The following is a 214,607-nucleotide window of genomic DNA, read 5'->3' on the forward strand; positions in this document are numbered from 1 at the left end:
GTATTAGGCACGCCGCCAGCGTTCATCCTGAGCCAGGATCAAACTCTCCAATAAAGTTAGTTTGTCTAGCATCTAAAATAAAAATTGACGTTTCACGTTGTTTGTTTCGTTCAGTTTTCAAAGAACTACTTAGTCGCTCATTTGCGACTTCCTTATGTTAACATCTTCATTTTTCAATGTCAACTAAGTTTTTTAATTTCTTTTTTGTCGTTTTCTGCGTTTCCGCATCAGCGACGGTTATTAATATATCATGCAGTATATACAGGGTCAATACTTTTTATAAAAAAATTTCACATCCCGTTAAAAACTTAAAAACCGCTGTAAAAATCATTATAGCATCCATTCATTCTTGGCTTTCCTCCTATTCATTTCATATCTTATCTCTTTATCAATTTACACGAGAGTGAAAATTCTAAATTTTATGTTATATTATTAGTATAGGAGCGTGGTGAGAATGAGCATTAAGTATTCAAACAAAATCAATAAAATCCGGACCTTTGCATTAAGTTTAGTATTTATCGGCCTCTTCATTGCATACTTAGGTGTCTTTTTCCGCGAAAACATTATTATTATGACAACGTTTATGATGGTTGGCTTTTTAGCTGTTATCGCTAGCACTGTCGTTTACTTTTGGATTGGTATGTTATCTACTAAGACTATCCAAATTATTTGTCCAAGCTGTGATAAGCCAACCAAAATGCTCGGCCGTGTCGATGCATGTATGCACTGCAATCAACCTTTAACACTAGATCGAGATCTAGAAGGAAAAGAATTTGATGAAAAGTATAATAAGAAGAGTTATAAATCATAAGTATCAAGGGAAATACGAATTTGCAACAATACAAACGTTTCAACTCATTAAAAAGTTGATTTCTTAAAAAATCAACTTTTTAATTGTTTTATTAAATTTATTACACCTATTTTTTCGAAATAACAGTAAACATCCCTGTCATATTAGGCGAATAATCTTTAAAATCATATTTTTCGTAGAATGATGTTTTACCTTGCGACGCAAACAAACCAATGAATGCTTTATCTGGAGTATTCCCATTTAAGTATTCTACTAAAGTATTCATTATTTTCTTTCCAATACCATTCTTTTGATAATCTGGATGAACCACTATATCTTGAATATAGAAATAGATAGCCCCATCACCAACAATTCTCCCCATGCCGATGATTTGATTATTATCCTTGACTGTTATACAGTAAATCGAATTTTGAAGTGATATTTCCGCCACCTCAAAGTTCATATAGTTAGTCCATCCCACAGAATCACATAAATATTTATATTCTTCCAATGTTGGAATGTTATTTTTAATCTCATATTTCTTCAAAATGTCCCCTCCAAGAATTCATTTCCACCAATACAAAGTAAATTCGACAAACTTTTATCTAACCCTTCTTACTAACTTAGCACTGTAAATCCCGATTAACCTCACGCTAATCCTTATATAATAAAGAAAGAGGCTGACGTATAGCCGTCAGCCTCTTTCTTTATTATATATTACGCCTTATGACACTCTGGACAAACGCCATAAATTTCTAAGCGATGACTATTGATAACGAAGCCTGTCGTTTTCGCAGCTTCCTCTTCCAGCTTTTCCAAGCCTCCATAAGGAAAATCAACAATCTTACCACATTTTTCGCAAATCACATGATAATGTTGACTTGTAACATAATCAAATCTACTTGAAGCGTCTCCATAAGTTAATTCCTTTACAAGTCCAACCTCTTTAAACACACGTAAGTTATTATAGACAGTTGCAACACTCATATTTGGAAACTTACCTTCTAATGCTTTATAAATATCATCCGCTGTTGGGTGCGTCATTGATTCCACAAGGTACTCTAAAATAGCATGACGCTGTGGAGTAATGCGTACACCCGTATTTTTCAGCATTTCTAGCGCTTCTTTTAATTCTTCTTTGACCACCGTCATGCACCCCGATTCTATACGGATTATTATTTTATAATTCTTATAAAGAGTGTACTCCTTTTCTTATAAATCGTCAATATTTCTACTATAAGTATGTAGTTTATTTTTATATTCAGGACTTGTTTTTATGTATCTTTCCCTTTTTTCTTCATATATTCCATAGAAAAAAGTGCGACATAATCGCACTTGGAATACTATCATCTGAGGAGGTATGCCCTACACTTCCACTTTATGTAAGGCAGTAAAATATGTATAGACACTTGCCTTGTTTCTGCATATTTTATCTCTAATGTAGATTTATTTTATATAAGAAAGAACATCCTCAATATGTCCTTTCACTTTCACTTTACGCCACTCTTTTACAAGTTCACCGTCTTTATTAATAAGGAATGTAGAACGCTCGATTCCCATATACTCTTTCCCAAAGTTCTTTTTTAACTTCCAAACATCGTATAACTCTGCTACTTTATGATCTTCATCTACTAAAAGTGTAAATGGCAATTCATGTTTCTCAATGAATTTCAAATGTCTATTCGCTGAATCAGGACTTACTCCAAGAATAACCGTATCCTTCTCTTGAAATACTCCATACGCATCACGAAAATCACATGCTTCAGTTGTACATCCTGGCGTCATATCTTTCGGATAAAAATAGAGAACTACATTTTTACCGCGGAAATCAGCTAGGCGAACTTCTTCTCCGTTACTTCCCTCTAATGTGAATTCTGGTGCCATTTCTCCTACTGTAATCATAGTTATCACTCCTACTCTTTTCCTTTACTATAACAAATGCTTCCTTATTTTTCATTGTCTATTACAGACCTCATCACAAAAGCAAAAGGGAGTGTATATCCAATTAGCGCTTCTGCGATTGCAATCCATCGCCCAATTCCAATCGGAGATATGTCACCATATCCAACAGACAATAGAGTAACTGCGCTAAAATATAAACAAACTTCGACGAGTTGAAAAGAATGAGCGTTCAAACTTTCTCCGTCCTCTTTCAAAACTGCGAAACCCATTTCCTCTAATACAACGTAACTTAATCCAAATGCGATTAGTACTGTTGTATAGATTAAAAATAATGTGGCCAAATTATAGAGCGAAAAAAAACGCGTTGAATCCGAATAGGAACTCCATAATAATTGGACACTTTTCAAAATAGCGATTGCTGCAATTAATAGAATAAATCCCCATAACATGTCCTCCACCTCATTTTATATGTATGAGGTGGAGAACTGATTTATCCCTTAGAAACGAACAAGCTTCTATAATTAATTACCCGCGCCACGATACCTTTTTACCCCTTGATTCCAGAGGGTGATTGCAATCGTAAAACAGATAACACCAACAATTGGCGTCGCAAATGCATAACTATTCCATTCTGTTTTTCTTAAAAAGTATGCCGCTGGATATACTCCAACAAACGCAAACGGTAAAACAAACGTTAAAATGAAACGAATTACACGATTATAAATATTAACAGGATAGCGCCCGTAATTACCTATGTTATACATAAGAGGCATAATTGAACTTTTCGCATCCGACCAAAAACCAAGGCTCGCCAGCGTAACAAATATCCCTCCATATACAAGTGCTCCTCCTCCTACCATCAATATAAATAAGAAGAAATCATACCAGTAAAAAGATAATTGTAACTCCACAGCTGCATATCCCATTACAACAATCCCTGTAATAGCTCCAATTAAAGATTCAAGTTCCATTCTTTCTAATATAATTTGAAATAGGCTATGGATCGGCCGCGTTAATACACGATCCATCTCCCCTTTAATAATGTATCGATCATTAAAATCCCATATATTAAAGAAAGCTGAAAAGATGGCAAATGGTACTAAAAAGAAACCATAAATAAAGATTACTTCTTCTCGACTCCATCCCTTCAATGCTTGTGTATGCCCAAATACAACGAGAATAAATATTAAATTAACTGCTTGAAGCGATAAATCAGAAAGTAAACCAACGATAAAATCGCCTCGATACTCCAATTTTGTTTTTATATATTGACTTGCATATTGTAAAAATAAGTTTATATATAGCATCTCATCATCCCCCTTGTACAATTAGACGTTTTCTCGCCGTTCTCCACATGAGTACAATTGGAATAATAAGTACAATCGCCCAAATCACTTGAAATACTAAAGCCTCATACAACTTACTCCCCTGTATACCTTCAGAAAAAATCATACTTGGAATATAACTAATAGCCTGAAACGGTAAAAACATCATTGCTTTTTGGGCCCATAGCGGATAAAAACTAATTGGTAATAATAGACCTGAAAATAAATCAATAACAACGCGTTTTGCATACATAATCCCACTATTATTAAATAGGAAAAACGTAAGCATTCCCGTCATTAAATTAATTTGTGTATTAATAATAAAACTAAATATTAAAGATAAGAAGAAATATAACCAAGTTTGAAAATTTGTTGTAATTTGCAACGAAAATAATAACGTAACGATAACCATGCCTGGAATGGAAAAGAAGGCAAAACGGAATATTCCCTCGCCAAGACCTTGCATAACTTTCATTCCCAAATAGTTATACGGACGAATTAATTCTACAGCCACACGTCCTTCTTGAATCTCCATCGCAATTTCCCTATCTATATTATTAAAATAGAAGGCACGTGCCATCCACGCGATTGCGATATACGTGGTCATTTGCGAAATAGATAAACTTTCAATATTCTCTTTTCCGCTATAAATTGCTTGCCATAAAAAATAGTAAGCACCTATATTAATCGTATAAATTAAAATCCCGCTATAGTAATTTGTACGATACGCAAGCATCATTAAAAAGCGAATTCGAATCATTTCAATATACTTACCCATGCGTAATACCCTCTTCATAAATGTTACGAATAATTTCCTCTGTAGACACTTCGTTAATTTTTAAATCTTTAATTTGAAAGGCTTGTACTACTTTAGAAATAAGCATTGAAATAATAACTTCTTCATTCGGAATTTTTGCAACCCATGCATTTTCCTCTTTTGCTTTCGACCAAACGACATGATTATCTGGCATAACCATTGATAAAGCCTGATAGGAAACTGGTGCAACAAACTGAAAGTGAATTTCCTTCTCCGCTCCCCACTGCGTACGAAGATTATTTAAAGAACCGTCATACATAATATTTCCTTCATCCAGCATGATAACGCGCTCACATAAAGCTTCAATATCAGTAATATCGTGTGTTGTTAATAAAATTGTTGTTTTATAACGTTCATTCATTTCTTTTAAAAATTCACGTATTTTCAATTTCACAAGTACATCTAACCCAATTGTTGGCTCATCTAAAAATAATAACGGTGGATTATGAATTAAGGCTGCCGCTAATTCACAACGCATCCTTTGACCAAGAGATAATTTTCGAACTGGTTTATCTAATAAGGGCCCTATATCTAACGTTTCAATTACGTGCTCCATATGCTCCTTATACTGAGCGTCTGATACACCATACACTTTCTTTAATAAACGAAACGATTCTTGTACTGCAATATCCCACCAAAGTTGCGAACGCTGTCCAAAAACAACACCAATTGTTCTTACAAATTCTTCTCTTTGTTTATGTGGGTTCATTCCATTTACTGTGATTTGCCCTGATGTCGGAGTTAAAATCCCCGTAAGCATTTTAATTGTTGTTGATTTACCAGCACCGTTCTCACCGATATAACCAACCATTTCACCTTGCTTTACAGTAAAAGATACATCATTTACTGCTGGTACTATTTTATAATTACGATTTAATAAATCGCGAAATGCACCCTTTAAGCCCGGACGACTTGAATAGGCTGTAAACTCTTTACGTAACCCTTGTACCTCAATTACCGATTTCATAATCGGACCCCCCTCCTAAATGTCACAACGAATAGTTTACCCAACTGCCTTCGCTATCACAAACAATACGTCTTTTCGAAAAACATGTTAGAATAATACATAGATTTTTGTAAGGAGATGAATTGTAGTGAATTTCACAAAGTCAGAAGCATTACATAAAGAAGCTTTAGAGCATATCGTTGGCGGTGTTAACAGTCCTTCTCGTTCTTTTAAAGCAGTTGGCGGCGGCGCTCCTGTTGCTATGGAACGTGGGAAAGGCGCTTATTTCTGGGATGTAGACGGAAATAAATATATCGATTATTTAGCAGCATACGGTCCTATTATTACTGGACATGCTCATCCGCATATAACAAAAGCAATTACAACAGCTGCTGAAAATGGGGTACTTTATGGAACACCAACAGCGCTAGAGGTAAAATTCGCAAAAATGTTAAAAGAAGCAATGCCTGCATTAGATAAAGTCCGTTTCGTAAACTCTGGTACAGAAGCAGTGATGACAACGATTCGTGTTGCTCGTGCTTATACAGGTCGCACAAAAATCATGAAATTTGCTGGTTGTTACCACGGTCATTCTGATTTAGTACTTGTGGCAGCTGGATCTGGCCCTTCTACTTTAGGAACTCCTGACTCAGCTGGCGTACCACAAAGTATCGCACAAGAAGTTATTACCGTTCCATTTAACAATGTAGAAACTTTAAAAGAAGCTTTAGATAAATGGGGTCATGAAGTAGCAGCTATCCTTGTAGAACCGATCGTTGGAAACTTCGGTATTGTAGAGCCTAAACCTGGATTCCTTGAAAAAGTGAATGAACTTGTTCACGAAGCTGGCGCACTAGTAATTTATGATGAAGTTATTACTGCTTTTCGCTTTATGTACGGCGGTGCTCAAGACTTACTTGGTGTTACACCTGACTTAACAGCGCTTGGTAAAGTTATTGGCGGTGGCTTACCAATCGGTGCTTACGGTGGTAAGAAAGAAATTATGGAACAAGTTGCTCCGCTTGGACCTGCATACCAAGCTGGTACAATGGCAGGAAACCCTGCTTCTATGGCATCAGGTATCGCTTGTCTAGAAGTACTTCAACAAGAAGGGCTTTATGAGAAATTAGATGAACTTGGTGCAATGCTTGAAAAAGGAATTTTAGATCAAGCAGCGAAACATAATATCGACATTACATTAAATCGTCTAAAAGGGGCTTTAACTGTATACTTCACAACTAATACAATTGAAGATTACGATGCCGCACAAGATACAGACGGTGAAATGTTCGGTAAATTCTTCAAGCTTATGCTTCAAGAAGGAGTTAACTTAGCACCTTCTAAATACGAGGCATGGTTCTTAACTACAGAACATACAAAAGAAGATATTGAATATACAATCGAAGCTGTCGGCAGAGCATTTGCTGCCCTAGCAGACAATAAATAATCCCGTCATTAAAAGGAAAAAAGAAAGCTCACCTTTCTTTTTTCCTTTTTTCTATTTCATAAATTACGTATTAATAGTATAATTATTCATAATTATCTGTTTTATATTCTTTTACAGCATTACTATCTCTGTGTACAAGGTGATTTGCACCTTAAATAGTAAGATTATTCTAACTTTTACAAGAGGGGGGATTGACGGATGCTCAATAAAAAAAATACATGGACACCGTCTTTATTTCGAGATTATAGAAATGCAGAACATGATGCGTGTGGAATCGTTTCCGTTATGGAGAAACGAAAAATTGCTACAAAAGAAAACATTGACCTTTGCATACAATCACTCGTCAAAATGAATCATAGAGCTGGTTTCATTAATGGCGAGGGCGATGGCATCGGCATTCACATTGATATACCAAAAACACTTTGGAATGAAAAACTAAAAAGTAGCGGATATAATCCAACGATTGTGGATCATCCCCACTTTATCGTTGGACATTTTTTTCTAAATAAAAAAGAAAACATTACTGCCTTAAAAGATTATATTCGTACGCAATTAAACAACAAAAACTTTACTATTATTTTCGAAAGTGACGATGCAACAAACTCAGATGCGCTCGGTCCACTTGGTAAACAAGAAGAACCTTTATTTTGGCAAGTTGCCCTTATCGCAGAAAACGAAATTATAAATATTGAGCAAACATTATTTTCTGTCACAATAAAAATAGAGGAAAACGAAGCAATTCATGTTGCTTCATTAAGTCATGATCATGTTGTATATAAAGTTCTAGGTGCTGGTGATACGCTTGTTGCCTACTATAATGATTTACAACATCCGCTTATCGCTTCAACTATGACATTAGGACATAACCGCTACTCTACTAATACATTATCTAATTTTTTTCGTGTACAACCATTTAGCATTCTCGGACATAATGGTGAAATTAACACAATTGCGAAATTACGCGATCAAGCTGAAATGATTGATGTACCACTTACTGCAGGAGGCAGTGACTCTCAAGATTTAAACCGCACCTTAGAAACCCTACTTGTTCAATACGGCTACAGCTTATTTGAAGCAATGGAAATTCTATTCCCACCAATTATTAATGAAATTAAACTTTATGAAACACCTTTACAAGATTTATATACGTATATACGTGAAGCATGGGGACATTTTGCACAAGGACCAGCTGGCATCATTTCCCGTTTTAAAGATGAAGCTGTTTTCAGCGTTGATTCCCTTGGATTACGCCCAGTATGGAAAGTAGAGACAGAGAGCTCTTATATTTTCTCTTCTGAACCTGGAGTTGTATCACCAACTAAATATGTAGCAGAACCAAAACCACTCGCTCCTGGAGAAAAAGTCGGATTAAAATGGAATGAACAAGATGAACTTGTTCTTTATGAATATGACAAATATCAAATCCAAGTATATAACCGTTTTAAAAAGCGAATTGATACTACCAATTACCATTTAAATTTATCTATCCCTGAAACGAAAAAAATCCAAGGGCTATGTGATTCTGTTCAAGTTGAAACGAAAGAATACGTCGCTTTCGGATGGGACCGAGAACATATTCAACTTCTTGAACAGATGGCAACAAAAGGCGTTGAGCCAATACGCTCACTTGGGCATGACTCACCACTTGCCGCACTCGATACTGATAGACGAAATATCGCTGACTTTATTAAAGAAAGTGTAGCTGTTGTTACAAACCCTGCAATTGACCGTGACCGTGAAATTGAACACTTCTCTACACGTACTGTACTTGGAGAGCGTCCAAGTTTATTAAGCGGCGCAAAACGGCCATTTGTAGTTGAAATGCTTTCACCAATTATTTTAGAAGGCAGCGTGGCACAACCTATTGCAGAGGAATTACACACAATTACGTACGAACAACTCATAGAGCTATTTAAGACTCATAACTCTATCGCCACAATCTCTGCTACATTCAGCTCGTCAGAAACTCTGCAATGCGCATTAAGCCGCATTAGTTCTGAAGCGATAGCTGCTGTTAACAATGGCGCTTCCCTACTAGTATTAGATGACGCAAAAGCCCATCTAAATGAACGATTGTGGATTGATCCACATTTAGTTACCGCTAAAGTACATCAAGCATTAAGTGAAAATAAATTACGCCGCAATTGTTCTCTCGTTATACGTTCTGGTGCTCTTCGCTCCTTACATGACATTGTCACGCTATATGGATTAGGAGCAGATGGTATTAATCCATATTTATTATTCGCGACTGTAAATGATGGAACAAAAACACCAATTACGAATCTATATACTGCACTTAATAAAGGATTAGAAAAAGTCATTTCAACAATTGGAATTCATGAGTTACGTGGTTACGGACGTCTCTATTCATCTATTGGATTACATGAAGAAATCGCAAATATATTACAGATTACAAATTTCTTCGGTTCAAATGATTTAGCCTTTTCACTTGAATCACTTGTTGAAGATGCAAAAATACGAGCAGAGGATTATAACAATCCTAAAATTAGAATGCGAAAATCATTTCATATATTCCCGCGAATTTGGAAAGCAATCGGCGATGTTGCAAAAGGAAATTCTTATGATGATTACCGTGACAAGTTAAGTGAACTAGAAGAGAGTAATCCAATCGCAATCAGACACCTTGTTCAAACGAAACAAACAAAACATGTCGTTCCAACTGAAGAAGTATCTATCGGCATCAAAAATCATAATTTACCATTTATTATTAGTTCTATGTCATTTGGTTCTCAAAACGAAATTGCCTTTCGCGCATATGCAGAAGCAGCCGATCAGCTAAATATGATTAGCTTGAACGGTGAAGGCGGCGAAATTAAAGATATGATTGGAAAATATCCACATACACGTGGACAACAAGTAGCATCTGGGCGATTTGGAGTAAATGCCGAACTACTAAACTCATCAAACTTAATTGAAATCAAAATCGGTCAAGGCGCAAAGCCTGGGGAAGGTGGGCATTTACCTGGTTCAAAAGTGACAGCCAAAATCGCTGAAGCACGTAATGCGACAATCGGCTCAGATTTAATTTCGCCTTCTAATAACCATGATATTTATTCAATTGAAGATTTAGCTCAAATGATTACAGAAATTAAAACAGCTAATCAACTTGCCAAAGTAGCCGTGAAAGTCCCTGTTGTTCCTAATATCGGAACAATTGCTGTCGGTATCGCCAAAGCTGGCGCTGATTTTATTAACATTAGCGGATTCGATGGCGGAACAGGCGCTGCACGTATTCACGCATTGCAGCATGTAGGTCTCCCTGTAGAAATTGGTGTTAAAGCCGCTCACAACGCTTTATTAGAAGCAAGCATGAGACATAAAGTAGAGATTTGGGCAGATGGTGGTATTCGAAGTGTAAATGATGCCTTGAAAATCATGCTCCTCGGAGCAAACCGTATTGGATTCGGCACACTATCAATGATTGCAATCGGCTGTACTACTTGCCGTGGGTGCCATCTAGATACTTGCCATGTTGGAATTGCGACACAAATCGAGTCTGAAGCACAAGCAAAAGAACACGGGTTACGCCGCTTCGTCCCACGCGAATTAGAAAGCGCAGTTGCTGGCCTGCTAAATTTATTCACCTCTTTCGGTGTAGAACTAAAACGATTAACAGGGCAGCTTGGTTATACAAATTTACAAGCAATTGTTGGGCGTTCTGATTTATTAGAGCAAGTTCGAGGCGAAAATTTATTAAACTTACGTAATTTACTACAAATAATAGAACATCCATCTGTTACAACAACAGAAGGCGTATCGGAAAAACAATTTAAGACAGTTCATTCCGCTGACTCAAAAGAATTGGTAGGCGTTGGTGTAGAGCAACGCGTTATGGGTGGTCTAGAATCATGTTATCGCGTTCGCAGTAAACTATATGAAGCTACTCAACTTGAACCACTTACATTAAAGTATACGAATGGTTCTATTCCCGGAAATGGGTTAGGTGCTTACAATAGTGAAAATTTATTTATACACGTAAATGGCGGCGCACAAGATGGCATTGGTAAAACTTCCTTTGGTGGTGGGATTTATATAACGAAATCAAAAGGAAAAGACGGAGTATATTATAACGGTTCTGTCGGAAAAGGATTTGGATATGGTGCACAAAAAGGGGCACTATACGTACAAGGGAACGCTGATGCTCGCGCTGGCATTCGCCTTTCTGGGGCAGACATGATAATTGGAGGTAGAATAACAAAACCACTCCGTGAAAAAGAGCAAGGAAATATAGGTGCATACTCCAATATTAAAGGTTTTGCTTTTGAATATATGACAAACGGGCGAGCGCTTGTTTTAGGTGACCCTGGTCCATGGATTTGCGCTGGCATGACTGGCGGTGTTGTTTATTTGCGTCGTGATTCAAACTTAGGCTTAACAGAACAGGCCTTAAAAAGAAGAATCGCAAAAGGCGCAAATGTTACATTACAACCAATTAGTAAAAATGGTTTGAAAGATGTAACTGAATTATTGCTAGACTATATTCGTGTACTAAACGAGCACGAGCAATATGAGGAAGTTGCTTTGTTAACACCATTATTAGATGATATACAGAACAAGTTTTTTGAGATTATCCCGAAAAAAGAACAGGCAGATCCATCTATCTCAACAGAGTAAAATGAGTAATTTTCATTATTAAGAAAAAATTGACGAAGTACGCTTCTCATAGTAATCTATAGTAACAATTTGAGACCTGCTGAAATTCAGCAGGTTTTTTTACTAAAAACTGATGTTTAAAAGGAATTAGGAAAAATTATAAAGTGAAACTTTAATTAGCCTACACCAATCGGACGTTTACCGGCATCCAGCTTCTGAATTTTGAGGCGTGAATCTTACTACTCACAATTAGCGGGATAAAATGAACACTAATTTCTTTTAACGTCACTAAAATATCACTTGCTAACATATTGTAATGAATGTATAGTATCATGTTGTACATTCATTATGACAAGAGAAAGGATCTTATTAAGGGTATGAAACTTGGTGCTCGCATTTTAAAAACGGGTATTGCCATCACGTTAGCTTTATTTGCTTGTATTTTACTTCAATTACCGAGTCCGGTATTTGCGGGAATTTCAGCTATCTTTGCTGTTCAACCGTCTGTATACCGTTCTTATTTAACAGCACTTGAACAAATTCAAGCAAATGTAATTGGTGCGATATTTGCTATCGCATTTGCTACTGCTTTTGGACATAATCCTTTTATTATTGGATTAACATGTATATTAGTAATTGCTCTTACATTACAATTACGATTAGAAAACACAATATCAATTGCTTTAGTAACAGTTATCGCCATTATGGAGTATCAAGGCGAAGATTTCTTTAGTTTTGCCTTACTTCGATTTGCGACGATTATGATTGGTATTATTGCGGCTTCACTTGTAAATTTAGTATTTATGCCGCCAAAATATGAAACAAAACTTTATCATCGTATCGTTGATAATACAGAAGAAATTGTAAAATGGATTCGAATGAATAGCAGGCAGGCTTCTGATTTTACAACGCTAAAAACTGATATTGATCGTATGAAAGAAAAAATGATCAAACTAAACCATTACTATTTGCTGTATAAAGAAGAAAGAAGCTACACGAAAAAAGTAAAGTTCGCAAAAATTCGTAAGCTCGTTTTATTCAGACAAATGTTAGCGACAACAAGCCGTGCTTTAAGTACGTTAAAATCATTACACCGTACTGAAAATGAACTGCGCTATATGCCGGAAGAATTTCAGGAATCTATCCAAAACGAACTTGACTCATTAACGCATTATCATGAACAAGTTTTATTAAAATTTATTGGTAAAGCAAAAAAACAACAATCAGTCGAAATGCTTGATGAAGTTGAAACAGGTAAACAAGAATTAATTGATATCTTTATGGAATATCAAAATAAAGACGATGAAGAAGCATATAAAACATGGTTACATCTCTTCCCTCTTATTTCTTCCATCATTAACTATAGTGAAGAAGTAGAGCATTTAGATTTGCTTGTAGATAGCTTCTACACATACCATAAACCAGAAAAAGAACTCCAAATCGATGATAAAAAAGAAGACGAATAAAAAAACAGCTCCTTTTATGCTAAAGGAGCTGTTTCTGTTATATGTTGAAGTTGATATAAATTGTAATAAAATCCTCTTTTTTGCATTAACTCTTCATGAGAACCAGTCTCTTTAATCTCACCGTCTTCAATGTAAATAATCGTATCAACATGCGTAATCGTCGCTAATCGATGTGCAATTATAATCGTTGTCCGGTCAGCAGCTAACGTCTGAAGCGCCTCTTGAATATACCTTTCATTTTCTAAATCTAATGCTGAAGTTGCTTCATCTAATATAAGTACCGAAGGATTCTTTAGAAACACTCGTGCAATTGCCACGCGTTGTCTTTGCCCGCCCGATAGCTTCACACCACGTTCTCCAACGACAGTATTATAACCATCTGGTAAGTCTATAATAAAATCATGAATTTGCGCAGCTTTAGCAGCTGCAATCACCTCTTTCTCTGTAGCCTTCGGATTTCCATATAAAATATTAGCTCCAATTGTATCGCTAAACAATAAATTATCTTGCAGTACAATTCCAATATGACTACGCAAATTTCTCATATTATACTTTCTTACATCTATGCCATCTACATAAACCGTGCCTTCAGAAACATCATAGAAACGCGGGATCAAACTAGCAAGAGATGACTTTCCTCCCCCACTTGCTCCTACAAGCGCTACTTTCTCTCCAGGCTGCATAGTTAATGACAAGTTGTGTAATATCTCTTTTTCATCTACATTATAACGAAAAGAAACATTGTCAAATACAATTTCTCCATTTAATTTTTTCGTTTGTACCGCATTTGGCACATTAACAATATCGTATTTTTCATCTAACAGTTCAAACACACGGTCCATCGATGCAAAAGATTGTGTTAATGTTGTAGATGAATTAACAAGGCGGCGAAGCGGACTATATAAACTATCCATATATCCAACAAAAGCTACCATCGTTCCTAGCGTTAACTGTCCTTGAATTACTTCATATGCTGCAAAACCAATCACAAGTAACGGACCTAAATCGGTTAACGTATTTACCGCCGAAAATGTTCTTGCCGTCCAACTTGTATGGGTTAATGCTTTCGTTAAAAATTCATTATTTCTTTTTTCAAACTGCTTCCCCTCATACTCTTCTAACGCAAAGCTACGTGTCACTTGCATTCCTTGAATACGTTCATGCAAATACCCTTGCATCGTCGCTAACGCTTGTGAACGCTCTTTCGTCAATTTCCGAAGACGTCCGAAAAAATATTTCACTGCAATTACATAAATAGGTAAAATCAATAACGCAACAAATGTTAATTTTATATTCATAGAAAACATAACAATGATAGCAATAGCAATTGTTGCAGTATCTAACCAGACGTTCATCAAACCAGTAATTACAAAATCTTTCGTTTGTTCTACATCATGGATGACACGCGAAATAATCTCCCCTGTTTTTGTATTGGAGTAATAACGTAAACTTAACTTTTGTAAGTGACCGAAAATATGCTTCCGCAAATCATACAGTATTGTATTTGCGATACGTTGGGCGAAATATTGACGATAATATTCAATCGGTGGTCTTAATACCGCAAAAATAAAGAAAGCAATTCCAATCGCTGTTATTAATTGAGATGTTTTATCTTGAAGTGAGCCAGCGCCTTGAATTACATCATCGATAATATACTTTAATAACCACGGCATAATAAGTGGGATACCGAACTTAACTAGTCCAATAATAATTGTAATAACAATAAGCCACCGATATGGTTTAACAAATTGTAAATATCTTTTTATACCTTGCACATAATCCCCCCTCTAATAGGACAAACCTGCCGGGAAGCCCCCTGCAGGTTTGTTTTAATTTCTGTACATTAAATATCGTTCATACCACATATCTACGAAATCTGGTGCAAATGGACCTTTTCTTTGATGAATCCACTGTGTTAAATGTGCTACATTTCGTTTTAAAATTGTATCAATAACAGGTGGATACTGCATAATTTCACTATGTTTTTCATACTCATCTTCATCTAGAAGCGTATATGTCATATCTGGATATACTTTAATATCTAAATCATAATCAATATACTTTAATGCTTCAGGATCATACGCAAAAGGTGAGCTTAAATTACAATAATAATATACGCCATCTTCCCTAAGCATCCCAATCACATTAAACCAATAGTTGGCATGAAAATAGCAAATTGCTGGTTCACGAGTAACCCATGTTCGGCCATCCGATTCTGTAACTACTGTACGATCATTCGCTCCGATTACAAGACTCTGTGTCCCTTTTAAAATTGTTGTTTCTTCCCACATTCTATGAATGGAGCCATTATGTTTATAACTATGTATTTGTACTTTTTCTCCTTCTTTGGGAAATCCCATATATGCTCCCTTCTTTCAACTGCAAATGCCCTTTGAACGGCATTCACTTTTTTTCTATTATAACTTTTTTGTCGAAATTTTAAAACTAAAGGGATAAGACTCTATTTTTCAAACTGAATATGTAGGAGGTTTATCGTTGAATACTATGCCCCACCGCTTCTTAGGAGATAAAAGGATTGTACTGTATTATTTATAAGCGAGGACATGTAATAGAAAAAGCCCTTCTCTATTTCCATACAAAGAAGGACTTTTCACCTAAAGATAACAATATATCTTATCCTAAATTTGAAATCATTTTTTCAGTTGCAAAAGATTGAATTACACTATTCGTTTGCTCTTCAAATTTCTCATGTAACATCTTCAACGCTACTTCTGTTCTATATATTTCCTGGCGGATAAAATGCAGTTCTTTTTTATCGCACGTATCTTTTTCATTCATTTCAATTTGTTGATACTTCTCTAGATGTGCTTGTAACTTTAACAATTCATCCATCGTTTCTAATTGCTCCCCTACCAACTTATCAAAATCGTTCATTACTTACCCCCTTTTGGACTTATTCATCAGTTATTATTCCTAATTACATAATTCTAATTGTTAACTTCCTTCTCCTTTGACTACATTTGTTGACTTATTAGAAGTTATGTCGTTCGCTTTCTTTTCATTACAACGATCCACGCAAAAAGAAAACACTTCTCCCGAATTAGAGAAGTGTTTTTCTTTCATTACTGATTTGAGCTAGAAGATTGTGATTGTTTTGCAGCTGACTTAGCATTTTGTTTTTTCACAGCATGCACGTCTGTTTCAGTTGCAAATTCTGTACCATAACTAGCGTTTGCACTTTGTGCACCAGAAGCTTGTGCTTTCTTTGCTTCTGATTGTGCGTTTGCTTGTTTTACTGCTTGTACATTTGTTTCAGTTGCAAATTCTGTACCATAACTAGCATTTGTACTTTGAATGCTAGCACCAGAAGTTGCCTTGTTATAACCTTGTTGTTTTTTACTCATCTTTCTCACCTCCACAATCAATAATGTAACCAATTCACTTAGAAGCTATCCGTAATTTTCTTTTGAATAATTTCCGCATATATCTTTTGTTACTTATTCAAACTATAAGAAATGGAGGTGGAAATATGTATATAGGACGCGATATGACTGAACTAACGATGATTTCAAAAAATGAATGGAAAGAAGATGAATTAGCTTATTTTCATCACTCACTACAACAGGTTCTGCCTTATTTAAATGTAGAAGGGCAGAGTATTTACAAAGAAATTGTAGTAGAAATTGAATCAAGAGGCGGCTTACAAGAAGGTGAAGCTAGTTGGACTCATGGGACAAAAATTTCTTACGATTAAAAAAGTGTTCCCTAGATTGGGAACACTTTTTTATTTATTGCATTGTAATTTTCTCCACACAATTTTCATAAATAGTACGGTGTGATTTTGAGAAAGGTAATTGCTCAAATACCTCTTTCGATACAAATTTTAATGTATCTGTATCAACAATATTACCGGTTACTTTTCCGTAAAATACAAATATATCCCAAGTACGATGTGTAAACGTATGTTGTACATTCATTGCGTATTCATCAATAGAAACCTCGAGCTCAAATTTTTCTTTCATATAATCTATAAGCTGTTCCTTCTGATTTCGAATACCTTCTCCAAGTTCAGCATTAGGAAACTCCCACATGTTAGCTAACAAACCTGTACTTGGACGTTTATTAATAACGTAACGACCGTCTTCAGTTTGAAGTACGCCTGCAACAATAGGTACCATTTTAGGAGCTTTCGCTTTACTTTTTACTGGTAATTCTTTTTGAACACCTTCAGCATATCCTCTGCAATGCTCACGCACAGGACAAAGTAAGCACGATGGATTTTTAGGAATACAAATCAATGCACCTAATTCCATCAATCCTTGATTAAAATAAGATGGGTTTTCTACTGAAATAATTTCACGCACAATCTCTTCAAAAACTTTTCGAGTCTTTGGTTTTGCAATATCATCCCATACTGATAAAATACGAGATAATACACGCATAACATTTCCATCAACTGCCGGCTCTGGTATACCATATGCGATACTTAAAATAGCACCTTTTGTATATGGTCCTACTCCTTTTAACTTTTCAATTTTCTTTACATCACTTGGTACAACCCCGCCGTATACTTCTTTTACCTCTTTTACTGCCGCATGTAAATTACGTGCTCTAGAATAATATCCTAAACCTTCCCATGCTTTTAATACTTCTTCATCATCTGCGTTCGCTAACGCTTCAAGTGTAGGAAACTTCCCCATAAAATTTGCGTAATATGGTTTTACAGCTTCTACTCTTGTTTGCTGCAACATAATTTCAGAAACCCAAACACGGTATGGATCTTTATTCTTTCTCCACGGTAAGTCACGCTGTTCTTCTTCAAACCAACCAATTAAATCATTTTGAAACTGCTCTATATTAAAATTGTTTAGTATTTCAAGTGTCAAACTTGATCCCCCTCATTTTTTTGCATATAAGTACTATTATAAAGATTTTAGGAAAAAATTTAAGTAAGATGACATAGGAAATAGAAGGCAAAGGACTTGAGGTATCGAATAAAAAGAGTTACATTAATAAAAAACGGAGGTGGATTTCTATGGACACAGCCACTCACCTTGTTATGGGTATCACTTTAGGTAGCTTAGCAACATTAGATCCAGCCATAGCACAAAGTGATATTGGCCCCCAAGCTGTTATGCTTGCTACAATTGCTGGTTCCAACATTCCTGACATTGACACAGTTCTAAAATTGCGTAATAACGCTAAATATATAAGAAATCATCGTGGGATTACTCATTCTATTCCCGCGGTAATTCTTTGGTCATTCCTTATAAGTGGCATCTCTTTCGCCTTCTTTTCAGAAGCTCCATATCTTCATCTACTACTTTGGTCATTTATTGCCGTCTTTCTTCACGTCTTTGTAGATATTTTCAACGCCTATGGTACACAAGCATTACGACCTTTCACAAAAAAATGGGTCGCACTTGGCATAATTAATACATTCGATACCGTAATTTTCTTTATCCATATACTTGCAATTGCTTGCATGCTCGTCGGTTCTCATAAGGGATATACAGCTTTAGCGGCATATATATTAATGATTGTTTACTATATCGGACGGATTATGATGCACAGAAATATAAGAAGCGTTGTACACAAACGTTTCAAAAATGTCGAAAAGATTATCATTTCTCCTTCTTACCGATTTTATCATTACCATTTAGCAGTCGTTACGGCTGATTATTACTACGTTGCGAGATGGCACCGTGGTAACATCATGATATATGACAAGTTCGATCGGGTACCGTTCCCAGACAACAATATTATGCGAGCAGCTAAACAAGATGAAAACATCTCAGCCTTCCTATCTTTCTCTCCTGTATATCGCTGGGATATTTTTGATCATGACCATTATTATGAAGTACGATTCATTGATTTACGATATCGAAGTAAAGATTATTATCCATTTGTTGCAATCGTTCAGCTCGACCACAATTTAAATATTATTAGTTCCTATACAGGATGGATCTTTAGTGAAGAAAAGCTTCGAAAAAAACTGGAATTACTTCCACATTAAAAAAAGCGACTTAAGTCGCTTTTTTTAATGTTTCAAATGATCTTCTTGATTAATTAAATGACTATACTTCGGATTATTTGTCCGCATTTCATGAAGGCGTACACCATGATTATTAATCCATGATCGTACCACTTGTTCCGTCATTTCATCGCCTTGATAACGACCTGATTTTGCATAAGTTGTTTGAAAATCTTCCCATAGTAACTCAACCCAAGCACGAGCTTGTGCGTAAGAAAGCTTGTCATTCTTGTCTAATAATTCTTTCGTTAATGTTTCATAAATGTCATTCATATTATAATCTCCTTTTACCTATTTATCCCTTCATTTCTAAAGGATAGTTTCTTCAATTTTGCACATTCTATAATTGATACTTCTTAAAAAGGTATCAACCGATAATGAGGAGGGCGTTCGCAATGGGTAAACAAGCCGAATTTTGGTCTGAGTCAAAAAACAACAGCAAAATCGACGGTCAACCGAAAGCGAAATCACGCTTCGCTTCGAAACGACCTAACGGCACAATTAACACGCACCCACAAGAACGTATGCGTGCTGCAAATCAGCAGGAAGAGTAGTACAAATTAAATTAACTTCCTACACGAGGTGATAAAGATGAGCTACCGTGATCGCTTAGATAGTCGTTCTGAATTATTTAACCATACGTGGACTCGTCCAAAACATGCGAAAGCGCAAGTTAACGGACAGACGCAACAAACCCAGTCTCTCATTATATTGGCAAATGAATGTAAAAAACGCCAATTTTAGAATCTCCTATCTCCTTTAACGCCTACCAAAGATGAAAACCAGAGAGATATGTGCTCTCTGGTTTTTATTTTTCTTGCAATAAGGAAATTGGTATGCCAATCTCTTCATTATCATTTTGCTTATATCCCCAAGCAAATACCCCATTGAAATACGTAATTTTAAATAATACACCAGGTTCTTCTACTAATTCATATGTTTCACCAATATGGAACTTGTTTATATCCGTCATATAAGCACGAGCCATTGCCATTTTTCTCATTAATACATCAAATTCATTGACAATCCCAAGCTGCTCAGCTTTTACTGCTTGCTCCTTCAAAGCGCCAATTTCTTCCCTTAGCTCATGCGGTGTCATTTCACTGTAGCGTTTTGGCATATTCATCTTATTCTCCTCATTCCTCTTCGCGTTTCATTTGCAAAAATATCTCGATTTCATCAATAGAGAATCCTTTTCGATATAACGCTTGTTTCATCTTGTTTTCAAATGTCCATCCATCATGCTTCTTATATTTCTCATAATATTTATTCCCATGATAGTGTAACGCTTCTTGTTGCTTTTCGTCATCTTTTTCGTCTTTCAATTCTTCCAAACAAATTTGAATTACTTCTCTAGAATATCCTTTTCGAACAAGCATCTCATCTAACTTTAGTTTCATTTGTAAAAAAGAATGTTTTTGATAAGATTTTTTCTTCTTCTCTATGAGAAACAAGGCATTCTCAATTTGCTTTTCCTTCGGATATTCTTGTAAACTATGTGTAATAATTAAATCCTGAACACCTTTATTTAATAACTCTCTTTTAATAACAGTTGGACCTTTTCGATTCACATTACTTTGCGTTCGCGTATATAAAACAGCATACTCTTTATCATTAATATATCGGTCATGTAATAATTTCGAAACGACTTCAGAGATGATGGCCTGTCCCACTTCTTTTTTTCGTAAAAAATCTTCTATTTCTTGTTTTGTTCTCATTTGATAGGATAAATAGGAGATTGCTTGTAAATATGCTTTTTGTACTTCTTCATTGTACAAAATATTCCCTAACTCGATTTCATCAATTTCTAAGCCCTTTTGTAATCCATGTTTTATTAAGATTACTTGATCCACACTAAATCCGTACTCTTCGCCTTGACCTTTATCAATATAAATATTAAATCGTTCTTTCGATCGTTTTTGTACTTCTATTTTTGTAATGACAGCCATACTCTCACCTCTCTATTATTTTAACATAGTCGAGGAACATTTTTTCTTTTCAAGAATATATATAATGAGGAGGAAATACTTGTGAAAATCGCAATTTCTGGTGGTACAGGCTTTATCGGTAAATCCCTTTCTACTTTTTTTATTCAAAAAGGATATACTGTTTACATTCTCACACGAAAAAAAACTACTGAAACTTCCGACCCTAACCTTCAGTATGTTCAATGGACACCAGATTTACAAACCTTCCCCCTCTCTTCTATTGATGTAGTTATTAATCTAGCCGGAGAGTCTATTAATAGTAGATGGACAAAGCAACAAAAGAAAGCCATTTTAAACAGTAGAATTCAAACAACAAAAGGACTCATTAAACAATTGCAGGGACTCCATACAAAGCCACACACATTTATTAACGCAAGTGCTATTGGATACTACGGAACATCTGAAATAGAGTCTTTTACAGAACAGCATGAGACTCCTGGAAATGACTTTTTAGCAAATACAGTATATTCATGGGAACAAGAAGCATCTAAAGCACGTTCTCTCGGAATACGAACAATCTACGCAAGATTTGGAGTCGTATTAGGTGCAAATGGAGGAGCTCTTCCAAAAATGCTACTTCCCTATCAATTCTATATCGGCGGCACCATTGGTTCTGGGAAACAATGGTTATCATGGATTCATATAGACGATGTCGTTCGTATGATGGATTTCATCATACACAAAAAAGAAATTGATGGTCCTCTTAATATGACAGCACCAACACCCATAAGAATGAAGGAATTTGGAGAAAACATTGCAACTATAATGAACAAGCCTCATTGGTTGCCTGTACCTTCATTTATCATTCAAACTTTATTAGGTGAAATGAGCATACTTGTACTAGAAGGGCAACGTGTATTACCCATTAAGGCAATTGAACATGGATACCAATACACATTTCCGGCAATAGACCATGCATTACAAAATATACTTTCGCATACAATGTAGTACTTCTAAAACACAATTTTACATGGGCTCTTTCAAAACTTTCATTTTCTAGGATCCGAAGCATTACCATACAAATAACCTTTCAGTTACTTTCCCTTAACTTCCATTAGCATTATAAAGTAACAGAAATGAGGTACCTATGAAAATATTGCTCAAACAAGCCATTGTATACCCTATTACATCTCAAAAGTTTCAAGGCGATGTACTCGTTACAGGAGAGCGAATTACCGAGGTCAAACCTTTTATTCAACCTACTCAAGATATGACCGTTATAGATGCACGAGCACTCCATCTCTTACCTGGCTTTATTGATGTCCATACTCACCTTGGTCTCTATGATGAAGGCACTGGTTGGGCTGGAAATGATGCCAATGAAACATCTGAAGTTTCAACACCACATATTCGTTCTTTAGATGGAATCCACCCTTTGGATATCGCCTTTCAAGACGCTGTACAAAACGGAATTACAACCGTCCACGTTATGCCTGGCAGTCAAAATATTATCGGGGGGACTACTTGTGTAATAAAAACAGCTGGAACTTGTATTGATCATATGATTATTCAAGAACCTGCTGGTTTAAAGATTGCCTTTGGAGAAAATCCTAAAAAAGTCCATAGTAATGGAACAAAAGAATCCATTACACGTATGGGGATTATGGGGTTACTTCGGGAATCATTCTATGAAGCACAACACTACGGGCACGAAGCTGATTTTCGAATGCTTCCTATTTTAAAAGCATTACGTCGTGAAATACCCGTACGTATCCACGCTCACCGAGCAGATGATATTAGTTCTGCGCTACGCTTTGCAACGGAATTCAACCTCGATCTACGTATTGAACATTGTACAGAAGGACACTTTCTTGTTGAAGAGCTTTCGAAACATAATTTGAAGGTTTCAGTTGGTCCCACTCTGACACGTCGTTCTAAAATCGAACTAAAAAACAAGACATGGGATACTTACCATATATTATCTAAAAATGGTGTGGAAGTTTCTATAACAACAGATCATCCTTATACACCCATTCAATATTTAAATATTTGTGCCGCTGTCGCAGTAAGAGAAGGATTAGACGAGAAAACAGCACTAGAAGGAATTACCATATTCCCAGCGCGAAATTTGCGTTTAGAGGATAGAATTGGAAGCATCGAGGTTGGAAAAGACGCCGATCTCGTGTTATGGACTCATCATCCTTTCCATTATTTAGCCAAGCCTGTACTAACTATGATTGATGGAAAAATAATTTACAAAAAAAATAAAAAAAACTAGTTTATTTTTTTGACTAGATAAAGTATTATACGATTATAAACTGAATGAAACCATAATCAATTTGTGTCGTGATTATCATTTTCAAATTGATGAATGGGGAAGGCAAATGGTGCGCCACCAGCGTTAGAAACTGGTTCTAGTGGGTTCGATTCCCACCCCGAAATTTTTTAAAGATTGATATAAAAATTTCGAGGGTGGGGTGTTTTTTCGTCATGCTACCCTCGTGTGAGGAGGAGTTAGTATGTTGAAAAAACGCGACTTACACGACAGCCACGTTCTATACGAGTTAATGGTGGATCCAGCTGTCTTCCCTTTTGTGCGTCAAAAGGCTTATTCTTATGAAGAATATTTATTCTTAACAAAACAAACGATTGAAGCTGAAGAGCGTGGTGAATTAATTTCACGCACAATTTTAGATGAATGGGGTAACCCTATCGGAACAATTACTTTATTTGATGTGCAAGAAAAAGCTGGATTTCTCGGGACATGGCTTGGCAAACCATATCATGGAAAAGGCTATAATAAATTGGCGAAAGATTCATTTTTTAGTGAACTTTTCTATGAATTAGATATTGAAACAATTTTCATGCGTATTCGTAAAATAAATATTCGTTCTATTAAAGCTGCAGAAAAACTGCAATATGTGAATCTAGCAAACGAAACAAGAAAAGCCGTATATGATGAAATTAACGCAAACGAAGAAGTATATAACTTATATGAAATTCCAAAAGATCAATACACACTTGCTACAATGCGAGATACAACCTTCCAAGATGCTCATCAATTAAAAGAAGCATAATCTAAATTTTCTGAAATGATAATCAATCATTAACATTTTCCATATGCGTATATCCCCTCATGTCTTTGGAAACGATAAATAGTAACTTTAAGACACGAGGTGATTTGTAATGGATAAAAAGAAACGTGATAAAGCAAAAAACACATTATCTAGTACACAAGAAGTTCTCTATCAACGCGAATTTCAAAAAGCAGATCGTGCAGCAGGATATCGCTCGAAAAGCATTTAAAGTGAAAATGAATAATTAGAAGTTTCCCCCCTAATTATTCATTTTCATTACATAATTTTCTCGATTGATAGAAGTAAGCAAAAAAGCCCCTTATACATAATGGGCTTTTTTTGCTGTGGACAACTTTATCCACAAAACCAACAGAATTGTTAGTAATTTTCAAAAACATTTAATATTTTTCTATATTAAAGCATATATCAGCTGTTTTAATTGTGGATATTTTTCTAAAAATTGTGGACAATGTGGATATAGTTGTTAATATTCCGACTTTACTGTTTAATGAAAGCGCAATCCTTTTGTGGATAACTGGCTGAATTTTCTTTGAAAATAATAAAGAACCCTCTTTACATATACAAAGAGGGTTTCATATTAAGTAAAAGATTGTGCAAGAGCAGGTGATTTAATAGGTATATGACGCGGTTCTGCATGATTTTCTGCCAAAATTGCATCTACAATATGACCAGCTGGCTCTGGAAGATAGATGCTTTTCATTGCTTCTTTCATTTGAAGAAGCTTCACATCATCTTGTAATAATGCCTCTGTTTTTGCAAAAACCTCACTATCATCGCGAATGACAACTGCTGCTCCCTTTCTTTCAAAGTACATCGCATTTTCATTTTCTTGTCCTGGAACAGGCTTATATAAAATGACAGGTACTTGCAACGCTGCTGCTTCACTTAATGTTATTCCGCCTGGCTTCGTAATCATACAAGAAGTAACACGGAATAATTCATCAATATTTTCAACATACCCAAACACTTTTAATGCATCGGAATTTTGCTTCTGTAAACTTAATAAATCCTGTTTTAAAGCTTCATTTTTCCCACAAACGACAACTACTTGTAAATTAGGCACTGACATAAATGATTGGCATAGTTCTTTTACATTTCCTAATACCCCATGAGCACCTGCTACAATTAGTAAAATCTTTTTATTCTTACATAACTGATATTTAGTATATATGATTTCTGGATTTACCTTTAACTCAAAACTACTCCGAATTGGAATTCCTGTTTCAACAATTTGTTCCGCAGGTACACCGATATCAACCATCAATTCTTTCACATGATCCGTTGCAACAAAATAACGATCTACTTCTCGATGAATCCATATTTTGTGCACGCAAAAATCCGTTAATACGTTATAGACAGGAATTGAAATACCTGTTTGTTTCTTCAATTCTGGTACAGCGATAATTGGAAATGTATTAATTACAATATCTGGTTTCTCCACCTGTAATAGTGTTTTCAAACGTTTTCTTCCAAAGTTCGCATACCAAGATGCTATTTTCTTATCATAAATTTTTTCTACCCCGTAATAAAACAAACGATATAATTCTTTTCCTATTGTATAACTTTTTAAATATAGATATTTTGTAATGTCAGTTATAAATGGATGTGATTCTCCAAACAAGTCGCATACAATAACATCTTCAATTCCTTTTTGGCGAAATGTTTGTTCTAATGTTTTTGCTACTTGCACATGACCATTACCGTAATGTGCAGTTAATATTAAAACCTTGGGGTTTTTTATCAAACAAATCCACTCCTAGCTTTTTGTTTCTCCATATTGCATATACGACAATAGGAAAAACATTTTCCTTAAAAATTACATAAACAGATTCTAATAATTCCCTTTCAGCTATGTACCTGTCGTGGATATGCAAAGCATATAAGATTGACCCCTTAATCCTATCTGTGCTCATATCTTTACATTATACTTTCCTATAAGAGCTTTCGCAATAACTTACAAATGTTCTCTATTCCATGATACTCACTCTTTTACTTCTTAATTCTTTTTACTATTTTGATTTCCCTTTACAATTATGTAAATTTCTCCATTTATTCCGTACAAAATTATGGATATTCTACTTTCAGTATACTCTTTTATCAATATATACTCTAGATTTTATTGTAAAGAAAGCAAAAAGCCTAATCCAATATTTGGATTAGACCGCTTGTAAAATATATTTAGCATGTTCTACATTTTTCTCAGTAGGTGGTTCTACATTTGCGAGTGGATACTTGTGTCCAAGCGCCTCCCATTTATATACACCAAGCTTATGATATGGTAACACTTCAACTTTTTGAACATTAGACAGACTTTGAATAAAGCTAGATAGTTTTTGTAGATCCTCTTCATTATCCGTAACACCAGGAACTAATACGTGTCGTACCCAAATCGGTTTATTCTTATCCGATAAATAACGAGCAAATTGTAAAATATGTTCATTTGGTTTCCCTGTTAATTTACGATGCTTTTTGGAATCGATATGTTTCAGATCCAATAAAACTAAATCTGTATAATCCATTAAAATATCTAGCTTATTTTGGAATTCTGGTTCCTCAGAATAACAACCACCAGAAGAGTCGATTGTTGTATGGATACCAGCCGCTTTACACTTTTTAAACAACTCAATTAAAAAGTCTAGCTGTAATAATGGCTCTCCACCGCTAACTGTTATACCGCCTCCGGAAGCTTCAATAAATGGAAGGTAACATGTCACATCCTGCATCACTTCTTCAACTGTTATTTCTTTACCTTTACCGATTTCCCACGTATCAGCATTATGACAATATTGACAACGTAATAAACACCCTTGTGTAAATATGACATAACGAATCCCCGGGCCATCAACAGTACCACAAGACTCTACAGAATGTATTCTTCCTTTTACCATGTTACTTCCTCCTTTATTGAAACAGCCTCCCTTCGCTATATATTAAGAGCGAAGGGAAACCTTTTTTCATTTACATGCTTTCATGCATTGTACGGTTAATTACATCAATTTGTTGTTCACGAGTTAATTTAATAAAGTTTACAGCATAACCAGATACACGAATTGTTAATTGTGGATACTTCTCAGGATGTTCCATTGCATCCATTAATGTTTCACGGTTAAATACGTTAATATTTAAGTGGTGCCCTTCTTTTACTGCATAGCCATCAAGCATTGATACTAAGTTACGTACTTGTACATCATCTTCTTTACCAAGTGCTTTCGGAATAATAGAGAATGTATTAGAAATACCATCTTGTGCATCTTCATATGGTAATTTAGCCACAGATAATAATGAAGCTAATGCACCTTTTGTATCGCGTCCATGCATTGGGTTCGCACCTGGTGCAAATGGTTCTCCAGTACGGCGGCCATCTGGAGTATTACCAGTTTTCTTACCGTAAACAACGTTAGATGTGATTGTTAAGATTGACATTGTATGAACAGAGTTTCTGTATGTTTTATGTTTACGAAGTTTATTCATAAATGTTTTTACAAGATTTACAGCAATCTCATCTACACGATCATCATTGTTACCGTATTTAGGGAAATCTCCTTCAATCTCGAAGTCAACTGCAATACCATTTTCATCACGAATTGGTTTTACTTTTGCGTACTTAATTGCACTTAATGAATCTGCTACTACAGATAGACCAGCGATACCTGTTGCCATTGTACGAAGAACGTTTGTATCATGAAGTGCCATTTCAATACGTTCATAGCTATATTTATCATGCATGTAATGAATAACATTTAATGTGTTTAAATATAGACCCGCTAACCATTCCATTGTCATATCAAACTTATGCATAACTTCTTCATAATTTAATACTTCAGAAGTAATTGGTGCGTACTCAGGACCAACTTGTGCTTTTGACTTTTCATCTTTACCACCGTTAATCGCATATAATAATGCTTTCGCTAAGTTTGCACGAGCTCCGAAGAACTGCATTTGTTTACCGATTCTCATTGCAGATACGCAACATGCAATACCGTAATCATCGCCGTATTCAGGACGCATAATGTCATCATTTTCATATTGAATTGCTGATGTTTTAATAGACATTTTCGCACAGTAGTTTTTAAAGTTCTCTGGTAATTGTTTAGACCAAAGAACAGTTAAGTTTGGTTCTGGAGCTGGTCCTAAATTATCTAATGTATGCAAGAAACGGAATGAGTTCTTTGTTACTAATGGACGACCATCTAATGCCATACCACCGATAGATTCAGTTACCCAAGTTGGGTCACCAGAGAATAATTCATTATAATCAGGTGTTCTTGCGAATTTCACAAGACGTAATTTCATAATGAAGTGATCTACAATTTCTTGTACTTCTTCTTCTGTTAAAGTACCATTTGCTAAATCTCTTTCAATGTAAATATCTAAGAATGTAGAAGTACGTCCAAGACTCATTGCAGCTCCGTTTTGCTCTTTAATCGCTGCAAGGTATGCGAAGTATAACCATTGGAATGCTTCTTGTGCATTTGTTGCTGGCTTAGAAATATCGAAGCCATGAGAAGCAGCCATTTCTTTTAACTCTTGAAGTGCACGCATTTGCTCAGATAACTCTTCGCGTAAACGCATTGTATCTTCGCTCATTACACCACCAGTTAAATTCAAATCAGCTTTTTTCGCTTCAATTAAATGATCAATACCATATAACGCTACTCGGCGATAGTCACCGATAATACGTCCACGTCCGTATGCATCTGGAAGACCAGTAATAACACCTGATTTACGTGCATTTCTCATTTCTGGTGTGTATGCATCAAATACACCTTGGTTATGAGTTTTTCTCCACTCTCTAAAAATACGACTAAGTTCTTTATCCATTTCGTATCCATAAGATTCACAAGCTTGTTCTGCCATACGAATACCACCATATGGTTGTAAAGAACGTTTAAATGGTTTATCAGTTTGGAAACCGACTACTTTTTCAATGTCTTTATTTAAGTATCCTGGGTCATGTGATGTAATAGAAGAAACAATTTTTGTATCCATATCAAGAACGCCACCGTTTTCACGTTCTTTCGTTGTTAAATCCATTACTTGATCCCAAAGTTGTTTCGTTGCTTCAGTTGCTTCTGCTAAGAAAGATTCGTCCCCTTCGAAAACGTTTACATTATTTAAAATGAAATCGCGAACATCAATCTCTGCTTTCCATTTTTCACCTTTAAAGTTTTCCCATGCGTTTTTAACATTTTCTAATACTTGAGTCATCCTAATCTCCTCCATTTTTGATTAGTACAGGACTAAGATTTTTTATATAACAGCTTACACACTTAGAATACTACTTTTTTACGAAAGTGAACGAAATAGTTGTGACATGTTTGTGAAATATTGAGCAAACTACTATATATATAGTGTTAACTTCATTTAAAAGTCTTTAAAATTAACCCTTTCCTTAATTGTATTTTTTTGGTATCCTTATATACGAGTCCTATTTTGTAATATAAGAACAATACCCATTGTAGAGCTGTAATACTCTTATCTCCTAATCTGTTATAGTTTTTATAACAGAACAAAAAAGTGTACACATGTTGTACACTTTTTTTGTTACTTCTATAAAACATCTCTTTTTCTATTGCCATCATAGAATCCGCCACGATTGTCTGTTAATGCAATTATTTGATCTAGTCCTTCTATATGATCACCTATAATTCGAAGTACAGCTGGTGGATGACCTATTTTAGCAAAATGTTCACTGGGACGAATACGGTTCATCTTATCGACCTCAACACGACTTACACATGCAACTTCAAATCCTGAAAGAATAGCTTTCACTTGGGCTACACACGGCGCCAGTAAAGATCTATACCCAATTTCTTTCAAACACTTACGGCTAAACGCATTCGGTACAGCGATAAGAGAGCCTACGCCTAGATCTTTTCTATCACAAGCTAAATTTAATGCATATTTAAATGCAGTTACAAGATGAAGCGGTACTCTTAAATCTAAATAATGATTTAGATCATTTAATGCAACATCTGTTCCATCTGCAATAGCTTTCGCAAAAGGATATAGCTCACTCGCTGGAATAACAAAATCGCCATCTATAAATAACACAATTTCTCCTTTTGCAAAATACGTTCCAAGTGAGCGCCCCACATCATTTCCGAGTGCTTCTTTATATACAATTGTCGTTGCCCCTTTGTCTTTTGCAATTTTTTTCGTTTTATCTGACGAACCATTTACGACAACGATAATTTCGAAGGGTTCAATTTTGCGAAGCTCTTCTATAACGTTTCCAATTGTTTTCTCTTCATCTTGTACGGGAATAACAACCGATAGTTGCTTTCCTTTATAGAAATCAGATGTAACACCCCACCCTTGATAAAACTCTTCAAAACTTAAAGTATGATAGACACTATCCCTTTTCCTATTTCCATCATAATATCCTCCGCGCTCATCACTGCTTAATATCCGTTCTGCTACTGCTTCTATATGATCACCTATCATTCTTTTTTCAGATTGGGAAAGATTTGTCCCATATGCAGCATGCTGGAATGGACGAAATTTATTCGGCGTAATAACGTCAATAGCACAATGACGACTAATTCTCCATTTACTTTGAACTAGGCGTAAATGAGCCACAATAGGATTAACAAAACATTCATATCCGATGCTTTGAACGACTTCTTTCGTCAGCGCATGAGGTACATCTAATAAAGAATTCATTTTTAATTCTTCACGCTCTAACATTGCATTTAATATTTGGCGCCATACTGTAATAGAAGTGGTTTTTTGCCTTTTTAAAAATAATGCATCCAAATTATTTAAAACTACATCTGCCTGATCGTATAAAATCGGATTAAGGAATAATTTTAATTTTGAAGTTGGAATAGCAAAATCACCATCTATAAATAGTAATACATCACCTATCGCATGTTTTGCGCCGACTGCACGTCCAACATCGTTCCCTAGTAGCTCTGTATGCTTGATTACTTTACACCCTAAACGATCTGCAACATCTTCTGTTCCATCATTACAACCGTTTGCTACTACAATGATTTCTACTGGATTTAATGGTCTTACCGATTGAATAACGTCTGAAATCGTATCGACCTCATTACATGCAGGAATAATAACAGATAATGACTTAGCCATTGTTTTGTTCACGAAACCACTTAATTGTTTCCTTCAATCCGTTTTCCCACGTTACTTTCGCCTGAAATTGAACAAGCTCTTTTAATTTTGTTACATCTGGTCTTCTATTTGGAATTTCTTCAAAACCATGAGGATATACTTCTTCAAAAGGCACTTGGACAATCTTCGAAGAAGAATTCGTTAATTTTTTAATTACTTCTGCTACTTCTTTTATGCTCTTTTCATTCTCAGAACCTATATTAATAATCTCACCATTTACCTTCTCATCCATTGCCCGAATCGTTGCCTCTACCGCATCACTTACATACGTAAAACAACGTGTCTGCTTTCCATCTCCATATACGAGAATGTCTTCTCCTTGCAGTGCCGCGCGGATAAATCGCGGGATTACTCCTGCATATGGACCATCTTTCGCTCTTGGACCATAAATATTAAAGTATCGAACAATCGTTACTGGTAAACCTTCTAATGCGTACCCTAAACATAATGTCTCTTCCAACGTTTTACAAACTGCATAACTCCAACGAATTTTAGAAGTTGCCCCGTACAATCGATCTCCCTCTTCAGAGAAAGGCGGCTTGGCCTTACCATATACTTCTGAAGTAGAAGCAAAAACTACTTTCTTCTTTCCTTTTAACGCTGCTTGTAAAACATTTCTTGTCCCATCAAAATTCGTTTCTATGAGCTCTATACTTTTTTCCATTGTTGTTTTCACACCTAAAATTGCTGCTAAATGAAACACGACATCATGCTGATCTACTAATTCATAAATAGAATTTTTATCTAAAACACTTATTGGAATAACACGGATTTCTTTCATTAACTCTTTATGGTACTTATTTTTACCTTTATAAAAGTTATCCACAACAGTGACCTCATAACCTCTTCTCATCAACTCTTCAGCTAAATGCGACCCGATAAATCCGGCCCCACCTGTAATTAAACATTTCTTACTCATTTACTCACCTTCTTTACAATCCCGCGTGTATCTATTACTCGATCCATTCCTTTAAAAAGCTTCCAATCAATATTAGAATGATCCGTTAAAATTAAAATACAATCCACTTTTTTAACTTTTTCTTCATCTAAAGAAACAGATTGGTACACCTTATCTCCAATTTCTGCGGAAGAAATATAAGGATCATGATATTCTATCTCGTATCCTTGATTTCTTAATAATTGAATAATCGGTAACGCTGGTGATTCTCTCAAATCATTTACATCTTTTTTATACGCAATCCCTACAATTAACACCGTTGCAGGTAATTGCACCACACTTTTTACTTTCCGGACCATTTTCTCTGGCATTTCTTCATTAATTATATGTGCAGCCTCAATTAATTGACTAATTGCCCCATTCTTTTTTATTCTCCATTGAAAATATAAAGGGTCTACGGGAATACAGTGTCCCCCTATCCCTGGCCCTGGCCAATACGGAGTAAACCCAAATGGTTTTGTAGATGCCGCTTCAATGGCCTCATAAAAATCAATGCCTAAACTTTCACATAGTGTGTTTAGTTCATTTACTAAAGAAATGTTAACTAAGCGCTGAATATTTTCAAATAGCTTGCACATCTCTGCTACTTTCGGAGAGCTAACAGGTACAACTTCGTCAAAAATGGTACTATATAAATCCTGTACCTTTTGTTTACACTTTTCTGTTTGTCCACTAATAACTTTTGGAATAGCTTGAACTGAATATTGACTATTTGCTGGATCAATTCTCTCAGGGGAATATCCGATATAGAAATCTTCCCCTACCTTTTTACCATTTTGAGAAATAATAGGTAGGATGACTTCTTCAAGTGTGCCTGGATATGTGGAGCTTTCAAAAATGAAGGTTTGTCCTTTTTGAAGGTTTTGTTGTATATAATGCGAAGCTGAAATGAGGGCACTTAAGTCTGGTTCTCTTTGTTCATTAATTGGAGTCGGGACAGTGACAATAACATAATCACTATTTTGAAAATCAGCAATGCCTTGATCCGGTGTATTTACTGTTAATTTTTTTTTCGTCAATAAACTTTGTAACTCTTTAGAAGAAACATCCGGAATATAACTTTCTCCTTTTATAATTGAGTCTATTTTCCTAATATCTTTATCTAATCCAAGTACTGTATGCCCTCTTTCTGCAAAATGTACCGCTAAAGGAAGGCCAACATACCCTAGCCCAATAATAGCTACTTTACTACTATTCATTTGTATTCTCTTCTTCCCTTCTCAATTGTTGAATTACATCTCTATCTCTATCTCCATCTGTAAAACCACCACGTTCGTCCGTACATTGTAATAAATACGCAACCGCTTCAAGTTGATCACCGAAAATACGATCAAACGCTGAAATACGCCCATTTACAAATTCGTGTTGCTCTGGACGTACGCGATTTGTTTTTATAACATCTACTAACTCTACTGTTGTAATAGAGAATCCTTCTAAAATAGCTTTCACTTGTGCTAATGGCGGAATGATAAGGGAATCATATCCTATTTTCTCTATTACCTTCTTATGAATGGCATGTGGTACAGCAGTTAGTGAGTTATTCCATAAATCTGGTCGTTTCGCTATCAAATTCACAAAGTATTTTCCCATACTAATTGGATCTGCTGGATGAAACATATCTAATAAGCATTGTAAATCATTTAACACCACGTCATTTCCATCTTCAACAGCATGTAAAAATAGAGTGAGTTTTTTTGCTGGAATAACAAGATCACTATCAACGAATAAACAAATATCTGCCGTAGCATGCATGGCACCTATTGCTCGTGCTACATTATGTCCAAGCGCCTTCGTAAATTCAACAACAATAACATTCTCTAGCTTTGCCTGTTTAACAGTCTCAACATCTGCTCCATTCGCGACAACTATAATTTCATCTACACCTGCTTCTTTCACTTCTTTTATAACAGACCTTATGGTTATTTTCTCTTCTGATACTGGGATAATGGCACTATATTTCGCTTTATTCTTTTGTAATAAAACTGGTTTATACTTTCCTACAAACTCTCTATCTCTATTGTTCTCTGAAAAACCACCGCGTTTACCATATGTTTCGATTACGTATTGTAAAGCTCGCAAATGATCACCCATAATACGACTAGTCGCTTTCGGATAAGGAGAGCCAGGTGATGTACCAGTATGCACAGGTCGAACTTTATTTGTGTAGATGACATCAACTGAAGCCATATCAGAAATATCTACTCCTCTAGACATCGCCATCGCTTGAAATAATGCTGGATCTGCTAAATTCCACCACCCCAGTTTTTCAATCACTTTACGACTTATCGCATGTGGTATTGCAATTAAAGATCCTACAACAAACTCTTTCTTGTTCAAATAACGATTTAACATATATTTTCCAACCGTCGTATAATGCGGTCTCATCTTCAAGTAAACGGACCATGTTAAATTATTTAAAACAATCTCATGCCCTTGTCGTATTCCTTTAATAAAATTGTATAATTCTTCACTTTTCATGACGATATCACCATCTAAAAACAAAACAATCTCACCTTTTGCTTCTCTAGCACCAATTGCCCGTCCCACATCATTACCAAGAGAATCTCTATAATAAATCACACGGCAATTATGCTGTAATGCTATTTCCTTCGTCCCATCTGTAGATCCATTATCTACTATGATAACTTCATATGGTTCGAGCTTTCTTACCTCTACTAAAACTTTTGATAAAGTACTTGCTTCATTATGCACTGGAATAACAACTGACACTCTCATACTTGTATCACTCTTACCCTTCCAAGCGAACATAAGCAATAATAGGAATACGCACAACTACATCTTCTGGTGGTCCATAAGAAGGAGAAGTACGAACAATTACTGCCCCATCCGTCACAGATAAAAGAACGCCTGCAATGATTTCTACAGCTGTCACAACTTGCACTAGTTCGCCAACATGGTTACGTAATTCATCAGTAAATAACATATATAACTCTCCTTTCTTAAGCTTCTTTAATTGATATAATACTTGTAAATGGTAATAAAACTTCAGTTCCTATTCCTTCTTGCAATGTTAAAAAGTCATCACCAACTGCTACAATAACACCTGTTAATTGTCCAACTGTCACCGTAATCTCTACGCTTTTACCTAAATACTGCTTTGCAATTTCTTTAAAAGGTGATGTATTGCATTCTTTTAAAATGTTACAAATAATAGATTGAAATCTACTTGATTCAATAACTTCTTCCGTAGCTTGCTTAGAGTTTCTTTGAATAAATCTCGCGAAGTTTTGTGAAAATAAAAGTCTTTCCACAGCAGGCAATAACTTATTATCTAAAAAATAATCTAATTGTCTATTAAACAATCTTGATAATTTATGCCAATATTTTCTGAACAGACACATACACTTCTCCTCCTATTATTTTTAGATTATAAAATTTTACATCCATACATCTTAATGTATACAAAATGGATATTTTTGTGATAGGTAAGACATACATTTTCTAAAAGAAATATTTGTTTCAGAGCATAAAAAAAACTATCCAAAAGGATAGTTTCTTACACTTCAATATTCCGCAATATCGAATAAATGTCATTATTCACTTTACCAAATGATTTAATATTATTTTGAATGTTAGATAATAAAACAACATATACACTGCCATTTTTACTAAATCCGTTTAAGCAATTCCAACCTGGCATTACACCATGATTCGAATAGCTTCCTGGGTCTACGTACCATCCAAACCCGTAATCCTTTTTTCCACCCGTAAACATTTGATCGTAACTCTCTTTTGAAATTAATTTTCCAGAGTATAACGCCTCATTAAATAAATATAAATCATGTGCACTCGTGTATATATCACCACAACCATAAAGTTGTGACATGCTTGGAATATTAGGTGTTGTCATATTATTATTTACTATTTTATAACCCGTTGATGGGAATCTTGTTTGTTCTAACGCTGTGCCAAAGCCAGAATGTTTCATACCCGCAGTAGCAAAAATATGTTGTTTAATATATTCTTCGAGTGACTGCCCACTTACCTTCTCTGCAATATAAGCAAGTATAGAGTAGTTCGAATCAGAATACTTCCACTTCTCTCCCGGACCACCAATACGCTTTTGATTTCCTATCCGCTTTATCAGTTCTTCATGAGAAATATCTTCTTTTCCCTGCTCATATTCGGGAATCCCTGATGTATGTGTTAATAGATGTTTTAGCTGAATATTATTACCTTGTGGAAAATCTGGAATATACTTCGCAACAGTATCTTCTACTTGTAATTTATTTTGATCTTTCAATTGCATAATAGCAGTTGCTACAAACGCCTTTGAAATAGAACCAATATAAAAAGTCGTCTCTGAATTATTCGGTACTTGCTGCTCTTTATTTGCCATACCGTACCCTTTATTCAGAAGAACTTTTCCGTTCTTCACAATAACAGCTGTCCCGCTAAATCCTGCGTTTTGTAAATACTGGTCCAATTGAGCGTTTTCATTAATTTCTTGAGGTGGTCCTTCAGCAGGTTTCTCCGCTGCTTGCGCTTGCTTCATTTGTTCTTCCTGCTCTTTTTGTTTTTGCTTCTGTACTTCTTGTTTCTTTTTTTCTTCTTTCTTTTTTAACTCTTCTTGTTTCTTCATTTCTGCTGCCGCTTTTAAAGTTTCTTCTTTCTTATTATGCGCAACAATTTTTGTATACATGAAATATACAAGTGATAATAGTAAGACGAGAATGATTGTTCTTTTTATGTATACAATCGGCCGATGTGCTTTCCCATTCGCATTATTTTTTTCCTGATCCATAATTGCTTTTTTCCCCTTACTCACCAATAATTTAATTCCTCTACTAAAGATTCGTTTTAGTAGATTATGGATAACCCATTCTATATCATCCCTACTTTATCACGCACTGCACATATTACCAACCTATATGTACAAAAAAGAAAAAGAAAATTTACAAAAGTAAGATTCCCGTTAAATTATTAACAAAAAAAAGAGGATATCCTCTAAAAAATTGATGTTATCAATCTTTTGGGACATCCTCTTATCTCATTATTTATACGTGTTTTTTCATATCATCGGCAACAGATTCAACATTTGTACCTACGATAACTTGTACACTAGTATTACTTAATTTCATAACACCTTTTGCACCAGCACGTTTTAATGCTGCTTCATTTACTTGACCAGCATCTTTTACTTGTAAGCGTAGACGTGTTGCACAGTTATCAATAACTGTTAAGTTTTCTTTTCCGCCTAAAGCTGCTACGTAAGTTTCACCAATTGAACCTGCAACTGGTGCATCACCATCTTCAACTAACTCATCGTCATCTTCACGACCAGGAGTTTTTAAATCGAACTTCTTAATTAAGAAGTAGAATACTATGAAATAAATTGCTGCGTAAATTAAACCGATACCTGCTAGTAAGACTGGTTTTGTTGCAATACCGAAGTTTAAAGCATAATCGATTGCACCGGCACTAAATGAGAAACCATCATGAATGCCAAGTGATGTTGTAATGAATAAAGAAAGACCTGTTAGTACAGCATGAATACCATATAATACTGGTGATAAGAACATGAATGAGAATTCAATAGGCTCTGTAATACCAGTTAAGAATGAAGTTAATGCTAGACCAGCTAACATACCAGTAACTGCTTTACGCTTTTCTGGTTTAGCAGCTGCAATCATTGCGAAACATGCTGCTGGTAAACCGAACATCATAACTGGGAAGAAACCAGTCATAAACATACCTGCTGTTTTGTCACCTGCAAGGAAACGAGCAATATCACCATTAACAACATTACCTGCTGCATTTGTAAAGTCCCCAAATACAAACCAGAAGTATGTGTTCATTACGTGGTGTAAACCAATTGGGATTAATAAACGGTTTAATAAACCAAATAATCCTGAACCAATTGCACCTAAATTAACAATTCCATGAGCTAATGCATCAATACCATTTTGAATTGTTGGCCAAATTTGTGCAAATAGAATTCCTAATATCAGCATCACAACTGATGTAACAATTGGAACGAAACGTTTTCCAGCAAAGAAACCTAACCATTCTGGAAGTTTAATCTTATGGAATTTATTATAAAGAAGTCCTGCTATAACACCAACAATAATACCACCTAAAACTTTCATATCTACTTTAGTCGATAATTCAGCAGCCTTAGATACTTGTGTCATTGTATCCGCAAGCTTAGATGGATCTACATTTGCGCTATTACCTATTAAATCTTGGACTTTACCTAATTTACCTTGTAATTCAGCAGTTGAATACCCTTTGCTAAGTGCATCAATACTATTTTTCATAACAAGATAACCAATTGCACCTGCAAGACCTGCTGCACCACTACCATCCACTGAAAGACCGATTGCAATACCAATTGCAAAAATAAGTGCTAAGTTATCAAAAACTGCTGCGCCGGCCTGTGCCATAACAGGAATATCAAATACATCTGGTTGCCCTAAACGAAGCAATAATCCTGCTGCTGGTAGTACTGCGATCGGAAGCATTAAAGCTTTACCAATACGTTGTAAAAACTGCAACATTTTAATTCCCCCTAATTTAATTTATGAAATCGTTATCATTATAAGTACGCTTTAGAAAACGCTTTCTATTACATAACCATAATAACATATAGTTGTATAGATGTGTAGTTTTTATTTCCGAACTTTTTATGGATAAATCTCCCATTTCCAAACTGTTATATAAAAGGAAAATTCTCCTTTTTAAAATACAGAATACTCGAAACGAAAGACCTATTATAGCACATTGAACTTTCGTTTTATCATTCCACTTTTTCATGTTATTATTTATTTCCGAGCATATCGGGAAAAGTAAACTTAGTTAATTCAAAATAGGAGCGTTGGTACTATGCAGTGCATTGAAACAAACAACTTACAACAGTTGTTAGAACAAGTAAAACCATATACAAAAAAAGGAAAACTTGCTACTTATATCCCCGAACTAGGAAATGCAAATCCAGACGATTTAGGGATTGCCATTTTCCATAAAGAAACAGAATATATCCATGCAGGCAACTCACAAACACTATTTACTCTTCAAAGTATTTCCAAAGTAATTACACTTGCCCTTGCCCTTTTAGACCGTGGTGAAGAATATGTCTTTTCTAAAGTTGGAATGGAACCAACGGGTGACCCATTTAATTCTATTATTAAGTTAGAAACGACAAGTCCGTCCAAACCCCTTAATCCAATGATAAATGCAGGAGCATTAGCTATTACAAGCATGTTAGCAGGAAAAGATAACGAGGAAAAAATGGAACGTATTCTTCATTTTGTACGTGAAATAACAGATAATCCTACTATTAATTATTCCTCTAAAGTTGCCGATTCAGAACTAGAGACAGCTTACCTAAACCGTTCACTTTGTTATTATATGAAACAAAACGGAATTATCGATTGTGATATTGAAGAACTTATGGATTTATATACTCGTCAATGCGCAGTTGAAGTAAACTGCATCGATTTAGCACGTATCGGCTTAATTTTTGCAATGGATGGATATGATCCATATAAAAAGAAACAAATCATCCCTAAACATATTACAAAAATTTGCAAAACATTTATGGTCACATGTGGTATGTATAACGAATCTGGTGAATTTGCAATTCGTGTTGGTATTCCTGCAAAAAGTGGTGTAGCCGGTGGTATTTTTGGCTGCGTAAAAGGAGACATGGGAATCGGTATTTTCGGACCAGCTTTAGATGCAAACGGAAATAGTATTGCTGGTTTTAAAATTCTTGAACTTCTTTCTGCTCAAGAAGGTTGGAGTATTTTTTAATCGCGAGTTATCCTGCTATACTAGCAGGATTTTTTATTTCGCCAAAACCTCCCTTTTGTCAGTTATCAATACTCTTACAAAAACAGTGCTGAAAGTTTCTCTATATCATGCATATTTGTTCCCCCCTCCTGAATAATATAGTACAACCTAGCGCTATATGTGGAGGTGTGAAAGATGAAACTAATATTTCAAATGGGAAAACAACCTGTTCTTGAAAAAACAATCCTTCTTTTTATATTGAGTATTGTAGAAAGCTTGAAGTTAAAAGTTGTTTCACTCGACGAAGCTCACCGATACATATTCAATTTAGAAGTACTTGAATTATTAATGGATCGGAACATCGATGATCAAGTACTTGAACTTATTCATTTCGGGATGGGACTTGAAGACATTTATCATGTGCTTCCTGAAGAACTTGAGCATACGATTGAGGAATTAAAGTGGCTTTGCATTCAAGTATTAAGTGAGTACAGTATGCATGAAGAATCCGAACAATTAATTGAAGATATACGGTAAAAAAGCACCTATGTAGGTGCTTTTAATGTTTTTTTAAACTATTTTTATACGCCTCAATATTTACTGGTAGCTCTTCCTCTTCCAAAGTATGTTCATTTACATCTTTATGAATGAACGCACCTTTAGGTGGTTGATGATCATGCCCTTTTTTCTTATGATCAAATGCTTTCCCGCGTCCCATACAAATCCCCCTTTCTTAAAAGAAATCCGTATTAGTATGGAGAAAAGTACGTCGATATATGCAATCTCTTGCTGTATTTCCAAGGAAATACTCGAACCTTGTTTTCTACTCTCCTTACAACAACTGATCAATCCCAATAAGAATTAATAACACTCCTGCGATAACTGTCGCCCATTTCCCTAGGTATTCTGCTAAAAATCGTTTCCCTACATACGCAAAACTACTAATACAAATAAAACTAAACACCCCTGAAATAGTTGCTGTAAGCCAAAGGTTCAGGTTTGTTACTCCAGCATCAAATCCACCTGCAATATTATTAATAGACAACGCAATCCCTAATACAATTGCTTCTGAAAAACTAATTGTTTTAGAACCATCAAAATCTGCTTTTTCTGGATCACGTAAAATTCCCATAAGTACATTACCATCTTTAGAGCCTACGGTATTTCTTTGCCCCAAGAAAGGCTGGCACAAAATAAACACCCCGATTATCCCTAAAACGATTGCTCCAATCAGGTTTGCTGTAAACTCTGAAATAAATAACGCAATCCAGTTCCCAAAAAATCCAGCTAATAAAGTAAATAAAAACCCAAAAAATGCGATGATAAAATTGTTGAACCACGAAATTCTAATTTTACGAATGCCATATGCAATCCCAACACCTGCATTATCTAAATTAGAAGCAATCCCGATTAAAAAAATTGAAAATAGACCTGCCGTACTCATAAATAGGCACCCCTTTTCCTCACTTTTCCATGCATCTTATGAAAATGTTGAGCAACTGTGCCTGTCTGTTTCATATACATGTAATAAATGCTCAACATTTTTTCAACAATAAAAAGGAGTGCCTTCGCTATGCCTAAAGAAAATCCAAATGAGCGGCTTAGTAGATTAATAAAAAAACTTTTAAAAGAACGTGCCTTATCTATGCGCCAACTCGGAATGCTTACAAATATTGATCCCGCAACAATCTCAAGAATTATGAATGGTAAACAACCGCCAAAACAAAAACACCTACAAAAATTCGCAGAATGTCTGCAAGTTCCACCCCAATTGTTATTTGATGAAATGTATCCTGATTCTCCTCACATTAATAAAGAAAAGACGGATATGTACACATCTCTTGATACCATTCAGCAAACTCTGCAATCCTCTAACTTATTCGATTTCGATTACACTACAACTCGCGTAAAACAAGAACTCGAAAATTACGAACGCTATGCCCAGACAACAGAAGGCGAAAAACGTATTCATGACAGTTTTGCAAGCAAATTAGAGCAAATTGATAGTGCTGGTCCTTTTATTGAACAATTAACAGATATGTATCAACAATTTTGTAATGAAACCATTTCAAAAGAAGAACGTGCAGTTCTTGGGAGCGCATTACTTTATTTCATATTATCGACAGATATTATTCCCGACTATCTCTTTCCAATTGGCTATTTAGATGATGCGATTGCCGTTGAATTAGCGAGAGAGAAATTAATTGAAATGAAACGAAAGACATAGAAAAATAAAGAACTATTTCAGTTGTTTATATTCAACACTGAAATAGTTCAATAAAAAATCGTACAAGTATACATACTCGTACGATTTTACTGTACAAATCTATTTTTCCGTGTGGCACCATTCATATATAAATGCTGTTATCACTTTTGTAAATTCAATTAACTGTTCAACTTCAACTTTCTCATTTACAGAATGTGCTTCTTCTAATGTACCTGGTCCATATATAATCGCTGGAATATGAAATTCACTAAACCAACCACCATCCGTTACCGTTGCAGACATATCTAAAATTGCATTTTTAGAAAGAATTGATTCATGTACTGAGCTAAGCGTTTTTACAGCTGTATGTTCACTATCTATTTCTAAAGAAGGGAAAATTTCGCCACGATCCACAATCATTGATTCTCCGCCCCACTTAAATTGTGGCGGATTTTCACTTAACCATGGATCGGCAGCTGCTACTTTACCGATATACTCTTCAATTTCTTTTATTATTTGTTCATGTGTTTCATTCGGATAAAAGTGCACTGTTATCCATAACCGGCACTCATCCGCAATAAAAGCTGCATGTCTTCCACCCTCAATAACAGCTGGATTAATTGTTGTTGTTCCAGATGGATAGCCTTCATATGTTTTCATAACTGCCCAGTGGCGCTCTAATTCTTGTAAGCTTTGCACAATTTTCATCATTTTTTCAATCGCACTCGCTCCAAATAAACATCCTCCAGCATGAATCATTTGCCTACGCGTTGCATCATGAAACGTTTGAGGGCTTTTCACAGTAATCCAGCCAGTAATTACGCCGCCCTGTCCTTGCATATGTAAATTACTCGTATCCACTACGACTGCAAAATCAGCATCATAACCTCTTTTGCAGCATTGAAGTGTACCAGCTTCTCCAACTTCTTCTCCAATTACGGATTGAAAGATTAAATCTCCAGGTAATTCAATACCAGCTTCTTGTAATAGCTGAATAGCAAATAGCGCTCCAGCTAGTCCCCCTTTCATATCAGCTGCACCACGTCCAACTAACCAACCATCTTTTATAAATGGCTCAAACGGATTTGTTTCCCACGCCTCATCTGCCGATACTTCAGCTACATCCATATGTCCATTAATAATAAGACTTTTATATGAGTCACTTTTTGCCCCTTTTTTCACACCAACAACGTTCGGATCATTAGGATATACATCCCATTTATCAACACTAAAATTTTGTTCTCTTAGAAACTCTGCAACAAATTGTTGTGCCTCATTTGTATTTCTCGCCGGCGGTGCTGGTGTTTCAAAACGAATTAAATTCTTTGTAAGCTCTAGTAACTCATCTTTTCGTAAATCAATCTGCTCTAATAGCTGTGAAACTTTTTCATTCATCGCTAATTCCCCTTTACATACGTAGTATGTTTCCAACTTTATTTTCACAAAAAAAGAGACTGTTTACAAATCTTACAGTCTCCAAATTAATTCATATTAGAAGCTCTCTACTTCCGTCGTATTTGTCTTTTCAATATGTTCTACTTTACGTGCCTTATTTCTTGTCGCACGGTAAAACAGTAAACAAACAATCATAAATGGAATTCCGCAATACAATGCCATTCTTTGCTCTGGAATAAAGGCCATACCAATAATTACTGTTACATTTAATACTAGTGCAAGCAGTGGTACGAATGGATACAGAGGTGTTTTAAATTTCAATTCTTTCACATCCCCGCCCTGCTTTATGTATGACCTCCTAGCTAATAAGTTAGATAGAGCAATAGATGCCCAAACTAATATCGCCCCGAACCCGGCAATAGAAAGTAGCCATAAATAAACTGTATCTTCCGCATAAATACCTGATAGTAATGAAAGGCAACCTACAATTGTACTTACAATCAATGCATAAATAGGAACACCGTTTTTAGATAACTTACCAAAAATCGGACTAATCATTCCTTGATTAGACATAGACCATAGCATACGAGAAGTTGCATATAACCCTGAATTCGCAACGGATAGCACTGCTGTAATGATAACAAAATTTATAATATCTGCTGCATAAGGAATACCAATTTTATCAAATACAACTACAAATGGACTTTCAATTACTCCCGCTTGTTGCCAAGGGAATAGTCCAGCAAGAATAAAAATAGATAGTACAAAGAAAACAAGTATACGCCAAACTGTATTGTTAATTGCCTTCGGGATTGTTTTCTCTGGATTGTCACTCTCACCTGCTGCAATACCAACTAATTCTGTTCCTTGGAAAGAAAAATTAACTGCAATCATCGTAATTAAAATGGCTGATAATCCATTGGGGAACAATCCACCATAATCAGTAAAACTAGAGAACATCGGCGCTGGTTCATTTCCTTTCATATCTAGAAAACCAAACATTGCTGCCCCGCCTAAAATAATAAATGCAATAATCGTAATTACTTTAATACTTGCAAACCAAAATTCAACTTCCGCAAAACTTCTTGAAGATAACGCATTAATAGCAAAGAGGAGTACCGCAAACACTACGCACCAAATCCATGAAGGTACATCAGGAAACCATCGTTTCATTAAAATACTAACTGCAATTAGTTCAATCCCTATCGTAGCTGACCAGTTTAACCATGACATCCATCCAACTACATAACCTGCTGCAGGAGAAATATGCTTTGTCGCATACGTTTGATAAGATCCTGCGTCAGGCATTGCAACAGCTAACTCTCCAAGACAGAGCATCGTTAAATACATAACAAATCCTCCAACAAGATATGCTACAATCGCTCCTCCAGGCCCAGCTTCATGAATTGTATACCCAGATCCTAAAAAAAGACCGGTACCAATAACGCCTCCAAGTGCAATCATAAATATGTGCCTGCTTTTCAATTCTCTTTTTAATCCTTGATTTTGATTCATCATATAAATCCCCCCTTTTCACTTTGTAAACCCATTTAATGTAAGCGTTTTTAAAATTATTCACCGTAAAAATAATGATTTAAAAGAGCAAAAATACACGTCACTTACATTAATCACTGCCTGTTACTAAAAGGTCATCCCTTACTGTTATTAATAACTTTTGATCAGTAATAGCTTGTCCTTCTACTACTTCTAATGATTCAATATAACCACTGATCCCTATCTTAATTTCTACTTTCTGTTTATCTATTGTTTCAATTAATGCTAATTTCTCCCACTCATATACGTAAGAACTTTCCGTAACAAATAACTTCTCTACTTTCCCGTAACAAGGACTATACACGCATTCTATAACCGTCTTCACTTTATACACTCCTCCTTCTTATTAGTTGGTACTGAAACGTTGCATATCCCTCCTTTAGATATATCAATTATTATTTATGCAAAATGCGTACCAATCTCCAATTCCTATTTAAAATGAAGGTTTCTCAAAAAAAAAACTTCATAACCGCAAAATTTTTCTATCATTTCAGAGATTTTAAAAGGAAAATAGCAAAAAATTTTTGCGATTTTATAAGAATTTTAATAAAATTATAAAAAGTCAGTCTTCATAGGGTGGAATGAGGAGAAGATAATCTATGCGTACAGAAGAAATTAATTTAAAACAGATCATTGAAATGAATATGCTATATGAAACTTTACTCAATGAACTCGACATCGGAATTCATATTATTAATGAGGAAAGTAAGACGATTATCTATAACCGCAAAATGATGGAAATTGAATCAATGGAGCGCTCAGATGTGCTATATAAAAGTCCTTTAGAAGTATTCGCATTTGAGGAAAATAAAAATAGTACTCTTATAGAGGCATTAAAATTTGGAAAAACAAAGAAAAATATAAAACAAACGTATTTTAACAATAAAGGACAAGAAATTACAACGATTAACGATACTTTCCCTATAATAGAAAATGGAAAAATTAAAGGCGCTATTGAAATATCAAAAGAAATTAGTAACTTAAAGCAAACGATAAAAATAGGTCCTTCTCGAAAACAAAGTACTAAATTTACCTTTGATCACATAATTGGTGATTCTGAAGCCATTCAATCAATCATTACAGAAGGAAAAAGAGTAATTCGTACATCTTCCTCCATACTTCTAGTAGGAGAAACAGGCACTGGTAAAGAACTATTTGCACAAAGCATCCATAATGAAAGTCAGCGTTCAACAAAACCCTTTATTTCACAAAACTGTGCCGCTATACCTGATACCTTAATGGAAAGCCTACTATTTGGCACAAATCGAGGTGCCTTTACAGGAGCAATAGATAAATCAGGCTTATTCGAAGAAGCAAACGGAGGAACTTTGTTATTAGATGAAATCAATTCATTAAGCCCAATACTTCAAGCTAAGTTGCTGCGGGCTATACAAGAAAAAACAATACGAAGAATCGGAGGTACACACGAAAAAGAAATTGATGTTCGCATTATAGCAACTATCAATGAAGATCCCTTTGAAGCCATCGCACATAATCGATTAAGAGAAGACTTATATTACCGATTAAGCGTCGTTACTTTATGTCTTCCACCTTTACGTGAAAGAAAAGAAGATATTCCAGCTCTTGTTCAGCACTTTATTGAAAAATATAATACTCAATTCGGGCTCAACGTAACCGATGTAGATGTAAATGTAAGAGAATTTTTCTATGCCTATGATTGGCCTGGAAACGTACGGGAGTTGGAACATATAATTGAAGGTTCCATGAACTTGATAGAAGATGAAACCATCATTACAGCGTTTCATCTTCCTACTCGCTTTCGCGAACGAATAAAAACAGAATTCAATATGCAACATGCACTAACTACTCACAATACTGATGCACCTAAAACTTTAAAACACACAATAGAAAAAATGGAAAAGAACTACATTAACCAAATTCTTAAAGAGAATCATGGCAACATCTCACAAGCTGCAAAATTTTTAGGATTAAGTAGGCAAAACTTACAATATCGCATTAAAAAACTGCATTTACACATATGAAATAAACATGTCTCCAAGTGTAAAAATGACTTGGTAAAATATGTTATAATAAACATATAACATGCTAGAAAGGGGCTATATATGAGTAATGATAAAAAATTAAAGTTATTACAATACTTATACTTTTTCCCTGCCATGCTCTGTATGATGTTATTCATTAATGCCGATGTAAGCAGCTCTCCTTATGCAAAGCTATTAGGAACAATTTTTGGCTCCTTTGCAGCTATTATGCTTGCTGCTTTTTGGAATTTGAAGATACGTATAAAAAACGAAAAATCTTCTTAATACTAAAAAAATCGAGCTACTTAGCCCGATTTTTTTATTTGCCATTAAAACTCAACATTCTCTAAATACAACCCACTTGCCTCAGCAAGACAATTAATTTGATTGCGCTGCTTTTCCTCTAAAATGTTTGGAATTGCTTCAGCATCTAATTGTCCTAATCCAACTTCAATTAATGCCCCGACAATTTTTCTTACCATATTATGAAGGAAGCCGTTACCACTTACTCTAATTTGTACAAACCCTGCCTCTTCCATCACATCAAGTGTATATACTTCTCGAACCATAGATTTTTTCTTTGATTTCGCATTTGAAAAAGCAGTAAAGTCATGTGAACCAACTAAATGTTTTGCAGCTGCTTTCATGCTTTTCACATTTAATTTTTTATTCACATGCATGCTGTATTTACGCATAAATGGATTTGTATGCTCTTCATTCCAAATTTTATACAGATATGTTTTTGCTTTAGAATTGTAACGAGCATGGAAACGATCATGTACTTCTTCCACATTCGTAATGCTAATATCGTTAGGTAAATATTGATTTAAATATTTTTTCACTTTATGTTCCACTAACTTCTCATCACTTTGAAAGTTAGCAACTTGATTCAAAGCATGTACACCAGCGTCTGTTCTACTACAACCGATAATTTCAATTTCTTTTCCGACCATTTCAGATATGACACTTTCGATTTTTCCTTGAATTGTATTATCGTTATTACCGAGACGTTGCCATCCTTTAAAACGTGCGCCGTCGTACTGAATCGTTAATTTATAATTATGCATCGTATTCTCCTTGTCTTATTGACCTAAAAATATAATCCCTCATACAGCTTTTCCATATGAGGGAACTATAACATATTGTTACTTCATTCTAAAAGGAATAAAGTAATCTATTTACTAATTACGATTCGTTCGAATCCAGGAATCTCCTAAGTATGTTCTAATTTTTAACCAACCAAATGATGTTGTAGATTCTTCAACTACAAATACCGTTTGTGGTGCAAAAGTGCCGATTGCTCTACCGAAAGGTTGATCAAATGCTGTAAACACATTTGGGACATGGTAATAAGACCCTTGTGGCGCAATCCATTTTTCTCCAACCTCAGCCTTAATTTTCTTCCAACCATTTTCTCCTTGTTGAAGTACTCTTACAGATTGGGCTGAGAATTTCACACCATGATGCATGTACTTAGGTTCATTGTATGCATAAAAATCACGATTAATATGTTCCACGTGTGGATAACGAACAATCCACTTTGGCCCTAAATACGTATTAATTAAAGACCAACCGTTTTCTTTTGTCTGCAAAATATTAACCGTTTGTGGAGCGAACCAAGCATCTGGATTTTTAGCTTCAGGGCTACTGTATGCTGCAAAATTCTGCTTCATTATTTGTGGCATTCCATTTACACTTGTCCACTTCTGCCCCAAATATGTATCAATCAAAATTTCACCTCTTAGTGTACCATCACGTGCAATAACAGTTTGAGGACTAAATACGTACTTCGCACTGTCCATATTAATCCAATCAAAAGCTTCAAAAGTTCGATTAATTTCTACTTTAGCGCCCTCTGGTGCGATAAATCCACCACTTATCTTCCACCATCCACTAGGATGTTGATTTGTAACATAAACCCTTTCTCCTGGCTGCAGTTCTTTTTTCACAGGCGAATTAAAACTACGACTTTCATATACTTTTAATGTTTTTGTTGTTTCATATGATTCCGCATGTGCAGAAGTTGCAAATAAAGAAACCATCCCAAAAACAAATAATGCCAACCATTTTTTCATAAATCTTCTCCCTTTTAGCTTATTTTCTATAGCAAATTTGCTATGTTACATCCATATTGTAATTTATTAATACAGAGTGGTCTATACAATCTGAACACTGTATATTTTTACAAATTTTTTTGAGTGCAGCAAATAATTTCATATAATCCATACAGAAAGTATGGATATTGATTACGTAACGTGATTTATCTACTAACATAACAAAAAATGTTGATGTAGTTAACCACATCAACATTTTTAATCCTTCTTATTTCAAATTTAATCTAACTACATTCTCAACATGCGCAGTATGCGGGAACATATCAACTGGTTGCACATACTCCACTTCATAGCTCTTCATTAATGCTTGTACATCACGTGCTAATGAAGAAGGATTACAAGACACGTACACAACTTGTTTCGGCTTCACTTTTAAAATTGTTTCCAGTAATTTATCATCGCAACCTGTACGTGGTGGGTCGACAACAATTACATCTGGACGCCATCCTTCTTTTACCCATTTCGGTAACCATTGTTCAGCTTTACCTGCTTCATATTTCGTATTTGTAAATCCGTGACGCTTTGCATTTTTTCTTGCATCTGCAATTGCTTCTGGAATTACATCCATACCACGTACTTCCGCTGCATCATTTGCAAGCCAAAGACCGATTGTACCAACACCACAGTACGCATCCACAATCTTCTCGTTTCCTGTTAACGCAGCTGCTTTTTTCGCTTCATTATACAAAACAACTGTTTGCTCTGGATTCAACTGGAAGAATGCACGTGCTGATAATTCAAATGATAAATCGCCAAGTGTTTCTTGAATGACTTCTTTTCCAGCTAATTTAAATGTTTTGTCGCCAAAAATAACAGATGTTTTACGCCAGTTTACATTTTGCATAATTGATTTAACCGCTGGCATCTGTTTTTGTACTTCTGCAATAAATTGTTCTTTATTTGGTAATTCTTCTTTTGTTGTAATAAGTGTAACTTGTACTTCCCCTGTTTGAACTGCAGTACGTGTTACAATTGTGCGTACTAAACCTTTTTGTTTTTTCTCATTGTAAATAGAAACATTTAATTTTTCTAAAATACGTCTTACAACTTTTGTCGCTTCATTCGTTGCTTTATGTTGAATCATACAGTGAGCGATATCAATTAACTGATGTGAGTTTTGTTTATACAGCCCTGTAATAACCTTTTCGTCTTTACGCCCCACTTGTAATTGACTCTTATTACGATAATGCCATGGATTTTCCATGCCAAGCGTTGGGCGAATTTTCTCTTCCATACTATTTTTCATGTACTTCTCAAATGCTTGTACAACGATATCACGCTTTTGATTCAATTGTTCTTTATAATCTAAATGTTGCAGCTGACAACCGCCACACTCCTCATATACTGGACACGGTGCTTTCACACGATGCGGTGAAGCTTTACGAACTTTTTTCACTTTCGCTTCAGCGAAGCCACGCTGAATTTTCGTTGTTTCTGCAACAACTTCTTCTCCTGGTAATGCCCCTGGAATAAAAACAACTTGTCTCTTAAAATAACCAACGCCTTCTCCGTTAATCCCAAGACGTTTAATTGTCACAGGAAACGTTTGACCAACTTCCAACTTACTCTCATGTTGCTTTTGTATCATTATTACACCTCTACTCTATACTTTTCCATAAATATAACGCTGCATAACTGCAGTATGGTTCACACTCTTGTTTCACTTTTTCTAAAAATGCATCATCAGGTTTATCATCTAATTGAAATATACCTTGCACTGCACGCTGAATCCCAATGTCCGCTTTCGGGAACATATTTTTCCGTCCAAGCCCAAACATTAAAAAGTTTTGCACTGTCCATGCACCAATTCCCCTAATTGGCAACAATTGTGCTGAAATGTCTTCTTCCGTCCCATTTTCTATACTCGCTAAATTTAATGTACCACTGACAATACTTCGACCTAATCCTACTATATATTCAGCCTTTCGCTGACTAAACTTCTGCTCTCTCAATTCTTCTATTGAAATATTTGCTACTATTTCCGGAGTGGGGAAAAAGAATACACCGTTCTTCTCTGTTCCATACCGTTTCACAAATTGTTCTGTTAACACAGTAGCAAATTTCAAATTTATTTGTTGGTGAATGATACAGCGAAGCAGACAAGCAAAATAATCAAATTCTAAAATAATTGGAGTATAAGCATATGTTTCAAATAGTGGACGTAATGATGTGTTTAAAAAATGATTTTGTATATCTTGAAACGGTTCATTCCAATGAAAAATGGCCCTCATTCGTTTCATGACTTTCTCTGGATCTCCTGTCTGACTAGAAATCCAAAACTGTGGATTTTGAACAGTACCAATCCCTTGTAAGCGAACAACAACCTGTTCCTCGTCTATACAAAGCGGGATATAAATAACTTTCTCATCTAATTGAATGACGTTAAGAGGATCAAAAGATAAACGTTTTAATACTTCTTCAAAATGATACGGATACTCTAACGTAACATGTTCGCTCCACATACGTTTCCCCATCCTTTTTACACATCATTATAGCATGAGAAAACCGTAAGCATACATGCTTACGGTTGATTGCCTTTTACTAAGTCATCTAGACTTTTAAAATGATACCCTTTCTCGCGCAAATCATCAATGATTTTCGCAAGTGCTTCTGCATTATCTTTTGATATTGCATGAAGTAATAAAATAGATCCTGGATGAATCATCGTCATAACATTATTATGCGCATATTGCCATCCTCTTTGCTGATCCACTTTCCAATCCAAAAATGCAAGTGACCAAAATACATTATAATAGCCCATTTCTTTCGTAAGAGCTAACGTTCTTTCACTAAATACACCGCGCGGAGGACGTACATATTTCACTTCTTTTTGCCCAGTTACTTTTTTAATTTCTTCCGTTACACTCGTTAATTCTTCACGAAGTTTCTCATCATTTACCGCTGTAAAATCAGGATGACTCCAAGAATGGTTTCCAATAATGTGTCCTTCATCCTTCATTCTTAACAATAAATCTTTTTGCGTTTTAATGTAATGCCCCGTTACAAAGAAAGTTGCTGGTACTTTTTTCTCTTTTAATACATCTAATATTTTCCCTGTGTATCCATTCTCATATCCATTATCAAATGTTAAATAAATATCTTTTTTCTTCGTATCTCCTAAATAAAACCCGCCATTTTTTTGTAGTAAATCTGTATATAACTTTCCTGCATCTGGTACTGTTTCATTTTTAGGACGCGGGATTCCCCAGTTATGTGGAGTATTTGTATAAGCCAGTGCTGAAACTGGAACAAGTGCCATCATAATTGAAAAAATGAGACCGATATATAACCATTTATATTTCATAAATAGTCTCCTTTCCATATATAATCGTACTTGTAGTTTCTGTTGCTACGCATTCTTTCATGCTGAACATGTTTTTCTATATATACCAAAAAAATGCATCTCGAATCATTCGAGATGCATTTTTTATTTACTTAAATACTGGCTCTTTAAAGCTAGCTAATTTTTCAAGTGATGTTTTATCAACATCTGCATGTAAGCTATTACCATGCGAGTCCATCGTTACAACTGCTTTAAACCCGTCGATACGTAAATGCCACATTGCTTCTGGAATACCAAATTGTAAGAAATCAACATCTTTCACTTCTTTAATACATTCAGCATAATATTGCGCTGCACCACCGATTGCGTTTAAATATACACCGCCGTGTTCTTCTAAAGCCGCTAATGTTTTCGCACCCATACCGCCTTTTCCAATGACAGCGCGAATACCGAATTTCTTCATAATATCGCCTTGGTACGGTTCTTCACGAATACTTGTCGTTGGACCTGCCGCTTTAATTTGCCAATTGTCATTTTCATCTTTCACAACAACTGGACCACAGTGGTAAATAATTTGTCCATTTAAATCTACTGGACAATCATTATCCATTAAATGCTTATGGATTGCGTCACGACCTGTATACATCATGCCATTAATTGTTACAACATCACCAACGCGAAGTTCACGAATTTGCTCTTCTGTAATTGGTGCTTGTAATACAATCTCACGTTGCTCTGTTTTTTCTTGTACTTCATGCTGAAGTGTATCTTCACCTTCTTGATATAGCCAATCCATAATGTCTCCTGTTTCAGGATGGATTTTCACACCAAGGCGACGATATGCCCAGCAATTATACGCAACAGATACATAGAAACTAGCTGGCAAACGATTATAGACGCCAATTTTACAACCAAGTAAAGTTGTTTCTCCGCCAAATCCCATCGTACCAATGCCAAGCTTATTCGCATTTTCTAATACGTACTCTTCAAGATGTTGTAACTCTGGTACTGGATTGACATCATCTAATGTACGGAATAATTGATTTTTTGCCAATTCATAACCTGATGTGCGGTCTCCCCCGATACCAACACCAATTACACCAGCGCTACATCCTTGCCCTTGTGCTTGATATACTGCATGAAGAAGGCATTTACGAATCCCTTCTAAATCACGGCCAGCTCGTCCAAGTCCTTCTAGTTCACACGGTAAGCTATATTGAATATTTTTATTCTCACAGCCACCACCTTTTAGGATTAAACGTGCATCAATATAATCTTTTTCCCATTGTTCAAACTTAATCACCGGTGTACCTGGTCCTAAATTATTTCCACTATTATCTCCAAAAAGAGAATCAACAGAATTGGGACGAAGTTTACCATCTTTTGTCGCCCGCTCAAGCGCATTATAGATAGCTTCCTTCAACTTTAATTGATTCACACCAACTGGTGTATAAATTTTAAACGTTGGCATCCCTGTATCTTGGCAAATCGGCGAGATGTTATCATCAGCCATTTTAATATTATTTGTAATTGTGCCAAGTGCCATCGCAGAACGAGTCCCTGCATTTTCTCGCTCTTTCGCTTGTTGAATCGCACGACGAACATCTTTCGGTAAGTTCGTTGACGTTTCAACAATTAGTTGATACATGCTTTCTTGAAGCTTTTCCATTGTTACTTCCCCCTCAATTGTGAACGCTACCAAAACGTTATGAGCTGAAAATTCAATTGTTATGCTCTTTAGCTATTTATTTGTTTCACGCTATTAGAGCATAAATGAAATTTTTCACAACTTGATTATACCTCTTTTTCTATCGTCCTTCTATTACCCGAACAGAAAAAGGCTACCAAATTGGAATTGGTAGCCTTTTTAATATATTATTCGTCTTTTTTAAATTGCTCACATTTTAATTCTAATTCATCTAACATTGCAAGAAGACGATCTACATCTTCTAATTCTACTTCTTCAGGTTCAATTGTATCAATTACTTCAATGAACATATTTAAACGTTCTTTTAAATATACTAATTGTGTATCTTTATCTTGAATTGCTTTTCCCATGAAGGCACTCTCCTTTTAATTCGAGTTGCTTTTATTATACCGCAAAAACGATTGCTATGGGCATGAAATTTCATCAATTTTGTCACAGTCATCCACTATAATGTAAGCCCTCTCTCTTTCCATGCTAAAAAGTTTCACTTTATAAAAAGCACATATTCTTCTATTATAGAGAATGGACAAATTGTTATTTCAATAGTCAAAGGAGTATTTCATATGACGATATCACAAAAAATGAAGCCGATTACTCCTTCTTACGATCCATGGGAAGCGTATATGGACCTTGAAGAGTACGGCAAACTACTATTAACAAATGTTGAATTTACAACGACGACGTTATGCAACATGCGCTGTGAGCATTGCGCTGTTGGTTACACGTTACAGCCGAAAGACCCAAATCCGCTTCCGATGGATCTTTTATTAAAACGATTAGATGAGATTCCTCATTTACGTTCTTTAAGTATTACTGGCGGCGAACCTATGCTTTCAAAAAAATCCGTCGACAACTATGTAACACCACTCTTAAAATATGCCCATGAACGAGGCGTTCGCACTCAAATCAACTCTAACTTAACTATAGATTTAGCACGTTACGAACAGATTATTCCTTATTTAGACGTATTGCATATATCTCATAACTGGGGAACAATTGATGACTTCGTTGAAGGCGGATTTGCAATGATGGAGCGTAAGCCTACTTACGAACAACGTGCAAAATTATTTGAAAGAATGATTACAAATAGTAAGGCTCTATCAGATGCAGGTGTACTTGTATCGGCCGAAACAATGCTAAACAAAAGAACTCTACCACATATTGAACATATTCACCGCCAAATCGTCGAAGAGATGGGCTGTAAACGTCATGAAGTTCATCCAATGTATCCAAGTGACTTCGCGAGTAATCTAGAGATTTTAACAAAAGCTGAAATTCGTGATGCGATTGAGCATTTACTAGAAATTCGTGATGAAAATGTATGGATGTTATTTGGAACGTTACCTTTCTATGCTTGTAGCGATGACGAAAAAGACATAGCTACATTTAAAAAATTGCAAGAGAGCAAAAATGTAACTGTTCGTAATGATCCAGATGGCCGTTCTCGTTTAAATGTAAATATTTTCGATGGAAATATTATTGTGACGGACTTTGGTGATGTTCCACTTCTAGGAAACATACAAACAAACACATTACAAGAAGCGTATGAAAAATGGAGCACTTCAAAAACAGCAAAATCATTAAGCTGCCACTGTCCTGCAGTAAAATGTCTTGGACCAAATGTTCTTGTAAAAAACAGCTACTATCCGACAGAAGATTTCTTATCAAAAACAGCAAACATTACATTATAAAAAAAACGTCAGCTTATAAGCTGACGTTTTTTATGTTATTGCGAGTGAGAAGAAGAAATAAATTTAAAAAACAAATGATCATGAATTGGAATTGCCGCTCCAATTCCTTGAGAAGTAATATTTTTCACAACAAGTCTTTTTTGATTTCCCTTTAATACAAGATACACTTCTCCAAATGTTACTTTTCCCTTTTCATTTACTGCTGGTGTATAAGCGTATAAATATCCAAGTTGACTCGGACTAATATTATACACACGCTCATGTCCAGTACCATAACCAATAGTTGTCTTAAACGAAAGAGGTAATTGTACTTTTTCAAGTGCTTTGAGAAGCATCATTTTTTTCACATCTGCAGCATCTTTCATATCTGCTGTTAAATCGCCTTCAACCGTCTTTTGTGTTTCTTGCTTATAGCGAAGTGGATATAAACGGTCTCCTCCGCGATTATCATACACATTTCGATTCACTTGTTTATATTCCCAATTAATCGATGTGTCTACTGATTCATAATGTAAGGCCCATTGACCTAAATAAATTTTTGCCCGATACCCTACTGCAAGTGGCGCATTTGAAATTGTCGTTTCATTAAACATCCGAATTAAGTCTGGATTTTCAATTTTAATATTAGCCGTTTTCAATAGCTCTTGAGCAAATTTACTTGGTTGTAAACGTGGCAAATCTTGCGCATCATTTGGAAATGTATTGTCTTTTGAAATATTTAAAACAGATGAAGGCATTTTTGTTCCTACTGTTGTCTTTGCAAAACTCATGTTAGGAAATAATAAAATAAACGAGACCATAGTTGAAAGACATATGCTGTATACTCGTTTCACCTGTCTGGCTCCTTCCTATGTAGGTATATATACTACTTCGTTTATTGTTTTCTCTGAGCGCAATTGTTATGCCTATTTTTCATAATAAATAAAAACCAATTCCCATAATGACATACGCCGCTAGTAAAGTGCCTCCTTCAAACCAGTTTGTATCTCCATCATTGGAAATCGCAATCGTTAAGAAAACGGCTGTAATCATAGACACAAGTTCTGGTATGGTAAATACTAAAGGCATCCTTTGCGCGAAGAACATAGATAGTAATACTAATACAGGAGCAACAAACATGGCGATTTGTAATGTAGAGCCTATTGCAATTTCAACTGCAATATTTACTTTATTTTTATAAGCCATAATAATTGCAGACGCATGTTCCGCTGCATTCCCAACAATTGCAACGATAATAACCCCTATAAATAACTCTGACCAGCCAAATGACTTTGCAACAGTTTCAAAAGTATGCACGAGTGCCTCTGACACATAAGCTACCGCTAGTGTTGCTATCGCTAAAATAAGTAGCGCCTTCCCTTTCGACCACTCTGGCTCTTCTTCATGCGCTACTTCGTCACTTTTATGTTGATATACACCACGGTGCGTAACTAACTTAAATAGTAATGCAGCAAGGTACATGATAATCATAATAATAGAAACACCTATACTTAATTGATACGTCTTGCCAGCGTCCATCTTCATTGAAAAGATCTCTGGAATAACAAAGGCCACAACAACAGCAAATATTAATAAAGCTGAATTATGCCTTGCATCATATACATTAAAACTTTGTCTTTTGTATTTAAGACCTCCAACAAAGAAGGATAACCCTCCTACTAATAATAAATTTCCAAGTACAGATCCCGTTAAAGAAGCTAACACCACTTCAATTAACCCTGCTTGAAGTGCAAAAATTGAAATGATAAGTTCAACAGCATTACCGAAAGTAGCATTTAATAATCCGCCTATTCTAGGACCAGAAACAATTGCTAGACTCTCTGTTGCTCTACCCATAAAACCAGCTAATGCGATAATCGTAACACAATACACAGCGAACATAATTGTTTCTGGCCAATGAAGTGTTTTTCCAAGTACAGATAGTGGTACACCTATAAGCGCTACTATAAGAAATATTTTATTAAACATGTTTTTCATCCTTCCATCGTATGTATTTCTCCTCAATATTATTATTATTCTTCTCCTAACTTGTCCGATTTCATCACAATTACGTTTAAAAAATCGGATTGAAGAAAACAGTATGAAAGATATTTAAATTATCTTGTTTAAACAGACAGAATTATAAATTGTGAAAAGGGGTTAAAATTATGCACTTAAAAGAAAAAATCGCAACTATTATTCAAGGTCAACGTACTGGTGTATTATCTACAGTACGAAATGAGAAACCTCATAGCGCCTTTATGATGTTTTTCCATGAAGATTTTGTACTGTATGTTGCAACAGATCGACAATCAAAAAAGATAACAGATATTGAACAAAATCCTAATGTCCATGTACTACTCGGACGAGAAGGGAAAAAATTAGATGAAGATTATATTGAAGTTGAAGGATTGGCTTCAATTGAGGAAGACTCGACATTAAAAAACAAGTTTTGGAATAATAGCTTAAAACGTTGGTTACTCGGCCCTGAAGACCCTAATTACGTATTGATAAAAATCAACCCCGACACAATTTATTACATCGATGGTGCCGGTACGACGGAGCCTGAGTTTTTACGACTATAAAATAAAACAAGCCCCCCTTAGGTGGGCTTGTTTTGTCGAAAAGTTCTTTTGAAAAAAACAATAAAATAGGTGGAACTTTCTAAAGATTCTGTTATATAATAGCATTAACTTAAATAAACTGTATTAAAACAGATTGAGAGGAGAAATAAAATTGATGAAGAGAGAAGAACGCAAAAACATGATTGAGTTTATTGAAAAGAAAAAAGGGATTGAGCGTGACGAATTACTGTTTATGACAGACGATGAAGTAGAACATATTTATAATGTAACGTACTTTTTATATGAGGAAATTGCAGAGTAGTATAATAATCCCCACCTTATTAAAAATATAAGGTGGGGATTATTTCGCTATTTAGCCCACTATTTACAGGCAGTAAAACTCCCACCTTAAAATTCAGGTGGAGCAAGGAGTTAAGTTGAAGTCGTGCTTCCTATAAGCTCAATTGCTTCAACTTTATACATGAGAATCATTTTCATGTATAATACTGTAAGATTGGAGGAATTTTACTATGAGTTCGTGGCTCTTATTTGCACTATTATCAGCAATTGCTGCTGCCCTTGTATCGATTTTTGGAAAGTTTGGTTTAGACGGCATCGATGCAAACGTTGCAACAACAATTCGATCTATTATTATGGCATTATTTATGATAGGCGTTATTATCATACAAGGTAAATTTCAAAATATCGGCGACGTACTGCTAAATAAAAAAGCACTGCTATTTATCACATTAAGTGGGATTGCAGGTGCTTCTTCATGGCTATTTTATTTTCTTGCCCTCAAAACAGGAAAGGTTTCACAAGTAGCTCCTGTCGATAAATTAAGCGTCGTATTTTCTATCATTCTCGCTATGATTATCCTCGGTGAAAAGTTAAACTTTATGACCGGCGTTGGTGTAGTCTTTATTACAGCTGGTGTATTATTTATTGCTTTCAGCTAAAAAAACCGCTATTAGCGGTTTTTCTTTTTCTTTATGTACAACCATACAAAACATGTAACAACTGCTGAAATTAATAAAATCCATATTCCATAATGATGTAAACTATACTCAACGAAGCGCCACTTCTCGCCTAACTTCCAGCCAAGCCCAATAAAAACACTTATCCAAATGAGCGCACCACCGTAAGCGTACAAACAAAAACGCCAAAGTGTCAAATTTGATACCCCAGCAAAATATGCTGTTAAATGACGTACGCCCGGTATAAAATAACCAATCATTAAAAGAAATGGCCCATATTTTTCAAATAAAATATGTGTTTTTTCAATGTGATGTTCTTTAATTCTAATTTTCGGCCCATATTTCTTTAAAACAGGGAGCCCAAGTTTTAAACCTAATATGTAGCTTAACGTGATCCCTAACATCGCACCAGCCAGCCCACTTAAAAAAGCAGCAGTTCCTGACATAACTCCTTTTGAAACATTATAACCAACAAAGGTCAATAAAAACTCGTCTGGTATCGGTAATCCGACAATCCCACCAGCCAAAGCTATAACAATTCCAAAATAGCCATAATGCGCGATTAACTCGCCAATATGTTGTTCCATTCGGAAGACACATCCTATGCACGGTCGTTATTCCACATTGTACCCTTTCTATCTTTAAGGCAAACATGGTATACATATTCACTATACATTGTTTTTATAATGAACTCTACTTCTATTCTTTCCTTTAACAGAGATAAAGAAAAACTTTACTCAGTGGGAGTTTTGTTCATCCTCTACTAATTATTAACCTATGCCAATCTTGCTTTTACAGACATCCCGACTCCACATAACTCACTTACATTCACCAATTTTGAGATTAGATTCTTATTGCCCGCAAATAACCCGATAAAAAATAAAAATTCATATGCGTGTTTTTTTGTTACAATAAAGGAAAGTTACTTTTCGCAACGGTTTAACTCTCAAGAAAAATGATATATCTAGCAAAAACATAGTTTGGTCTATATAATGCAACTTCTACCTATTAAAAGAACATACACCCTTTTACATACAACATCATTTTTCTAAATTATACAGGGGGGAACGAACATGACCATTGAAAATCAATTTATTCAAAAAGTTTACTATAAAACATTTTTAACAGAAGAAACTTCTACTCCTGCATCGGAAGTACTCGGTGAAGCATATATAAATGAATCTAAAAATGAATTCTCCAACATTTCTAATATTCGATTTGCTCAAGGTGAATTTTATTATCAAAATAAAGATTTTGAAGCAGCTATATTTAAATGGGAAAAAGTAAATAATGCTCTTGCACTTTGGGCGACAAAAAATATTGCAGATGCTTATTTTGAACTAGGATTCTTACCAAAGGCAGAAGAAATTTATCAATCTATTCAAACGGAAGATACGACTCTTACGATGGAGGTTTCCTTACAACTTCTTTCTCTTTATATCGAACAAGATCGTTTAGGACTCGCTTTTAAGACGATTAGTGAAGCTGTTGCATTCCAACCGGATTACCCAAATATTACTGCAATTGCACGTTCTTTCTATGAAAAACAAGAAGATTGGAACAACGCTATCGAACTAGCTGTTCAAGAAGGTATCCGAACACAATCTTTACACTGGTTTGATACGTTAATAACTTACATAAACAAAGGATTTACAAAAAATATTAAGCCTGAATATTTCTATGAGTCTTTAAAAGCTCTATATGCTGTTGATCAAGCTCAATTTAAAGAACTTGTTATTGCTCTTTGGAATAGCTATCAACATGAATCCTTATACCTTCCTTGGATTCAAAGTATTAATCATTTATTCTTGCATATTGAAACAGACAATAATGACGATTGGAATGAAATCTCTACTCGCTACCAAGAAACATACTTTTCATTAATTACCGGAAATCATTTTATGCATGAATTAAACGGACTTGTACCAAATTTATTAACAAATTGGTTCAGTTTAACGAAAGCAAAAGATTCTCTAGTTGTCTCTGCAACAGTGTTAGCATGGAATGAAGTCTCACCTACAACTTTAGAATCATTACTCGTAAAAAGTGCTGGATCCTTACTTTCTAATACATCAGCTGAAGCAGATGTAAATATGGAAACAGTTTCTCATTTATTCGAAACAATCGCTGTATGGGCTGAGAAAAATGATGTAGATTTAAGTCATCAATTTACGCTACTCGTCCATGAACTATGTGATTTAAATGTCACACCAATACTAATAGCTGGAACTAGTGACCATGATAAAACATCATTTGTTAATTCAATATTGGGAGAGAACATCTTAACTGAAACTTTAACAACTCCTATTCTATTTAAAGACGCTAGTCAAACTGAAATAACAGAATTTACCGAGTTAGATATAAGAAATATCCCTAACCTTGATGAATTCCATCAAATAACGGCTACATCTGCTCAGTCAGAACTTGAGAAAAAATGTATAGAAATTAAGCTACCAAGTAGGTTTTTAAGAAAAAATAAGTTTACATTTCTTATTACACCATCTATTCAAGGACAATTGGATAAAAACAATGCATACTTTGAATACTTACAAGCAGCAGATAGCCTTGTATACGTATTAAATTCTTCTTCACCATTGCATAGTCAAGAAATTGATACGTTAATTTATTTACGTGAACAAGTACCAAACTTACAAATTCACTTCGTATCACACACAAATAATACGACTACTGATGAAAAACTAATTAGTAAACTTAAAGTACATTTTCCAGATGCACAATTCTTCCCATACTCTCCTTCGCAAGAGAGTAGCCAGCAACTTGGAGATGTAACAGAATCTATTCTTTCTAATCTTGCAAAACGCGATATAGAAAAAGAACGTATAGAAAAGCTAATATGGTTTACGCAAAAGACAATTGCTTATCTCATAAATGAACGTGTGGAATTAGAAAATACATTAGTAAAATCCGTACGCTGGAATAAACACATCTCAGTGAAACTTACTGGATTTATTAATAACCTTACTGCTCTTGAAAAAGATAAAATTCGTTCTATTACCGAATCCTATCTTTTAACGAAAGAAGAAATTACACGAGATATACATTCTCAAATTCCTGAATTATTACAGAGCTGCTCTGATCTTGTTCAAGAAGATAGTGATTTCAAATTAGTTCATGAAGAATTAAATGCTGCAATGAATGAACGAGTTCAAAAGCATGTACAACAGGTACTTCTTCCTAAATTTACTGGGTCTATTCAAGAATGGATTGAAACAGCACATAATGAATTTATTCAAGCTCAAGCTTATTTAGATGAAATGAGTGAAACGTTTAATAAATTATATAAAGAAGAACGTATGAAACTTCCTTGCGATTTCAAATTATTAGATGATTGGAATCGAGATGTTGTACGAATGACAAATCGAATTACAGTAACGAACATCAATATTTTATTACGCTTTACACCGACACAGTTTTTCTTAAAAAGTGCCGGAAAATTATTTGGTAATATGCAAAAAAACCAATCTATGCTCGCCAACAAATATAAACAATATATTGAAACAGAAGACTATACAGAAATTGCTCACACAATTTCAAAACAATTCTTCCTTCAATTTGAAGTATTTGAAGGTGCATTAGAACGTGATATCATGATGTTCTTCAAAGATCCACTTAATATATTGAAACAAAATGTAGATGCAGCTCAACTTGAGATAAAGGAAGACGAGCAAACATTAGCAACGCTAAGAAGCAATCCAGAAACATATCATGATCCTTTGGCGTTATTTAAACTACAATTGCTACAACATAAATTCGTTTTAAGTACTACAAAGAAACATGAAGATATTTTTGTATCAAACGAATCTCCTACTGTTTAACAAAAAAAACCAAGCAAACTAAAATTTGCTTGGTTTTTTACTTTATTATTTTCATATGTTCAAACGGATAATAAATGCCTGCTAACTTTCCTAACACATCTTCTCTATCAATAAAACCTAAACCATTTCTACTATCTTTACTTATTAAGCGATTATCTCCCATAACAAAAATCTTATTTTCGGGAACTATAATTGGTCCAAAGTCCTCTGTTAAATTCATAAGTTTTTTTTCTGCTTGTTTTTTATTACTATCCAAATACTCTTCATCTTTCACTTCAGAATTTACATATAATTGATCATTTCTCATCTCAATTATATCTCCAGGTAATCCAATCACTCTTTTGACATAAAAATTATCTGTTTTCACAACAATAATATCTTCTCTCCCATAGCTTTCAAATTGTTTTGCTAACTTATTAACAATCACCTTATCTCCATCTTGCAACGTTGGCCTCATAGATGCTCCTTTTACAGTCGTAGGGAAAAACACAAAAATTTTCGCCAAAAACACCAATAAACATGCGATTGCAATAGTTCCAAAGAATTCACGCCAACGTTTTTTCTTTTGCATCATTTCACCATCTCATCATCTTTTTACTTTTATTATAAATAATACAACCGATATTTTTCCACAAAATTCTGAATTATAAAATTATAATATTAGAATTTTCAAAATGGTAATACTGATCAAATTAAACAAGCAAAAAAGATACTCTCAAAATAGTCTATTCACTATTTTGAGAGTATCTTTTTATAATCCCACATATACAATACACATTTGAGCAGCTACATATGTAAACCAAATCCAAAGTGGCTCATACTTCAATTTACGCCCTCCGATATCTGTCACGCCAATAATAAAATCAGAAATCACAAATAGTAAACCACCAAACGCTGGTATCCACCATATCCCTGTATTTTCATAATATAAGGCGAATGCAAAGCAAGCCATTCCTCCAACCCACAATCCGTAAATTAGAGCTCCTATCGTAAACAATTTATCCTGTTTATCATTTCGGATAAAGAAGAACCATCCTACAATTAGAAAGAGCCCATATACGAGTAAACCAATCCAAAAACCATTCCACGAAATTCCTGTTTGCAAAAATGCTTTTACATAAAAACAATGAGCAAGAGCGAAAGTAACCATCCCTCCAATTAACCTGTGACCAATTGGAATCAGCCCAGCCATAAACAAATCTCCCACAGTCGATAAAGTCATACCAAGTGCAACCCACGTACTATACTCTACAGATGGATCTTGTAACCATATCCAAATTGCACTACCTGTTAAAGAAAAACTAAGAATAAGACGGATTACTAAAGGTAACGGCATATTATCTTTCGTTCTTTTTGTCTGCCGCATTGCATAAATTGCACCAATTAAAAAAAGAAGTATTTGCCCAATTAACACCACGTAAAGTAGATTCATAACATGTTCTCCTCAATAAATGCTTTTTGTATCTTTTTTCGTTACACTTAGTCTATTATCCTTTTTCTATGAAAAAAAGAAGAACAGTACTGTTCTTCCATTGTAATCGCTTTTCTGCTCTCTATGCTACTTGTTTTTCTTGCTCCATTTTTTGCTTAGCTGGCGTTCGATTTACCACAATAATTCCCGCGGCTACACATGCTAAACCGAGTAGCACAAATGAATGAATTGCTTCACCTAAAATCATGCTCGATAATAACACACCAAATACGGGTATAAAGAACATATACATAGATACTTTTCCAACCTTGTTGTACTTCATAATTGTATTCCAAATGCAAAAACCAGCTGCAGATAAGAAAGATAAATAAATCAGCATAAGTAGTGCATGTAGACTAAATGTAAATGGCATGACTCCAACTTGTAAAGCCCCTATACATAATAATCCTATAGAACCAAACATCATTTGGTATGCTGTCATATAGCCAACATCTAATGTTTTACTACCTTCTTTTGCTAATATGTTTCCATATGAATACAGCATTGCTGCACTAAGAAGTAATAAGCTTCCGATTCCAAAATGAAATGATAAGCTACCATCACTCGGCACATTTACTAAAATGACGCCACAAAAACCAATCGATACCCCAATTATTTTTCTTATATTGAGAGCATCATCTTTATATAAAAAATGGGCGAGTAAAATTTGAAAGAATGATGATGTCCCTGAAATGATAGCTCCTTCAATTCCTGAACTATAACTCATTCCAATGTAAAAACAGATATATTGAAGAAACGTTTGGAATAAACCAATTTGTATTAACTGTTTCCCCGTTCCTTTTTTGAAGCTCATATCTTTTCCTAACACTTTAAAGAATAATAAGAGCATGACTCCAGATAACAAGAAACGATAACCGGCAAATAATATTTGTTCTCCAACTTCTTGTGGTTGAATTCCAAGTTCAGCATAACTTAACTTAATAAAAGGAAATGCGCTTCCCCATAAAAAAGTTGCTACTATTGCAGCAATAAATACGCCAATCGGATGGGTAAAAAATTTCTCTGTCTTCACTTGTTGTCTTCCTTTCCGACCTTTTTATGAACAATATTCATATATACCAAAGGAATTGCGAAAACACAAGTTTTCCGTTTATACTTGAAACAAAACCGTACCATCTCATAAAAACATATGATATACTATAGAATAATTACAACATAATAACTATTAAAAACAGATTCAACAGAAATGCTGCTATCCATTATGGATGGCAGCTTTCGTCGTTTTATAGGGGTTTCGATTTTGATTATTTTTCTCAATAAGAATTCGGAAGGAGCGAGTAGTAATGAACTCAGAAGTAAAAACGTTACACGCAAAAGAAACAATTTCTCATCCCTCTTTATGGGACACATTAAAAAAACATTATGAACTTGTATTTGCAGTGGCATCTGGTATTTTTATTTTAGCTGGCTGGCTATTCACAAAAAACGATGCAATGAATGTAGGTATTACTTGCTATATCCTTGCTTATATAGTTGGTGGATATGCAAAAGCTAAAGAAGGCATTGAAGATACGATTGAAGAAAAAGAGCTAAATGTTGAAATGCTAATGCTCTTTGCAGCTATCGGTGCTGCAATTATTGGCTACTGGGCAGAAGGGGCTATTTTAATCTTCATCTTTGCGCTCAGCGGTGCTATGGAATCTTATACATTAAGTAAGAGCCAAAAAGAAATTTCCGCTCTTCTTGACTTACAACCCGAAGAAGCATTACGCATTTCCAACGGAACAGAGGAACGTATTCCTGTTGGAGAGTTACAAATTAACGACATTATTTTAATTAAACCAGGTGAACGTGTTCCTGCTGACGGTACGATTCATAACGGTGAAACAAATATCGATGAAGCAGCAATCACGGGAGAACCTATTCCAAATGAGAAAAGATATGGCGATGAAGTATTTGCAGGTACTGTAAATTTACGTGGTGCTATCGAAGTTAAAATTACGAAGCCGAGCGATCAAACATTATTCCAAAAGATTATCCGTCTCGTACAAAGTGCACAAAGTGAAAAATCACCATCACAACTATTCATCGAAAAGTTTGAAGGAACATACGTAAAAGGTGTACTACTCGTTGTTGCGCTTATGATGTTCGTTCCTCATTTCTTACTTGACTGGAGCTGGAATGAAACGTTTTATCGCGCTATGATCTTACTTGTAGTCGCATCTCCTTGTGCACTCGTTGCTGCCATTACACCAGCAACGTTATCAGCCATTTCTAACGGAGCAAGAAATGGAATTCTCTTTAAAGGTGGCATACATTTAGAACGCCTCGCTTCAGTAAAAGCAATCGCCTTTGATAAAACAGGAACATTAACGGAAGGTAAACCTACCGTAACAGATGTATATGTTCGAGAAAATATGACAGAAAAAGAAGTACTTTCTATTACAGCATCAATTGAAAGTCACTCTACACATCCTTTGGCTGAATCTATTGTTAAATATGCACAACATGCGTACGACATTACATTAAAAAAACCAGAAAAGGTTGAAGATGTAACTGGTTTTGGGCTAAAAGGAATATTCGAAAACAACGCTTATAAAATAGGTAAAGCTGATTTTATCGGTGAAGAAACAAAAACATTTCATAATGGTATTTCTGCCTCACTTGAAAAGGAAGGTAAAACTGTCGTTTATATTAGTGATGAGGGAGGCATTCTTGGACTTATCGCTTTAAAAGATACGCTTCGCCAAGAAACAATAGCTGCTATTCGTGATTTACAAAGCATTGGTGTCGAAGCAATTATGATTACTGGAGATAATGAAGAAACGGCAAAAGCAATTGCCTCTGAAAGTAATATAAAGGAATATTACGCATCATGCTTACCAGAAACAAAAGTTGAAACGATTAAAAAGTTAAAAGAAAAATACGGTACAGTAGCAATGGTCGGAGACGGTATAAATGATGCACCTGCACTAGCTACTGCTAGCATTGGTGTCGCAATGGGAGAAGGAACAGATGTAGCTTTAGAAACTGCGGATGTTGTACTGATGAAGAACGAACTATCTCGTCTTTCTCAAGCGATCCGTCTATCAAAACGAATGAATCGTATTGTGAAGCAAAACGTAATCTTTTCGCTAGCCGTTATTGCCATGCTAATTTGTTCAAACTTCTTGCAATTTTTAGCTCTTCCATTCGGTGTTATTGGCCATGAAGGAAGTACGATTCTTGTCATTTTGAATGGCTTACGATTATTAAAAGGAAGCAAATAAAACGGGTCCCTCATAGAGGACCCGTTTTTTTTAATGATAGCTATTATGACCGTTCGCACTGCTACTCGTTTTATGCTTTGGATGCGAACTGCTCTTTTGTTTATTATTACTTTTATTATTATGGTTCTTTTTATTATTACTCATGAAATATCCCCCCTGTTCCTTCTTATTATGGAACAAGAGCTCATTATTCATTACGGGAATTATTGTCACCGGTTCTATAATGGTGGAGTAAACCATTAATTTCACCGCCAAGTAAAATTACCCATCCAGTTAAGTAAAACCATAACATTAAAATAATGATACCACCGAGACCACCATATGTATTGGCGTAATTCGCAAACTTATCTACATAATAAGCAAATGAGTACGATACCACAATCCATCCTACAGTAGCAAATAACGCCCCTGAAATAACTTCTCTTCTTTTTAACTTTCGATCTGGTGCAAATGTATATAAGAAACTAAATAAAGCAAATAGCACGAAGAAACTCGCTACTAATCGTGTAATGCTCCATACGAAAGAAAAACTATCTGATAAACCGAGTGCTTTAAACACTGCTGCTCCAATAACTTGTCCGAATACCGGAACAATTAACGCAAAGACAATCATAAAAATAATAGCTAATGTAAACACAATTGATAACGCTCTTGTTGTAATAAAAGAACGTGTTTCCTTCACGTCATAAGCGCGGTTAAAAGCATTCATAACCGCATTAACACCATTTGAGGCAAACCATAACATGGATAATAAACCAAATGATAATAAACCACCATTTTGCTGGTTTACAACTTTATCTACATTTACCTCAATTAAGTTCATTGCATCATCTGGTACATAAACCTCTAATAAACTAAGCACATCCTCTGTTTGAATGGGAATAAATCCAAGAAGCGTAATTAAGAAAACGAGCCCAGGAAAAATTGCAAGCAAGAAGAAATAAGCGAGCTGTGCTGCCAAGCCCGCTACATCATCGCGCATCGTCCGGTCATATAAATCTTTACCAAACGAATAAGTACGATTTCTTCTCACCTTTTCTAAAATTTTTCTCATATATGTTTAAACGCTTTTCTTCTCTTCTTTATCTTGCTTTAACTCAATGTACGCTTCAGTTTTTTTTTCCACTGCATTTGAGTCTTTCATAAATAATTCACGCGCTTCTTTCATACCACCATCTTCAGCAACTATTGGCTCTTCTTCTACTTTCAACTCATCTACCTTTGGAGATACAGCTTGAATTTCAATCGTTTCTGGCTTTTCTTCTGGCTCAACTTTTTTCTTACTAAAAATTTCTTTCGTTTCTTTTAACGTCTCTACAACAGATGGCGTTAATTTTTTAATTTCTGCTACTTTCGCTTTTACCACATTGAAATCTGCAAGTTCGCGTCCTTTATCTGTAACAGTTTGCACTTTTTCTTTGATCTTTGCATTTTCACCAATTTCAATCATCTTTGTTTTTGCTTTTTCTGCTGTATTTTTTACTTTTTCACGGTTTTCTTTCTTTAACATGGATACAGCTACACCTGCCGCTACACCAATCGCAATGTTTCGAGCAATATTATTTTTCTTTGCCATATTCCTTCACCCTTTCATTTCTTATGTTAGAAAGTATTTCTTTCTAAGCTTCCTCATATTCCTTGTTCATTTCGAATGAAAGCTAATAGCTTTGCACACCCTTCTGTTACAAGGTCATATACTTCTTGGAAATTCCCTGTATAGTAAGGGTCAGGAACGTCTGTCCAGCCACCGTCTGGAACAAAGTCGGACAGCCTACCAATATAGCCTCCAGTTTTACCTAAACTTTTTAAATCTGCTATATTCTTGTTGTCCATGGCAATAATATAATCAAACTTTGTTAAGTCTTCTTTTTCTACTTGCCTTGCTTTAATTCCTTCAAAAGTGACTGCATTTTCTTTTAAAATTTTTTGTGTTCCTTTATGTGGCGGATGACCAACATGCCAATCTCCAGTTCCTGCAGAATCAATGACAATTTTCTCTTCAAGTCCCTCTTTTACGACAAGATTTCGAAAAATCGCTTCTGCCATCGGAGAACGGCAAATGTTCCCAAGACAAACAAACAATACTTGAACCATGTTTTTGTTTCTTCCCTTCTTGGTGCATTTCTTCATATATACTTATAGTATAAACAACCAATTATGAAATATAAAGGAAATCCCTACTAATTTAATAGGATTGAAAAGATCCATTAACGAAAATGATAAAAAATGTTAAGATAGCCTTATGTTATTTTAAAGGGGGACACTTCGGTGGATTTATCCGTAAAGTCAGAAGAAAACGTTGAATACATGGTCGAAGCTATTAAAGAAAAATTACGTATGGTTAATGCTGGAGCGATGAGAGCTGCTAGTTTTAACGAAGAAATGTACGAAGATTTACGTGACATTTATGATCATGTTATGAAACGTGAAACATTCAGCATTAGTGAAATGCAAGCTATTACAGAAGAATTAGGTACATTAATTAAAAAGTAAAAAAGCCTCTCTTATTATGAGGCTCTTTTTTATTTCCAACAAATTCATGACAACTCTTCTCTTTCCCTCAACCAACTGTAAAATATTGTACAATAGAAGTAGAACCTCACCTTAGATTTTTTCTCCATACATACTACTCACAAATAATAGCAACACTACCATTGCTAACTGTTTTTACTGGAGGTGCTTACTTATGAGCAATTGGTACAGTAAGACGAAAGATCAAACATTGATTGACCTAGAAACAAACGAACAAAACGGTTTAACAGATGAGATTGTAAGTGAACGTTTAAAGCAATACGGTTCTAATGAATTAGCTACAAAACAAAAACGCACTTTATGGCAGCGTATTTTCGCCCAAATTAATGACGTCCTCGTATATGTCCTTATTATTGCTGCCCTTATTTCTGCCTTTGTAGGTGAATGGGCGGATGCCAGTATTATCGCGCTTGTTGTAGTTTTAAATGCTGTTATCGGTGTTGTCCAAGAATCGAAAGCAGAACAAGCTTTAGAGGCATTGAAAAAGATGGCAACACCTAAAGCTATCGTCAAGAGAAATGGTGAACTAAAAGAAATTCCATCTGAGCACGTCGTTCCAGGGGATATCGTTATGCTCGACGCCGGACGATATATCCCATGCGATTTACGCCTTATTGAAACCGCAAATTTAAAAGTTGAAGAATCTGCTCTAACTGGTGAATCTGTCCCTGTTGATAAAGATGCAATCTACCACCCTTCCATGCAACGTGATGAGCAAGTACCACTCGGCGATCAAAAAAACATGGCCTTTATGTCTACTCTTGTTACATATGGACGAGGCGTCGGTGTTGCTGTTGAAACTGGAATGAACTCACAAATTGGTAAGATTGCTACCTTGTTACATGAAGCTGACGATGATATGACACCACTTCAAAAAAGCTTAGCACAAGTCGGAAAGTATTTAGGCTTTGTTGCTGTAGCTATTTGTATCGTGATGTTTCTCATAGGCTTTTTACAAGGACGAGATACACTAGAAATGTTTATGACTGCAATTAGTTTAGCCGTTGCAGCTATTCCAGAAGGTTTGCCAGCTATCGTTTCCATCGTTCTTGCAATTGGTGTGCAACGTATGATTAAACAAAACGTTATCATTCGGAAACTACCAGCTGTTGAAGCCCTCGGTTCTGTCACAATTATTTGTTCAGATAAAACAGGTACGTTAACGCAAAATAAAATGACCGTTACTCACTTTTATAGTGATAACACATACGATCGCTTAGAAAGTTTAAATGTAAATAATGATGCGCAACGTCTATTGTTAGAAAATATGGTGCTATGTAATGATGCGTCTTACAATAACGAATCACAAACGGGAGACCCGACTGAAATTGCTCTTCTCGTTGCCGGAACCACCTTTAATATGCAAAAAGATCATTTAGAAAAAATACATGAACGTGTAAATGAGCTGCCTTTCGATTCAGATCGTAAAATGATGTCAACCGTGCATACATATGATGAAAGCTACTATAGCATGACGAAAGGTGCTATCGATAAACTCTTACCTCGATGTACCCACATATTTAAAAACGGTAAAATCGAGGTTCTAACAGATGCTGATAAAGATCAAATATTAGAAGCCGCTGGGTCAATGTCTCAAGAAGCTTTAAGAGTACTTTCATTCGCATTTAAACAATACGATTCAAACGATGTGGATATAAATCATCTTGAAAAAAATCTTATCTTTATTGGTCTTGTCGGTATGATTGATCCACCACGAACTGAAGTGAAAGATTCAATTAAAGAATGTAAAAAAGCCGGTATTCGCACAGTTATGATTACTGGTGACCATAAAGATACCGCCTTTGCAATTGCCAAAGAACTTGGCATTGCTGAAGAAATATCGGAAATTATGATTGGAACTGAATTAGATAACATTTCTGATACAGAACTAGCTAGCAAAATTAATCATTTAAATGTATTCGCTAGAGTCTCTCCAGAGCATAAAGTGAAAATTGTAAAGGCATTACGCGCGAAAGGAAATATCGTTTCTATGACTGGTGATGGTGTCAATGATGCACCATCTTTAAAGCAAGCTGATGTTGGCGTTGCGATGGGCATTACAGGAACAGACGTTGCAAAAGGGGCAGCAGACGTCGTGTTAACAGATGATAATTTCTCATCTATTGTGAAAGCCGTTGAAGAAGGTAGAAATATTTATCGTAACATAAAAAAATCAATTCTCTTCCTACTCTCTTGTAACTTCGGAGAAATTATCGCTTTATTTTTAGCGATTTTACTCGGCTGGGCAACACCACTACGACCTATTCATATTTTGTGGGTGAATTTAATTACAGATACACTGCCTGCATTATCACTTGGGGTTGATCCTGAAGATCCAGATGTGATGAAGGAAAAACCACGACATGCGAAAGAAAGCTTATTTAGTGGCAGCGTTCCTTTCCTGATTTTCAATGGAGTTATCATTGGACTTTTAACTCTAATAGCTTTTATCGCCGGAGCAAAATTCTATACTGGAGATACAAATTTATTTCCTCTTTTCCCAGAGCGAATTGATGACGATGCTCTATTACACGCTCAAACGATGGCATTTGTCGTTCTTAGTTTTTCTCAGCTCGTTCATTCATTTAACTTGCGTTCAATAACGAAATCAATTTTTTCAATTGGGATCTTTACAAATAAATATTTAGTTTTCTCCCTTCTTATCGGTGTTCTTATGCAAGTTTGTATCATCTCCATCCCGCCCCTTGCAAATATATTCGGTGTACATGCATTAACGATGCGAGATTGGGGATTTGTTCTCTTATTAAGTATCATTCCACTTATTCTGAATGAGATTATTAAATTAGTGAAGAGAAACTAAAAGGCAATGAGGAATAGTCCTCATTGCCTTTTCATTTATCCTACTATTTTCCGTGCAGTAAAACTCCCACCTCAAAATTCAGTTTGAGCAAAGAAGTTAGGTGATGGATTAACTGCCCATAAATGTCCAATTGGTGAAGGCTAATAATCGGTGGGGATGAACAAAACCCCACTGATTAAAGTTTCACTTTATCCTTGTAATTCTTTTTTGATATTCTCTGTTAATGTAGCCATACGCTTGCGGCTTTCTTCACGCTCACGTTTATTTTGTTCTTCAATTTGTTGTGTTTCTTGCATACCTCTTGAAATAATGTTCCAAGTTTCCTCAAGTGTTTCCATCTTAATACTAGAAGAACCTGATAATCTCGCTACTTCTACACTTTGCGTTGCGATATTTTGTGCATTTTTCTTAAGTAATTCATTTGTACGGCGATCCAGTTCAGCCATAGAATCTGCAACAAGCTTTTGGCGCTTGGCATTTACCGCTTGAATGATACCATTTTTAAAGATAGGAATCGTTGTAATAAATGCTGTATTGATTTTACCAATTAATTTATTATTACCACGTTGAATCATACGAATTTGTGGTGCTGTAAGTAACGCAACCATACGTGCTTTTTCTAAATCGTCAATACGCTGTTCTAAAATTTCAACAGAGTTTTTAAGCGACTCTAATTCAATACCTGCTAATTGATCATTATTACGTACACGCTCTTCATACATCGGAACTAACTCTGTATTTAAACGCTCTAATAACATTTCTCCTGCTACTACGTACTTCTCTAAGTCTAAATAATATTTTAAGTTTTGCTCATACAAGCCATCTAACGTACCAATTGATTTTTTCATCTCATCTTGGTACTTCGTAATTTCCACATAAACTTTATCAATTTCGCGGCCCATCGTTTGATATTTACTAAAGATTTGTTCTATCATTTTATCCGCTTTTTTGAACATACGTGAGAAGAAACCACTTTTTTCTTCCGCAAAGTCTTTACTATCAAATCGGTCCATAATTTTACCAAGCTGTTTTAATAATTCACCAGAATCTTCTATCTTTGATAATGACATTGTATGTAAAATTTGATCAGCAAAACGTGAAATTTCCATAGAAGGTTCTTTTCCAAGTTCAATTAATTCTAATTGATCTTTAATATCTACCGCATTATAAATACGTTGTACATCCGCATCTTGTCTAAGTTGTAAGCGAACATCTTGTGCTGTTTGTTCATTTAATTCTGTTTTCGGATCTAGTACGACTGGGTTATTCATATGGTATTCTCCCTTTCCTTATAAAAATGGACGAAATAGTCCTTTTATTGTTTGTGATAAATTTTTATAGGCTGATGAACCATGAAACTCAAGATCGAAATTAACCTCTTCAAGCCAATGTGAATCAAATGCCCCCGCTTCAATATACGGTTCAATATCGTTTCTTCCCGTTGGATTGAAATGGAATACATCTACTCCAATTTGATTCAAAAATAGTAATAAAACAGCGTCAGAACGAGTTAATTCTCCGCTCTTCTCATTATTAAATATAACAATTTTCGGTACATCTTGTGAATAATCAAATTTCTCAAGCTGTTCTAAAATATTCGGTGGTATTTGAGAAAGTTGTGCGAAAACATATAGCGCTACATCTTGTTTCGTCTCTTTCGCAATTGGTTTGCACATTTCACTTTCGCACGTATGGATAATCGCCTCTGCAATCCCATGCTGTAAACCTTCCGGTAAACGCTTATGCGGCCACCAATGGCTATTCATAATTAGATCAGGATGCAATTTTCCAGCTCGGTCCAATGCATCTCGATAATGATATTGGAAGTTTGCTTTTTGCTCTTTCGTAAACGGGAATGTATTAATTAATAAACTGTTATCAAATGATGTAACAGCCTTTAATCGTTGAAAATATTCTTTATCATTCTTTGAAACGCCTGATATTTTCGCAAATAAAGAAGGAATATAAATATGTTTATTTTCAACAAAGAATGTTGGGCGTACAAATGCCTTTTCTTTCGTAATTAAAAAGAGTTCATCATATGTCGTTTTTAACGTACGAGCTACAGGCGTATAGGAACGGAATTGCCACGGCTTGTACAGCAGTGAATTATCGTGGTGAAGTACTTGTTCAATTTCTTTCGAAGCTTGATACGCTACTGTTGCAACACGCTCACGGCGACGATCAGGGAATGGTTCAAGCGAAATGCGACTTGAATGAGATACAACAAAAGTTCTTCCCTCTTCATCAATATTTTCAAATCCATCTTTTCCTTCTGGGTGATAATAAAGCACATCACAACCGAGCATAATAAGAAAGTATAAGAAATATATACGGCTTTCCTGTGCATCACCGTACCAAATGATACGCGGCATTTGTTTCTTATAATTAATCGTAGAGAACCACTTCGCTACGTAATTTTCGCTTAGTTTAATTATGTCGATTAAGAAACGACGGAAGCCTTCTGTCTTTAACGACTGATTATGTTGCTTCTCATATAATTTCAATAGTGAAATAAACGTCGTATGTATGTAATGCTGTAAATCAGGATTGTCTACTTTCGGTAAAAGTTGTTTCCCAGATAAGTGTGCAACTAGCCTATTTACTGTCAGACCATTTGGTGCTTCTTGATGTAATCCGAACACTTCTTGAATATGACGAAGCTTTTCCGAATCAATCACTTTGTTTAAATTTTGTTCGTGTAAAACTTCGATTCCTTTCGCTTCACTATAATCAAACAGTTCATTAAAATATTCATCTACATCATTAGGAACGCCAAGGATTCGACATGCTATATAACTAAATTTCATCTCATTCTCTGTCAGCTCATATTGTGGGCGTTTTTCTAAAAGCGTTTCAAATTGCTTTAAATCTGATTCATCTTTTAATGCATATGGTTGAAGTGTAAAACGTGAAAACACAACAGTTCACCTCCAAAAACATTTACGTTTTTTCTAAGTCCTTCTTCTATTATAAACTATTTTTGGTTATAAAAAATGGGCGCTCGCAAAACGAGCAAACCCATTTCAATTATTTATTGTCTTCTTTAGTAGCTGCAACTTCTTCTCTAGCTTGTCCAGAATTCTTCATGTAGTGAAGTATAAATGTTGCTCCAAATGCTACAACTAAAATAATAAAGAATAGTGTATGACTAATCTCAATCTCGATTAAAGACAGTAACATTTTTGCTGCAATAATTAAGATTAAAATGTATGCTGTCGTTTCAAGCTCTGGAATACGCTCTAACAATTTTAAGAATACACCAGCAATACCACGCATCATTAAAATACCTAGCATTCCGCCTAATAGTAAAATCCAAACTTCATTAGATACACCAAATGCAGCAAGTACGCTATCTACAGAGAATGCGATATCCATTAATTCAACCATCGCAACTGTTCCCCAGAAGACACCAAACATTCTAAAGAGAATACTATTTTGATTCATACCGTGAGCTTCGTCTTCTTCACTTGCACCTTTACGCTTATCAATAAAGTATTTTACTGATAACCAAGCAAGGTAAAGTGCACCAAGAAGTTTTACCCACCATAATTTAATTAAGAACATTCCGATTCCAATCGCAATAAAGCGGAACACATAAGCTCCAATAAGTCCATAGAATAATGCTTTTTTACGTTTTTCTTCCGGAAGATGTTTTACCATTACCGCTAACACAAGTGCGTTATCAGCAGATAATAATCCTTCAAGTACAACAAGTGTACCAATTAATCCCCAAGATACTGGATCCTGCAACACTTTAATCCACATGTCCAAGTCGAAAAACTGAGCATACGTATCAAGGATTCCTTGCAAAATACTCATCTTACCTTTATCCCCTATTCTTTGCTAGATTTATAGAAAGGTCAAAAAAAGGAAACGAATATCGTTTCCTTTCTATGCATCCAAGCCATACGCTCTTACAAGCGCACCTAAACCACCTTGGAATCCACTTCCTACTGCATTAAACTTCCACTGTCCATTATGACGGTATAATTCACAAAAGACAACTGCTGTTTCGATGGAGAAATCTTCCCCTAAATCAAAACGAAGAACTTCTTCACTCGTTTCTTCATTCGCTAAACGAACAAACGCATTTCCTACTTGCCCAAAGTTTTGACTACGGCCTTCTGCATCATAAATCGTAACTGTAATAGCAATTCTGTGCACATCTGCTGGAACTTTCTTCAAATCCACAACAAGTTGCTCATCGTCACCTTCACCTTCACCTGTACGGTTATCTCCTGTATGTAAAACAGATCCACAAGGAGACTGTAAATTATTATAGAAGATAAAATCAGTTTCCTTCGTACATTTTCCGTTTGCATCTAATAAAAAGGCAGATGCATCTAAATCGAAATCGGCTCCGCCGTCATAAGATTTAATATCCCATCCAAGACCAATTACTGCTTTTGTTAAACCAGGGCTTGTCTTACCTAAATCGATTTTCTGGCCTTTTTGTAATTGAATAACCATCTATATTCACCTCTATATTTTTATCTTTAAAAATATATCCATCAGTAAACATACATTTCACCGATGGATATATAAATCAAATCTATTACTCTACATCTAAACCAAAGTTATTACATAGAGACGCTAATCCACCTTGGAATCCACTTCCGATTGCATTGAATTTCCAATCACCTGCATGACGATATAATTCACCTACTACTACGGCTGTTTCAATAGAGAAATCTTCTCCTAAATCGTAACGAATTAATTCTGCATTCTTTTCTTCATCAAGAATACGTACGAAAGAATTAGAAACTTGTCCGAAGTTTTGGCTACGGCCTTCTCCATCATAAATTGTAATTGTGAAACAAATACGTTCGATGTGAGCAGGAACATTTTTCAAATCTACTTTAATCGCTTCGTCATCGCCTTCACCTTCACCAGTGCGGTTATCTCCTAAATGCTCTACAGCACCATTCGCACCTTTTGGATTATTATAGAAAACGAAATCTTCAGCTCCTGAAACTTTACCATTCGCGCCTACTAAGAAAATACTAACATCTAAGTCGAAATCGTTTTGTCCGTCATAACGATTCGTGTCCCAACCAAGTCCTACAAGAACTTTCGAAAGACCTGGATTCGTTTTTGTTAAGTCTACCTTTTGTCCCTTTTTCAATGAAATTGATGCCATATACAATTCCTCCTCGGTTATTTTATTGATAACGTGATACAATCTCACTTAAGTTTTTATCTTGCGTGCCTTCTCCAACTGCTGAAAACTTCCATTCACTTCCGTGACGATACATTTCACCTGCAATTAGAGTTGTTTTGCCAGCATAATTATCCGATAAATTATAGCGTGCTAATTCTTCACCAGTTTGCGGGTTTTGAATACGAATATATGCATTACGAATCATCCCGAAATCTTGACGACGATTTACACAGTCATAAATATTTACAACGAATACTAAACGATTAATACGGCTTGGAACTTTATGTAATTCTACGAAAATTGTTTCGTCATCACCAGCGCCTTCACCTGTTAAATTATCTCCTGAATGAATAATACTACCACAAGTAGAAAGTTTATTTCCGAAGTAAACTAAATCATTTTTGTTTAAAAAACGATCTCCTTCTAACATAACAACAGATGCATCACAATCTACATTTGGTTTACTTCCAAATAATGAAGACAGAAATCCACCTGATTGCCCAATTGGATCCCAGCCTAAGCCAACCTGTAGTTTTGCTACTTTTGGTTGTCCTTTCGTTAAATCGATCTTTTGACCTTTTTCTAAAATAATAGGCATGAAGTTTCTCCCTTTCTACAAAGCATTTTCCGAATCGGAAAATATTGTATTCTTCTCTTATATTGTAGCATTATTTACCTAGCGATAAAAAGGATAAATTCTCAGTTATATGAAAACATTCATATAATTTACTTATGATGATGTAAGAAGTGGTAAATAGCACCAATCATTCCTGCACAATTACCGTTTTGCGCAAGTTCAATCTCACAATTATTATAAATCTCTTGATTTAAGTATTTACTGACCTCTTCTTTTACTTCTTTTAAAAACTCATTTCCTCTATCGGTAATTCCTCCACCAATAATAATCGTTTCTGGATTAAAAATATAAGCAAGATTACTAATTCCGATTGCCAAATGTTTAAAGAAAATCCCAACTGCTTGAGCAACTTCCCGATCTCCTTTATCATACAACTCGAAAATTCTTTTCCCATTCCACTTGCCTTTGCCTTTATATTTGCTTACAAGTCGAATTAATCCTGAAATCGAAGCAACCTCTTCAAACGTTTTTTCTTCTATTAACATATTCCCCCATTCACCAGCACTAAATGAATGTCCTCGGTACAATTTTCCATCTATAAAAATTGCTCCCCCAATCCCTGTTCCAAGGGTGAGCATAATAAAGTTATCTTTCTCTCTTCCACTACCATTCCACTTTTCTCCAAACGCTGCACAATTCACATCATTGTCAATCGATACTGGAACTTTTAATATCTCTTGCAATCTATCAATAATAGGAATAGTACTATATCCCGGAATATGATCCGCACCTCCCGTCACAATTCCTTTATTAATATCAACAATTCCCGCAGTGCTAATACCGATTCCGGCAATAGTATGTTCATTCATTATTTTTTTGGATACATATATAAGTTTTTGAATAATTTGTTCTCCGCCTAAATGAATTTCTGTTGCAACTGTTTGACGCTTTAATACTCTCCCTATTTCTGAAACAATACCATACTTAATTTGCGTACCGCCAATATCAAACGCTATATACTCTTTCATCTGCTGCCACTTCCTCTACCGTTATGAATGTAAATTCTCCCCCTCTACTATTTGTAGGAAATCTACATTAACTCTTTTCTGCTTTGACAAATACACCACCTTTTTCTATATATAGTTTTTTTTGCATAAAACTCTTTTTCCTAAGAAATATTACAAAGGGATGTATTTTTGATGGAACATTAATCTCTTAGGAGGAAAACCATGACGAAAATCTTCATTTTAGCATCAACACTCTCTTTATCTTTTTTTAGCGGTTTAAATATCGGTAATGCTGCAACTGAAAACTTCCAACCATTAACAAACGCTATTGTACAAAATAGCGATCATTTTGCAGAAGGAAACTCAAAGGATAATAATATACCTCCAGGAAATAACGGTTCTCAGGACGATGCTGGTTCTGGTGACAATGGTTCTGGCGGTAACGGTTCTGGTGGCAATGGTTCCGGCGGTAACGGTTCTGGTGACAATGGTTCTGGCGGTAACGGTTCTGGTGGCAGTGGCTCTGGTGGCAATGGTTCCGGTGACAACGGTTCTGGCGGTAACGGTTCTGGTGGTAGTGGCTCTGACGGCAGCGGTTCCGGTGGCAATGGTTCTGGTGGCAACGGCTCTGGCGGCAGTGGCTCTGGTGACAACGGTTCTGGCGGTAATGGTTCCGGCGGTAACGGTTCTGGTGGCAATGGTTCTGGCGGTAACGGTTCTGGTGGTAGTGGCTCTGACGGCAGCGGTTCTGGTGGCAATGGTTCTGGTGGCAACGGTTCTGGCGGCAGTGGCTCTGGTGACAACGGTTCTGGCGGTAATGGTTCTGGCGGCAATGGCTCTGGTGGCAATGGTTCCGGTGACAACGGTTCTGGCGGCAATGGCTCTAGTGGCAATGGTTCTGGTGGCAATGGTTCTGGCGGTAACGGTTCTGGCGGCAATGGCTCTGGTGGCAATGGTTCTGGCGGTAACGGTTCTGGTGGTAACGGTTCTGGCGGCAATGGCTCTCAAGGCGGCAATCGTGTTAAAGGTGATAGCAGTTCTCAAGGGGGTAATGGCTCTCAAGGTGGCAATCGTGTTAAAGGCGATAGCAATTCTCAGGAGGGCAACGGTTCTCAAGGGGGTAATGTAAAAGATAATACGAAAAAACAAGGTGATAAATTACCTAATACTGCAACGCATTACCCTATATCTATTTTAATGGGGCTTTCAACATTCCTAATTGGTATGTTACTGTTTATTCGTCGTAAAAACGTAAAATAAGAACAACATCCTTCCATCTAAAAAGTACATGAAATACTGTATAAAACTAAAAAGGACTTTGGATTACATTTTATTATGCAGCCCAAAGTCCTTTTATCACCTATCAGAAAAAGTATTAATACGCTTTTCCCCAATACACCATTTGTTTAGCTTCTTTACCACAACAAATACATTCTTCAGCTAAATACTCTTGCTCAAAGGGCATACAACGTGAAGATACGCCAACTTCTTCTTTTAGTTTTTCTTCACAAGCTAATTCCCCGCACCACATTGCCTTAATAAAGCCTTGCTTTTCATCAGCTATTTTTTTCATCTCTTCGAAATTTGTCGCAACATACGTATTCTCATCGCGAAATGCTTTTGCTTTATTAAATAAAGCAATATGAATTTCTTCAAGTAATGCTGGAATACGTTCTTCTAATTGATCCATTGGTACAAACTCTTTTTCCTTCGTATCTCTTCTTACAAGTACAACTTGATTCTTTTCAATATCTTTAGGGCCAACTTCTAATCGAATTGGAATCCCCTTCATTTCATACTCATTAAATTTCCAGCCTGGTGTTTTATTACTAGCATCTATTTTTACTCGTGCAACCTTTTGAATATGTGCTTGTAACTCTGTTGCTTTTGCTAAAACTCCTTCTTTATGCTGAGCAATTGGTACAATAACAACTTGCACTGGAGCGACTTTTGGTGGCATTACAAGTCCATTATTATCACTATGAACCATTATTAGCCCGCCTATCATTCTTGTTGATACACCCCAAGATGTTTGGTGCACATATTGCCACTTACCGTTACGATCTAAAAACTTAATATCAAATGCTTCTGAGAAATTCGTCCCAAAGTTATGAGAGGTTCCTGTTTGAAGTGCTTTTCCATCATGCATTAAACTTTCAATTGTATAAGTTGCCTTTGCTCCAGCAAACTTCTCTTTTTCTGTTTTTTGTCCTTTAATAACTGGTATTGCTAAATAATCCTCACAGAAAGAAGCATATAAGTTTAAAATATTTAATGTTTCAGCCTGCGATTCTTCTGCCGTTTCATGGATTGTATGACCCTCTTGCCATAAAAATTCAGTCGTACGAAGGAACGGCCTAGTTGTCTTCTCCCAACGAACTACTGAACACCACTGATTATATAACTTTGGCAAATCATTATAGGATTGCACAATTTTTGAAAAGTGCTCACAGAATAAAGTTTCAGATGTAGGACGTACACAAAGTCTTTCCGCTAACTTTTCATCTCCGCCATGCGTAACCCATGCTACTTCAGGAGCAAATCCTTCAACATGATCCTTCTCTTTTTGCAATAAACTCTCTGGGATAAACATTGGCATATATACATTTTCATGGCCAGTTTCTTTTAACTTCTCATCCATCACCTTCTGCATATTCTCCCATAAGGCATAACCATACGGACGTAAAATCATGCATCCTTTTACACTTGAATAATCAACAAGTTCGGCTTTTTTTACAATATCGGTATACCACTGCGCAAAGTCCTCTTCCATCTTCGTAATGGCTTGCACTTGTTCTTTTGCCATAGTCAGTCTTCCTCCTTCTAGAAAATACAAAAAAGCCCGCGTCCCTAAATAGGGACCGAGCTTTGTCGGCGTTACCACCCTGATTCATGCACAAAAATTGCGCATGCTCTCTTTTTGATAACGGGAAATTCCCGCTGCATATGCAGAACTCAAAGGCAGGTTCCATATTGCCTTTTTAAGAATCTTTCAGCCTGACGGATTCTCTCTCTGCTAAAAAGGTTGAACATGTACTAGTCCTTTTTCATCGTTATAACGAAATAAATTTGTTGATTATCATAATACAAATTCTTTTTTAAAACAATAGCTAATTTTCTTATTTTTATATATTCTTTTCATTTTTTGCAGTTTTATACGTAGCTTTTCCGCGTAATTTTCACAAGTTGATGTGCAATCATACCGATAAGTGTACCAAGTAGGACGAAGAAACCAATAAATCCATATCCCATTCCTTCCCACCCACCAATAACAATCATTGTAACGGGAAAGGACGCTAAGCAAAGAAGTATTAAACTAAGTGCAAATATAATATCGAACTGTTTGTCTGGAAACCGTTTCTTTAGTAAATATGAAATAGCAAATACAAGGATAATCGTGATTCCGCCAATGATGTAAAAGATACCAAATCCATCTAACCAATCCATAGTGTTTCCTCCTTCCATAGATTCCCTTATACTTAATTATATGTTTAATTTTTCTGAAAATAAATAATAAATTTTCACATAAAAATATATTTTTATTACTAGGTATTAATAGTAATATATAAGAATAGGTTTTATATAATCAGGAGGGAACTTTATGGATAAAGCATTAACAAACCATGTCATTATTTTATCATTCGACTGTTTATCAGCTTTAGATTTTCCTATACTACAAAAACTACCTTATTTCCAATCTCTAATAAAAAAGGGCACGGTTGTCGAAAAAGTAGAACCAATTTATCCTTCTGTAACATATCCAAGCCACTCAACAATCGTAACCGGTAATTACCCTAACAAGCACGGTGTTGTTAGCAATACGTTACTTCAACCAGGGCGTGAATCACCTGATTGGCATTGGTACCGAAAATCAATAAAAGGAACAACATTGTATGATGAAGCGCGCAAAGCAAATTTAACGACAGCTGCCCTTCTATGGCCTGTTACTGGAAGAGCGAACATCGATTACAATTTACCAGAAATTTTTCCAAATAGACCTTGGCAAAATCAAGTGTTAGTTTCCTTATTTAGCGGTAGCCCACTATACCAATTAGATTTAAATCGTCGTTTCGGCCATATAAGAAATGGTTTATCACAACCAGAGCTGGATGATTTCGTCCTCGCCTCTGCTGTGCATACAATCCAGACCAAAAAGCCTAATATCATGTTCGTACATTTCACCGATCTAGACACACAAAGACACTATCACGGCTTTGAATCTAACGAAACAATAGCTGCTATCCAGAGACACGACGAACGTCTAGGGAAAATTATTCAAGCACTAAAAGAAAGTGACTTATACGAAGAAAGTACAATTATTGCCCTTGGTGATCATAGCGCTTTAAGTGAAAACAAATCCATACAATTAAATGTGCTATTCCATCAAAGAGGACTTATATCTCTTAATAAAAAAAGAAAATTAGTAGACTGGAAAGCCTATTGCCAAAGTTGCGACGGCTCTGCCTATGTATATGTAAAGGACAAAAATGATACGGATACAATTCGGGAGGTACAACTACTCCTTGAAGAACTACTTCAAAATAAACAAAACGGAATTGAATTTATACTTCATGATGAAGCTGCGAAAGACTGCGGTGCAGACGGTAATTGTTTATTCATGTTAGAAGCACGAGAAGGGTATTATTTCACTGAAAACTATACAGGAGATTTTATAAAAGAAATTACCGAAAAAGATGTTACGCCCAGTAAAAAATATACATTTGGTACGCATGGATACTCTCCAACAAAACCTAACTATGAAACAATTTTTATAGCTGCTGGGAAAGGGATAAAAAGCGGCATTACCATACCGTATATGAGACTTATTGATGAGGGCCCAACTATCGCTAGACTACTCGGTTTACACTTAGGTGAAACAGACGGAGCAATTGTAGAGGATTTACTCCAATTGTAAAGAACAGTGTATATATGTAAAAGTTATGTAAAATTCATCACTGTTTCTCTTTTTATAATTTTTATTTTTGTACACTGTTAGTAAAACAAATTTAAGGGGGAACATTATATGAAAAAAATGTCCAGACAAGAAAAAAGCTGGATATTATACGATTGGGCGAACTCTGTATACTCGCTCGTCATTACAACTGCATTATTTCCAATTTACTTTAAAGCAGCTGCAAAAGAAGCTGGACTATCTGGGGCAACTTCAACAGCATATTGGGGATATGCAAACTCATTCGCAACACTTTTAATTTCTATACTTGCTCCTATTCTTGGCACAGTTGCTGATTATAAAGGATTTAAAAAACGTTTTTTCACATTCTTCTTTGGACTCGGTATCGTATTTACAAGTATGTTAGCAGTCGTTCCAACCTCTCAGTGGTACTTATTGCTAGGGTGCTATATGCTCGCCTTAATCGGCTTTGCTGGAGCAAACATTTTCTATGATGCATTTTTAGTAGACGTCACTTCTGAAGATAGAATGGACCGAATTTCTACAAGAGGATTTGCATTAGGTTATATCGGGAGTACAATTCCTTTTATCGGTTGTATCGCTCTTATTATTCTTTCCCAAAAAGGAACTATTCCCTTATCGGTCGGCATTGCTAGTCAAATTTCCTTTGCAATAACAGCTCTTTGGTGGGGATTATTTACAATTCCAATGCTAAAAAACGTAGAGCAAACACACTATATTGAGCGTCATCCAAGACCTATTAGAATGAGCTTCAAACGTCTTGCTGATACTTTTAAAAATATTAAAGAATATAAAACTGTATTTATGTTTCTAATCGCTTACTTTTTCTATATTGACGGAGTCGACACAATTATTACTATGTCTACCGCTTACGGAACCGATCTCGGTATTAGTGCAACGAATCTATTAATCATATTATTTGTAACACAAATTGTCGCTTGTCCATTTGCTTTACTATACGGAAAATTATCTGAAACATTTACTGGTAAAAAAATGTTATATGTCGGTATCATTATTTATATCATTATTTGCACATATGCTTATTTTTTAAAAACGACACTTGATTTTTGGATTTTAGCAATGTTAGTTGCTACATCTCAAGGTGGTATTCAAGCACTAAGTCGTTCATACTTTGCAAAACTAGTACCTAAAGAATCTGCTAATGAATTCTTCGGATTTTATAATATATTTGGCAAGTTTGCCGCAATTATGGGTCCGGTATTAGTCGGTGTTACAACCCAATTAACAGGAAAAACAAACGCTGGTGTTCTTAGTATTATTGTTCTGTTTATTATCGGAGGATTTTTACTAACTAGAGTTCCAGAAAATAATACATCCGTTACACCACCTAGTCCAAAGACTAAAACGCTATAAGAAAAGATCCTCTTCTCATAAGAAGAGGATCTTTTTTATTTTTAAAGGTCCGACTTATAATGAACGACTCTACTGCTTGTACAAAAATAATTTATCAACAGTTGTTCCTAATACTTCAGCTAAACGAAATGCTAACGCTAAACTTGGATCATATTTATTATTCTCAATTGCATTTATCGTTTGTCTAGAAACTTTACATTTATCAGCTAATGCGCCTTGTGAAATATTATTTTCAGTGCGTAATTCATAGATTTGATTTTTCACACCATTGCTCCTAACCTGTAAAATCGTTTTTACAACATCAGTATATAATTGGCTCATATAGTTGTCAAAAGTTCCTCAAAGAAAAAGGGAGCAATATTGCTCCCTTACAATAGTTATTTCGAAGCTAACGAATTTGTTAGTGCCTCTTTATTAGCAACATCTTCTTTTTTTATTTGCATACGTAGAACTGGCCCTATCGCTAATAAAATAAGTGCCATTGCTATACAAAACACAGTAACTAGTGAAGTTAGTTCCTTTAATCCTCCAGCTAGTGAAGTTCCAATTAGCATTGCCCCCATAAACAGTGGTAAAATCGTCCCATTTACTCTTCCAACCATATTTTCTGGTACAAGTTGAATCATAAGCGTACCGACAACAATATTAACACAAGCTAAACAAATACCTGTTCCAAACCTCATGAAACTAGTAATCCAAAATGATGTAGATAGCCCTTCTACTAAAAATGACATTGCTAATATGCCCATACCGAATACAAACATTTTTTTCGGATTCACTTTTGAAGCGAAAATTGCAGCAACAATACCACCAATTAACATACCTATTCCATCAGCTGCAGCTAAATATTGAACTGCTTCCTTTTCCATTCCAAGGCGTTCTATTACAAGAAACACCTCTAATGGAGTTGTTAATCCAACAGCTAAGCCTATAATGGTGAAAGTAATCGTAATCATACGTAAATTTTTCGTATGAAGAACATACTTCCAACCTTCTTTTATATCATTTTTTAATGAATCTCTCGCCACTTGCTCTTTTTCAACCCATTTTGGTAAAAATGAAAGGGCGATAGCAGATAACAAAAATAAAATGATTAAGCTATATAGTGACGTAAATAAACCAAGTTGTGTATACACAAGCGATCCTACCACTGGTCCAAAAATCAGAAATAATGACTGTAATGTTTGGTTAAATGCAATCGCATTTGCTATCTCTTCTTCTTTTACATAGCGCTTAAATATACGCGAAGATGAGGGCTGAGAAAACTGACCTACAATCGCGGAAATGAGTGTCGCAAAAAATATAGCCTGCCAATAATCCAGCTTTAACAACAGGACAATTCCTATAATAGACAGTACACTCAACACATCTCCAGCGACCATTGTTCTTTTCGGATTCCAGCGATCAGCTAGCGCACCACCGATAAACGAGAAAATAAAAATAGGTGCATACTCCATGACAGATAATAGAGACACTGAAACTGGATCATTATTTGTCCGCTCCATTATGAAATATAAAAGAGCCATATTTCTGATCCAAATTGCAAATTGTTGTAAAATATCAGATGCCATAACGAGCATAAATGCTCGGTTTTTAAATAAAGCGTTCATTTTCATTCCCCTTTCACAAACCGACCGTTCAGTCTAATTTATTTTGTAAGAAAAGCAACTGACCTATTATTCAGCTGCCATTCCTTTTAACAATACATCTATTGCCTTTTTATAAATACGCTTCAACTCTTTATAATCTAGCTCGTAGTAAAGTACTCCAAGCCCTGATAATAATCCATTCACAATATACATAAGATCACGAGTATTATCTTCACGGAACTCTCCAGACTGTATACCTGCTTCAATTAATTTCTCAAACATAACATATGATTCTCTAGTTAAAGCTAATAGTTCCTCCAAAATCTCTTTACTTACAACTTGACTCATAGAGAATTCCTCTATGGCATTTGAAATTGGTTGCTGTATGTCCTCTACATGATATTCCGCGAGACCATATAGTTTTTCAGTACTAGTGCTATACAACTTCTCTTTTTCATTCCATTTTTCAAGCCAATCATACGTATGCTGTTTCACTACAAATAAAAATAATTCTTCTTTACTTTTAAAGTGATAATAAATACTTCCTTTACTTCGCTCTGTAATTTCACAAATCTCTTCCATAGATGTAGCTGCGTAGCCCTTCTGTGAAAATAGACTTTCTGCTTTGTATGCAATTTCTTTCTTTATCTCTTCTGCGCTTCTTCTCATATTCACACCTCTTTAAACCGACCGTTCAGTCTAATAATAACAAATCAAAAACCTCTATCGCAAGAGGCTATATTCCTTATTTAAGAAAACGTACTTTCAAACCAAGTTCGAATCATATGTATTGTTCCAAATTTAAATGCTAATTTAACAAGAAATACGCCTCCCGCAGCTAATAAAAATAACACTACTTTCCCCTTATTTTTCACTTTCGGTTCCCTTTTCATTTCCATTCCCCTTAGTATGTTAAAAATATTAATCAAACGTTTGTTTAACTGTGTTTATGTATATGTAAGCCGACTAATCAAACGTTTGTTTAAAAAGAAATACGCCTATATAAGGCGCATTTTCATCAATCCCCACCGCCACCGCAGCTTCCTCCGCTATCTCCCCCAAAAGAGCCTCCACAATCATGTGAACCGCCATCATGCGAGCTATCATTATCCGATCCAGCAAAGAAAAATAATGGTGATGAGCTGTTAGATGAATTATGTATGTTATTTTGTTTCGCCAAGTTCACCTTCTTTTTGTTCGATCGAACTGCTGTTACGATTATTCCAACTACAACAAATAATAGTATGACAATAATAAATCCCATATAAAAGCCTCCCCTATTCCTCGAATAATTGAATGATTCTCTCTAGATTTTCAAGTGAAATGAAGCGTGATTCACGAAGAATTTCTTTTCCATTATGAAATAATAAAATTGTTGGCCCTGTAAATACTCCATATCGCCCCGCAATCTCTTGCATGTCTTGTAGTAATATCTCTATTTTCTCTACGTAATCATAATTCTCTAATACGCAATTTACTTTTCTTAGCATAACATCACAAACACCACAATTTTCCGTTTTAATAAACAGAAGTACCAATTGTTGTTCTTCGATATAGGTCGCTAATTCTTCTATCGTTTTAAATGTAGTCATCTTATCCCTCTTAGCGTAATTTACGAAATAATTTGCCTTGATACATACGAAAAGCTGAACTATCTTTAATCTTTCTCTTTTCCATTACCTGCTGAAAACGAAGAGTTTTTGCTGTTAACTCTTCTCGTAATTTCTTTCTCTCTTCTTCATCATAACAGCAAGCAATTAGATCCTCTATTTTTAATATATCTTTTTGTAGTTCCATTTCTGGTGGAATCATTCCCGCATTTTTTAAAATTTTATAACTCATTCTAAGTTCTGGAGGTACCATTGAAAGATCTTCTAATTGTAGTGGTTTTCCTTTTCCCGGAAGATAATCAAGATCACCATTCCGTATTGCTTGTCGAATTTTTTCTTCAGCAATGTTCAAAAACACATCCACACCATTCCCTCCTTTACATATTTTTACTATTATTTTACATGATATTTCCTTATCTTTCTACGTCTTTAATAATTGGCTCCATACAATTTTTTCTCAAATTTATTTATAATGAGCTTTTTCTTCCCATACCAATCTTTCGTTTTCATATATAGTTTGTATTCAAGCCTTTTTGTATTGAGAAAGTCTTTTTCAACTTAATAAAGCGTTTACACTAAATCTTACATTTGTTACGATTTAATCACCCCCAGCTCCCTTGTATAGACTTCGTGATGTCTGATCATTTTATCTAGACGTTTCATACGTCTAGATTCATTTTGGTTTATTGGCGTATGCCTTTAAATATATCTTTTATTTTGAAAGGAGAAATGGCTATGAGGTCTCAAAAATTCACACTGCTATTACTATCTCTACTACTTTTCTTACCTCTTTTTCTCACAAATTTTATTACTCCAAATCTCGCATTAGCAGATTCACCAAAGCAAAGTCAAAAAATTGTTGGGTACTTTCCTTCGTGGGGCGTTTACGGACGTAATTATCAAGTTGCTGACATTGATGCATCAAAGCTTACTCACCTTAACTATGCTTTCGCGGATATTTGTTGGAATGGAAAACATGGAAACCCTTCTACTCATCCTGATAATCCAAATAAACAAACGTGGAACTGTAAAGAATCTGGTGTACCATTGCAAAATAAAGAGGTTCCTAATGGTACTCTCGTACTCGGTGAACCATGGGCTGATGTTACCAAATCGTATCCTGGCTCAGGGACAACTTGGGAAGATTGCGATAAATATGCCCGTTGCGGAAATTTCGGGGAACTAAAACGATTAAAAGCTAAATATCCTCACTTAAAAACAATTATTTCCGTTGGTGGCTGGACTTGGTCTAACCGCTTTTCTGATATGGCCGCTGATGAAAAAACAAGAAAAGTATTTGCTGAATCTACAGTAGCTTTTCTTCGCGCATATGGGTTTGATGGCGTAGATTTAGACTGGGAATATCCGGGCGTTGAAACGATTCCTGGTGGTAGTTATCGTCCTGAAGATAAACAAAATTTCACTCTCCTTCTTCAAGATGTCCGAAATGCTTTGAATAAAGCAGGTGCTGAAGATGGCAAACAATATTTACTAACAATCGCTTCAGGCGCAAGCCAACGCTACGCTGATCATACAGAGCTAAAGAAAATTTCTCAAATACTCGATTGGATTAATATTATGACATATGATTTCCACGGCGGATGGGAAGCTACTTCTAATCATAATGCAGCTCTATATAAGGATCCAAATGACCCAGCAGCAAATACGAATTTTTACGTAGATGGTGCTATAAATGTTTATACAAATGAAGGTGTTCCAGTCGATAAACTAGTATTAGGCGTACCCTTTTACGGACGTGGCTGGAAAAGTTGTGGCAAAGAAAATAACGGACAATATCAACCTTGCAAACCAGGTAGCGATGGGAAACTTGCTTCTAAAGGTACTTGGGATGATTATTCTACCGGTGACACAGGTGTGTATGATTACGGTGATTTAGCAGCCAATTACGTTAATACAAATGGTTTTGTACGCTACTGGAATGACACAGCTAAAGTACCTTACTTATATAATGCGACTACAGGCACATTTATTAGCTACGATGACAATGAATCTATGAAATATAAAACAGACTATATAAAGACGAAGGGTTTAAGTGGAGCAATGTTTTGGGAACTAAGCGGGGATTGCCGTACAAGTCCAAAATATAGTTGTAGTGGTCCAAAATTACTTGATACGCTAGTAAAAGAATTACTTGGTGGACCTATTAGTCAAAAAGATACTGAGCCACCAACGAATGTTAAAAATATTGTAGTTACGAATAAAAATTCAAACTCAGTTCAATTAAACTGGACTGCATCTACTGATAACGTAGGGGTTACGGAATATGAAATTACTGCTGGAGAAGAGAAATGGAGTACAACAACAAATAGCATTACAATTAAAAACTTAAAACCTAATACGGAATACACATTTTCAATAATTGCCAAAGATGCTGCTGGAAATAAATCACAACCTACCGCTCTTACTGTCAAAACGGATGAAGCTAATACGACACCTCCTGATGGAAATGGTACTGCTACATTTTCAGTCACTTCGAATTGGGGCAGCGGTTATAACTTCTCGATTATAATCAAAAATAATGGAACGACTCCTATTAAAAATTGGAAATTAGAATTTGATTATAGCGGTAATTTAACACAAGTTTGGGATTCTAAAATTAGTAGTAAAACAAATAATCATTATGTAATTACGAATGCAGGATGGAATGGTGAAATTCCTCCTGGTGGATCTATTACAATTGGCGGTGCAGGAACAGGTAATCCTGCCGAACTTTTAAATACCGTCATTAGCGAAAACTAGACGTAATATCCATTAATTAATTCACTAAAGTTTGAATTTAGGTTTGAGCAATACCTCCTAAATTCAAACTTTTAATTTTACGAAAAATCAAAAATATCATAATAACCTATTATAATTATATTTAATTTCTAATATGAAGTTTATATGAAGTTCATTTGAATTTTACATGAATTTCCTTTAATTTCTATTGTCTTCCTATAATATCCATATTATCCTTTACATAAAGGAATTATTTTCATTCCATTTTGAACTATCTATATATATAAAGAAAGATAGTCACCTGTTAGGGAAAGGCTTTCGTATTATAAATATAACAAAAGAAAAAGCACGCTTATAAGCGCACCATAAGAGTGCTTCTTCATACAATTCTCATGTAAGAGTTCTCGAAAATCATGTTAATCACAAAGAAAAGGCATTAGCTCCTAAAAGCTAATGCCTTTTCTTTATTCATATTGTTCAGTATTCCAATCTTCTATATTCCATACTTTTGTTATCCACGATTCATAGAAAGAAGGTTCATGTGAGACAATTAAAACCGTTCCTTTGTATTGTTGTAACGCTTCCTGTAAAGCCATCTTAGTTTCTACATCCAAATGATTAGTCGGTTCGTCTAAAATTAAAACATTGCTTTTCGTTACGATAAGTTCACATAAACGCACTTTCGTTTGCTCTCCACCGCTTAATAAACGAATAGGTTTTAATACGTGTTCTTCTTTCAATCCACACTTCGCTAATGCTTGGCGCGCTTCTTTCTTTGTCATATCTGGTCGTTCTGCCCAAACTTTCTCTAACGGTGTTATTTCTGAAGCAAACTCTTCCTGTGCAAAATAAGCAGGATTTACTCGTTCCCCAACAAAAATTGAACCGCTTAGCGGCTTTATTTGACCTAATAACGTCTTTAACATTGTCGTTTTTCCAATACCGTTATGACCAACAACAGCTATCTTTTCTCCTTTTTTCACTTGTAAATTCAAGTCTGGAAATAACGGCTCACTATAACCCACTCTTAGTTTCTCAGCCTGTAATATACGACTTACTGGTTCATTATAAACAGTAAAAGCAAAACGGGACCGAGGTATATTATTAACCTTTTCAACCCTTTGCATTTTCTCCAATACTTTCTCTCGACTTTTTGCCTGTTTTGCTTTTCGAATCTTATTTTTTTGAATAAATGTTTCTAACTGAGCAATTTCTTTTTGTTGTTTCACATACGCCGATTGTAATTGTTTCCTTTGTACTTGGTAACTTTGTAAAAACTTTTCATAATCCCCTACATATCGCTTAACTTTTCGTTCTTCTAGATGGTAAATGACATTCGTAATATTGTTCAAAAATACTTCATCATGCGAAATGATAATATAAGCTTTTTCGTACAGCTTCAAGTACGATTGCAACCATTCTATATGTGCTGTATCTAAATAGTTCGTTGGTTCATCTAGCAATAAAACATCAGCTTTTTCTAGAAGAAGCTTTCCTAGTAATAACTTTGTCCGCTGTCCTCCACTTAACTTTGAAACATCCTTTTCCAATCCTATTTCAAACAGCCCTAAACCAATTGCCACTTCTTCAATTTCTGTATGAATTTGATAGAAATTAGATTTTTCCAATATAGTTTGTAACTCTCCATACCTTACTAACAATTTTTCTACTTCTACTGCTTCAGCCATCTCTTCTGCAATTTTTAACATTTCGTATTCAATCGCATACAAGTTAGAAAATGCACTTTGCAAGTATCCTTCAATTGTTATTCCTTCTTGTAAATCTATATGTTGCTGCAAAAATCCAACCTTCACATGTGGAAACCATTCAATGTTCCCATCATCATGTATAAGTTCTCCTGTTAAAATTCTTAGCAGTGTTGATTTTCCAATCCCATTTTTCCCTACTAACCCAACATGCTCCCCCTTTAATAATCGAAAGCACGCATTATATAAGATGGTTTTCTCACCATACGAATGACTTAAATTTTCTACTATTAATATACTCATTTTTTTCTCTCCTTTACTTATCGTCCATAAGCTAAATAGAGAGACCAACAGTATGAAGCCTTATTTAATTATGCATATAAAAATGGGTAAGGTGAATACACCTTACCCATTACATATTATCGTAAAAAAGGATTAAGGTTCTTTACCTGCTGTCTTCAATTTAGCTTAATCTTAAAAAATGGGCAGACTTCTCCCATATCAAGCTAAAACCATTTGAAGAACAGTTGATAAAGTCATTTTATCCTTTCACTCCTTTAACATTTGTTATATTAAGAGTATAAACTACTCTGTTATATTCTATTCTCTATTTTCCCTTTTGTTCCTTCTCCATCTTTTCATATTCTAAAAAAAGCCTCTTAACAGTAATTATACTAAAAACTGTTAAAAGGCTTTTTCTATTTTTTCATATAAGGAGCTAACACACTTAAAATCTCTTCTTTATCCTTTTTTAATTCGAGTGATGTTAACATATCCATCGTTCTCGGCCTAGGTAATTTCACTTGTACCTCGCCAACTATTGACGCTGGTCTTTGAGATAAAATAAATACGCGATCTGAAAGCAAGATTGCCTCATCTAAGTCATGTGTCACCATAACGATTGTTTGCTTTTCTTGATGCCAAGAGTTTAAAAGCCAGCTATGTACTTCCATTTTTGTAAATGCATCTAATTTACCAAAAGGCTCATCCAGCAGCATAATTGGCTTTTCACATAAATATGTGCGCAGAAAACTAATTCTTTGACGCATACCACCAGATAATTCATCTGGATAATGGTCTGCATATTCATCTAGTTGGAACTGCTTTAATGCTTCCATTCCTTCTGTCAGCCTTTGTTTTTTCGGCTTTCCTTCAATTTCTAACGGAAGAACGATATTTTGCAAAGCTGATCGCCACGGTAGTAATAAATCTTGTTGTGGCATATAACTAACAACATCTTGCTCTTGTACTTGCTTATCGTTATACGTTACGTTCCCGCTTGTTGGTTTTTCAACATTTGCAATCATGTTTAATAATGTGCTTTTCCCGCAACCACTTGGTCCTACAAAGGAAACAAACTCTCCCTCTTGTATAGAGGCACTAATATTCTCTAATACATTCTTTCCGTCAAAAGATTTCACTATATTTTTTATTTGTAATCCGCTCATTTTTCACTTGGAAGGAATTCATTTGTAAAAGCATCTTTTACATCGATTTTCTTTTTAATAACTTTGTTGTCATATAAGAAATTCATGTAATTCGTCCAAATTTCTTCCTTCTGTACTCCCCATGCTTTAGCATCATCTTGATACTTCGTACTTAACCATTTTTGGCTTTCTTGAACTAAATCTTTATTTACATCTGGAACAGCTTTAATTAAAATATCAGCAGCCTCTTTCGGTTCCTTAATTGCAAAATTATAACCTTCTGTCGTTGCACTCATAAACTTTTTCACAAAGTCTTTATCTTGCTTCGTATGTTTTTCACTCGTAATAATAACAGGACTATAGAAATCAAGCGCTGGATCTAAGTCCTTCACCATAATCGTATTTAACTCTTTTCCTTGGCGCTTCGCTTCAATACCATCCCAACCGTAATAAATCCATTCGAAATCTGCATCACGACCGATTGATTTAAAGAAATCTGTTTGTCCTAAGATGATTTTTTCAACTTTATTAAAATCAGCTTGATGTTTATCCATAATCGTCTTTAATGTCGCTTCTTCCGCTGGTCCTCCCCAGCCGCCGTAACGTTTACCTTCAAAATCTTTCGGTGACGTCATATTATCTTTCTTAAGCGATGCAAACGCTGAAGTGTTATGCTGAATAATCGCTCCTACAGATACAACAGGAATTCCTTCCACACGAGCTAACGTTACATTTTCTTGTGCGCTTATTGCGAAGTCTGCTTTTCCTGATGCTATCATTTGCTCTGCTGTTACATTGTCACCTGGTTGAATAATTTCTACATCTAATCCTTGCTTTTTGTAATAATCTTTCGTTTGCGCTACATACAAGCCAGTATGATTCGTATTTGGAAACCAATCTAATACTACTTTTACTTTTTGATCTTTACTTGCACTTTCTTCTTTCTTCGCCGGATTACATCCAGCCACACCTACCGCTACTAAGGCAGCTAACATAACTTTCAAACCTTTTTTCATTTTCTGCCGTCCTTTCTATATATCCATGGTGCTGTTATTCTTGCCATAAACTCTACGATAAAATACAGGCATAATGTCACCATAACGATGATTGCTGCAACACCAAATACTCGGGCAGTCAAAAAGGATTTTGTAGCCCTCGTAAGCATAACGCCTAATCCTTCACTTGCACCGAGCCATTCTCCGATAATTGCCCCCATTACGCTATATGTAACTGCAATTTTTAAACCTGAGAAAAAGTATGGAAGCACTGCTGGAAATTTTACTTTCTGGTAAACTTGCCATTTTGTCGCCTTCATTGTTTGTAACAGTTTCAACATGTTTTTATCTACTGTTTGAAAACCTTCTAAAATACTAAGCGCAATTGGGAAGAAACAAACGAGTATTACGACCATTACTTTCGGCAACATCCCATATCCAAACCAAATAATAAATAGCGGTGCAAGTACAACAATTGGAATTGTTTGCGAAATAACGAGCAATGGATTTATTAAAATACGAAATAACGGTATAACGTCCATAATAATTGCGATGCTCGTCCCCAATAAAATTGCAAAGAATAGTCCAATTATAACTTCCTGCAGTGTTTGCATCGTATTTGGTAATAGTAAATCTTTCATCCCAATTAATTCTTGAACAATGGCAGAAGGCTTTGGTAAAATCCACGGTTCGATTTTAAATAATGAAACAGATCCTTCCCATATCGCAATGAGAAGGATAAGCCAAATAGTTGTAATAAGTTTAGATTGCTTCTGGTTTTGCATATTCATCACGGTACTTCCAAACCTTTTCATCTATCGTTACACCAGTGCTTGGACGATAATGGATTTTAATAGAAGTAATCACTTCTTCTGCTCCAGCATCGACGCAAGCTTGTTGCGCACGTTTAACGACATCAAGAAGTACATCTAATTCTCCTTCCAAAGTTGTTTCCATTGCCCCTACTTCATAACGAACTCCCGATTGTTGCACAACTTCAATTGCTTTATCGACAACAGAATATACATCTTTCGTTTTTGCTTGTGGTACTACTGAAAATGACATTGTAACTTGTTGTGACATAATAAAATCCCCCTTATAAAAATAAATTTCAAAAATAAGAAAAGGCTTTCCTACTGCGTAGGAAAGCCTTGTATGCAAGTTATTACAGAATAACATATGCTACATCACTTTAAGTAACTCCCTACGCTGGCATTATCCAGATCAGGTTGAGGGTCGATGTTTACTTACATCCTCTCAGCCAATTGGCTCCCCGGTCCTTAATTCGTTTTCATTGTAGCATGATTTATTTTATTGAACAAACAAAAGCATGCATAATCATTTCATTATTTTTGGAAAATAACCAACTTTTTCACCATGAGCTAATAACTGCTGAATAAATTCTTTATTAATTGCTGGTACTATCAATTCTTTTTTCTTAATCCATTTATTCGTTCTACGCGTACCCATTACAATTTCAGATTGCTGCGCTCCATCTCCTGCAACTTGAGAAGCAATTAACTCTGCTATTACTTCATTTCCCTTCGCTAATGCAAGTCCGGTATTTACATATTCTGAAAGTGGAACCATTTCAAGATTGTATCCACACTCTCCAATTAGCTGTATAAATTGTTCAAACTCAATTTGATGTGGATGACAAATATGTAACGTCTCTCCTATAATTTGCGCATCTTGCAAATACGATACAATTGATTTACTAGCAAAATCAATTGGTGTGAAATCAACTTTCCACTTCACATTTGGTGCTTTCCCAATTAATAGCATTGTTTTAATAAGACGATAAAATGCGTTTCCTTCAATATTTTGTTGGAACGAACCTGTTTCTGAATGACATGCTAAATTACCTGCACGATAAATATTTCCACGCAAACCATTTTTCATTGCTTCACGAACAATGTTTTCCGCTTGTAGTTTACTATTTGAATATACATTCTCTAAGTCTACACTGTAATTAAAATCACCAGTTTTCATGTATGTATCCCATTGATCTACCGCTAATTCTAACGGGATACCAATTGTAGAAATAAAATGGAATGTAGCACCTTTCTCCGCTAATGTTAGCATACGGCTAGTTCCTTGGACATTTATATTTTCAAATTGTTTTACATCTCCAAAATGTCTTACATCTGCACCGCAATGAATTATCGTATCCATCTTAGAACTGATGAACATAAATTCTTCTTCGCTCATCCCAAGATACTCTTCTCCAAGATCACCAGCTACGGCCTGTATACGCTGTAACCATTCTTCACATATATCATTAAAGTAGCCTGTTAATGTATCTATAATTCTTTGCTGCACATCTTTAGTTGGTCTTACTAAACAATAAATAGTAGCAGATGTATCTCTCAACAATTCATATAATATGTGTGATCCTAAATAACCAGTAGCTCCTGTTAAAAAGACATTTGAAATCTGGTTTTCTTCCAAAACGTTTGCATACGTGATAGTATCTGGTTCGTGAATCACTTTATATTCACGAAATACTTCTTCTTTCTCTACTTTTACTTCTCGCTCAATTCGAGCTAATCCATATATCGTTCTTTCTTTAAAGAAATCTTGAATTGTTAAATGTGAGAAATCTTCTTTTAACAATGTTAAGACTCGTAATACTTTTAATGAATGTCCACCAATTGTAAAGAAATCATCATGCACTCCAACTTTTGAAATTCCTAATACTTCCGCCCAGGCGTTCGCTATTTGTTTTTCTGCTTTATTAGAAGGTGCAACATATTCTTGTAGCCGAACCGGTTCATACTTTTCTTCTAACTGAGCTAACTTCTTAACATCAATCTTTTTATTAGGTGTAAGTGGTAATTCATTAATATAAATTAGTTTAGATGGCACCATATAATCTGGTAATTGCTCTTGTAACTGATAAACTAATTCTGGTATTTCTTTTTTATTTAAAGTTGTATAGAACGCGATTAAATATTGGCTACCTTCCTTACTCTTCTTAGCAAAAACAGCATTTTCTTTTATATTATGATTTTGAGAAATTTTACTTTGGATTTCGCCTAGTTCAATACGATGTCCTCTAATTTTTACTTGATCATCTTTCCGATGTAAAAACTCTATATTTCCATCCTCTAGCAACTTAACGATATCACCTGTTTTATATATATTAACTATAGGATTAAAAGGGTTCGGAATAAAAGCTTCAATTGTTTTATTAGGCTTATTAAAATACCCTTTTGCTAATCCCACTGAATCTATATATAATTCACCAGGTACACCAATTGGACAAAGATTCATATTCTCATCCAAAATCATAACTTGATAATTAGCACATGGTTTACCAATGGGAATACTCGCAACATCCTCATTTAACTGACTAGGTATTTTATAGGTTGTCGTCACTACAGTACATTCTGTCGGTCCGTATACATTATGAATTTCAACATTTGTACCTATTCTTTCTCTCCACAATTTAATAACCTCTACAGGCAACATTTCACCGCCAATCGCAATTCTTTTTAGGGAAGCTAGCTTATATATATCTTCTTCTGCTAAATAAGTTGCTACTTGTCGAACAAAAATTGTTGCTAATGCCAAGATTGAAGTTGCTTTCACTTTATAGATTGCATTTGCAAATGCTTCTACAGACAATCGCTCTTCCTCTAATAGTACATATAAGTTTCCTCCACAGAATAAAGAAGCAAATGACTCCCATACAGAAGCATCGAAACTAAAGGAAGGAAATTGGGCAAATACATCCTCTTCTGTCAATTCATATTGCTTTTTCATCCAAGTATACAGATTAACAACGCCTCTATGAGCTAACATCGTTCCCTTTGGATTCCCTGTTGAACCAGATGTATAAATCATATAAGCTACATCATCACAATGAATAGACAACTTTACATCTGTATCTTCATAAGTTTCACTATCATACATTGAAACTGTTTGAACCCCATCACATGTTATAGGCGTCTCTTTCATCAATATAACTTTCGCTTGGCTATCTTGAATAATGTACTGTATTCTACTTTCCGGATAATCTGGATCAATCGGAACATACGCTGCACCAGCTTTTAATATAGCTACCATACTTACTACTGTGTCTATGCTACGTTTCATAAATATTCCAACATAGTCTCCTAATTGGACGCCGTTTTTAATTAACATATGAGCTATTTGATTACTTTTTTTATTTAGCTCCTCATAAGTTAAAGTACCTTCCCTTGAAGATAAAGCTATACGATTTGGAAATTGAGTAACAGTATTATAGAACATATCGACGATAATTTTCTCAGGATATACTGCTGTCGTATCATTCACTTGACTATAAAGTGCCATCTCGGCCTCTGTAATAACATTAAAATTATTTATATGATTATTATTATTTTGTGATTTATTAATTAAAACACCTTGTATTTGTTGTGCATAACGAGTAATTGTTGTCTCTTTCCAATTAACACTATTAAATATTATTTCTACACTTTGCATATTTTTACTAAATACAAATTGTAATGTATTCGTGTCTTTTAGCTCATAATATGTTTCACCAATAATAATAGGTGACATTTCATATAACGTATTACCGTTTTGAAACTCTTCTATTTCTTCCTCATTCATTTCTTTAATTTGCTCCAGTTGCTCTTCAATTTGTAAATTTAAACTTTCATAGGAGAGAAAATTAGAAACTTCAATAGTAATCGGAAATAAACTTCCTCTTACATGATAAAGCACGACAATATGTTTTTCTTTAGAAATATGATATAACCACGTTGCAGTCGCTCCTATTAAATCTACAATGTGAGTCAAATTTGAAAACAGTTCCGTTTTCCTTTTTATCCTAAGTTCTGTTCCTTGCACATCTTTAGGTATTTTAATACTTCCTTCTACTTTTCCTAAAAATTCTTTTACCATCTCACTATAAGAAATTGCTAATTTCATATTTATGTAAATTCCTCTCTTAAATATAAAAAAGGTGTGAAAATTCACACCTTTTTCATCCCTTATTAAAGGGCAGATTCGTTCAATTCATAATCAGTAGCGGAGATACCCCCTTGATTAGAATTGAACTTTCTCCTTATTCGCTTTTAAACTCACCAATAAGCTCTTGTAATTCCTGAGAGAGCCAACTTAAAGAAGTCGCTAATTCTGCAATATCTTGTACTGATATTTCTTGCTCTTTCATGCTTTCTTCAACATTACTACTGCTGTTGGCATAAGTATTTGCAATATGTGATAATTCATTTACGACTTGAACGATATTCTGGCTATTTTGTAAAATATCACTCGAATTACCCGAAACAGCTTTTACTTGATCTGTAACAGATTGCGCTGATTTGGAGATTTTTTCGAAGAAATCTCCACTACTTTGAACAAGTGAAATTCCAGTTTCTACTTCTTTTGAACCTTTTTGCATGGAAACTACAGCATCTTCTGTCTCAGCTTGTGTTTCACCAATTAATTTCGCTATATCTTTTGCAGACGCTTCAGTTTGTTCTGCTAATTTTCGTACTTCATCAGCAACAACTGCAAACCCTCTTCCAGCTGCTCCAGCACGTGAAGCCTCAATAGAAGCATTTAAAGCTAATAAATTTGTTTGATTTGAAATACCTGTAATTACAGTTACGATATCACTAATTTCTTTTGACCTTGTTTCTAACGAATAAATGATGGAAGATAAATCTTGTACTGCATTTTGAATTAAACTCATTTGATTAATAATTTGTCCAATCACTTCATTACCTTCAATTGAATGTTGCTCCATACCTTCAGAAGCAACCGCAACTTGTTTCGCAGCCCCAGTTATCTCTTCTACCTTATCTTCCATTCCATGTACAATCCCTAAACATTGTTGTACTGAAGTTTTTTGAGACTGTGCCCCTACTCTTAAACCTTCAATAGAACTTGCAATCTCTTGAACTGCCATGCTGTTTTCCTCTGTACTCGCCGACAATTCTTGTGAAGAAGAAGAAACTTGCTCAGCAGTTTGCCTTACTTTATCTATAATCCCTTTAAACTTTTCAATCGTGTTATTGAAATAAACATTAATAATTCCAATATCATCTGGTCTTTCTTTTAATTTAATACTCAAGTCACCTTCACCAATTTTACGTAACCCTTCTCGTAAATCTTTTAATGGAGCTAGCGAGTGACGCACGATAAAGAATTGAGTAATAGTCGCAATTGCTAATGAAATAATGATAAAGAGTAAACCCTGTATCATAAACTTCTCTTTTGTAATAGGAACAATGGAAGCATCTAAGTCAGCGGCAACAATTGCAATAATATTGTTTTCTCCATCTGTAATTGGTTCTAATATTGTCACCCACGAACCTATTTCATCTTCATATACTTCTGTCATTTGAGCCTTTTTCGTATCAATCACTTTATCGTATGCCTTCATCCAATGAGCGGGTTGTTCATAATAATCTCCCGGCTTTATAGGAAACGCATTTGTTAACTCTGTAGTCAAACCAACGAGTTGTAATTCTCGCTTTTCATTCGGCTTTGCTCCTGTAACATACGTTTGTCCAACGCTTTTCAATTCTTTTGATACTTCATCTAATTTCTCTGTTAACTTTTCTTTTTTCACTTTTTCGGCTGTAGGATCTTTCGCCATGTCTCTAACTAATTCTACATCCAGTTTTTTCAATACTATTTCTCCTGTTTCAATAGACTGCCTTTCAAATAAAGACATCATACTATTTTGAAACATATTGAAACTTAATGCACCCATACTTCCAACAAGTGTCAAAATAACTAATACGGTTAATAAGACGTTCTTTTGAAGGAACGATAACTTATGCCAATATTTTTTCATTAATATCCACCTTCCTTAATCAACACAAACAAAAAAAACAAAATATATGGATATTTTGTTTGAAAATGTTTCTCAATATGTTCGAGAATAAAAAAAAGCCAATGTAAAAGCATTGGCCAAGACCAACCCTATCCGTCCGGTAACTGGCTAGCGTAGCCTTTCGACCTTAGCTCCTGTAGTTTTGCGTCCTCATGTTTCCATCAGTTTGCCTTTCTCGCTGAACGAGTTGAACGATATGGGAGTTCTATGAGAATTAATTTATTCTCTTTCAAAGATTACAACATATAAATCAAAATGTCTACTTATTTAGAGATATAAATACAAATTTTTAATGCATTGCTTTTTCGAAATAATTTCAAAAAGTACGTGAATGTTACTTTTTTTGTGTTATATAATAAAAAATGTATAAATAACAAGGATTTCTTCGGGTATTTATTTAATTTTCATTCAAATTAAACTATTCGAATATATCTTAACTAATGAATTTCGGAGGTAGTTTATCATGTTTTGGCTACAATTTCTTACCTTGTTACTCTGTATTTTTATTGGTGCACGCCTAGGCGGAGTTGGTTTAGGAGTAATGGGTGGAGTTGGTATGGCAATACTCGTTTTTGTCTTCCACCTACAACCAACCGCGCCTCCTATCGATGTAATGCTTATGATTTTGGCAGTAATTACAGCTGCTGGTGCTTTGCAAGCTGCTGGAGGAATGGACTATCTTGTTCATCTTGCTGAAAAGGCATTACGAAAAAATCCAAAGCGTATTACTTTTTTTGCTCCAATTGTTACTTATTTATTCACACTATGTGCAGGTACTGGTCACGTTGCCTATTCTGTACTTCCTGTTATTGCAGAAGTCTCTCGTGAATCAGGGATTAGACCGGAACGCCCAATGTCGATTGCCGTAATCGCTTCTCAACAAGCAATTACAGCTAGTCCAATTTCAGCTGCCACAGTTGCTCTTTTAGCAATGTTAGCTGACTATAAAATCACTTTATTAGATATTTTAAAAGTGAGTATTCCTTCCACTTTCATTGCTTGTATGTTAGCAGCATTCGTTGCTAGTAAGATGGGAAAAGAATTAAATGAAGACCCTGAATACTTAAAACGATTAAAAGAAGGAATGATTCCTAAGCTTGAAGAGAAAAAAGAATTTGTAGGTGTAAAGGGCGCAAAATTATCAGTTATCCTTTTCCTTGTAGGAACCTTCCTTGTTGTACTTCTTGGTTCATTTGAAGCACTTCGTCCAGGATGGATAGTTGATGGGAAGTTAGCCCGTCTTTCCATGCCGAATACAATTGAGATGGTTATGTTAACTATCGCGGCTCTTATTATTATTTTCTGTAAACCAAATGTAGAAAGCATTGTGTCTGGTAACGTCTTTAAAGCGGGGGCAACAGCAGTTGTTGCTATTTTCGGTATCGCTTGGATGGGAGATACTTTCTTTAATGGAAACTTAAATATGATTCAAGGATCCATTCAGCATTTAGTAACAAGTGCACCTTGGCTATTTGCCATCGCACTATTCATTCTATCTATTTTACTATATAGCCAAGCAGCCACAGTACGTGCTTTAATGCCTCTTGGATTATCACTCGGTATTCCACCAGCGCTACTGATTGCGATGTTCCCTGCAGTAAACGGATATTTCTTCATTCCAAACTACGGCACAATCGTTGCTGCCATTAACTTTGACCGTACCGGTACAACAGGTATTGGTAAATACGTATTAAATCATAGCTTTATGATTCCTGGCCTAATTGCAACATTTACTTCTATCGGAATTGGAATGCTCTTAATTTCAATTATGTTTTAAAGAAAAAGCACAAACCTTTATTTAAAAAGGTTTGTGCTTTTTTAATCAAATGTTTGTTTAAATTTTGGGGCAGTCTATTTCTCCATGTAGCACTTAAAATACTACACGTCCTTCCCTACAAACTTCTCTTTACTTCTTCAGCTAATTTTCTCGTACTTTCATACGCAGATTCAGCTAAACTAATTGCTGAAATAACTGAAACACCGTCCGCACCCGCTTCTATAACTGCCGCTGTATTTTCAATTGTAATCCCACCAATACCAACGATTGGCACTGTAATTCCTTGTTCTCTAAAATAGGCTAATCCTTTCGTTCCTTGAACCGCTTTCGTATCTTTTTTCGTACTCGTTGGGAAAATAGGTCCAACGCCTAAATAATCTGCTCCATTTTCGATTGCAAAGCGTGCTTCTTCAATTGTATGAGCAGATACGCCGATAATTTTATCTCCCATTTTTTCACGAACAGATGTAATTCCTTCATCATCTTGTCCTACATGAACACCATCTGCATCTAATTCAATGGCTAATTCTACATCATCATTTACAATGAAAGGAACACTATATTCCTTACAAAGCGTCTGCAATTCTTTTGCAAAGCGCACTCTATCTTCTCCGATTAAAGAACCTTCCCCCTTCTCGCGAAACTGAAAAATTGTCACTCCACCATCTAACGCTTCTTTCAATACAGCTAAAGGATCCCTCGTGCAGTTATTACTTCCCATAATAAAATACACTTGCAATAGCTTAGACATTTTATCTATTTCAATGCGTGCCATTTCTTTCACTCCCTCTTACTCTAACTCCTCAATCTTTCCATACTTCTCAATATCACTAGAAGTAGTATTCGCTAACTGATTTAAAAATTCAATTTGGAAACTACCAGGTCCCTTTTCCACGGTCTTAGCAGCTGCCAGTTCCGAAGCTACACCATAAAACGTTAATGCTGCTACTGCTGCTTTTACATAATCTTTTTCCACTGCTACAAATGCTCCTATTACAGAAGTTAGTAAACAACCTGTTCCCGTAACTTTCGTTAAAATAGGGTGACCATTTCGAATAACAATAGTTCTCTCTCCATCTGTAACAACATCTTCTTTTCCAGTAATGACCGCAACTGTATTTAGTTCATCTGCTGCCTGCCTTGCAATACTTACAACATTGCCATTTCCAGTACCAGCGTCTACCCCTTTAATTTCCCATTTCTCATTAATAACATTTGCTATTTCAGCTGCATTTCCGCGGATAATTGCTAACTCAATTTCAGCCGGAATATGTCTCGCAACTTCTGTTCGATACGAAGTTGCTCCTGCACCAACTGGATCAAATAGTACTGGCACATTGTTCGCATTTGCTGATTTACCCGCGAGTAACATCGCTTCTACTTCTTCAGGACGAAGTGTCCCCATATTTAATACTAACGCTCCAGCAATGCTAGCCATTTCTGCTACTTCTTCTTTCGCATACGCCATTACAGGCGATGCCCCAAGTGCCAACAAACCGTTAGCAGTAAAATTTGTTACAACAACATTTGTAATATTATGAACAAGCGGATTAGATTCTCTCACCAAATCCACTACTTTACTAATTTCTTTCATATTCATCCTTTTCATCTCCTAACTATAATGATGGGAGATACACAAAAAGACACTTTGCGCGTACGCAAAGTGCCTGAATATGTGCTTTTACACTCTCCCTACGCTGGCATTATCCAACAGGTTCAAATGGTCAATGACGGACTAGTAGCCATACTCTCAGTTTGTATCCACAAACTCCCATGTGTTTCTTATTCATCTACTTCAAAGTCTACTCTTATTCTAGTAAAATAACAAGTTCTTTACTTTTCTATTTGATATAGAGGCAACTGATAAAGTGAAACTTTAATCAGTTGGGATTTTGTTAACTCCATTAAAAACAGCTGAAATATGGAGCGAAACTGAATCTCAAGAAGATGTATGCTATATTTAACTTATGGAAATTTGAAAGGATGTTTTTAATATGTCAAAAAGCGTTGTAATCGCTGAAAAACCTTCCGTTGCACGAGATATTGCTCGTGTACTGAAGTGTGATAAAAAAGGAAACGGCTATCTTGAAGGTAGTAAATATATTGTAACTTGGGCTTTAGGTCATCTCGTTACATTAGCAGATCCAGAAAGTTATGATGTGAAATATAAAAAGTGGAATTTAGAAGATTTACCGATGCTACCTGAGCGTTTGAAATTAACGGTTATTAAACAAACTGGTAAACAATTTAATGCTGTAAAAAGTCAGCTACTTAGAAAAGATGTAAATGAAATTATTGTAGCAACAGACGCTGGACGTGAAGGGGAATTAGTCGCACGCTGGATTATCGATAAAGTTAAGCTAAATAAACCAATCAAACGTTTATGGATTTCTTCTGTAACCGATAAAGCAATTAAAGATGGTTTTGCAAATTTAAAACCAGGTAAAGCCTATGACAATTTATACGCTTCAGCAGTTGCGCGTTCAGAAGCTGACTGGTATATCGGTCTTAATGCAACTCGTGCTTTAACGACTCGCTTTAATGCCCAGTTAAATTGCGGCCGTGTACAAACCCCTACTGTTGCTATGATTGCTAGTCGTGAAGATGAAATAAAGAACTTCAAAGCTCAAACTTACTACGGCATCGAAGCTCAAACAATGGAGAAGCTCAAACTTACTTGGCAAGATGCAAATGGCAATAGCCGTAGTTTTAATAAAGAAAAAATCGATGGTATTGTAAAAAGTTTAGATAAACAAAATGCTACTGTTGTGGAAATTGATAAGAAACAGAAAAAGTCATTCTCTCCTGGTCTTTACGATTTAACTGAATTGCAACGTGATGCAAATAAAAAGTTCGGTTACTCTGCTAAAGAAACATTAAATATTATGCAAAAATTGTATGAACAGCATAAAGTACTAACGTACCCTCGTACAGATTCACGCTACATTTCATCTGATATCGTTGGAACACTTCCAGAACGTCTAAAAGCATGTGGTGTTGGAGAATACCGTCCCTTCGCACATAAAGTATTACAAAAGCCTATCAAACCTAACAAATCATTTGTTGATGATAGTAAAGTAAGCGATCATCATGCGATTATTCCAACAGAAGGATACGTTAACTTCTCAGCATTCACAGATAAAGAACGCAAAATTTATGATTTAGTTATAAAACGTTTCTTAGCTGTTTTATTCCCAGCATTCGAATACGAACAACTAACGTTACGCACAAAGGTTGGCAATGAAACATTCATTGCACGCGGAAAAACGATTTTACATGCTGGTTGGAAGGAAGTATACGAAAATCGATTTGAAGACGATGATGTAACTGATGACGTAAAAGAGCAGATTCTACCTCACATTGAAAAGGGCGATACATTAACTGTAAAGTTACTTATGCAAACATCAGGTCAAACGAAAGCACCTGCACGCTTTAATGAAGCAACTTTACTTTCAGCAATGGAGAATCCTACAAAATATATGGATACGCAAAATAAACAACTTGCTGATACGTTAAAATCGACTGGTGGATTAGGTACTGTAGCGACACGTGCAGATATTATCGACAAACTTTTCAACTCTTTCTTAATTGAAAAACGTGGTAAAGATATTCACATTACATCAAAAGGTCGTCAATTACTTGATTTAGTACCAGAAGAATTAAAATCACCTACACTAACTGGTGAGTGGGAACAAAAACTTGAGGCAATTGCAAAAGGAAAATTAAAGAAAGAAGTATTCATTTCGGAAATGAAGAACTATACGAAAGAAATTGTTTCTGAAATTAAATCGAGTGATAAAAAATATAAACATGACAACATTTCAACGAAGTCTTGTCCAGACTGCGGTAAACCAATGCTAGAAGTAAACGGCAAAAAGGGAAAAATGCTCGTATGCCAAGATCGTGAATGTGGTCATCGTAAAAATGTATCTCGTACAACAAACGCTCGCTGTCCGCAATGTAAGAAGAAACTAGAATTACGTGGTGAGGGTGCAGGCCAAATTTTCGCATGTAAATGTGGCTATCGTGAGAAATTATCAACATTCCAAGAACGACGTAAAAAAGAATCTGGAAACAAAGCCGATAAACGCGACGTTCAAAAATATATGAAACAACAGAAAAAAGAAGAAGAACCATTAAATAACCCATTCGCAGAAGCATTAAAAAAATTAAAATTTGATTAAACAAAAAGGTTCCTACCTCTATCGGTAGGAACCTTTTATTTTAGTGAATGATTTTACTTCCTTTTGCATTCTCAACAAATTTTTCACTTGATTTGTTAATTGGTGTTTTCAGTAATAACGCAGCAACAATCATAACTACTACGAAAGCACTTAACACAAGTAAATCTCGTGTTACGATATCCCAAAGCATTCCGCCAACTGTTTCACGAATTGCGCTAATTGCGTATGTGAATGGTAAGAACGGATAAATCGCTTGGAAGAACGCTGGTGTCATTTGGATTGGGAATGTTCCGCCCGATCCTGCTACTTGTAGTACAAGTAAAATGATCGCCATCGATTTCCCAACGTTTCCGAAAATAGAAACGAGTGAGTATACGATACAAACGAAGACTCCACCAATAAATAAACTAAATAACACAAACCAGAACTTATCGACTACGTACGTACCGAGTAAGAATATATCTCCCATCGATACGATAAACGCTTGTGAAAGACCTATCGTTAAGAATGTTAATAAACGTCCGAAGTAAATTTCATGGCTCTTATAATTCGCGCCCTCTTCGTGTACTTCTACCGTTAATAATGAAACCATTAATAATGCGCCTACCCATAATGCAAGCACTGTATAGAATGGTGACATCGCTGAACCGTAGTTCGGCATCGCAAATAATTTATTTTCTTTTAAATTTACTGGATTCGCAAAGTAATCACTTTGCTTTTCAACATCATTTTTCAATAAACGTATGATGTCTTTTAAATCCTCTTCAGATTCAAAATCACGAATTTTATCTGCTAATTCTTTAATCTTTTTCTCAGTAGCTGGCATTTCAGCTTTAATGTCTGCTAATTTCTTTTTACCATCTACTAAACCTTTTGATGAATCTTCTAGTAATTTTTTAACATCTGGAAGCTTTTTGTCTGCCTCTTTTAAAATTTGAGATGTGTTTTTAGACATCTCTTTTGTGCGAGCAATTGCTGCATTGAAATTTGGAGTGATTTCTGAGTCATATTTAGCTAAAATGTCACCAATTTGGCCCGAAACACTTTTAGACACTTGATTAATACTTTCAATAACATCTGCTGCTGGTTTTTGACCTTTATTAATAGCGTCAATTCCTTTATCAGTTAAATCGATTCCTTTTTGGAAACCATCTTTTACTTTATTTAACTTAGCGATTGTGCCATTAAGATTTTTATCACTATTCACATCAGCTAACACTTTATTTGTACTTTCCAGAACTGGAATCATGTCATTAACTAAATTCCATCCTGCTTTGAACTGTCCATTCACATCATTTAAGGCTACTTTTGTAGAATCTAATCCATTAACACCTTTGTTACTTAAGTCTTCTCTTGCTTTTTCAAGCTCCGTTTTTAATCTACTGTAATCATTTACAGCTTTATCATATTTCTCTCTACCATTGTTTAATATCTCATTAGCCTTATTTATATCTTGATTTAAATTGCCTCTAAGCTGCTGTGCATTTTCTTGCGCATTTTCAGCCTTACTTTTCAGTTGCTCAGCTGTACTTACTGCTTTTTCAAAATCAGCTACAAACGTTGCATTATAATCCTTTTCAGCTTGATTTACTAAATTATTTACTGCATCTAATTTTTGATTTACAGCATCTCGCACATCTTGTTTAACTTCTTGTCCGGAACTAATTAAATCTCCTACATGCTTAACCCTATTGTTAGCATCCACCATAGAATTTTTAAGCACCGTTAAACTTTCCACTCTGTTTCCAAAGAACTGTTTACCGAATTCCGTGGAAGCTGATTCCTTGAAAGCTGTAAAGAAATCAATCAAATATGAAACACTATCGATACGCTCTTGGAGGAGCTTTGAAGCATCCTGCACATTTTTCTGTGCTACAGCTGGATCCACGCCTTTATTTTGAAGGCCATCCATAACACTCTTTACATATGCCGTTCCAACACGAGTAGAATTGAAAACAGTGTTTACAGTTTGATCAATATTTTTAGCAATATTTTTATACCCTTCACCATTCACTTGTGGTAATGCTGGAATCTCTGGTATTTGTGGAATAGTTATATTAGGTAAGACTGGTAATTTAGCTGGATCTGGCAATGTCAGATTAAAGTCAAATGCCGGATTTTTTAAGTAATCCGTAATTTTCGCTGCAGCATCCAATCCCTGCTGCATTACTGTTAAATTATTTTTAATAGTTCCCGGAGCGCGATTCAATGTTTCATCATTTCTAGCAAAGAATTTATCTAAATTCCCTAACGCTTCTTGCCCATCATTCATAACACTCTCTACAACAGGCAACTCTTTTTGCGCTACTTTCACAACATCCTCTGCTCGAGTCGCATCATCTAACGCCTTATCCATCAATGTATTCATTTCTGGGAACTGCGCTTCTAACTTAAAGACAAGATCTTTTACTTTCTCGATACTTGGTAAGTTTGTTTCTAAATCGATTCCAAGGTCATTGAAGATTTTAAAAATCTCACCGTTCGCTGTTTTAACGAAGTTTTTACTAATTTCTTCCGTAATACCTGATGCACCTTTTGCTGTAATTTTCGGTGCAATCGCATTTACCTTTTCATTTACATAGTAATCAAGTTCTGGTTTCTGTGGATTTTCATCCAGAACAGTTGCAATTTTTTCAGAGAAGTCTTTTGGGATTGTAATGCTTGCATAGTAATCCCCGCGTTCAACTCCGTAAATTGCCTGCTTTTCGTCTACAAACTTCCAACCAAGATTTTTGTTTTTCTTCAGAGAATCTACAATCTCGTCCCCGATATTGATATCTTTCCCTCTTAAATTAGAGCCTGCATCTTGGTTAGAAACTGCAATGGGAACCTCTTTTGTATTTCCATATGGATCCCAAGAAGCTTTAATGTTAAACCATGCATATAACGATGGTAAAATCATTAATCCTAAAACAATAACAATTGCAGCCCAATGTTTGGCTACATTCCGTAAATCTGTCTTATAAATACGCCAAATCTGTTTCATAGAAGTTATCACCTAATTATATATTTTTCCTTCTTTAGAAAATGATACATACATTTTGCAATTATATCACTTTCTACATCGTGTATTAACCAAAAACGTACTATTTTTTCCCATTAACTTTCACTTACTTCATTATATAACGAAGTGAGTCAAAGTATGAATACAAAATGACCAAATCGGTTTTACATTCAATAATAACAAATATATATGAAATGTCATAAAAAATACAAGTATTTTCTCTTGGAAATACTTGTATTCCTAAAAAAAATCCTCACAGCTTTTATTCTCTGTGAGGATTTCTTCTATTATATATCCAATTGAACCTCTACACCGAAATGATCTGAAATTACATTTCTGTTTGTACCATTAAAAATAACTTTTGAAGAATGAACTTTTTTACTTTGGTTACACAATATTAGATCGATTCGCAAATTATGTTTATTTTCATCCCAACCAGCAATCTCACCTTGGACAGTCGTTCCTTCATCCTTCTCTATTGCTAATTCATATGTGTCATACAACCCTTTTTGCATCATATACTCATAACCTTCGCCTTTCAATCGAGCATTGTTATTAAAATCCCCCATTAAGAAGGCGAGCTTATTGCTATCTACACGCTCCATCAAACGATCGACTTGACCTTTGAATGACTCTTCTTCATCATTCCACCAACCGAGATGACAAGAGTAAAACGTTATATCCTTACCATTATAAGCAATTGTTGTACTTACAATTTTACGCGTTTTCCAATACGTTGTATCCTCGTTTTCTGAAATGAAGAACGTATCTTCTTTTATAATATTATGCTTCGTTATAATTGCTAATCCTTCTTCGTACACATCATAACCAATATGAGAGAAATCCCAAGTAATATTGTAATCTTTTACATGTAGCGCTTTTAACTCTTCTAATAGTAAAAGTCCAAAATTATCTTTTTTCTTGTTACCGCATACATTTTCAGCTTGTATGGACTGACTTACTTCTTGCAATGCGATGACATCGTACTCTTCTTCTTGAATTACTTTAGCAAGGTATTGTATCTTTTCTATTTGATTCTCTTCTTGCCAAGAATGACAGTTTAAAGTTAGCAATTTCATATTATTACGCACCTAACATATCTTGAATGTCTGACTTTAATACGTCAGCTTTCGGACCATATACCGCTTGTACACCTTTGTCTTTTACAATAAGCCCTAAAGCACCATTTTGTTTCCACTGTGCTTCTGGTGCAACAACATCTAAATCTTTTACTGTTACACGTAAGCGCGTCATACAAGCATCTACGTCAGCAATATTTTCTTTTCCACCTAATAAATCGATAACTTTTGTTGCTAATGAACCGTCTTGTACATTTCCTGTTCCTTCTGATGCCTCATCTTCATTATCAATATAGTTACCTGCACGCCCTGGTGTTGGTAAATTGAATTTTTTAATTAAGAAATTAAATAGTGTAAAGTTAAGACCGAAGAACACTAATGAAACAATAACAAAGTTGATTAAGTCTCTTGTTAAACCTGCGTTAACCATCATTGGCGTACGAGTAATTAACTCAATAAATCCAAATGCATGAACACGTAAGTTAATTAAATCAGCTAGCGCGAATGCAAGTCCTGTTGTAATAGCATATACAACATATAATACTGGAGCAATAAACATGAACATGAATTCAATTGGTTCTGTTACACCTGTTAAGAATACTGCTAATGCTGCTGATAAAAACATTGGTTTATATTTTGCACGCTTTTCTTTATCAACGTTACGGAACATCGCAAATGCAATCCCCATTAACGCTGCTGTTGAGCCGATAACTTGTCCAGCTTTGAAACGAGCTGGTACAACATTATTTAATAAATCGTTATATGCCTTCGTATCTCCATTTGCTAATAAATTATTTAAATCTGTAATCCATGCAAGCCATAATGGATCTTGTCCTGCTACAACTTGTCCAACTTTTGAACCAGTTAGCATCGTATATGTTCCGCCTAGCTCTGTATAGTTCATCGGAATCGTTAACATATGGTGTAAACCAAATGGTAATAATAAACGCTCTAACGTTCCATATACAAACGGTGCAACAACTGGTGCACTATCTTTTGAAGCTGCAATCCAGCGACCAAATTCATTTAACCCACTTTGGATGAATGGCCATAGAAGTGATAATACAATCGCAGTAACTGTAGACCAAAGAATTACAACGAATGGTACAAATCGTTTTCCATTAAAGAATGCTAATGCCTGTGGCAGTTTATTATAGTTATAATATTTGTTATATAAAGTAGCTCCTAAGAAACCTGTGATAATCCCTACGAACACTCCCATGTTTAATGCAGGTGCACCAAGTACAGAAGTAAAGTAATCTTTTACAATTAAATCTCCCGCTATTACTGAAGAAACTTTCGCTTTTGAATCCGCTAACATTTCAGCGTTTACCCCAAATATAGCTCCTGTAATTCGGTTTGTTAAGACGAATGCTAATAGCGCTGCAAATGCACCACCTGCGCGATCTTTCGCCCAAGATCCCCCAATTGCTACTGCGAATAAGATGTGTAGATTTGTAATGATTGCCCAACCGATGTCTTCCATTACGCGAGCGATTGTATGAACTGCGTTAACATCCCCAGCAGACATACCAATTAACTTACCGATGGAAATCATTAAACCAGCTGCTGGCATTACGGCTACAACAACTAATAACGCTTTCCCGAACTTTTGCCAAAAATCAAAAGACGTAATTTTCATCTGTTCTTCCTCCCCTTTATTTATAAAAACATAATGATTTAAATTATAATTTCTGTTCCCTTTATGAAAACGATTCCTTATGTTACTTTATTTTTATCTTTACGCAACCGTTTTCATAAATCTATTTTAATAAAAGCGTTTTCACTTTGCAATAGAAATTTATTTTTTTTCATAAAAAAAGATGCTCAAAGAGCATCCTTTTTTATTATGAAATGCGATAAACCCTTGTTTCATAAGGCTTTAAAGCAATTGTTGTTACTTCTTCATGTTCCGCAACTTCATAGTTATTTAAAAGCAAACGTTTGCGTTCTAGTGCAAATGAACCCTCATTATACACAGCTTCCTCTTTTGAGATATTACTAATTACAATGACTTTTTCATCCTGTAACGTACGTGTATATGCATAAATTTGTGGATCGTCTTCTAAAAGTAAATCATACGTACCATAGTTCAGTACATCGTGCTCTTTTTTCAGGGCAATCATTTTCTTATAGAAATTGAAAATAGACTTTTCTTCATTTTTTTGCTTTTCAACATTAATTTCTTTGTAATTTGGATTCATGCTAAACCAAGGTGTACTTGTTGTGAAACCAGCATTCATCTCATCATTCCACTGCATAGGTGTACGTGAATTATCGCGGCAAGAAGCCCATATAATCTCCATCATATCTTGATGTGGTACGCCCTCTGCAATTTTCTCGCGATATAAATTTTTAATTGCTACATCATCGTAATCTTCAATATTTGGTAACTGAACATTTGTCATACCAATTTCTTGGCCTTGATAAATAAAAGGTGTACCGTGCATAAAGAAATACATCGCCCCTAGAGCTGTTGCACTTTCACGCCAATATTGTTTATCATCTCCCCATGTTGAAACGATACGTGGTTTATCGTGATTCTCAATATATAAAGCGTTCCATCCTTTATTTTCTAATCCTTTTTGCCATTTCGTTAATACTTTTTTCAATCCTACAACATCAAGGTCTTTCTTCTTCTCTGCATCCCATAAACTTAAATGTTCAAATTGGAATACCATATTGAACTTACCTTGCTCTTCTCCAACCCAAAGCTCAGCATCTTCAATCTTAACACCATTTGCTTCACCAACAGTCATAATATCGTACTTAGAGAATGTATTTTCTTTTAGCTCTTCTAATAAAGGTTGAATACCTTTCACATTCATATGTTTATCAAAAGATGGCACATATTTTAACCCTTTTGGATTTGGCATATCCTTGAGGCCTTCTTCTTTTTTAATATGACTGATCGCATCAACGCGGAAACCATCAATACCTTTATCAAGCCACCAATTAACCGTATCGTATAGTACTTCGCGAACTTCTTTATTCTCCCAGTTTAAATCTGGTTGTTTACGTGAGAATAAATGTAAATAATATTGTTCTGTTTCTTCATCATATTCCCATGCCGAACCATTAAAAATACTTTCCCAGTTGTTTGGCTCCGCACCATCTTTACCATCATGCCAAATATACCAATCACGCTTCGGATTATCTTTAGATGAACGTGATTCAATAAACCATGGATGTTCATCACTCGTATGATTAATAACTAAATCAATAATAAGCTTCATATCACGCTTATGAACTTCATCTAGTAAAGCATCAAAGTCTGCCATTGTACCAAACTCATCCATAATATCTTGATAATCACTAATATCATAACCATTATCATCATTAGGCGACTTATACATTGGACAAATCCAAATTACATCTATACCTAAATCTTTTAAATAATCCAGTTTTGCAATAATACCTTGTAAATCTCCAATACCATCACCATTTGAATCCATAAAGCTTCGTGGATAAATTTGATAAGCAACCGCTTCTTTCCACCATGTCTTATTCATAGTCATTCTCTCCTTTTGCATCCCATCGGAAATTTTATGCAAACGTTTTCGTAACACTATCATAACAAAATATGAACAGTTTGCAACTGTTTTCATTGAACTCTATGTAGATTCTTTATTCTTATGCTTTATTTATTTCTCACAAAGGTAAATCTCATTCTTCACCTCTCCTTGTCCACGCGTATTACAGACATTTTTCATATATTAATAAAAAACTCTGATTATTTTAGAAAGGAGTAATAAATTGAAGCAAACAAAATTAACAGGTCGTATCGTTGTTCCCACAGATCCTGACTACGACGTAGCCCGAATGAATTTAAATTTAAGTATTCCAAAACTCCCTTGTATTATTGTTTTTTGTCAAAATAACAAGGATGTCTGTAACGCCTTAAAATGGGCACGTGAACGTCATATACCATTTCGGTTAAGAAGTGGACGTCATAGCTATGAAAATTTTTCTCTTTTAAATAGAGGACTTATTATTGATGTGAGTGAAATGCATCGCATTACTGTTAATACAGAGAAATTAACAGCAACAATTGAGGCTGGTGCAAATCTTGGCACTGTTTATAAAGAACTTTGGAATTACGGTGTTACAATTCCTGCTGGTACAAGTGCAAGCGTTGGAGTTGTTGGATTAGCACTTGGCGGTGGTATTGGTATGCTTTCGCGCTTATTTGGATTAACATGTGATCAATTAATGGAAGTGGAAATGGTACAAGCGTGTGGAAAATTTGGTGCAAAACTCATTCGTGCAAATGAACAAGAAAACTCTAACCTTTTTTGGGCATGCCGTGGTGGCGGTGGTGGAAACTTCGGAATTGTCACTTCCTTAACTTTTCGAGTCCACCCGATAAAAAATGTATCAATTTTCTCAATTACATGGGAATGGGAAGACTTTATTGCTGCATTTCAAGCGTGGCAAAACTGGGCACCTTATATAGATGAACGTCTCACTTCATCGATCGAATTATTCGCCAAGCAACGAAATAAAATTGAAGCACAAGGCGAGTTTGTCGGTTCTCCCTCTGAACTCCATTCCCTATTATCCCCTCTTCTTGAAACTGGTAGCCCCTCTCTCTTTATAGAAGAAGTTCCTTATATAAAGGCTGTTGAATTTTTTAATGGAGGTAACATCCCTGAAAATTTTAAGCGCTCTGGTTCCTATGTCTATAAACCTATTCCCCTTAAAGGCATTCAAATCATGCAATCCTTTCTTTCTCATGCACCAAATAAAGATGCTAGTATTTGGCATCAATCGCTCATAGGTGCTGTTGAAAATATTTCGCCGAATGAAACGGCTTATTTTCATCGTAAAGCAATTATTGCTCAAGAATACATTACCTCTTGGAAATGCGATGATGAAGAAAATCGAAATATACGCTGGGTTAAAGGTTTACGAGAAAGCTTAGATCCTTATACACTAGGTGACTATGTGAACTGGCCCGATATCGACATTAAAAATTGGCAAACTAGTTATTATGGCTCTAACTTTCACAGATTACGTAAAGTAAAAACCATGTATGATCCTTGTGATGTTTTTCATTTCCAACAAAGTATTCCTCCTTTTCATACGTGAAAAAAGGGGATAACATAAAAAAATCATCCAATATACCGTTACCTCGCAGTATGTTGGATGATTCAAGTTGATTTTCTATATCGTTTCAAATTCTTGCTCCTACTCATAAACTTTTACTTACAGATTAATTGTATTTCGTATCATTTTCATGCAATGAATGTAATTTAATATTTGGTACTTTATCTTTTTCAATACCTCTATTATAAGAAACAGGAACTTGAAATTCAAATTGCTTTGTCTCATGTTTTTGTAAATAGACTGGTTTCGGTACTGGATAGCTTTTTGAATTCTCGTTTGCATTATCATATAAAACAACTTTTAATGCTTGTGAATGATTACGATAATTTTTTAAAGTAACAATGCACTTCGGTTGGATATTCTCTCCATTTTTCTCCATTCTACACTGGCTATCTTCTTTTTTATATTCTATTGCTTCTACCCCTGTTTTTCCTGCATAATACCATGTTTTATTCAATGTCTGGAGGATTGTATTTAAAATAAACGGCATCATTACAATCAAAATACTAGTACCTACTACTTTTATTTTATTCATTTTTCTAAATGTACTAGACTCCTTTTTTCCTAGCCATTTTAAAAATAATATAAATGCAATTACATGTAGTATGAAAGAAACAATCAATATATTTGAGACTTTATAATCCATATAAACATACGTATGTATCGGAATCTTATAGACATTGAATAGTTTTTCCCCAATTAATTCATTATCATTTGGAATTTTTAATAATAACAAAACCCCTATACTGTAACAAATAGCTACTAATCGATCATACTCAATACGAATCATTCTTTCTCCCCTTCACTTTGTATTTTATTATCGATTTTAGCTATTATTACCATACTATACAATCTTTTTATAGAGGATAACGTAAAAAAGTTCCTTATAAATATATAAAGAACCTTATTAATATACACTATGAATTAAAAAATCAATATACAATTTTCACATAGAGATTTCTTCAAAATATGTTGGATCATGTATTGTAATTTTTTTATCTAAAATTGTAACAATGCTATCATTTTTTAATTGTTTTAATACGCTGCTAACTGTCTCTCGAGATGTTCCAGATATTTTGGATATTTCAATTGTTGTAAGTGGACATGAAATTACAATCTTTTCTCCACTCTGTTCTCCTAAATCCTGCATTAAATAATTTAACGTTTGGATAACACGATCTTGTGCATTAGGAATTGTAATATTTTGCACTCGATTTTCGTTCAATTTTAATATAGATGATAATTGCTGAACAACGTACATCAATTGTGTTCTGCTGGACTTTACCATATCTTCAAAGATTACCGTTGGAATATAATATACCTCCACATCCGTCATTGCTTCTGCTGTATAGTTATATCCTCTGTCTGTAAACATACCACCATAAGGAAAAATAGAATACCGCTTTACATAGTCATCGTATAATAAGTTCCCATTTTGATTAACCCGCTCTAACTTTACAAAACCATCTAACATGAAGTAAATTCTTTCCCTTGAATCCCCTTCTAAAAATAAAAATTGACCTTTTTTATAAGTTCGCCAATAAACAAACTCTGTTAAGCCTTTCAATTTTTTTTCTGTTAAATGAGCAAATAATTCGAACTGCTTTAAGTCTTTCACTACGTTCCGTCTATTCATAAAATTCCCTCTCTCTTGCTGTATGTTGGAGCGAAAAATCAAGAAAGCGTATTCAATTTGAATTTTATCATAATTAACTTGTATATTCAGATTTCATCATGAAAACTTTATGAACAATGAGTACAAAAAATATTAATAAATAAAAAGAATGAAGTTATTAACCTCATTCTTTTTTTACTACTAAGTAGCGTACATAATAATTTAAACATACATGCATACATTCTGTTTTGAAATAATAGTACCGGCTTTTTCTTCTAGTGCTTCATATACTTTTTCTAAAGACGTAATAATCGTTTTTCTTTTTGGATTTGTATTAACAAAATTAATAGCAGCTTCGATTTTTGGAAGCATGCTTCCCGCAGCAAATTGTTGTTCTTCAATATATTCTTCTAATTGATTCACTGTGACATGCTCTAATTTTTTTTGATTCGGTTGATTATAATTTACATACACATAATCAACTGCAGTTAAAATAACGAGCGTATCGGCATCTACTAATTCTGCTAATTTCTGCGCAGCGAAATCTTTATCGATAACCGCTTCAGTTCCTTTTAACCCTTCTTCAGAATCAATTACTGGAATTCCACCTCCGCCCACAGCTATCACTATGTTTCCATCTTCGACCAAAGAATTAATCACTTTATGTTCATGAATACTTACAGGCTTCGGTGATGGAACAACACGTCTCCATCCTCTACCAGCATCTTCTTTAAACACTGCTTTTGTTTCATCCATTAATTTTCTGGCCTCTTCTTCTGTATAAAAAGGACCAATTGGTTTAGTTGGATTTTTAAATGCCTCATCTTTTTTATCCACAACAACACGTGTTATAACCGTTGCTACATCTTTGTTTATATTCCGTTTTTTCAATGCCTTTTCAATTGCATTTTCCATCCAATATCCAATCATCCCTTGGCTCATTGCCCCACAAGTATCTAATGGCATTGCAGGTGTCTTTTCCGTTTCTGCAGCTTTTTGCTGTAATAAAATATTCCCCACTTGTGGGCCATTTCCATGCGCAATTACTATATCCACATCATTTTCCATTATTTTCACAAGTTGTTCTGCCGTTTTTTCCAACGCTTCTTGCTGCGCTCCCGCAGTAGCTTCTCCAGACTGTATCGCATTTCCCCCTAGTGCAACTACAATTTTTCTTCGTGCCATATTCCAGCCCTCCAGTTGATTTCGCTTTCACAGCGCTTTATAAAGTAATACTGCCTGTAATTAATCCATAAATCGCAAAGAATGCTAAAGCACCAATTGCTACGGATGATGCTAATTCCACTCGAGTAAATATTTGCTTCGAACTCTTTTGCTTTTGAACATTGTAAAAAATAAAAATACCTGGCGCATATAAAGTCATTGTTAATAATAAATACTCTAAACCGGCTGCATAAACTAACCACACGCCATAAATACTTGCGATCAAGCCAATTATTATATTTTTATTTCGATCTGCTTCTTCAGACTTTAAGCTATGCTTCAGTTGATAAAATGCTGAAAAAGCATATGGGATTAAAATAGCTGAAGATGCTAAAGAGAATGCAAAGTTATACGCCTGATCAGAAACGACGAATGTTAACAAGAATATTTGTATTAAACCATTTGTTATCCATAATGAATTTACTGGAGCCTTATTTTTATTTTCTTTTGCGAACCATTTTGGAAATACTCCATCTTTAGCCGCTAAATATGGAATTTCAGAAGCGAGCAAAGTCCAACCTAACCAAGCACCTAATACAGAGATGACTAAACCTAAATTAATAAAGATAGCACCCCATTTTCCAACAACACTTTCAAACAAATAAGCCATAGCCGGATTTTTCAAACCTGCAATGTCTGCTTGCTGCATAAGTCCAAGAGACAATAATGTGATTAAAATGTAAATGATGAGTGTACCAATTAAGCCAATAACGGTTGCTTTCCCTACATCACTTCTATTTTTTGCTCGACTGGATAAAACAACAGCCCCTTCTACCCCAATAAATACCCATAAAGTTACAAGCATTGTACTTTTAACTTGGCTGCCAACTGCTCCCCATGAAAAAGAACCAGTTTGCCCCCAAAATCCATCTAAGAACGTATCAATATGAAACGCAAAGATTCCTATGACAATAAATACAAATACAGGTACTAATTTTGCGATTGTAGTTACTAAATTCACAAGGGCTGCTGATTGAACTCCACGTAAAATTAACATGTGAACACACCATAATAATACGCTTGCACCAATAATGGATTCTACATTTTGACCGCCTTCAAAGATCGGGAAGAAATATCCTAATGAAGAAAACAATAATGTACCGTAAGCTACATTCCCAAGCCAAGCAGATAGCCAGTATCCCCACGCACTATTAAACCCCATAAAATTACCAAACCCTGCTTTTGCATAGCTAAAAATACCACCATCTAAATCTGGCCGTTTTACAGTTAGATTTTGAAAAGATAATCCGAGTGCGATCATCCCAATTCCTGTTATAACCCAGCCAATAATAATGGCTCCAGCACCAGCACCTTTTGCCATATCACTCGCTAAATTAAAGGCTCCACCGCCAATCATAGACCCAACTACAAGAGCCGTTAGTGTAAACAACCCTAATTTCTTATCTTCACCCATTCCACTCACCTCTCTTTAATTGCAATAACAATACAAAAGCAATAGTGAATGATAGTGTCTAAAGGAGGAGAAAGAAGAAAGGAAGACTCCCTTTCTTCTTTACTCCATGTTTCCTAAAGTAGCTGCCATAACCGCTTTAATTGTATGCATTCTATTTTCAGCTTGATCAAATACTTTTGAATGTTTACTGCGGAATACTTCGTCAGTTACCTCCATTTCTTTCAACCCATATTTCTCATAAACTTCTTCGCCATACATCGTTTCAACATCATGAAATGCAGGTAAACAATGTAAGAAAATCACGTTTTCATTCCCTGTTGCTTTAATCATTTTCATATTTACTTGATAAGGTTTCAATAACTCGACACGTTCAGCAAATTTTTCTTCTTCCCCCATAGACACCCATACATCTGTATAAATTACATCTGCATTCGCAACAGCTTCTTCCACATTACTTGTTATCATTACTTGTTCATTATATTTTTTTGCTAAATCAATTACTTCTTGTGCAGGCCATAAAGATTCCGGTGTACAAATACGTACATCCATTCCAACGATTGCTCCACCAACTAGTAAGCTATTAGCAACATTATTTCGCCCATCGCCAACGTAAACGAGCTTCACATTTTTCAATTTCCCTATATGTTCTCTAATTGTTAATAAATCTGCTAGTGTTTGTGTTGGATGCCACATATCTGTTAATCCATTCCAAACTGGCACACCAGAATTTTGTGCTAAAGATTCTACAGTTTCATGATTAAATCCACGAAACTCAATTCCGTCAAACATACGCCCTAACACTTTTGCTGTATCCTCTACAGATTCTTTTTTCCCAAGTTGAATATCACCTTTCCCTAAATATTCAGGATTTGCCCCTAAATCTGTACATGCTACTGTAAATGCACAACGCGTACGAGTAGAAGTTTTTTCAAATAAGAGCGCTACATTTTTACCTTCTAAATAATGATGCGGGATACCATTTTTCTTTTTCTCTTTTAATTCTGCTGCCAAATCTAGAAAATATAACAATTCTTCTTGTGTAAAATCTTTTTCTGCTAGAAAGCTTCTTCCTTTTAAATTTGGTCTAGTCATTAACATAATTCATCCCTACTTTCTCCGTTATTTATACTAAATATCTTTACGAACAATTGGCATACTCATGCAACGTGGACCCCCACGACCACGAGATAATTCCGAACTTAGCACCTCAATCACTTCTATACCGTGTTCACGTAATAACGTATTAGATACATAGTTGCGATCATATGTAACAACTACACCTGGCGCAATTGCTAATGTGTTCGAGCCATCATTCCATTGTTCACGAGCAGAAGCAATTACATCTCCTCCTCCACATGGAATAAGAACTAATTCACTTAAGCCTAATACCTCTTTTAATGCTTCCATTAAAGAAGTACGATGTGTAATTTTAAGAGTTTCCTCATCTGATCCTTTTTCTAAAATATAAATATTCATATTCCCTTTTGGCCCTTGAATGGCTGGGTGAATTGTAAACTTGTCATAATCAACCATTGTAAATACTGTATCTAAATGCATAAATGCTCGACATTTTGGAATTTCTATTGCTAACACTTTCTTAATTTTATTTTGTCGGCTAAAGAGATTTTTAGCTAAACGTTCAATTGCTTTAGCTGAAGTACGAGCAGATACTCCAATCGCAATTGTTTCTTCATTTAAAATTAGCTCGTCGCCACCTTCAATCGGAAATTTATAATCACGATCTAACCAGATTGGTACATTATGTTTTGCAAATCTTGGATGATATTTAATGATGTACTCCATGAATAATGATTCACGTCTACGCGCTGGTTCTCTCATCTTATTTATCGTTAAGCCATCGCCCACGCTAGCTGCTGGATCACGAGTAAAATATAAATTAGGCATTGGATCTAAGTAAAACGGATAGTGATCTTCCATTAATTCATATAAATGTGTCTTCTTACTTGTTTCAATTTCGTTTTTCCGTACACCGCCCATAATTTTTTGAATTAATTCTTCATTTGAAAAGGAAAGTAAATATTCTTTTAAAGTTTGATGTGCAACATTTACGTCGGCCTGTCCTTCTTTTAAAATACGATCAACAAATTCTTCTCGAAGTTTTTTATCTACTAACGCCTCAGCGGCTAGTTTTTCTAAATAAAGAACTTCAACACCCCGATTGCGTAACGTTTGTGCAAAATAATCATGCTCTTTTTGAATAATTGGTAAGTATGGAATATCGTCAAATAATAATTGCTGCAAATAATCTGGCGTCAAGTTTTCCACTTCTTTACCCGGTCGTTTTAATAAAACCGTTTGTAATTCCCCAATTTCTGAAGTAACATGTATCGGATGTTTCATTTGTTGTACCTCCTTTTAAATATGTTTGATGTCTTACAAGTACATAATAAATGCTCTGTACTTTCATCTTTGTGAAAGCATCCACATTATCATTGTGAAATATTAAACAAGTTATTTTTTTAAAATCATACGAATATGTATTTTTATAACAAACTATCTTGCTTTCTCAATAAAAAATACATATATTACGCATATATGTTGAATATTTAACTTCCGTATTTAAACAAAAATCCTGTTTTTAATTTTATTAAAAACAGGATTTTTGCATCTAAATAATTAAATTTAATCTTTCTTCTATAATCTCCCTATCTGATTTCGACTGTGAAATTATAAGGCATGTATCATTTCCACATATACATCCTATTTTTTCTTTCCAATCTAACTCATCAAATAAAACACCAATAACATGTGCATTACCAGGTAATGTTTTAATAACCATTAATTGATCTACACAATCAATTTTTACAACAACTTCTCGTAATTTTTTCTTTAACTTTATATCAGTTTGTAAATGCTCTTCTGAGAAAACTTTATATATCATTAATCCTTCTTGAGAAGGTACCTTCGTTAAGTTTAACTCACGAATATCGCGAGAAACCGTAGCTTGTGTTACTAATACATCTTTTTTTGCTAACAATTCTACTAATCTTTCTTGCTTATCTATTTCATACTCCTTTACAAATTGTTTAATTAACCGTTGTCTTTTTTCTTTTTTCATAAAAGACACCCCTTTTAATATTATAGCTCGCTATAATTTTCATCCGAAAGGGACAGAAAAGAATGTTGCGGAAACGTTCATAGTTTAACTGTAAATATTAAATCAAGCTAAATAAAAAAGAGAAGAACAATATTCTGTTCTTCCTTTTACATTGAAAATCGTTCAATTGTTTGTTTCAAATCAGTTGCTTGCTTCTCTAAATCCTTTAATAATTGATCGATTACTATCATATTTTTAGATTGTTGTAGCGTCACACGTGCTACTTCTTGCGAACCAGCTGACGTTTCTTCAGCAATTGCTGCTACAGCTTTTGTTTGTGCTCCTGTTTGATGAATATGGCTCACTTGTTCATTCATATAACTACTAATTTGCTGAGTTGCATCGGCTACTTCCATAACACTTGATGACATTTCTTTTAAAATTAATTCCGTAGCTTCCCCACGTTTCGCCTCTTCTTTAGCTATTTTCATTTGTTCTGTCATTTTCATTGCAACTTGTTGTACTTCATCTTGCATATTCCGTAATAACTGCGATATGTTTCTTGCAGAATGATCACTTTCATCAGCAAGTTTACGTACTTCTTCCGCAACAACCGCAAAGCCTCTTCCATGCTCTCCTGCGCGAGCTGCCTCAATAGAAGCATTTAGTGCTAATAAATTCGTTTGGCTAGCAATCGCACTCACAACAGACACAATATGTTCTACTTGTTTCATTCGTTCTTCTAACTTCTGTACATTTTGCATTGAATCTTCATTTTCTTTTGCCAATGTTTGAATACCTTGAATTAAAGACGTAAAGACACGAGTACTATGCCCTAAAGCTTCAACCATTTCTGAAGACAATGTATCAGACTGCTTCGCTTTTTCTTCTACTTCACTTGCAATAGAAGTCGTTGTATCAACAGCAGAAACAATTGCTTGAATTGATGCCGCTGATTGCTCAGCGCCTGAAGAAATCTCTGCAAGTGTCTCAGATACACCTTGCGCTTGTCTCGTTGCTTCGCCTGTTTGTTTTCTAATCTGCTGTACTTGATTATTTGTATACGAAAATGTTGTATCAATATTTTTTACCATGCCCCTTAAGTTTCCTAACATCATATTAAATGCAACACTTAAAGATTTAATTTCATCATCTGTCTTCGGTAATGGAACATCTTCACGAATATCACCCTCAGCTGCTTTTCTTGCCGCCTCCTCTAACTTGCGAAGCGGTTTAATTAAAAATACTGCTGCTCCATATGCTAAAATTCCAGACCATACTACCCCTAATAACATAACGATAATATTATATACAGTTTGACTTACATAACTTTGAAAATAATCGTATATCACGTAAATAAAAAAGATACTTGTTGAATATGTAATGAAAGCTAAAACTGTAGTGAATAGCATAAGTTGTGTACGTAATCCAAAAGAAAATGTTTTTCTTTCTTTTTCCATCTTCCCTTTCCCCCTTTTTATAAGCAATATAAATACTACCTATATATTATTATCCATATTTTCATTATAGAAGGATATAGGGATTTTAAAAAATATTATTTCTTTGAATATCAAATTGCACGAAAAAAATAAAGGATTCTGACAATTTGTGACTAATAACAGAAATAAGGGGCAACATTTGTAAAATAATTTGTAAAATATATTTTTAACTGGGGGTTTTGTATGATTCAAGTTCGAAATCTGGTAAAATCATTCGGTTCACTTGATGTGTTAAAAGGAATTGATTTAGAAGTAAAAGAAAAAGAGGTTGTTGTTTTAATTGGTGCCAGTGGTTCTGGTAAAAGTACATTACTTCGCTGTCTTAACTTTTTAGAAATGTACGATGAAGGCGAAATTCACTTACAAGGTGAGCGAATTGATCCAAAGCATTCAAATTTAAATAAAGTCCGCGAAAATGTCGGCATGGTTTTTCAGCACTTTAACCTCTTTCCTCATATGACCTCACTAGAAAACATCATAGAAGCACCTATTCACGTAAAAAAATTAGAGAAAGCAAATGCAAAGGATATTGGAACTCAACTTCTCCAAAAAGTCGGCCTTCAAGATAAAGCGGATGTAACTCCTCATCTTCTTTCAGGTGGTCAAAAACAGCGCATTGCCATTGCACGAGCTCTTGCAATGAGCCCTAAGATTATGCTATTTGATGAGCCTACCTCAGCTTTAGACCCTGAACTTGTTGGAGAAGTATTGCAAGTTATGAAAGAACTTGCTGAAGAAGGGATGACAATGGTTATTGTTACTCATGAAATGAATTTCGCAAGAGATGTAGCTGATCGCGTCATCTTTATGGATGATGGAAAGATTGTAGAAGATGCTCCGCCAGCACAATTTTTTTCAGCTCCATCACATGAACGGGCAAAACAATTTTTACGCAACGTTTTATAATGTAACTTTTGTTTCAAACCAAAAGGAATACATTCATACGGTGCACAACTAATCATCCAAATAAAATATTTCAATAACATACTAAAAAACCATCCGTATGATCAATATATAGGAGGGGTTTTATGAAAAGGAAACTATTAACCATCGTTGCTAGCATTACACTATGTACATCTTTCATACTAGGAGCTTGTAGCAAAGAAAGCTCTACTACTTCAACAAATGGTGAAAAAGAATTTCGCTATGCGATGAGTGGACTATACAAACCTTTTAACTATAAAGAAAATGACGGCAAACTTGTCGGTTTTGATGTAGAAATCGGTGAAGCTCTTGCTAAAAAGATGAACATGAAGGCTACGCCAGTTACAAACCCATGGGAAACGCTGATTCAAGGTCTTCAAGCGAAGAAATATGATGTAATACTGGGTAGTATGGCAATTACAGAGGAGCGCTTAAAAGCTGTTAGTTTCTCAAATCCGTACTATCGCTCTGGCGCCCAAATTTTTGTAGCTAAAAAGAATAACGCTATCTCTTCTCCAGAAGATTTAAAAGCTAAGAAAATTGGTGTTGTAAAGGCTAGTACCTTTAAAAATCTTGTTGCAAAATATACAGATCAAATCACAGAATATGACAGCGATATTACTGCTCTTATGGATTTAGAGCCTGGGCGTGTTGACGCAGTAATTACAGATCAAATGGTTGGTCTACGTATGATAAAAGAAGGAAAATCGAATATAAAAGAAGCTGGAAAACCATTAAATCTTGATGAAATGGGAATTGCTATTCGCAAAGATGATAAAGAAATGGTTGAGAAAGTAAATAAAGCGTTAGATGAAATCATTAAAGATGGTACGTATGAAAAGATCAGTAAAAAATGGTTCGGGCGTAATATTCTCGGTGAAGAGGAAAAAACGAAGTAAGTTAGCCATTCAAAAGATTCATAAACAGTGCCCCACTGATTAAATATTCATTTGATGTGGGGCACTTCATTCTCTACTAAAATCTATACAATATGAGGTGAAACGCATGTTTGAAATTTTTATCTCTACCTATCCCACACTCTTAAAGGCTACTATTGTCACATTACAATTAACATTAACCTCCCTAGTACTCGGTTCATTAATTGGATTATTATTTGCTTTCTTTCGAATCTCGAATAATAAAGTTTTAAATAGCATTGCTCATATCTATATTGCTATTATTCGTGGTACACCTTTAATCGTTCAAATTGCCATTCTCTATTTTGGAATTACATCCGTTGTTGTTTTCACCCCTTTTTGGGCAGGTGCAATCGCTTTAGCAATTCATAACGGAGCATATATTACGGAAATTTTCCGTGGATCTATTCAATCCGTTGACCGGGGACAATTAGAAGCAGCTCGCTCTTTAGGCATGCCTTATCCTTTAGCTATGCGACGAATTATATTACCACAAGCATTTCGTCTGTCTCTTCCTCCTCTAGGAAACCAATTTATTATCGGATTAAAAGATTCTTCACTTGTTGCTTATGTAGGAATGTCCGAATTATGGGGTTCAGGTTTATCAATTGCAGCAGGTAATTTCCAACAATTAGATACTTACATAATCGTTGGTGCATACTATCTCATACTTGTTCTTCTATTTACTTATTTTGTTAATCTTTTAGAAAAACGACTACAACGAAAAGAAACTAACTCCGTCCAAGTCCATAAAAGGAATAAAAAGGAAGTTTCTTTATAAGAAAAAGCAAGCCTGAGATGGCTTGCTTTTTCATTGCAAAAATATATTAATTTTTACTGATTTACTTTTTTAATACTCTTTTCTTCTTCTATATGTTCCTCACGATATGAAATATTATGAGGATCTAGTCCATTTCCTAAAGAACCATAGAAATGCTCTCTATGCGGATCCACTAATTCACTTCCTTGATAATACACACGTGGTGTATTCCATAGCGCTGCCAAAGCTTTTGTCATCGGCATCTCATGATAGCGTTCCGGCCACATTTCTTTAATCTTCTCTTTTACTAACGGATAGTATTTAGAACTCATAGCGGGAAACAGATGATGTTCTGTATGATATGAGAAATTGAAATGTAAAACGTCTACCCAGCGCGGCACTGTTACTGACAAACAGTTTGCTAACGGATCATTTACTGGAACAATTGGATTTAAGCGGTGATTTGTTGCGATATATGCCATTACAATAAAGTTAGCAATTAACAACGGAATGACATATGCAAATAACCATTTTCCAGGTCCCATAATAAACAATAAACTAATCCAAACTGTCCAAGGCAAAAGAAGTTGAAGCCATACAGATTTTTGATTGGATGACTTGAACTCTTTTATAAAATGAAAGAACATTCGAGTCGAATGCAATGTAAATTGAATTGTTAGTGACAAAAAACTAAAGAATGAACGTACATGTAAAGGCATACGATATACCCAACTCAAAAACTTACTCTTCTTAAGTTTCTCAAGTGTCGGCCATGCATCTGGATCATTCTCTTCATGCTGTGTATGAACATGATGCGTTGCATTATGCCACTTTCTCCAAAGCTTTGGCCCTGTTGATAATGGCATAAATGCGATCGCGCCTAAGAAGTCACGAAGCCATGCCTTTCTTACAACAGTTCCATGTAAAATTTCATGCCCTAAAAATCCTAGTGAAGCAAAACATAATCCAAGAACAATCGCAATTCCTAGATTCGCCCACACATTCAATTCAAATACACCAATCGATATTAACCCCGCCAATGCCACAAGCAAATAAGCCAATCCACCAAATAAACGAGTAGGCACTGGTTTAAATGCTTTTTTCGGCAAATGTGGTGATACACGTGCTGCATACCACCCAAACGTATGAAGCTCCTTCATCCTTTTGCTCCTTTCTTATGCCGCGCCTTGCGCAACTTACATATATCAATTCTTGCTTCCAGATTGATTTTACTAGATGATCCAAAAAGCATCTATTATAAGGAAAATATACTCACTCTATCGTCACTTATTTTTCGCTTTTATTATCAATGAAAAACATTTCTCTTTTTACTCTCTATCAACCTTTCCACATGATGAATCATAACAATAGAATTTCTATATTGTCAACACCTTTTATGACCTAGTAATAAAAGGTGGTTATATTTTTATAATCATACTTTATTTCACTAAAGAAAATGTATAGATTCCATAAGGATTTACCCACTATATATAGACATTTTCTTAAACGCCATAGACTCTATCTCATTCAATAACTCCCTATGTAATCAACAAACAGAATCACTTGAATTTAGTTTTATATAAATCCTACTACATCATAATGCCCCACCTAATTAATTATATTAAAATAATTTATAACCTCTTTTAATAAAAATAGACTACTTCTAAAACAACACACATGAATTTCATATAATATGGAAATATTAAAAGGAAAATTGTTCTAAAATCAGGAGGTTTCCGCAATGACAAGTGATACATTTCCACAACTGCCGCTATCTTATTGGATTGAATCTACTCAGTTTCCTACTTTCCCTCGTTTATCCGAAAATATAAAGACGAAAGTTGCTATTATCGGTGCTGGTATTACAGGTATTACTACTGCCTATTTACTTGCAAAAGAAGGCATCGATGTTGTTTTAATTGATTCTGGTCGTATTTTAAATGGAACGACTGGGCATACAACAGCGAAAGTAACAGCACAACATGATCTTATTTATGATGAATTAATAAATCATTTCGGTGTAGAAAAGGCCCGGCTTTACTATGAATCAAATAATCAGGCTCTACAATTCATAAATAAAACTGTTCAAACATATAAAATCGACTGTAATTTCTCAAATGAAGATTCATATTTATATACAACTACTGATAACGGATTAAGAAATTTATCGAAAGAATATGAAGCTTATCAAAAATTAAATATACCTTGTGACTATGTTCAATCTCTATCGATTCCTATTCCAGTACAATCTGCGCTTGTAATGAAAAATCAAGCACAATTCCATCCCCTTCTTTATTTAAAAACACTTTTAGAAAAGTTTGTGGAGATGGGCGGAAAGGTCTACGAACAAACAACAGCTATGGATGTGGAAAAGGGCGATTATTCACAAATAATTACAAAAGAGGGCCATCATATCACTTGTGAATATGTCGTCTCTTGTTCACATTTTCCTTTTTATGATGCGAATAGCTTTTTCTTTACGCGAATGTACGCAGAACGCTCCTACGCTCTTGCAATAAAAGCAAAAACGGAGTATCCAGGTGGCATGTATTTAAGTATTGATGATCCAAAGCGCTCCTTACGCTATATAACAAACAATGGAGAAAAATTAATTTTGATTGGCGGAGAGAGTCATAAAACAGGTCAGGGAATAAATACGATGCTTCATTATGAAGCACTCTATTCTTTTGCTGAAGCCACTTTTGGAATAGATGAAGTTCCTTATAGATGGTCAGCACAAGATTTAATTACTCTAGATAAGCTTCCTTATATCGGACATATTAACGAAAGAAATCCAAATATATTTGTTGCAACTGGATATCGCAAATGGGGAATGACAACTGGAACTGCTGCCGCTCACCTACTGAAGGACTCCATCCTAAAAGTTCACAGTCCCTATAAAGAACTGTATGCACCATCACGCTTCCATGCAAATCCAGATATAAAAACGTTCCTCTCCCAAAACATTGATGTTGCGAAACATTTAATTGCAGGAAAGATTGAAACCGCATTACGTAAGCCAGAAGATCTCGAAGTTGGTGAAGGATCTGTCGTACATGTTAACGGTAAACGAGCAGGTGCTTATAAGGACAAAGAAGGAAAATTACATATCGTCGATACAACTTGTACACATCTCGGCTGTGAAGTTGAATGGAATAATGGTGATTGTACTTGGGATTGCCCTTGCCATGGTTCTCGTTTTTCAATTGAGGGAGACGTTCTTGAAGGCCCAGCAGATCAACCGTTAAAACGAGTTGATAATGAGTAAACAAATAAAGAAGTTCAACAAAATTACTGTTGAACTTCTTTATTTGTTATAAACCCTTTTCAGATAAAATTCGACACAAGGAGGAAAATATTAACATTAAATAAAATAATATATTCATCTACAAATTAAAAGGGGTGAATATTATGCAACCTTCAGCTCCACCTCATCTAGAATCTACAGAAACTATCTTTCCAAGCTCTATTACAAAACTTGTTGTTTTTATTTGTTGGCTAGCCATTTTAGCTGATGGATATGATTTAGGTATTTACGGTGCCGTTCTACCAAAGCTCCTAGAAGACAAAAGCTGGGCGCTATCACCAGCGCATGCTGGTACAATTGCAAGCTATGCTTTATTTGGGATGTTTATTGGGGCTATTCTAGTTGGAACGATTACAGATCTAATTGGGCGTAAATGGACGCTTATATGCTGTTTAGCACTTTTTTCTATCACAATGGGTTTAGCGGCTATCACTCCTTCTCCTGAGTTATTTGGATTATCTCGATTTATAGGAGGAATCGGATTAGGCGGTGTTATCCCAACAGCTTCAGCACTTACTGTTGAATATTCACCAAAAAAAAGGCAATCTTTTATTTATGCTCTTATGTTTACTGGCTATCCTTTAGGTATCGTGTTAGGTGCTATTTTGTCCATGCTTATGTTAGAAGATTTCGGATGGAGAATTATGTTTGGTATCGGAATGATTCCACTACTCCTCATTCCTTTCATTATTCGCTATTTACCCGAGTCCATTCAATTTTTATTATCACGTAATCGCCAAGAAGAAGTGAACCAAATTCTTAATCGTTTTCAAATTGAATTTCATGTAAAAGATAAAACTCATCAAGACCCATCTACTATACGAAAGAAAAATGGATTTTTTACTTTATTCTCAAAAGAATACATAAAAGCAACGCTACTTTTTTGGATCACTTATATAATGGGAATGTTTTTAATATATGGTTTAAACACTTGGTTACCACAGATGATGCGCCAGGCAGGATATCCTCTTGGGTCTAGTCTGTCATTTCTACTTATGCTAAATATTACCGCAGCTATCGGCGCACTATTCGCTGGAGCAATTGCTGATCGTATAGGAGCAAAAATCGTTATTAGCATCTCTTATCTTATGGCAGCCATATGTATCGGACTATTAACAATCAAACCATCTGTTACAATCATTTATCTTTTAATTGGCCTTGCTGGTATTGGATCAGTCGGTATTACTCAAATATTAAATGCATATGTAACACAATACTTCCCATCACATATCCGAGCTACCTCCTTAGGCTGGGGACTGGGGCTTGGCCGAGTTGGTGCAATTGCTGGCCCAATTCTCGTCGGTATTATTATGACAATGCAATATGACCTAGCATGGAATTTTTACTTATTCTCCTTTGCAGGTCTTATCGCAGCTATATCTGTTTTCTTCATTCCTACAAAATAAAAAGAGCACAAACTTACTTGTGCTCTTTTTCATATGCTTCAAACAACATATCTCGAAACAATGTATTTAAACTCTCAATATCGATTCCTGATCCCTTTTCAATTCCTTTTACATATTGCTGATAGTAATGAATTTGTTCTTCTAAAAATTGATTTAGCACCTTAATTTTCAATCCAACATCTAATTCAGTACCTGCTTTTTTCTTTATTAACAACTTTTCAATTTCATCTAATACGCTACGTTCTAATGATAATTCTGTAATTAATCGATCAAATTCTACAGGAGGTAAAGTCGTTTTCTCTTCTAGCCACTTACAAGCTAAAATGGGACGTAATACATAAAAGTACTTTTTCAGCTTTACATTCTCATCTTGCAAAAATTCACGATAATTTTTCGACGCCATATGTAAATAATGATATATCGTTGCTTTTGGATCAAAATTCTTCTCACTCATCTGTTGAAGTAGTTCTGGAAAATTAGAGTTTTTCGAATAAAAAATTGGTGATCGAATCCACTCAAGTAAAGCAGGATTCGACTTCGCGAATAGTTGCAACGCCTTTTTAATATCCCAACCACTTATATCTAAATCATCACTAATTGGATATTCAATTACATCTCGTTTGTCATGAATTGATAAATACCATTCTACCGGATGTATATAAACAAACCTAACATCATAATCGCTATCTTTCGATGGAAACCCCCAAGCACGACTCCCTGATTCCACCGCAAATAAAATTTTTACATCATTCTCTTTTTCAATTCTTTCTAACTCCAACTCGATTTTCTCTCTCATTTCATAACATCTCCATTTTTTGATTATTTCCTTGGAAATTCGACAATACACTATTAATTTTACTACATACTAAAAAAACTGTCAGAAATTACTGACAGCCTAATGAAACGTCTATTGTTGCTTTTCAATTACAGTAGCAGCAATTCGTTCAAACTCTTTTTGAATCTCCTCTTTATATGCATCTACTATTGAAAAATCCATAGCAGCAATATAAATTCGTTCTAATTTATCACGAACCGATTTTGCTTTCGCTAAGAAAGACATCGCCTCATTCATTTTTGCTTTATATTGAATGGAGACATCACGAATTTCCTTCGCATATTTCTCATCCGTCCCTGGCGTAACAATAAGGGCATACATATCAATAATTTCATCACCCTCGCGACTTGGAAAATATTCATGTGGTGCGGTGCTATCAAAAATTGCAAATCCTAATTCTCTTACGATAACCATATCAAGACTATTCGGGTCAAATCCGCAATGATATACTTCAACTTCAAACCCTTTTTCTTCAGCTGCCTTAGCTAACTTTTTGAGCATCGTTGATTTTCCAGAGCCTGGGCGCCCTTTTATAAAATAACGATGTGGTAACCCTTCTGTTAAATTAGGAACAAAATCAACTGCTCCTTTCGGTGTAGCAGCTCCTAAAAAACGATGTTTTACAAGCGATTGTCTCCCGCTTTTATCTGCAAATAATTTCTGGATTAGCTGATTGGTTAGTTCATTTGCTTTATTAAAATCTATATTATCAATATATATCTTCTCCCACTCATCATGTATAACCAATGCCTCTTTAAAACGTGCGTAAGCAGACTGAAAAGCTTTGCTTGCTTCTGAAACAAATCTTTCAATTTCTAACTTCTGCTTTCTTAGTTTATCTGAGTCCCAAGCAATTCCTAAATTTATATACTCTTCAACAACTCCTGGCATTTTTGGCTCAATAACATGCGGCGATGTCCCATCAACAATTCCTACTTTTAATTTTGGGATAATTACACCATCAACCGATTTATTATCAGAAGAACAATGTAAAAATTCAATATCATATCCTTTTTCAATCCATTCACGACCTATTGCCTTTATTAAAGAAGATTTTCCCGTTCCTGGGCCACCCTTTAAGATAAATAATCTGTCTAATCCTTTTAAATTCTCTTCGTATAAATTGTGAAATCCCCTAGCTGTATTACCACCAGCATAATAATTTAATACATTTCCTGTCACTGCACTCACTCCTTCGCAGCATTCTATTTACATAAGCTACAATATGCGAGCAGCTTTATTTGGGTGAATACCTATTTTGTATTGCACGCAAAAAGGAAATGAATTACAATTTAACTATCGGAAAATTCCGATTTTAAAAACTGAATACTTCTTTATCAAGAGAGGCAGAGGGACCGGCCCTTTGAAGCCCAGCAACCTCAGTTTATACAAACTGAATAGGTGCTAATTCCTGCAAAATGCAATGCATTTTGGAAGATAAAACCCAACTAGCATGTAAAGCTCATCTTTCTTGATACTGAAGGATGAGCTTTTTATTATTTGAAAAACATATATTGGAGGTATGTAAAATGAAAGTAATTGATTTATCACAAACATTTGAAAATAATATGTCTCAATTTCCTGGAACACCTAAAATACAACTAGAAGCTGTTACAAGTGTTGAAGAATCAGGATATCAAGTTACAGATTTTCATTCTGTCGTTCATGTTGGCACGCATTGTGATGCTCCTGCGCATTTTATTTCAGGCGCAACGACCATCGATCAATTACCGCTGGATCAATTTGTAGGTGAAGCTGTTCTTATAGATGTAACACATATTCAAGAGCGAAAATTACCTAAGACAGTATTGCATAATACTGACATAAAAGAAGGTGATATTGTTATTTTTCATTCTAATCTATCCACAAAATGGAATACAGAAGCTTATGAGAAGGAAGCATTTTATCTTTCTGAAGAATTAGCTAAAGAACTAGTGCGATTAAAAGTAAAATCTATCGGTTTAGATTTCATTTCCCCTGATGAAGTCACAACAGAAACATCACCGATTCATCACATATTACTAGGGAATGATATTTACTTAATTGAAAACTTAACAAATCTAGATGCTATCGAAGAAAAACGTTTCTTTTTCTCAGCAGCACCTTTAAAAATTAAAAATAGTGACGGTGCTTTCGCAAGAGCATTTGCTGTTATTTTTTAAACATAGCCTATAAAAAAAGCAAAGGCCACTACTGGTCTTTGCTTCTATATTTTCTATTTAAATTAAGAAAGAATTGTTCCACACGAGGACGCACCCAAGCTAAACAATCTATCTCTTTCTTCTTTGTGCAAGCTATCTCTTCTCCATCTACCATTTCAACAAGTTCTAGTTCTAACAGTTGCCTCGTGAATGCTAACATATTCACTTCTTCGGATGGATACTCTTCTTTTAATTTCTCCTCAATTTCCCCCAATAAAAAACCGTCACGCATCATTGCCAATGCATCAATCCAAAGTGGCGGCATTTCATATTTTTCTCCTGTAATTGTATCTTTTACAATATAATTCTTTTGCTCTTTTCGAAATTGAATCGTGTGTAAACATACAGTCGAATTTAATGTTAATTCCATCATACCACCTCTTTCATAATATCTGCATAGAAAAAAGGATGCGTGTGCACCCCTTCTTATCTTTTCATAACACTACTGAACCGCTACATGAGCAATCAATCTCATGTCGATATTTTCCTCCATTATAAACGAAGTATTTTATAAAAAAAACCCTTCTTGAAACATTTTATAAAATGTTTATATTTACACAACAAGAACACTTTTCTGAAAAATCTTTTCTCCCAATACATTAAAAGGTCGGCAAAAAAATTTCTACTTTCGTTCCTACTCCTACACTACTTTGGATCGTGATACTCCCTTGATGTTCCTTAATAATTTTATATGTAATCATTAATCCAAGTCCTGTACCAGTCTCCTTTGTTGTGTAAAACGCCTTGCCAATTTTTTCTAACTTCTCATTCTCTATACCAAATCCTTGGTCTTCAACAGAAATACACAAATGTCCTTGCGTTTTTTGATATGCACGGATATGAATTTCTCCACCCTCTGGCATTGATTCTATTCCATTTTTAATGATATTTAATAACACTTGTTTTAATTGCTTATCATCACCGTTTATAGCCGGTAAATTCCCATCTACTTGTAAATGACATTTAACTCTATATTGCGTTGCATAACTTTCCATTAGATGCACAACATATAGAAGGATGTCTCGTATATTACACCTTTCATAATTTGTTGGCTTTGGTTTTCCTAACAACATCAATTCACTAACAAATCCATTGACTCTTTCAATTTCTTGTAGCATAATGTCGTAGCTCATCGTATCAGTTGGATTTCTTTCTTTTTGCATTTGCGTAAACCCTTTTAACGCTGTTAACGGATTTCGAATTTCATGAGCAATTGTTGTAGACATAGTCCCAATCACAGCTAAATTTTCCGTCTCTTTCATATTGTTCATCATTTCAACCACTGTTCTTACATAAGATTGAAATCGTTTTAATAAAGAATGTGAAATAATGAAATAAAATACACATAAAACAAGTGGAATTATCACTTTTAAATCTTGTAATAGCAATGTGAAAAATACGTACTTTCCAATTACACTAAAGGACACTAAATAAAAGTATTTTCTATTCACGAAAACTGGGGCAAATAAAATTAATAACATTTCTACCATACTGCCATGTTCAAAAGGTCTATCCGTTCGCAAATAAATCATTAAATTATTCACAAGATTGATAAACATGTACCCAAATAAAAATAAATATTTTACAGAATATACATACCCTCTTTTTTGAAGATATATAGAAATAGGAAATAATGCTATTACAAATATAGGCACACCTATCCCAAGACTACCTTCTGGCCAACCTACCGCTGTTCCACTAATATTCATAGCAGGATATACAAAATAATATATAGCGTCATATAAAAAGAATATAATATAAAATAATAATATAAATACCTTTAAGGCTCTTCTTTCTTCATAAATCAAGCTCTTGTATTTATTCATATAAAAACTCCCCTTGATCGATACAAAAAACTTTCATTGTTATCTCCTTAAAGTATAAGTATGAAATTGCTTTCAGGGCAATATTTAACCTTATAATACTGAAAGGAAGGAGATCTCTCCTTCCTTTTGGTAACAACTTACATCCATCTTACCCTGTCATGTAACAATCCATCCGTAAAATTATTATGCCCCATTACAAAATCCTTCATATATAAATTTAAATACTCACCGTACTTACTTTCTGTATTTAATAACAACTCCTCGACGTAATAAGCACCTTGTTTAAATTGATCTAAAAGTAAACTGGACAAGCCCGCATAAATCCCGCACCCTACCTGAAAATACGTTGCATTCGTTTTATATTTACGAAAAACTTGGCTACTATTCATCACATTATACATATATGTCTCACTATTTTCATAAACGAGTAACACACCGACCAAGTCCTCTCCAGCAACCTCTTCTTCCGCTGGATTAAACACTTTACGATTCCAGTTCCATAAATCTTCTACTTGATCTAAGTTCTGTCTAATTATATTTGTTGTATACTCATTAATTCGATAAAGAAAACCAACTTCCATATTGAAGTTTTTCCCTAAAATTAATACTTCCTCATGTGGCATTAAACAACCATAGAATTCTTTTTCCCCTAACTTCACTTTATACTCTGAAGAATATACATCTTCATAAAAGTAAAGAGGACGATGATGACTCATATACATCGGATAACTCCAGATCGCTTCATCTAAAAATCGCTCTACTGCCCATGAAGCATAAAGTGTATGTGGCTTTATAAGTGCTGTATCATTCAAAAATGATGTGTCATGTTCTACAATATAACATGCTCTTGGCCTTTCATTTGGTCGTTCCTTCATAAGCTCAACAACCATCCATTGAACAACACCTGGATTCATACCTGAACCTATAATCGCTTTTGTATTTGTAAATTTCTCTTTCTCCTTCTCAAACCTTGTATATCTTTCCGTAAGCTGAAAACCGATTAAGCTATCGTCCTGATCTACTGCCTCATTTTCCAAGGCTGAATTAATATAACAAATTCCTAGTTCATTACAGCAGCTTAATACTCTAATTGTATCTGCCCCTGAAACATCAATCACAACACTCGTTCTTTTTTCTTTTAAATGTTTTTTAAATTCCACTACATTTTGAAGGTTTATTTCATATAAATATAATTGATCTTTCAAATTCGAAAACAACTCATCGTAATAATTCCTATCTTTTTGTTTTATATCCACCAAATGAAATTTAGCATTCTTTAATACTTCATAAATTGGATCTTTTTCATTTGCTATCGCTTGATTTAAAATTGCTAAAACTGCTTTTGCTGCTCCACCAGCACTACCAAGCAATGTAATTGATAACGAATTCGGAAACTGCTCCACAAACAAAACCCCTTTAATAAATTAGTTGAGCAGCTCCTCCTCAAAAAATAAATTGAATATATAATAAGATAGCTCGTACACAATGTTTATAAGTTAGTGCAAAGTTACCTTTTAAAAAATCACACTATACTATGCTTATATTCAATTCATTTTCCCCTCATCTCCAAATTAAACTAAAACAAATAGGCTCGACCTTTTCTTCTGCATATAAAAGAAAAAGCCAGCCCTTTCAACTAGCTTACGGACAATGGACAGATTTTACATGTTGAATATTTACATACATTTTCGCATCACGTGCTTTTGATATTTCAATATGACCTTCATCAATTTTCGCCATTTTTCCAATTTTATTGGACTCCTCACCTAAATCGAACACCATAATTTTCCCAGCCATTTTAATAAGCTGTTCTTCAAACGTTCGAGCTAACGTAATATTTAACGGATTCACGGGGAGTTCATTTTTATTGAGGGCATAAGGCACTTGATTTTCTTTATACGGAATTAACCATTTCAAGTGTTTTAAAGATATATATACAGTTTTATAAACTGGACTATAAAAAACAATATAATCGTTCATCACACTTGTAACATAACCATGTATTGGAGCATTTCCGGCTACATAAATTTCCGTAAAAATCCCTTTAGATGTACTTAATACTTTCCTCAAAGAAATTGAAGGAGACTCTCTCTTAATTACAGAATCCACATCTGGTTTTGAGATTTCTTCATCATTTGATCTTAAAAACTTATAATATTGTACATGATATAAAGATATATATACGTAGTCTTGTCCATTGTAAAGAACAACGATATCATTTCCTACATCAATTAATACACCTTTAAATCTTTTTTCACCGATTAATTTAACATATATATTTTCTCCAATACTTTTGTTTAACTCATTCATCTATATCCTCCTTCCTACGAATTTCTTCTTATCTGTCTTCCATTTCTAAAAAAATAATCAGGGCAAAGTTCTGTTTTAATAGTAAGTAATTCCTTTTCATACTATCGAAATAAGAAATTGTTCTTCTCTTTCCCTCATAATGCCCCTCTTATTTATTAAACATTATTCATCTTCATTCTTTTTACATTTAACTACTTGACTCACACTCTTAATATGAGACTTAATTACATAAATAACTTCATCACCGTTTACTAGTGTAATACAGCCATGGTGTACCTCACTTAATAAACCTTCCACACACTCTGGACCGCCACGATTAATTTTTACCCACTTATACTTCAAGTCTTTTAATATATCTAAAAAAGTATCCTCATCAGAGCAGAAACATGAACTATAGCAATCGCCACATTTACTTTCTTTCACTTTCTTCACTAGACTCTTCACATGTTTCAACTGATAATATACTAATTCACCATGAGGTAACTGTAACGTTAGATAATCTTTTCCTAACGATACGAGCTCACCAACTCGACTTTCTGGTCCACGAAGGTTTACTTTTACAGTCTCACCAACTAAACATTTAATTTGGTCACAGCATAATACATTCTCCAATTTCGTATCCCCCTTTCTTATTATCTTCCTCTACTTGATTGTCTTTGTGCACGAGCACGACCTGAATTATCGCTACTTTCCTTACTATTGTCGCTCTCATCGCTCTCTCCGCATGCTAAAGCATTATAGTTAACACTTTTAATATGCTTTATTGCAATTAATATAATTTCTTCTTTTACGATTAATGTTACGAAGTCACAAGAAACATCTTGCAAAATGCCTTCCACTTTCTCTGGACCGCCGCGATTAATTTTCACCCAGCAATATTTGAAACTTTCAAGTAGTGCTTCAAAATCTTCTGCACAGGCGCAATCTTCCCACTCACAATCACTTGATCCACATTCTTTCGCATTTTTTGTAATACTTTTTAGATGTTTAAGTTGATAGTAATAAAGCTCACCTTTTTCATTCTTCAATACGAAGTAGTCCTGACATACTGATATTATTGTTCCTTTTTGAGATTCTGGACCACCCCTGTTTACTCTCACAAAAGATCCAATTAAGTCTTTCAAAAAATCACAATGAAATAAACTCACGAGAAAACCCCTTCCATTAATTTATAAGCTTTTGCACTGATAGTATATGTATCTGTACAGGTTACGTTCTCTATGTTTGTCCTAGCTAGAAAAAAATATGCTTTTAACATGGTAGACTACTACCTATCAAAATTTGAAGAAAGGCTAAGAACTCCTTATGTTTTTGATATCTTCAAACAAAAATCCCTTATGAAGATACATTTCTGCATATCTTCATAAGGGATTTCCCATAGTTTAATCTTCGTCTTTAACATCCATATCTTCTGGAATTGGTTCGTTCAATATTTCTTCCACTAATTGCTTATATTTCTCCATTTGTTCTAAATGCGTATTGAATTGTTCTTTATTTACTAAATATTGCTCTCCATCGAATAGCGCACGAATTTTCTTTTGCTGAATTAACTCTTCAATATACGATTTTGGTAAATTCAAATACTCCGCAGTCTCTTCTACTGTTATATACAATGCGTTCATTCCTTTATTATTTTTTCATCTATACTGTATCTTACTTTACTTTATTTTTGTAAACAAATAAAAAAGATTTTGTAAATGCAGTTCAAAAAGCAGGTAGATGCATTCCATATATTGTATAGTATTATATAGTAAGAATTTTTTAAATATAGAATGGTATTACCCATTTACACAAAGGAGAGTTAACATATGGCTACTCGTCACATCATTACAATGTTAGAAAAAACACTACAAGTTGAAACAGAAAACACAATTTCTCATTTGAATGTATCTTTATCTGATCGTTTTCTTTCTCAAAGCACAGCAATACATGAAAACAATTGTTATCATACAATTGGTGAATGGTACAAAAATCATTTCTTATTCCAACAAGATGATTTCCTTTGGGCTAAATATGCTTTCTATGACGCATATTGTGAAGCCATCAAAAAACAAGGCCATCTTACAAAACGCGTCCGTCAAATATTAGAATCATTGGCTCGAAAACATGGAAAACAATATATTGCTTCTATACTAAATATGCCATTTCCTAATAAACACGCTAAAGGGACAGCGTAATTTAGCCATGTTCTGCGTAAGCAAAACATAGCTAAATTGTTTTCTAAGATGCTTTACCAATAAAAATGTTCATATCATATGAACTGATGAAACCGGTGTCATTATAATGATTGAAAATATAGTAAACAGGAAAACCCCCACGTACATCTCTCATCCATTTGAATAGAGAAGTATGTGGGGGTATACTTGTTCCTTATTATTTTATCATCTGCTTAATCAGTTCGCGATTTCTCTTCTTAAATACTTCATTATGAGAAGAAACCATTCCGTACTCACTTGCATCTGGTTGGATAAATTGCTTTGCTTTATTCACAGCATTTCCAGCATCTTGGAATGCACCTGCAATTAAGTGTAGTTTCCCTTCGTGCTTTAAAATATCTCCAGCAGCATATAATCCATCTACTGAAGACTCACTATTTGCATTACCTGCAATATAATAATTATCTATAATTGCAACGTCTAACTCACTATTTTCTAATAATGTAATGTCGCGTTCATATCCATGATTAATAATAACTTCATCAATAGGTAAGTGAGAAACCTCACCTGTTTCATGATTTGTTAATTCTACATATTCGATCGCTTCATGATTATCACCAGCAATTAATTTTGTAATCGATGTATTAAAGAAACACTCCGCTGAGCTGTTCATAAGTTGTTTTACTTGTGCTTCATGACCAGATAATTCTTCTTTTCTATAGGTTACATACACTTTTTTCGCAATTGGTTCCAATTCATTTGCCCAATCAACAGCAGAATTGCCTCCACCGGAAATAATAACTGTTTTACCTTTGAAACGCTTTAAAGATTTAACTGTATAATTTAAATTCGATACTTCAAATCGCTCAGCACCTTCAATAGATAACTTTTGCGGTTTCAATATACCACTTCCTGTTGCGACGATAACTGTTTTTGAAAAGTGTTCTTCGCCAGTACTTGTTTTTAATGTAAAAGTACCATCTTGATTACGAATAATCGATTCTACTTTTGTATCTAATACAACTTCCGGCTTAAATGTTAACCCTTGCTGTACAAGTTGTTCAATTAACTTATCACCTGTAACTGGCAATAGTCCTCCTACATCCCAAATCATTTTTTCCGGATACACATGTATTTTTCCACCTAAATGTGGTTGAAATTCTATTATTTTTGTTTTCATTTCTCTGAGTCCACTATAAAAAGCTGAATAAAGCCCTGCAGGTCCTCCGCCTATCACGGTTACATCAAACAATTCTTCTCGATTCATTCGTGCTCACTCCTCAGCTATTAATCATTGATTATCATTCTCAATAAAATATAACCTGTTTCCGCAAAATTTACAATCAAAATTACTATTGACAATACACCTATATAAAATTATATTATTTAAAGAATCAATAGTGATAATCATTATCATTTTGTTAATAATTAGCAAATTTGAGATTACATCTTCTTTTATTAATATGGTTAATACTATATTATAAAATCTCATATTCAAGATTTTTAATAAATCATTTTGCTTTACCACTACTCTTTCAAAAAGATTGCAGTTAAACAAATTATTGTATACACATATCATCTATGTTAAAGGAGAAAGACGATGAAAAAGTTATTTATTTCACTAACAGTTCTTTTCGTTCTTGTTATGAGTGCTTGTAGCAATGGCTCTACAGACAAAAAGAACGATGCAAAAGGTAGTAAATCAGAAACAATTACATACCAATCTGAAAATGGTAAAGTAGAAGTTCCTGCAAATCCAAAACGCGTTGTTGTACTATCATCATTCGCTGGTAACGTAATGTCATTAGGTGTAAATCTTGTTGGGGTAGATTCATGGTCTAAACAAAACCCACGTTTTGATAGCAAACTTAAAGATGTTGCTGAAGTATCAGATGAAAATGTTGAAAAAATCGCTGAACTAAATCCAGATTTAATCATTGGTTTATCAAATGTTAAAAATGTCGATAAGTTAAAGAAAATCGCTCCTACTGTAACATACACTTACGGAAAAGTTGATTACTTAACACAGCATTTAGAAATTGGTAAGTTATTAAACAAAGAAAAAGAAGCAAAAACTTGGGTTGATGACTTCAAGAAACGTGCACAAGAAGCTGGTAAAGAAATTAAAGCAAAAATCGGTGAAGATGCAACAGTTTCTGTTGTAGAAAACTTCAACAAACAGCTTTATGTATACGGCGAGAACTGGGGCCGCGGAACAGAAATTCTGTACCAAGAAATGAAATTAAAAATGCCTGAAAAAGTAAAAGAAAAAGCATTAAAAGAAGGTTACTACGCATTATCTACTGAGGTATTACCTGAATTTGCTGGTGATTACTTAATCGTAAGTAAAAACAAAGATACTGATAACTCATTCCAAGAGACAGAATCATATAAAAACATCCCAGCAGTAAAAAATAATCGCGTATATGAAGCAAACATGATGGAATTCTATTTCAATGATCCACTTACATTAGATTTCCAACTAGACTTCTTCAAGAAGAGCTTTCTTGGTAAATAATACAAACATGAGGAATTCTTAATTTAAGAATTCCTCTTCCTTTATTCTATGAACAGAAAAGATGTGAAACGAATGACAAAAGATCATGACAATCCACGTTCTATAGCTTTTACATACAAACTAATTTTAAGCTTAATTGCATTCTTTCTTATTTTTATGGTTGCAATGGTATTAGGTGCTGCAGATACTTCGATAAAAGATGTATGGTTAGCACTCACTTCCTCCGCTAAAGGAGACAAAATATCTATTATTCGAGAAATACGTTTACCACGTGAAGTTGCTGCTATTTTTGTAGGAGCTGGATTAGCCGTTTCTGGGGCAATTATGCAAGGATTAACACGAAATCCACTTGCGGATCCTGGATTATTAGGGCTATCTGGTGGAGCAAATGCTGCGCTTGCACTGACACTTGCTTTCAACCCTTCCATCAGCTATCTTTACTTAACATTAGCTTGCTTTATCGGTGCTGCAATTGGCGCAATTATGGTATTTGGAATTGGTATGGTGAAAAAAGGCGGCCTTTCTCCTCTTCGAATTGTATTAGCGGGCGCTGCAGTTTCAGCATTTCTACTCGCAATTTCAGAAGGAATCGGCATTTACTTTAAAATTTCACAAGATGTATCACTTTGGACTGCTGGGGGCGTAATTGGAACAACTTGGAGCCAATTAAAAATTATTATTCCGGTCATTTCAATTAGTATCTTTATCGCTATCTTACTAGCAAAAAAATTGACAGTTCTTAGTTTCAGTGAGGAAGTGGCTATTGGACTAGGTCAAAAAATTATTGTTATTAAAACTATTTTATTTATCATTATTATCTTACTTGCAGGTGCATCTGTAGCGCTTGTTGGAAATATGGCATTCATCGGCTTAATGGTACCTCACATGGTACGCCCAATTGTCGGTCCAGATTACCGATTTGTTATACCGATGTCAGCAATTGCTGGAGCTTCCTTTATGCTACTTGCAGATACAATCGGACGTACTATTAACGCTCCATACGAAACACCAGTTGCGGCAATTGTCGCGATTGTAGGGTTACCATTCTTCCTATTCATTGTACGTAAAGGAGGAAAAACATTCTCATGATGCAATCTATTTTAAGAAAACAGCGTCTCATTATACTCGCTTTACTTATAGTAATCATCACAACCATTGTAGTTGGAATGGGACTTGGTTCAGCATCTTTATCTTATGATCGACTACTCCCAACATTAATGGGGCAAGGGACTTTTAAAGAGGAGTTTGTTTTATACTCTTTAAGACTACCTAGAATTGTCATTACGTTATTAGCTGGTATGGCTCTTGCTTTATCAGGGGCTATTCTGCAAGGAATTACCCGAAATGATTTAGCTGAACCTGGTATTCTTGGTATTAACTCTGGGGCTGGTGTTGCTGTTGCTATTTTCTTTTTATACTTTCCAATAGACGTAGGTTCATTTCTTTACTTACTACCTGTCGTTGGATTTATTGGGGCATTTCTGACAGCTGTTCTAATTTACGTGTTTTCATATAGTAAATCAACTGGACTTCAACCAATCCGATTAACATTAACTGGTATCGGTTTTGCATTTGCACTATCTGGAGCGATGATTGTCCTTATTTCATCCGCTGATCGTATGAAAGTGGACTTTATCTCAAAATGGATTGCCGGAAATATTTGGGGAGATGACTGGATTTTCGTTTTAGCAATGCTCCCATGGTTAATCGTATTAATTCCGTTTGTTTTCTATAAAGCAAATCGATTAAACATTTTAGCATTAAACGAACCAGTCGCAATTGGCGTTGGAATTGAAATTGAAAAAGAACGCAGGTACTTATTAGTTGCAGCCGTTGCACTTGCAGCCGCAGCTGTTTCCGTAACAGGAGGAATTAGCTTTATCGGATTAATGGCTCCTCATATCGCGAAATCTTTAGTAGGTCCAAGACATCAAATCTTCATGCCTATCGCCCTTTTAATCGGCGGATGGCTATTATTATTAGCAGATACAATCGGACGAAATATCGTTGATCCTAATGGCATTCCAGCAGGTATTGTCGTTGCTTTAATTGGGGCTCCTTACTTTATGTATTTGTTGCTTAAAAAAGCTTAAAAAACACCCTCAAGATTTCTTGAGGGTGTTTTTGTTTCATTCTACTGCTGCCCATACCCTTCAAACTTCTTCGCCAAATTCTCCATCTCATCTTCTGGCAATAGCTTTGGTTCCCCAATGCTTTTCGTTTGATAATAAATTTGAGCACAAAACTCAATCTCTTCTGCAACAGTAAACGCCATTTTTATATTATTTGCACCAGCAATTAAACCGTGATTTGCAAGTAAAACAGCACGGCGATCAATCATGCCTTCAAAAGCAGCCTCCGCTAATTGCTTCGTACCAAATGTTTCATACGGTGCACAGCGCACATTCGGTCCTGCGAAAGCAATTAAATACGATACAGCAGGAAGCTCCCATCCTAATGATGCAATCGTCTTCGCGTAAGGAGAGTGTGTATGCACAAGCGCATTTATATCTTCACGCTTCCTATAGTAAATAAGGTGCATATCTAATTCACTTGATGGTTTTCTCTCTCCTTCTACTACTTCACCATCTAGGTTTAATATAACTACATCTTCAGGCTTTGTTTCATAATACTCTAAACCACTTGGGCTAATCGCAACAAGACCTTGTTCACGATTAAAGATACTAATATTACCGCCCGTTCCCTTTGTTAAACCACTAGAAATCATTTTCTTTCCATACGCTACAATTTCTTCTCTTTCTTTTTGTAATAACATATACATCCCCCTAAGTATGAAGCTTATGATGACTGACTTTTACATTTATCTACTTATTGAAATAGCTTTTTTAAATTCTCCGTAAACGGTGCCTTTACAATCCCTTTTTCTGTAATAATCGCTGTTACATTTTCATGTGGAGTAACATCAAATGCTGGATTATATACTTTACTTTCTTTCGGAGCTGAATATTTTCCGAAGCGATTAATCACTTCAGAAGCATCTCTTTCTTCAATCGGAATTTCTTTTCCTGTCGGTGTTTTTAAGTCGATTGTCGGCGTTGGCGCTGCTACATAAAACGGAATGTTGTAGTATTTCGCTAAAATAGATACGCCTAATGTTCCAATTTTATTTGCTATATCACCGTTCGCTGCTACACGGTCACATCCAACAATTACCGCATCAATCTTCCCTTGTGACATGACCATAGCTGCCATATTATCTGTAATAACAGTAACGTCAATGCCTGCTCGCTGCAGTTCTAATGCTGTTAACGTTGAACCTTGTAATCTAGGGCGTGTTTCATCAGAATAGATTTTTAAGTCCCATCCTTTTTCTTTCGCTAAGTACATGGGAGCTGTCGCGGTACCATACTTAGTTGTCGCTAACGCACCAGCATTACAATGTGTTAATACTCCCATTCCATCATGGAATAATGTTAATGCATGTTCTCCAATTTGACGGTTAATTTCTTCATCTTCTCTATGAATCTCTTTTGCCTCTTCTAGTAATCTATTTTTCAGCTGTGAGATTGATAAATGAATATTATCTGTCGCTACACTTTCCATTCTTTCAAGTGCCCAAAATAAATTTACGGCAGTCGGTCTTGATGTCGCCAAGTATGTACATACCTTTCTTACTTCATCCATAAATCCTTCTTCCGTACTTTCAGCAAATTCCTTTATCCCTAAATACACTCCATAAGCAGCTGAAACACCAATCGCGGGTGCACCTCGTACTTTCATTACTTGAATCGCATCCCACACACTTTCAGCTGTTTTAAAAGATTCATAGACAATTTCATTTGGTAATAACGTTTGATCTAACAAAACTAAAGCATCATCTTTCCACTGAATTGGTATTAATTGCTCTTCCATCATATTCTCCCCTTACTTCGCGTAGTGCATTGACTGTTCTTTTAACGTTTCTACAAAACTTGTGCCCGTTCTATATTGATTCGCTCGTAAAATAAAACCCTTCGCTACTTGAAGACAAATTCGCTCCGCTCTAGCACGTGCTTCCTCATTCCCAATACAAGTAATATCTTTTACTTTCGCTAATCCAACAATACGGCGAATTAATTCCAGACCTGTCACTGCAGCTGTATCCTCTAATACAGATTGCAAATAGACTTCGCTAAAGCCTTCTTCCTTCGCCATAATCTCGGTCACATGAATATCCCAAGCACCTAAAAACTTCTGCTTAAATAAATCAATTACCTCTACCATCGTAGTTTGTAACCAATCCATATACGTATCTTTCTTAGCTCCAGGTGACATCGTTGCATCTGCATTCACCCAAGCAAACATTAAATTCGCCATTACATTCCCAACGTCATATCCCATAGGTCCATAAAAAGCAAACTCAGGATCAATAACCTTTGTAGAATCATCTCTTACAAAAACAGAACCAGTATGTAAATCACCATGAAGTAATGCCTGTGCATTCGTCATAAAAGAAAATTTACGTTTCGCTACTTCCATACGAAGCTCTTTATCACTATAAATATGTTCCCTAATCCATCCCTCATTTAACTGAAATAACTCATTACGCTTATTATGATTTGTAAATGGTTCTGAATATACGAGGTCCTCTGTAATCTCACATAATTCAGGATTTATATAATTCTTCACAAGTTCCTTCTTCTCTTTATGATTCATTACAACATCCGATGTTAATAAAAGTGTATTTACCATAAAAGTAGTTAAGTCGTCAGCAAGCCTCGGAAATATTTGATGATTTATAAGTGCTGTACGTAATATTGTGTGATCCGATAAATCTTCCATTACGCAACAATTCATCACACTATCAAATAAATACACCTTAGGAACAAGTCCAGGTGCTAACTCATCCTCTAACTGCAAAACATCTGATTCTATACGAATACGATTCGTCGACAACTTAAACTCATCTGAAATGCGAGCTGTATCCCCAGCTTGCTTTACGATGACAGACATGTTCTCTTTTTCATCCCAAACGCGGAACACATAATTTAAATTGCCATCACCTATTTCTTTACACTGTAACCCCTTTGCATGTTCAAACTTAGATAATTTCTCTTTCACATATGCAATCACATCTTTAGCTTCCATTAAAAAATACTTCATGAACTTAGACATGGGTTCCCCTCCACACTAATTGTAAGCGTTTTCTAAAAGCTATAAAAAATAATAGGATTAAATCTTTCATCCTAAAATATATGATCTTCTTTTTGAAATGTATATCTAGGTTTTATTATATCTTGTTAGCACTTTGAGTCAATGTTTCTAACTATTATCGTAATATACTTCCTAATTATATATTTGAGATGACAAAAATTGTTCAAAAAATTTCCGATTCATTTTATTTTATTTATCACAAAATTCTTTGTAAAATAGAAGTAAGCAGTTCCTTTTCAAAACCACAACTTCTAAGAAATATCTCCTTCCTAAGAAATTAAACTTACACACTATCTCTAACATACACACTAAACTTTCAACTACTCATCTAAAATTTATAGACTTAAAATTACCTTTCCATTCCCTGTTAGTCTTAATTGAGAATAAATATTAATTAAATTGGTATAAAGTTGGTTTATTCTCTTGACAAAATAACCACTTCTATATGATAATTAATATCGAATTAGAATTATTATAGTTAATTAAAAAATATATTTTATGAGCACACTATTTTTTGATGCTCAAAACCAACATTTAGGAGGAATTTTAACATGTTATTAATCGGCACAGAAGTAAAACCGTTTAAAGCTAATGCTTACCATAATGGAGAATTTATCCAAGTTACTGACGAAAGTTTAAAAGGAAAATGGAGTGTAGTTTGTTTCTACCCAGCTGACTTCACATTCGTTTGCCCAACTGAACTTGAAGACTTACAAAACCAATACGCAACTCTAAAAGACTTAGGCGTTGAAGTATACTCTGTATCTACAGACACTCACTTCACTCACAAAGCATGGCATGATAGCTCAGAAACTATCGGCAAAATCGAGTACATCATGATTGGTGACCCAACTCGCACAATCACTACAAACTTCAACGTTTTAATGGAAGAAGAAGGTCTTGCTGCTCGTGGTACATTCATCATCGATCCAGACGGCGTTATCCAATCTATGGAAATCAATGCTGACGGTATCGGCCGTGACGCAAGCATTCTTGTTAACAAAATTAAAGCTGCTCAATACGTACGTAACAACCCAGGTGAAGTTTGCCCAGCTAAATGGCAAGAGGGTTCTGCGACACTTAAACCAAGCCTTGACCTTGTAGGCAAAATCTAAGGAGTTCGATCAAAATGATACTAGATGCAGATATAAAAACACAACTATCCCAATACCTTCAATTAATGGAGAACGATATTTTACTTAAAGTAAGCGCAGGAGACGATAACGTATCTAAAGATATGTTAGCTCTAGTAGACGAATTAGCTACTATGTCATCTAAGATTACAGTAGAAAAAGTTGAATTAGAGAGAACACCAAGCTTTAGCGTAAACCGCCCTGGTGAAAACACTGGTGTCGTATTCGCTGGTATTCCATTAGGACACGAATTTACATCATTAGTGTTAGCTTTACTACAAGTAAGTGGACGCGCTCCAAAAGTTGAACAAAAATTAATCGATCAAATTAAAAGCATTCAAGGCGAATATCATTTTGAATCTTATATCAGCCTAAGTTGTCATAACTGTCCTGATGTTGTACAAGCTCTTAACGTAATGAGCGTTCTTAACCCTGGTATTACACATACTATGATTGATGGCGCTGCATTCAAAGAGGAAGTAGAAAGCAAAGACATTATGGCAGTACCAACTGTTTACCTAAACGGCGAATCTTTCGGAAGCGGTCGTATGACACTTGAAGAAATTTTAGCTAAAATGGGTAACGGTCCAGATGCATCAGAGCTTTCTGATAAAGATCCATACGATGTTCTTGTTGTTGGTGGCGGCCCTGCTGGTGCAAGTGCAGCAATTTACGCAGCACGTAAAGGCATCCGTACTGGTATCGTTGCTGAGCGCTTCGGTGGTCAAGTAATGGATACTATGGGCATTGAGAACTTCATCAGCGTGAAAAAGACTGAAGGTCCTAAGCTAGTAGCAAGCCTTGAAGAGCACGTAAAAGAATACGACATCGATGTAATGAATCTACAACGTGCGAAACGTTTAGAGAAAAAAGAACTTATTGAAGTGGAACTTGAAAACGGCGCTATTCTGAAAAGTAAGAGCGTAATCGTTTCTACAGGTGCTCGCTGGCGTAATGTTGGCGTACCAGGTGAAGCTGAGTTCAAAAATAAAGGTGTAGCATATTGCCCACACTGTGACGGTCCATTATTCACTGGAAAAGACGTAGCAGTTATCGGCGGAGGTAACTCTGGTATTGAAGCAGCTATCGACTTAGCAGGTATCGTTAAGCACGTAACTGTTCTTGAATTCATGCCAGAATTAAAAGCTGATGCTGTATTACAAGAGCGTCTTAACAGCTTACCAAACGTAACTGTTCTGAAAAACGTTCAAACGAAAGAAATCACTGGTACTGATAAAGTAAACGGTATTTCTTACATCGATCGTGAAACTGAAGAAGTTCATCACGTTGAATTACAAGGTGTATTCGTACAAATCGGTCTTGTACCAAACACAGACTGGTTAGGCGAAACAGTTGAACGCGTTCGCGGTGAAATCGTAACAGACAAGCACGGCGCTACAAACGTACCAGGAGTGTTTGCTGCAGGTGACTGTACAAATAATCCGTACAAACAAATCATCATCTCTATGGGTTCAGGTGCAAACGCAGCTTTAGGTGCATTTGATTACTTAATCCGTAACTAATAAAAAAGACGCGCTACCTATTGGTAGCGCGTCTTTTTTATTATATTTCATGTAAATAGTTATCAAGTTCCTTCCAACTCATTACTGTATAAGGTGTACCTACATTCAATACTACTTTTACATTTTCTGCTACTATTTGCATTCTCTTAGTTGGATTATCTCTTTTTCCTGAAGGATAAATAGCAAGTTTCATCATTTCTTGCTTTCCATCTTCATAAATCCTTTTCTTTAAACCAAATTGGTTAATTTGTTCCTTTGAAGGAACTTCTTTGCCTTCCCAGTCACATATTTCAAATAGAGGATACCTATCTCCGTGCCATTCCTCAATAATCTCAATGACTTTAAGAATAATACAACTCCCTGATACTAATTCATAACTAACAGCATCACCTGCTTTTAAAGAAGTATTAGCTATAAATCTTTTCGGCACTTTTTTAGCTTCTGGCTGCCGAGAATGTAACTGCTCTCTTAGTTTATTTAAAACTACTTCACGTTTCTTCTGTAATTTAGGTTCTTCTTCCCAACGGGCTAAATCTGCACCACTTTCTATTATTTGCAATGCCTCCTGCTTAACATTCTCTTGAAGTCTCCCTAACCTCCATTGTATGGAAGCAAATACTAACCAAAAAACAATAGTCTCTTCATTATCTAATTCATTCTTGTATTCCTCAATTACAATCCTACTTGCGTCCTCATTTGAATATTCATTTGCTAACAAATCCTTATACAGTAACTTAATATCTTCAGCAATATCGTCTGATAATATTGCTACTCCCCAAGCCCCCATACATTAACACTCCAATCTATAAACTAAAAACCTCTCATTCCCATTCTTCTCATAAGCACCTGGCAATCTAACTTCTTTCTTCAGCTCAAACGCAGTCTGATTTTCTAAGAAGAAAATATAGTCCTCAGAAGGATAATATAAAATAATATCCACTTCTCTCCCCGTTTCTTCTACTGAAAGCAAAATGTTATTTACTACATTCATAAACACTTGTACAGAAAATGGATTAAAGAAATAAAACCTATTATCATGTGGATCAATCTCATATTCCTGCGCTAAACAACATTGGAATTGAATTTTCCCCTTACTGTTTCGTGCCTTTCGTGCATAACGATCTCGATTATCCATCGCTTCTTTATAAAACTCTTCATTCATTTCAATTCCAACTGCTGAAGCACCACATTTATGATGCATATAAAAGTTTAATCGCCCTTTTCCGCACCCAAAGTCTACAATTCGGTCGCTACTTCGTATTTCATATTGATTCAATAACTCATCTAACCCGCTATACGGTGTCGGTTCATAGCGATGATAATGCATAGACTTGTTAAACCCTTTTTGCTCACCGACTGTTTTTATATGTAAAACTGCATCGTAATATTGTTCGTTCATTCGTTTTCTCCTATTAAAAAATGGTACTTATTATTATACACCATGTACTGGAGGCTCATTTTTCATCAAATTAATAGGTACGTGAAATTATATTAACGATTTTCTTAATATATCTATCATAACTCAAAATATATCAACGTTTTTTCAAATATATCGATTTGCCGACAATTCACGACAAAAAAACAGGAGCTCTCTAGCCCCTGTCTTCTAACACTTTCAATACAGTTTGTTTCAATATTTCTACCCCATCCATAATACAACTATGATCAAACCTCATATACGGATGGTGTAATCCAGGTTGTAGGTCTGCTCCTAGTCCAAGCATGACAGCTTTTAAATGTGGTCTTTTCACTGTATAGTAATGGAAATCATCGCTTCCTGTCGTATAGAGAGGCCCTGTGCATCTCTCTTCCCCATACACTTCGAGAATACCTTTACGCATAAAGCGCTCTGCTTCTTCGGAAACCTCTGCTCCTGGTGCAAGATCCATCCATTCGTATGAAGTTTTTGATCCCATCGATGCAGCTGATTCTATTACATGCTCAATCTTTTTCTTTAATTCTTCTAATAGTATATTACTCTCTGCTCTTACATCTAAACTGAAATGACCATTTCCCGGAATAATATTTAAATTATCACCACCAGCTTGGCATCTCGTCATTTTTACTGAATAAGAACTTTGCGGTGGCAGCCAAATATTTTTCAAACCGATATTAATCATGGAAATGACATCAATTGCATTCACACCTTGATGTGGTCTTGCCCCGTGTGCATCCTCCCCATGAATCATACCCTCTAAAAATCCTGCTGCTCCATGACGAATAGATGGGGCTGCTTGTTTCAAAGATAGTTCTTCAATTGGTCTTAGATGGACGCCAAATAAGAAATCAGCATCATCTACAGCACCTTTCTCCACCATCTTCAAAGCACCATTCCCCTTCTCTTCTGCTGGCTGAAAAATAAATCTAACCGTACCACTTTTCCATCTCATATTTTTCAATTGTAAAATAAGTCCCATTACAATGGTCATATGAGCATCATGGCCACATGAATGGTTCGCTTTAAATTCTCCATTTACTTCTTGCCAAAGTGCATCCATATCAGCACGAATCGCAATAACTGGATTCCCGCCTCCAATCTCAGCAATTACACCTGGACAATCATCAAATGTTCTATATGAAATTCCTTCTTCTTTTAAAAAGTCAGTAATATACGCTGTCGTTTCATATTCTTTCCAACTTACTTCAGGGTTTTCGTGTAAATGCTGAAAAATCTCCGTTAAGCGCTCTTGTAGTTCTAATGTTTTCAACGTTCCAGTCTCCTTCCCACATTACAAACGATTCGGGTTAATTATACTTATGAAAAACAGATGTTTTTATGAACATATTGAATTTTAAGAAAAAAGTCAATTATTTATTTTTAAATACTTAAAAAGCTTACTCTGCACTTATATTACAAACTAAACAAACAACTAGAACATTCCTTATTTTCTGTTTTTTATGTTGACGCTTACATAAACTTTTAGTTATCATAACCTAATAAACGTCTATTTTACGACAATTCTAAAAATACAAACAAACATACGTAACAAGGAGGAACTTTATGAAAAAAGAAATACCTTTTGGAATAGCGATTATCCCTATTATCATTACCGTTGCAGTTATGATGGTTACAATTGTTGTATTAAAACAAACCCCTCACGTTCCACTTATTATTGGTACAACCGTTGCTTCTATTGTCGCTTGGCGTTACGGTTACAAATGGAATGATCTTGAAGAAGCAATGTATAAAGGGATTCGTCTTGCATTACCTGCTATCGTCATTATTATTCTTGTCGGCTTAACAATTGGTGCTTGGATTGGCGGTGGAATCGTCGCAACGATGATTTATTACGGTTTAAAACTTTTAACTCCATCACTATTTTTAGTTTCCATTACCGTCATTTGTTCTATCGTTGCATTAGCAATTGGTAGCTCTTGGTCTACAATGGGAACAATTGGTGTTGCTGGAATGGGAATTGGCCTAAGTATGGGAATCCCAGCTCCAATGGTTGCTGGTGCCATTATTTCAGGCTCTTATTTTGGCGATAAAATGTCACCGCTTTCAGATACCACTAACTTAGCCGCAGGATTAACAAATACAGATTTATTCGCACACATTCGTCACATGTTATTTACTACAGTTCCAGGTTTAATTATTACTCTTATCGTCTACGCGGTCTTAGGAAGAAGCTTCGGCGCTAACAATATTGATGCGAAGAGTATCGATCAAACGTTACAAGTATTGCAACAAAACTTTGTTATCTCACCTTTCCTACTCATTATACCCGTAGTCGTTATGGTATTGGTCGCTAAAAAGGTCCCTGCTATACCAGCGATTCTCGTCGGTATTATTTTAGGATTTTTATCACAAGTCTTTATTCAAGGTGGTTCTGTCTCAGCATCTGTCGGTGCACTCCAAGCTGGATTTGTTATAGACACTGGAAACAAGCTAGTAGACGAACTATTTAACCGCGGTGGCTTAGATTCGATGATGAATACAGTCTCGATGACAATTGTCGCTATGACTTTCGGAGGAGTATTAGAACATACAGGTATTCTTCGCTCAATTGTAAATCAAATTTTAAAGTTAGCGAAATCAGCAAAAGGGCTTATCGCTTCTACTATCGCATCTTGTTTTGCAACAAACCTTACTTGCTCTGAACAATATATTTCAATTGTTGTCCCTTCAAGAATGTACGCAAATGCATACACAGAAAAAGGACTACATTCAAAAAACTTATCCAGAGCATTAGAAGATGGCGGAACATTAACTTCTGTCTTCGTTCCTTGGAATACGTGCGGTGTATTTATTCTCGCTACACTTGGCGTAGGTGCATTTGAATATGCCCCTTATGCTATTTTGAATTTCATCGTACCTATTATCTCAATCATTTATGGTATAACAGGCTTCACAATTGTAAAACTATCAGACATTGAAAAAGCAGAACTACTAAAGAAACAAAAAGCTCAACTAGAAGCTTAAAAATAGCGGTAAATTCAGTTCATATAGTGCGCGAGGTCGCCCTTGTAGATAGGGCATTTCCTCGCCGCAAATATGAGCATACCCGTAATCAACTAATTTCTTTAACAACCTTTCTGTCGATCTTCGAGTCACTTGTAAGTACTCAGAAAGATCAGCTGCTGTAAACTTCAATGACGGGTGCGATTGACTAAATTGAATGATTTTTGACAAGTTGGCCGGACTAAGCTTTGTTTCCTTCGCTATTTTCATTAGTTCCGGATTATCATTTTTCAAACTTTGTACTCTCTGTTCTTTCGGGAACGGACCAAACAAATCTTTATCACTTGTTAGTATATAAAAACAACGATCTATTGGATTGTTCTTTGCAAAACTTTGAGCGATTTTTGCATTTTGCTCCGCTTCTTTCACGGTTTTCCCATAACCAAATCCAATAGCTATCGTTCCTTCTACGCTCGCAAACAAGTTATCTATCGCATTTGTTTTAATAATTGATTCGATATCACCACGAGTTGTATACAAAATGCATGTCATTTCATCCACTTGTTTAAATGAACCACGTAGTTCTTTTGAAATGACATCTAGTTTTTCAAGCAAACTCGTTCGTAATTCTAAGGAAGAAATAATACAAGCACCAACAGTAGCTGAATAGCTTTTTGCTAACTCAGCTTTTATTTTTGCATCTTTTAGCCCATGTATAATGGATTGTGTTGGATCAATCATACGCTCTGAAGGAACACCTATTTTTTGAAGCTCGTCGTAAACAGCGTGAATACTAGTTAAAGCTAAATGAGCCTCTCCAGATTGATATTTAGCTACATGAAAATCGATAACTCTATTTATCTCATCTTTACTCCACAGCATATTTTCATAATCCAACACTTGCGGGCTTTCTTTTATACCGATATCATGGAACACATTTGTAATAAACGAGCGGTCTACTAAATCGATGGAAATGTTATGTGGTTGAATACTTTGATGATACATGATAGAAAGAATTGAAGATGCGACAGTTGTCTCGTCTTGCTGTAAGTATGTACTTGGAATTCGTAATTGTTCTCTTATTTCTTTTGCCATATAATAAGGTAAAGCACCTGAGAAAAAGATGACATCACAAGGCTTTAAACACTTTAATAGTTCAGAAGATTCCGCCGGATGAAGGTAAATATATGGATCAATTTCTATTCCTTCTAATTTTTGAGCAATAGGAAAAAGGTTCTCCATAAACTCCTTTGAACCGACAACTGCAATTTTTATCATCATTTTCTCTAACTCCTTATCATTAATTAACGACTATTTAACGTCAACTATATCAAATGTATAAAACTATTGTAAACAGGAAGGGGTTTCTATTCAATGAAAATTACAGCTATTCATCTTTACGCAATTCGTTTACCGCTTCGCAATCCGTTTGTTATTAGTTATGGCTCTTATTCTGATATGCCCTCTATTATCGTCAAAATGGAAACAGATGAAGGTATTATCGGTTACGGTGAAGGCGTTGCTGATGATCACGTCACAGGTGAATCATGGGAAAGTACTTTCTATACTTTAAAACATACGCTAACCCCTGCTCTAATCGGGCAAAATCCAATGAATATCGAAAAAATACACGACATGATGGACAATACAATTTACGGTGTTCCAACAGCGAAAGCCGCAATTGATATTGCTTGTTTTGATATAATGGGCAAAAAACTAAATCAACCTGTATATCAATTAATTGGCGGGCGCTACCATGAAGAATTCCCTGTCACTCACGTTTTAAGTATTGCCGATCCAGAAAACATGGCTGAAGAAGCTGCTTCTATGATTCAAAAAGGTTACCAATCTTTCAAAATGAAAGTTGGTACGAATGTAAAAGAAGATGTGAAACGTATTGAAGCTGTACGAGAACGTGTAGGAAATGACATCGCTATTCGCGTTGATGTAAACCAAGGCTGGAAAAATAGCGCAAACACATTAACAGCACTTCGTTCATTAGGACATTTAAACATTGACTGGATTGAACAACCTGTTATCGCGGACGATATTGATGCCATGGCTCATATCCGTTCTAAGACAGACCTCCCGCTTATGATTGATGAAGGCTTAAAAAGTTCTCGTGAAATGCGCCAAATTATTAAATTAGAAGCTGCTGATAAAGTAAATATAAAACTAATGAAATGCGGCGGCATATATCCAGCTGTAAAGCTCGCTCATCAAGCAGAAATGGCAGGCATTGAATGCCAAGTGGGATCAATGGTCGAATCATCTGTTGCCTCTTCCGCAGGTTTCCATGTCGCTTTCTCAAAGAAAATCATTACGAGCGTAGAGCTAACAGGGCCATTAAAATTCACAAAAGACATCGGAAACTTACATTACGACGTACCATTCATTCGCTTAAACGAAAAGCCTGGACTCGGCATTGAAATAAACGAAGATACATTACAAGAACTAGCCGTCTTTCAAGACGTTGTACGCTAAAGGAGGACTATCATATGACGGTTCTATACGAAGGAACATTAAAACAAAATAACAATCCATTTCACGTTACATTACTATCACTAGAGCACATCGAGCAAATCTTATCACTACAAAACATTGTAGTTGAAGCACTAGAAGATAAAAGTCGTTTACAACCACTCTCACAAGAAGAATTTCAATACATTCTAGAAGGAAACGGCATGATGATCGGTGCTTTTATCGAAAACAAACTCATCGCATTTCGTGCTCTACTCGTCCCTCCTATCGACGATGAACATTTAGGGCTTGATATTGGTCTATCAGAAAGTGAACTGCACCGCGTCATCTATCAAGAAATCTCAAACGTTCATCCGAACTGCCGAGGAAATGGTATGCAAAAAATATTAGCAAACGTCATCATGGACGAATTGCAAAAAGAAGATAGCAAATATGATTATGTATGCTGCACCGTTGCTCCTTTTAACATCCCGAGTTTGAAGGATAAGTTTGCGCAAGGGATGGCGATTGCTGCGCTAAAGGAGAAGTATGGTGGTAGTCTGCGGTATGTTTTTGTGAAGAAATTGCGCGGAGATAAAGAAAGCGATTGGACGGATATTCAAAGTATTCTAATGAGTGATGCTAGTGGACAGCAGGCTTTGCTTTCGGAGGGGTATCGTGGGTATGAGATGGAGAAAACAGCAGATACTTTCATTGTGAAGTTTGGGCGATAATCTATATGGTCGAAAAGAGGAGATGTCTGCTGTGACCTCTTCTCTTTTCGATTTGTTGAACAATCCTGTGGTAAATGAAATTATATCAACGATTTTTCGAATATATCTATCATAACTTACAATATATCAACGATTTTTAAAATATATCTATCAAAACTCACAATATATCAACGATTCGACAAGAAATATCGATTTACAGACAAAAATCGATATCCCTTCCTAAACCGTCATCTTCCAACTAGATAACGCTAACCAATTCTCCATTTCTTTATAATCAGGCATTATCTTCCCGACAAGACGCCAAAAAGATCGATCATGATTTAAATGAACCATATGACACATTTCATGAACAACTACATAGTCAATTACTCGCTGTGGTGCCATTGCTAGCTTCCAATTGAATGTTAGTTGTAAATTCGAATCGCAAGTACCCCAAGTACGACTACTATCTGTAATACGAATAGAACGTGGTTTTGTTTTGAAATTACTTTGATGCGCTTTAATACTCTTCTCTACTAAAGATTTACACTGCTTATAATAAAATCGTTTTAAAGCTTGTTGTATTTTCTCATCCTTAAGCTCTTTCACATAAATATGTAACTTATCCCCTTCAAAAATCGCATTGTCTTGCTCAATGCTTGCATCTTGGGAAATCTGTATCGGATACGTATTCCCTAAATACAAAAAGCCCTCTCCTTGATCATAATCCTTTTCCTGTGGTCCATGCGCTCGCTCCGCCATTTCCTTACGTGTTGTCTGAATCCAATCCCACTTCTCCTCTAGCAACTGGACTAAGTATTCAACAGGTGTTCCTTTCGGAGCCTGTACTTCCACATTTCCATACGAATCCACAAAAAGACGCACGGACTTTTTCTTCTTATAAGTTATATGAAAATTAATTGTCTCACCTAAATATGTATGTACCATTTCATCACCTAGCATAGTATTTTTACAAATAAAAAAGAGTAGGATACGAACGTCCTACTCTACCTATTATATCATTTACCGCTTTAACGAACTCATTATCCTCTATACTTTACACCTAATCCCTTAATGAAATTCCTTGCGTATCTATCGCCGCACTCTTTGTAATTTTTATGACCTTTTTTTCTTAATAGAGCGCCTAACTCTCCTTTTGTTACCGTAACGCCTACGCTATCTAATATATCAAGTACATCCTCACTCGTTAAAGATAGTGCGATTTTCATTTTCTTTAGAAGAAGGTTATTGGCACTCTCCTTGCTCTGTACAGGTGCAGGCTGCCCTGGTTTCGGATCTTGCTTTCCTCTTTTTAAAGTAATAAATCCATTTAAAAATGCCTCTAACATCATCATATCGCATGTTTTTACGTACTCATCTTCAGCTACCTCATCATTTTCAGCTTCATGCTGAGGAGCTCTCTTTATTTTTGTAAGCATATCAACTACGTCTTCTTTCGTTACTTCCATCCCGCCTAGTTTAAAGATTTCTACCATATCTATATCTTTTATATCTAAAGCGTATCGTACTCTTTTTAATATATCGTTGTTGCTCATTGCCATTGGGTTTCCTCCTGAAATGTTGATTATTTATTCAGCGGTTAAAGTTTATGCTATAACCTACTTTAAATTATCATGTTTAATCTAACCTTTTAGTTATTGTCCGCTAAATTAATACTTTAACATTTTAAAGATATGTTTTATAGTCTTACCCGAACTTTTCTCTATCATTGTATCTACAGCGCTCTTACATGTTTTTTATATGCCTATAAAAAGATTTCTCTCTTAACATTAACTAAAAGAAAAAAAACAGTGTTTTGATTTCTCAAATACACTGTTCTTTTCCAGCTCTACGCTTATTTTCAACTCACTCATGTCATGCACTACATATGAAATGATTTAACTGCTTAAAAGTTAAACCGTCTCACTATCCTGAGCCACACCAACACTATCCTCAAACTTATCCAACAAAGCACGCACCTCATCAGTCGATTTCGTACTCATCAATTGATTTCTCAATTCAGCAGCTCCAGGGAAGCCTTTTACATAAATTTTGAAGAAGCGGTGAAGCCCTGTGATTGAGCGTGGCAGTACTTCTGCATATTGATCTTGAAGATCAAGTTGTAGTCTTAAAAGATCTAGGTGCTCTTTACTGCTATGCTCTCTTGGCTCTTTTTCAAAAGCAAATGGATTTTTGAAGATGCCTCGTCCGATCATTACGCCATCAATGCCGTATTTTTCAGCAAGTTCCAGCCCCATTTTACGATCAAGGATGTCTCCATTGATTGTTATTAACGTATTTGGTGCGATACGGTCACGTAATTTTTTAATTTCCGGAATTAGTTCCCAATGCGCATCTACTTGGCTCATTTCTTCTCTTGTACGTAAGTGAATAGAAAGGTTTGCAATATCTTGTTTGAAAATGTGCGTTAACCAATCTTCCCACTCGCTTAACTCTTTAAAGCCAAGTCGTGTTTTTACGCTGACAGGTAGTCCGCCCGCTTTTGCTGCTTGGATAAGTTCTGCCGCAACGTCTGGACGTAGAATAAGGCCACTACCTTTTCCTCTTGATGCAACGTTCGGTACTGGGCAACCCATGTTAATATCGATGCCTTTAAATCCTAGTTCTGCCATACCAATACTCATTTGACGGAAGTATTCGGGATTGTCTCCCCAAATATGTGCCACCATCGGCTGTTCGTCTTCTGTAAAAATTAAACGGCCACGTACACTTTTCATACCTTCTGGATGACAATAGCTATCCGAGTTTGTAAACTCTGTGAAGAATACGTCCGGACGACCTGCTTCACTTACTACGTGACGGAAAACAACGTCTGTCACATCTTCCATTGGTGCAAGTACGAAAAATGGTCGTGGTAATTCACGCCAAAAATTATCTATCATTTCAAATTCAAATCCTCTCACTATGAATACAATTTCAAAATCTCAATTTATAATTTGTGAAAATCAGCAATATTTATTTTAACTAAAATCGCTTATGAATGGTATTTTTGTAAACCAAAAAGCAGGTGGTATAGATTTCCCCTATATCAACTGCTTTCCTATTATACCAACTTAAGCCAAGCCACACACTCCACATGCGTCGTATGCGGGAACATATCAACAGGCTGTACTTCCTGTGTTTTATATCCGCCTTCTTCTAGTACTTTTAAATCACGTGCTAATGTTGCTGGGTTACACGATACGTATACGACGCGGTTTGGCTTCATGTCGATGATTGTATTTAGTAATGCTTCGTCACAGCCTTTACGCGGTGGGTCTACGACCATTGTGTCGGCGATTACGCCTTCTTTGTACCATTTTGGAATGACTACTTCTGCTTCTCCTACGCCAAATTCAGCGTTTGTCATGTTGTTTAGTGCTGCGTTTCGGTTTGCGTCTTCGATTGCTTCTGGGACGATTTCAACGCCGTACACTTTTTTCGCTTTTTGCGCTAGGAATAACGAGATTGATCCGATTCCGCAATAGGCATCGATTACTGTTTCGTTACCATTTAATTTTGCGTATTCTAACGTTTTATCGTAAAGCACTTTCGTTTGCTCTGGGTTTACTTGATAGAATGAACGTGCTGAAATCGCAAATTTAATGTCACCGATAAAGTCATAAATGTATTCTGATCCGTACAGTACTGTCGTTTTGTCTCCGAAAATTACATTCGTACGCTTCGTATTTACGTTTTGAACAATTGATTTTACTTCTGGGAATTTCGCTGCAATTTCTTCAATAATTGCTTTTTTGTTCGGCAATTCTGCTGTACGCGTAATGAAGACAAGCATAATTTCTCCTGTTACTTGTCCGTAACGAGCCATTACGTGACGAAGTGTTCCTTTGTTACGCTCTTCGTTGTACGCAGTGATACCGTGCTTTTCACAAATACGTTTTACTTCTTGGATTAATGTATCGTTTTCTTCTGCCTGAATTAAGCATGATTCCATATTAATGATGTTATGCGTTCCTTGGCGATAAAAACCAGCTACAAGTCCGCCTTCACGTTCTCCGATTGGTACTTGTGCTTTATTACGGTATACCCACGGATTCTTCATGCCAAGTACAGGATGAACAGGAACATCAGCTAGTCCTCCGATACGCTGCATAACGTCACGTACTTGTTTTTCTTTCGCTTGTAATTGTCCTTCATAAGTTAAGTGCTGAAGCTGACAACCGCCGCACTGATTATATACTGGGCATTCAGCATCTTTACGATATGGACTTTCTGTATGAAGCTTCATTAAACGACCAAATGCGAAGTTTTTCTTCACTTTAATAATTTTAATTTGCGCTTCTTCACCTGGTAATCCGTTTTTAACGAAAATAGGATAGCCCTTTACTTTCGCAACACCGGCACCATCATGTGTTAAATCTTCAAATACTACATCTATAAACTCGTTTTTCTCAACTGGTGGCGTCATTTTAGTACTCATTTTCCGACCTCTCTTTTTCATAACACTGCGTTACATTTTATCATACTTATATGGTCTTTTTCTATTGGAAGAAAAAAAGCTATTGACGATACTTCTCTGTTAATGTTACGCTACTACTAATTTAATACGGACGATGTTACCTCATATATACTTGATAATATGGATCGAGAGTTTCTACCCGGCAACCTTAAATTGCTGGACTATGGGGAAAACTAATGAATATTAGCCTATGCGCAAAAAAGGACTCATATTGATTAGCTTTCTCTCATAGATGAAAGTGAATCCATATGGGTCTTTTTTTATTTTTATTTTTCTAAAAGGTCAGACATCTTACGTATGACATAAAACCTCATTCCTTTATTTTTAGTAATATAACGAGCGTTTTATGTACAAACTTTATACGAACTTCTGAAAGGGGCAACTACATGCAATATGTAATGAGCATTATCGGTATTATTGCCGTGTTAGGTTTATGTTTTGCTTTGTCAAACAACAAAAGTAAAATCAACTTCCGTGCAATTGCAATTATGATTGGTTTCCAAATTTTAATCGGTTGGTTTATGTTTGCTACAAAGATTGGTCAACAAATCATTATTTTCATTAGTAAAGTTTTCAACAAACTAATTAAACTTGGTACGACAGGTGTCGATTTTCTCTTTAATGGAATTCACAGAGATTTTGTCTTTTTCTTAAACGTATTATTAATTATCGTATTTTTCTCAGCACTACTTTCAATCTTTAGTTATTTAGGTGTTTTACCATTCATCGTTCGCGTTGTCGGCGGTGCTATTTCAAAAATTACTGGTTTACCACGTGTTGAGTCATTCCACGCAGTAAACTCTGTATTCTTCGGTTCAAGTGAAGCGTTAATCGTTATTAAAAACGATTTACAGCATTTCAATAAAAACCGTATGTTTATCATTTGTTGTTCTGCGATGAGCTCCGTTTCTGCTTCTGTTACAGCATCATACGTAATGATGTTAGATGCAAAATACGTACTGGCAGCTCTTCCGCTAAACTTATTCTCAAGCTTAATCGTTTGTTCGTTATTAACACCAGTTGATACGAAGAAAGAAGATGAAGTGATTCAGAAATTTGATAGAACTCTATTCGGGGACAGCTTTATCGGCGCAATGATTAACGGTGCGCTTGATGGTTTAAAAGTAGCTGGTATCGTTGCCGCATTAATGATCGCCTTTATCGGTGTGATGGAAGTTGTAAACTACGTAATTAGTGCAGCTTCAGGCGCAATGGGACATGCTGTTACTTTACAACAAATCTTCGGTTACGTACTTTCTCCATTCGCATTCTTAATGGGTATTCCAACTCAAGATATTATCCCAGCTGGTGGTATTATGGGTACGAAGATTGTTTTAAATGAGTTTGTAGCAATCCTTGATTTAAAAGACACAGCTACAACATTAGCTCCACGTACAGTTGGAATCGTTACAGTATTCTTAATTAGCTTCGCAAGTATTAGCCAAATTGGTGCAATCGTTGGTACAATCCGTGCCCTTTCTGAAAAGCAAGGAAGCGTTGTTTCTAAATTTGGTTGGAAAATGCTATTTGCATCAACACTTGCTTCTATTTTATCTGCGACAATCGCTGGATTGTTTATTTAATAAAAAAACACCTTACTTTAACAAGTAAGGTGTTTTTTTTGATTCTTTATGAAACCGAGTGAAATTCAACTGCTTCTTCTGTATTGATAATCCTATCTTTATATATACCTTTTATTGAAATGTAAATGATAGATTTGTTTATATTTTTTAACTTTCCTAATGAAAAATGATAAAGTAATCCATCGCTTTTTAAAGTCCACATCTTCCCACTCCATGGACCAGTAGCTTTTTGTTCATCCGACGCCTTTATTTCACCTTCATATTCGCATTCTCCCAAAGGAGTTTTAATTGTATTCTTCTCTGTATCAATTCGAATATTTTTAATTAGCTTCAAATTTTCATCAGAGAGAATTTGAATTTCATGATCTTTCTTTTTAAAAAAGAGTTTTCCGTCTTTGGTATTTATATATTCTGCATTATCCATTTTATCTATCATAAAATCATATTCTTCTTTTGTAATACCTAAGTTTTGATGATAAGGAAACGTTTTTTTCGGTATAATTTCTTCTTCGGCATACTTCAAATACCAATCTAAATTATTTGTAATACTATTGCTCATTTTATTTCCGATTTTCTCTAATTTCTCTTTTATCTCATAAGGAAATTCTATTGTCATAATATCCGCCGTCACTTCCGCATTCATAAGATGCGATGGAATATACTCTTCCACGCTATTCGCTTTACTCACTTCACTTTGACAACCAACTATAAATAGCGATATGAAAAAGATATATATTATTTTTTTATATTTCATTTCTATTCTCCACTCCATACATTATTCTTACTTAGTTTTATAGCGGTTTTCATTATAGTATAAAATCTTTATATTTTAATAAAATACATATCCTTATGCAAAATTGCATATTAATATGTATTCTTCTTACTTTAAAATTAGCTTAAATCACTTTCCAAATTATACAAATAACAAGTTAAAAATGTTATAATTTTCAAAAAACATTGGAGGATATTATGAAAGCCCACGCAATTTTCGATTTCTTACATTTACTAGTCTTAACGCTGAAAAGCTATTATGTATGGGGAATGCCTATCTATGTCTTCATTATTCCTCTTATCTTTGTAGTCGGTTATATTATTATTAATTCTAATAAGAAACAAAAAAATACATCTATTCAAAGTCACTAATCTATTACCTTAATAGCCTCCTAAAAATCATATTCCCCTCATTTTCTTCAAATGATATGATGAACAAGGGTAAATCCCCACCACTCTTATAGCGGTGAGGATTTTAATGTCAATATGCAACATACTACACAATAGAAGGTGATTTTTATGAGAAAATACGCAGCAATTGCTTTATGTACGTCTGCCATTCTAGCAGGCTGCAATACTAGCAATGTAAGCCAAGAACCTAAAAAAGAGAAAAAGGTTCAAGAAGTAGCTATACAAAAAGAGGCTCTACAAGAACAAGGTAAAATTTCTTATACTCCCATCACACACGAATCTACAAACACAAGTATTCATATTACAGACTTAAAAGATTCTTTAAATGAAGTACAATATAAAATTTGGCGTACAGCTGATGGAAAGGAACGTGCTAAATCTTTTTCTTCTAAAGAAAAGGAGAAACAATTTACAATTCCTTTTGACATAAAAGAATTTGAAGGAAAACGCGGTGAGTTCCAAATTGAAGCAACAGGAATGAAAGAAGATGGGAAAACAATCCCGCTTACGAAATCTACTATTACTTTCGAACAAAAGGTTCCTGTTCTTATGTATCACGCAATCGATGATTATCATGGTCAAGGTATTAAAGACTTATTCGTATCACCAGCTAACTTTGAAGCACAAATGAAACATTTAAAAGACAATGGTTATACGCTTTTAACGTTTGAACGCTGGGGTGATATAAATAAAGTAAATAAGCCGATTTTCGTTACATTTGATGACGGTATGAAAAATAATATGAATGCATTTCGCGTTTTACAAAAGCTAAAAGATGATACTTTTAAACCGGCAGCAACAGAATATATGATTGTTGATAACGTTGATGTAGAAGGAGCATTGTCTACTTCTGAAATAAAAGAAATGGTTGATTCCGGCATTTTCTCGGTGCAATCTCATACTGCAACACATGCAGACTTATCGAAAATTACAAACTATGAGGAAGAGTTAAAAGGTTCAAAAGAAAAACTAGAAAAAATAACAGGTAAGCCTGTTATCGCGATTGCTTATCCATTCGGTCATGTAGATGATAAGGTTGTTACAGAAACGAAGAAGTATTATCAATTTGCGACGACGACAAAGCCTGGGCAATTCATTACGAAGGGTGAACCTGATGAATTGTTAAAGATGAAGCGCGTTCGTATACACCATACAACGACTGTAGAGCAGTTTGCTTCTTCAATTAAGTAAATATAAGGGCTCAATACATTTTGAGCTCTCTTTTTACTTTATATTTATATATATTTTTAGAATTTTCTTGTATTATATATAGTAAGAAATCTTTCAAATTAAAGGAGATTATACATATGTCATTTGAACAAACGTTAGAGAAATATGCTGCTCTTGCAGTTAATGTTGGTGTTAATATTCAACCTGGACAAACTTTATCAATTAGTGCACCTCTTGAAGCTGTACAATTTGTACGCCTCGTTACAGAAAAAGCATATAAATCTGGTGCAAAACACGTATATGTAGATTGGAATGATGAGACGTTAACACGCTTAAAGTTCGATCTAGCTCCTGAAGAAGCTTTCGCTGAATTTCCATCTTGGAAAGCACATGCTCGTGAAGAATTAGCAAAAGAAGGCGCTGCATTTATGTCTATCTATGCAGAAAACCCTGATTTATTAAAAGGTGTAGAAGCATCGCGTATTGCAACAGCTCATAAAGTAGCTGGAGAAGCAATGAAAGTATACCGTGATTACGTACAAGCAGATAAAGTAAGTTGGTGTGTCATTTCTGTTCCTACGAAAGAATGGGCTGCGAAAGTATTCCCTGACGTAGCGCCAGAAGAACAAGAAGCAAAGTTATGGGATGCTATTTTCAAAGCTACTCGTGCTGATTTAGAAAATCCTGTAGAAGCATGGAAAGAACATGATGAAACATTACATACAAAAGTGGATTACTTAAACGAAAAGCATTATAAAGCTCTTCACTATACAGGTCCTGGAACAGATTTAACAATCGAACTTCCAGAAAAACATGTATGGGCTGGTGCTGGTAGCTTAAATGAAAAGAACGTACCATTTATGGCTAATATTCCAACTGAAGAAGTATTTACAATGCCACTTAAAACAGGTGTAAACGGCCAAGTTTCTAGTACAAAACCGTTAGTATTTGCAGGTAATATTATCGATAATTTCACGTTAACATTTGAAAACGGGCGTATCGTAGACTATAAAGCTGAAGCTGGTGAAGAAGCTTTACAACATTTAGTAGAAACAGATGAAGGTTCTCACTTCTTAGGAGAAGTAGCTTTAGTACCTCATGACTCACCAATTTCAAACACAAATGTTTTATTCTACAATACACTATTTGACGAAAATGCATCTTGCCACCTTGCAATCGGAAATGCTTATGCATTTAACTTAGTTGGCGGAAAAACAATGTCTAAAGAAGAACTTGCTGAAAACGGCGCAAACGCTAGTATCACACACAACGACTTCATGATTGGATCAGCTGAGCTTGATATTGACGGTATTACTGCTGATGGCAGACATGAGCCTATCTTCCGTAAAGGTAACTGGGCGTTTTAAATTTATTACCATAAAGAAACACATTGGATAATCCAATGTGTTTCTTTATTTATTTGGTCTCAATTCAAATTTTATCGTTCTATTTTCATGCGTAAACTCCGGTCTATACGTAGCGATATACGTATTTTCTTTCGCTACGTCAAATAGCATGATATCTTGAATTTTTTCATCTGGTGCTAACTTTTTACTAATAAAGCTATCAGGGTTATTATATTCTTTAAATCTTGTACCTTTCTTATCGGTAATCTCAAATTCATAAAATGCAAAAGGTATTTCCTTTTTACTATTATTTTCTACTTTGAAAATAATCCCCAAAATCTCCTCTTTCTTTTTATTCTCATCATAATCCGGATATCCCAATTTAACTGAATCGATAGTTACTTGCAAACCATCTACGTCTACTGTCTCCCCTATTTTATACACTTTATCTTGAACATCTTCTTGTTTACTTTCATTACTATCTTTAGTCTCAGTGCAAGCACTTAAACTAAAAGCTATGCCAAAAATTAAAACAATTTGACTTACCTTTTTTAACATACTCTTTCCTCCACATAAGACAATATTTCATATGTATCATAACAAAACGCTTTACTCTTTCTTGTCATATTTTGTCGTATTAATTGTTAACTGCACAAATAGAAAAAAGCTATCTTCTACAAAAGATAGCTTTCATGATGCCGATGAAACCTTAAGCCCAATGACACCCAAAACAATAAAAAGAATACAAAATGCTTGAAATAAACTAATATGCTCTTTAAAAAAGTACACACTAATGATTGTAATAAGTAATGTTCCAACGCCAGACCAAATAGCATAAGCAATACTTAAATGAATCTTTTTCACAACGATGGCAAACACGCTGAAACAAATCCCATAAAACACGAAAATCAGTACACTTGGAACGAGCTTTGTTAAACCATTTGATAGTTTCATCGCAATTGTTCCAGCTACTTCAAAAATAATTGTAACAAGTAATAATAGCCAATATACCATACTAGAATCTCCTTCTCTGTTACCTTATAGAGATTCTAGTATACTACTTATAGTCCCAATGAAATATATTTAATTTCTAAATATTCCTCGATGCCGAAATGGCCTCCTTCACGACCGATACCACTTTCTTTAAATCCACCAAATGGTGCTTGTGCAACTGATGGAAGACCATCGTTTAGACCGATAATACCGTACTCTAACGCTTCACTAATTTGGAATGCTTGGCTAATGTCTTTCGTGAAAATATACGCAGCTAAACCGTATGGTGTATTGTTTGCACGTTCGATTACTTCATCAACTGTTTTAAATTTCGCAACTGGTGCCACTGGCCCAAATGTTTCTTCATTCATACAAAGCATCGTATCATTTGCCAACCCAATTACAGTCGGTTGAATGAAATGTCCCTCTAACTCTGCGACCTTTTGACCACCATATAAAACTGTTCCACCTTTTTGAATAGCATCTTCAATATGTTCTTGTACTTTTGAAACTGCATTCTCATCAATAAGTGGCCCGACAGTCGTTCCGTCACCGAAACCGTCTCCTACTTTCAACTGCCCTACTGCCTTTTGGAACTTCTCTACAAATACTTCGTATACTTCTTCTTGAACGAATACTCGGTTTGTACATATACACGTTTGTCCTGCATTACGGAATTTCGAACCAATCACCGCTTCTACTGCTTTATCTAAATCTGCATCATTCATTACGATAAACGGAGCGTGTCCCCCTAACTCAAGCGAAACTTTTTTCATCGTTTGCGCCGCACTAGCCATTAACTCTTTCCCGATTTCCGTTGACCCTGTAAAGGACACTTTTCGAACGCGACCATCTTCCATCCATGTATCAGCAATTGCTTTTGCACTACCTGTTATGATATTGATTACGCCCTTTGGAATATCTGCTTCATGGGCTAATTCAGCTAATTTCAATGCAGTTAATGGCGTTTGACTTGCCGGTTTCACAACGGCTGTACAGCCTGCTGCAAGCGCTGGGGCTACCTTTCTCGTAATCATAGCAGCTGGGAAGTTCCAAGGTGTAATAGCTGCCATAACGCCAACTGGTTGCTTCATAACTAAAATGCGCTTATTCGGATGAGCAGCAGGAATCATTTCACCATATACGCGTTTCCCCTCTTCTGCATACCATTCAACAAAACTGTTTGCATAATTTACTTCACCAAGCGCTTCTGCAAACGGCTTCCCTTGTTCCTTCGTCATAATCGCTGCGATCTCTTCTTTATTTTCATCAATAAGCGTAAACCACTTTTTTAACTTCGTTGCACGATCTGCTGCCGTTAACTTAGACCACGTTTTAAAAGCTTCATGTGCAGCATCAACAGCTTGCTTTGCCTCTGTTACTCCGCCTTTTGGTACAGTTGCAAATATTTCCTTCGTCGCAGGATTATTTACTTCAATTTGTTCTTGTAGTGTAATCCACTCACCATTTATATACATCGCCTTTTTATCTATACTTACGAAAGTCGCCTTTTTATCCAATGTTTTCTTCCTCCTCTATGAACTTCTTAATTTTTCTAGTAGCAGCAGATTGACTAATTTGCAAAAACTCAGCCACTTTATAACTTGATCCATACGTTTTATATGCTTTAAGAATTATATTTCTCTCTACCTCTTCCAGCATTTTATAAAGGCTTTGCCCCGATTGTTCAACTGCAGCCTCTTGCATAGAGAGTGGCAAATCCTCTACCGTTACAACATCATCAACAGTAATAACAATTCTCTCAATTACATTCTCTATTTCTCTATTGTTCCCTTCCCACGGATATCCAACAAACATTTGTAACGTACTCGGCGCTAGTTTCACATCACGTCCGTACTTTTTATTAAAGTGCTGCAAGTAATGATAAATAAGCGGCAAAATATCTTCTGTTCTTTCCCTAAGCGGGGGAATTGCAATTGGAATGACATTCAAACGATAGTATAAATCTTTCCGAAATGTTCCTTGTTTCACCATCTCGCTTAAATCTCTATTTGTTGCCGCCACAATTCGAACATCTACTTTTTTTAATTCTCTTCCGCCTATAGGACGAAATGTTTTTTCTTGCAATACTTGCAAAAGCTTCGCTTGAATTTCAAGCGGCATTTCACCGATTTCATCTAAAAAAAGAGTTCCTTTATGCGCGGATTCTAATAGTCCCTTTTTCCCTTCACGATTCGCACCTGTAAAAGATCCACCTGAATATCCAAAAAGCTCCGATTCAATTAAATTAGTTGGTAATGCCGCACAATTAATTTCATAGAAACTTTCATGCTTACGGTGACTCACTTCATGTAAATGGCGTACTAATCGACTTTTTCCTACTCCAGTCTCGCCTAAAACGAGAACAGTACTATCCACTACAGATACTTTTTTGATTGTATCGACTATTTTTTGCATAGCTAGACTTTTAAAAATAAGTCCTTCATGCTCATATGTTTCTCTTAATTCTTTTTTATATGTTTTTAGCTGATTATCCATTTCCTCTACCTTTTGACGTAATTGATAGAGTTCAGTAAGGTCGCGAGAATAACTAATCACTCTTCTTAAATTTCCCTCATCATCAAAAACAGGCCTTGTACGAACGTGTAAATACTCTCCTGATTTTGTAGTTTGAACGAGTTCAATTGGCCTCTTTTTTTCAATCACTTCTAATGTCGCTGATGGATAAAAGATTCCATCCTTTTGTAGTTCTTTTACATGCTTACCAACTAACTCTTCTGCAGCTAGTTGGTAGTGCCTTTCACATGTACTATTTACACGTACAACGATCCCTTGCTCATCTGTAACAAAAATTTCGTCAAACGCATATTCAAATACATCTTTTAAATCCATTAACACTCGTTCCTTTTCTGCAACCATCCTAGCCACCCCTAACTTCAAATCCATCGATCCACTTCACTACCTTTATTATAAAGTGAATTTTCTGCATTTAATATAGAGTCAACCAGAATGTTTGCTATTTATACTTCAGTTTTTAAACGCGAGCGATGTTTGTTTGCTCATAACAAGCTTGCAATGATTCTTCAATTATTGTTAAACCTTCTTCAAGTTGCTCATCTGTAATAACTAAAGGCATTAACACACGGATAACATTTCCATATGTCCCTGCTGATAATAACAGTAACCCACGCTTATTTGCTTCTGCACATAGATTAGCCGTTAACGTTTTGTCAGGTGCTTTCGTCTTACGATCTTGAACGACCTCAAATGCACACATTGCGCCTAACCCACGCACATCACCGATGCAATGATATTTATTTTTCATCTCTTCGAATCGGTTCATTACGACTTTTCCTAATTCTATCGCTCTATCATTTAATTTCTCATTTTCTATTACATCGAGAACAGCTAATGCAGCCGCACATCCTAATGGACTTCCTGCATACGTTCCACCAAGTTCACCTGGTGCAGACTCATTCATAATTTCTTTACGTCCAATGACACCACTTATCGGTACACCAGCACCTAATGATTTAGACACTGTAATTAAATCTGGAACGACATCATAGTGATCAATTGCAAAATATTTTCCTGTACGACTAAAGCCTGTTTGTATTTCATCCGCTACAAATAAGATGCCGTTCTCTGAACAAATGCGGCGTACTTCTTGAACAAATTTCTTACTTGGGACGATAAATCCACCTTCCCCTTGAACAGGTTCCATTACAACAGCTGCAATTGTTTCTGGTGCTACTTCCGATATGAAGAAGTTCTTAAACTCTTCAATAATAAAATCATCATACTGCTCTTCCGTTAATCCCTCTGGGCGACGGTATTCGTATGGAAATGGCGCTTTATATACTTCTGGAGCAAAGGGACCAAACCCAAATTTATATGGCTTCACTTTACTTGTCATCGTCATTGTCATTAATGTACGCCCGTGGAAACCTTTAGAAAATGCGATAATACCAGGTCTCTTCGTATATTTACGAGCGATTTTCACCGCGTTCTCAACTGCTTCTGCACCACTATTTAAAAACAGGACTTGCTTATCGAAACTTCCTGGTGCCAATGCCGCAAGCTTTTCTGCTAATTCAATATATGGCTCATACATCATAACGTTAAATCCAGTATGAATGTATTGATCGACTTGTTTATGGAGCGCTTCTTTAACCGTTGGATGACAATGCCCTACGTTAATTGTCCCGATTGCTCCTGCAAAATCAATGTACTGATTGCCATCAACATCTGTTACAAGAGCACCATTTGCAGATTGTACAAACGTTGGGATGCCGTTACTTACTCCTTTTGGTACTATATTTTGACGGCGTTCCAATAAAGATGCCGCTTTCGGTCCTGGAATTTGTTCATTTACTTTAGCAAATTTTTTTGTATTCATTGCGTACCCCATCCTTTTCTTTACATTGTTTTCTCTTCTTATTGCAAAATATATGCCAACTTTCTTTTCTAGCATTTATCCTATATTCTTTGTATCCAGGCATAAAAAATAAGTCTATAAAGACTCATTAAGAGTCTTTATAGACTTATTTTCCTTACACATTAGACTTTTCTTTCTCCCAGAAAAACTCACCCGATTGAGAAATAAACTCTCCAACAGAATCTAACACTAAATCAGCAAGTGGTTCTAATGTTGGACGGTCTCCCGTACCAGATAGCACCCCAATTGCATAGCAATCGCCATTTTTAGCTAAATGTAAATCAGTTGGCGTATCTCCAACAACCGCAACCTCACATGATTCTAAATTAAATTTCTCACAAAACACTTCTATAATCTTTTTATCTGGTTTTTGCGCAAGGAATGTATCCGAGGCTATAATATAATCAAAAAAGTTCTCCAACTTATATTGTTTTAAAAATAATTCTGTTGGTGCGAAATCATCCGCCGTGACAACCCCTAATATAAATCCTTTATCTTTTAATGCCTGTAACACTTTCGGTAAATCCGCTGTCATTTTCATATGCGAACGATGCTCATACATAAGGGAAAATAACTTCTCACTTACCCACTGATGCATCTCTTCTTCTCTAGCAGACTCAATATAATTACAAAGCCCCTTCGCTACATCAAGGCTTGTTCCAGCAGCTATTGCACTCCTCGGATTAACAAATGCTCCCTCTACACCAATCTCTTCTAATAAGGTCTGCCCTATTGTACTTGGTAAATGATATAAACTTATACATTCAGCTACAAGTTCTTCAGCTACTTTTATCCAAATTGAATGAAAATCCATTAATGTCCCATCTTTATCAAATAGTATTGCTTTTACCTTCTCCATAGCATCCTACCTCTCGTTTCTTATCTCCTCCAGTGTATCAATAAAATATGGATGTAAAATAAAAGAATTGTAAAAATACCATAAAAATCAAACTAACTCCCAATTTACAATTCATTTTAACAAAGTAAAAAAGGATGCCTTTACAGGGCATCCTCTTGATGTTCAGGAACAAATAGTTCTAAACAATGATATATATTTTCGAATTCCATCGGTGCATCTCCACCATACTCACCATCTAAATTAATCATTAGTTTATCTGGTGAATGTACTTTAATGCGGTTCGCTTGTGTATATAACACTTTTGGATTATTAATATGTTCACCACGTTGTGCTTGTGTTGCTGCTTTAATTAAATCAGCGATAGAACCTTTTTTCAGTACTAATAGGTCAAATAACCCATCGTTAATAGATGCATACGGTGCTACCTTTTCAAATCCACCTACTGAACGAGTATTCGTAATTAAAAACATCGTAATTTCTTCTTGTAGTAACTTTCCATCATACTCAATTTCAACATATGTCGGATGCAATGATGGTAACATCTCGATACCTTTTAGGTAATAAGCAAGCTGCCCTAATACTGTCTTTAACTTACTCGGTACTTCGTATGTTAATTCTGTAATACGACCGCCACCAGCGATGTTAATAAAATATGTATCGTTCGCTCTACCAAGGTCTAATGGCACTGTTTTTCCTTCGCAAATAATATCTGCTGCCTCTTCAATAGAACGAGGTACACCAATTGCACGTGCAAAGTCATTTGTCGTTCCAACTGGAATAATTCCAAATTTCGGACGGAATTCATGCCCAACTAAACCGTTTACTACTTCATTTAACGTACCGTCGCCACCAGCCGCAATAACAACATCAAACTTACGATCCGCAGCTTGCCTCGCCGCCACAGTAGCGTCTCCAGGACCCGTTGTCGCATGACAAGATGTCTCATAGCCAGCTTGTTCTAATTTTTGTAATACTTCTGGTAAGCTCTTCTTAAATAGCTCACGCCCAGAAGTAGGATTATAAATAATTCTTGCTCGCTTCATCATTTATTAGCACAGGAAATTTCTTTATGTATCGAAAAAGAACATACTGAACTTCTATTCAGTATTCCCATGCCTACCTCCTCTCATCTTGCTATCCTTCTTTTATCCCGCTCAAACAGGCAGTAAGAACCCGATTCGTGTAGTCCATCAAAAGTAAATATTCATTTCAATGGTTTTTTATTTGACCCCAAAATTTATCCCGCTATTTGCGGGCAGTAAATGCCCGATTGGTGAGGGCTAATAATCAGTGTTGGATGAACCTCCCACTGATTAAAGTTTCACTTTATTTCTATCCATTCTTCCATAAAAATTTACATATAACGAATAATAACTATCTATTATTTCATGAGATGAAAAAAACCTCTATGTTTAGATTTATCATTATTCCCACCTTTTTGCAACTATCATACCATAGTTGCTATACAAACATTTTTCCACTTTTGACAGTTAATCAAACGTTTGTTTAAACGATTTTGTCTCATTTAAACAAACGTTTGATTAACCTAGAAAAACACCCATGTACGGGTGTTTTTCTGCTTAATCTTTAAAAGTTACTACTATTATCGCTTATTAATCTCTTCAAGTAAGATTTTGTTAACAAGCGGTGGATTTGCTTGTCCTTTTGTAGCTTTCATAATTTGACCAACTAAGAAGCCAATTGCACGGTCTTTACCGTTTTTAAAGTCTTCGATAGATTGCTCATTATTATCAAGAATTTCTGTTACAACTTTACGAAGTGTACCCTCGTCAGAAATTTGAACAAGACCTTTCGCTTTAACGATTTCTTCTGGGTCTCCACCTTTTTCAATTAATTCATTAAATACTTTCTTCGCGATTTTAGAAGAAATTGTACCTTTTTCAATTAATTGAACCATTTTAGATAAACCAGCAGGCGTTAATGCAACGTCTTTTAATTCTTTTTGTTGTTTGTTTAAGTATGCAAGTACTTCACCCATTAACCAGTTCGATGTTAATTTCGCATCAGCACCGTCTGCAACAGTTGCTTCAAAGAAATCAGACATCTCTTTCGTTAATGTTAACACGTGTGCATCATAAGCTGGTAAGCCTAGTTCTGCAACGTAGCGAGCTTTACGTGCATCTGGAAGTTCTGGAATAGAAGCTCGAACTGCTTCTTTCCACTCATCATCAATGTAAAGTTCAACTAAGTCTGGCTCCGGGAAGTAACGGTAATCGTCAGATCCTTCTTTCACACGCATTAAGATTGTTTTCTTCGTTGCTTCATCATAACGACGTGTTTCTTGTTGGATGATACCACCAGATAACAGTTCTTTTTCTTGGCGCACTTGCTCGTGCTCAAGACCTTTTTGTACGTAAGTGAATGAGTTTAAGTTTTTCAGTTCCGCTTTTGTACCGAACTTCTCTTGTCCAACTGGACGAAGAGAAATGTTCGCATCACAACGTAAGGAACCTTCTTCCATCTTACAATCAGATACACCAGTGTATTGAATGATTGATTTTAACTTCTCTAAGTATGCATATGCTTCTTCTGGCGTACGCATATCTGGCTCAGATACGATCTCGATTAAAGGCATACCTTGACGGTTGTAGTCTACTAATGAACCATCAGCTGTATGCGTTGATTTACCAGCATCTTCTTCTAAATGAAGACGTGTAATACCGATACGTTTCTTTTTACCGTCTACTTCGATTTCAATCCAACCATTTTCACCAATTGGCTTATCAAATTGAGAGATTTGGTAAGCTTTCGGGTTATCTGGATAGAAATAGTTTTTACGGTCAAACTTCGTTTCCGTTGCGATTTCACAGTTTAATGCCATTGCAGCTTTCATCGCAAAGTTAACTGCTTCTTTATTTAAAGTAGGAAGTACCCCTGGGTATCCTAAGTCAATTACACTTGTTTGTGTATTTGGCTCCGCTCCGAATTCTGTTGGACTCGCAGAGAAAATTTTCGAATTTGTTTTTAACTCAACGTGAACCTCTAAACCAATAATTGTTTCTAAATTCATCTATGCTCGCCTCCTTACAGACTTGCTTTTTTTGTATGATAGTCTGTTGCTTGCTCAAACGCATGTGCAACGCGGTAAATTGTCGCTTCATCGAAGTGTTTACCAATGATTTGTAGACCAAGTGGCATGTTGTTAGCACCGAATCCACATGGAACTGAAATCGCTGGAACACCCGCTAAGTTTACTGGGATTGTTAAAATGTCATTTGCATACATTGTCATTGGATCGTCAACTTTTTCTCCCACTTTAAATGCCGGAGTTGGTGTTGTTGGTCCAATAATAACATCATAGTTAGCAAATACATTTTCAAAGTCGTTCTTAATTAATGTACGTACTTGTTGTGCTTTTTTGTAATATGCATCATAGTAACCAGAGCTAAGAGCAAATGTACCAAGCATAATACGACGTTTAACTTCATCACCGAAACCTTCACTACGTGTGTTTTTGTAAAGATCTAATAAGTTATTTACATTATCAGAACGAACACCGTAACGCACGCCATCAAAGCGTGAAAGGTTAGCAGATGCTTCAGAAGAAGATAGTAAGTAATACGTTGCTAGAGCGTATTTAGAGTGTGGAAGAGATACTTCCTCCCAAGTTGCGCCCATACCTTCTAATACTTTTAAAGCAGCTAGTACTGACTCACGAGCTTCTTCGCCAACACCTTCGCCTAAGTATTCTTTCGGTACAGCAATGCGTAAACCTTTAACATCGCCTGTTAAACCAGCTAAATAGTTTCCAACTTCAACGTTTGCAGAAGTTGCATCCATGCGGTCAATACCTGAAATAGCTTGTAATAAGTATGCATTGTCTTCTACTGTACGTGTAATCGGTCCGATTTGGTCAAGTGAAGATGCGAATGCTACTAATCCGTAACGAGATACGCGTCCGTAAGTTGGTTTTAAACCTACAACACCGCAATATGCAGCTGGCTGACGGATAGAACCACCCGTATCAGAACCTAGAGAGAATAGTACTTCTCCTGCTGCTACAGCTGCTGCAGAACCACCACTAGATCCGCCTGGAACGTAATCTAAGTTCCATGGGTTTTTCGTAGCGTAGAATCCTGAGTTTTCATTTGAAGAACCCATTGCGAACTCGTCCATGTTTAATTTACCGATTGTAATTGTGTCAGCAGCTTTTAGCTTTTGCACAACTGTCGCATCATAAATTGGATCGAAGTTTGCTAATATTTTGCTTGCACAAGTTGTACGAAGACCGTTAGTTACAATGTTATCTTTTACACCAATTGGCATACCGAATAATAAACCATTATCTTCAGCGCCGATTTTTGCATCTAATTCTTTCGCTTTTGCGCGTGCATTTTCTTCATCTAATGTAAGAAAGGCTTTTACGTTATCTTCAACATCCGCAATACGTTTGTAAGATTCTTCTACTAAATCCGTAACGGAAATTTCTTTGTTGTTTAACTTCTTATGTAACTCTGATACTGAATGATCAAATAATGACATCGAAATTCCCCTCCTCTATTCTAATACTGCTGGAACACGGATTTGATTATCTTTGTGATCCGGTGCATTTTTTAATACTTCTTCAACTGGTAAACCTTTTTCTGGTACATCTTCACGCATAACATTTTTCATAGTTAATACATGAGTTGTTGGTTTTACATCTGTTGTATCTAATTCATTTAACTGTTCTGCAAATGTAACAATTGCATCTAGTTGTTTTTGAAATTTTTCTGCTTCTTGATCAGTAATTGCAAGACGTGCTAAATGTGCTACGTGCTTTACATTCTCAACGGAAATTCTTGACACGGCTAGGCCACCTCCATAATATATCGTTCAATCTACAATACTATTGATGATACCAAATTTTCAGTACTTCAAGCAAGTCAACACAGAGTACTTACGCCATTTTTACATAAAAAAAGAAAGGCAAATGCCTTTCTTTACAATTTACTCTTTATCTAACGGTTTATTTTTTGGAAATCTCTCGTTATCTTCTTCATTATCACGAATTGTTTTTTGTAATACAAAACAAGACATCGTTAAAAATAATGTTCCAATTAAATAGTATCCTTTTACACTAAGCGTTTCATCTAACGTATAAATCCCAATTAGCATACCTGAAAGCGCACAAACAAATGAAGTCCATGCTAAAAATGTGAACGCTTGCGTATTACGTCTTCTCATCGTTCTCCCCCTCGTTAGCTGTATACCCATTATAGATAAGTATATTTACCATGATGGATTTTTATGTAAATTCTAGTTTTATATTTATAAATCTATCATAAAAGAATACTATTTTAAAGAAAGTTTTCTGTCTAATCTGAAAAAATAATTAAAATCATTGACAATTTTTTCTATTCTACATAAAATAAAAATAAATATTACGAACCTCGAAATATACGGGAGTGGAATTAATTGTTGCAATATGAACATTTTTTAGACTTACTGCTAGATAACGCCAAGAAACTTTTCTATCCTGAAGAATGGGTAAGCCTAGATTTAACACTTTCTAAAACAGAAGTATTTTGTTTACTTTGGATGGAACGAAATACAGATATTACAATGACGAAAATTGCTGACCTTCTTGATATACCGATGAGTACAACGACGGGCGTTGTAAATCGCCTTGTAAAAAAGGGATATATTGAGCGCTACCGTGATGAAAACGACCGACGTATTGTATTAATTCGGTTAACAGAAAACGGCGTAATGCTCGTTCAAGAAGTAAAACAAAATGCAGCCCACTACTTTAGCTTAGTGACAGAAGCATTGTCAGAAGAAGAAAAAGCATTCTTACTACAAATCTTCCAAAAGATTATGAATCACATTGCTACGTCACAGCAAAAAACAGAAGAAAAAGTTTCTACACCTAAAATGAAAAACATTCCGATTGAATAAAACCCTATCTGGGTTTTTATTCAATCATTTACTTCGACACTCGTAATATTCGATATTCGAAACAAAGGAGATATGAATGATGAGAATTATTTTGTATACAGGTAAAGGCGGCGTAGGAAAAACTAGCATTTCAGCAGCAACAGCAATTCAAAGCGCAAAACAAGGATTAAAAACTTTAGTCATGAGTACAGATCCCGCTCATAGTTTAGGAGATTCATTTGGTATAAAGCTATCTTCTGAGCCATTAGAAATTCGTGAAAATTTGTGGGCACAAGAAATTAATACGATTTATGAGATGGAAAAAGGATGGGGAAAATTACAGAAATATATTACACTACTCTTCACTTCCAAAGCAGCCGATGATATTACAACAGAAGAATTAACGATGTTTCCTGGTATGGAAGATTTAATTAGCTTACTTCGCGTACTCGATTATTATAAACAACACACATATGATGTTATCATTATTGATTGTGCTCCAACAGGAGAAACATTAGCAATGCTAAGCTTTCCAGACATGCTCGGCTGGTGGATGGAAAAATTGTTTCCTATTAAAAGAAAAGTTTTAAAAGTCGTTCGTCCTGTAGCTCAACCACTCCTTGGTGTCCCTCTTCCAACCGATGATATTATGGACGAATTAACAAATACACTTGAACAGCTCGGAGAAATGAGAGATATTTTATCAAACCGAGAAGTAACAAGTATCCGCATCGTTGTAAATCCTGAAAAAATGGTCATTAAAGAAGCTCAGCGTAGCTTTACTTATTTAAATTTATACGATTATAACGTAGATGCCATTATGATTAATCGCGTCATCCCTAACACCGTCACCGATCCTTATTTTCAAGCATGGAAAGATACGCAAAAGAAATATAAAACATTAATTCAAAATAGTTTTGATCCACTTCCTATTTACGAAGCTCCAATGTTTGAACAAGAAGTTGTTGGTTTACCCATGTTAGAGCGTGTAGGAGATGCTTTATTTAAAACTGATCATTGTCCTACTGAAGTGAAATTTAACGGCCGCACACAATATGTAAGAAAAGATGGCGATGATTATATTTTCATTCTTTCTATTCCCTTCTCAAACAAAAGTGAACTTTCATTAAATCAAAAAGGTGATGAGCTAATTATTCGAGCTGGCTCTGTGAAACGAAATATTACATTGCCAAAAACGTTAACACACCTTTCTATTCAAGGGGCAAAATTTGAAGAAGATATACTAAACATTCGGTTTGGAGGTGTAGTGCATGCATGAGGAACTACTACGAAGGGTAATTCGTACAAAAGTAAAAGTCGGGATGCATATATTAGATGAGCTACCTAATCCAATCCAGCAATCAGCTAAGCAAATATTAAATATTTTGCAAGAGGAGCTAACTGCTTATCCGAAAGAACGAGATCATCATGAAGTTAATTTAAAAAATATCATAATTGAATAACTATCTCTGTATAGAGGGCCTTTTTTAGGCTTTCTATACTTTATTGGAGTGATGTAAGTTGATGAAAAAGCATTCCACTACTATACTCTGGATCATTCCCTTATCATTTTTCATTCATAACCTTGAAGAAGCTTTCCAAATGCCACAATACCTTGCTAATCAATTTTCAATCCGTCTTATAACTAGCCAACAATTTTTCATCGCCATTTCCGTATTAACAATCTTTGTATTACTTATCGTCTTTCTATATCAACTTAACTTCTTGTCTTCTATATGCTGGATTATTTTTATACAAGGGGCCATCTTCTTCAACTCTGTTCAACATATTATTTTGTTTTTCATTTATCGCTCTTATAACCCCGGCGTAATATCAGCATTTTTCATTACTCTCTTTTCTATTTTCTTTTTTTTATCAAAAAAACACTTAATTCATCCAAAGCAATTCGTAATTACACTCCTTTTCAGCTTATTTTCTTATCCCATTATAATTTGGATTACCTTACTGTTCGCTAGCTACTTTCATTCATAAAAAAAGACCAGGAAAACTCCTGGTCCATTACTCTACTTAACAAACATTGGATTCTACGTTATACAAAATTGGAAGGTACAGAATTAGGGTTCGTTTGTTAAGTTTATATGTTGAACGAACTAACAGCGGAGGGGTTCCTTCTGTTAGTCCATTAAACCCAATAATTATTTTACGATTTTTTCAAGCTCCTCAAGTGAAAGATCTACTGAAATTGAACCATCATTTGTTTCTTTCTTAATTGCATCTGTTACTTCTTTTGAATGGTATAATTCAATTACTTTTTTCAGTGTTGGATCATCTTTATCTTTCGTACGAGCTGCGAAAATATTAATATAAGGCTTCGCATTTTCATTCTTTGGATCTTCTAAGAAAATAGGATCCTTCGCTGGATCTAATCCAGCTTGACCAGCAACACCGTTATTAATAACTGATGCCGCTACATCTTTTAACACACGAGGTGTTTGCTGTGCGATAACCGGTGTAATTTTTAATTTCTTCGGATTTTCAGCAATACCACTTGGATCTCCAAATAGACCAAAATCCTTTTTCAGCTTTAATAATCCAGCTGCATCAAGAAGTTTTAATGCACGTGCTTGGTTCGTTGGATCGTTTGGAATTGCAATTTCTGAACCATCTGGGATTTCATTTGATTTCTTATATTTTTCAGAGTATAAACCCATTGGTGCAATTTGTGTTGTACCAACAGCTGTAATATCTAACTTATGTTCCTTTTTAAATTGCTCTAAGAACGCAATATGCTGGAATGAGTTTAGTTCAATATCTCCATCAGCTAACGCTTTATTTGGCGTTGTGTAATCAGAGAACTCAATCAGTTTAACTTTAATCCCTTCTTTTTCAGCTTTTCCCTTTACAATTTCCCAAGCGTTTCCATCCGTTCCAGTTACACCAATGCGAACTGTTTTCTCTTTTGCTCCTGCATCCGAGCAGCCACTTAACGCCGAAATCCCTACAATCGCTGATAATGCAAATGCTAAAATTTTCTTCATTTTCTTTTCCTCTCTTCCTTTTTATGATCTGCGTAACAAGACTTTCGCAAAGTAATTCCCTAAACTTTGAGCTATCTGTACGAGAATAATAAGTAACACGACCGTTACGAACATAACTGATGTATCAAAACGTTGATAACCATATGTCATTGCTAAATCACCAAGACCGCCACCACCGACAAGCCCAGCAACTGCAGAAAATTCAATTAAACCAACTGTCATAAATGTGACACCTAAGATTAATGGTGCTAACGCTTCTGGTACAAGGATTTCAAAAACAATTCTAATTGGCGAGGCGCCCATTGCTTGCGCTGCTTCAATTACTCCTTTCGGAACGGAAACAAGGTTTGTTTCAACCATTCTAGCAATACCAATTGATGCGACTAACGTCATCGGGAAAATTGCCGCTGCTGTTCCAATCGTCGTTCCGATAACACTTCTTGTTAGTGGACTTAAGGCTACTAAAAAGATAATGAATGGTACCGGACGAATTGTATTAATTATGATGTTAAGAATAGAAAAGACCCATTTATTTTCTAAAAAGTTTCCTTTTCTCGTTACATATAAAAGTAAACCTAGAGGTATACCAAGAATTGTAGCAAATATAAGGGTTACAATTACCATTAAGAGGGTATCCCCCGTCGCATCTAGTATGCGCGGCCAAAATATACTCCAATCAACTCGCATGAGCTTCTACCTCCTTCAGCTGCACTTGCAGTCTTAGATGTTGTAATGCTTTTTGAATTTCCCTCTGCTCACCTTGCAACTCTACAAGAAGATTTCCAAATAGCACATTTTGAAGTTCAATAATATTTCCGTACAGTACATTTACATCGACGTTATAGTTTTTTGCGATATATGATAGTACCGGCTGTCCTGTCTCCTCACCAGTAAATGTTAGACGATAAATTTGACCACCATTTTGAATTTTCGCTAGAACACTTTCCGGTAAATGATCATTAATGACAGAACGTACAAAGTTTTGAGTCGTCTTTGTTTTTGGTTGCGTGAAAACATCAAACAGTTTTCCTTCTTCAATAACTTTTCCCTTCTCCATTACAGCTACACGGTGACAAATTTCTTTCACAACATGCATTTCATGTGTAATAAGAAGAATTGTTAAATTGTATTCTCTATTTACTTTCTTTAATAAGTTTAGAATTTCTGTCGTTGTTTCTGGATCTAAGGCTGATGTTGCCTCATCACATATAAGAATATCTGGCGATGTCGCAAGTGCTCTAGCAATGCCCACACGCTGCTTTTGTCCACCTGATAGCTGCTCTGGGTAATAGTTTGCTTTATCTTCTAACCCTACAAACTTCAGCAGTTCATTTACTCTTTCTTTTATCTCATTCTTTGGTACTTTCGCTAACTTTAATGGATAAGCAATATTTCCAAATACTGTTCTTGAATTAAATAAATTAAAACTTTGGAAAATCATTCCAATTCTTTGTCTCAGTTTACGTAATTCTTTCGTCGATAATGATGTAATATCTTTATCATCTATTGAAATCGTTCCTGCCGTCGGTCTCTCTAACATATTTACTAAGCGTAATAACGTACTCTTTCCAGCGCCACTAAAACCAATAATGCCAAAAATTTCGCCTTTCTCAACTGATAATGTTACATCCTCCACCGCATGAACAGATTGCCCAGCTGATTCATACACTTTACTTACATTGTTAAAAGAAATCATTTTTCCCCCTCCTATATGCTGTAAAAACTTGAAGTAGAGCTTTCGAGGTAAAATAAAAAGTGCTCTCCTTCTTATCAACCATAAAGATAAGAAGGAGAGCACTTATATGTACTCGTTCACATCTTCTCATCTTCCAAGCCTTTATATGGCTTGCTGGAGTTAGCACGGTATTAAAAAAACCCGTTGCTGAGGTATCGTAGGGCCAGTCCCTCCACCTCTCTGGATAAGAATGTATCGATTTAATTGTCGTTTAATTAATTCTCATTATAGAACTCAGAATAATAAGAGTCAATACATTTTTTAGAAAAATATTAATTATCCCTTTATTAAAATTTTCAGATGAAAATTCATGAGAAAATAGTAACTTTCAAGGTTATTTAAAATTCTTCTTCCTCATATTTTTAAACAGGAGAATCTTCTCTACGAATTGAATAAATTTATTTGAATATGAAACTCGGAGGAAGATAAATATATGAAAACAGCTCTTTTACTCATCGATATTCAAAACGATTATTTTCCAAATGGAAAGATGGAATTGCGTAATCCAGTAGAAGCAAGCGAATATGCTAATCAGTTATTACAACACTTTAGAACAAACAGCGAACCTATTTTTCATATCCAACACGTAGCTATAAAAGATGACGCTACTTTTTTCCTACCTAATACAGAAGGTGTACATATTCACGAAAGCGTACGTCCACTTAGAGAAGAAACAGTTATAGTCAAACATTATCCAAATAGCTTCCGAGAAACTAATCTTCTAGAGCAATTAAAACGTTTAAATATTGAACATGTCGTTGTATGTGGGATGATGACTCATATGTGTATCGATGCTACAGTAAGGGCTGCATTCGATTTTGGCTTTCAATGTACCGTTATACATGATGCTTGTGCTACAAAAGACCTGTCTTTTAAGAACGCTACTATACCAGCTGTTTACATTCACAATACAATTTTAGCTAGTTTAAATGGCGTATATGCAAATGTAATAAGCACGCAAGAATTTTTAGCTACATAAAAAAACACTCCTTTCAGTGAGCAAAACCGAAAGGAGTGTTCCTTGTCGAACCATAGATTTTCTTTCAAATTGTATTATACAGGAAATTCTCAAAATGAATACTAAAAAATATGACTAATAAGTCAACTTTTCTCATCATTTTATTTCTGTTCACATGTTTATCCCGCTATTAATAGGTTTTAGCTCATTCCCTTCGAACGATGGTAATATATAGGATTTCAATTTTAAAAGGAGCTCTTCACATTCTGTGAAGAGCTCCTCTACTATTTCTTATAAAGTTTCAGAAGTAGTTTTTGCTTGCATGTGAAGTGCTAAGTAATCAGGTCCACCAGCTTTAGAGTCTGTACCAGACATGTTAAAGCCACCGAATGGTTGGTAACCTACGATTGCACCAGTACATCCACGGTTGAAGTATAAGTTACCAACGTGGAAGTCTTCGCGTGCTTTTTCAATATGGTCACGGTTGTTAGTAATAACAGCACCTGTTAAACCGTATTCCGTATTATTTGCAATTGCAAGTGCATGATCGAAGTCTTTCGCTTTACAGAATGCTACTACTGGTCCGAAGATTTCTTCTTTCATTAAGCGAGCATCTTCTGCAACGTCAGCAACGATTGTTGGTTGGATGAACCAACCTTTAGAATCGTCTCCTTCGCCACCTGCTAAGATTCTACCTTCTTCTTTACCAATTGCAACATAGCTCATTACTTTATCGAATGCAGCTTGGTCATTAACAGGACCCATGTTTGTACCTAATACTGCTGGGTTAGCAACTGTTAATTCTTTTGTTAATTCAACAGCACGATTTAATACATGATCATATACATCTTCATGGATTACTGCACGAGAACATGCAGAACATTTTTGTCCTGAGAATCCGAATGCTGATGCAACGATAGACTTAGCTGCTAATTCAAGATCTGCTTCTTTATCAACAACGATTGTATCTTTACCGCCCATTTCAGCGATAACGCGTTTTAACCAAATTTGTCCTGGGTTTACTTTCGCTGCACGCTCATAGATGCGGATACCTACATCACGAGATCCCGTGAAGCTTACGAAACGTGTACGAGGATGATCTACTAAGTAGTCACCAACTTCAGAACCGTTACCTGGAACGAAGTTTACTACGCCAGCTGGTAAGCCAGCTTCTTCTAATACTTCCATAAATTTCGCTGCTACTACAGGAGTTGTACTAGCTGGTTTTAGTAATACTGTGTTACCAGAAACTAAAGCAGCTGTTGTCATACCTGCCATAATTGCGAATGGGAAGTTCCAAGGAGAAATGATAACACCTACTCCTAATGGAATGTAAGAGAAACGATTATATTCAATTGGACGGCTTTCTACTGGAATACCGTCTTTTAATTTTAACATTTGACGACCATAATATTCCATAAAGTCGATTGCTTCTGCTGTATCAGCATCTGCCTCATTCCATGGCTTACCTGCTTCTTTTACAAGAATAGCAGAGAATTCATGTTTTCTGCGACGAACGATTGCTGCAGCACGGAATAAAATGTCTGCACGCATTTCTGGCTTTGATTTTCTCCAAGTTTGGAATGTTTCATCCGCTACTTGCATTGCTTTTTCAGCTAACTCACGGCTTGCTTTTGAAACACGACCAACAAGTTCCTCTTTATTTGCAGGGTTTACAGAAACAATTTTGTCTTCTGTAGTGATTTTTTCTCCCCCAATAATTAATGGATAGTCTTGTCCAAGATAAGATTCTACTTTCTTTAAACCTTCTTCAAACGCTAATTTGTTAGCCTCCACTGAAAAATCTGTAAATGGCTCATGTTTGTATGCTACTACCATTTTTTTTAGCCTCCCCTTAGAAAAACGTTTACATTTTACAACATTATTCTACACGATAATTTAGATTTATTCAAATATTCCTAGACTTATATTTTAAAAATTAATAAATTTTTAAAATATAATAAAAAAAAGAGATTCATACATGCGTATGAATCTACAAAATATGAGTATATTCCAAAACATTTTTCCCGATCAATAATATAGTAACTAATAAAAATAAAGTCCTTACATATCCAACACCTTTTTGAACCGCAAACTTCGATCCAAAATAAGCACCTAAGATCATTGATAATCCCATGATAATACCGTATTCAAAATGAATTATATCTAAAAATAAAAAAGTAATTAAAGATACAATATTACTAACAAAGTTCAAAAGTTTTCCAGATGCTGCCGCTTGAATAAAATCCAAGCCAATTAATAAAAATGCAAAAATTAAAAACGACCCTGTCCCTGGTCCAAAAAATCCATCATAAAATCCTATCATTAAAATAGCAAAGAAAAATATTAATGTTTTTCTTTGCGTCATCTTCTTATAGGTAGACACACTTCCCCAATTCTTTTTTGCAATAATATAAATAGCAATAAATACCAACATTACAAGTACTAATGGGCGTAAAATATCCGGTGGAATAAATTTTACTACTAAAGCACCTGCAACAGCTCCAACAATAGTTAACGGGATTAACTTTCCTACAATTTTAAAATCAACTTTTCCTGATCGAATAAAATACATCGCACTCGTAAACGTCCCCATTGTTGCCGCTAATTTATTCGTTGCAATTGCCGAAGCTGGCGATAAGCCAACAAACATAAGCGCAGGAAGCGAAATTAACCCTCCTCCTCCAACAACGGAATCAATAAAAGCTACTAAAAAACCGAATGCAATTAATAAAATAATGACTTGAAAACTTAATTCTTCCATGAGATTTACCCCTTACCCCTATTTTTTACAACATTTTAAATTATAACAAAATTACATAAGAAAAAAAGCTGTTCCATAGAGGAACAGCCTTCATATTTAATCTAAAATCTTCACAAGTGGTTCATCTTGTTTTGCTTCACGTATAATAATAGCTTCTGGGCGTTCTACAGATTTAATCGTTACTTGTACTTTCATATAATTCGGGAAGTATTCCATAACAAGCCCTGCCACATATTGTGTAAAACCAACTATTTCAGCTTTTCCATTAAACTGGACAGGAATATCAAGCTTCATTTCTCTTAATTCATCATCTCTATACATACCAGTACCAATAACAGCTGTATAGTCGCCTTGGAAATAATCGCTTAGTTTTGCCTTAAAGTTGGATACTCTTGCAAGGTCTTCACGTTTATTATCTGTTTTCGCTTGCTCTGATGGGAACAAATAATATTTTTCATTAATTTGTTGCCAATCTTCAACCGTTTCACTACCTTTTTCGGCATTTGCATAAGAAACAAAGTTACCTGGCACGAGCGAAGACTTTGGAGCTTGGCGATAAATCGCAAATGTTATTGGAATATTTTTGGTTTCAGGTTCTTTTTGATGTATGACTTTCAAAATTTCTTGCGCCATTTTTTTCCCTTCAGCTAACATCTTTTCATCCGGGATTGCAGCTTCACGTGGATAACCATGCTCTTCGTTAAAATATTGAACAGAATTCATTGCTAATCCAACTACCATACCAACGCGTTCCTCGCCGTTATCGCCTTTTTTCACATAATAATCATGCTCTAAAATATTTGAAATATATATTGGATTTTTTTTATTTTTCACTTCTAGTGATTCGGATCCTGTTCCTAATGCAGGGTTTAATCCTATATTAGGAAATTTAACTGCATCTTTTTTTAATTTGTCCTCTAGTTCCTTTTGTTCAGCATCTGTACGTTTTCTTTTAACAAGCATCTGTATAGTTTGAGTATCTAGAGCTTTTCCGCCTTTTAAAAAATTATCTTTCGTACTAAATGATTCTTTTGCAATTCGCATTAACCCTGTTTCAAATTCATCTATATCAAGACGACTATTTAACCCTTGCACCACTAAACCACGTGCATTTCCACCATCAAATGGAATAGTCGTCTTATAATATTCATCCGAAATAGCGTATTTTGGAACAACTGATTGTTCTTTTGCTTTCCCCGATTTCTCAGCCACTTTTTCATCTTTGTCGGCACCTGCACTACACCCACTTACAAGTAGGCCAAGGCTTAATACCGCTAATGCTATTTTTTTCATGGTAAGTTTGCACCTCTTACTTATTTAGCTCTTGTAAGAACCTCTCTTCATTCCAAACCTCAACATTATGTTTCTCCGCTTGTGCTAATTTCGAACCAGCCGCTTCACCTGCAACAACTAAATCCGTACTCTTACTAACACTTCCCGTTACTTTTCCACCTAATGCCTCAATCTTCTTCTTCGCTTCACTTCGCCCCATAACTTCTAGCTTACCTGTTAAAACAACCGTTTTTCCTGCGAAGTAAGATTCAACATTTTGTAAATCTGCAATTTTTATACCTTTGTATGTCATATTCACGCCATACTCTTTAAACTGCTGTAATAACTCTAATACATCTTCATTATCAAAATATGTCACAACAGATTGAGCCATTTTTTCGCCAATTTCATTAATTGCTTTTAGTTCTTCTTCCGTTGCTTTTACAAGCTCATCCATCGTTTCAAAGTGCTCTGCAAATGTACGTGCTGCTTTCGCTCCAACGTGGCGAATTCCAAGACCAAATAATAATCGCTCTAACGAGTTTTCTTTAGAATTTTCAATTGCTTGTATTAAGTTCGTTGCTGATTTTTCACCAAAACGTTCTAACTGTAATAATTGCTCTTTCGTCAATGCATATAAATCAGCAAATGTACGAATGTAATCAGCATCAAAGAGTTGTGTAATGACACGTTCTCCAAGTCCATCAATATTCATTGCATTTCTTGAAACGAAATGGATTAACCCTTCTCGAATTTGAGCAGGACAAGTTGGATTTATACAACGAAGTGCTACTTCTTCTTCTAAACGAACAAGTTCACTCTCACATGCTGGACAATGAGTTGGCATGCGGTATTCTTCTTCCTCACCAGTACGCTTATCAAAAATAACGTTCACAACTTCAGGAATAATATCTCCAGCCTTCTTCACAACAACGTAGTCACCAATTCGAATGTCTTTTTCACGAATTAAATCCTCGTTATGTAAAGAAGCACGACGAACAATCGTACCAGCAACTCTCACTGGCTCTAGTTCTGCAGTCGGTGTTACAACTCCTGTTCGGCCAACACTTAATTCAATGCCTGTTAATCTCGTTACAACTTCTTCAGCCGGGAATTTATAAGCAATCGCCCATCTTGGACTCTTCGCTGTAGTTCCTAGACTTTCTTGAAGGGCAACATCATCTACTTTTATAACGATTCCATCAATCTCATAATCAAGATGCGGACGTTTTTCTTGCCATTCTTCTACATAAGCTATAACTTCTTCAATTGTTTCACATGTACGGCGATTTGGATTTGTCTTAAATCCAAGTTCACCTAAGAAATCAAGCGATTCACTATGTGATGGAATTGTTTTTTCTTCTACATTCGCAAGACCATACACAAACATAGATAAGTTACGCTTCGCTGCAATTTTCGGATCAAGTTGACGTATTGAACCTGCTGCTGCATTACGCGGATTCGCAAATACATCTTCTCCATTTTGCTCTTTTTCTTCATTTAGTTTAACGAATGAACGCTTCGGCATATAAGCTTCGCCTCGTGCTTCTAACGTTACTTCTTCATTTAAACGAAGTGGGATAGCTTTAATCGTTTTTAAATTTTGAGTAATATCTTCACCCGTTACACCATCACCACGTGTCGCCCCTTGAATGAAGCGTCCTTTTTCATAATGAAGCGAAACGGCAAGCCCGTCAATTTTTAATTCACATATATATCTTACATTCGCACCATCAATTCCTTGACGTACTCTTCTGTCGAAATCACGTAAATCTCCTTCGTTAAATGCATTTCCTAAACTTAACATTGGTGACTTATGTGTTACTTTTTCAAATATATCAAGAACAGTCCCCCCAACGCGAACGGAGGGAGAATCTTCACTCATAAACTCTGGGTTCTCTGCTTCTAATTTTATAAGCTCCTGCATATTACGGTCATATTCCGCATCAGAAACAGAAGGATTGTCTAATACGTGATATTGATAGTTAAATGTATTTAATAAATCACGCAGTTCTTCTATACGTTTTTTTGCTATCTCTTTTGACATATCCTCATTCCTTTCTATTGTTTCGTCACAGGTGCAAATTTTGCTAACAAACGTTTAACACCAATTGGGCTTGGGAATGCAATATCTAATTCTTTTGCATCACCTTCACCTTTTACACTTACAACTGTACCGACTCCCCATTTTTGGTGGGAAGCTTTATCTCCTACTGCCCAGCCAATTTGTTCGCCGCCTGTCGTCTTAGCTGCAGGGCGCGCGAAAGCTGAACGAGAGCGTGTTGTCGTTGTGATTGTCGTTTTGCCGCTACTTGCCGTTCTGCCTTTTGCACCAAACGATGTTTCACGCTTTGGCGCTGTTTCATTTAATGATTCCACTAGTTCTGTCGGGATTTCTGTAATGAATCGAGACGCAGCGTTCATACTTGTTCTACCAAATAAAGTACGCATTTGCGCGTTAGATAAATATAGCTCTTCTTCTGCACGGGTAATACCTACATAAGCAAGACGACGTTCTTCTTGCATTTCATCCTCTTCCATAAGAGAACGAGTATGAGGGAATATCCCCTCCTCTAAGCCAACAATAAAGACAACCGGGAACTCTAATCCTTTCGCTGAGTGCATCGTCATTAAAATAACTTCTTCACCAGCAGTTGGGTCTTCATCTACACGATCAATATCAGCAACAAGTGCTAAATCTGTTAAGAATGCAACAAGGCTCTTATCTTCGCTTTGAGATTCAAATGTTTGCGTAACAGATAAGAACTCGTCTAAGTTTTCTAAACGACCTTCCGCTTCTAAAGAACGTTCATTTTTCAACATATCGCGATAGCCTGTTTTTTCAATAACTTCTTCTACTAATTCTGTAACAGATAAATACTCTTGCATATTTACCCAGTTATTTAATAAATTCGCAAATTCTTTTACTGCCTTTGTAATTTTTGCACTTACTCCAACATGCTCAATTTCATCAAATACAGCAGTTAATGAAATTTCGTTTTGCACACCGTAATTAATAATTTTATCGATAGAAGTCGCACCAATACCACGCTTTGGCATGTTAATAATACGTGCAAAACTAATTTCATCATCTGGATTACCGATTAAACGTAAGTACGCCAAAATATCTTTAATCTCTTTACGATCGTAGAACTTCGTACCTCCGACAATTTTGTACGGAATGTTAGATTTAAGGAAAATCTCCTCGACCATACGAGACTGAGCATTCGTACGATATAACACTGCAAAATCAGTATATTTTCGTTTCCCCATTTGAATATCGTCACGAATTTTTTTCGCAACAAAATACGCTTCGTCCTTTTCAGTTGCAGCACGATAATACGAGATTTTACTTCCAACTTGATTGTCTGTCCATAATTTCTTCGGCTTACGATTCGTATTTTTTTCAATAACAGCATTCGCTGCATTTAAAATATTTTGTGACGAACGATAGTTTTGTTCTAACAAAATTACTTGTGCATTCTCATAGTCTTTTTCGAACGACAAAATGTTAGAAATATCTGCACCACGCCAGCGATAAATAGACTGGTCAGAGTCACCTACAACGCAAAGATTTTTAAAACGCGCTGCCAAATGTTTAACAAGAAGATATTGCGCTTTGTTCGTATCTTGATACTCATCAACGTGAATATATTGGAACTTACGCTGATAAAACTCTAATACTTCTGGAACACGTTCAAATAACTGAATCGTGGTCATAATTAAATCATCAAAGTCTAATGAATTATTTTTCAAAAGACGTTTTTGATACTCTGTGTATACATCGCTCGTTAATTTTTCATATGGATCAGCCATTGTAATTTTTTTTGCATATTTATCCGCAGATAACAGTTCATTTTTCGCATTACTAATACCCGCTAAAATAGAGCGCGGCTCAAATTTCTTCGGATCAATATTGCGCTCTTTCATAATTTTTTTGACTACAGTTAGCTGATCGCCTGAATCTAAGATTGTAAAGTTACGATTAATACCAATACGATCGATATCCCGTCGTAAAATACGTACACACATAGAGTGGAACGTCGAAATCCAAATATCTTCTGCTTCTGGTCCCACAAGTGTATCAATACGCTCACGCATTTCACGAGCTGCTTTATTTGTGAAGGTAATAGCTAGTACATTCCATGGTGCTACACCTTTTTCACCAAGTAAATACGCAATACGATGTGTTAACACACGTGTCTTACCACTACCTGCACCTGCCATTAATAGAAGTGGTCCATTCGTTGTTTGGACTGCTTTTTGTTGCTGTGGATTTAAACCGTTTAATAATCTATCTGTCATACTCATATACGCCTGCACCTACTCTCCTTTTACTGCTTTAACTGTTTTTAACGCCAATTTTATATCATCATAAATAATATTTCCAACAACTACTGTATCAGCATATTGTGCCATTTCTTTCGCCTGTTCTGCATTAGAAATACCACCGCCATAGTATAACTTAGCTTGTTTCAATTCTGCTTTTACATTTTTAACAAGTTCAACATCTCCATACGTACCGCTATATTCTAAATAAAATATCGGTAAATGTAATAACTTGTCTGCTAAACGAGCATATGCAATAACGTCATCTTCTGTTAAATCACATTTCGCTTCTGTAAGCTGGGCTACTTTCGCTTCTGGATTTAAAACACAATACCCTTCCATAAAAATTTCGTCCCAGTCCATAATATCCCCAAATTCTTTCAATGCCTCATGATGAACACCTGTTACCCATTCTACTTTTCGGCTATTTAAAACACTTGGGATGTAATAAAAATCAAATCCTGGTGTAATTGCTTCTACATCAGAAACCTCTAATACACAAGGAACTGCATATCTACGAATGCTAACTAGCATGTGTAATACGTTATCAATTGTAACTCCATCACTTCCGCCTACAATAACCGCATCAGTTCCAGACTCACAAATCATTTCTAAATGTTCATCGCTTAACTCCTTATTTGGATCAAGCTTAAATACATGTTTCCATCCGGAAATATCGTACATGAAAACACCCTTCCTTTTCTCTAGTTATATATATTTCTGTTCAAAATAACAGTTTATTTTCATCATTATTGTTTTAACTTCATCTTAAATATTTGTTTAAAACGGAGAATTAAGTTTGGAATTACCTCTTCCATATTTTTTAAACTAGAGGATTTAATTTTGAAGTTCCTTTTATGCATTCTTTCATTATAACAAAAAAAGTTACTTACACACACGCACATTCCAACATCTTTTTCCACGTCAAATGTTGGATTACATATCCCAAAAATCAAACGGGATACTAATAAAAGAAATAGTATTATCTATTTCAACTTTCATAAAAAGGAGTGTTTTTCTAATGAAGCAAAATATCGGGACAATAAACGCTCTAATTCGAATTACACTTGGGCTTGTCCTCTTCGGATGTAGTGCAACTAAACTTGTACGCAAGCCGTGGTGCACTTGGTCTAACATTTTTCTATGGATTGGTGCAATGAAAGTTGCAGAAGGAATTGTTCGTTTCTGCCCTGTTGTTGAAATGTGGAAATTCGGAAAATACATGAATATGGGGGCATTTAAAATGCCTAGCATGAATTTTGCTGAAAAAGGACATGCTAAAGAAGAAGTGAATCAAACTTCCACTCATGACAAGCCAAAGTCAAAAGGAAGTTATGACGCTTCTGACAAAGAGATTGAGTCAGCGATTGAAAATATAATCCTGGCAAAACCGCTTTGAATCATTTGTCACGATGCAAGATGCTCTCAAAGGGACTTAGCTGCTGCAGTGGGCGGTTAAGTCTTCTTTATTTTACCATAAAACAGAACGTACATTCTCTTTTTCAGCCTTAAAATGTATATAAAAGATATCAATCAATAAAATTCAGAAAATTAGGTGCATACCTCTTGCTTAAAATGATATAAAAGTGATATCATTTTTATATCAGGAGGCGATCATATGAAAGAAAAACAAGTATTTTATGTAAATGGTTTTCTCGGTATTATTGGAATTTTGATTTTAGCTGCTATCGGTGTATTTTTCCTTGCACAAGAAATTTTCATAGGAGCGGCACTAACTATTATATTAGCCGCAGTTCTCGCTACAGGTATCGGTATTGTTCAACCGAATCAAGCGAAGGTTATTACGTTCTTCGGTAATTATTTAGGAACAATTCGTCAAAACGGTTTATTTTTAACGATTCCGTTCGCATTCCGTCAAACTGTATCTTTACGTGTTGAAAACTTTAACAGTAAAAAATTAAAAGTAAATGACGTTGATGGAAATCCAATTGAAATTGCAGCTGTTATCGTATATAAAGTTGTTGATTCTGCAAAAGCAATGTTTGGTGTTGAACATTATGATCGATTTGTAGAAATTCAAAGCGAAACGGCAATCCGCCATGTTGCAACAAAATATCCTTATGACAATTTCCAAGATGAAACCTGCGTTACGTTACGCGGAAATACTGAAGAAATCTCTGAAGAATTAAAACGTGAGTTAGAGGCGCGTCTTGAAATTGCTGGTGTAGAAGTATTAGAAACTCGTTTAACGCACTTAGCTTACGCAACAGAAATTGCCCATGCAATGCTACAACGCCAGCAAGCAAAAGCAGTATTAGCTGCTAGAAAAGAAATTGTTGAAGGTGCTGTGAAGATGGCGAAAGATTCCATCCATATGTTAGATGAAGAAGGCGTACTAGAACTCGATGACGAGCGTAAAGCAAATATGGTAAACAACTTATTAGTTGCCATCGTTTCAGATAAAGGTGCGCAACCAGTTATTAATACAGGAAGCCTATACTAAGGGCTATAAGTAATTATGGCTAAAAAGAAAAGCTTTCCATTACGTATTGATCCTGAATTACACGCAGTCATCGAAAAATGGGCAAATGATGAATTTCGTAGCGTCAATGCACACATCGAGTATTTACTTCGAGAAATGGCAAAGCAAAAAGGGAAATTAAAAAAAGATAAAGATGCATAAAAAATCCCGCTGATTCCTCAGCGGGATTTTTACATATTAACTTTTCGTCATTTCATGCCCAATTGCACGATATCCTATATCACTTCGATAAAATAGACCATCACTCTCAATTTTACCGATTTCTTTATATACTTTATCTTTTGCTTCTTGTAAACTATTTGCCTTACAAGCAACAAATAATACACGGCCACCGTTCGTTACAAAGTCCCCATGTTTCATTGCTGTACCTGCATGGAAAACAATCACATCTTGCAGTGCATCTAGTCCACTAATAATATCACCTTTTTTATATGCTTCTGGATATCCTTTAGAAGCAAGTACAACACCGATTACAGCTTCTTCTGACCATTGTAACGTTAGTTCACTTTCATCTAATACAGCGTTACATACGTCAACTAAATCATTTTCTAAGCGAGGTAATACAACTTCTGTTTCAGGATCACCGAAGCGTGCATTAAATTCAATTACCTTCGGACCATCATTTGTTAAAATAAGACCTGCGTATAAAATACCTGTAAACGAACGGTTTTCTGCAATCATCGCCTTAGCAGTTGGATGTAATACGGTTTGAATCGCTTCTTGAACTGCTGATTCTGGAATTTGTGGTACTGGAGAATATGCACCCATTCCGCCCGTATTTGGACCTTTATCACCATCAAAAGCTCTTTTATGATCTTGGGCGATTACCATTGGATGTACAGTTGTTCCATTCACGAATGCCATTAATGAAAATTCTTGTCCATCTAAAAACTCTTCAATAACGATCTTCTTACTTGCCGCGCCGAATTTCACATCTTGTAGCATTTCTTTCACAGCTTGTAATGCCTCTTCAAGCGTCATTGCTACCGTTACCCCTTTACCCGCAGCTAGGCCGTCAGCTTTAATAACGATTGGTGCACCAACTTTTTGAATGTACTGTACTGCTTCTTCATAATCTGTAAAAGTTTCGTACGCCGCAGTTGGAATATCATACTTTTTCATAAGCTCTTTTGTAAAAGCTTTACTACCTTCAATAACAGCAGCCGCTTTATTCGGACCAAATACGCGAAGTCCCTCTTCTTTAAAACAATCAACAATTCCATTCATAAGCGGAATTTCTGGTCCAACGAAAGTTAACTCAACATTATTCTCTTTTGCAAATAAAACTAATGCATCAAAATCATTTTCATCAATATCAACTGGTGTTGCAACATCTCTCATACCTTCATTACCTGGTGCTACATATACCTTTTCTACTTTTTCAGATTGTGCAAACTTCCAAGCTAAAGCATGCTCACGCCCACCGCGGCCAATTACTAAAACATTCATATTTCATCCCCCAATAATTAAATAAGTACAAACTAGAAGCTATGCTCCTAGTTTGCTTTTTCATATCAATAAAAGGTTATCTCGACCGGACTTTTTAAACATCCTCTATTAGTGTTTGAAATGACGTACGCCAGTGAACACCATAGCAATCCCATACGTATCTGCCACTTTAATAGAATCTTCATCACGGATTGATCCGCCTGGTTGAATGATTGCTGTAATTCCTGCTTTTGCTGCTTCTTCTAATGTATCTGGCATTGGGAAGAAAGCATCAGATGCAAGTGCGCTACCTTGTGCTTTTTCACCAGCTTGTGTAATTGCGATTTTTGCAGAACCTACACGGTTCATCTGTCCCGCACCGACGCCAATTGTCATGTCATCTTTCGCTAAAACAATTGCGTTTGATTTCACATGTTTTACAACTTTCCAAGCTAGTTTTAAATCTTTCCATTCTTGCTCTGAAGGTTCACGTTTCGTTGGAATTGAAATTGTACTTTCATCTAATGATAACGTATCTTCTTCTTGAACGAGAAGTCCACCTTGTACAGAAGTTAGTTTTTTGCTTGCACTTGTCGCTTTTTCAATATTTATAGTTAATAAACGTAAGTTCTTCTTACTTTGTAACACTTCTAAAGCTTCTTGCGAGAACGAAGGTGCGATAACAATTTCTAAGAAAATTTCATGTAACTTTTCTGCTGTAGCTTTATCAATTTCACGATTTGCTGCAATAATACCGCCGAAAATTGATACTGGATCTGCTTCATAAGCGCGAGTATATGCTTCGTGAATATCAGTTCCTACTCCAACACCACATGGATTCATATGTTTTACTGCTACTACTGCTGGTTCTGTAAATTCTTTTACGATGCTAAGTGCTGCGTCTGCATCATTAATATTGTTATACGATAATTCTTTACCGTGTAATTGTTCTGCGTATGCAACAGAAGAAGTTGCTGCGAATGGCGCTTTATAGAAAGTTGCCTTTTGATGTGGGTTCTCGCCATAACGTAAGTCTTGCTTTTTCTCAAATGTCACAGTTAATGTTTCTGGACTTTCTTCACCCATTTGCTCTGTTAAGTAGTTAGAAATTAACGCATCATACGCTGCTGTATGACGGAATACTTTCGCTGCTAGTTTACGTTTTGTTTCCTCTGCTACTTCACCGTTCTCTTTCAGTTCTGCTAACACAATATCATAATCTACTGGATCTACAATTACAGATACGAATTTATGATTTTTCGCAGCAGAGCGAATCATTGTCGGGCCACCGATATCAATATTTTCAATTGCATCAGCAAATGTTACATCAGGCTTAGCGATTGTTTCTTTAAATGGATATAAGTTAACAACAACAAAGTCAATTGGCTCCATACCTAATTCATTCATTTGTGTTACATGTGTTTCATTATCACGAACTGCTAATAGACCACCATGAATATTTGGATGTAACGTTTTCACACGGCCATCCATAATTTCAGGGAAACCAGTTACTTCAGAAATACCAATTACTTGTAAACCGTTTTCTTCTAATAACTTTTTCGTACCACCTGTTGAAATAACTTCAATCCCTTGTTCTAGTAACCCTTTAACAAATTCTACTACTCCTGTTTTATCTGAAACACTTACTAATGCACGCTTTTTCATTTATCCTTCACCCCTGGTTGTATGTTAGTTAACAGTTGATTCTTTCACAGACTGAACAATTTGATTTACTGTATTTACGTATAATTTATGTTCAACTTGTTGAATTTTCTTTTGTAAACTTTCTCTCGTATCCCCTTCAGAAACAACCACTGCTTCTTGCGCAATAATTGGCCCTGTATCCATACCTGCATCTACATAATGAATTGTTACTCCAGTTACTTTCACACCTGCTTCTAACGCTTGACCGACAGCATCTTTACCCGGAAAGCTCGGTAGTAATGATGGATGAATATTAATAATCTTCCCGCCGTATGCTTCTAGTAACGTCGGCCCGATTAACCGCATATATCCAGCTAAAATAACATAATCAATTTCATATTCTTCTAGCTTCTTTAATATCTCTTTTTCAAATGCTTCTTTTGACTCATATGCTTTCGCTGAAAAAGCAAAACACGGAATATGATGATAATTTGCCCGTCCAACAGCGCGTGCTTCTGGTTTATCACATACTAATAAACTAATTTCTGCATCCAATCTTTTTTCTTCTACCGCATTAACGAGAGATTGAAAGTTAGATCCGCTTCCAGAAGCAAAAACTGCTAATCTACTCATAGTGCTGTGCCCCCATTAAAAGTAACGCCAGCTCCTTGTATAGTACGTCCAATAATACGAGCCATTTCTCCTTGCTCTTCAAGAAGACGAACAACATCTTTTGCATCTTCTTCCTTCACTGCTACTACCATACCAATACCCATGTTAAAAATATTGAACATTTCTTTTTCTTCCAGTTTTCCAACTTCTTGAAGCAAACTAAAGATCGGCTGAATTTCCCAAGATCCTAGTTCAATCTCGGCACCGATTCCTTCTGGCAACATGCGTGGAATATTTTCAATAAATCCACCACCTGTAATATGCGCCATACCGTATACTTCATGTTTCTTCAATAGTTCTAAAATAGGTTTGACATAAATTTTCGTTGGTTTTAATAATTCTTCACCAAGAGGTAGTTCTAAGCGGCCATAAATACGCTCTAAAGATAGTTCCCCATCTTCTAGTAACACTTTTCGTACTAAAGAGTAACCATTGCTATGAATACCGCTAGATGCTAAGCCAATTAGCACGTGACCAGCTTCAATCTTTTCACCTGTTACAATTTTCTTTTTATCAACAATCCCAACTGTAAAACCAGCTAAATCATATTCTTCCGTAGAATACATTCCTGGCATTTCAGCTGTTTCTCCACCGATTAATGCACAACCAGCTTGGCGACAGCCCTCTGATATACCTTTGACGATGTTTTCAATTTTACTAGGTTCAGCTTTACCACAAGCAATATAATCAAGGAAGAAAAGCGGCTCTGCTCCTTGGACAACAATATCATTTACACACATTGCTACTGCATCAATACCAATTGTGTCATGTTTATCTGCCATAAAAGCGAGCATCAATTTCGTTCCCACGCCATCTGTTCCAGATACTAATACAGGTTCTTCTAATGCAAATTTTGATAGATCAAACATACCTCCAAAACCGCCTAAACCGCCTAGTACTTCTTTTCTCATAGTTGTTTGTACGTGTTTTTTCATGCGAGATACCGCTTCATATCCAGCTTCAATATCTACTCCTGCTTGCTTATATGCATTCGCCATCGTTATTTACACCTCGTCTTTTAATTTCTCCCCATCCAGGGCGGGCTATTTTAAGAAAGGAGCTAGCTTCTACATCAAAAGAAGTAGAAGCTTGTTTCACTTTTCTTATTTCATACTTTCTAAAAGCTCTTGCTCATAATCATAAAGAGCTGTTGGATAGTCCCCATTAAAGTAAGCCATGCATAGGCCACCATATTTCCCTTCATATGGACGTCCAATTGCATCTACTAATCCATCTTCGCTTAAAAATGTTAAAGAATCTGCTCCGATCATTTCACGGATTTCTTCTACTGTATGATTTGCTGCAATTAATTCTTTTCTCGTTTGAATATCAATGCCATAGAAACATGGATATTTCAGAGGTGGTGAAGCAATTCTTACGTGAACTTCTGTCGCTCCAGCTTCACGAAGCATACGAACAATTCGTTTACTTGTCGTTCCTCTTACGATAGAGTCATCAATCATAACAACTCGTTTCCCTTCAACTACACCTCTTACTGCGGAAAGCTTCATCTTAACCCCTTGCTCTCGCAGTTCCTGAGAAGGTTGAATAAACGTACGTCCAACGTAACGATTTTTAATTAATCCTAACTCATATGGAATACCTGTTGCCTCCGCATAGCCAATCGCAGCTGAAATACTAGAGTCTGGTACACCAGTAACAACATCTGCTTCAATAGGAGCTTCTGCCGCTAAACGTTTCCCCATATTCTTACGTGCTGCATGAACGTTAACGCCTGCAATATTAGAATCTGGTCGTGCAAAGTAAATGTATTCCATACTACAAATTGCATGTTCTACATCGTTTGTGAAACGATCTACGTGAATTCCTTCATCATTAATGATAAGTAATTCACCCGGTTCTACATCACGAATGTATGTTGCACCTACTACATCAAAAGCACATGTTTCAGATGCTACAACGTAAGCATCCCCCATCTTTCCAATTGAAAGCGGACGGAACCCATTCGGATCTAATGCAACGATCATTTCATTTCCAGTTAGTAAAAGATACGCAAACGCACCTTTCACTTTGTTTAAAGCTTCTTTTACACTTTCAATTAAAGAATCTTTCGTACTACGTTTAATAAGATGTAAAAGTACTTCTGTATCTGAACTAGTTTGAAAAATACTGCCCTCTGCTTCTAATTCACGACGAAGCATTTTTGCGTTAATTAAATTTCCGTTATGAGCTAACGCCATACTATGATCGGAAAAACGGAACAACAATGGTTGAACGTTAGCAACTTCACTTCCACCAGCTGTTGCATATCGTACATGTCCGATCGCTGATTTTCCATTTAATCCTTCTAGCTCACCTCTTGAAAACACTTCTGATATTAAACCTAACCCCTTGTGACCGACGATTTTTTCCCCATTATTTACGACAATGCCTGCGCCTTCTTGCCCACGGTGCTGTAAACTGTGCAATCCGTAGTATGAAACTTGTGCTGCATTTTCATGCCCCCAAATTCCGAAAACGCCACATTCTTCGTTTAACCCCTTTATTTCAGCAAGCATGGGATTGCCCCTTTCCAAGCCTTTCTCATTTCATCTACATTTGCTGTAAGTAATACTTCATTTTCTTCATTATGAATTGTTACTTCATTTGTACTTGTTACTTCTCCAACTTGGATTGCTTCTACCACTTTCTCAAACGCCTCTTTATTTTCACGTTTTACAGTTATCACGAAGCGAGACTGTGATTCAGCGAATAATGCTGCTGTTGCTTCTCCATCTAATTTCACAGTAGCACCTAAGCCTTTAGCACCAATTGCACTTTCTGAAATCGCAACTGCTAAACCACCTTCAGCAACATCATGTGCAGATTGAACAAGACCAGCTTGAATTGCTTCTAATACTTGTTTTTGGCGTTTTAATTCTACATCTAAATCGATACTTGGTGATTGACCGAAAATTTTGCCGTGAATCATTTTCTGTAATTCACTTCCGCCAAACTCAGCTTTCGTCTCACCAATTACATACACTAAATCACCAGCTTGCTTAAACTCTTGTGTTGTTACATGTTTTAAGTCATGCACAAGTCCGACCATCCCAACAGTTGGTGTTGGATATACAGCTTCACCACTACGCTCGTTATACATCGATACGTTTCCGCCGATAACTGGTGTTTGTAATGTGCGACAAGCTTCACTCATACCGTCTACTGATTTCTCAATTTGCCAGAAGATTTCTGGTTTTTCTGGGTTACCGAAGTTTAAGCAATCTGTAATTGCAAGTGGCTCTCCGCCAGAACATACGATATTACGCGCTGCCTCTGCTACTGCAATTTTACCGCCCATCTCTGGGTCTAGATAAATGTAGCGAGAGTTACAATCTGTCGTCATTGCTAATCCTTTTTCTGTACCGCGTACACGTACAACTGCAGCATCCGAACCTGGCGTAACAACTGTGCTTGTGCGAACTTGGTAATCGTATTGATCGTATACCCACTCTTTACTTGCAATTGTTGGTTGCTGTAATAAAGCGAATAACGTTTCTTTATAATTTTCTACTTTTGGCGTTTCCATTTTCATTGCTTGGAATTCAGCAAAGTATGCTGCTTCTTTTGATGGCTTATGATAAATTGGTGCTTCTTCTGCTAAAGCATCTGCTGGAACTTCAGCTACCTTTTCACCTTTATGGAATAAACGAAGCATTTTATCTTCTGTTACTTTCCCCATCGTAACCGCTGCAAGACCATACTTCTCAAATAAATCTACTATTTCTTGTTCTCTACCTTTTTTCACGACAATTAACATACGCTCTTGTGATTCAGATAGCATCATTTCATATGGTGTCATTCCTGTTTCACGCTGTGGTACATCATCTAAGTACATTTCAATACCCATTCCTGCTTTACTTGCCATTTCTGCAGATGATGATGTTAAACCAGCCGCACCCATATCTTGAATTCCAACAAGTGCATCAGATTGAATTAATTCTAAACACGCTTCAATAAGAAGTTTTTCCATAAATGGATCCCCTACTTGAACCGCTGGACGTTTAGCTTCTGAGCTTTCAGATAGTTCTTCCGACGCGAATGTTGCACCGTGAATACCGTCACGACCAGTTGATGCTCCTACGTACATTACTGTGTTACCAGCACCATGTGCTTGCCCTTTTTTAATGTCTTCGTGGTTAATCAAACCTACGCACATTGCATTTACAAGTGGATTTCCTTCATAACATGGATCAAATTGTACTTCGCCGCCAACAGTCGGAATACCGATGCAGTTACCGTATCCTGCAATTCCTGCTACTACTTCTTCGAATAAATATTTCACACGTGGTGACTGTAATTCACCGAAACGAAGTGAGTTTAATAGAGCTACCGGACGTGCTCCCATAGAGAATACGTCACGAATAATACCACCAACACCTGTTGCAGCTCCTTGATATGGTTCAATAGCTGAAGGATGGTTATGACTTTCCATTTTAAATACAACTGCTTGATTATCACCAATATCTACAATTCCAGCACCTTCCCCAGGCCCTTGTAGAACACGCTCACCTGTTGTTGGGAATTTTCGAAGCACTGGTTTTGAATTTTTATAACTACAATGTTCAGACCACATTACAGAGAATAACCCTGTTTCTGTATAATTTGGCAGACGACCTAAAATCTTTTCAACCATGGCAAACTCTTCGTCTGTTAACCCCATTTCCGCATATATACGCTCTTCTTTAATTTGTGTTGGATTTGGTTCAAGCATTAACGACATATGTTTCCCTCCACTGTTTTAAGATAGATTGAAAGACTTTTAACCCTTCAGCACCGCCAAGTAATTCATCTACAGCACGCTCTGGGTGCGGCATCATACCAAGTACATTTCCTTTTTCATTTACAATACCAGCAATATCTGAAACGCTACCGTTAGGGTTTTCTACGTAACGGAATGCGATTTGATTGTTCTCTTCTAATTGTTTAAGAGTCGCTTCATCACAATAGTAATTCCCCTCACCATGCGCGATTGGAATATTAATTATTTCATCTTTTTCATATTGTGATGTAAACATCGTTTCATTATTTTCAACACGTAACTGAACAGTGCGACACATAAATTTTAAGTTTTCGTTTCTTATTAACGCTCCTGGTAGTAATCCTGATTCAACAAGAATCTGGAATCCATTACATACACCTAAAATCGGCTTTCCTTGCTCAGCAGCTTTTTGCACTGCTTTCATTGCATTAGCAAAGCGAGAGATAGCACCGCAGCGTAAGTAGTCACCATAAGAAAATCCACCTGGTAGTAGAATTGCATCATATTCATCTAAATTCTCTGTATCGTGCCAAACGTAATCTACTTCTTCGCCAAGCTCATCTTTAATTGCATGGAACATATCGACATCACAGTTCGAACCCGGAAATACTATTACGGCAAATTTCACTGTGCGACAACCTCCTCAACTTCATAACGGAAGTCTTCCATTACAACGTTCGCTAATAGTTTTTCACACATTTCTTTTACCTTGCTATCTAAATCAGATACAGATTTATCAATTGTTAGTTCCATGTACTTTCCGATTCGAACGTCTTGTACTTCTGTGAATGAAAGACTATGAAGTGCTCCTTTTACTGCTGTTCCTTGTGGATCTAATACGCTTTCTCTTAATGTTACATATACCTTAACTTTATACATGTGAAATTCCCCCTAAACGTTTTAAAATCTCTTCATAAGCATCTGTTAAATTTCCAAGATCACGACGGAATACGTCTTTATCAAACTTTTCATTGCTCGTTTCATCCCATAAACGGCAAGTATCTGGTGAAATTTCATCCGCTAAAATGATTTCTCCTTCTTCCGTTACACCAAACTCTAATTTGAAATCTACTAATCTTACACGACAGCTTGCGAAATGATCAATCAACACTTGATTGATTTGTAGAGCCATATCTCGTAATACACTTACTTGCTCTGGCGATGCAACGTTTAATACACGAATATGATCTTCCGTTACAAGCGGATCTCCTAAATCATCATCTTTGAAGTAAAATTCTACGATTGGTTCTGCAAGTACAGTTCCCTCTTCCATTCCTAATCGTTTTGAAAGACTTCCTGCAATTACATTTCTTGTGACAACTTCTAAAGGAATAATACTCACTTTTTTAACAAGTTGTTCTGTCTCAGATAACTTCTCAACAAAATGTGTTTTAATTCCCACTTCTTGTAACTTTCTGAACAATAAAGTTGTAATTTCATTGTTCAAACGACCTTTTCCTGTAATCGTCTCTTTTTTCTCCCCATTGAAAGCAGTCGCACTATCTTTGTACTCTACCCAAACCATATCTGCTGATTCTGTACGATAAATTCTTTTTGCCTTACCTTCATACAGCAATTCTAGCTTTTGCATTTCGCAAGCCCCCTGTAGTTTGAAAAATGTGAATAATATTTTTATAAAGAATGGCACAGAATGACTCTATTCTGTGCCATATGAAATTTTACGCTTCGTTTAATCCAAGGCGTTCAAAGATTGTATCAACGTGTTGCATATGATGCTCATAGTTGAAGCATTCATTAATTTCTTCTTGTGTTAACTTGCTTGTAATACGCTCATCAGCTTCTACAAGCTCTTTAAATTGTACTTGTGTTTCCCAAGCTTCCATCGCTTTAGGCTGTACGATATCATAAGCTTCTTCACGTACCATACCTTTGTCGATTAGTGTAAGCATTACGCGCTGAGAATAAATTAAGCCGTATGTTCTTGTCATATTACGTTTCATATTCTCTGGGTATACAGTTAAGTTTTTAACAATATTACCAAAGCGATTTAACATGTAATTTAATGCGATTGTAGCATCTGGTAAAATTACGCGTTCTGCCGAAGAGTGAGAAATGTCACGCTCATGCCATAATGGAACATTTTCGTAAGCTGTCATCATATAACCGCGGATAACACGAGCTAAACCAGTCATATTTTCAGAACCAATTGGATTACGTTTATGTGGCATTGCAGAAGAACCCTTTTGACCTTTTGCGAAAGCTTCTTCAACTTCACGTGTTTCACTCTTTTGTAAACCACGAATCTCAACTGCCATCTTTTCGATAGATGTTGCAATTAGTGCAAGTGTTGACATGTAGTGTGCGTGACGATCACGTTGCAATGTTTGTGTTGAAATTGGTGCTGCTTCTAATCCTAAATTTTCACAAACATATTTTTCTACGAATGGATCGATATTTGCATATGTACCAACCGCACCAGATAGTTTACCAACACGAACTGTATCAGCAGCTTGTTTGAAACGCTCTACGTTACGTTTCATCTCTTCATACCAAAGACCAAGTTTTAAACCAAATGTCGTTGGTTCTGCATGAACACCGTGTGTTCTTCCCATCATGATTGTGTATTTATGCTCTTTCGCTTTGTTAGCTAAAATGCTTACAAAGTTCTCTAAGTCTTTTAATATAATTTCATTCGCTTGTTTTAAGATGTAAGATAATGCTGTATCTACTACATCTGTAGATGTTAAACCGTAATGAACCCATTTACGTTCTTCGCCTAATGCTGGCGTTTCTGATACAGCACGAGTGAATGCAACTACGTCATGACGTGTTTCTTTTTCAATTTCATAAATACGATCAATATCAAATGATGCATGTTCACGAATTTTTTTAACATCTTCTTTTGGAATATCGCCAAGCTCAGCCCATGCTTCACAAGCTAAAATCTCAACTTCTAACCACGCTTTAAATTTGTTCTCTTCCGTCCAAATCGCACCCATTTCAGGGCGTGTATAACGACTAATCATCTTTTTCCCTCCAACAGTTGTTCTTGATGGTCCCAAATATGCAAACTCTTCGCTTTTTCTAGAGCGACTTCAATATTATCATTTAAAATATTAACATGCCCCATTTTTCGCTGTGCTTTTGCTTCTTCTTTTCCATACAAGTGTAAATAGCACCCGGTTAATCTATTCACTTGTCTTAGGACCCCTTCTATATGTTCGCCTAAAATGTTTACCATGACAACTGGTTTTAACAAATTTGTTTCTCCTAGAGGTAAATTACAGATTGCTCGAATATGTTGACCAAATTGACTCGTTTCACATGCATCCTGTGTATAGTGTCCTGAATTGTGAGGTCTTGGCGCTAATTCATTAATATAAATCTCACCATTATCTGTAGCAAACATCTCTACAGCTAGTGTTCCCACAAGTTCTAATTCATCCGCAAGTACCTTTGCATACGCAATTGCTTTTTGAGAAAGCTCTTCTGTAATGCGAGCTGGAACGATAGATTCATGTAAAATGTTATTTACATGAATATTTTCTGCTACTGGAAACACTTTTGTTTCACCACTTACACTACGAATCACAATAACTGATACTTCTTTTTCAAAAGGCACCCATTTCTCTAAAATACATTCTGCTTTATCCACAAGATTTCTTGCTGCCTCAACATCAGCTTCACTTCTTAAAACAACTTGCCCTTTCCCATCATATCCACCTGTCGTCGTTTTTAAGACGGAAGGGAATGATAACCCAGCAATTGCTTCTGTAAGCTGCTCTTGATTTTGAACTAATCTATACGTTGCTACTGGTAACCCAGCCTTCTCAATCGCATTCTTTTCTGTAAAACGATTTTGTGTTGTATTTAACAACTGACTACCTTGTGGTAAGTACGCATGTTTTTCAAGCCATTGTAAACATCTATAATCAATATTCTCAAATTCATATGTGACAACATCACTTATCTCTGCTAAATGCTGAATTGCTTTTAAATCATCATATGGTGCAACAATTTCAATATCAGCAACTTGTGCACATGGCGAATGCTTTGTAGGATCTAAAACAGCAATTTTATATCCCATCTCCTTAGCTGCCAATGCCATCATTCTTCCTAGCTGGCCGCCTCCAATAATACCGATTGTTTTTCCAGGTAAAATGATTCTCGTCATACTAGCTCACTACCTTCACGCACATCTTTTTCAATCGCTTCTCGTCTCAATTCTAATGCATCATGTATATCATCATGAAATGATCCAAGTATTTGTGCGGCAAGTAATCCAGCATTCGTTGAACCGGCTTTACCAATTGCAACAGTTGCAACTGGAACACCTCCTGGCATTTGGGCGATGGATAATAATGAATCTAAGCCGTTTAATGCTTTTGATTGAACTGGAACTCCAATTACAGGAAGATTTGTCTTCGCTGCAACCATTCCTGGTAAATGTGCTGCTCCACCAGCTCCAGCAATAATAACTTTCAATCCACGTTCACGAGCCGTCTCTGCATATTCAAACATATAATCCGGAGTCCGATGAGCGGATACAACTTTTTTCTCATACGGTATATTTAATTCATCTAAAATGTCACAAGCATATTTCATTGTTTCCCAGTCTGACGTACTTCCCATTATGACTCCAACTAGTGATTTCATATTAGAATCCCCCCGATTCAAATAAAAAAAGCCTGAAATAGAACAGTTTCTCTTTTACTATGAGAGAAAGCGCTCTACTCAGGCATACGTATCCCTTGTGAATAGAAAAATACCGAGTGACTTTCCCTCATAGTCTAACGAATAACGGTCGTTAGGTAGAGACTTGCAGGCCATATCCCCGCGATTATATGAGGTCTTATATTATTGTTTCTATGGCTATATTAACAATATTTCATAAACAATGTCAATAAATAATCGAATGTTTTTTTATTAGCAGTCAATAACGTTCGTGTTTTAGTTATATTCAAAAGAAGAATTGCAACTATATACAAGAAGAAAAGGGAATTAGAATATATATTTCTAGAGATCTATTTTATGTATTTATCGTTTAAATAGCACTTCAGTATGTTTTTAATCAAAATATATACACTCTTGTATTATTATAACGATTTAATTTCTAAGGAGGATAACTGTTAAAGAAAGAACTTTGCTATTATCCTATTTATTTTTCTCTATTGCAGTAATTTCTGTAATTATTAAATATTTATTTATAGCATCTCATTATTTAAAATATATACTTATGATAGAAATAATGTGTCCTATTTTACGTATTACTTTAGCGACATTAGGAAAATCAGGAACACAAAAAATCATTACTATTATTTTAAAGAGTCTCTACTTCATTCTTTTTTCGTCTGTAGCTTTATTAAATTTACGGATTATAGCATTCGGTAAATAAAAATAAACACAAAAAAACCTAAGTCAAAATAACTTAGGTTCTTGCTTGGCGACGTCCTACTCTCACAGGGACAAGGTCCCAACTACCATCGGCGCTAGAGAGCTTAACTTCCGTGTTCGGTATGGGAACGGGTGTGACCTCTCTGCCATCATCACCAAACTATGAAGGCATATTCCTTCAAAACTAGATAACATTTGCTACATATTATATGGTTAAGTCCTCGATCTATTAGTATTCGTCAGCTCCACATGTCACCATGCTTCCACCTCGAACCTATCAACCTGATC

199 protein-coding genes, 1 rRNA gene, 4 pseudogenes, 7 riboswitches and 1 other annotated feature are annotated in these 214,607 nt (G+C 35.5%); of the genes and pseudogenes, 60 read left to right on the forward strand and 144 right to left on the reverse strand.

Annotated elements, in window-relative coordinates; genetic code table 11:
- Positions 1-454: 454 nt before the first annotated feature.
- The gene (locus ACTFN4_RS23865) at positions 455-811 is read left to right on the forward strand and encodes a YgzB family protein (RefSeq protein ID WP_000025058.1); all 357 of its coding nucleotides are present in this window, start codon (positions 455-457) and stop codon (positions 809-811) included.
- 106 nt (positions 812-917) lie between these two features.
- Here ACTFN4_RS23865 and ACTFN4_RS23870 read toward each other — a convergent pair whose 3' ends face one another.
- The 7 genes from ACTFN4_RS23870 to ACTFN4_RS23900 all read right to left on the reverse strand — a co-directional run bounded on the left by ACTFN4_RS23870 (position 918) and on the right by ACTFN4_RS23900 (position 5,801).
- Positions 918-1,337, reverse strand: coding sequence for a GNAT family N-acetyltransferase (locus ACTFN4_RS23870; protein WP_000759735.1), 420 nt, complete (start codon positions 1,335-1,337; stop codon positions 918-920).
- A gap of 170 nt (positions 1,338-1,507) precedes the next feature.
- Positions 1,508-1,936 carry a peroxide-responsive transcriptional repressor PerR gene (perR, locus tag ACTFN4_RS23875; RefSeq protein ID WP_000237829.1) on the reverse strand — a complete coding sequence of 143 codons (429 nt, stop codon included), beginning with the start codon at positions 1,934-1,936 and terminating at the stop codon, positions 1,508-1,510.
- 300 nt (positions 1,937-2,236) lie between these two features.
- A complete protein-coding gene (bcp, locus tag ACTFN4_RS23880; RefSeq protein ID WP_000633710.1) occupies positions 2,237-2,692 on the reverse strand; it encodes a thioredoxin-dependent thiol peroxidase in 456 nt (151 codons plus the stop codon).
- A 44-nt stretch (positions 2,693-2,736) separates the two neighbouring features.
- A complete protein-coding gene (locus ACTFN4_RS23885) occupies positions 2,737-3,141 on the reverse strand; it encodes a potassium channel family protein (RefSeq protein WP_000964343.1) in 405 nt (134 codons plus the stop codon).
- Between the two features lie 72 nt (positions 3,142-3,213).
- Positions 3,214-3,999, reverse strand: a complete 786-nt coding sequence (locus ACTFN4_RS23890) for an ABC transporter permease (RefSeq protein WP_000965773.1) — start codon at positions 3,997-3,999, stop codon at positions 3,214-3,216.
- A 4-nt stretch (positions 4,000-4,003) separates the two neighbouring features.
- The gene (locus ACTFN4_RS23895; RefSeq protein WP_000521519.1) at positions 4,004-4,795 is read right to left on the reverse strand and encodes an ABC transporter permease; all 792 of its coding nucleotides are present in this window, start codon (positions 4,793-4,795) and stop codon (positions 4,004-4,006) included.
- Positions 4,788-5,801: an ABC transporter ATP-binding protein gene (locus tag ACTFN4_RS23900; protein WP_000843655.1), complete on the reverse strand. Its 1,014-nt coding sequence runs from the start codon at positions 5,799-5,801 to the stop codon at positions 4,788-4,790. Before ACTFN4_RS23900 ends, ACTFN4_RS23895 begins: the two co-directional genes overlap by 8 nt.
- A 127-nt stretch (positions 5,802-5,928) precedes the next feature.
- Here ACTFN4_RS23900 and hemL point away from each other — a divergent pair, with 127 nt between their 5' ends.
- From hemL to ACTFN4_RS23915, 3 genes are all read left to right on the forward strand, one after another.
- On the forward strand, positions 5,929-7,227 hold the full coding sequence (hemL, locus tag ACTFN4_RS23905) for a glutamate-1-semialdehyde-2,1-aminomutase (RefSeq protein ID WP_439962916.1): 1,299 nt from the start codon (positions 5,929-5,931) through the stop codon (positions 7,225-7,227).
- Between the two features lie 198 nt (positions 7,228-7,425).
- Positions 7,426-11,862, forward strand: a complete 4,437-nt coding sequence (locus tag ACTFN4_RS23910; protein WP_439962917.1) for a glutamate synthase-related protein — start codon at positions 7,426-7,428, stop codon at positions 11,860-11,862.
- Positions 11,863-12,218: 356 nt separating this feature from the next.
- Positions 12,219-13,307, forward strand: coding sequence for an aromatic acid exporter family protein (locus tag ACTFN4_RS23915; protein ID WP_000765787.1), 1,089 nt, complete (start codon positions 12,219-12,221; stop codon positions 13,305-13,307).
- Positions 13,308-13,321: 14 nt separating this feature from the next.
- Here ACTFN4_RS23915 and ACTFN4_RS23920 read toward each other — a convergent pair whose 3' ends face one another.
- The 4 genes from ACTFN4_RS23920 to ACTFN4_RS23935 form a co-directional block, all read right to left on the reverse strand.
- Positions 13,322-15,082, reverse strand: coding sequence for an ABC transporter ATP-binding protein (locus tag ACTFN4_RS23920; RefSeq protein ID WP_119682915.1), 1,761 nt, complete (start codon positions 15,080-15,082; stop codon positions 13,322-13,324).
- Positions 15,083-15,136: 54 nt separating this feature from the next.
- On the reverse strand, positions 15,137-15,667 hold the full coding sequence (gene ntdP, locus ACTFN4_RS23925; RefSeq protein ID WP_439962918.1) for a nucleoside tri-diphosphate phosphatase: 531 nt from the start codon (positions 15,665-15,667) through the stop codon (positions 15,137-15,139).
- Positions 15,668-15,941: 274 nt separating this feature from the next.
- Positions 15,942-16,202, reverse strand: a complete 261-nt coding sequence (locus ACTFN4_RS23930; protein ID WP_000997575.1) for a YgaB family protein — start codon at positions 16,200-16,202, stop codon at positions 15,942-15,944.
- 188 nt (positions 16,203-16,390) lie between these two features.
- Positions 16,391-16,672 carry a gamma-type small acid-soluble spore protein gene (locus tag ACTFN4_RS23935; RefSeq protein ID WP_000039035.1) on the reverse strand — a complete coding sequence of 94 codons (282 nt, stop codon included), beginning with the start codon at positions 16,670-16,672 and terminating at the stop codon, positions 16,391-16,393.
- 125 nt (positions 16,673-16,797) lie between these two features.
- Between ACTFN4_RS23935 and ACTFN4_RS23940 the strand changes: the two genes are divergently transcribed.
- Positions 16,798-17,022: a hypothetical protein gene (locus ACTFN4_RS23940; protein WP_000275436.1), complete on the forward strand. Its 225-nt coding sequence runs from the start codon at positions 16,798-16,800 to the stop codon at positions 17,020-17,022.
- 34 nt (positions 17,023-17,056) lie between these two features.
- Here the strand turns inward: ACTFN4_RS23940 and mutY are convergent, their stop codons facing one another.
- Positions 17,057-18,154: an A/G-specific adenine glycosylase gene (gene mutY / locus ACTFN4_RS23945; RefSeq protein ID WP_000171397.1), complete on the reverse strand. Its 1,098-nt coding sequence runs from the start codon at positions 18,152-18,154 to the stop codon at positions 17,057-17,059.
- A gap of 149 nt (positions 18,155-18,303) precedes the next feature.
- Between mutY and ACTFN4_RS23950 the strand changes: the two genes are divergently transcribed.
- Positions 18,304-19,284, forward strand: coding sequence for a metal-dependent hydrolase (locus tag ACTFN4_RS23950; RefSeq protein ID WP_000379112.1), 981 nt, complete (start codon positions 18,304-18,306; stop codon positions 19,282-19,284).
- 24 nt (positions 19,285-19,308) lie between these two features.
- Here the strand turns inward: ACTFN4_RS23950 and ACTFN4_RS23955 are convergent, their stop codons facing one another.
- Complete coding sequence (locus ACTFN4_RS23955; RefSeq protein ID WP_000998166.1) at positions 19,309-19,575, reverse strand: YfhJ family protein; 267 nt, start codon at positions 19,573-19,575, stop codon at positions 19,309-19,311.
- A 122-nt stretch (positions 19,576-19,697) separates the two neighbouring features.
- Here ACTFN4_RS23955 and ACTFN4_RS23960 point away from each other — a divergent pair, with 122 nt between their 5' ends.
- Together ACTFN4_RS23960 and ACTFN4_RS23965 are read left to right on the forward strand one after the other, a co-directional pair.
- Positions 19,698-19,856 (forward strand): small, acid-soluble spore protein K, encoded by a 159-nt coding sequence (locus ACTFN4_RS23960; RefSeq protein WP_000517891.1) that lies wholly within the window; start codon positions 19,698-19,700, stop codon positions 19,854-19,856.
- A 37-nt stretch (positions 19,857-19,893) separates the two neighbouring features.
- On the forward strand, positions 19,894-20,046 hold the full coding sequence (locus tag ACTFN4_RS23965) for a YpzG family protein (RefSeq protein ID WP_000122093.1): 153 nt from the start codon (positions 19,894-19,896) through the stop codon (positions 20,044-20,046).
- Positions 20,047-20,110: 64 nt separating this feature from the next.
- Here ACTFN4_RS23965 and ACTFN4_RS23970 read toward each other — a convergent pair whose 3' ends face one another.
- Positions 20,111-20,428, reverse strand: a complete 318-nt coding sequence (locus ACTFN4_RS23970; RefSeq protein ID WP_001057020.1) for a YfhH family protein — start codon at positions 20,426-20,428, stop codon at positions 20,111-20,113.
- 10 nt (positions 20,429-20,438) lie between these two features.
- Positions 20,439-21,251: a recombination regulator RecX gene (recX, locus tag ACTFN4_RS23975; protein ID WP_000268502.1), complete on the reverse strand. Its 813-nt coding sequence runs from the start codon at positions 21,249-21,251 to the stop codon at positions 20,439-20,441.
- Positions 21,252-21,332: 81 nt separating this feature from the next.
- Here recX and ACTFN4_RS23980 point away from each other — a divergent pair, with 81 nt between their 5' ends.
- The 4 genes from ACTFN4_RS23980 to ACTFN4_RS23995 all read left to right on the forward strand — a co-directional run bounded on the left by ACTFN4_RS23980 (position 21,333) and on the right by ACTFN4_RS23995 (position 24,536).
- Positions 21,333-22,238: a TIGR01777 family oxidoreductase gene (locus tag ACTFN4_RS23980; RefSeq protein WP_000684382.1), complete on the forward strand. Its 906-nt coding sequence runs from the start codon at positions 21,333-21,335 to the stop codon at positions 22,236-22,238.
- Between the two features lie 139 nt (positions 22,239-22,377).
- A complete protein-coding gene (locus ACTFN4_RS23985) occupies positions 22,378-23,508 on the forward strand; it encodes an amidohydrolase (protein WP_000698319.1) in 1,131 nt (376 codons plus the stop codon).
- A 241-nt stretch (positions 23,509-23,749) separates the two neighbouring features.
- Positions 23,750-24,307: a GNAT family N-acetyltransferase gene (locus ACTFN4_RS23990; protein WP_000914737.1), complete on the forward strand. Its 558-nt coding sequence runs from the start codon at positions 23,750-23,752 to the stop codon at positions 24,305-24,307.
- 109 nt (positions 24,308-24,416) lie between these two features.
- Positions 24,417-24,536: a YfhE family protein gene (locus ACTFN4_RS23995; RefSeq protein WP_000358482.1), complete on the forward strand. Its 120-nt coding sequence runs from the start codon at positions 24,417-24,419 to the stop codon at positions 24,534-24,536.
- A 369-nt stretch (positions 24,537-24,905) separates the two neighbouring features.
- Here ACTFN4_RS23995 and ACTFN4_RS24000 read toward each other — a convergent pair whose 3' ends face one another.
- The 13 genes and pseudogenes from ACTFN4_RS24000 to ACTFN4_RS24060 form a co-directional block, all read right to left on the reverse strand.
- Positions 24,906-26,072: a diglucosyl diacylglycerol synthase gene (locus ACTFN4_RS24000; protein ID WP_000594691.1), complete on the reverse strand. Its 1,167-nt coding sequence runs from the start codon at positions 26,070-26,072 to the stop codon at positions 24,906-24,908.
- A gap of 412 nt (positions 26,073-26,484) precedes the next feature.
- Positions 26,485-27,216 carry a pyruvate formate-lyase-activating protein gene (gene pflA, locus ACTFN4_RS24005; RefSeq protein WP_000238458.1) on the reverse strand — a complete coding sequence of 244 codons (732 nt, stop codon included), beginning with the start codon at positions 27,214-27,216 and terminating at the stop codon, positions 26,485-26,487.
- A gap of 70 nt (positions 27,217-27,286) precedes the next feature.
- A complete protein-coding gene (gene pflB / locus ACTFN4_RS24010) occupies positions 27,287-29,536 on the reverse strand; it encodes a formate C-acetyltransferase (RefSeq protein WP_000195471.1) in 2,250 nt (749 codons plus the stop codon).
- A 152-nt stretch (positions 29,537-29,688) separates the two neighbouring features.
- On the reverse strand, positions 29,689-29,910 hold the full coding sequence (locus tag ACTFN4_RS24015; protein ID WP_002094217.1) for a hypothetical protein: 222 nt from the start codon (positions 29,908-29,910) through the stop codon (positions 29,689-29,691).
- Complete coding sequence (locus ACTFN4_RS24020; RefSeq protein WP_013141734.1) at positions 29,879-31,423, reverse strand: glycosyltransferase family 2 protein; 1,545 nt, start codon at positions 31,421-31,423, stop codon at positions 29,879-29,881. Before ACTFN4_RS24020 ends, ACTFN4_RS24015 begins: the two co-directional genes overlap by 32 nt.
- Complete coding sequence (locus tag ACTFN4_RS24025) at positions 31,416-32,381, reverse strand: NAD-dependent epimerase/dehydratase family protein (RefSeq protein ID WP_000037020.1); 966 nt, start codon at positions 32,379-32,381, stop codon at positions 31,416-31,418. Before ACTFN4_RS24025 ends, ACTFN4_RS24020 begins: the two co-directional genes overlap by 8 nt.
- Complete coding sequence (locus ACTFN4_RS24030) at positions 32,378-33,619, reverse strand: nucleotide sugar dehydrogenase (RefSeq protein ID WP_394626931.1); 1,242 nt, start codon at positions 33,617-33,619, stop codon at positions 32,378-32,380. The genes ACTFN4_RS24025 and ACTFN4_RS24030 overlap by 4 nt, the downstream gene beginning before the upstream one ends.
- On the reverse strand, positions 33,612-35,156 hold the full coding sequence (locus tag ACTFN4_RS24035; protein ID WP_001266466.1) for a glycosyltransferase family 2 protein: 1,545 nt from the start codon (positions 35,154-35,156) through the stop codon (positions 33,612-33,614). The genes ACTFN4_RS24030 and ACTFN4_RS24035 overlap by 8 nt, the downstream gene beginning before the upstream one ends.
- Positions 35,157-35,169: 13 nt before the next feature.
- On the reverse strand, positions 35,170-35,364 hold the full coding sequence (locus ACTFN4_RS24040) for a hypothetical protein (protein WP_000899469.1): 195 nt from the start codon (positions 35,362-35,364) through the stop codon (positions 35,170-35,172).
- 16 nt (positions 35,365-35,380) lie between these two features.
- Positions 35,381-35,782: a hypothetical protein gene (locus ACTFN4_RS24045; RefSeq protein WP_000335532.1), complete on the reverse strand. Its 402-nt coding sequence runs from the start codon at positions 35,780-35,782 to the stop codon at positions 35,381-35,383.
- 155 nt (positions 35,783-35,937) lie between these two features.
- Entirely contained in the window at positions 35,938-37,185 is a 1,248-nt protein-coding gene (locus ACTFN4_RS24050; protein ID WP_000371812.1) for a serine hydrolase domain-containing protein, read from the reverse strand.
- 253 nt (positions 37,186-37,438) lie between these two features.
- Positions 37,439-38,941 carry an N-acetylglucosamine-specific PTS transporter subunit IIBC gene (gene nagE / locus ACTFN4_RS24055; RefSeq protein WP_000938900.1) on the reverse strand — a complete coding sequence of 501 codons (1,503 nt, stop codon included), beginning with the start codon at positions 38,939-38,941 and terminating at the stop codon, positions 37,439-37,441.
- 126 nt (positions 38,942-39,067) lie between these two features.
- Positions 39,068-39,197, reverse strand: a pseudogene (locus ACTFN4_RS24060) (transcriptional regulator).
- 69 nt (positions 39,198-39,266) lie between these two features.
- On the opposite strand from ACTFN4_RS24060, the gene glsA reads away from it, so the two are divergent.
- Together glsA and ACTFN4_RS24070 are read left to right on the forward strand one after the other, a co-directional pair.
- Positions 39,267-40,196 (forward strand): glutaminase A, encoded by a 930-nt coding sequence (gene glsA, locus ACTFN4_RS24065; protein ID WP_001149850.1) that lies wholly within the window; start codon positions 39,267-39,269, stop codon positions 40,194-40,196.
- Between the two features lie 174 nt (positions 40,197-40,370).
- Positions 40,371-40,712, forward strand: a complete 342-nt coding sequence (locus ACTFN4_RS24070) for a DUF3969 family protein (RefSeq protein WP_000766604.1) — start codon at positions 40,371-40,373, stop codon at positions 40,710-40,712.
- 22 nt (positions 40,713-40,734) lie between these two features.
- Here the strand turns inward: ACTFN4_RS24070 and ACTFN4_RS24075 are convergent, their stop codons facing one another.
- A complete protein-coding gene (locus ACTFN4_RS24075; RefSeq protein WP_000532409.1) occupies positions 40,735-40,893 on the reverse strand; it encodes a hypothetical protein in 159 nt (52 codons plus the stop codon).
- Between the two features lie 114 nt (positions 40,894-41,007).
- Positions 41,008-41,619, reverse strand: coding sequence for a sporulation membrane protein YtaF (gene ytaF / locus ACTFN4_RS24080; RefSeq protein ID WP_000100726.1), 612 nt, complete (start codon positions 41,617-41,619; stop codon positions 41,008-41,010).
- 129 nt (positions 41,620-41,748) lie between these two features.
- On the opposite strand from ytaF, the gene ACTFN4_RS24085 reads away from it, so the two are divergent.
- Positions 41,749-42,402 carry a helix-turn-helix domain-containing protein gene (locus ACTFN4_RS24085; protein WP_001123716.1) on the forward strand — a complete coding sequence of 218 codons (654 nt, stop codon included), beginning with the start codon at positions 41,749-41,751 and terminating at the stop codon, positions 42,400-42,402.
- Positions 42,403-42,501: 99 nt separating this feature from the next.
- Here ACTFN4_RS24085 and ACTFN4_RS24090 read toward each other — a convergent pair whose 3' ends face one another.
- The 3 genes from ACTFN4_RS24090 to ACTFN4_RS24100 all read right to left on the reverse strand — a co-directional run bounded on the left by ACTFN4_RS24090 (position 42,502) and on the right by ACTFN4_RS24100 (position 45,655).
- Complete coding sequence (locus tag ACTFN4_RS24090; protein ID WP_439962919.1) at positions 42,502-43,824, reverse strand: acetylornithine deacetylase; 1,323 nt, start codon at positions 43,822-43,824, stop codon at positions 42,502-42,504.
- Between the two features lie 48 nt (positions 43,825-43,872).
- Positions 43,873-45,294, reverse strand: a complete 1,422-nt coding sequence (locus tag ACTFN4_RS24095) for an amino acid permease (RefSeq protein ID WP_439962920.1) — start codon at positions 45,292-45,294, stop codon at positions 43,873-43,875.
- 106 nt (positions 45,295-45,400) lie between these two features.
- Positions 45,401-45,655 carry a biotin/lipoyl-containing protein gene (locus tag ACTFN4_RS24100; protein ID WP_144561039.1) on the reverse strand — a complete coding sequence of 85 codons (255 nt, stop codon included), beginning with the start codon at positions 45,653-45,655 and terminating at the stop codon, positions 45,401-45,403.
- A 274-nt stretch (positions 45,656-45,929) separates the two neighbouring features.
- Between ACTFN4_RS24100 and ACTFN4_RS24105 the strand changes: the two genes are divergently transcribed.
- Together ACTFN4_RS24105 and ACTFN4_RS24110 are read left to right on the forward strand one after the other, a co-directional pair.
- Positions 45,930-47,333 (forward strand): sigma-54 interaction domain-containing protein, encoded by a 1,404-nt coding sequence (locus ACTFN4_RS24105; RefSeq protein ID WP_001258445.1) that lies wholly within the window; start codon positions 45,930-45,932, stop codon positions 47,331-47,333.
- An 81-nt stretch (positions 47,334-47,414) separates the two neighbouring features.
- A complete protein-coding gene (locus ACTFN4_RS24110) occupies positions 47,415-47,618 on the forward strand; it encodes a hypothetical protein (protein WP_000063860.1) in 204 nt (67 codons plus the stop codon).
- A 44-nt stretch (positions 47,619-47,662) separates the two neighbouring features.
- Here the strand turns inward: ACTFN4_RS24110 and truA are convergent, their stop codons facing one another.
- The 8 genes from truA to ACTFN4_RS24150 form a co-directional block, all read right to left on the reverse strand.
- On the reverse strand, positions 47,663-48,400 hold the full coding sequence (gene truA / locus ACTFN4_RS24115; RefSeq protein WP_000553118.1) for a tRNA pseudouridine(38-40) synthase TruA: 738 nt from the start codon (positions 48,398-48,400) through the stop codon (positions 47,663-47,665).
- A 114-nt stretch (positions 48,401-48,514) separates the two neighbouring features.
- Positions 48,515-49,408: an S-layer protein gene (locus tag ACTFN4_RS24120; RefSeq protein ID WP_000758930.1), complete on the reverse strand. Its 894-nt coding sequence runs from the start codon at positions 49,406-49,408 to the stop codon at positions 48,515-48,517.
- Between the two features lie 40 nt (positions 49,409-49,448).
- Positions 49,449-49,643 (reverse strand): hypothetical protein, encoded by a 195-nt coding sequence (locus ACTFN4_RS24125; protein ID WP_086400884.1) that lies wholly within the window; start codon positions 49,641-49,643, stop codon positions 49,449-49,451.
- Positions 49,644-49,655: 12 nt separating this feature from the next.
- Positions 49,656-51,035: a 23S rRNA (uracil(1939)-C(5))-methyltransferase RlmD gene (gene rlmD / locus ACTFN4_RS24130; RefSeq protein WP_000615207.1), complete on the reverse strand. Its 1,380-nt coding sequence runs from the start codon at positions 51,033-51,035 to the stop codon at positions 49,656-49,658.
- Between the two features lie 10 nt (positions 51,036-51,045).
- Positions 51,046-51,909, reverse strand: a complete 864-nt coding sequence (locus ACTFN4_RS24135; RefSeq protein ID WP_000269422.1) for a DNA-3-methyladenine glycosylase family protein — start codon at positions 51,907-51,909, stop codon at positions 51,046-51,048.
- 59 nt (positions 51,910-51,968) lie between these two features.
- Complete coding sequence (pdaA, locus tag ACTFN4_RS24140) at positions 51,969-52,751, reverse strand: delta-lactam-biosynthetic de-N-acetylase (protein WP_000875956.1); 783 nt, start codon at positions 52,749-52,751, stop codon at positions 51,969-51,971.
- 127 nt (positions 52,752-52,878) lie between these two features.
- Positions 52,879-54,399 carry a class I fumarate hydratase gene (fumA, locus tag ACTFN4_RS24145; RefSeq protein WP_000413523.1) on the reverse strand — a complete coding sequence of 507 codons (1,521 nt, stop codon included), beginning with the start codon at positions 54,397-54,399 and terminating at the stop codon, positions 52,879-52,881.
- Between the two features lie 206 nt (positions 54,400-54,605).
- Positions 54,606-54,788 carry an SE1561 family protein gene (locus ACTFN4_RS24150; protein ID WP_000513558.1) on the reverse strand — a complete coding sequence of 61 codons (183 nt, stop codon included), beginning with the start codon at positions 54,786-54,788 and terminating at the stop codon, positions 54,606-54,608.
- Positions 54,789-55,001: 213 nt separating this feature from the next.
- Between ACTFN4_RS24150 and yfkAB the strand changes: the two genes are divergently transcribed.
- The gene (gene yfkAB / locus ACTFN4_RS24155) at positions 55,002-56,129 is read left to right on the forward strand and encodes a radical SAM/CxCxxxxC motif protein YfkAB (RefSeq protein ID WP_000156016.1); all 1,128 of its coding nucleotides are present in this window, start codon (positions 55,002-55,004) and stop codon (positions 56,127-56,129) included.
- A gap of 35 nt (positions 56,130-56,164) precedes the next feature.
- On the opposite strand, the gene ACTFN4_RS24160 is transcribed toward yfkAB, so the two are convergent.
- Entirely contained in the window at positions 56,165-56,962 is a 798-nt protein-coding gene (locus ACTFN4_RS24160) for a YfkD famly protein (RefSeq protein WP_002083605.1), read from the reverse strand.
- Between the two features lie 79 nt (positions 56,963-57,041).
- A complete protein-coding gene (gene cax, locus ACTFN4_RS24165; RefSeq protein ID WP_000482137.1) occupies positions 57,042-58,097 on the reverse strand; it encodes a calcium/proton exchanger in 1,056 nt (351 codons plus the stop codon).
- 179 nt (positions 58,098-58,276) lie between these two features.
- Between cax and ACTFN4_RS24170 the strand changes: the two genes are divergently transcribed.
- The 3 genes from ACTFN4_RS24170 (at position 58,277) to ACTFN4_RS24180 (ending at position 59,631) form a co-directional block, all read left to right on the forward strand.
- Entirely contained in the window at positions 58,277-58,693 is a 417-nt protein-coding gene (locus ACTFN4_RS24170; RefSeq protein WP_000550220.1) for a pyridoxamine 5'-phosphate oxidase family protein, read from the forward strand.
- A gap of 154 nt (positions 58,694-58,847) precedes the next feature.
- On the forward strand, positions 58,848-58,994 hold the full coding sequence (locus ACTFN4_RS24175; RefSeq protein WP_000817786.1) for a BH0509 family protein: 147 nt from the start codon (positions 58,848-58,850) through the stop codon (positions 58,992-58,994).
- A gap of 208 nt (positions 58,995-59,202) precedes the next feature.
- On the forward strand, positions 59,203-59,631 hold the full coding sequence (locus ACTFN4_RS24180) for an EamA family transporter (protein ID WP_000100295.1): 429 nt from the start codon (positions 59,203-59,205) through the stop codon (positions 59,629-59,631).
- An 11-nt stretch (positions 59,632-59,642) separates the two neighbouring features.
- Here ACTFN4_RS24180 and ACTFN4_RS24185 read toward each other — a convergent pair whose 3' ends face one another.
- Positions 59,643-60,236 carry a DedA family protein gene (locus tag ACTFN4_RS24185; RefSeq protein ID WP_000434872.1) on the reverse strand — a complete coding sequence of 198 codons (594 nt, stop codon included), beginning with the start codon at positions 60,234-60,236 and terminating at the stop codon, positions 59,643-59,645.
- A gap of 486 nt (positions 60,237-60,722) precedes the next feature.
- Between ACTFN4_RS24185 and ACTFN4_RS24190 the strand changes: the two genes are divergently transcribed.
- A complete protein-coding gene (locus tag ACTFN4_RS24190; protein ID WP_439962921.1) occupies positions 60,723-63,485 on the forward strand; it encodes a tetratricopeptide repeat protein in 2,763 nt (920 codons plus the stop codon).
- A 37-nt stretch (positions 63,486-63,522) separates the two neighbouring features.
- On the opposite strand, the gene lepB is transcribed toward ACTFN4_RS24190, so the two are convergent.
- From lepB to ACTFN4_RS24205, 3 genes are all read right to left on the reverse strand, one after another.
- Positions 63,523-64,059 (reverse strand): signal peptidase I, encoded by a 537-nt coding sequence (lepB, locus tag ACTFN4_RS24195; protein WP_439962922.1) that lies wholly within the window; start codon positions 64,057-64,059, stop codon positions 63,523-63,525.
- Between the two features lie 177 nt (positions 64,060-64,236).
- A complete protein-coding gene (locus ACTFN4_RS24200; RefSeq protein ID WP_001051082.1) occupies positions 64,237-64,917 on the reverse strand; it encodes a lysoplasmalogenase in 681 nt (226 codons plus the stop codon).
- A gap of 121 nt (positions 64,918-65,038) precedes the next feature.
- Positions 65,039-65,989, reverse strand: a complete 951-nt coding sequence (locus ACTFN4_RS24205; RefSeq protein WP_000845696.1) for a DMT family transporter — start codon at positions 65,987-65,989, stop codon at positions 65,039-65,041.
- 271 nt (positions 65,990-66,260) lie between these two features.
- Here ACTFN4_RS24205 and ACTFN4_RS24210 point away from each other — a divergent pair, with 271 nt between their 5' ends.
- Complete coding sequence (locus ACTFN4_RS24210; RefSeq protein WP_086408061.1) at positions 66,261-68,186, forward strand: heavy metal translocating P-type ATPase; 1,926 nt, start codon at positions 66,261-66,263, stop codon at positions 68,184-68,186.
- Positions 68,187-68,373: 187 nt separating this feature from the next.
- Here ACTFN4_RS24210 and ACTFN4_RS24215 read toward each other — a convergent pair whose 3' ends face one another.
- From ACTFN4_RS24215 to ACTFN4_RS24225, 3 genes are read right to left on the reverse strand one after another with little or no spacing between them, the layout of a single operon-like run.
- Positions 68,374-69,240, reverse strand: a complete 867-nt coding sequence (locus tag ACTFN4_RS24215) for a YihY/virulence factor BrkB family protein (protein ID WP_001226536.1) — start codon at positions 69,238-69,240, stop codon at positions 68,374-68,376.
- Between the two features lie 6 nt (positions 69,241-69,246).
- Entirely contained in the window at positions 69,247-69,762 is a 516-nt protein-coding gene (locus ACTFN4_RS24220) for a DUF4075 domain-containing protein (protein WP_001085389.1), read from the reverse strand.
- A gap of 53 nt (positions 69,763-69,815) precedes the next feature.
- Positions 69,816-70,280, reverse strand: coding sequence for a low molecular weight protein-tyrosine-phosphatase (locus ACTFN4_RS24225; protein WP_000250916.1), 465 nt, complete (start codon positions 70,278-70,280; stop codon positions 69,816-69,818).
- A 174-nt stretch (positions 70,281-70,454) separates the two neighbouring features.
- Here ACTFN4_RS24225 and ACTFN4_RS24230 point away from each other — a divergent pair, with 174 nt between their 5' ends.
- Together ACTFN4_RS24230 and ACTFN4_RS24235 are read left to right on the forward strand one after the other, a co-directional pair.
- On the forward strand, positions 70,455-70,679 hold the full coding sequence (locus ACTFN4_RS24230; RefSeq protein WP_000366196.1) for a DUF1128 domain-containing protein: 225 nt from the start codon (positions 70,455-70,457) through the stop codon (positions 70,677-70,679).
- Positions 70,680-70,872: 193 nt separating this feature from the next.
- Positions 70,873-73,539, forward strand: a complete 2,667-nt coding sequence (locus ACTFN4_RS24235; RefSeq protein ID WP_234574337.1) for a cation-translocating P-type ATPase — start codon at positions 70,873-70,875, stop codon at positions 73,537-73,539.
- Positions 73,540-73,727: 188 nt separating this feature from the next.
- Here ACTFN4_RS24235 and ACTFN4_RS24240 read toward each other — a convergent pair whose 3' ends face one another.
- The 7 genes from ACTFN4_RS24240 to ACTFN4_RS24270 form a co-directional block, all read right to left on the reverse strand.
- Positions 73,728-74,810: a toxic anion resistance protein gene (locus ACTFN4_RS24240; protein WP_001064409.1), complete on the reverse strand. Its 1,083-nt coding sequence runs from the start codon at positions 74,808-74,810 to the stop codon at positions 73,728-73,730.
- 18 nt (positions 74,811-74,828) lie between these two features.
- Entirely contained in the window at positions 74,829-76,460 is a 1,632-nt protein-coding gene (locus ACTFN4_RS24245) for a YceG family protein (protein ID WP_000492859.1), read from the reverse strand.
- Positions 76,461-76,569: 109 nt separating this feature from the next.
- A complete protein-coding gene (locus tag ACTFN4_RS24250; protein WP_000025704.1) occupies positions 76,570-77,361 on the reverse strand; it encodes a TerC family protein in 792 nt (263 codons plus the stop codon).
- Between the two features lie 72 nt (positions 77,362-77,433).
- A complete protein-coding gene (locus tag ACTFN4_RS24255; RefSeq protein WP_000236643.1) occupies positions 77,434-78,012 on the reverse strand; it encodes a TerD family protein in 579 nt (192 codons plus the stop codon).
- 85 nt (positions 78,013-78,097) lie between these two features.
- Positions 78,098-78,682 (reverse strand): TerD family protein, encoded by a 585-nt coding sequence (locus ACTFN4_RS24260; protein WP_000146726.1) that lies wholly within the window; start codon positions 78,680-78,682, stop codon positions 78,098-78,100.
- 22 nt (positions 78,683-78,704) lie between these two features.
- Complete coding sequence (locus ACTFN4_RS24265) at positions 78,705-79,301, reverse strand: TerD family protein (protein WP_001121586.1); 597 nt, start codon at positions 79,299-79,301, stop codon at positions 78,705-78,707.
- Positions 79,302-79,429: 128 nt separating this feature from the next.
- Positions 79,430-80,308 (reverse strand): ROK family protein, encoded by an 879-nt coding sequence (locus ACTFN4_RS24270; protein WP_000666116.1) that lies wholly within the window; start codon positions 80,306-80,308, stop codon positions 79,430-79,432.
- A 201-nt stretch (positions 80,309-80,509) separates the two neighbouring features.
- Here ACTFN4_RS24270 and ACTFN4_RS24275 point away from each other — a divergent pair, with 201 nt between their 5' ends.
- Positions 80,510-81,547 (forward strand): LPXTG cell wall anchor domain-containing protein, encoded by a 1,038-nt coding sequence (locus ACTFN4_RS24275; RefSeq protein ID WP_439962924.1) that lies wholly within the window; start codon positions 80,510-80,512, stop codon positions 81,545-81,547.
- Positions 81,548-81,662: 115 nt separating this feature from the next.
- Here ACTFN4_RS24275 and proS read toward each other — a convergent pair whose 3' ends face one another.
- Entirely contained in the window at positions 81,663-83,093 is a 1,431-nt protein-coding gene (proS, locus tag ACTFN4_RS24280) for a proline--tRNA ligase (RefSeq protein WP_001040978.1), read from the reverse strand.
- A gap of 47 nt (positions 83,094-83,140) precedes the next feature.
- Positions 83,141-83,347 (reverse strand) — a binding site (T-box leader).
- 93 nt (positions 83,348-83,440) lie between these two features.
- Positions 83,441-83,734, reverse strand: a complete 294-nt coding sequence (locus ACTFN4_RS24285; RefSeq protein ID WP_000383850.1) for a YesK-like family protein — start codon at positions 83,732-83,734, stop codon at positions 83,441-83,443.
- A gap of 154 nt (positions 83,735-83,888) precedes the next feature.
- On the opposite strand from ACTFN4_RS24285, the gene ACTFN4_RS24290 reads away from it, so the two are divergent.
- A complete protein-coding gene (locus tag ACTFN4_RS24290; RefSeq protein WP_059304174.1) occupies positions 83,889-85,202 on the forward strand; it encodes an alkaline phosphatase family protein in 1,314 nt (437 codons plus the stop codon).
- 108 nt (positions 85,203-85,310) lie between these two features.
- Positions 85,311-86,594 (forward strand): MFS transporter, encoded by a 1,284-nt coding sequence (locus tag ACTFN4_RS24295; RefSeq protein WP_000738812.1) that lies wholly within the window; start codon positions 85,311-85,313, stop codon positions 86,592-86,594.
- A 69-nt stretch (positions 86,595-86,663) separates the two neighbouring features.
- Here the strand turns inward: ACTFN4_RS24295 and ACTFN4_RS24300 are convergent, their stop codons facing one another.
- From ACTFN4_RS24300 to ACTFN4_RS24330, 7 genes are all read right to left on the reverse strand, one after another.
- Positions 86,664-86,915, reverse strand: a complete 252-nt coding sequence (locus tag ACTFN4_RS24300; RefSeq protein WP_002023181.1) for a helix-turn-helix transcriptional regulator — start codon at positions 86,913-86,915, stop codon at positions 86,664-86,666.
- Positions 86,916-86,971: 56 nt separating this feature from the next.
- Entirely contained in the window at positions 86,972-88,204 is a 1,233-nt protein-coding gene (locus tag ACTFN4_RS24305) for an MFS transporter (protein ID WP_000992547.1), read from the reverse strand.
- A gap of 66 nt (positions 88,205-88,270) precedes the next feature.
- Positions 88,271-88,852 carry a TetR/AcrR family transcriptional regulator gene (locus ACTFN4_RS24310; protein WP_001254439.1) on the reverse strand — a complete coding sequence of 194 codons (582 nt, stop codon included), beginning with the start codon at positions 88,850-88,852 and terminating at the stop codon, positions 88,271-88,273.
- An 80-nt stretch (positions 88,853-88,932) separates the two neighbouring features.
- Complete coding sequence (locus ACTFN4_RS24315; RefSeq protein WP_000817981.1) at positions 88,933-89,076, reverse strand: hypothetical protein; 144 nt, start codon at positions 89,074-89,076, stop codon at positions 88,933-88,935.
- 125 nt (positions 89,077-89,201) lie between these two features.
- The gene (locus ACTFN4_RS24320) at positions 89,202-89,447 is read right to left on the reverse strand and encodes a hypothetical protein (protein ID WP_000505774.1); all 246 of its coding nucleotides are present in this window, start codon (positions 89,445-89,447) and stop codon (positions 89,202-89,204) included.
- 13 nt (positions 89,448-89,460) lie between these two features.
- Positions 89,461-89,775, reverse strand: coding sequence for a thioredoxin family protein (locus ACTFN4_RS24325; protein WP_000206515.1), 315 nt, complete (start codon positions 89,773-89,775; stop codon positions 89,461-89,463).
- Positions 89,776-89,785: 10 nt separating this feature from the next.
- Entirely contained in the window at positions 89,786-90,157 is a 372-nt protein-coding gene (locus ACTFN4_RS24330) for a J-domain-containing protein (RefSeq protein WP_000382376.1), read from the reverse strand.
- Between the two features lie 371 nt (positions 90,158-90,528).
- Between ACTFN4_RS24330 and ACTFN4_RS24335 the strand changes: the two genes are divergently transcribed.
- Positions 90,529-92,553, forward strand: coding sequence for a glycosyl hydrolase family 18 protein (locus ACTFN4_RS24335; RefSeq protein WP_439962925.1), 2,025 nt, complete (start codon positions 90,529-90,531; stop codon positions 92,551-92,553).
- Between the two features lie 443 nt (positions 92,554-92,996).
- Here the strand turns inward: ACTFN4_RS24335 and ACTFN4_RS24340 are convergent, their stop codons facing one another.
- The 7 genes from ACTFN4_RS24340 to ACTFN4_RS24370 form a co-directional block, all read right to left on the reverse strand.
- Positions 92,997-94,541, reverse strand: coding sequence for an ABC-F family ATP-binding cassette domain-containing protein (locus ACTFN4_RS24340; RefSeq protein WP_439962926.1), 1,545 nt, complete (start codon positions 94,539-94,541; stop codon positions 92,997-92,999).
- Positions 94,542-94,936: 395 nt separating this feature from the next.
- Complete coding sequence (locus tag ACTFN4_RS24345) at positions 94,937-95,686, reverse strand: ABC transporter ATP-binding protein (RefSeq protein WP_000016088.1); 750 nt, start codon at positions 95,684-95,686, stop codon at positions 94,937-94,939.
- Positions 95,683-96,681 (reverse strand): ABC transporter substrate-binding protein, encoded by a 999-nt coding sequence (locus ACTFN4_RS24350; protein WP_000715573.1) that lies wholly within the window; start codon positions 96,679-96,681, stop codon positions 95,683-95,685. Before ACTFN4_RS24350 ends, ACTFN4_RS24345 begins: the two co-directional genes overlap by 4 nt.
- Entirely contained in the window at positions 96,678-97,451 is a 774-nt protein-coding gene (locus tag ACTFN4_RS24355) for an ABC transporter permease (RefSeq protein ID WP_001057166.1), read from the reverse strand. The genes ACTFN4_RS24350 and ACTFN4_RS24355 overlap by 4 nt, the downstream gene beginning before the upstream one ends.
- On the reverse strand, positions 97,423-97,743 hold the full coding sequence (locus ACTFN4_RS24360) for an MTH1187 family thiamine-binding protein (protein WP_000082906.1): 321 nt from the start codon (positions 97,741-97,743) through the stop codon (positions 97,423-97,425). The genes ACTFN4_RS24355 and ACTFN4_RS24360 overlap by 29 nt, the downstream gene beginning before the upstream one ends.
- Before the next feature lie 101 nt (positions 97,744-97,844).
- Positions 97,845-97,946: riboswitch (TPP riboswitch) on the reverse strand.
- A gap of 52 nt (positions 97,947-97,998) precedes the next feature.
- Positions 97,999-101,580, reverse strand: coding sequence for a non-ribosomal peptide synthetase family protein (locus ACTFN4_RS24365; RefSeq protein ID WP_439962927.1), 3,582 nt, complete (start codon positions 101,578-101,580; stop codon positions 97,999-98,001).
- A gap of 136 nt (positions 101,581-101,716) precedes the next feature.
- Positions 101,717-103,459 (reverse strand): methyl-accepting chemotaxis protein, encoded by a 1,743-nt coding sequence (locus tag ACTFN4_RS24370; RefSeq protein ID WP_000761079.1) that lies wholly within the window; start codon positions 103,457-103,459, stop codon positions 101,717-101,719.
- A gap of 135 nt (positions 103,460-103,594) precedes the next feature.
- Positions 103,595-103,679: riboswitch (cyclic di-GMP riboswitch) on the reverse strand.
- A 282-nt stretch (positions 103,680-103,961) separates the two neighbouring features.
- Here ACTFN4_RS24370 and ACTFN4_RS24375 point away from each other — a divergent pair.
- On the forward strand, positions 103,962-105,275 hold the full coding sequence (locus tag ACTFN4_RS24375) for an anaerobic C4-dicarboxylate transporter family protein (RefSeq protein ID WP_000498704.1): 1,314 nt from the start codon (positions 103,962-103,964) through the stop codon (positions 105,273-105,275).
- Positions 105,276-105,390: 115 nt separating this feature from the next.
- Here ACTFN4_RS24375 and thiE read toward each other — a convergent pair whose 3' ends face one another.
- Both thiE and thiM read right to left on the reverse strand, forming a co-directional pair.
- Entirely contained in the window at positions 105,391-106,050 is a 660-nt protein-coding gene (gene thiE / locus ACTFN4_RS24380; RefSeq protein WP_000090960.1) for a thiamine phosphate synthase, read from the reverse strand.
- A gap of 15 nt (positions 106,051-106,065) precedes the next feature.
- Complete coding sequence (gene thiM, locus ACTFN4_RS24385) at positions 106,066-106,875, reverse strand: hydroxyethylthiazole kinase (RefSeq protein ID WP_001056096.1); 810 nt, start codon at positions 106,873-106,875, stop codon at positions 106,066-106,068.
- A 72-nt stretch (positions 106,876-106,947) separates the two neighbouring features.
- Positions 106,948-107,060, reverse strand: a riboswitch (TPP riboswitch).
- 209 nt (positions 107,061-107,269) lie between these two features.
- Here thiM and topB point away from each other — a divergent pair.
- Positions 107,270-109,459, forward strand: coding sequence for a DNA topoisomerase III (gene topB, locus ACTFN4_RS24390; RefSeq protein ID WP_439962928.1), 2,190 nt, complete (start codon positions 107,270-107,272; stop codon positions 109,457-109,459).
- A gap of 40 nt (positions 109,460-109,499) precedes the next feature.
- Here the strand turns inward: topB and ACTFN4_RS24395 are convergent, their stop codons facing one another.
- From ACTFN4_RS24395 to ACTFN4_RS24410, 4 genes are all read right to left on the reverse strand, one after another.
- Entirely contained in the window at positions 109,500-112,445 is a 2,946-nt protein-coding gene (locus ACTFN4_RS24395; RefSeq protein WP_234574333.1) for a YhgE/Pip family protein, read from the reverse strand.
- 305 nt (positions 112,446-112,750) lie between these two features.
- Entirely contained in the window at positions 112,751-113,542 is a 792-nt protein-coding gene (locus ACTFN4_RS24400; RefSeq protein WP_000771997.1) for an endonuclease/exonuclease/phosphatase family protein, read from the reverse strand.
- Between the two features lie 4 nt (positions 113,543-113,546).
- The gene (locus ACTFN4_RS24405; RefSeq protein ID WP_000705560.1) at positions 113,547-115,184 is read right to left on the reverse strand and encodes a PTS transporter subunit IIBC; all 1,638 of its coding nucleotides are present in this window, start codon (positions 115,182-115,184) and stop codon (positions 113,547-113,549) included.
- Between the two features lie 205 nt (positions 115,185-115,389).
- Positions 115,390-117,054 (reverse strand): glycoside hydrolase family 13 protein, encoded by a 1,665-nt coding sequence (locus tag ACTFN4_RS24410; RefSeq protein ID WP_001044710.1) that lies wholly within the window; start codon positions 117,052-117,054, stop codon positions 115,390-115,392.
- Between the two features lie 244 nt (positions 117,055-117,298).
- Between ACTFN4_RS24410 and ACTFN4_RS24415 the strand changes: the two genes are divergently transcribed.
- On the forward strand, positions 117,299-118,633 hold the full coding sequence (locus ACTFN4_RS24415; protein WP_000814898.1) for an FAD-dependent oxidoreductase: 1,335 nt from the start codon (positions 117,299-117,301) through the stop codon (positions 118,631-118,633).
- Between the two features lie 124 nt (positions 118,634-118,757).
- Here the strand turns inward: ACTFN4_RS24415 and ACTFN4_RS24420 are convergent, their stop codons facing one another.
- From ACTFN4_RS24420 to ACTFN4_RS24460, 9 genes and pseudogenes are all read right to left on the reverse strand, one after another.
- Positions 118,758-119,441: a hypothetical protein gene (locus tag ACTFN4_RS24420; RefSeq protein ID WP_000619186.1), complete on the reverse strand. Its 684-nt coding sequence runs from the start codon at positions 119,439-119,441 to the stop codon at positions 118,758-118,760.
- A 156-nt stretch (positions 119,442-119,597) separates the two neighbouring features.
- Positions 119,598-120,287, reverse strand: a complete 690-nt coding sequence (locus ACTFN4_RS24425) for a Crp/Fnr family transcriptional regulator (RefSeq protein WP_001081905.1) — start codon at positions 120,285-120,287, stop codon at positions 119,598-119,600.
- A gap of 201 nt (positions 120,288-120,488) precedes the next feature.
- Entirely contained in the window at positions 120,489-121,451 is a 963-nt protein-coding gene (gene arcC / locus ACTFN4_RS24430; protein WP_000113951.1) for a carbamate kinase, read from the reverse strand.
- Between the two features lie 37 nt (positions 121,452-121,488).
- Positions 121,489-122,904 carry an arginine-ornithine antiporter gene (gene arcD / locus ACTFN4_RS24435; RefSeq protein ID WP_000503412.1) on the reverse strand — a complete coding sequence of 472 codons (1,416 nt, stop codon included), beginning with the start codon at positions 122,902-122,904 and terminating at the stop codon, positions 121,489-121,491.
- A 99-nt stretch (positions 122,905-123,003) separates the two neighbouring features.
- Positions 123,004-124,002: an ornithine carbamoyltransferase gene (gene argF / locus ACTFN4_RS24440; RefSeq protein WP_000930289.1), complete on the reverse strand. Its 999-nt coding sequence runs from the start codon at positions 124,000-124,002 to the stop codon at positions 123,004-123,006.
- 30 nt (positions 124,003-124,032) lie between these two features.
- Positions 124,033-125,265 (reverse strand): arginine deiminase, encoded by a 1,233-nt coding sequence (arcA, locus tag ACTFN4_RS24445; RefSeq protein WP_000682331.1) that lies wholly within the window; start codon positions 125,263-125,265, stop codon positions 124,033-124,035.
- A gap of 268 nt (positions 125,266-125,533) precedes the next feature.
- Positions 125,534-125,983, reverse strand: coding sequence for an arginine repressor (argR, locus tag ACTFN4_RS24450; RefSeq protein WP_000711826.1), 450 nt, complete (start codon positions 125,981-125,983; stop codon positions 125,534-125,536).
- Between the two features lie 146 nt (positions 125,984-126,129).
- Positions 126,130-126,702: pseudogene (locus ACTFN4_RS24455) on the reverse strand (methyl-accepting chemotaxis protein); the annotation flags it as partial.
- Positions 126,703-127,071: 369 nt separating this feature from the next.
- Positions 127,072-127,422 (reverse strand): annotated as a pseudogene (locus tag ACTFN4_RS24460) (HAMP domain-containing protein); the annotation flags it as partial.
- Between the two features lie 222 nt (positions 127,423-127,644).
- On the opposite strand from ACTFN4_RS24460, the gene ACTFN4_RS24465 reads away from it, so the two are divergent.
- The 3 genes from ACTFN4_RS24465 to ACTFN4_RS24475 all read left to right on the forward strand — a co-directional run bounded on the left by ACTFN4_RS24465 (position 127,645) and on the right by ACTFN4_RS24475 (position 130,083).
- Positions 127,645-128,367, forward strand: coding sequence for an amino acid ABC transporter ATP-binding protein (locus tag ACTFN4_RS24465; protein ID WP_000616925.1), 723 nt, complete (start codon positions 127,645-127,647; stop codon positions 128,365-128,367).
- Between the two features lie 122 nt (positions 128,368-128,489).
- Entirely contained in the window at positions 128,490-129,284 is a 795-nt protein-coding gene (locus tag ACTFN4_RS24470) for an ABC transporter substrate-binding protein (protein ID WP_063535556.1), read from the forward strand.
- A gap of 106 nt (positions 129,285-129,390) precedes the next feature.
- Positions 129,391-130,083: an amino acid ABC transporter permease gene (locus tag ACTFN4_RS24475; RefSeq protein ID WP_439962929.1), complete on the forward strand. Its 693-nt coding sequence runs from the start codon at positions 129,391-129,393 to the stop codon at positions 130,081-130,083.
- Between the two features lie 53 nt (positions 130,084-130,136).
- Here the strand turns inward: ACTFN4_RS24475 and ACTFN4_RS24480 are convergent, their stop codons facing one another.
- Positions 130,137-131,222 carry a fatty acid desaturase family protein gene (locus ACTFN4_RS24480; protein WP_000661226.1) on the reverse strand — a complete coding sequence of 362 codons (1,086 nt, stop codon included), beginning with the start codon at positions 131,220-131,222 and terminating at the stop codon, positions 130,137-130,139.
- Positions 131,223-131,803: 581 nt separating this feature from the next.
- Here ACTFN4_RS24480 and ACTFN4_RS24485 point away from each other — a divergent pair.
- Positions 131,804-133,330: an FAD-dependent oxidoreductase gene (locus ACTFN4_RS24485; protein WP_000199986.1), complete on the forward strand. Its 1,527-nt coding sequence runs from the start codon at positions 131,804-131,806 to the stop codon at positions 133,328-133,330.
- A gap of 143 nt (positions 133,331-133,473) precedes the next feature.
- The gene (locus ACTFN4_RS24490) at positions 133,474-134,775 is read left to right on the forward strand and encodes an MFS transporter (RefSeq protein WP_001183085.1); all 1,302 of its coding nucleotides are present in this window, start codon (positions 133,474-133,476) and stop codon (positions 134,773-134,775) included.
- 13 nt (positions 134,776-134,788) lie between these two features.
- Here the strand turns inward: ACTFN4_RS24490 and ACTFN4_RS24495 are convergent, their stop codons facing one another.
- Positions 134,789-135,571, reverse strand: coding sequence for a nucleotidyltransferase domain-containing protein (locus tag ACTFN4_RS24495; protein ID WP_439962931.1), 783 nt, complete (start codon positions 135,569-135,571; stop codon positions 134,789-134,791).
- 111 nt (positions 135,572-135,682) lie between these two features.
- Positions 135,683-136,792 carry a PRK06851 family protein gene (locus ACTFN4_RS24500; RefSeq protein WP_000147462.1) on the reverse strand — a complete coding sequence of 370 codons (1,110 nt, stop codon included), beginning with the start codon at positions 136,790-136,792 and terminating at the stop codon, positions 135,683-135,685.
- A gap of 149 nt (positions 136,793-136,941) precedes the next feature.
- Positions 136,942-137,054, forward strand: a riboswitch (SAM riboswitch).
- Between the two features lie 85 nt (positions 137,055-137,139).
- Here ACTFN4_RS24500 and ACTFN4_RS24505 point away from each other — a divergent pair.
- Entirely contained in the window at positions 137,140-137,772 is a 633-nt protein-coding gene (locus tag ACTFN4_RS24505) for a cyclase family protein (protein ID WP_000862981.1), read from the forward strand.
- Positions 137,773-137,800: 28 nt separating this feature from the next.
- Here the strand turns inward: ACTFN4_RS24505 and ACTFN4_RS24510 are convergent, their stop codons facing one another.
- From ACTFN4_RS24510 to ACTFN4_RS24540, 7 genes are all read right to left on the reverse strand, one after another.
- Positions 137,801-138,181: a hypothetical protein gene (locus tag ACTFN4_RS24510; protein WP_000424116.1), complete on the reverse strand. Its 381-nt coding sequence runs from the start codon at positions 138,179-138,181 to the stop codon at positions 137,801-137,803.
- A gap of 229 nt (positions 138,182-138,410) precedes the next feature.
- Positions 138,411-139,637, reverse strand: a complete 1,227-nt coding sequence (locus ACTFN4_RS24515) for an ATP-binding protein (RefSeq protein WP_001046103.1) — start codon at positions 139,635-139,637, stop codon at positions 138,411-138,413.
- A 137-nt stretch (positions 139,638-139,774) separates the two neighbouring features.
- Complete coding sequence (locus tag ACTFN4_RS24520) at positions 139,775-141,040, reverse strand: S-adenosylmethionine decarboxylase related protein (protein WP_234574329.1); 1,266 nt, start codon at positions 141,038-141,040, stop codon at positions 139,775-139,777.
- A gap of 238 nt (positions 141,041-141,278) precedes the next feature.
- Entirely contained in the window at positions 141,279-141,947 is a 669-nt protein-coding gene (locus tag ACTFN4_RS24525; protein ID WP_001004284.1) for a hypothetical protein, read from the reverse strand.
- A gap of 162 nt (positions 141,948-142,109) precedes the next feature.
- On the reverse strand, positions 142,110-142,559 hold the full coding sequence (locus tag ACTFN4_RS24530; RefSeq protein ID WP_000432509.1) for a spore coat protein B: 450 nt from the start codon (positions 142,557-142,559) through the stop codon (positions 142,110-142,112).
- Positions 142,560-142,579: 20 nt separating this feature from the next.
- Positions 142,580-143,095 (reverse strand): spore coat protein B, encoded by a 516-nt coding sequence (locus ACTFN4_RS24535; RefSeq protein WP_000051527.1) that lies wholly within the window; start codon positions 143,093-143,095, stop codon positions 142,580-142,582.
- 234 nt (positions 143,096-143,329) lie between these two features.
- Entirely contained in the window at positions 143,330-143,569 is a 240-nt protein-coding gene (locus tag ACTFN4_RS24540; RefSeq protein WP_001998970.1) for a helix-turn-helix domain-containing protein, read from the reverse strand.
- Positions 143,570-143,755: 186 nt separating this feature from the next.
- Here ACTFN4_RS24540 and ACTFN4_RS24545 point away from each other — a divergent pair, with 186 nt between their 5' ends.
- Complete coding sequence (locus ACTFN4_RS24545) at positions 143,756-144,124, forward strand: hypothetical protein (protein ID WP_439962932.1); 369 nt, start codon at positions 143,756-143,758, stop codon at positions 144,122-144,124.
- 196 nt (positions 144,125-144,320) lie between these two features.
- Here ACTFN4_RS24545 and ACTFN4_RS24550 read toward each other — a convergent pair whose 3' ends face one another.
- A complete protein-coding gene (locus ACTFN4_RS24550; RefSeq protein ID WP_001078267.1) occupies positions 144,321-145,370 on the reverse strand; it encodes an NAD(P)/FAD-dependent oxidoreductase in 1,050 nt (349 codons plus the stop codon).
- A gap of 333 nt (positions 145,371-145,703) precedes the next feature.
- On the opposite strand from ACTFN4_RS24550, the gene ACTFN4_RS24555 reads away from it, so the two are divergent.
- The 3 genes from ACTFN4_RS24555 to ACTFN4_RS24565 are packed head-to-tail and all read left to right on the forward strand — an operon-like array spanning position 145,704 to position 148,714.
- The gene (locus ACTFN4_RS24555) at positions 145,704-146,621 is read left to right on the forward strand and encodes an iron-hydroxamate ABC transporter substrate-binding protein (protein ID WP_000732579.1); all 918 of its coding nucleotides are present in this window, start codon (positions 145,704-145,706) and stop codon (positions 146,619-146,621) included.
- Positions 146,622-146,669: 48 nt separating this feature from the next.
- On the forward strand, positions 146,670-147,710 hold the full coding sequence (locus tag ACTFN4_RS24560; RefSeq protein WP_002025239.1) for a FecCD family ABC transporter permease: 1,041 nt from the start codon (positions 146,670-146,672) through the stop codon (positions 147,708-147,710).
- Positions 147,707-148,714 carry a FecCD family ABC transporter permease gene (locus ACTFN4_RS24565; RefSeq protein WP_000983752.1) on the forward strand — a complete coding sequence of 336 codons (1,008 nt, stop codon included), beginning with the start codon at positions 147,707-147,709 and terminating at the stop codon, positions 148,712-148,714. The genes ACTFN4_RS24560 and ACTFN4_RS24565 overlap by 4 nt, the downstream gene beginning before the upstream one ends.
- 41 nt (positions 148,715-148,755) lie before the next feature.
- Here ACTFN4_RS24565 and ACTFN4_RS24570 read toward each other — a convergent pair whose 3' ends face one another.
- Genes ACTFN4_RS24570 through mtnK form a run of 3 tightly spaced genes read right to left on the reverse strand, consistent with a single transcriptional unit; the run spans position 148,756 to position 151,736 of the window.
- Positions 148,756-149,397 (reverse strand): L-fuculose-phosphate aldolase, encoded by a 642-nt coding sequence (locus ACTFN4_RS24570; RefSeq protein WP_000926557.1) that lies wholly within the window; start codon positions 149,395-149,397, stop codon positions 148,756-148,758.
- Positions 149,398-149,450: 53 nt separating this feature from the next.
- Positions 149,451-150,497, reverse strand: a complete 1,047-nt coding sequence (gene mtnA, locus ACTFN4_RS24575; protein WP_439962933.1) for an S-methyl-5-thioribose-1-phosphate isomerase — start codon at positions 150,495-150,497, stop codon at positions 149,451-149,453.
- A 9-nt stretch (positions 150,498-150,506) separates the two neighbouring features.
- On the reverse strand, positions 150,507-151,736 hold the full coding sequence (mtnK, locus tag ACTFN4_RS24580; RefSeq protein WP_000033073.1) for an S-methyl-5-thioribose kinase: 1,230 nt from the start codon (positions 151,734-151,736) through the stop codon (positions 150,507-150,509).
- Positions 151,737-152,326: 590 nt separating this feature from the next.
- Here mtnK and ahpC point away from each other — a divergent pair.
- Both ahpC and ahpF read left to right on the forward strand, forming a co-directional pair.
- Positions 152,327-152,890, forward strand: a complete 564-nt coding sequence (gene ahpC, locus ACTFN4_RS24585; protein ID WP_000924420.1) for an alkyl hydroperoxide reductase subunit C — start codon at positions 152,327-152,329, stop codon at positions 152,888-152,890.
- Between the two features lie 14 nt (positions 152,891-152,904).
- Positions 152,905-154,431: an alkyl hydroperoxide reductase subunit F gene (gene ahpF, locus ACTFN4_RS24590; RefSeq protein ID WP_059304185.1), complete on the forward strand. Its 1,527-nt coding sequence runs from the start codon at positions 152,905-152,907 to the stop codon at positions 154,429-154,431.
- A 40-nt stretch (positions 154,432-154,471) separates the two neighbouring features.
- Here the strand turns inward: ahpF and ACTFN4_RS24595 are convergent, their stop codons facing one another.
- From ACTFN4_RS24595 to ACTFN4_RS24605, 3 genes are all read right to left on the reverse strand, one after another.
- On the reverse strand, positions 154,472-155,218 hold the full coding sequence (locus tag ACTFN4_RS24595) for a hypothetical protein (protein ID WP_000501503.1): 747 nt from the start codon (positions 155,216-155,218) through the stop codon (positions 154,472-154,474).
- A gap of 3 nt (positions 155,219-155,221) precedes the next feature.
- Positions 155,222-155,830: an SAM-dependent methyltransferase gene (locus tag ACTFN4_RS24600; protein WP_001005624.1), complete on the reverse strand. Its 609-nt coding sequence runs from the start codon at positions 155,828-155,830 to the stop codon at positions 155,222-155,224.
- A 193-nt stretch (positions 155,831-156,023) separates the two neighbouring features.
- Positions 156,024-157,139, reverse strand: a complete 1,116-nt coding sequence (locus ACTFN4_RS24605; protein ID WP_000853516.1) for a M20 peptidase aminoacylase family protein — start codon at positions 157,137-157,139, stop codon at positions 156,024-156,026.
- Between the two features lie 293 nt (positions 157,140-157,432).
- Here ACTFN4_RS24605 and nhaC point away from each other — a divergent pair, with 293 nt between their 5' ends.
- Positions 157,433-158,854, forward strand: coding sequence for a Na+/H+ antiporter NhaC (gene nhaC, locus ACTFN4_RS24610; RefSeq protein ID WP_000711525.1), 1,422 nt, complete (start codon positions 157,433-157,435; stop codon positions 158,852-158,854).
- Here the strand turns inward: nhaC and ACTFN4_RS24615 are convergent.
- Positions 158,843-160,114, reverse strand: coding sequence for a hypothetical protein (locus tag ACTFN4_RS24615; protein WP_000972810.1), 1,272 nt, complete (start codon positions 160,112-160,114; stop codon positions 158,843-158,845). The genes nhaC and ACTFN4_RS24615 overlap by 12 nt on opposite strands.
- 93 nt (positions 160,115-160,207) lie before the next feature.
- Here ACTFN4_RS24615 and ACTFN4_RS24620 point away from each other — a divergent pair, with 93 nt between their 5' ends.
- Both ACTFN4_RS24620 and ACTFN4_RS24625 read left to right on the forward strand, forming a co-directional pair.
- The gene (locus ACTFN4_RS24620; protein WP_065211606.1) at positions 160,208-161,317 is read left to right on the forward strand and encodes a mandelate racemase/muconate lactonizing enzyme family protein; all 1,110 of its coding nucleotides are present in this window, start codon (positions 160,208-160,210) and stop codon (positions 161,315-161,317) included.
- A 14-nt stretch (positions 161,318-161,331) separates the two neighbouring features.
- Entirely contained in the window at positions 161,332-162,027 is a 696-nt protein-coding gene (locus ACTFN4_RS24625) for an N-acetyltransferase (RefSeq protein ID WP_071740535.1), read from the forward strand.
- 219 nt (positions 162,028-162,246) lie between these two features.
- On the opposite strand, the gene ACTFN4_RS24630 is transcribed toward ACTFN4_RS24625, so the two are convergent.
- From ACTFN4_RS24630 to rlmD (ACTFN4_RS24645), 4 genes are all read right to left on the reverse strand, one after another.
- Positions 162,247-162,954, reverse strand: a complete 708-nt coding sequence (locus ACTFN4_RS24630; RefSeq protein ID WP_000233754.1) for a M48 family metallopeptidase — start codon at positions 162,952-162,954, stop codon at positions 162,247-162,249.
- Between the two features lie 95 nt (positions 162,955-163,049).
- The gene (locus ACTFN4_RS24635; RefSeq protein ID WP_001251702.1) at positions 163,050-163,568 is read right to left on the reverse strand and encodes a DUF1456 family protein; all 519 of its coding nucleotides are present in this window, start codon (positions 163,566-163,568) and stop codon (positions 163,050-163,052) included.
- 351 nt (positions 163,569-163,919) lie between these two features.
- On the reverse strand, positions 163,920-164,909 hold the full coding sequence (locus ACTFN4_RS24640) for a tRNA dihydrouridine synthase (RefSeq protein WP_000566708.1): 990 nt from the start codon (positions 164,907-164,909) through the stop codon (positions 163,920-163,922).
- Between the two features lie 161 nt (positions 164,910-165,070).
- Positions 165,071-166,447 (reverse strand): 23S rRNA (uracil(1939)-C(5))-methyltransferase RlmD, encoded by a 1,377-nt coding sequence (gene rlmD, locus ACTFN4_RS24645; protein WP_086400871.1) that lies wholly within the window; start codon positions 166,445-166,447, stop codon positions 165,071-165,073.
- A gap of 121 nt (positions 166,448-166,568) precedes the next feature.
- A riboswitch (purine riboswitch) is annotated at positions 166,569-166,670 on the forward strand.
- A 202-nt stretch (positions 166,671-166,872) separates the two neighbouring features.
- Between rlmD (ACTFN4_RS24645) and ACTFN4_RS24650 the strand changes: the two genes are divergently transcribed.
- Positions 166,873-168,069 carry a NupC/NupG family nucleoside CNT transporter gene (locus ACTFN4_RS24650; protein ID WP_001200484.1) on the forward strand — a complete coding sequence of 399 codons (1,197 nt, stop codon included), beginning with the start codon at positions 166,873-166,875 and terminating at the stop codon, positions 168,067-168,069.
- Positions 168,070-168,115: 46 nt separating this feature from the next.
- On the opposite strand, the gene ACTFN4_RS24655 is transcribed toward ACTFN4_RS24650, so the two are convergent.
- Positions 168,116-168,823 (reverse strand): hypothetical protein, encoded by a 708-nt coding sequence (locus ACTFN4_RS24655; protein WP_000875591.1) that lies wholly within the window; start codon positions 168,821-168,823, stop codon positions 168,116-168,118.
- Between the two features lie 215 nt (positions 168,824-169,038).
- Between ACTFN4_RS24655 and ACTFN4_RS24660 the strand changes: the two genes are divergently transcribed.
- The 3 genes from ACTFN4_RS24660 to ACTFN4_RS24670 all read left to right on the forward strand — a co-directional run bounded on the left by ACTFN4_RS24660 (position 169,039) and on the right by ACTFN4_RS24670 (position 171,788).
- Entirely contained in the window at positions 169,039-169,212 is a 174-nt protein-coding gene (locus ACTFN4_RS24660; RefSeq protein ID WP_000643592.1) for a hypothetical protein, read from the forward strand.
- Positions 169,213-169,359: 147 nt separating this feature from the next.
- Positions 169,360-170,442 carry a polysaccharide deacetylase family protein gene (locus tag ACTFN4_RS24665; RefSeq protein WP_439962934.1) on the forward strand — a complete coding sequence of 361 codons (1,083 nt, stop codon included), beginning with the start codon at positions 169,360-169,362 and terminating at the stop codon, positions 170,440-170,442.
- A 116-nt stretch (positions 170,443-170,558) separates the two neighbouring features.
- On the forward strand, positions 170,559-171,788 hold the full coding sequence (locus ACTFN4_RS24670; protein ID WP_063245439.1) for an aminopeptidase: 1,230 nt from the start codon (positions 170,559-170,561) through the stop codon (positions 171,786-171,788).
- 45 nt (positions 171,789-171,833) lie between these two features.
- Here the strand turns inward: ACTFN4_RS24670 and ACTFN4_RS24675 are convergent, their stop codons facing one another.
- From ACTFN4_RS24675 to ACTFN4_RS24725, 11 genes are all read right to left on the reverse strand, one after another.
- Positions 171,834-172,325, reverse strand: a complete 492-nt coding sequence (locus ACTFN4_RS24675; RefSeq protein WP_000915110.1) for a DUF4352 domain-containing protein — start codon at positions 172,323-172,325, stop codon at positions 171,834-171,836.
- Between the two features lie 132 nt (positions 172,326-172,457).
- On the reverse strand, positions 172,458-172,781 hold the full coding sequence (locus ACTFN4_RS24680; RefSeq protein WP_000263262.1) for a DMT family transporter: 324 nt from the start codon (positions 172,779-172,781) through the stop codon (positions 172,458-172,460).
- Between the two features lie 47 nt (positions 172,782-172,828).
- Positions 172,829-174,280, reverse strand: coding sequence for an NADP-dependent succinate-semialdehyde dehydrogenase (gabD, locus tag ACTFN4_RS24685; protein WP_000358132.1), 1,452 nt, complete (start codon positions 174,278-174,280; stop codon positions 172,829-172,831).
- Entirely contained in the window at positions 174,273-175,640 is a 1,368-nt protein-coding gene (locus ACTFN4_RS24690) for a sigma-54 interaction domain-containing protein (protein ID WP_000225136.1), read from the reverse strand. Before ACTFN4_RS24690 ends, gabD begins: the two co-directional genes overlap by 8 nt.
- Positions 175,641-175,755: 115 nt before the next feature.
- On the reverse strand, positions 175,756-177,120 hold the full coding sequence (gabT, locus tag ACTFN4_RS24695) for a 4-aminobutyrate--2-oxoglutarate transaminase (protein WP_001093019.1): 1,365 nt from the start codon (positions 177,118-177,120) through the stop codon (positions 175,756-175,758).
- Between the two features lie 154 nt (positions 177,121-177,274).
- The gene (locus tag ACTFN4_RS24700; protein WP_047792104.1) at positions 177,275-178,018 is read right to left on the reverse strand and encodes an HAD family hydrolase; all 744 of its coding nucleotides are present in this window, start codon (positions 178,016-178,018) and stop codon (positions 177,275-177,277) included.
- A 140-nt stretch (positions 178,019-178,158) separates the two neighbouring features.
- Positions 178,159-179,064 carry a diacylglycerol kinase gene (locus ACTFN4_RS24705; RefSeq protein WP_000977679.1) on the reverse strand — a complete coding sequence of 302 codons (906 nt, stop codon included), beginning with the start codon at positions 179,062-179,064 and terminating at the stop codon, positions 178,159-178,161.
- A 557-nt stretch (positions 179,065-179,621) separates the two neighbouring features.
- Entirely contained in the window at positions 179,622-181,049 is a 1,428-nt protein-coding gene (gatB, locus tag ACTFN4_RS24710) for an Asp-tRNA(Asn)/Glu-tRNA(Gln) amidotransferase subunit GatB (protein WP_001047685.1), read from the reverse strand.
- Positions 181,050-181,063: 14 nt separating this feature from the next.
- Positions 181,064-182,521, reverse strand: a complete 1,458-nt coding sequence (gene gatA / locus ACTFN4_RS24715; RefSeq protein ID WP_000051433.1) for an Asp-tRNA(Asn)/Glu-tRNA(Gln) amidotransferase subunit GatA — start codon at positions 182,519-182,521, stop codon at positions 181,064-181,066.
- A 15-nt stretch (positions 182,522-182,536) separates the two neighbouring features.
- Positions 182,537-182,827 carry an Asp-tRNA(Asn)/Glu-tRNA(Gln) amidotransferase subunit GatC gene (gatC, locus tag ACTFN4_RS24720; protein ID WP_000086999.1) on the reverse strand — a complete coding sequence of 97 codons (291 nt, stop codon included), beginning with the start codon at positions 182,825-182,827 and terminating at the stop codon, positions 182,537-182,539.
- Between the two features lie 141 nt (positions 182,828-182,968).
- Positions 182,969-183,205 (reverse strand): YiaA/YiaB family inner membrane protein, encoded by a 237-nt coding sequence (locus tag ACTFN4_RS24725; RefSeq protein WP_001254393.1) that lies wholly within the window; start codon positions 183,203-183,205, stop codon positions 182,969-182,971.
- Between the two features lie 231 nt (positions 183,206-183,436).
- Between ACTFN4_RS24725 and ACTFN4_RS24730 the strand changes: the two genes are divergently transcribed.
- From ACTFN4_RS24730 to ACTFN4_RS24745, 4 genes are all read left to right on the forward strand, one after another.
- Entirely contained in the window at positions 183,437-183,919 is a 483-nt protein-coding gene (locus ACTFN4_RS24730) for a MarR family winged helix-turn-helix transcriptional regulator (RefSeq protein ID WP_000942482.1), read from the forward strand.
- A gap of 76 nt (positions 183,920-183,995) precedes the next feature.
- Positions 183,996-185,177, forward strand: a complete 1,182-nt coding sequence (locus ACTFN4_RS24735) for an ArsA family ATPase (RefSeq protein ID WP_439962935.1) — start codon at positions 183,996-183,998, stop codon at positions 185,175-185,177.
- Positions 185,170-185,361, forward strand: coding sequence for a DUF3926 domain-containing protein (locus tag ACTFN4_RS24740; protein ID WP_000544103.1), 192 nt, complete (start codon positions 185,170-185,172; stop codon positions 185,359-185,361). The genes ACTFN4_RS24735 and ACTFN4_RS24740 overlap by 8 nt, the downstream gene beginning before the upstream one ends.
- A gap of 61 nt (positions 185,362-185,422) precedes the next feature.
- Positions 185,423-185,890, forward strand: coding sequence for an HXXEE domain-containing protein (locus tag ACTFN4_RS24745; RefSeq protein WP_439962941.1), 468 nt, complete (start codon positions 185,423-185,425; stop codon positions 185,888-185,890).
- 164 nt (positions 185,891-186,054) lie between these two features.
- Here the strand turns inward: ACTFN4_RS24745 and ACTFN4_RS24750 are convergent, their stop codons facing one another.
- From ACTFN4_RS24750 to ACTFN4_RS24760, 3 genes are read right to left on the reverse strand one after another with little or no spacing between them, the layout of a single operon-like run.
- A complete protein-coding gene (locus ACTFN4_RS24750; RefSeq protein WP_000721575.1) occupies positions 186,055-186,897 on the reverse strand; it encodes a MetQ/NlpA family ABC transporter substrate-binding protein in 843 nt (280 codons plus the stop codon).
- A 21-nt stretch (positions 186,898-186,918) separates the two neighbouring features.
- A complete protein-coding gene (locus tag ACTFN4_RS24755; RefSeq protein ID WP_439962936.1) occupies positions 186,919-187,584 on the reverse strand; it encodes a methionine ABC transporter permease in 666 nt (221 codons plus the stop codon).
- Positions 187,574-188,593, reverse strand: a complete 1,020-nt coding sequence (locus ACTFN4_RS24760; RefSeq protein WP_000622969.1) for a methionine ABC transporter ATP-binding protein — start codon at positions 188,591-188,593, stop codon at positions 187,574-187,576. Before ACTFN4_RS24760 ends, ACTFN4_RS24755 begins: the two co-directional genes overlap by 11 nt.
- Positions 188,594-188,716: 123 nt before the next feature.
- Positions 188,717-188,823, reverse strand: a riboswitch (SAM riboswitch).
- Between the two features lie 242 nt (positions 188,824-189,065).
- On the opposite strand from ACTFN4_RS24760, the pseudogene ACTFN4_RS24765 reads away from it, so the two are divergent.
- A pseudogene (locus tag ACTFN4_RS24765) lies at positions 189,066-189,631 on the forward strand (cysteine hydrolase family protein).
- Between the two features lie 250 nt (positions 189,632-189,881).
- On the opposite strand, the gene pruA reads toward ACTFN4_RS24765, so the two are convergent.
- The 6 genes from pruA to ACTFN4_RS24795 form a co-directional block, all read right to left on the reverse strand.
- Positions 189,882-191,429, reverse strand: coding sequence for an L-glutamate gamma-semialdehyde dehydrogenase (gene pruA, locus ACTFN4_RS24770; protein ID WP_000259555.1), 1,548 nt, complete (start codon positions 191,427-191,429; stop codon positions 189,882-189,884).
- A gap of 154 nt (positions 191,430-191,583) precedes the next feature.
- On the reverse strand, positions 191,584-192,354 hold the full coding sequence (locus ACTFN4_RS24775) for a TSUP family transporter (protein ID WP_439962937.1): 771 nt from the start codon (positions 192,352-192,354) through the stop codon (positions 191,584-191,586).
- A gap of 96 nt (positions 192,355-192,450) precedes the next feature.
- Complete coding sequence (locus tag ACTFN4_RS24780) at positions 192,451-193,647, reverse strand: CamS family sex pheromone protein (protein WP_000717030.1); 1,197 nt, start codon at positions 193,645-193,647, stop codon at positions 192,451-192,453.
- 16 nt (positions 193,648-193,663) lie between these two features.
- Positions 193,664-195,673 (reverse strand): NAD-dependent DNA ligase LigA, encoded by a 2,010-nt coding sequence (gene ligA, locus ACTFN4_RS24785; RefSeq protein WP_000031450.1) that lies wholly within the window; start codon positions 195,671-195,673, stop codon positions 193,664-193,666.
- Between the two features lie 14 nt (positions 195,674-195,687).
- Complete coding sequence (pcrA, locus tag ACTFN4_RS24790) at positions 195,688-197,937, reverse strand: DNA helicase PcrA (RefSeq protein ID WP_439962938.1); 2,250 nt, start codon at positions 197,935-197,937, stop codon at positions 195,688-195,690.
- A gap of 12 nt (positions 197,938-197,949) precedes the next feature.
- Positions 197,950-198,639 (reverse strand): heptaprenylglyceryl phosphate synthase, encoded by a 690-nt coding sequence (locus ACTFN4_RS24795; RefSeq protein WP_000272098.1) that lies wholly within the window; start codon positions 198,637-198,639, stop codon positions 197,950-197,952.
- Positions 198,640-198,976: 337 nt separating this feature from the next.
- On the opposite strand from ACTFN4_RS24795, the gene ACTFN4_RS24800 reads away from it, so the two are divergent.
- The 3 genes from ACTFN4_RS24800 (at position 198,977) to ACTFN4_RS24810 (ending at position 200,599) form a co-directional block, all read left to right on the forward strand.
- Entirely contained in the window at positions 198,977-199,354 is a 378-nt protein-coding gene (locus tag ACTFN4_RS24800) for a YgaP family membrane protein (RefSeq protein WP_000812346.1), read from the forward strand.
- A 219-nt stretch (positions 199,355-199,573) separates the two neighbouring features.
- On the forward strand, positions 199,574-200,419 hold the full coding sequence (locus ACTFN4_RS24805; protein WP_000660669.1) for an SPFH domain-containing protein: 846 nt from the start codon (positions 199,574-199,576) through the stop codon (positions 200,417-200,419).
- A gap of 15 nt (positions 200,420-200,434) precedes the next feature.
- The gene (locus ACTFN4_RS24810) at positions 200,435-200,599 is read left to right on the forward strand and encodes a toxin-antitoxin system HicB family antitoxin (RefSeq protein WP_001085171.1); all 165 of its coding nucleotides are present in this window, start codon (positions 200,435-200,437) and stop codon (positions 200,597-200,599) included.
- Between the two features lie 36 nt (positions 200,600-200,635).
- On the opposite strand, the gene purD is transcribed toward ACTFN4_RS24810, so the two are convergent.
- The 12 genes from purD to purE all read right to left on the reverse strand — a co-directional run bounded on the left by purD (position 200,636) and on the right by purE (position 213,581).
- Positions 200,636-201,907: a phosphoribosylamine--glycine ligase gene (purD, locus tag ACTFN4_RS24815; RefSeq protein WP_001101962.1), complete on the reverse strand. Its 1,272-nt coding sequence runs from the start codon at positions 201,905-201,907 to the stop codon at positions 200,636-200,638.
- A 108-nt stretch (positions 201,908-202,015) separates the two neighbouring features.
- Positions 202,016-203,551: a bifunctional phosphoribosylaminoimidazolecarboxamide formyltransferase/IMP cyclohydrolase gene (purH, locus tag ACTFN4_RS24820; protein ID WP_000745439.1), complete on the reverse strand. Its 1,536-nt coding sequence runs from the start codon at positions 203,549-203,551 to the stop codon at positions 202,016-202,018.
- 24 nt (positions 203,552-203,575) lie between these two features.
- A complete protein-coding gene (gene purN, locus ACTFN4_RS24825; RefSeq protein WP_000088589.1) occupies positions 203,576-204,163 on the reverse strand; it encodes a phosphoribosylglycinamide formyltransferase in 588 nt (195 codons plus the stop codon).
- Positions 204,160-205,200 (reverse strand): phosphoribosylformylglycinamidine cyclo-ligase, encoded by a 1,041-nt coding sequence (gene purM, locus ACTFN4_RS24830; RefSeq protein WP_001262439.1) that lies wholly within the window; start codon positions 205,198-205,200, stop codon positions 204,160-204,162. The genes purN and purM overlap by 4 nt, the downstream gene beginning before the upstream one ends.
- A 105-nt stretch (positions 205,201-205,305) precedes the next feature.
- On the reverse strand, positions 205,306-206,721 hold the full coding sequence (gene purF, locus ACTFN4_RS24835; RefSeq protein ID WP_000879025.1) for an amidophosphoribosyltransferase: 1,416 nt from the start codon (positions 206,719-206,721) through the stop codon (positions 205,306-205,308).
- Positions 206,706-208,925, reverse strand: a complete 2,220-nt coding sequence (gene purL / locus ACTFN4_RS24840) for a phosphoribosylformylglycinamidine synthase II (protein ID WP_000055564.1) — start codon at positions 208,923-208,925, stop codon at positions 206,706-206,708. The genes purF and purL overlap by 16 nt, the downstream gene beginning before the upstream one ends.
- The gene (gene purQ, locus ACTFN4_RS24845; RefSeq protein WP_000666774.1) at positions 208,909-209,592 is read right to left on the reverse strand and encodes a phosphoribosylformylglycinamidine synthase subunit PurQ; all 684 of its coding nucleotides are present in this window, start codon (positions 209,590-209,592) and stop codon (positions 208,909-208,911) included. The genes purL and purQ overlap by 17 nt, the downstream gene beginning before the upstream one ends.
- Positions 209,589-209,843, reverse strand: coding sequence for a phosphoribosylformylglycinamidine synthase subunit PurS (gene purS, locus ACTFN4_RS24850; protein WP_000278823.1), 255 nt, complete (start codon positions 209,841-209,843; stop codon positions 209,589-209,591). The genes purQ and purS overlap by 4 nt, the downstream gene beginning before the upstream one ends.
- Positions 209,836-210,555 (reverse strand): phosphoribosylaminoimidazolesuccinocarboxamide synthase, encoded by a 720-nt coding sequence (purC, locus tag ACTFN4_RS24855; RefSeq protein WP_001170544.1) that lies wholly within the window; start codon positions 210,553-210,555, stop codon positions 209,836-209,838. The genes purS and purC overlap by 8 nt, the downstream gene beginning before the upstream one ends.
- 88 nt (positions 210,556-210,643) lie before the next feature.
- On the reverse strand, positions 210,644-211,951 hold the full coding sequence (gene purB / locus ACTFN4_RS24860) for an adenylosuccinate lyase (RefSeq protein WP_000625682.1): 1,308 nt from the start codon (positions 211,949-211,951) through the stop codon (positions 210,644-210,646).
- On the reverse strand, positions 211,948-213,099 hold the full coding sequence (gene purK / locus ACTFN4_RS24865; RefSeq protein WP_439962939.1) for a 5-(carboxyamino)imidazole ribonucleotide synthase: 1,152 nt from the start codon (positions 213,097-213,099) through the stop codon (positions 211,948-211,950). Before purK ends, purB begins: the two co-directional genes overlap by 4 nt.
- Entirely contained in the window at positions 213,096-213,581 is a 486-nt protein-coding gene (gene purE / locus ACTFN4_RS24870) for a 5-(carboxyamino)imidazole ribonucleotide mutase (protein WP_000839365.1), read from the reverse strand. Before purE ends, purK begins: the two co-directional genes overlap by 4 nt.
- 110 nt (positions 213,582-213,691) lie before the next feature.
- Positions 213,692-213,793: riboswitch (purine riboswitch) on the reverse strand.
- A gap of 275 nt (positions 213,794-214,068) precedes the next feature.
- Here purE and ACTFN4_RS24875 point away from each other — a divergent pair.
- On the forward strand, positions 214,069-214,320 hold the full coding sequence (locus tag ACTFN4_RS24875) for a hypothetical protein (protein WP_439962940.1): 252 nt from the start codon (positions 214,069-214,071) through the stop codon (positions 214,318-214,320).
- Positions 214,321-214,363: 43 nt separating this feature from the next.
- On the opposite strand, the gene rrf is transcribed toward ACTFN4_RS24875, so the two are convergent.
- Positions 214,364-214,479, reverse strand: a 5S ribosomal RNA gene (gene rrf / locus ACTFN4_RS24880).
- Between the last annotated feature and the right edge of the window lie 128 nt (positions 214,480-214,607).

This window comes from Bacillus cereus group sp. MYBK95-2 (assembly GCF_051915225.1).
GTDB lineage: Bacteria > Bacillota > Bacilli > Bacillales > Bacillaceae_G > Bacillus_A > Bacillus_A cereus.

Excerpts from the sequence above, each read along its gene's own strand:
- ACTFN4_RS24525 (WP_001004284.1), bottom strand. The coding sequence starts at position 141,947 with ATGAATGAGTTAAACAAAAGTATTGGAGAAAATATATATGTTAAATTA.
- ACTFN4_RS24655 (WP_000875591.1), bottom strand. The coding sequence starts at position 168,823 with ATGAAATATAAAAAAATAATATATATCTTTTTCATATCGCTATTTATA.
- ACTFN4_RS24300 (WP_002023181.1), bottom strand. The coding sequence starts at position 86,915 with ATGAGCCAATTATATACTGATGTTGTAAAAACGATTTTACAGGTTAGG.
- purK (WP_439962939.1), bottom strand. The coding sequence starts at position 213,099 with ATGACGAGAATCATTTTACCTGGAAAAACAATCGGTATTATTGGAGGC.
- ACTFN4_RS24485 (WP_000199986.1), top strand. The coding sequence starts at position 131,804 with ATGACAAGTGATACATTTCCACAACTGCCGCTATCTTATTGGATTGAA.
- ACTFN4_RS24400 (WP_000771997.1), bottom strand. The coding sequence starts at position 113,542 with ATGAAATTGCTAACTTTAAACTGTCATTCTTGGCAAGAAGAGAATCAA.
- mtnK (WP_000033073.1), bottom strand. The coding sequence starts at position 151,736 with ATGTCTAAGTTCATGAAGTATTTTTTAATGGAAGCTAAAGATGTGATT.
- ACTFN4_RS23935 (WP_000039035.1), bottom strand. The coding sequence starts at position 16,672 with ATGAGTAAAAAACAACAAGGTTATAACAAGGCAACTTCTGGTGCTAGC.
- fumA (WP_000413523.1), bottom strand. The coding sequence starts at position 54,399 with ATGGAAAAGCTTCAAGAAAGCATGTATCAACTAATTGTTGAAACGTCA.
- ACTFN4_RS24550 (WP_001078267.1), bottom strand. The coding sequence starts at position 145,370 with ATGAATCGAGAAGAATTGTTTGATGTAACCGTGATAGGCGGAGGACCT.
- ACTFN4_RS24185 (WP_000434872.1), bottom strand. The coding sequence starts at position 60,236 with ATGGAACAACATATTGGCGAGTTAATCGCGCATTATGGCTATTTTGGA.
- ACTFN4_RS24180 (WP_000100295.1), top strand. The coding sequence starts at position 59,203 with ATGAGTTCGTGGCTCTTATTTGCACTATTATCAGCAATTGCTGCTGCC.
- ACTFN4_RS24745 (WP_439962941.1), top strand. The coding sequence starts at position 185,423 with ATGAAAAAGCATTCCACTACTATACTCTGGATCATTCCCTTATCATTT.
- gabT (WP_001093019.1), bottom strand. The coding sequence starts at position 177,120 with ATGAATACAAAAAAATTTGCTAAAGTAAATGAACAAATTCCAGGACCG.
- ACTFN4_RS24355 (WP_001057166.1), bottom strand. The coding sequence starts at position 97,451 with ATGAATATGCAAAACCAGAAGCAATCTAAACTTATTACAACTATTTGG.
- ACTFN4_RS23985 (WP_000698319.1), top strand. The coding sequence starts at position 22,378 with ATGAAAATATTGCTCAAACAAGCCATTGTATACCCTATTACATCTCAA.
- ACTFN4_RS24095 (WP_439962920.1), bottom strand. The coding sequence starts at position 45,294 with ATGATGAATCAAAATCAAGGATTAAAAAGAGAATTGAAAAGCAGGCAC.
- ACTFN4_RS23890 (WP_000965773.1), bottom strand. The coding sequence starts at position 3,999 with ATGCTATATATAAACTTATTTTTACAATATGCAAGTCAATATATAAAA.
- ligA (WP_000031450.1), bottom strand. The coding sequence starts at position 195,673 with ATGTCAAAAGAGATAGCAAAAAAACGTATAGAAGAACTGCGTGATTTA.
- ACTFN4_RS24110 (WP_000063860.1), top strand. The coding sequence starts at position 47,415 with ATGAGTAATGATAAAAAATTAAAGTTATTACAATACTTATACTTTTTC.
- ACTFN4_RS24200 (WP_001051082.1), bottom strand. The coding sequence starts at position 64,917 with ATGAATCTACTTTACGTGGTGTTAATTGGGCAAATACTTCTTTTTTTA.
- ACTFN4_RS24555 (WP_000732579.1), top strand. The coding sequence starts at position 145,704 with ATGAAAAAGTTATTTATTTCACTAACAGTTCTTTTCGTTCTTGTTATG.
- arcA (WP_000682331.1), bottom strand. The coding sequence starts at position 125,265 with ATGAAACATCCGATACATGTTACTTCAGAAATTGGGGAATTACAAACG.
- purD (WP_001101962.1), bottom strand. The coding sequence starts at position 201,907 with ATGAATGTTTTAGTAATTGGCCGCGGTGGGCGTGAGCATGCTTTAGCT.
- purL (WP_000055564.1), bottom strand. The coding sequence starts at position 208,925 with ATGTCGTTAATGCTTGAACCAAATCCAACACAAATTAAAGAAGAGCGT.
- ACTFN4_RS24800 (WP_000812346.1), top strand. The coding sequence starts at position 198,977 with ATGAAGCAAAATATCGGGACAATAAACGCTCTAATTCGAATTACACTT.
- gatA (WP_000051433.1), bottom strand. The coding sequence starts at position 182,521 with ATGTCATTATTTGATCATTCAGTATCAGAGTTACATAAGAAGTTAAAC.
- recX (WP_000268502.1), bottom strand. The coding sequence starts at position 21,251 with ATGGCTGTCATTACAAAAATAGAAGTACAAAAACGATCGAAAGAACGA.
- yfkAB (WP_000156016.1), top strand. The coding sequence starts at position 55,002 with ATGACGATATCACAAAAAATGAAGCCGATTACTCCTTCTTACGATCCA.
- ACTFN4_RS24295 (WP_000738812.1), top strand. The coding sequence starts at position 85,311 with ATGAAAAAAATGTCCAGACAAGAAAAAAGCTGGATATTATACGATTGG.
- cax (WP_000482137.1), bottom strand. The coding sequence starts at position 58,097 with ATGTTTAATAAAATATTTCTTATAGTAGCGCTTATAGGTGTACCACTA.
- ACTFN4_RS24810 (WP_001085171.1), top strand. The coding sequence starts at position 200,435 with ATGGCTAAAAAGAAAAGCTTTCCATTACGTATTGATCCTGAATTACAC.
- ACTFN4_RS23955 (WP_000998166.1), bottom strand. The coding sequence starts at position 19,575 with ATGAATGACATTTATGAAACATTAACGAAAGAATTATTAGACAAGAAT.
- ACTFN4_RS24105 (WP_001258445.1), top strand. The coding sequence starts at position 45,930 with ATGCGTACAGAAGAAATTAATTTAAAACAGATCATTGAAATGAATATG.
- pruA (WP_000259555.1), bottom strand. The coding sequence starts at position 191,429 with ATGGTAGTAGCATACAAACATGAGCCATTTACAGATTTTTCAGTGGAG.
- ACTFN4_RS23950 (WP_000379112.1), top strand. The coding sequence starts at position 18,304 with ATGGACACAGCCACTCACCTTGTTATGGGTATCACTTTAGGTAGCTTA.
- ACTFN4_RS24465 (WP_000616925.1), top strand. The coding sequence starts at position 127,645 with ATGATTCAAGTTCGAAATCTGGTAAAATCATTCGGTTCACTTGATGTG.
- rlmD (WP_000615207.1), bottom strand. The coding sequence starts at position 51,035 with ATGATACAAAAGCAACATGAGAGTAAGTTGGAAGTTGGTCAAACGTTT.
- arcD (WP_000503412.1), bottom strand. The coding sequence starts at position 122,904 with ATGGGTGAAGATAAGAAATTAGGGTTGTTTACACTAACGGCTCTTGTA.
- ACTFN4_RS24370 (WP_000761079.1), bottom strand. The coding sequence starts at position 103,459 with ATGAAAAAATATTGGCATAAGTTATCGTTCCTTCAAAAGAACGTCTTA.
- ACTFN4_RS23900 (WP_000843655.1), bottom strand. The coding sequence starts at position 5,801 with ATGAAATCGGTAATTGAGGTACAAGGGTTACGTAAAGAGTTTACAGCC.
- ACTFN4_RS24225 (WP_000250916.1), bottom strand. The coding sequence starts at position 70,280 with ATGGTTCAAGTATTGTTTGTTTGTCTTGGGAACATTTGCCGTTCTCCG.
- ACTFN4_RS24735 (WP_439962935.1), top strand. The coding sequence starts at position 183,996 with ATGATGAGAATTATTTTGTATACAGGTAAAGGCGGCGTAGGAAAAACT.
- ACTFN4_RS24615 (WP_000972810.1), bottom strand. The coding sequence starts at position 160,114 with ATGATGATAAAAATTGCAGTTGTCGGTTCAAAGGAGTTTATGGAGAAC.
- ACTFN4_RS24775 (WP_439962937.1), bottom strand. The coding sequence starts at position 192,354 with ATGGAAGAATTAAGTTTTCAAGTCATTATTTTATTAATTGCATTCGGT.
- ntdP (WP_439962918.1), bottom strand. The coding sequence starts at position 15,667 with ATGGGATTTCCCAAAGAAGGAGAAAAAGTACAAATACATAGTTATAAA.
- nagE (WP_000938900.1), bottom strand. The coding sequence starts at position 38,941 with ATGTTGCAGTTTTTACAACGTATTGGTAAAGCTTTAATGCTTCCGATC.
- ahpF (WP_059304185.1), top strand. The coding sequence starts at position 152,905 with ATGATACTAGATGCAGATATAAAAACACAACTATCCCAATACCTTCAA.
- purS (WP_000278823.1), bottom strand. The coding sequence starts at position 209,843 with ATGTATAAAGTTAAGGTATATGTAACATTAAGAGAAAGCGTATTAGAT.
- ACTFN4_RS24375 (WP_000498704.1), top strand. The coding sequence starts at position 103,962 with ATGTTTTGGCTACAATTTCTTACCTTGTTACTCTGTATTTTTATTGGT.
- ACTFN4_RS24075 (WP_000532409.1), bottom strand. The coding sequence starts at position 40,893 with ATGGGACGCGGGAAAGCATTTGATCATAAGAAAAAAGGGCATGATCAT.
- bcp (WP_000633710.1), bottom strand. The coding sequence starts at position 2,692 with ATGATTACAGTAGGAGAAATGGCACCAGAATTCACATTAGAGGGAAGT.
- purE (WP_000839365.1), bottom strand. The coding sequence starts at position 213,581 with ATGAAATCACTAGTTGGAGTCATAATGGGAAGTACGTCAGACTGGGAA.
- ACTFN4_RS24705 (WP_000977679.1), bottom strand. The coding sequence starts at position 179,064 with ATGATGAAGCGAGCAAGAATTATTTATAATCCTACTTCTGGGCGTGAG.
- ACTFN4_RS24345 (WP_000016088.1), bottom strand. The coding sequence starts at position 95,686 with ATGAGCGGATTACAAATAAAAAATATAGTGAAATCTTTTGACGGAAAG.
- argR (WP_000711826.1), bottom strand. The coding sequence starts at position 125,983 with ATGAAAAAAGAAAAAAGACAACGGTTAATTAAACAATTTGTAAAGGAG.
- ACTFN4_RS24560 (WP_002025239.1), top strand. The coding sequence starts at position 146,670 with ATGAACAGAAAAGATGTGAAACGAATGACAAAAGATCATGACAATCCA.
- ACTFN4_RS24025 (WP_000037020.1), bottom strand. The coding sequence starts at position 32,381 with ATGAGTAAGAAATGTTTAATTACAGGTGGGGCCGGATTTATCGGGTCG.
- ACTFN4_RS24405 (WP_000705560.1), bottom strand. The coding sequence starts at position 115,184 with ATGAAAATTACGTCTTTTGATTTTTGGCAAAAGTTCGGGAAAGCGTTA.
- ACTFN4_RS24050 (WP_000371812.1), bottom strand. The coding sequence starts at position 37,185 with ATGGATCAGGAAAAAAATAATGCGAATGGGAAAGCACATCGGCCGATT.
- ACTFN4_RS24260 (WP_000146726.1), bottom strand. The coding sequence starts at position 78,682 with ATGGCATCAATTTCATTGAAAAAGGGACAAAAGGTAGACTTAACAAAA.
- ACTFN4_RS24365 (WP_439962927.1), bottom strand. The coding sequence starts at position 101,580 with ATGAAATTAGCAATTTCTTATAGTGAGATGGTAAAAGAATTTTTAGGA.
- ACTFN4_RS24630 (WP_000233754.1), bottom strand. The coding sequence starts at position 162,954 with ATGGTACATACATATTTAGGTGAGACAATTAATTTTCATATAACTTAT.
- ACTFN4_RS24150 (WP_000513558.1), bottom strand. The coding sequence starts at position 54,788 with ATGGGAAAAGCAATTCAAGATAAAGATACACAATTAGTATATTTAAAA.
- ACTFN4_RS24475 (WP_439962929.1), top strand. The coding sequence starts at position 129,391 with ATGTTTGAAATTTTTATCTCTACCTATCCCACACTCTTAAAGGCTACT.
- ytaF (WP_000100726.1), bottom strand. The coding sequence starts at position 41,619 with ATGAGTACGGCAGGTCTATTTTCAATTTTTTTAATCGGGATTGCTTCT.
- ACTFN4_RS24725 (WP_001254393.1), bottom strand. The coding sequence starts at position 183,205 with ATGAGAAGACGTAATACGCAAGCGTTCACATTTTTAGCATGGACTTCA.
- ACTFN4_RS24085 (WP_001123716.1), top strand. The coding sequence starts at position 41,749 with ATGCCTAAAGAAAATCCAAATGAGCGGCTTAGTAGATTAATAAAAAAA.
- ACTFN4_RS24665 (WP_439962934.1), top strand. The coding sequence starts at position 169,360 with ATGAGAAAATACGCAGCAATTGCTTTATGTACGTCTGCCATTCTAGCA.
- ACTFN4_RS24305 (WP_000992547.1), bottom strand. The coding sequence starts at position 88,204 with ATGAACGCTTTATTTAAAAACCGAGCATTTATGCTCGTTATGGCATCT.
- ACTFN4_RS24600 (WP_001005624.1), bottom strand. The coding sequence starts at position 155,830 with ATGAACGAACAATATTACGATGCAGTTTTACATATAAAAACAGTCGGT.
- ACTFN4_RS24220 (WP_001085389.1), bottom strand. The coding sequence starts at position 69,762 with ATGGCAAAGAAAAATAATATTGCTCGAAACATTGCGATTGGTGTAGCG.
- ACTFN4_RS24315 (WP_000817981.1), bottom strand. The coding sequence starts at position 89,076 with ATGAAAAGGGAACCGAAAGTGAAAAATAAGGGGAAAGTAGTGTTATTT.
- ACTFN4_RS24540 (WP_001998970.1), bottom strand. The coding sequence starts at position 143,569 with ATGAACGCATTGTATATAACAGTAGAAGAGACTGCGGAGTATTTGAAT.
- glsA (WP_001149850.1), top strand. The coding sequence starts at position 39,267 with ATGCAGTGCATTGAAACAAACAACTTACAACAGTTGTTAGAACAAGTA.
- ACTFN4_RS24570 (WP_000926557.1), bottom strand. The coding sequence starts at position 149,397 with ATGTTATTACAAAAAGAAAGAGAAGAAATTGTAGCGTATGGAAAGAAA.
- ACTFN4_RS24215 (WP_001226536.1), bottom strand. The coding sequence starts at position 69,240 with ATGAGAAAAATTTTAGAAAAGGTGAGAAGAAATCGTACTTATTCGTTT.
- ACTFN4_RS24410 (WP_001044710.1), bottom strand. The coding sequence starts at position 117,054 with ATGAATAAGACATGGTGGAAAGAAGCGGTTGCTTATCAAATTTATCCA.
- ACTFN4_RS23915 (WP_000765787.1), top strand. The coding sequence starts at position 12,219 with ATGAAACTTGGTGCTCGCATTTTAAAAACGGGTATTGCCATCACGTTA.
- ACTFN4_RS24020 (WP_013141734.1), bottom strand. The coding sequence starts at position 31,423 with ATGGCTAAGTCATTATCTGTTATTATTCCTGCATGTAATGAGGTCGAT.
- ACTFN4_RS23910 (WP_439962917.1), top strand. The coding sequence starts at position 7,426 with ATGCTCAATAAAAAAAATACATGGACACCGTCTTTATTTCGAGATTAT.
- purH (WP_000745439.1), bottom strand. The coding sequence starts at position 203,551 with ATGAAAAAGCGTGCATTAGTAAGTGTTTCAGATAAAACAGGAGTAGTA.
- ACTFN4_RS24640 (WP_000566708.1), bottom strand. The coding sequence starts at position 164,909 with ATGATAGATAATTTTTGGCGTGAATTACCACGACCATTTTTCGTACTT.
- ACTFN4_RS24740 (WP_000544103.1), top strand. The coding sequence starts at position 185,170 with ATGCATGAGGAACTACTACGAAGGGTAATTCGTACAAAAGTAAAAGTC.
- mtnA (WP_439962933.1), bottom strand. The coding sequence starts at position 150,497 with ATGATGGAAGAGCAATTAATACCAATTCAGTGGAAAGATGATGCTTTA.
- gatB (WP_001047685.1), bottom strand. The coding sequence starts at position 181,049 with ATGAATTTAGAAACAATTATTGGTTTAGAGGTTCACGTTGAGTTAAAA.
- ACTFN4_RS23970 (WP_001057020.1), bottom strand. The coding sequence starts at position 20,428 with ATGAATATGCCAAAACGCTACAGTGAAATGACACCGCATGAGCTAAGG.
- ACTFN4_RS24680 (WP_000263262.1), bottom strand. The coding sequence starts at position 172,781 with ATGGTATATTGGCTATTATTACTTGTTACAATTATTTTTGAAGTAGCT.
- ACTFN4_RS24255 (WP_000236643.1), bottom strand. The coding sequence starts at position 78,012 with ATGGTTATTCAATTACAAAAAGGCCAGAAAATCGATTTAGGTAAGACA.
- thiM (WP_001056096.1), bottom strand. The coding sequence starts at position 106,875 with ATGAATATGAAAGAAATTAGTAAAGTAGTGGATTTGGTGAGAGAATCT.
- ACTFN4_RS24350 (WP_000715573.1), bottom strand. The coding sequence starts at position 96,681 with ATGAAAAAAGGTTTGAAAGTTATGTTAGCTGCCTTAGTAGCGGTAGGT.
- thiE (WP_000090960.1), bottom strand. The coding sequence starts at position 106,050 with ATGGCACGCATTGAAATAGATAAAATGTCTAAGCTATTGCAAGTGTAT.
- pflB (WP_000195471.1), bottom strand. The coding sequence starts at position 29,536 with ATGACTCAAGTATTAGAAAATGTTAAAAACGCATGGGAAAACTTTAAA.
- ACTFN4_RS24190 (WP_439962921.1), top strand. The coding sequence starts at position 60,723 with ATGACCATTGAAAATCAATTTATTCAAAAAGTTTACTATAAAACATTT.
- ACTFN4_RS24125 (WP_086400884.1), bottom strand. The coding sequence starts at position 49,643 with ATGTTGATGTGGTTAACTACATCAACATTTTTTGTTATGTTAGTAGAT.
- ACTFN4_RS24015 (WP_002094217.1), bottom strand. The coding sequence starts at position 29,910 with ATGATGGCAATAGAAAAAGAGATGTTTTATAGAAGTAACAAAAAAAGT.
- ACTFN4_RS24035 (WP_001266466.1), bottom strand. The coding sequence starts at position 35,156 with ATGAGAGTGTCAGTTGTTATTCCAGTGCATAATGAAGCAAGTACTTTA.
- ACTFN4_RS24750 (WP_000721575.1), bottom strand. The coding sequence starts at position 186,897 with ATGAAGAAAATTTTAGCATTTGCATTATCAGCGATTGTAGGGATTTCG.
- purN (WP_000088589.1), bottom strand. The coding sequence starts at position 204,163 with ATGAGTAGATTAGCAGTTTTTGCTTCTGGAAGCGGATCTAACTTTCAA.
- rlmD (WP_086400871.1), bottom strand. The coding sequence starts at position 166,447 with ATGAGTACTAAAATGACGCCACCAGTTGAGAAAAACGAGTTTATAGAT.
- ACTFN4_RS24480 (WP_000661226.1), bottom strand. The coding sequence starts at position 131,222 with ATGAAGGAGCTTCATACGTTTGGGTGGTATGCAGCACGTGTATCACCA.
- ACTFN4_RS24755 (WP_439962936.1), bottom strand. The coding sequence starts at position 187,584 with ATGCGAGTTGATTGGAGTATATTTTGGCCGCGCATACTAGATGCGACG.
- ACTFN4_RS23930 (WP_000997575.1), bottom strand. The coding sequence starts at position 16,202 with ATGAACGATTTTGATAAGTTGGTAGGGGAGCAATTAGAAACGATGGAT.
- ACTFN4_RS24565 (WP_000983752.1), top strand. The coding sequence starts at position 147,707 with ATGATGCAATCTATTTTAAGAAAACAGCGTCTCATTATACTCGCTTTA.
- ACTFN4_RS24635 (WP_001251702.1), bottom strand. The coding sequence starts at position 163,568 with ATGGCAATGAGCAACAACGATATATTAAAAAGAGTACGATACGCTTTA.
- arcC (WP_000113951.1), bottom strand. The coding sequence starts at position 121,451 with ATGGCACGAAGAAAAATTGTAGTTGCACTAGGGGGAAATGCGATACAG.
- ACTFN4_RS24515 (WP_001046103.1), bottom strand. The coding sequence starts at position 139,637 with ATGAATAAATACAAGAGCTTGATTTATGAAGAAAGAAGAGCCTTAAAG.
- ACTFN4_RS24120 (WP_000758930.1), bottom strand. The coding sequence starts at position 49,408 with ATGAAAAAATGGTTGGCATTATTTGTTTTTGGGATGGTTTCTTTATTT.
- ACTFN4_RS24275 (WP_439962924.1), top strand. The coding sequence starts at position 80,510 with ATGACGAAAATCTTCATTTTAGCATCAACACTCTCTTTATCTTTTTTT.
- truA (WP_000553118.1), bottom strand. The coding sequence starts at position 48,400 with ATGCATAATTATAAATTAACGATTCAGTACGACGGCGCACGTTTTAAA.
- ACTFN4_RS24690 (WP_000225136.1), bottom strand. The coding sequence starts at position 175,640 with ATGGTTGCAGAAAAGGAACGAGTGTTAATGGATTTAAAAGATGTATTT.
- ahpC (WP_000924420.1), top strand. The coding sequence starts at position 152,327 with ATGTTATTAATCGGCACAGAAGTAAAACCGTTTAAAGCTAATGCTTAC.
- ACTFN4_RS24210 (WP_086408061.1), top strand. The coding sequence starts at position 66,261 with ATGAACTCAGAAGTAAAAACGTTACACGCAAAAGAAACAATTTCTCAT.
- ACTFN4_RS24335 (WP_439962925.1), top strand. The coding sequence starts at position 90,529 with ATGAGGTCTCAAAAATTCACACTGCTATTACTATCTCTACTACTTTTC.
- ACTFN4_RS24420 (WP_000619186.1), bottom strand. The coding sequence starts at position 119,441 with ATGATTCGTATTGAGTATGATCGATTAGTAGCTATTTGTTACAGTATA.
- ACTFN4_RS23960 (WP_000517891.1), top strand. The coding sequence starts at position 19,698 with ATGGGTAAACAAGCCGAATTTTGGTCTGAGTCAAAAAACAACAGCAAA.
- ACTFN4_RS24270 (WP_000666116.1), bottom strand. The coding sequence starts at position 80,308 with ATGAAAGAGTATATAGCGTTTGATATTGGCGGTACGCAAATTAAGTAT.
- ACTFN4_RS24650 (WP_001200484.1), top strand. The coding sequence starts at position 166,873 with ATGCAATATGTAATGAGCATTATCGGTATTATTGCCGTGTTAGGTTTA.
- ACTFN4_RS24290 (WP_059304174.1), top strand. The coding sequence starts at position 83,889 with ATGGATAAAGCATTAACAAACCATGTCATTATTTTATCATTCGACTGT.
- ACTFN4_RS24320 (WP_000505774.1), bottom strand. The coding sequence starts at position 89,447 with ATGGGATTTATTATTGTCATACTATTATTTGTTGTAGTTGGAATAATC.
- ACTFN4_RS24265 (WP_001121586.1), bottom strand. The coding sequence starts at position 79,301 with ATGCCTATTATTTTAGAAAAAGGTCAAAAGATCGATTTAACGAAAGGA.
- ACTFN4_RS24510 (WP_000424116.1), bottom strand. The coding sequence starts at position 138,181 with ATGGAATTAACATTAAATTCGACTGTATGTTTACACACGATTCAATTT.
- ACTFN4_RS24760 (WP_000622969.1), bottom strand. The coding sequence starts at position 188,593 with ATGATTTCTTTTAACAATGTAAGTAAAGTGTATGAATCAGCTGGGCAA.
- nhaC (WP_000711525.1), top strand. The coding sequence starts at position 157,433 with ATGAAAAAAGAAATACCTTTTGGAATAGCGATTATCCCTATTATCATT.
- ACTFN4_RS24805 (WP_000660669.1), top strand. The coding sequence starts at position 199,574 with ATGAAAGAAAAACAAGTATTTTATGTAAATGGTTTTCTCGGTATTATT.
- pdaA (WP_000875956.1), bottom strand. The coding sequence starts at position 52,751 with ATGAAATATAAATGGTTATATATCGGTCTCATTTTTTCAATTATGATG.
- ACTFN4_RS23995 (WP_000358482.1), top strand. The coding sequence starts at position 24,417 with ATGGATAAAAAGAAACGTGATAAAGCAAAAAACACATTATCTAGTACA.
- pflA (WP_000238458.1), bottom strand. The coding sequence starts at position 27,216 with ATGGTAAAAGGAAGAATACATTCTGTAGAGTCTTGTGGTACTGTTGAT.
- ACTFN4_RS24505 (WP_000862981.1), top strand. The coding sequence starts at position 137,140 with ATGAAAGTAATTGATTTATCACAAACATTTGAAAATAATATGTCTCAA.
- ACTFN4_RS24240 (WP_001064409.1), bottom strand. The coding sequence starts at position 74,810 with ATGAATAACCCAGTCGTACTAGATCCGAAAACAGAATTAAATGAACAA.
- ACTFN4_RS23965 (WP_000122093.1), top strand. The coding sequence starts at position 19,894 with ATGAGCTACCGTGATCGCTTAGATAGTCGTTCTGAATTATTTAACCAT.
- ACTFN4_RS24325 (WP_000206515.1), bottom strand. The coding sequence starts at position 89,775 with ATGACTACATTTAAAACGATAGAAGAATTAGCGACCTATATCGAAGAA.
- ACTFN4_RS24660 (WP_000643592.1), top strand. The coding sequence starts at position 169,039 with ATGAAAGCCCACGCAATTTTCGATTTCTTACATTTACTAGTCTTAACG.
- ACTFN4_RS24135 (WP_000269422.1), bottom strand. The coding sequence starts at position 51,909 with ATGTGGAGCGAACATGTTACGTTAGAGTATCCGTATCATTTTGAAGAA.
- topB (WP_439962928.1), top strand. The coding sequence starts at position 107,270 with ATGTCAAAAAGCGTTGTAATCGCTGAAAAACCTTCCGTTGCACGAGAT.
- lepB (WP_439962922.1), bottom strand. The coding sequence starts at position 64,059 with ATGATGCAAAAGAAAAAACGTTGGCGTGAATTCTTTGGAACTATTGCA.
- ACTFN4_RS24700 (WP_047792104.1), bottom strand. The coding sequence starts at position 178,018 with ATGGAGAAGGTAAAAGCAATACTATTTGATAAAGATGGGACATTAATG.
- ACTFN4_RS23990 (WP_000914737.1), top strand. The coding sequence starts at position 23,750 with ATGTTGAAAAAACGCGACTTACACGACAGCCACGTTCTATACGAGTTA.
- proS (WP_001040978.1), bottom strand. The coding sequence starts at position 83,093 with ATGGCAAAAGAACAAGTGCAAGCCATTACGAAGATGGAAGAGGACTTT.
- purM (WP_001262439.1), bottom strand. The coding sequence starts at position 205,200 with ATGGCGAATGCATATAAGCAAGCAGGAGTAGATATTGAAGCTGGATAT.
- ACTFN4_RS24235 (WP_234574337.1), top strand. The coding sequence starts at position 70,873 with ATGAGCAATTGGTACAGTAAGACGAAAGATCAAACATTGATTGACCTA.
- pcrA (WP_439962938.1), bottom strand. The coding sequence starts at position 197,937 with ATGAGTATGACAGATAGATTATTAAACGGTTTAAATCCACAGCAACAA.
- ACTFN4_RS24170 (WP_000550220.1), top strand. The coding sequence starts at position 58,277 with ATGCACTTAAAAGAAAAAATCGCAACTATTATTCAAGGTCAACGTACT.
- ACTFN4_RS24030 (WP_394626931.1), bottom strand. The coding sequence starts at position 33,619 with ATGAATAGTAGTAAAGTAGCTATTATTGGGCTAGGGTATGTTGGCCTT.
- purC (WP_001170544.1), bottom strand. The coding sequence starts at position 210,555 with ATGCAAAAGCTAGAATTGCTGTATGAAGGTAAGGCAAAAAGAATTTAT.
- purF (WP_000879025.1), bottom strand. The coding sequence starts at position 206,721 with ATGCTTGCTGAAATAAAGGGGTTAAACGAAGAATGTGGCGTTTTCGGA.
- ACTFN4_RS24545 (WP_439962932.1), top strand. The coding sequence starts at position 143,756 with ATGGCTACTCGTCACATCATTACAATGTTAGAAAAAACACTACAAGTT.
- ACTFN4_RS24070 (WP_000766604.1), top strand. The coding sequence starts at position 40,371 with ATGAAACTAATATTTCAAATGGGAAAACAACCTGTTCTTGAAAAAACA.
- ACTFN4_RS24670 (WP_063245439.1), top strand. The coding sequence starts at position 170,559 with ATGTCATTTGAACAAACGTTAGAGAAATATGCTGCTCTTGCAGTTAAT.
- ACTFN4_RS24795 (WP_000272098.1), bottom strand. The coding sequence starts at position 198,639 with ATGTACGATATTTCCGGATGGAAACATGTATTTAAGCTTGATCCAAAT.
- ACTFN4_RS24780 (WP_000717030.1), bottom strand. The coding sequence starts at position 193,647 with ATGAAAAAAATAGCATTAGCGGTATTAAGCCTTGGCCTACTTGTAAGT.
- ACTFN4_RS24285 (WP_000383850.1), bottom strand. The coding sequence starts at position 83,734 with ATGGATTGGTTAGATGGATTTGGTATCTTTTACATCATTGGCGGAATC.
- ACTFN4_RS24595 (WP_000501503.1), bottom strand. The coding sequence starts at position 155,218 with ATGGGGGCTTGGGGAGTAGCAATATTATCAGACGATATTGCTGAAGAT.
- ACTFN4_RS24340 (WP_439962926.1), bottom strand. The coding sequence starts at position 94,541 with ATGAGTATATTAATAGTAGAAAATTTAAGTCATTCGTATGGTGAGAAA.
- ACTFN4_RS24250 (WP_000025704.1), bottom strand. The coding sequence starts at position 77,361 with ATGAGTATTTTGCAAGGAATCCTTGATACGTATGCTCAGTTTTTCGAC.
- ACTFN4_RS24425 (WP_001081905.1), bottom strand. The coding sequence starts at position 120,287 with ATGAATAGACGGAACGTAGTGAAAGACTTAAAGCAGTTCGAATTATTT.
- ACTFN4_RS23885 (WP_000964343.1), bottom strand. The coding sequence starts at position 3,141 with ATGTTATGGGGATTTATTCTATTAATTGCAGCAATCGCTATTTTGAAA.
- argF (WP_000930289.1), bottom strand. The coding sequence starts at position 124,002 with ATGTTAATGACTAGACCAAATTTAAAAGGAAGAAGCTTTCTAGCAGAA.
- ACTFN4_RS24360 (WP_000082906.1), bottom strand. The coding sequence starts at position 97,743 with ATGTCACAACAAGTTACAATGTCATTTTCAGTAGTACCACAAGCAAAA.
- ACTFN4_RS24040 (WP_000899469.1), bottom strand. The coding sequence starts at position 35,364 with ATGTTATTTACTGATGAATTACGTAACCATGTTGGCGAACTAGTGCAA.
- ACTFN4_RS24495 (WP_439962931.1), bottom strand. The coding sequence starts at position 135,571 with ATGAGAGAGAAAATCGAGTTGGAGTTAGAAAGAATTGAAAAAGAGAAT.
- ACTFN4_RS24470 (WP_063535556.1), top strand. The coding sequence starts at position 128,490 with ATGAAAAGGAAACTATTAACCATCGTTGCTAGCATTACACTATGTACA.
- ACTFN4_RS24625 (WP_071740535.1), top strand. The coding sequence starts at position 161,332 with ATGACGGTTCTATACGAAGGAACATTAAAACAAAATAACAATCCATTT.
- ACTFN4_RS24175 (WP_000817786.1), top strand. The coding sequence starts at position 58,848 with ATGAAGAGAGAAGAACGCAAAAACATGATTGAGTTTATTGAAAAGAAA.
- ACTFN4_RS23940 (WP_000275436.1), top strand. The coding sequence starts at position 16,798 with ATGTATATAGGACGCGATATGACTGAACTAACGATGATTTCAAAAAAT.
- ACTFN4_RS24675 (WP_000915110.1), bottom strand. The coding sequence starts at position 172,325 with ATGTTAAAAAAGGTAAGTCAAATTGTTTTAATTTTTGGCATAGCTTTT.
- purB (WP_000625682.1), bottom strand. The coding sequence starts at position 211,951 with ATGATTAGTCGTTATACACGCCCTGAAATGGGTGCGATTTGGACGGAA.
- ACTFN4_RS24045 (WP_000335532.1), bottom strand. The coding sequence starts at position 35,782 with ATGTGTCTGTTCAGAAAATATTGGCATAAATTATCAAGATTGTTTAAT.
- ACTFN4_RS23895 (WP_000521519.1), bottom strand. The coding sequence starts at position 4,795 with ATGGGTAAGTATATTGAAATGATTCGAATTCGCTTTTTAATGATGCTT.
- ACTFN4_RS23865 (WP_000025058.1), top strand. The coding sequence starts at position 455 with ATGAGCATTAAGTATTCAAACAAAATCAATAAAATCCGGACCTTTGCA.
- ACTFN4_RS24490 (WP_001183085.1), top strand. The coding sequence starts at position 133,474 with ATGCAACCTTCAGCTCCACCTCATCTAGAATCTACAGAAACTATCTTT.
- ACTFN4_RS24395 (WP_234574333.1), bottom strand. The coding sequence starts at position 112,445 with ATGAAACAGATTTGGCGTATTTATAAGACAGATTTACGGAATGTAGCC.
- ACTFN4_RS24620 (WP_065211606.1), top strand. The coding sequence starts at position 160,208 with ATGAAAATTACAGCTATTCATCTTTACGCAATTCGTTTACCGCTTCGC.
- ACTFN4_RS24310 (WP_001254439.1), bottom strand. The coding sequence starts at position 88,852 with ATGAGAAGAAGCGCAGAAGAGATAAAGAAAGAAATTGCATACAAAGCA.